At 67.9% G+C, this 170,006-nt stretch carries 154 protein-coding genes, 1 tRNA gene and 1 pseudogene (1 of these 156 cut by a window edge); 86 read left to right on the top strand and 70 right to left on the bottom strand.

The genetic code is table 11. The features are described from left to right. Together pdxA and rsmA are read left to right on the top strand one after the other, a co-directional pair. Positions 1 to 779, top strand: partial view of a 4-hydroxythreonine-4-phosphate dehydrogenase PdxA gene (pdxA, locus tag BLQ77_RS14770; protein WP_089960552.1) — the 3' portion only. 241 nt of this gene lie to the left of the window's left edge; only the last 779 of its 1,020 coding nucleotides appear in the window; its start codon lies off the left edge, out of view; its stop codon occupies positions 777 to 779. After that, positions 776 to 1,612, top strand: coding sequence for a 16S rRNA (adenine(1518)-N(6)/adenine(1519)-N(6))-dimethyltransferase RsmA (rsmA, locus tag BLQ77_RS14775; protein ID WP_089960554.1), 837 nt, complete (start codon positions 776 to 778; stop codon positions 1,610 to 1,612). Before pdxA ends, rsmA begins: the two co-directional genes overlap by 4 nt. Before the next feature lie 288 nt (positions 1,613 to 1,900). Here the strand turns inward: rsmA and BLQ77_RS14780 are convergent, their stop codons facing one another. The 7 genes from BLQ77_RS14780 to BLQ77_RS14810 form a co-directional block, all read right to left on the bottom strand. Further along, positions 1,901 to 2,626 (bottom strand): DUF4167 domain-containing protein, encoded by a 726-nt coding sequence (locus BLQ77_RS14780; protein ID WP_089960556.1) that lies wholly within the window; start codon positions 2,624 to 2,626, stop codon positions 1,901 to 1,903. Between the two features lie 226 nt (positions 2,627 to 2,852). Beyond that, entirely contained in the window at positions 2,853 to 3,701 is an 849-nt protein-coding gene (gene prmC, locus BLQ77_RS14785; protein WP_089960559.1) for a peptide chain release factor N(5)-glutamine methyltransferase, read from the bottom strand. After that, the gene (gene prfA / locus BLQ77_RS14790) at positions 3,698 to 4,747 is read right to left on the bottom strand and encodes a peptide chain release factor 1 (RefSeq protein WP_089960563.1); all 1,050 of its coding nucleotides are present in this window, start codon (positions 4,745 to 4,747) and stop codon (positions 3,698 to 3,700) included. The genes prmC and prfA overlap by 4 nt, the downstream gene beginning before the upstream one ends. A 118-nt stretch (positions 4,748 to 4,865) precedes the next feature. Then, positions 4,866 to 5,282, bottom strand: coding sequence for a DUF1499 domain-containing protein (locus BLQ77_RS14795; RefSeq protein WP_089960566.1), 417 nt, complete (start codon positions 5,280 to 5,282; stop codon positions 4,866 to 4,868). A gap of 198 nt (positions 5,283 to 5,480) precedes the next feature. Beyond that, complete coding sequence (gene speB, locus BLQ77_RS14800) at positions 5,481 to 6,443, bottom strand: agmatinase (RefSeq protein WP_008883910.1); 963 nt, start codon at positions 6,441 to 6,443, stop codon at positions 5,481 to 5,483. Positions 6,444 to 6,503: 60 nt separating this feature from the next. Then, positions 6,504 to 7,673 carry a M20 aminoacylase family protein gene (locus tag BLQ77_RS14805; RefSeq protein WP_089960569.1) on the bottom strand — a complete coding sequence of 390 codons (1,170 nt, stop codon included), beginning with the start codon at positions 7,671 to 7,673 and terminating at the stop codon, positions 6,504 to 6,506. 56 nt (positions 7,674 to 7,729) lie between these two features. Then, complete coding sequence (locus BLQ77_RS14810; RefSeq protein WP_089960572.1) at positions 7,730 to 8,890, bottom strand: M20 aminoacylase family protein; 1,161 nt, start codon at positions 8,888 to 8,890, stop codon at positions 7,730 to 7,732. A gap of 63 nt (positions 8,891 to 8,953) precedes the next feature. On the opposite strand from BLQ77_RS14810, the gene mazG reads away from it, so the two are divergent. Both mazG and BLQ77_RS14820 read left to right on the top strand, forming a co-directional pair. After that, a complete protein-coding gene (gene mazG / locus BLQ77_RS14815) occupies positions 8,954 to 9,772 on the top strand; it encodes a nucleoside triphosphate pyrophosphohydrolase (RefSeq protein ID WP_089960575.1) in 819 nt (272 codons plus the stop codon). A gap of 80 nt (positions 9,773 to 9,852) precedes the next feature. Continuing rightward, positions 9,853 to 10,854, top strand: a complete 1,002-nt coding sequence (locus tag BLQ77_RS14820) for a Fe(3+) ABC transporter substrate-binding protein (RefSeq protein WP_089960578.1) — start codon at positions 9,853 to 9,855, stop codon at positions 10,852 to 10,854. 88 nt (positions 10,855 to 10,942) lie between these two features. On the opposite strand, the gene BLQ77_RS14825 is transcribed toward BLQ77_RS14820, so the two are convergent. From BLQ77_RS14825 to BLQ77_RS14835, 3 genes are read right to left on the bottom strand one after another with little or no spacing between them, the layout of a single operon-like run. After that, positions 10,943 to 11,836, bottom strand: coding sequence for an endonuclease/exonuclease/phosphatase family protein (locus BLQ77_RS14825; RefSeq protein WP_089960580.1), 894 nt, complete (start codon positions 11,834 to 11,836; stop codon positions 10,943 to 10,945). A gap of 19 nt (positions 11,837 to 11,855) precedes the next feature. Further along, positions 11,856 to 15,332 carry a transcription-repair coupling factor gene (gene mfd / locus BLQ77_RS14830; protein WP_089960845.1) on the bottom strand — a complete coding sequence of 1,159 codons (3,477 nt, stop codon included), beginning with the start codon at positions 15,330 to 15,332 and terminating at the stop codon, positions 11,856 to 11,858. Positions 15,333 to 15,391: 59 nt separating this feature from the next. Next, positions 15,392 to 15,919, bottom strand: a complete 528-nt coding sequence (locus BLQ77_RS14835; protein ID WP_089960582.1) for a component of SufBCD complex — start codon at positions 15,917 to 15,919, stop codon at positions 15,392 to 15,394. Between the two features lie 100 nt (positions 15,920 to 16,019). Between BLQ77_RS14835 and hemB the strand changes: the two genes are divergently transcribed. Together hemB and BLQ77_RS14845 are read left to right on the top strand one after the other, a co-directional pair. Continuing rightward, entirely contained in the window at positions 16,020 to 17,018 is a 999-nt protein-coding gene (gene hemB / locus BLQ77_RS14840; RefSeq protein ID WP_089960584.1) for a porphobilinogen synthase, read from the top strand. A 159-nt stretch (positions 17,019 to 17,177) separates the two neighbouring features. Continuing rightward, positions 17,178 to 17,732 (top strand): lipid-binding SYLF domain-containing protein, encoded by a 555-nt coding sequence (locus tag BLQ77_RS14845; protein ID WP_089960586.1) that lies wholly within the window; start codon positions 17,178 to 17,180, stop codon positions 17,730 to 17,732. Between the two features lie 61 nt (positions 17,733 to 17,793). Here the strand turns inward: BLQ77_RS14845 and BLQ77_RS14850 are convergent, their stop codons facing one another. Both BLQ77_RS14850 and BLQ77_RS14855 read right to left on the bottom strand, forming a co-directional pair. After that, the gene (locus BLQ77_RS14850) at positions 17,794 to 19,485 is read right to left on the bottom strand and encodes a mechanosensitive ion channel family protein (RefSeq protein WP_089960589.1); all 1,692 of its coding nucleotides are present in this window, start codon (positions 19,483 to 19,485) and stop codon (positions 17,794 to 17,796) included. 72 nt (positions 19,486 to 19,557) lie between these two features. Next, on the bottom strand, positions 19,558 to 19,827 hold the full coding sequence (locus BLQ77_RS14855; RefSeq protein WP_089960590.1) for an usg protein: 270 nt from the start codon (positions 19,825 to 19,827) through the stop codon (positions 19,558 to 19,560). A 231-nt stretch (positions 19,828 to 20,058) separates the two neighbouring features. Between BLQ77_RS14855 and gyrA the strand changes: the two genes are divergently transcribed. Beyond that, entirely contained in the window at positions 20,059 to 22,767 is a 2,709-nt protein-coding gene (gene gyrA, locus BLQ77_RS14860) for a DNA gyrase subunit A (RefSeq protein ID WP_242661733.1), read from the top strand. A 213-nt stretch (positions 22,768 to 22,980) separates the two neighbouring features. Next, a complete protein-coding gene (locus BLQ77_RS14865) occupies positions 22,981 to 23,676 on the top strand; it encodes a M48 family metalloprotease (RefSeq protein ID WP_089960596.1) in 696 nt (231 codons plus the stop codon). 4 nt (positions 23,677 to 23,680) lie between these two features. On the opposite strand, the gene BLQ77_RS14870 is transcribed toward BLQ77_RS14865, so the two are convergent. Next, on the bottom strand, positions 23,681 to 23,974 hold the full coding sequence (locus tag BLQ77_RS14870) for a hypothetical protein (protein WP_008884993.1): 294 nt from the start codon (positions 23,972 to 23,974) through the stop codon (positions 23,681 to 23,683). 218 nt (positions 23,975 to 24,192) lie between these two features. Here BLQ77_RS14870 and thrS point away from each other — a divergent pair, with 218 nt between their 5' ends. From thrS to BLQ77_RS14895, 5 genes are all read left to right on the top strand, one after another. Further along, entirely contained in the window at positions 24,193 to 26,142 is a 1,950-nt protein-coding gene (gene thrS, locus BLQ77_RS14875; protein WP_089960599.1) for a threonine--tRNA ligase, read from the top strand. 328 nt (positions 26,143 to 26,470) lie between these two features. Then, a complete protein-coding gene (locus BLQ77_RS14880; protein ID WP_089960847.1) occupies positions 26,471 to 26,776 on the top strand; it encodes a BufA1 family periplasmic bufferin-type metallophore in 306 nt (101 codons plus the stop codon). 66 nt (positions 26,777 to 26,842) lie between these two features. After that, entirely contained in the window at positions 26,843 to 27,691 is an 849-nt protein-coding gene (bufB, locus tag BLQ77_RS14885; RefSeq protein WP_089960604.1) for an MNIO family bufferin maturase, read from the top strand. Further along, positions 27,688 to 28,425, top strand: coding sequence for an HvfC/BufC N-terminal domain-containing protein (locus BLQ77_RS14890; protein ID WP_089960607.1), 738 nt, complete (start codon positions 27,688 to 27,690; stop codon positions 28,423 to 28,425). The genes bufB and BLQ77_RS14890 overlap by 4 nt, the downstream gene beginning before the upstream one ends. Continuing rightward, positions 28,422 to 28,997, top strand: a complete 576-nt coding sequence (locus BLQ77_RS14895) for a DoxX family membrane protein (protein WP_089960608.1) — start codon at positions 28,422 to 28,424, stop codon at positions 28,995 to 28,997. The genes BLQ77_RS14890 and BLQ77_RS14895 overlap by 4 nt, the downstream gene beginning before the upstream one ends. Positions 28,998 to 29,007: 10 nt before the next feature. On the opposite strand, the gene BLQ77_RS14900 is transcribed toward BLQ77_RS14895, so the two are convergent. After that, complete coding sequence (locus BLQ77_RS14900) at positions 29,008 to 29,328, bottom strand: arsenate reductase family protein (protein ID WP_089960611.1); 321 nt, start codon at positions 29,326 to 29,328, stop codon at positions 29,008 to 29,010. Positions 29,329 to 29,552: 224 nt separating this feature from the next. Here BLQ77_RS14900 and BLQ77_RS14905 point away from each other — a divergent pair, with 224 nt between their 5' ends. Continuing rightward, on the top strand, positions 29,553 to 29,759 hold the full coding sequence (locus BLQ77_RS14905) for a cold-shock protein (protein WP_008885598.1): 207 nt from the start codon (positions 29,553 to 29,555) through the stop codon (positions 29,757 to 29,759). Between the two features lie 72 nt (positions 29,760 to 29,831). Here the strand turns inward: BLQ77_RS14905 and BLQ77_RS14910 are convergent, their stop codons facing one another. Further along, positions 29,832 to 30,737 (bottom strand): LysR family transcriptional regulator, encoded by a 906-nt coding sequence (locus tag BLQ77_RS14910; protein WP_008886275.1) that lies wholly within the window; start codon positions 30,735 to 30,737, stop codon positions 29,832 to 29,834. A 95-nt stretch (positions 30,738 to 30,832) separates the two neighbouring features. Here BLQ77_RS14910 and metF point away from each other — a divergent pair, with 95 nt between their 5' ends. The 4 genes from metF to eda all read left to right on the top strand — a co-directional run bounded on the left by metF (position 30,833) and on the right by eda (position 35,071). Next, positions 30,833 to 31,699: a methylenetetrahydrofolate reductase [NAD(P)H] gene (gene metF, locus BLQ77_RS14915; RefSeq protein WP_008885793.1), complete on the top strand. Its 867-nt coding sequence runs from the start codon at positions 30,833 to 30,835 to the stop codon at positions 31,697 to 31,699. A gap of 618 nt (positions 31,700 to 32,317) precedes the next feature. Continuing rightward, positions 32,318 to 33,100, top strand: coding sequence for an HAD-IIB family hydrolase (locus tag BLQ77_RS14920; RefSeq protein ID WP_089960613.1), 783 nt, complete (start codon positions 32,318 to 32,320; stop codon positions 33,098 to 33,100). Then, entirely contained in the window at positions 33,101 to 34,321 is a 1,221-nt protein-coding gene (locus BLQ77_RS14925; RefSeq protein ID WP_089960615.1) for a glycosyltransferase family protein, read from the top strand. 102 nt (positions 34,322 to 34,423) lie between these two features. Then, on the top strand, positions 34,424 to 35,071 hold the full coding sequence (gene eda / locus BLQ77_RS14930) for a bifunctional 4-hydroxy-2-oxoglutarate aldolase/2-dehydro-3-deoxy-phosphogluconate aldolase (protein ID WP_089960616.1): 648 nt from the start codon (positions 34,424 to 34,426) through the stop codon (positions 35,069 to 35,071). A gap of 206 nt (positions 35,072 to 35,277) precedes the next feature. Here the strand turns inward: eda and BLQ77_RS14935 are convergent, their stop codons facing one another. Beyond that, entirely contained in the window at positions 35,278 to 36,393 is a 1,116-nt protein-coding gene (locus BLQ77_RS14935) for a DUF6456 domain-containing protein (RefSeq protein ID WP_165617127.1), read from the bottom strand. A 218-nt stretch (positions 36,394 to 36,611) separates the two neighbouring features. On the opposite strand from BLQ77_RS14935, the gene BLQ77_RS14940 reads away from it, so the two are divergent. Continuing rightward, a complete protein-coding gene (locus BLQ77_RS14940; protein WP_089960623.1) occupies positions 36,612 to 36,932 on the top strand; it encodes a DUF6477 family protein in 321 nt (106 codons plus the stop codon). Positions 36,933 to 36,943: 11 nt separating this feature from the next. Here BLQ77_RS14940 and BLQ77_RS14945 read toward each other — a convergent pair whose 3' ends face one another. Then, on the bottom strand, positions 36,944 to 38,416 hold the full coding sequence (locus tag BLQ77_RS14945; RefSeq protein ID WP_089960626.1) for a trimethylamine methyltransferase family protein: 1,473 nt from the start codon (positions 38,414 to 38,416) through the stop codon (positions 36,944 to 36,946). A 325-nt stretch (positions 38,417 to 38,741) separates the two neighbouring features. On the opposite strand from BLQ77_RS14945, the gene BLQ77_RS14950 reads away from it, so the two are divergent. The 8 genes from BLQ77_RS14950 (at position 38,742) to BLQ77_RS14980 (ending at position 46,504) form a co-directional block, all read left to right on the top strand. Further along, positions 38,742 to 39,476, top strand: a complete 735-nt coding sequence (locus tag BLQ77_RS14950) for a DUF2270 domain-containing protein (protein ID WP_089960628.1) — start codon at positions 38,742 to 38,744, stop codon at positions 39,474 to 39,476. A gap of 81 nt (positions 39,477 to 39,557) precedes the next feature. Continuing rightward, positions 39,558 to 40,445, top strand: a complete 888-nt coding sequence (locus tag BLQ77_RS14955) for a delta-class carbonic anhydrase (protein ID WP_089960631.1) — start codon at positions 39,558 to 39,560, stop codon at positions 40,443 to 40,445. A gap of 105 nt (positions 40,446 to 40,550) precedes the next feature. Then, positions 40,551 to 41,234 carry a DUF2270 domain-containing protein gene (locus BLQ77_RS14960; RefSeq protein ID WP_089960849.1) on the top strand — a complete coding sequence of 228 codons (684 nt, stop codon included), beginning with the start codon at positions 40,551 to 40,553 and terminating at the stop codon, positions 41,232 to 41,234. 126 nt (positions 41,235 to 41,360) lie between these two features. Next, entirely contained in the window at positions 41,361 to 41,537 is a 177-nt protein-coding gene (locus BLQ77_RS28780; protein ID WP_165617120.1) for a hypothetical protein, read from the top strand. 49 nt (positions 41,538 to 41,586) lie between these two features. Next, entirely contained in the window at positions 41,587 to 43,152 is a 1,566-nt protein-coding gene (guaA, locus tag BLQ77_RS14965; RefSeq protein ID WP_040384388.1) for a glutamine-hydrolyzing GMP synthase, read from the top strand. 193 nt (positions 43,153 to 43,345) lie between these two features. Next, the gene (locus BLQ77_RS14970; protein ID WP_089960634.1) at positions 43,346 to 44,227 is read left to right on the top strand and encodes a DMT family transporter; all 882 of its coding nucleotides are present in this window, start codon (positions 43,346 to 43,348) and stop codon (positions 44,225 to 44,227) included. Between the two features lie 109 nt (positions 44,228 to 44,336). Continuing rightward, positions 44,337 to 45,491, top strand: a complete 1,155-nt coding sequence (locus tag BLQ77_RS14975) for an OmpP1/FadL family transporter (RefSeq protein WP_165617121.1) — start codon at positions 44,337 to 44,339, stop codon at positions 45,489 to 45,491. A gap of 155 nt (positions 45,492 to 45,646) precedes the next feature. Then, entirely contained in the window at positions 45,647 to 46,504 is an 858-nt protein-coding gene (locus BLQ77_RS14980; protein ID WP_089960640.1) for an ATPase, read from the top strand. Between the two features lie 15 nt (positions 46,505 to 46,519). Here BLQ77_RS14980 and BLQ77_RS14985 read toward each other — a convergent pair whose 3' ends face one another. Further along, positions 46,520 to 47,116, bottom strand: coding sequence for a hypothetical protein (locus tag BLQ77_RS14985; protein ID WP_089960643.1), 597 nt, complete (start codon positions 47,114 to 47,116; stop codon positions 46,520 to 46,522). Positions 47,117 to 47,239: 123 nt separating this feature from the next. Here BLQ77_RS14985 and BLQ77_RS14990 point away from each other — a divergent pair, with 123 nt between their 5' ends. The 5 genes from BLQ77_RS14990 to BLQ77_RS15010 all read left to right on the top strand — a co-directional run bounded on the left by BLQ77_RS14990 (position 47,240) and on the right by BLQ77_RS15010 (position 51,785). Beyond that, on the top strand, positions 47,240 to 48,193 hold the full coding sequence (locus BLQ77_RS14990) for a homoserine O-succinyltransferase (RefSeq protein WP_089960646.1): 954 nt from the start codon (positions 47,240 to 47,242) through the stop codon (positions 48,191 to 48,193). Positions 48,194 to 48,227: 34 nt separating this feature from the next. After that, positions 48,228 to 49,148 (top strand): alpha/beta fold hydrolase, encoded by a 921-nt coding sequence (locus BLQ77_RS14995; protein ID WP_242661734.1) that lies wholly within the window; start codon positions 48,228 to 48,230, stop codon positions 49,146 to 49,148. Between the two features lie 65 nt (positions 49,149 to 49,213). Further along, positions 49,214 to 50,083, top strand: coding sequence for a polyphosphate kinase 2 (gene ppk2 / locus BLQ77_RS15000; RefSeq protein ID WP_008885342.1), 870 nt, complete (start codon positions 49,214 to 49,216; stop codon positions 50,081 to 50,083). Further along, the gene (locus BLQ77_RS15005) at positions 50,083 to 50,700 is read left to right on the top strand and encodes a TetR/AcrR family transcriptional regulator (protein WP_008884546.1); all 618 of its coding nucleotides are present in this window, start codon (positions 50,083 to 50,085) and stop codon (positions 50,698 to 50,700) included. The genes ppk2 and BLQ77_RS15005 overlap by 1 nt, the downstream gene beginning before the upstream one ends. Before the next feature lie 224 nt (positions 50,701 to 50,924). Then, entirely contained in the window at positions 50,925 to 51,785 is an 861-nt protein-coding gene (locus BLQ77_RS15010) for a sulfotransferase family protein (protein WP_089960650.1), read from the top strand. A 108-nt stretch (positions 51,786 to 51,893) separates the two neighbouring features. Here the strand turns inward: BLQ77_RS15010 and rpsI are convergent, their stop codons facing one another. The 3 genes from rpsI to BLQ77_RS15025 form a co-directional block, all read right to left on the bottom strand. Further along, on the bottom strand, positions 51,894 to 52,382 hold the full coding sequence (gene rpsI, locus BLQ77_RS15015) for a 30S ribosomal protein S9 (RefSeq protein WP_008885785.1): 489 nt from the start codon (positions 52,380 to 52,382) through the stop codon (positions 51,894 to 51,896). Between the two features lie 2 nt (positions 52,383 to 52,384). Further along, a complete protein-coding gene (gene rplM / locus BLQ77_RS15020; RefSeq protein WP_089960652.1) occupies positions 52,385 to 52,843 on the bottom strand; it encodes a 50S ribosomal protein L13 in 459 nt (152 codons plus the stop codon). A 160-nt stretch (positions 52,844 to 53,003) separates the two neighbouring features. Continuing rightward, positions 53,004 to 54,428: an aminotransferase-like domain-containing protein gene (locus BLQ77_RS15025; RefSeq protein ID WP_008885800.1), complete on the bottom strand. Its 1,425-nt coding sequence runs from the start codon at positions 54,426 to 54,428 to the stop codon at positions 53,004 to 53,006. A 69-nt stretch (positions 54,429 to 54,497) separates the two neighbouring features. Here BLQ77_RS15025 and BLQ77_RS15030 point away from each other — a divergent pair, with 69 nt between their 5' ends. After that, positions 54,498 to 54,728, top strand: a complete 231-nt coding sequence (locus tag BLQ77_RS15030; protein ID WP_008883857.1) for a DUF1127 domain-containing protein — start codon at positions 54,498 to 54,500, stop codon at positions 54,726 to 54,728. 85 nt (positions 54,729 to 54,813) lie between these two features. Here the strand turns inward: BLQ77_RS15030 and BLQ77_RS15035 are convergent, their stop codons facing one another. Then, the gene (locus tag BLQ77_RS15035; protein WP_089960655.1) at positions 54,814 to 55,242 is read right to left on the bottom strand and encodes a PaaI family thioesterase; all 429 of its coding nucleotides are present in this window, start codon (positions 55,240 to 55,242) and stop codon (positions 54,814 to 54,816) included. Between the two features lie 57 nt (positions 55,243 to 55,299). Here BLQ77_RS15035 and BLQ77_RS15040 point away from each other — a divergent pair, with 57 nt between their 5' ends. The 3 genes from BLQ77_RS15040 (at position 55,300) to BLQ77_RS15050 (ending at position 58,280) form a co-directional block, all read left to right on the top strand. Then, the gene (locus BLQ77_RS15040; protein WP_089960656.1) at positions 55,300 to 56,085 is read left to right on the top strand and encodes an enoyl-CoA hydratase; all 786 of its coding nucleotides are present in this window, start codon (positions 55,300 to 55,302) and stop codon (positions 56,083 to 56,085) included. Positions 56,086 to 56,210: 125 nt separating this feature from the next. Further along, on the top strand, positions 56,211 to 56,576 hold the full coding sequence (locus tag BLQ77_RS15045; RefSeq protein WP_089960659.1) for an excinuclease ABC subunit A: 366 nt from the start codon (positions 56,211 to 56,213) through the stop codon (positions 56,574 to 56,576). A gap of 309 nt (positions 56,577 to 56,885) precedes the next feature. Continuing rightward, the gene (locus BLQ77_RS15050) at positions 56,886 to 58,280 is read left to right on the top strand and encodes a nucleobase:cation symporter-2 family protein (protein WP_089960661.1); all 1,395 of its coding nucleotides are present in this window, start codon (positions 56,886 to 56,888) and stop codon (positions 58,278 to 58,280) included. Between the two features lie 358 nt (positions 58,281 to 58,638). Here the strand turns inward: BLQ77_RS15050 and uvrA are convergent, their stop codons facing one another. Beyond that, positions 58,639 to 61,533 carry an excinuclease ABC subunit UvrA gene (uvrA, locus tag BLQ77_RS15055; protein WP_089960663.1) on the bottom strand — a complete coding sequence of 965 codons (2,895 nt, stop codon included), beginning with the start codon at positions 61,531 to 61,533 and terminating at the stop codon, positions 58,639 to 58,641. A gap of 278 nt (positions 61,534 to 61,811) precedes the next feature. Between uvrA and BLQ77_RS15060 the strand changes: the two genes are divergently transcribed. After that, positions 61,812 to 62,186, top strand: coding sequence for a hypothetical protein (locus BLQ77_RS15060; RefSeq protein WP_089960666.1), 375 nt, complete (start codon positions 61,812 to 61,814; stop codon positions 62,184 to 62,186). A 248-nt stretch (positions 62,187 to 62,434) separates the two neighbouring features. Here BLQ77_RS15060 and thiD read toward each other — a convergent pair whose 3' ends face one another. The 12 genes from thiD to BLQ77_RS15120 all read right to left on the bottom strand — a co-directional run bounded on the left by thiD (position 62,435) and on the right by BLQ77_RS15120 (position 75,261). Beyond that, positions 62,435 to 63,181: a bifunctional hydroxymethylpyrimidine kinase/phosphomethylpyrimidine kinase gene (gene thiD, locus BLQ77_RS15065; RefSeq protein WP_089960851.1), complete on the bottom strand. Its 747-nt coding sequence runs from the start codon at positions 63,179 to 63,181 to the stop codon at positions 62,435 to 62,437. Beyond that, positions 63,178 to 64,131, bottom strand: a complete 954-nt coding sequence (locus BLQ77_RS15070) for a HesA/MoeB/ThiF family protein (protein WP_165617128.1) — start codon at positions 64,129 to 64,131, stop codon at positions 63,178 to 63,180. Before BLQ77_RS15070 ends, thiD begins: the two co-directional genes overlap by 4 nt. Further along, positions 64,128 to 64,733, bottom strand: coding sequence for a thiamine phosphate synthase (locus tag BLQ77_RS15075; protein WP_089960670.1), 606 nt, complete (start codon positions 64,731 to 64,733; stop codon positions 64,128 to 64,130). The genes BLQ77_RS15070 and BLQ77_RS15075 overlap by 4 nt, the downstream gene beginning before the upstream one ends. Continuing rightward, positions 64,730 to 65,491 (bottom strand): thiazole synthase, encoded by a 762-nt coding sequence (locus BLQ77_RS15080; protein WP_089960672.1) that lies wholly within the window; start codon positions 65,489 to 65,491, stop codon positions 64,730 to 64,732. Before BLQ77_RS15080 ends, BLQ77_RS15075 begins: the two co-directional genes overlap by 4 nt. A 3-nt stretch (positions 65,492 to 65,494) precedes the next feature. Then, positions 65,495 to 65,692 carry a sulfur carrier protein ThiS gene (gene thiS / locus BLQ77_RS15085; protein WP_008885385.1) on the bottom strand — a complete coding sequence of 66 codons (198 nt, stop codon included), beginning with the start codon at positions 65,690 to 65,692 and terminating at the stop codon, positions 65,495 to 65,497. After that, positions 65,682 to 66,608, bottom strand: a complete 927-nt coding sequence (locus BLQ77_RS15090; protein ID WP_089960674.1) for an FAD-dependent oxidoreductase — start codon at positions 66,606 to 66,608, stop codon at positions 65,682 to 65,684. Before BLQ77_RS15090 ends, thiS begins: the two co-directional genes overlap by 11 nt. Then, positions 66,605 to 68,389 (bottom strand): phosphomethylpyrimidine synthase ThiC, encoded by a 1,785-nt coding sequence (gene thiC / locus BLQ77_RS15095; protein WP_089960676.1) that lies wholly within the window; start codon positions 68,387 to 68,389, stop codon positions 66,605 to 66,607. The genes BLQ77_RS15090 and thiC overlap by 4 nt, the downstream gene beginning before the upstream one ends. A 410-nt stretch (positions 68,390 to 68,799) precedes the next feature. Next, entirely contained in the window at positions 68,800 to 69,891 is a 1,092-nt protein-coding gene (locus BLQ77_RS15100) for an ABC transporter ATP-binding protein (RefSeq protein ID WP_089960677.1), read from the bottom strand. 14 nt (positions 69,892 to 69,905) lie between these two features. Then, on the bottom strand, positions 69,906 to 71,561 hold the full coding sequence (locus BLQ77_RS15105) for an alpha-amylase family glycosyl hydrolase (protein WP_008885675.1): 1,656 nt from the start codon (positions 71,559 to 71,561) through the stop codon (positions 69,906 to 69,908). 16 nt (positions 71,562 to 71,577) lie between these two features. After that, complete coding sequence (locus BLQ77_RS15110; protein WP_089960680.1) at positions 71,578 to 72,828, bottom strand: carbohydrate ABC transporter permease; 1,251 nt, start codon at positions 72,826 to 72,828, stop codon at positions 71,578 to 71,580. A 12-nt stretch (positions 72,829 to 72,840) separates the two neighbouring features. Beyond that, positions 72,841 to 73,815 (bottom strand): carbohydrate ABC transporter permease, encoded by a 975-nt coding sequence (locus BLQ77_RS15115; protein ID WP_089960681.1) that lies wholly within the window; start codon positions 73,813 to 73,815, stop codon positions 72,841 to 72,843. Between the two features lie 87 nt (positions 73,816 to 73,902). Further along, positions 73,903 to 75,261 carry an ABC transporter substrate-binding protein gene (locus tag BLQ77_RS15120; RefSeq protein WP_375360205.1) on the bottom strand — a complete coding sequence of 453 codons (1,359 nt, stop codon included), beginning with the start codon at positions 75,259 to 75,261 and terminating at the stop codon, positions 73,903 to 73,905. Between the two features lie 251 nt (positions 75,262 to 75,512). On the opposite strand from BLQ77_RS15120, the gene BLQ77_RS15125 reads away from it, so the two are divergent. From BLQ77_RS15125 to BLQ77_RS15175, 11 genes are all read left to right on the top strand, one after another. Further along, positions 75,513 to 76,544 (top strand): LacI family DNA-binding transcriptional regulator, encoded by a 1,032-nt coding sequence (locus BLQ77_RS15125; RefSeq protein WP_089960684.1) that lies wholly within the window; start codon positions 75,513 to 75,515, stop codon positions 76,542 to 76,544. 11 nt (positions 76,545 to 76,555) lie between these two features. Then, complete coding sequence (locus BLQ77_RS15130) at positions 76,556 to 77,887, top strand: GH1 family beta-glucosidase (protein WP_089960687.1); 1,332 nt, start codon at positions 76,556 to 76,558, stop codon at positions 77,885 to 77,887. After that, the gene (locus tag BLQ77_RS15135; protein WP_089960690.1) at positions 77,884 to 78,858 is read left to right on the top strand and encodes a glucokinase; all 975 of its coding nucleotides are present in this window, start codon (positions 77,884 to 77,886) and stop codon (positions 78,856 to 78,858) included. The genes BLQ77_RS15130 and BLQ77_RS15135 overlap by 4 nt, the downstream gene beginning before the upstream one ends. 97 nt (positions 78,859 to 78,955) lie before the next feature. Further along, positions 78,956 to 81,343, top strand: a complete 2,388-nt coding sequence (locus BLQ77_RS15140; RefSeq protein WP_089960857.1) for a glycogen/starch/alpha-glucan phosphorylase — start codon at positions 78,956 to 78,958, stop codon at positions 81,341 to 81,343. 59 nt (positions 81,344 to 81,402) lie between these two features. Beyond that, positions 81,403 to 83,589, top strand: coding sequence for a 1,4-alpha-glucan branching protein GlgB (gene glgB / locus BLQ77_RS15145; RefSeq protein ID WP_089960691.1), 2,187 nt, complete (start codon positions 81,403 to 81,405; stop codon positions 83,587 to 83,589). 72 nt (positions 83,590 to 83,661) lie between these two features. Further along, the gene (gene glgC / locus BLQ77_RS15150; protein WP_008884854.1) at positions 83,662 to 84,927 is read left to right on the top strand and encodes a glucose-1-phosphate adenylyltransferase; all 1,266 of its coding nucleotides are present in this window, start codon (positions 83,662 to 83,664) and stop codon (positions 84,925 to 84,927) included. Beyond that, complete coding sequence (gene glgA, locus BLQ77_RS15155; RefSeq protein ID WP_089960694.1) at positions 84,924 to 86,336, top strand: glycogen synthase GlgA; 1,413 nt, start codon at positions 84,924 to 84,926, stop codon at positions 86,334 to 86,336. The genes glgC and glgA overlap by 4 nt, the downstream gene beginning before the upstream one ends. Continuing rightward, positions 86,333 to 88,390, top strand: coding sequence for a glycogen debranching protein GlgX (glgX, locus tag BLQ77_RS15160; RefSeq protein ID WP_008885268.1), 2,058 nt, complete (start codon positions 86,333 to 86,335; stop codon positions 88,388 to 88,390). Before glgA ends, glgX begins: the two co-directional genes overlap by 4 nt. Continuing rightward, a complete protein-coding gene (malQ, locus tag BLQ77_RS15165; protein ID WP_089960696.1) occupies positions 88,387 to 90,258 on the top strand; it encodes a 4-alpha-glucanotransferase in 1,872 nt (623 codons plus the stop codon). Before glgX ends, malQ begins: the two co-directional genes overlap by 4 nt. A 12-nt stretch (positions 90,259 to 90,270) precedes the next feature. Next, positions 90,271 to 91,905, top strand: a complete 1,635-nt coding sequence (locus BLQ77_RS15170; RefSeq protein WP_089960699.1) for an alpha-D-glucose phosphate-specific phosphoglucomutase — start codon at positions 90,271 to 90,273, stop codon at positions 91,903 to 91,905. Between the two features lie 6 nt (positions 91,906 to 91,911). Beyond that, a complete protein-coding gene (locus BLQ77_RS15175) occupies positions 91,912 to 92,796 on the top strand; it encodes a DMT family transporter (protein WP_089960701.1) in 885 nt (294 codons plus the stop codon). Between the two features lie 287 nt (positions 92,797 to 93,083). On the opposite strand, the gene BLQ77_RS15180 is transcribed toward BLQ77_RS15175, so the two are convergent. Further along, the gene (locus tag BLQ77_RS15180) at positions 93,084 to 94,238 is read right to left on the bottom strand and encodes a mechanosensitive ion channel family protein (RefSeq protein WP_008886217.1); all 1,155 of its coding nucleotides are present in this window, start codon (positions 94,236 to 94,238) and stop codon (positions 93,084 to 93,086) included. Positions 94,239 to 94,505: 267 nt separating this feature from the next. Here BLQ77_RS15180 and eno point away from each other — a divergent pair, with 267 nt between their 5' ends. After that, positions 94,506 to 95,780: a phosphopyruvate hydratase gene (eno, locus tag BLQ77_RS15185; protein ID WP_008886230.1), complete on the top strand. Its 1,275-nt coding sequence runs from the start codon at positions 94,506 to 94,508 to the stop codon at positions 95,778 to 95,780. A gap of 348 nt (positions 95,781 to 96,128) precedes the next feature. Here the strand turns inward: eno and BLQ77_RS15190 are convergent, their stop codons facing one another. Next, on the bottom strand, positions 96,129 to 96,530 hold the full coding sequence (locus tag BLQ77_RS15190) for a cell division protein ZapA (RefSeq protein ID WP_008884326.1): 402 nt from the start codon (positions 96,528 to 96,530) through the stop codon (positions 96,129 to 96,131). Then, entirely contained in the window at positions 96,527 to 97,177 is a 651-nt protein-coding gene (locus BLQ77_RS15195; protein WP_089960703.1) for a hypothetical protein, read from the bottom strand. Before BLQ77_RS15195 ends, BLQ77_RS15190 begins: the two co-directional genes overlap by 4 nt. 231 nt (positions 97,178 to 97,408) lie before the next feature. Between BLQ77_RS15195 and tkt the strand changes: the two genes are divergently transcribed. Further along, complete coding sequence (gene tkt / locus BLQ77_RS15200) at positions 97,409 to 99,427, top strand: transketolase (protein WP_089960706.1); 2,019 nt, start codon at positions 97,409 to 97,411, stop codon at positions 99,425 to 99,427. Between the two features lie 218 nt (positions 99,428 to 99,645). Here the strand turns inward: tkt and BLQ77_RS15205 are convergent, their stop codons facing one another. Next, positions 99,646 to 100,614 (bottom strand): DUF808 domain-containing protein, encoded by a 969-nt coding sequence (locus BLQ77_RS15205; protein WP_089960708.1) that lies wholly within the window; start codon positions 100,612 to 100,614, stop codon positions 99,646 to 99,648. Positions 100,615 to 100,878: 264 nt separating this feature from the next. On the opposite strand from BLQ77_RS15205, the gene gap reads away from it, so the two are divergent. Continuing rightward, on the top strand, positions 100,879 to 101,886 hold the full coding sequence (gene gap, locus BLQ77_RS15210; RefSeq protein WP_008884896.1) for a type I glyceraldehyde-3-phosphate dehydrogenase: 1,008 nt from the start codon (positions 100,879 to 100,881) through the stop codon (positions 101,884 to 101,886). 203 nt (positions 101,887 to 102,089) lie between these two features. Here the strand turns inward: gap and BLQ77_RS15215 are convergent, their stop codons facing one another. The 5 genes from BLQ77_RS15215 to BLQ77_RS15235 form a co-directional block, all read right to left on the bottom strand. Continuing rightward, positions 102,090 to 102,650 carry an NADPH-dependent FMN reductase gene (locus BLQ77_RS15215; RefSeq protein ID WP_089960710.1) on the bottom strand — a complete coding sequence of 187 codons (561 nt, stop codon included), beginning with the start codon at positions 102,648 to 102,650 and terminating at the stop codon, positions 102,090 to 102,092. A gap of 170 nt (positions 102,651 to 102,820) precedes the next feature. Then, the gene (locus tag BLQ77_RS15220; RefSeq protein WP_089960712.1) at positions 102,821 to 104,029 is read right to left on the bottom strand and encodes a beta-ketoacyl-[acyl-carrier-protein] synthase family protein; all 1,209 of its coding nucleotides are present in this window, start codon (positions 104,027 to 104,029) and stop codon (positions 102,821 to 102,823) included. Continuing rightward, the gene (locus BLQ77_RS15225; protein ID WP_008885018.1) at positions 104,026 to 104,286 is read right to left on the bottom strand and encodes an acyl carrier protein; all 261 of its coding nucleotides are present in this window, start codon (positions 104,284 to 104,286) and stop codon (positions 104,026 to 104,028) included. Before BLQ77_RS15225 ends, BLQ77_RS15220 begins: the two co-directional genes overlap by 4 nt. Positions 104,287 to 104,325: 39 nt before the next feature. Then, positions 104,326 to 105,426, bottom strand: a complete 1,101-nt coding sequence (lpxD, locus tag BLQ77_RS15230) for a UDP-3-O-(3-hydroxymyristoyl)glucosamine N-acyltransferase (RefSeq protein WP_089960715.1) — start codon at positions 105,424 to 105,426, stop codon at positions 104,326 to 104,328. A gap of 30 nt (positions 105,427 to 105,456) precedes the next feature. Further along, entirely contained in the window at positions 105,457 to 107,091 is a 1,635-nt protein-coding gene (locus BLQ77_RS15235) for a L,D-transpeptidase family protein (RefSeq protein ID WP_089960860.1), read from the bottom strand. A gap of 334 nt (positions 107,092 to 107,425) precedes the next feature. Between BLQ77_RS15235 and mepK the strand changes: the two genes are divergently transcribed. Then, the gene (mepK, locus tag BLQ77_RS15240; RefSeq protein WP_008886359.1) at positions 107,426 to 107,995 is read left to right on the top strand and encodes a peptidoglycan L,D-endopeptidase MepK; all 570 of its coding nucleotides are present in this window, start codon (positions 107,426 to 107,428) and stop codon (positions 107,993 to 107,995) included. Positions 107,996 to 108,515: 520 nt separating this feature from the next. Here the strand turns inward: mepK and BLQ77_RS15245 are convergent. From BLQ77_RS15245 to BLQ77_RS15260, 4 genes are all read right to left on the bottom strand, one after another. Beyond that, complete coding sequence (locus tag BLQ77_RS15245) at positions 108,516 to 109,082, bottom strand: GNAT family N-acetyltransferase (RefSeq protein ID WP_008885104.1); 567 nt, start codon at positions 109,080 to 109,082, stop codon at positions 108,516 to 108,518. A gap of 117 nt (positions 109,083 to 109,199) precedes the next feature. After that, positions 109,200 to 109,469, bottom strand: coding sequence for a 50S ribosomal protein L27 (rpmA, locus tag BLQ77_RS15250; protein WP_008884736.1), 270 nt, complete (start codon positions 109,467 to 109,469; stop codon positions 109,200 to 109,202). Positions 109,470 to 109,488: 19 nt separating this feature from the next. Further along, the gene (locus tag BLQ77_RS15255; RefSeq protein ID WP_008883912.1) at positions 109,489 to 110,043 is read right to left on the bottom strand and encodes a 50S ribosomal protein L21; all 555 of its coding nucleotides are present in this window, start codon (positions 110,041 to 110,043) and stop codon (positions 109,489 to 109,491) included. Between the two features lie 245 nt (positions 110,044 to 110,288). After that, positions 110,289 to 111,107, bottom strand: a complete 819-nt coding sequence (locus tag BLQ77_RS15260; RefSeq protein WP_089960717.1) for a DUF2059 domain-containing protein — start codon at positions 111,105 to 111,107, stop codon at positions 110,289 to 110,291. A gap of 170 nt (positions 111,108 to 111,277) precedes the next feature. Here BLQ77_RS15260 and BLQ77_RS15265 point away from each other — a divergent pair. The 7 genes from BLQ77_RS15265 (at position 111,278) to BLQ77_RS15295 (ending at position 119,569) form a co-directional block, all read left to right on the top strand. Further along, positions 111,278 to 111,367 (top strand) — tRNA-Ser (locus BLQ77_RS15265). A 202-nt stretch (positions 111,368 to 111,569) separates the two neighbouring features. After that, positions 111,570 to 112,868, top strand: a complete 1,299-nt coding sequence (locus tag BLQ77_RS15270; protein WP_008884241.1) for a replication-associated recombination protein A — start codon at positions 111,570 to 111,572, stop codon at positions 112,866 to 112,868. A 67-nt stretch (positions 112,869 to 112,935) separates the two neighbouring features. After that, positions 112,936 to 113,592 carry an alpha/beta family hydrolase gene (locus BLQ77_RS15275; RefSeq protein WP_089960720.1) on the top strand — a complete coding sequence of 219 codons (657 nt, stop codon included), beginning with the start codon at positions 112,936 to 112,938 and terminating at the stop codon, positions 113,590 to 113,592. A 257-nt stretch (positions 113,593 to 113,849) separates the two neighbouring features. Continuing rightward, complete coding sequence (locus BLQ77_RS15280; protein ID WP_089960723.1) at positions 113,850 to 114,371, top strand: putative pterin-binding protein; 522 nt, start codon at positions 113,850 to 113,852, stop codon at positions 114,369 to 114,371. A 216-nt stretch (positions 114,372 to 114,587) separates the two neighbouring features. Beyond that, positions 114,588 to 115,661 (top strand): DUF389 domain-containing protein, encoded by a 1,074-nt coding sequence (locus BLQ77_RS15285; RefSeq protein WP_089960724.1) that lies wholly within the window; start codon positions 114,588 to 114,590, stop codon positions 115,659 to 115,661. 85 nt (positions 115,662 to 115,746) lie between these two features. Continuing rightward, positions 115,747 to 117,483 carry a sigma-54-dependent Fis family transcriptional regulator gene (locus tag BLQ77_RS15290; protein WP_165617123.1) on the top strand — a complete coding sequence of 579 codons (1,737 nt, stop codon included), beginning with the start codon at positions 115,747 to 115,749 and terminating at the stop codon, positions 117,481 to 117,483. Between the two features lie 286 nt (positions 117,484 to 117,769). After that, complete coding sequence (locus tag BLQ77_RS15295; protein ID WP_089960732.1) at positions 117,770 to 119,569, top strand: NAD(P)/FAD-dependent oxidoreductase; 1,800 nt, start codon at positions 117,770 to 117,772, stop codon at positions 119,567 to 119,569. Positions 119,570 to 119,672: 103 nt separating this feature from the next. On the opposite strand, the gene BLQ77_RS15300 is transcribed toward BLQ77_RS15295, so the two are convergent. Genes BLQ77_RS15300 through BLQ77_RS15330 form a run of 7 tightly spaced genes read right to left on the bottom strand, consistent with a single transcriptional unit; the run spans position 119,673 to position 126,992 of the window. Next, on the bottom strand, positions 119,673 to 120,989 hold the full coding sequence (locus BLQ77_RS15300; RefSeq protein WP_089960733.1) for an aspartate aminotransferase family protein: 1,317 nt from the start codon (positions 120,987 to 120,989) through the stop codon (positions 119,673 to 119,675). Further along, a complete protein-coding gene (locus BLQ77_RS15305; protein WP_089960735.1) occupies positions 120,986 to 121,627 on the bottom strand; it encodes a cysteine hydrolase family protein in 642 nt (213 codons plus the stop codon). The genes BLQ77_RS15300 and BLQ77_RS15305 overlap by 4 nt, the downstream gene beginning before the upstream one ends. Next, complete coding sequence (locus BLQ77_RS15310; protein ID WP_089960737.1) at positions 121,624 to 122,385, bottom strand: N-formylglutamate amidohydrolase; 762 nt, start codon at positions 122,383 to 122,385, stop codon at positions 121,624 to 121,626. Before BLQ77_RS15310 ends, BLQ77_RS15305 begins: the two co-directional genes overlap by 4 nt. Then, the gene (locus BLQ77_RS15315) at positions 122,382 to 123,275 is read right to left on the bottom strand and encodes a branched-chain amino acid ABC transporter permease (protein ID WP_008883874.1); all 894 of its coding nucleotides are present in this window, start codon (positions 123,273 to 123,275) and stop codon (positions 122,382 to 122,384) included. Before BLQ77_RS15315 ends, BLQ77_RS15310 begins: the two co-directional genes overlap by 4 nt. Before the next feature lie 10 nt (positions 123,276 to 123,285). Then, the gene (locus BLQ77_RS15320) at positions 123,286 to 123,969 is read right to left on the bottom strand and encodes an ABC transporter ATP-binding protein (RefSeq protein ID WP_242661735.1); all 684 of its coding nucleotides are present in this window, start codon (positions 123,967 to 123,969) and stop codon (positions 123,286 to 123,288) included. 42 nt (positions 123,970 to 124,011) lie between these two features. After that, a complete protein-coding gene (locus tag BLQ77_RS15325) occupies positions 124,012 to 125,166 on the bottom strand; it encodes an ABC transporter substrate-binding protein (protein WP_089960742.1) in 1,155 nt (384 codons plus the stop codon). Then, the gene (locus BLQ77_RS15330) at positions 125,163 to 126,992 is read right to left on the bottom strand and encodes a branched-chain amino acid ABC transporter ATP-binding protein/permease (RefSeq protein ID WP_089960745.1); all 1,830 of its coding nucleotides are present in this window, start codon (positions 126,990 to 126,992) and stop codon (positions 125,163 to 125,165) included. The genes BLQ77_RS15325 and BLQ77_RS15330 overlap by 4 nt, the downstream gene beginning before the upstream one ends. Before the next feature lie 120 nt (positions 126,993 to 127,112). On the opposite strand from BLQ77_RS15330, the gene BLQ77_RS15335 reads away from it, so the two are divergent. The 10 genes from BLQ77_RS15335 to BLQ77_RS15380 all read left to right on the top strand — a co-directional run bounded on the left by BLQ77_RS15335 (position 127,113) and on the right by BLQ77_RS15380 (position 136,310). After that, positions 127,113 to 127,961 (top strand): MurR/RpiR family transcriptional regulator, encoded by an 849-nt coding sequence (locus BLQ77_RS15335; protein WP_089960748.1) that lies wholly within the window; start codon positions 127,113 to 127,115, stop codon positions 127,959 to 127,961. Then, complete coding sequence (locus BLQ77_RS15340; protein ID WP_089960750.1) at positions 127,958 to 129,271, top strand: glutamine synthetase family protein; 1,314 nt, start codon at positions 127,958 to 127,960, stop codon at positions 129,269 to 129,271. Before BLQ77_RS15335 ends, BLQ77_RS15340 begins: the two co-directional genes overlap by 4 nt. Before the next feature lie 126 nt (positions 129,272 to 129,397). After that, positions 129,398 to 130,102 (top strand): GntR family transcriptional regulator, encoded by a 705-nt coding sequence (locus BLQ77_RS15345; protein WP_089960755.1) that lies wholly within the window; start codon positions 129,398 to 129,400, stop codon positions 130,100 to 130,102. Between the two features lie 2 nt (positions 130,103 to 130,104). Then, positions 130,105 to 131,118 carry an ADP-ribosylglycohydrolase family protein gene (locus BLQ77_RS15350; protein WP_089960758.1) on the top strand — a complete coding sequence of 338 codons (1,014 nt, stop codon included), beginning with the start codon at positions 130,105 to 130,107 and terminating at the stop codon, positions 131,116 to 131,118. Beyond that, a complete protein-coding gene (locus BLQ77_RS15355) occupies positions 131,106 to 132,008 on the top strand; it encodes a PfkB family carbohydrate kinase (protein WP_089960761.1) in 903 nt (300 codons plus the stop codon). Before BLQ77_RS15350 ends, BLQ77_RS15355 begins: the two co-directional genes overlap by 13 nt. A 50-nt stretch (positions 132,009 to 132,058) precedes the next feature. Beyond that, positions 132,059 to 133,093, top strand: coding sequence for an extracellular solute-binding protein (locus tag BLQ77_RS15360; RefSeq protein WP_089960863.1), 1,035 nt, complete (start codon positions 132,059 to 132,061; stop codon positions 133,091 to 133,093). A 25-nt stretch (positions 133,094 to 133,118) separates the two neighbouring features. Continuing rightward, entirely contained in the window at positions 133,119 to 133,982 is an 864-nt protein-coding gene (locus BLQ77_RS15365; protein WP_089960764.1) for an ABC transporter permease, read from the top strand. Beyond that, on the top strand, positions 133,979 to 134,758 hold the full coding sequence (locus BLQ77_RS15370; RefSeq protein WP_008884763.1) for an ABC transporter permease: 780 nt from the start codon (positions 133,979 to 133,981) through the stop codon (positions 134,756 to 134,758). The genes BLQ77_RS15365 and BLQ77_RS15370 overlap by 4 nt, the downstream gene beginning before the upstream one ends. After that, on the top strand, positions 134,758 to 135,771 hold the full coding sequence (locus tag BLQ77_RS15375) for an ABC transporter ATP-binding protein (protein ID WP_089960766.1): 1,014 nt from the start codon (positions 134,758 to 134,760) through the stop codon (positions 135,769 to 135,771). Before BLQ77_RS15370 ends, BLQ77_RS15375 begins: the two co-directional genes overlap by 1 nt. Further along, entirely contained in the window at positions 135,768 to 136,310 is a 543-nt protein-coding gene (locus BLQ77_RS15380) for a cysteine hydrolase family protein (RefSeq protein ID WP_242661736.1), read from the top strand. The genes BLQ77_RS15375 and BLQ77_RS15380 overlap by 4 nt, the downstream gene beginning before the upstream one ends. Positions 136,311 to 136,444: 134 nt before the next feature. Here the strand turns inward: BLQ77_RS15380 and BLQ77_RS15385 are convergent, their stop codons facing one another. Genes BLQ77_RS15385 through BLQ77_RS15395 form a run of 3 tightly spaced genes read right to left on the bottom strand, consistent with a single transcriptional unit; the run spans position 136,445 to position 141,022 of the window. After that, a complete protein-coding gene (locus BLQ77_RS15385; RefSeq protein WP_089960769.1) occupies positions 136,445 to 138,892 on the bottom strand; it encodes a hypothetical protein in 2,448 nt (815 codons plus the stop codon). 10 nt (positions 138,893 to 138,902) lie between these two features. Beyond that, entirely contained in the window at positions 138,903 to 139,640 is a 738-nt protein-coding gene (gene eutC, locus BLQ77_RS15390; protein ID WP_089960771.1) for an ethanolamine ammonia-lyase subunit EutC, read from the bottom strand. Beyond that, positions 139,637 to 141,022 carry an ethanolamine ammonia-lyase subunit EutB gene (locus BLQ77_RS15395; protein ID WP_089960774.1) on the bottom strand — a complete coding sequence of 462 codons (1,386 nt, stop codon included), beginning with the start codon at positions 141,020 to 141,022 and terminating at the stop codon, positions 139,637 to 139,639. The genes eutC and BLQ77_RS15395 overlap by 4 nt, the downstream gene beginning before the upstream one ends. A 311-nt stretch (positions 141,023 to 141,333) precedes the next feature. Here BLQ77_RS15395 and BLQ77_RS15400 point away from each other — a divergent pair, with 311 nt between their 5' ends. After that, on the top strand, positions 141,334 to 142,386 hold the full coding sequence (locus BLQ77_RS15400) for a 3-carboxy-cis,cis-muconate cycloisomerase (protein WP_089960777.1): 1,053 nt from the start codon (positions 141,334 to 141,336) through the stop codon (positions 142,384 to 142,386). A gap of 60 nt (positions 142,387 to 142,446) precedes the next feature. On the opposite strand, the gene pobA is transcribed toward BLQ77_RS15400, so the two are convergent. Then, entirely contained in the window at positions 142,447 to 143,625 is a 1,179-nt protein-coding gene (gene pobA / locus BLQ77_RS15405; RefSeq protein WP_089960779.1) for a 4-hydroxybenzoate 3-monooxygenase, read from the bottom strand. Between the two features lie 91 nt (positions 143,626 to 143,716). On the opposite strand from pobA, the gene BLQ77_RS15410 reads away from it, so the two are divergent. Next, positions 143,717 to 144,586, top strand: a complete 870-nt coding sequence (locus tag BLQ77_RS15410) for a helix-turn-helix domain-containing protein (RefSeq protein WP_242661737.1) — start codon at positions 143,717 to 143,719, stop codon at positions 144,584 to 144,586. 3 nt (positions 144,587 to 144,589) lie between these two features. Here BLQ77_RS15410 and BLQ77_RS15415 read toward each other — a convergent pair whose 3' ends face one another. The 5 genes from BLQ77_RS15415 to pcaD are packed head-to-tail and all read right to left on the bottom strand — an operon-like array spanning position 144,590 to position 148,087. Then, the gene (locus BLQ77_RS15415) at positions 144,590 to 145,426 is read right to left on the bottom strand and encodes a 3-oxoadipate:acetyl-CoA acetyltransferase (RefSeq protein WP_089960783.1); all 837 of its coding nucleotides are present in this window, start codon (positions 145,424 to 145,426) and stop codon (positions 144,590 to 144,592) included. Between the two features lie 51 nt (positions 145,427 to 145,477). Next, positions 145,478 to 146,170, bottom strand: coding sequence for a protocatechuate 3,4-dioxygenase subunit alpha (locus tag BLQ77_RS15420; RefSeq protein ID WP_089960786.1), 693 nt, complete (start codon positions 146,168 to 146,170; stop codon positions 145,478 to 145,480). Positions 146,171 to 146,197: 27 nt separating this feature from the next. Continuing rightward, entirely contained in the window at positions 146,198 to 146,923 is a 726-nt protein-coding gene (pcaH, locus tag BLQ77_RS15425; protein ID WP_008885168.1) for a protocatechuate 3,4-dioxygenase subunit beta, read from the bottom strand. Continuing rightward, positions 146,920 to 147,306, bottom strand: a complete 387-nt coding sequence (gene pcaC, locus BLQ77_RS15430; protein ID WP_089960788.1) for a 4-carboxymuconolactone decarboxylase — start codon at positions 147,304 to 147,306, stop codon at positions 146,920 to 146,922. The genes pcaH and pcaC overlap by 4 nt, the downstream gene beginning before the upstream one ends. Next, positions 147,299 to 148,087, bottom strand: coding sequence for a 3-oxoadipate enol-lactonase (gene pcaD, locus BLQ77_RS15435; RefSeq protein ID WP_089960790.1), 789 nt, complete (start codon positions 148,085 to 148,087; stop codon positions 147,299 to 147,301). The genes pcaC and pcaD overlap by 8 nt, the downstream gene beginning before the upstream one ends. Before the next feature lie 147 nt (positions 148,088 to 148,234). Between pcaD and pcaQ the strand changes: the two genes are divergently transcribed. Beyond that, the gene (gene pcaQ / locus BLQ77_RS15440; RefSeq protein ID WP_089960793.1) at positions 148,235 to 149,149 is read left to right on the top strand and encodes a pca operon transcription factor PcaQ; all 915 of its coding nucleotides are present in this window, start codon (positions 148,235 to 148,237) and stop codon (positions 149,147 to 149,149) included. A gap of 17 nt (positions 149,150 to 149,166) precedes the next feature. On the opposite strand, the gene BLQ77_RS15445 is transcribed toward pcaQ, so the two are convergent. After that, positions 149,167 to 149,832, bottom strand: coding sequence for a TetR/AcrR family transcriptional regulator (locus tag BLQ77_RS15445; protein ID WP_008886097.1), 666 nt, complete (start codon positions 149,830 to 149,832; stop codon positions 149,167 to 149,169). 128 nt (positions 149,833 to 149,960) lie between these two features. Between BLQ77_RS15445 and BLQ77_RS15450 the strand changes: the two genes are divergently transcribed. The 13 genes from BLQ77_RS15450 (at position 149,961) to BLQ77_RS15510 (ending at position 165,014) form a co-directional block, all read left to right on the top strand. Continuing rightward, positions 149,961 to 150,830 carry a shikimate dehydrogenase gene (locus tag BLQ77_RS15450; protein ID WP_089960795.1) on the top strand — a complete coding sequence of 290 codons (870 nt, stop codon included), beginning with the start codon at positions 149,961 to 149,963 and terminating at the stop codon, positions 150,828 to 150,830. A 47-nt stretch (positions 150,831 to 150,877) separates the two neighbouring features. Then, the gene (locus BLQ77_RS15455; RefSeq protein ID WP_089960797.1) at positions 150,878 to 151,888 is read left to right on the top strand and encodes a DctP family TRAP transporter solute-binding subunit; all 1,011 of its coding nucleotides are present in this window, start codon (positions 150,878 to 150,880) and stop codon (positions 151,886 to 151,888) included. 67 nt (positions 151,889 to 151,955) lie between these two features. Continuing rightward, a complete protein-coding gene (locus BLQ77_RS15460; RefSeq protein ID WP_008883572.1) occupies positions 151,956 to 152,483 on the top strand; it encodes a TRAP transporter small permease in 528 nt (175 codons plus the stop codon). 3 nt (positions 152,484 to 152,486) lie between these two features. Beyond that, positions 152,487 to 153,761 (top strand): TRAP transporter large permease, encoded by a 1,275-nt coding sequence (locus BLQ77_RS15465; protein ID WP_008885686.1) that lies wholly within the window; start codon positions 152,487 to 152,489, stop codon positions 153,759 to 153,761. 70 nt (positions 153,762 to 153,831) lie between these two features. Then, entirely contained in the window at positions 153,832 to 155,721 is a 1,890-nt protein-coding gene (locus BLQ77_RS15470; RefSeq protein ID WP_089960799.1) for a bifunctional sugar phosphate isomerase/epimerase/4-hydroxyphenylpyruvate dioxygenase family protein, read from the top strand. A 383-nt stretch (positions 155,722 to 156,104) separates the two neighbouring features. Continuing rightward, positions 156,105 to 156,299: a hypothetical protein gene (locus tag BLQ77_RS15475; protein WP_131822021.1), complete on the top strand. Its 195-nt coding sequence runs from the start codon at positions 156,105 to 156,107 to the stop codon at positions 156,297 to 156,299. A gap of 43 nt (positions 156,300 to 156,342) precedes the next feature. Beyond that, positions 156,343 to 157,383: a TRAP transporter substrate-binding protein gene (locus tag BLQ77_RS15480; RefSeq protein WP_089960804.1), complete on the top strand. Its 1,041-nt coding sequence runs from the start codon at positions 156,343 to 156,345 to the stop codon at positions 157,381 to 157,383. Further along, entirely contained in the window at positions 157,383 to 157,889 is a 507-nt protein-coding gene (locus tag BLQ77_RS15485; RefSeq protein ID WP_089960806.1) for a TRAP transporter small permease, read from the top strand. Before BLQ77_RS15480 ends, BLQ77_RS15485 begins: the two co-directional genes overlap by 1 nt. Further along, positions 157,886 to 159,244: a TRAP transporter large permease gene (locus BLQ77_RS15490; RefSeq protein ID WP_089960810.1), complete on the top strand. Its 1,359-nt coding sequence runs from the start codon at positions 157,886 to 157,888 to the stop codon at positions 159,242 to 159,244. Before BLQ77_RS15485 ends, BLQ77_RS15490 begins: the two co-directional genes overlap by 4 nt. A gap of 1 nt (position 159,245) precedes the next feature. Further along, complete coding sequence (locus BLQ77_RS15495; RefSeq protein ID WP_089960813.1) at positions 159,246 to 160,952, top strand: thiamine pyrophosphate-requiring protein; 1,707 nt, start codon at positions 159,246 to 159,248, stop codon at positions 160,950 to 160,952. Between the two features lie 305 nt (positions 160,953 to 161,257). Beyond that, a complete protein-coding gene (locus BLQ77_RS15500) occupies positions 161,258 to 161,725 on the top strand; it encodes a heme oxygenase-like domain-containing protein (protein ID WP_089960816.1) in 468 nt (155 codons plus the stop codon). 16 nt (positions 161,726 to 161,741) lie between these two features. After that, the gene (locus BLQ77_RS15505) at positions 161,742 to 164,336 is read left to right on the top strand and encodes an HWE histidine kinase domain-containing protein (protein ID WP_089960818.1); all 2,595 of its coding nucleotides are present in this window, start codon (positions 161,742 to 161,744) and stop codon (positions 164,334 to 164,336) included. 96 nt (positions 164,337 to 164,432) lie between these two features. Next, positions 164,433 to 165,014, top strand: coding sequence for a PAS domain-containing protein (locus BLQ77_RS15510; RefSeq protein WP_131822022.1), 582 nt, complete (start codon positions 164,433 to 164,435; stop codon positions 165,012 to 165,014). A 48-nt stretch (positions 165,015 to 165,062) separates the two neighbouring features. Here BLQ77_RS15510 and pcaF read toward each other — a convergent pair whose 3' ends face one another. Genes pcaF through BLQ77_RS15525 form a run of 3 tightly spaced genes read right to left on the bottom strand, consistent with a single transcriptional unit; the run spans position 165,063 to position 167,646 of the window. Continuing rightward, the gene (gene pcaF / locus BLQ77_RS15515; RefSeq protein ID WP_089960823.1) at positions 165,063 to 166,256 is read right to left on the bottom strand and encodes a 3-oxoadipyl-CoA thiolase; all 1,194 of its coding nucleotides are present in this window, start codon (positions 166,254 to 166,256) and stop codon (positions 165,063 to 165,065) included. Beyond that, positions 166,253 to 166,942, bottom strand: a complete 690-nt coding sequence (locus tag BLQ77_RS15520) for a 3-oxoacid CoA-transferase subunit B (RefSeq protein WP_089960826.1) — start codon at positions 166,940 to 166,942, stop codon at positions 166,253 to 166,255. The genes pcaF and BLQ77_RS15520 overlap by 4 nt, the downstream gene beginning before the upstream one ends. After that, complete coding sequence (locus BLQ77_RS15525) at positions 166,939 to 167,646, bottom strand: 3-oxoacid CoA-transferase subunit A (protein WP_089960830.1); 708 nt, start codon at positions 167,644 to 167,646, stop codon at positions 166,939 to 166,941. The genes BLQ77_RS15520 and BLQ77_RS15525 overlap by 4 nt, the downstream gene beginning before the upstream one ends. Before the next feature lie 127 nt (positions 167,647 to 167,773). On the opposite strand from BLQ77_RS15525, the gene BLQ77_RS15530 reads away from it, so the two are divergent. Beyond that, on the top strand, positions 167,774 to 168,529 hold the full coding sequence (locus tag BLQ77_RS15530) for an IclR family transcriptional regulator domain-containing protein (protein WP_089960832.1): 756 nt from the start codon (positions 167,774 to 167,776) through the stop codon (positions 168,527 to 168,529). A 999-nt stretch (positions 168,530 to 169,528) separates the two neighbouring features. Here BLQ77_RS15530 and BLQ77_RS29875 read toward each other — a convergent pair. Both BLQ77_RS29875 and BLQ77_RS15540 read right to left on the bottom strand, forming a co-directional pair. After that, entirely contained in the window at positions 169,529 to 169,687 is a 159-nt protein-coding gene (locus tag BLQ77_RS29875; RefSeq protein ID WP_375360206.1) for a phage integrase central domain-containing protein, read from the bottom strand. A 92-nt stretch (positions 169,688 to 169,779) separates the two neighbouring features. Next, a pseudogene (locus BLQ77_RS15540) lies at positions 169,780 to 170,006 on the bottom strand (IS5/IS1182 family transposase); the annotation flags it as partial.

The following is a 170,006-nucleotide window of genomic DNA, read 5'->3' on the forward strand; positions in this document are numbered from 1 at the left end:
TGCCCGGCGTGCCGCAGCCCGCACAGGCGGCGGGCGTGGTCGAGAGCATCGCGCGCGGCGTGGCGCTGGTACAGGAGGGCGCCTGCTCGGCGCTCTGCACCCTGCCGATCTCGAAGCAGGCGCTGGCCGAGGGCGCGGGCTTTGCCTACCCCGGCCACACCGAGTATCTCGCGGCCCTCGCGGGCGCCGACGAGGTGGTGATGATGCTGGCTTCGGCCGCGCTGCGCGTGGTGCCCGCCACCATCCACATCGCGCTCTCCGAGGTGCCGGCGGCGCTGACCGCGGAGCTCTTGGAAAAGCGGCTGCGCATCACCCGCGACGCGCTGGTCACCCAATTCGCCATTGCCGTGCCGCGCATTGCCGTGGCGGGGCTCAACCCCCATGCCGGCGAAGGCGGGCGCATGGGCCGCGAGGAGATCGAGCTGATCGTGCCGGTGCTGGACAAGCTCCGCGCCGAGGGCATGAGCCTGATCGGGCCGCTGCCCGCGGACACCATGTTCCACGCCGAGGCCCGCGCCGGCTATGATGCGGCGGTCTGCATGTACCACGACCAGGCGCTGATCCCGATCAAGACGCTGGCCTTCGACCGCGGCGTGAACGTGACGCTCGGGCTGCCCTTCGTGCGCACCTCGCCCGATCACGGCACCGCCTTCGGAATCGCGGGACAGGGCATCGCCAACCCGCGCTCGACCATCGAGGCGCTGCGCCTCGCGTGGCGCATGGCCGGGTCCGCTGCCCCCGCATCGCCAGAGACACTTGACGCCGGAACACACGCATGAGCGCCATCGACGGGCTGCCCCCGCTGCGCGAGGTGATCGCGACACACGATCTGTCGGCGAAGAAGTCGCTGGGCCAGAACTTCCTGCTCGACCTGAACCTCACCGCCAAGATCGCGCGTCAGGCGGGCGATCTGGCAGGGATGGACGTGCTCGAGATCGGCCCGGGCCCGGGCGGGCTCACCCGCGGGCTGCTGGCCGAGGGCGCACGCCGGGTGCTCGCCATCGAGAAGGACGCACGCTGCCTGCCGGCGCTGGCCGAGATCGCCGCCGCCTATCCCGGGCGGCTCGAGGTGATCGAGGGCGACGCGTTGCAGGTCGATCCGCTGCAGCACCTGACACCGCCGATCGCGATCTGCGCCAACCTGCCCTACAACGTCGGCACCGAACTTCTGGTGCGCTGGCTGACGCCGGAAAGCTGGCCGCCCTTCTGGCAGACGCTCACGCTGATGTTTCAGCGCGAAGTGGCCGAGCGCATCGTGGCGCAGCCCGGGTCCAAGGCCTACGGGCGGCTCGCGGTGCTCTCGCAGTGGCGGGCGGATGCGCGGATCGTGCTGTCGCTTCCGCCGGGCGCCTTCACCCCGCCGCCCAAGGTGTCGTCCGCGGTGGTGCATCTTCGTGCCCTGCCCGAGCCGCGCTTTCCCGCCGAGCAGAAGGTGCTCGAGCGCGTGGTGGCGGCTGCCTTCAACCAGCGGCGCAAGATGCTGCGGGCAGCGCTCAAGGGGCTGGCCCCCGACATCGAGGACCGGCTGCAGGCGTCAGACATCGCGCCCACCGACCGGGCCGAACAGGTCTCGCTCGAGCAGTTCTGTGCGCTGGCCCGCACGCTGGCCTGAACGCACGGATCTTAACACGCGAGCTTGGTCGCGCCGGTCTGATCGAACCGGGCCAATCGGACCGGCCTTGTCGCGCTGAGCCGATCGCCCCGCCCTGATCGCCCCGCCCTGATCACAGGGATTTTCTCACGCCGGCCTGGCCGCCCAGAGCTGAGTGCATCAGTTCCTCTGAGACCTTATCGAAACGAGAAACGCCGCGTCCGGGGCTCCGGGCGCGGCGTTCTCATGTTCTTCTGGCCGTCTCTCAGGCCGTTTCGCCGGCGCTGTACCGCGACGACGCGGGCGGGATTACTCCGCCGCGTCGGGGGTCGGCGTCTCGCCCTTGTCGGACTTCGCGGCGCGCGGAGCGCGTGCGGGCTTCTCGCCGTCCTTGGGCTCGGGCTTCTTGCGGGGCCGGCGCGGTTTCTTGGGCTTCTCCTCGCCGGAGGGCGCCGTGTTCTCGCGGTTCTCAGGCGTTTCCACGAGGCCGCTGTCGTCGCCGCTACCCATGTCGAAGAGGTCCGCGGGCTCGCCGCCCAGCGGATCCGCGCGCTTCTCGGAGCGGGGCTCCGACCGTGGCTCGGCCCGGGGTTCCGAGCGGGGCTCGGCCTGCGGTTCCGGCTGCGCCTTGGGCTCTTCGGACGGCTGCTGCTGCTCGGGCTGGGCCGAGGCAGACGTGTCGTCGTCACGGTCCGGGCGCTGGCTGTCGCGGTCCGAGCGTTCCTTGTCGCGCTGCGACTGACGCTCGCGGTTCTCGCGCTCCTGCTGCTCGCGCCGCTGGTCGACCTCGCGCTGCGCCTCGGAGAGCATACGCATGTAATGCTCGGCGTGCTGCTGGAAGTTCTCGGCCGCAACGCGGTCGTTAGCGAGCCCGGCGTCACGCGCCAGCTGGTTGTATTTGTCGATGATCTGCTGCGGCGTACCGCGCACCTTGCCCTCGGGGCCACTGCTGTCGAACACACGGTTGACGACATTGCCCAGCGAGTTGCGGTTGCGGTTGTTCTTCGACCGCGAACGGGATTTCGAGGATCGCATTGTGTTCTGCTATCAGCCTTATATGTCTGACTGTCCCTGTGACCCTGCGGCGCCCTGGGCGCCTTTCGAATGAGAGGTCACACCGATGTTGGGTTGACGTCGGGCGGGACCGCCAAGAGGCATCCACCGCTCCGACCCCTCCTGATAATCACGTCCGGCAGCCGGAAACAAGGAAAAACGCACGTAAACATATCAGAAACCGGCGGATATCCCCGGCGCCCCGGCCTCAAACCGCTTGCAGCCGTCCCGCGACCACACGATCGCGGCCGTCGAGGTCCTGCAGCACCGTCACATCCGCAAGGCCCGCCCCGGTCATCAGCGCTGCAACCGCAGGGCCCTGCGTGGGCCCGATCTCGACCATCAGGCGACCGCCGGGGGCAAGATGGGCGGGCGCGTCGCGGGTGATGGCGCGGTAGGCGGCGAGCCCGTCGCCACCGTCAGTCAGGGCCATGTGCGGCTCGTGGTCGCGGACCTCGGGCGAAAGCCCCGCCATCTCGTCGAGCGCGATGTAGGGCGGGTTCGAGACGATCAGGTCGAAAGGCTCGCTGCCCTCGGGGAGCGCCTCGAACCAGCTGCCCTGCCCCAGCGTGGCGCGCGCATCAAGCCCGAGCGCGTCGCGGTTGCGCGTGGCGACCGCAAGCGCGGCCTCGGAGAGATCGGTGCCGATGCCCGTGGCAGTGGCGCGTTCGGCCAGCAGCGTCAGCAGGATGCAGCCGGTGCCGGTGCCGAGGTCGAGCACGCGCGCAAAAGGCGCGGACAGCGCCTCGGCCACCAGCGTCTCGGTTTCGGGGCGCGGGTCGAGCACATCGGAGGTGACGTGGAAGGCGCGGCCGTAGAACTCGCGGCGGCCGGTCAGGTGCGACACGGGCTCACGGGCGGCGCGGCGGGAGATGAGGGTCTCATAGCGGCTGGCGGGCCCGGCCTCGATCGGGTCGGGCAGCACCAGCGTCAGCCGCCCGGGCGCGACCCCGAGCACATGGGCGAGCAGGCGCCGGGCGTCGCGGGCGGCGTCGGGGATGCCGGCGTCCGACAGCGTGCGCGCGGCCCCGGCCAGCAGCACCGAGCCCGTGGTCACGCGCCCATCTCGGCGAGTTGCGCCGCCTGTGCGTTGGCGGTCAGCGCGTCTACGATCTCGTCGAGATCGCCCGAGAGGATGGCCTCGAGCCGGTAAAGCGTCAGCCCGATGCGGTGATCCGTCATCCGGCCCTGCGGGAAGTTGTAGGTGCGGATGCGCTCGGAGCGGTCGCCCGAGCCCACCTGCGCGCGGCGGTCCGAGGCGCGCGCGTCGTCGGCCTTCTGGCGCTCCATGTCATAGAGCCGGGCGCGCAGCACATTCATCGCGATCTCGCGGTTGCGGTGCTGGGATTTCTCCGAGCTGGTCACCACGAGGCCGGTGGGCAGGTGGGTGATCCGCACCGCCGAGTCGGTGGTGTTGACGTGCTGGCCGCCGGCGCCCGAGCTGCGCATGGTGTCGATGCGGAGGTCACCGGGGGCGATGTCGATGTCGACCGCCTCGGCCTCGGGCAGCACCGCGACGGTGGCGGCGGAGGTGTGGATGCGGCCGCCGGATTCGGTCTCGGGTACGCGCTGGACCCGGTGCACGCCGGATTCGAACTTGAGCCGCGCGAAGACGTTCTCGCCCTCGATGCGCACCACCAGCTCCTTGAGGCCGCCAAGCTCGGTGTCCTGCTCCTCGATCACCTCCCAGCGCCAGCCGCGGGCCTCGGAGTAGCGCTGGTACATGCGCGCGAGATCGCCGGCAAACAGCGCCGCCTCCTCGCCGCCGGTGCCGGGGCGGATCTCGAGGATCGCGGGACGGGCGTCGGCGGCATCGCGCGGCAGAAGCGCCAGCTGCAGCGCCTTCTCGGCCTCGGGCAGCCGGGCGCGGAGGGCGGGAAGCTCCTCCTCGGCCAGCGCCTTCATCTCGGGATCCGCCAGCATTTCCTCGGCCTCGGAGAGATCCGCCTGCAGGCGGTTCCACTCGGCAATCTGGTCCACCACCGGCTTGAGCTCGGCGTATTCACGGCCAAGCGCGGCAATGTCGCCCCCTCCCTCGGCCATACGGGCCTCGAGATATTCGAAACGTTCGCGGATCTGCTGAAGTCGGTCTGCCGGGATCATGGCGCAACTCTCTTTCCCGAAACCGCGCGGCGGTCAAGGGCGACTGCGTCCCACGCCACCGGTTTGGCGGCCCCGCCAGCGCGCACGCCAGTGCAACGGCCGGGCCGCGGCAGCGCCCTCACTCGGAGTCGGTGGCCTGAAGCCGCTGCAACCAGCTCTCGACACGAGCCTTGTTCACGCCCGAATCCGTGGTGCCGAAGCGCAGCCGCGCGAAGAGCTCGAGGTTGGTCTCGTCGAGCTGCACGGTGGTGTAGTCGGGAAAGCCCATCCACTGCGACCGGGTGATGTAGGTCACGCGGCCCTCGCCCGGACTGCCCGCCAGCACTTCGGTGCGCGGGGTCTCGAGGATGATACGGTGCAGCGACTCGAAGCGGGATTCGTCGCCCGGAATGCGCCTTCGCACGCCCGCGGCAAGATCCTGGTCCGCGGTCACCTTGGGATCCACGTGCCAGACCGCCGGGTCCGAAGGCGCCAGCCGGATCCACGCAATCCCACCGATCGCGACGAGCACAACGAGCCAGAAAATCAGTCGCAAGGGCTGCGGTCCTTTCAGGGGTCGGTCGGGCCGGAGGGCAGAAACGCCCGTCCGGGCCGGGTCGAATGGTCAGCGCCGGACCGCAGCGGCCCGGCCTGTCCCTCTTCACACGATTCCGAGCGGCGGGAAAAGGCCGGGGCGGTCACATTTGCAGGAAACCGCCCATCGCCTCCTTGACCCGCCCGTCCCGGTCGCGCCTCAGTCGCGGCGCGTCCAGCCCCAGAGGCAGAGCAGCTCGGTCGCCACGTGGGCCGCTGCGATGGCGGTGGCGCCGGTGGTGTCGAAGGGCGGCGAGACCTCGACCACGTCCCCGCCCTTGAGGTTGATGCCGGCAAGCTCGCGCAGGCAGACCGCCGCCTGGTGGCTGGTCAGCCCGCCCCAGACCGGCGTGCCGGTGCCCGGCGCAAAGGCCGGATCCAGCGCATCGATGTCGAAGGTGAGGTAAACCGGGTGGCGCTCGACGATGTCGCGCACACGCTTGGCGATGGTCTCGGGCCCCTCGCGGTGCACTTCGCGTGCGTCGAGCACGTGGAAGCCCATGGTATCGGGGTTGTCGGTGCGGATGCCGATCTGCACAGAGCGCGCGGGGTCGACGTAGCCGAGCTTCACCGCCTTGTACATGAAGGTGCCGTGGTCGATGCGGCTGAAGTCGTCGTCGGCCCAGGTGTCGGTGTGGGCGTCGAACTGGATCACCGAGAGCGGGCCGTATTTTTCGGCATGGGCCTTGAGGATCGGCAGGGTGATCGAGTGGTCGCCGCCCAGCGTGACCGTGGCAGCGCCTTGTTCGAGGATTCCCGAAATGTGCTTCTCCAGCGTCGCCGGGAAGGCCGGGACGTTGGCGTAGTCGAAGGCCAGGTCGCCGTAGTCGGCGATGGCGAATTCCGACAGCACGTCGTAGCCCCAGCCGTAGGGCGCATCGCATGGCTGCAGCAGCGAGGCCTCGCGGATGGCGCGCGGGCCGAAGCGGGTGCCGGTGCGGTTGGTCACCGCCTGGTCGAAAGGCACGCCGGTGACGGCGATGTCCACGCCGCGCAGGTCCTTGGTGTACTTCCGCCGCAGGAACGACGCGGCGCCGCCGAAGACGTTCTCGAAGCTCGACCCCTTGAGGTCGTCGCGGGTGAAGGCGTGGTCGATCTGGGTCTTGGCATCCTCGAGTGCCATGGGTCCTCCTTTGTCCGGCTGCGCGGCCGCATGTCTCCTGCGGGCGCGATAGCCCCCGGCTCAGGCGTTGTCGATAGGAAGCGCGCGCTCCACCAGCCGCGCGAGGAAGCTCGCGCCGGTAGGGGCGATGGCGTCGTTGAAGTCGTATTTCGGGTGGTGGCAATTGGGCGTGTCGCCCTGCCCGAGGAACAGGTAGGCGCCGGGCCGCGCCTCGAGCATGTACGAGAAATCCTCGGCCGGCATGACCGGGGCGGTGTCGGCATCGACCTTGTCGGCCCCCACCACCTCGCGCGCCACCTCGGCGGCGAAACGAGCCTGTTCCGCGTGGTTGACCAGCGGCGGGTAGCCGCGTTTGTAGAGCACGGTGGCGGTGCAGCCGAAGACCGCGGCCTGGGTCTCGGCAATCTCGCGCATGCGGCGCTCGGCAAGGTCGCGGATCTCGGGGCGGAAGCTGCGCACCGTCCCGCAAAGCCACGCGGTGCCGGGAATGATGTTGTGCGCGGTGCCTGCGTGGACCTCGGTCACCGAAACCACCAGCCGGTCAAGCGCCGAGACATTGCGGCTGACGATGGTCTGCAGCGCGCCCACCATGGCCGCGGCGGCCGGGATCGGGTCCACGCTCGCGGCGGGCTCGGCGCCATGGCCCCCGACACCGGTGATCTCGATGCGGAACTCGTCCGCCGAGGCCATGAGCGCGCCGGGCGCGGTGAGGATATGGCCCTCGGGATCGCCGGGAGAGTTGTGGATGCCGTAGACCTCCTCGATGCCGAAGCGGTCCATCATGCCCTCATCGACCATGACCTTGCCACCGCCGCCGCCCTCTTCGGCGGGCTGGAAGATCAGCGCCACGCGGCCGGCGAAGTTTCGGGTCCCGGCGAGGTATTTCGCGGCACCCAGAAGCATGGTGGTATGCCCGTCGTGGCCGCAGGTATGCGCGACGCCGGGAACCGTCGAGGCGTGCTCGGCGCCAGAAAGATCGTCCATCGGCAGCGCGTCCATGTCGGCACGCAACCCGATGGTGCGCCCCGGGCCACGACCTTCGATGATCGCGACGACGCCGGTGGTGGCGATGCCTTCGTGAATCTCCGAAACGCCGAAACCCTTCAGCTTATCAACGACGAAGGCCGCGGTCTTCACGCAGTCGAAGAGCAGCTCGGGGTTCCGGTGCAGGTGCCGGCGCCATTCCTTAAGCGTCTCGGCCTCGGCGGCGATCGAGTTGATGACGGGCATGGTTCTATCTCCCTTGCAGCGTGTGGTCCGACGCGCCCTGCAGCGCGCACGACGGCTCAGGCATCGAGCGGGTGGCGCGTTTCGACGAGGCGGGCAAAGAAGCTCGCCCCGATGGGTGCGGCCTCGTCGTTGAAGTCGAATTTCGGATGGTGACAGAACGGGCCCTCGCCCTGGCCGAGATAGAGGAACGAGCCAGGCCGCGCCTCGAGCATGTAGGAAAAGTCCTCGGCGCCCATCGAGGGCACGCTGTCGTCCACCACCTCGGGCACCACGTCGCGCGCCACCGAGACGGCGAAATCGGTCTGGGCCACGTGGTTGACGGTGGGCGGGTAGTTGCGCTGGTAGTCGAGCTCGGCGGTCACCCCATAGCTCATCGCCTGCCCGGCGACGATCTCGCGGATGCGCTTCTCGGCCATGTCGCGGATGCAGGGATCGAAGCTGCGCACGGTCCCGGCAAGATAGGCGGTCTCGGGGATGACGTTGGTGGCCGAGCCGGACTGCACCACGGTCAGCGACACCACCAGCGACCCGAGCGGGTCGGTGTTGCGCGAGGGCACGGTCTGCAGCGCCTGCCCGATGGCCAGCACGCAGGGGATCGGGTCGATGCAGGTGTCGGGATGCGCCGCGTGACCGCCGCGCCCGGTGAGCCGCAGCTCGAAATCATCGACCGCCGCCATCAGCGGGCCGCGCGCCGTCGCGATGACGCCAAGCGGGCGCGAGGGATCGGTGTGCAGCGCATAGACCTCCTCGATCCCGAAGCGCTCCATGATGCCCTCTTCGACCATGATGCGACCGCCGCCGATGGTCTCTTCGGCGGGCTGGAAGATCAGCACCACCTTGCCCGAGAACTTGCGCGTCTCGGACAGGTACTTCGCCGCCCCCAGCAGCATCGTGGTGTGCCCGTCGTGGCCGCAGGCGTGCATCCGTCCGGGCACTTCGGAGGCGTAGTCGACCCCCGTTTCCTCGTCCATCGGCAGCGCATCCATGTCGGCGCGCAGGCCGGTGACCGGGCCCGCGCCCTGCCCCTCGATCACCGCCACGACGCCGCTTTCCGCAATGCCTTCGTGAATTTCCGAAATGCCGAATTCCCGGAGTCTTTCGACCACGAACGCCGCCGTCTTGTGACACTCGAGGCTGAGCTCCGGGTTACGATGCAGGAACCGTCGCCAGGTTTTCATCTCTTCGGCGTAATCGGCGATGCGGTTGACGATGGGCATGGGTGGACTCCGGGGGTTTCCTGTCGCAGGACTGCACCCAATACCCATTTTCGAGGGAAGTCCATGAGCGACGATCTGATCCACGACCCCCAGGGCGGCATGCCGAGGCTGCTCGAGATCATGCGCCGGCTGCGCGATCCCGAGACCGGCTGTCCCTGGGACGTGGCGCAGGATTTCTCGACCATTGCGCCCTATACTATCGAGGAGGCCTACGAGGTCGCCGACGCCATCGAGCGCGAATCCTGGGGCGAGCTGAAGGGCGAGCTGGGCGACCTGCTGTTCCAGTCGGTGTTCCACGCGCAGATGGCGGCAGAACGCGGGCTCTTCACCTTCGACGAGGTGGCGGACACCATGTCCGACAAGATGGTGGCGCGGCATCCGCATGTCTTCGGCGACGAGTCGAACGAGAAATCGCCCGAACAGCAGACCGCCGACTGGGAGGCGATCAAGGCGCGGGAGCGCGCGGCGCGGGCCGAAAAGGGCGTGCTCGACGGCGTGGCGCAGGGGCTGCCCGCGCTGATGCGGGCGGTGAAGCTGCAGAAGCGCGCTGCCCGGGTCGGCTTCGACTGGCCCTCGACCGACGAGGTGATCGACAAGATCGTGGAAGAGGCGCAGGAGCTGCGCGAGGCCACCGACCCCGACCACGTGGAAGAGGAATTCGGCGACCTGCTCTTCGTGATGGCGAACCTCGCGCGGCATCTCGACATCGACCCCGAGGCCGCCCTGCGCGCGGCTAACGCCAAGTTCACGCGCCGCTTCGGAGAGGTCGAGGCAGCGCTCGCCGCCCAAGGCCGCAGCCCCGAGGACAGCACGCTGGCCGAGATGGACGCGCTCTGGGACGCGGCGAAAGCGCGCGAGAAGGCAGATAAATCCCGACAATAAAACTCTGGTATTGACCCCGCCACGTCGCTGAGGTCTAACCTCCGGGCTGAAGCAGTCCGCAAACGGGAGTCCCACGAAAGATGCGCCTTGCGACCACCGCCCTCGCCCTGATCGCCACCGCCGTTCCGGCACTGGCCGAAGAGGTGAACCTCTATTCCTATCGCCAGCCCGAGCTTCTCGCTCCGCTGACCGAAGCCTTCACCGCCGAGACCGGGATCGACGTCAACGTCGCCTATCTCGAACAGGGGATGGTCGAACGCCTGCAGGCCGAGGGCGACCGCTCGCCCGCCGACCTCGTGTTCACCGTCGACATCTCGCGGCTGGCGGCCGTCGTGAACGCCGGCGTGACGCAGAGCGTCACCAGCGAGGTGCTCAACACTAACGTGCCCGAGCAATACCGCGACCCCGAGGGCCACTGGTTCGGACTGACCACCCGCGCCCGCATCGTCTATGCGAGCAAGGACCGCGTCGATACCTCCGAGGTGACCACCTACGAGGACCTCGCCGATCCGAAATGGAAGGGCCGCATCTGCACCCGCTCCGGCACCCACCCCTACAACGTGGCGCTGGTCTCGGCGATGCTGCACCACCATGGCGAGGAAGAGACAAAGGCCTGGCTCGAGGCGGTGAAGGCCAACCTCGGCCGCAAGCCGCAGGGCAACGACCGGGCGCAGGTCCGGGCGATCTGGGCCGGTGAATGCGACATCGCGCTCGGCAACACCTATTACATGGGCCAGATGCTCAACGATCCCGAGCAGAAGGAATGGGCAGACTCGGTCAACGTGCTGTTCCCGGTCTTCGAGGGTGGCGGCACCCACGTGAACATCTCGGGCGTGGCGATGACCAAGTCGGCGCCGAACCGTGAGAACGCGCTGAAGATGATGGAATTCCTGACCCAGCCCGAGGCGCAGGAAATCTACGCCCACGCCAACTTCGAATACCCCATCGCCCCCGGCACCGAGGCCGACGAGCTGGTGACCAGCTGGGGCAGCTTCGAGGCGGACGACGTGAACCTCATGACGCTGGCCGGCCTCCGCGCCGACGCCCTGCGCGTCATCGAGGAAGTGGATTTCGACGGCTGATCGCTTTCCCATGTTGTCTGGCCCAAGGCCGGAATGACAGCGCCGGACCTTCGCGGGTCCGGCGTTTCGCGTTTTCGGGTAGACCCGTTCAGAGCCCCAGGAACTCCACCACCAGCGCCGCGTGGTCGCTTGCGTGGGGCCGGTGCTCTCCGACACCGCTCAGCCGCGCGCCTCGCCCCGGACCGGCCTCGTGCCCGAGCCCGCGATGCAGCACCCGCGGCACCACGTCGGGGTAGCGCTGCGCCAGCGCCGGCGACGCGATCAGCGCGTCCGGGCGGTGATGCTCGCCCACGTGCGGCTCGAAATAGGTCCAGCGGTCGCGCTCGGGCATGCGCAGGCCAAGATCCACGCCGACCGCCTCGAGCGGCGCCACGGCGCGCGGGCCCTCCTCGCGCGGCTCGTTGAGATCGCCGATCACCAGCCAGAGTGCCCCGGGCTCAGAGGGCAGCAGGCGGCGCACCGCCTCGGCCTCGAGCCGCCGCACCTTCCACGACAGCGCCGGATCCGGCGGCGGCGCCTTGAAATGCACGACGAAGACCGTGAGCCTGCCAAAGCACAGCTCGAGACAGTCGCGCCGGAAGATCGGCAGGTCATGGGCGATACCGGCGGGCGGCGCGAAGCCCAGATCGCCCGGCAGGAGCGCCGCGTGGCTGGTCGCGTCGTCCCAGTCGCGGCGCGCCATCACCGCCACGTCGAGCCCGCGCCCGTCGTTGCCCGGCAAGCAGAGCCGGTTGCGATAGGGCCCGGCCACCGGCGCGAGGTAGTGGTCGTGGAAGAAGTCGAGGCTCTCGGCGTCGAACACCTCCTGCAGCGCCAGCACGTCGGCGCCGGTGGCCGCCAGCAGGCCGGCGGTCAGGCGGCGGTCTGGCTCGTCATGCTCGGGCAAGGCGGGCTCGTCGCGGTCGCGCGCGCCGTGAAGATGCGCGCGGCCGCCGTGGCGCAGCAGCCGCAGGTTCTGAAGGTTGAGCGAGGCGATCCGCATGCAAGCGCCCTCTCGGATGTCAGGCGTCCTTCCTGAGACGGATCGCCCCGGCCTTCTCGGCCAGATCGCGGGCGATGGCATAGGCGCCCTTGATCTTGTCGCTGTCGCGGGCCCAGTCCCGGCGCACCACGATCTTGTTGTCCTTGATCCTGGCGTGATTGTGCGGGTCCTGAATGAACGAGACCAGCCCCTCGGGCTTCGCGAACTTGTCGTTGTGGAACTGGATCGTGGCGCCCTTGGGCCCGCCGTCGAGCTTGGCGATCCCGGCCCGCTTGCACATGTCCTTGATCCGGACGATGAGCAGCAGGGTATTGACCTCCTTGGGCAGTTTTCCGAAGCGGTCGATGAGCTCGGCGGCGAAGCCCTCGAGCTCGACCTTGGTCGACAGCGCACTGAGGCGGCGGTAAAGCCCGAGCCGGACGTCGAGATCCGGCACGTAATCCTCGGGGATCAGCACCGGCACGCCGAGGTTGATCTGCGGCGCCCACTGGCCGTCCTGCTCGAGCAGGCCCTCCATCTCGCCCGACTTGATCTTGGCGATCGCCTCCTCGAGCATCTGCTGGTAAAGCTCGTACCCCACGTCGCGCATCTGGCCCGATTGTTCCTCGCCCAGAAGGTTGCCGGCGCCGCGGATGTCGAGGTCCTGCGAGGCCAGCGTGAAGCCCGCCCCCAGCGTGTCGAGCGAGCCCAGCACCCGCAGGCGCTTCTCGGCGGTGTCGGTGAGCTTGGCGCGCGGTTTGGTGGTCATGTAGGCATAGGCCCGGGTCTTGGACCGGCCGACGCGGCCGCGGATCTGGTAGAGCTGCGACAGGCCAAACATGTCGGCGCGGTGCACCACCATGGTGTTCGCGGTCGGAATGTCGAGCCCGCTCTCCACGATGGTCGTGGCCAGCAGCACGTCGTACTTGCCGTCGTAGAAGGCGTTCATCTTCTCGTCGAGCTCGCCCGCCGCCATCTGGCCATGGGCCACCACGTAGCTGACCTCGGGCACCTGCTCGCGCAGGAATTCCTCGATTTCGGGAAGATCCGAAATGCGCGGCACCACGTAGAAGCTCTGGCCGCCGCGGTAATGCTCGCGCAGCAGCGCCTCGCGGATCGTCACCGGGTCGAACTCGGAGACATAGGTGCGGATCGACAGGCGGTCGACTGGCGGCGTGCCGATGATCGACAGGTCCCGCACACCCGAAAGCGAGAGCTGCAGCGTCCGCGGGATCGGCGTCGCGGTGAGCGTCAGCACGTGGATGTCGCTGCGCAGCTGCTTCAGCCGCTCCTTGTGGTTCACGCCGAAGTGCTGCTCTTCGTCGATGATCAGCAGCCCGAGGTTCTGGAAGCGGATGCCCTTGGCAAGCAGCGCGTGGGTGCCCACCGCGATGTCCACGGTGCCCTTGGTGATGCCGTCGCGGGTCCTGGCCGCCTCGGACGCGGAGACGAAGCGCGACAGCGGCGCCACGTTGAGGGGGAAGCCACGGAAACGCTCGGCGAAGCTCTTGTAGTGCTGGCGGGCGAGCAGCGTGGTCGGCGCGATCACCGCAACCTGCACCCCGGACATGGCCGCGACAAAGGCCGCGCGCATGGCGACCTCGGTCTTGCCAAAGCCCACGTCGCCGCAGATCAGCCGGTCCATCGGGTTGCCGCTGGTCATGTCGCCCAGCACGTCCTCGATCGCCGAGAGCTGGTCGTCGGTCTCGGAGTACGGGAAGCGCGCGCAGAAGCTCTCCCACGCGCCCGGCGGCGGGTCGATGATCGGCGCCTTGCGCAGCGCCCGCTCGGCCGCGACACGGATGAGCTTGTCCGCCATCTCGCGGATACGCTCCTTGAGCCGGGCCTTCTTGGCCTGCCACGCGCCGCCGCCGAGACGGTCGAGCAGACCTTCCTCGTGGCCGTAGCGCGAGAGTAGTTCGATGTTCTCGACCGGCAGGTAAAGCCTTGCGCCCTCGGCATATTCCAGCAAAAGGCACTCGTGCGCGGCACCCGCGGCGGTGATCACCTCCATGCCCTGGTAGCGGCCGATGCCGTGATCGACGTGGACCACCAGATCACCCGGCGACAGCGATTGCGTCTCGGTCAGGAAGTTCTCGGCCTTGCGACGCTTCTTGGGCGCGCGGATCAGCCGGTCACCGAGCACATCCTGCTCGGAGATCACCGTGATGCGCTGCCTGTCCTTCGGGTCGCCCCAAGGCGCCTCGAAGCCGCTCTCCAGCGCCCAGACAGCCAGATGCAGCCCGCGCTTGCCGATGCGCGTGCCGGTGTTGACCGGGATCGCCTCGGCCAGCCCCTCGTCCTCGATGAGCCCGGTCAGCCGCTCGCGCGCGCCCTCGGACCACGAGGCGATGAGCACCGGGCCATCTTGCAGTTTCTTCTTAACATGATCGGCCAAGGCGCCGAAAAGGCTGACGCTTTCCTGCTGGCGCTCGGGCGCGAAGTTGCGCCCGATGCGGCCGCCTGCGTCCACCACGCCGGGCCCGCTGGCCTGCTGCAACGGATGGAACTGCACCACGCGGCGACCCTCGACCGCCATGTCCCAGGCGGTGTCGTCGAGATAGAGCTGCTCCGGCGGCACCGGCTTGTAGACCGAGTCCATCCGGCCCTTCTGGGTCATCGCGTGGCGGCGGGTGTCGTACTGGTCCTCGATGCTTTCCCAGCGCGCCAGACGGGCGGGCGTGAGCTGGTCGTCCATCATCACCGGCGCGCCCGGCAGGTAGTCGAAGAGCGTCTCGAGCCGGTCGTGGAAGAACGGCAGCCAGTGCTCCATGCCCTGCTGCTTGCGGCCCGCACTCACCGCCTCGTAGAGCGGATCGTCGGCACCGCCGGCGCCGAACTCGACGCGGTAGTTCTGCCGGAAGCGCAGGATCGAGGCCTCGTCGAGGATGACCTCGGAGACAGGGGCCAGCTCGACCAGATCGAGCTTCTCGGTGGTGCGCTGCGACACCGGGTCGAACCGGCGCGCGCCGTCGAGCACGTCGCCGAAGAGGTCGAGCCGCACCGGCCCGCCGTCCCCCGGCGGGTAGATGTCGATGATGCCGCCCCGGATGGCGTAGTCTCCGGGCTCGGTCACCGTCGGCGCCTGCGAGAAGCCCATGCGCACGAGGAAGCCACGCAGCGCCGCCTCGTCCACCCGGCTGCCGACGCGCGCCGAGAACGCCGCCTCGCGCAGGATCTCGCGCGCGGGGATGTACTGCGTCGCCGCCGAGAGCGTGGTCAGCAGCACGAAGCCCGAGGGCATGCCGTGCACCAGCCCCGCCAGCGTCGCCATGCGCGCCGCCGAGATATCGGGGTTGGGCGACACCCGGTCATAGGGCAGGCAGTCCCAGGCCGGGAAGCGCACCACCAGCATGTCGGGCGCGAAGAAGGCCAGCGCCTCGGCCATGGCGGCCATGCGCTTGTCGTCGCGGGCAATGTGGATGACCGGGCCGCCGGCCTTGGCGGCCTCGGCGAGCACGAGGCGCGCGTCGAAACCTTCGGGCGCGCCGCCCATGATGATGCGGGACTGAGACATGGTCATGGGATGTGGCCTGCGAGGGGGCTGCCGTCAACCGCCCAGTTCGGGCGCGGGGATCAGCCCCCCAGCGCGGTGTAGGACATGTTCTGGAACATTCCCCAGAGCGCGGTGACGAAGATCGAGAGCATCCCGATGACCTGGATCCAGAAGCGGTGCGACGACAGCTTCTTCCACAGGTCCGGGCCGTAGAGCGCCTCGCCCCGGATGCGGGCGGCGGTGGCGACGCTGAGCAGCCCCACCAGCGACATCGGGAAGGCCAGCAGGAAGAGCGCCTGCGACAGCTCGATGCGGTAGACGAAGCCCGAGACGGCGAGCGCCGAAAGCAGCGCAGAGCCGATGGCGACGGCCCAGAGGCCGGTCTCCTCGGCGATGTAGAGCAGACGGTTCACGTTGATACGGACCACGTCCTCGAGATCCCGCGCCGCCTGCCCGCCGTGGCGCCGGGCGCGGCCCACCATGTCGAAGGGAACGCCGATGACCCAGTGGCTGGCCGAGGACCATGTGACCGCCAGCGCGATCCAGAACCAGAGGTTCGAAAACGACCGCATGTCGATGGTTTCGAGAACGATCTGATACCAGTCCAAGAGGGGCCCGTAGTCCTATTCAGCGGCCCATTGTCGCGCGGGCCTTGTGACAGCCGCCTATCCATGCCACCCAAGTGGCCTGTTTACAAGAGAGGCACCGATGAAACCCACGCTAGCCGCCTTTCCGGCAACACGGCTCCGCAGGCTTCGGAAATCCCCCGCGATACGCGCATTGGTGAACCAGTCCGTCCTGACCCCCGCCGACTTCATCTGGCCGGTCTTCGTGCGCGATGGCGAGGGCGTGTCCGAGCCCATCGCCTCGCTGCCGGGCGTCAACCGGCTGTCGGTCGACAAGGTGGTCGAGGCCGCTCAGGAAGCCTACGCCCTCGGCATCCCGGCGATCTGTCTCTTTCCCTATACCGACCCCTCGAAGCGCAGCGAGGATTGCGCCGAGGCGTGGAACCCCGAGAACCTCTCGAACCGGGCGGCCCGCGCCATCAAGGACGCGGTCCCCGACATGGCGATCATGAGCGACGTGGCGCTCGACCCCTACAGCTCGACCGGGCATGACGGCTTCGTCCTGGACGGCGAGATCGTCAACGACGAGACCGTCGAGGCGCTGGTCAAGCAGGCGCTCAGCCAGGCCCGCGCAGGCGTCGACATCATCGGCCCCTCGGACATGATGGACGGGCGCATCGGCGCCATCCGCGCCGAGCTCGAGCGCGAGGGCTTCCGCAACACGCTGCTGCTGAGCTACGCCGCCAAGTACGCCTCGGCCTTCTACGGCCCGTTCCGCGACGCGGTGGGCGCGAGCGGCGCGCTCAAGGGCGACAAGTCCACCTACCAGATGCAGCCCGGCAACTCGGACGAGGCGATGCGGCTGATCGAGCGCGACCTGAGCGAGGGCGCCGACATGATCATGGTCAAGCCTGGCATGCCCTATCTCGACATCTGCCGCCGCGCCAAGGACAGCTTCGGGGCGCCCACCTTCGCCTACCAGGTGTCGGGCGAGTACGCGATGCTGGCGGGCGCGGCCGAGCGCGGCTGGCTCGACCATGACCGGGTGATGATCGAGAGCCTCACCGCCTTCAAGCGCGCAGGCTGCGACGGAGTGCTGACCTATTTCGCCCCGGCGGCGGCAAAGCTGCTCAACGGCTGACAAAAGGTGAAGCCGGAATGGCGGAATGCCGCGCGTCTGCGCGCCTTCGGCGTGACAGGAACGGCTTCCGCCGCTATAAAGTACGACATAAACCGGCGGCACAGCCGGGCAATAGTGGCAGCGTCAGGCACATACTCAGACAGGACAGAGAGCAGATCCATGGACATTACACGACGCACGCTCACCCTCGGACTGGGGGCGATGGGCGTTCTCGCAGGGTGCGGCAACGGCATTGGAAGCACCGGCAGCAACACGATCGACGCCCGCGTCGACAGCACGCTGAGCCAGATGTACACGCAGTTTCCCGGCACGGTCGACCTCGCGCAGAAGGCCTCGGGCCTTCTGGTGATGCCGCTGGTGACCGAGGCCGGGCTCGGCCTTGGCGGCGCCTACGGCCGCGGCGCGCTGCGCGTGGGCGGCAGCACGGTTGACTACTACTCGATGGTCAAGGGCTCGGGCGGCCTGCAGATCGGTGCGCACCAGTACGCACACGTGCTGTTCTTCATGACGCAGGAAGCGCTGCTGAACTTCCGCCGCTCGCCGGGCTGGGCCGCGGGCGCCAACATCGAATACGCGACCCCCGAACAGGGCGAGACGCTGGCGGCCGAAACGACCACCTCGATGGCGCCGGTGATCGCGGTGATTTTCGGCCAGTCCGGGCTGCGCGTCGGCGCCACGCTCGAAGGCACCAAGTACACCCGCATCATCCCCTGATCCGTGGCGGGGGGCTCCGGCCCCCTTCCCGTTCCGAGGCCCCATCCCGCGCCGGCGGCGGTCAGCCGCGCTGCATCGTCCCGGAGGCATCCGGCGCCTCCTCGATGGGACGGCTGTCGGGGAACAGTGGCTCGGCCTCGCTGTCGAGCTTGCGCGCCTCGCGCAGCAGCGCCTCGCGCATCTCGCAGGAGAAGGTCCAGCCGGTGTTGGGATCCTCGCTCGGCACCAGGAACAGCACCGTCTGCCCGAACATGTCGTGATCGGTGACAAGGCAGCTGCGGTCGTCGTTGTCGGGCACGCCCTTCTCGTCCAGCAGCTCGTGGTACTTCTTGCGCAGCGGCGTGATGTCGGCGCGGTGGCTCAGGCGCAGCACCACCTCGAAGGTGGTCAGATGATCCTGCATGGTCCAGTTCTCGAAGGGTTCGTCGACAAAATCCGACACCGGCACGATCAGCCGCCGCCCGGTCCAGACCCGCAGCTGCACGAAGGTGAAATGGATGCGCTCGACCGAGCAGACATGGCCCTTGTAGGTGATGCGGTCGCCGATCCGGGCCGACTGGTTCAGCGAAATCTGCAGCGACGCCATGATGTTGGAGAGGATGTTCCGCCCGGCGAAGGCCACCAGCAGCGTCAGCGTCCCCGCCGAGGCCAGCAGCGAAATGCCGAGCGACTGCATCACGCTCGCCTCGTTCAGCACCACGCCAACGCCCACCACGGCGATGACGACCAGCATGAAGCGGCGCACGGCCGAAACCTTGGTGGCGACCGAGCGCCGCTGCTCCTGCCCCTCGCCGATGGCGGACAGTTCAGCCCCATCGAAGGTCACAAGCCGCGACAGGATGGCGTCGGCGGCGTTGACCACCAGCCAAAGCACCGCGACCACGATCCCCATGACCGTCAGCGGCGAGATCACCGTCTCGATGCGGCCAGAGAAGATGAAGAGGTTGTTGCTGATGAGGCTGAGCACCACCGTCATCACCAGCAGGACGATCGGGCCGCGCGTCGCCACCAAGAGAGATTCCGGTGCAATGCGGCGGTTGCGGTTGTAGCCCTTCGACATCAGCTTGTAGGTCAGCCACCCCGAGAAGGCGGTGATCAGGATGCCGAGCGGGAAGCCCACCACCTCCCACCAGCGCAGGCCCCAGAAGGCGGGCTCGCGCAGCGGCTCAGGCATCATCTGTTCGAGCTTCGAGGGGCCGTAGGTGGCGCCGAGCGCCGGCAGGTGGTCCACCGTCTGCTTCGAGATCACCCAGACCGGCTCTTCCCCCAGCGCCTTGATCCGGTTGATCCGGATCGGCACAGGCCGTCCGCCCACCTCGACGAACCAAAGCAGGATGGATTTTTGCGGCTTGCCCGCCATCGCGCGGTCAGAGCTCAGGCGCGAATCCAGCCCGTCCGGCCGGTCGGGCACGCCATACCAGTCGATGACGATCTTGCGCTCGAGGAGGTTTAGGAAATCCCGCGCCAGATCCTCGGCATTGGCGCGCTGGTCCGCGAGCGGCAGATCCGAGAGGTCGAGGATGTGGATCGCCGCGTCCCAGTTGTCTTCGCGCGCGGTGTTGAGGAAGCTCTCGAGGCTCGAGCGCGGCGTCTCGCGATCGATGCCGTCGGGCGCGGGCGGCAGGCCGGGATTGAGGTTGTCGGTCTCGAACCAGTAGTCGGACTCGGTCTCCTGCGCCATGGCTGGCGCATGGAACGTGACCGCGAACAGCAGCGCCGCCGCGGCGAGAAGGAGTTTGTGAAATCCCGGCATCGGCAAGGGAACCCCCGGACGACCCGCCCGGTTCCCTCGCCCCCGATTTATCTCCCCGTCAGGGGGCGTGGATCAGTGGTAGCGGAACTCTCCCACGACCTGCCGCCATTCGCCGGCCGAGATCATCTTGCGGTGGGTGAAGCGGATCGAGTGCAACGGCCCCTCGATCCTGTCCTGCCAGAATTCGATGAACTTGAAGAGCCGCGGGTGATCCGGGGCAAGGTCGTAGTCCTGCCACACGAAAGTGTTGAGAACGTTCCGGTAGTCGGGCATCCGGTAGAAGATCTCGGCGGTGGTCAGACCGTAACCCTTGAGCATGAGCTCTGTCGGTGTTTCCTGCATCGCTTTACCTCGTCGTTTCTACGTGGTTATAAGCCTGCGGGGCGAGTCGTTATTTTTCAACGAAAACAATCTGTTATCAGGCAACAGAAGTGGCTGCCAGATTTGTCCGACCGCTGGCATTGCGCCCCACATCCTGTCTCTGATATAAGCCTTTTCAACAAGATATAGCATAAGAATGGACGGGCGAGCATCGTGACCGACACGCCGGAACCCCCTGAAAACGATGACGAAATGAGCGGCCCCGAGCGCCCGCGCTACAGCGGCCCCGGCATTTCCATCATCGACGAGATGAAGTCGAGCTATCTCGATTACGCCATGAGCGTGATCGTGAGCCGCGCGATCCCCGATCTGCGCGACGGCCTGAAGCCGGTGCACCGACGCATCCTCTACACGCTCTGGGAAAACGGTCAAACCAAGTCCAAGTCCTACCGCAAATGCGCCACCGCCGTCGGCGACGTGATGGGTCGTTACCACCCGCACGGCGACTCGGCGGTCTACGACGCGCTGGTGCGGATGGCGCAGGACTTCTCGATGTCGCTGCCGCTGATCGACGGTCAGGGCAACTTCGGCTCGATGGACGGTGACCCGCCCGCCGCCTACCGTTACACGGAATCGCGGCTCGAACGCACCGCCGAGGCCCTGCTCGAGGACATCGACAAGGACACCGTCGATTTCGTCCCGAACTACGCCAACGAACGCAACGAGCCCGTGGTGCTGCCCGCCCGCTACCCCAACGTGCTGGTCAACGGCGCCGAAGGCATCGCGGTCGGCATGGCGACGCGGATCCCGCCGCACAACCTCGGCGAGGTGATCGACGCGACGCTGGCGCTGATCGAACAGCCCGACCTGAGCTCGGAGCAGCTGATCGAGTACATCCCCGCCCCGGACTTCCCGACGGGCGGCGTGATCCTCGGACGCTCCGGAGCGCGCAAGGCCTATCTCGAGGGCCGCGGCTCGGTCATCATCCGCGCCAAGACCCGCATCGAGGAAATCAAGCGCGACCGCTACGCGATCGTCATCGACGAGATCCCCTACCAGGTGAACAAGGCGACGATGATCGAGCGCATCGCAGAATGCGTGCGTGATAAGAAGATCGAGGGCATCGCCCACGTGCAGGACGAATCCGACCGCTCGGGCGTCCGCGTGGTGGTCGAGCTCAAACGCGACGCCACCGCCGAGGTGGTGCTGAACCAGCTCTTCCGCTTCACGCCGATGCAGGTCAGCTTCGGCTGCAACATGCTGGCGCTGAACGGCGGCCGCCCCGAGCAGCTGACGCTCCGCGCCTTCCTCACCGCCTTCCTCGATTTCCGCGAGGACGTTGTGGCGCGCCGCACCGCCTACCTGCTGCGCAAGGCCCGCGAACGCAGCCACATCCTCTGCGGTCTGGCCGTCGCGGTCGCGAACGTGGACGAGGTGGTGGCCACGATCCGTGCCTCTGCAGACGCCGCCGAAGCGCGCGACAAGCTGATGACCCGGCGCTGGCCGGCGCATGAAATCGCGCCCTACATCCAGCTGATCGACGATCCGACCCACAAGATGAACGAGGACGGGACCTACAACCTCTCCGAGACGCAGGCTCGCGCGATCCTCGAACTGCGCCTGCAGCGCCTCACCCAGCTTGGCGTCAAGGAAGTCACCGACGAGCTGGAAGAGCTGGCGAAGAAGATCAAGGAATACCTCGAGATCCTCGGCTCGCGCGAGCGCATCATGGAGATCATCACCAACGAGATGATCGCCGTGAAGGAGCAGTTCGCCGTGCCCCGCCGCACCGAGATCGCCGACTGGGCCGGCGACATGGACGACGAGGACCTGATCGAACGCGAGGACATGGTCGTGACCGTGACCGCGGGCGGCTACATCAAGCGCACCCCGCTGGCCGAATTCCGCGCCCAGAAGCGCGGCGGCAAGGGCGTGTCCGGCGGCTCGCTCAAGGAAGACGACGTGGTCACCCAGCTGTTCGTGGCCAACACCCACACGCAGCTGCTGTTCTTCACCACCGAGGGCATGGCCTACAAGCTCAAGTGCTGGCGCCTGCCGCAGGGCGGCCGGACCTCGAAGGGCAAGGCCATCGTCAACATCCTGCCGATCCCGCAGGGCGTCTCGGTGGCGGCGATCATGCCGGTGGACCGCGACGAGGACGAATGGGACGACCTGCAGATCGTCTTCGCAACCTCCAAGGGCTCGGTGCGCCGCAACCGGCTGTCGGATTTCACCAACGTCATGCGCAACGGCAAGATCGCGATGAAGTTCGAGGGCGAGGACGAGAACACCCGGCTGATCAACGCCCGCATCTGCTCCGAGGATGACGACATCATGCTCGTCACCGACTCGGGCCGCGCCATCCGCTTCCCGGTGCCGGACGTGCGGGTGTTCAACTCGCGCAACTCCACCGGCGTGCGCGGCGTGCGGCTGCTGAACGGCGACGAGGTCGTGTCGATGTCCGTGATCCGCCACTTCGAGGCGGAATCGGACGAGCGCGCCTCCTATCTCAAGATGCGCCGCGCCATGGCCGGGCTCGCCGACGATGCCGAGACCTCGGACGAGGAAGAGGGCAACGCCGACAGCCGGCTCTCGCAGGAACGCTACGCCGAGATGACGGCGGCGGAGAACCTGATCCTGACGATCACCGCCAAGGGCCTCGGCAAGCTGTCGTCGAGCCACGACTACCCGATCCGCGGCCGTGGCGGCATGGGCGTCACCGCGTGGGAGAAATCGATGCGCGGCGGCGAGATCGTGGCCTCCTTCCCGGTCGAGAAGGGCGACCAGATCATGCTGGCCACCTCCACCGGCCAGTCGATCCGGGTGCCGGTGGACGGGATCTCCTTCCGGTCGCGCGGCGCCGGCGGCGTGCGGGTCTTCAACACCCGCGCCGGCGAGACCGTGGTCTCGGTCGCCTGGATCGCCGACCAGGGCGACGAAGAGGAAGACGCCGAGGCGTGAGCCCCAAAAAGAACCGCTGCGCCGGGCCGCGATGCCCGGCCAGCCTCCGGCGGGAGTTTATCCGGCAAGATGAAGCAAGGCGCCGCGCCTCGACTTCATCTTGCCAGCTAAACTCCGGGGGGCGCGAAGCGCGGGGGCAGCGCCCCCTCCGCCCTTGCCACAAGCTGCAGTCTCCCGCTTGGCAGCGCCGTCGCCGGCCACCATATTGAGCCCATGCTGCGCTTCACCCCGATCCTGCTCGCCCTGCTCTATGCCATCGCGATGTACCGATTCTCGGCCTGGCGCACCGCGCGCGAGCTCGATGCGCGCTCGACCGAGCTTGCCGATCCAAGACTGAAGCAGCTCACCGACCGCATGGCGGCGGCGCTCGACCTGCCGCGGATCCGTGTGAACATCTACGAGATCGAGCCGGTCAACGGGCTCGCGGCGCCGGACGGGCGGATCTTCATCACGCGTGGCTTCCACGACCGTTACCGTGCAGGCGAGGTCAGCGCCGAGGAACTTGCGAGCGTCATCGCCCACGAACTCGGGCACGTGGCGCTTGGTCATTCGCGGCGGCGGATGATCGACTTCTCCGGCCAGAACGCCCTGCGCACCGCGCTCGCCATGGTGCTGAGCCGCTTCATTCCGGGCTTCGGTCCGTGGATCGCCACGACGCTCATGCGGCTTCTGGCAGCACGGCTGTCGCGCGGGGACGAGTACGAGGCCGACGCCTATGCGGCAGCGCTCCTGCACAAGGCGGGAATCGGCGTGGGGCCGCAGAAGACGCTCTTCGAAAAGCTCGAGCGCCTCACCCGCAGCCGTGGCGGCGCGGTTCCCGCGTGGCTGCTGTCGCACCCGAAGACCTCGGAGCGGATCGCCGCCATCGAGGCGCTGGAAGCGCGCTGGGAGGCGGTGTCGCGGAACTGAGCGCTCAGCGGTTGAGAAGCGAGCGGATCATGCTGCGCTTCTCGTGGTCGCTGCGGTCGTGGTGGATGATGTCGCGCAGCCGGGCGCTGTATTCGGGCGGCAGCTTGTCGACATCGAGGCCGGGCGACAGAAACACCAGCTGCTGCTTCTCGCCCGCGGTCAGCGGCACCGGGCGGCCGAATCCGAGCGGCAGCCGCGGGAACGAGCCCTCAGCGGCGTTGCCACGCGTGGGAGACGCCACGGCGGCGAGAATGATACCAAGCACCACGAGCGCTACGCTGACGGCTTTCACGAGCATCTGACCTGCCTTTCGCTTTCCCCAAAAGATAGGCCCTGCCGCGCCGCGTGCAAGGCCCCGGCCCTGCCGGCGCGCCACGGCCACAGCCCTCGGTCGCAAAGCACCAGACCACCACCACCGTTCTTGACACCCCCGCCCTGCGGCGCCACAAGGCGGCATCGACATAACCCGCAACCGGGCGTTCCGTGGGCGCCAAACCGACGAGGAGAGCCAGACCAATGGCCCAAATCTCTCTTACCTTCCCCGATGGCAATGTGCGCGACTTCGACAGTGGCGTGACTCCGGCCGAAGTCGCGGCGTCGATCTCGAAATCCCTCTCGAAGAAAGCCATCTCGGCGCAGGTCAACGGCCAGCACTGGGACCTGCAGTGGCCGATCGACGAGAGCGCCGAGATCGCCATCAACACCCTTCAGGACGACGCACCGGCGCTCGAGCTGATCCGGCACGACCTCGCGCACGTCATGGCGCGCGCCGTGCAGGAGATCTGGCCCGACACCAAGGTCACCATCGGCCCGGTCACCGAGAACGGCTGGTTCTACGATTTCGACCGCGCCGAGCCCTTCACCCCCGAGGACCTGGGCGCCATCGAGGCGAAGATGAAGGAGATCATCAACGCCCGCGACGCCGTGCGCACCGAGATCTGGGACCGCGCCCGCGCCCGCGCCTTCTACGAAGAGCGCGGCGAAGGCTACAAGGTCGAGCTCGTGGACCGCATCCCCGAGGGCGCGGACATCCGCATGTACTGGCACGGCGAGTGGCAGGATCTCTGCCGCGGCCCGCACCTGCAGAGCACCGGCCAGCTGCCGGCGGATGCCTTCAAGCTGATGGGCGTGTCGGGCGCCTACTGGTTCGGCGACGTCAACCGCCCGATGCTCCAGCGCATCCAGGGCGTGGCCTTCCGCAACCGCGACGACCTGAAGAAGTACCTCAACTTCCTCGAGGAAGCCGCCAAGCGCGACCACCGCAAGCTCGGCCGCGAGATGGATCTCTTCCACCTCCAGCCCGAGGCGCCGGGCCAGATCTTCTGGCACCCGAACGGCTGGACCGTCTACACCTCGCTGCAGGACTACATGCGGCGGATGCAGCGCAAGGACGGCTACGTCGAGGTGAATACCCCGCAGGTGGTGAACCGCAAGCTCTGGGAAGAGTCCGGCCACTGGGAAAACTACCGCGAGAACATGTTCATCGTGGAAGTGGACGAGGAAGGCGCGCGCGAGAAGACCATCAACGCGCTGAAGCCGATGAACTGCCCGTGCCACGTGCAGATCTTCAACCACGGGCTCAAGTCCTACCGCGACCTGCCGCTGCGCATGGCCGAGTTCGGTTCGTGCAACCGCTACGAGCCCTCGGGCGCGCTGCACGGCATCATGCGGGTCCGCGGCTTCACCCAGGACGATGCGCACATCTTCTGCACCTTCGACCAGATCGAGGAGGAGTCGAAGAAGTTCATCGACTTCCTCGCCAAGATCTATGCCGACCTTGGTTTCGACAGCTGGCGGGTGAAACTCTCGACCCGGCCCGAGAAGCGCGTGGGCTCGGAAGAGAGCTGGGACAGCATGGAGGAGGCGCTGGCCAACGCCTGCAAGGCCGCCGGCCGCGAGTTCGAGATCTTCCCGGGCGAAGGCGCCTTCTACGCGCCCAAGCTCGAGTTCGTGCTGACCGACGCCATCGGCCGCGACTGGCAGTGCGGCACGCTGCAGCTCGACCCCAACCTGCCCGAGCGTCTCGACGCCAACTATGTCGGGCAGGACGGCGAGAAGCACCGGCCGATCATGCTGCACCGCGCCGTGCTGGGCTCGTTCGAGCGCTTCATCGGCATCCTGATCGAGGAACACTCGGGCAAGCTGCCTTTCTGGCTGGCACCCCGGCAGGTCGTTGTGGCCTCGATCACCTCGGAAGCGGATGACTACGTGCACGAGGCCGTGGCCGCGCTGCGCGCCGCCGGCGTCCGCGCCGAGGCCGACGTGCGCAACGAGAAGATCAACTACAAGGTGCGCGAGCACTCGCTCGGCAAGGTGCCGGTGATCCTTGCCGTGGGCCATCGCGAGGTCGAGGAGCGCACCGTGACGGTTCGCCGTCTGGGCGAGAAGCAGACCCAGGTCCGCAGCCTTGACGAGATCGCGGCCGAGCTCGGCACCGAGGCCACGCCGCCGGATCTGCGCGGCTGATCACATCCCGCTCCCGCCAGCGTGCGCGGCGGTTGTAACATTCCTCACGACGGGCCCCCACGCGATGCGCGGGGGCCCGTTGCGTTGTAACAAAGGCCCCTCCGGCCCCGTGATGACGTTACGACTGCGCTTTCGCGGTTTTGGAATACCTCATCTTTTCAGCGTCCTGATGCCGCGCATCCGATACCCGGGCAGCGACAGGGGATGACACACGCGTGACGCACTTCCCCGTGAATGGCGCGGGCTGCGGACCGGGCGCACCATTCGGGTGTCGCCGGGTTGAACCCGCCGACACCATCCAACGGGACCTTCAACAGGGAAGATGAAGATGTCGAACAAACTGAAAACCGTGGCGCTGCTGGGCGCCGTTGCAACCGCCGTCACGCTCAGCGCCCAGACCGTGCAGGCGCAGGCCAAGGAGAAGTGCTTCGGCGTGGCGCTGGCCGGCCAGAACGACTGCGCCGCCGGCCCCGGCACCACCTGCGCGGGCACTGCCAAGGTCGACTACCAGGGCAACGCCTGGAAGCTGGTCGACGCCGGCACCTGCATGGAGATGGAGCTGCCCGCCATGGCCGACGGCTCGGCCCGCATGGGCTCGCTCGAGGCGCTGGACCGCGACCTGCCGGCCTCCTGACCGGACGACGCCGACCGGGGCGGCACCCTGCCCGCCCCGGCACATCCCATGAGGGAGGGACGGGACATGACCTTCGACACGCTGCCCGCCGCTGCGGGCGTCGGCTACAAGCCGAAGCATTTCAACGACATCCTCGAGAACCCGGCGCCGGTCGGCTGGCTCGAGATCCACGCCGAGAACTACATGGGCGACGGCGGCCGGCCACTGGCGCAGCTGCGCGCGCTGGCCGAGCGGTTCCCGATCTCGGTGCATGGCGTGGGGCTGTCGATCGGCGGCGAGGGACGGCTCGACCCCGAGCACCTCGCCCGGCTCCGCCACCTGCTGCGCTGGCTGAACCCGGCGAGCTTCTCCGAGCATCTGGCGTGGTCGACCCATGACAGCGCCTTTCTCAACGACCTGCTGCCGCTGCCCTACACCGACGCGACGCTGGCCCGCGTCTGCGACCACATCGACGAAGTGCAGGAGACGCTCGGTCGGCGGATGCTGCTCGAGAACCCGTCGAGCTATCTCGCCTTTGCCGATAGCACATGGTCCGAGCCCGACTTCCTGCGCGAGATCGCCCGGCGCACCGGCTGCGGTCTGCTGCTCGACGTGAACAACGTCTTCGTCTCGGCCACCAACCTCGATTTCACACCGCAGGGCTACATCGACGCCTTCGCGCTCGAAGAGGTGGGCGAGATCCACATCGGCGGCCATGACGAGGACGAGGGCGACCACGGCCACCCCCTGCTCATCGACAGCCACGGGCGCGAGGCGGCGGACCCGGTCTGGGACCTGCTCGACCACACGCTGGCCGGTTCGGGGCCGCGCCCGGTGCTGGTGGAATGGGACACCGACGTGCCGGACTGGCCGGTGCTCGCCGCCGAAGCGCGACGCGCCTCCGACGCGCTCCTGCAACCGAGGGCCGCGGCATGATCAGCCAGTCCGCCTTCCGCCACGCGCTCACTGACGCAGGGCAACCGGTCCCGGAGACGCTTGTCGACGGGGCCGGACGCCCCGCCGGGCGGCGTTTCTCGGTCTACCGCAACAACGTGGCCGTCTCGCTCTCCGAGGCGCTCGAGACCGGTTTTCCCGCCGTTGCGGCCCTGCTCGGCGCCGCCAACTTCGCCCGCGTCGCGGCGCGTTTCCTGCGCCAGCACCCGCCGGGCTCGCCGCTGCTGATGACATGGGGCGGGCAGTTCCCGGCCTTTCTCGAAGGGCTCGACGAGCTCGACACCATGCCGTGGCTGCCCGACGTGGCGCGCAGCGATCTGGCCATGCGCCGCGCCTACCATGCCGCCGACGCCGCCCCCATCGAGCCCGCCGAGCTGCTTGCCCTCGACGAGGAGGCGCTGGAACGGGCCCGCGTCACGCTTGCGCCCGCGGTGCAGCTCATCGCCTCGCGCTGGCCGCTGGCCGAGATCCGCAGCTACGCGCTTGGCGAGACGCCCGAGCGACCGAGCTCCGGCGCGCAGGACATCGTGGTCACCCGGCCCGAGTTCGATCCGGTGGTCTCGGCCCTACCCGAGCGCGGCCATGCCTTCGCCCTCGCGCTGAAGGCGGGCATGCCGCTCGGTGCCGCCGTCACCCAATGCGGCGCGGGCTTCGACCCCGCACCCACCCTCGCGCTGCTGCTCGGTCAGGGCGCCATCACGGGATTGATCTCATGACCCGGTTTTTCATGCTTTACCAGGATACCGCCGACTGGCTCGAGATCCGCACCACGGGGCTGCTGCCCCTGCTCGCCCGGCTCACCTTTGCAGCAACACTGCTGGTCTATTTCTGGAGTTCCGCCCGCACCAAGCTCGGCGACGGGCTCTTCGGGCTGATCATCCCCTCGGACGGCGCCTATGCACAGATCTTCCCCCGCCAGCTCGAGGCTGCGGGCTACGACATCTCGCAGCTCGGCATCCTGCACTGGGCGGTGACGGTCGCCGGCACCTGGGCAGAATTCCTGCTGCCGCTGCTGGTGGTCCTGGGGCTTGCCACCCGACTGGCGGCGCTGGGAATGATCGGCTTCGTCACGGTACAGAGCCTCACCGACCTCTATGGTCACGGTGCCATCGCCCATGACGAGACCGTGGGCGCGCTCTTCGACCGCATGCCCGACGCCATGATCCTAGATCAGCGGCTGCTCTGGATGTTCCTGATGGTCACGCTGGTGCTGAAGGGCGGAGGCTGGTTGGCGCTCGACCGCGGCCTGTCACGGCTCGCGACGCCGCGACAGTCCCCCGCTCTCTGACCCGCGCCCGTCAGGCGGCGACGCCGAGCGCCGCCTGCACCGACTTGTCCCAGCCCAGATGCATCGCATCGCCATCGACGATGAGCGGACGCTTCATCAGGGCGGGATGCGCCGCCAGCAATTCCAGCGGCGGCGCCGCGCGCTCTGCCTCCGACAGCCCCCGCCAGGTGGTGGAGCGCGTGTTCAGGAGCTTTTCGCCAAACCGCTCATGCGCCGCGGCCAGCACATCGCCCGGCACACCATCGGCGCGCACGTCGACCAGCTCTGCCTGTGGCAATGCCTTCAATGCCTTGCGGCACGTGTCGCAATTCTTGAGCCCGTAGAGTTTCATCTCGCCCTCTTCTTTTGCCTCGTGCGCACAATTTATCGCCGATTGCTGCGGGCGCGAGGTGTTTCTCTTGATTTTTACATCGCCTGTGTAACGCTTTTGGCTGTGACCTTCGACGATCAATCCCGGAGGGCGGTGAACGCACCCCCTTCCTGAAAGGCGAATGTGACGGGGCGCCCGGCCTGGCCGGGGTAAACTTATGAAAGACTTGGAAGGAGCACGGGAACATGCCGAGCGGCACCGTGAAATGGTTCAATACCACGAAAGGCTACGGCTTCATCGCGCCCGAAGAGGGCGGCAAGGACGTCTTCGTCCATATCTCCGCGGTGGAACGCTCTGGCCTCACCGGGCTCGCGGACAACCAGAAGGTTAGCTACGAGCTGAAAGAAGGTCGTGACGGCCGCATGATGGCGTCCGACCTGAAAACACTTTGACCTGAAATCATATTTCCTCGTCCCGGCCTGCAGGCCGGGACCTATCCGCCTTGGCATGTGCCCTGCGCCAGCTCACTGCGTTTGCAGGCGGGTCGCCTCCTGTCCGGCGAGGCGGATCAGATCGGTCATGTAGGGTTTCTGCAGATCGCCCGAACGGGTCGCAGCATAGAGCGTGCGGCGCAGACCCTTCTTGGTCAGCGGCCGGGTGACGTAGTCGGAGTTGTATTTCACCTCGCGCACCACCCAGTCGGGCAGCACCGCCACGCCGCGGTTCGACGCGACCAGCAGCAGGATCACCGCGGTCAGTTCGACCTGTCGAATCGCGGAGGGCTCGACCTTGGCGGGGCTCAGGAGTTGCGAGAACACGTCGAGCCGCGCCCGGTCCACCGGATAGGTGATGAGCGTCTCTCCACGGAAATCCTGCGCATCGACATAGGGCTTGGCGGCCAGCGGATGCGCCGAGGCGGCGACGAAGACAGGACTGTAGTCGAAGAGCGGCGTGAAGACGATGTTGGGGAGGTCCTCGGGGTCGGAGGAGATCACCACGTCCACGTCCTCCTTCTCGAGCGCCGGCAGCGCGTCGAAGGCGAGCCCCGGGCGGATGTCCACGTCGACGTCGGGCCAGTGCTTGCGAAAGGCCTCGAGCACCGGGAACAGCCATTCGAAACAGGCGTGGCACTCGATGGCGATGTGCAGCCGTCCCGAGCGCCCCGCCCGCAGCCCCGCGAACTCGGCCTGCGCCGCCTCGACCTGAGGCAGCACCTGCTCGGCCAGCCGCAGAAGCCGCAGCCCCGCCGCCGACAGCCGCATGGGCTTGGAGCGGCGCACGAAAAGCTCGATGCCGGCCTGATCCTCCAGCCCCTTGATCTGATGGGACAAAGCCGACTGCGTGATGTTCAGCTGGTCCGCCGCACGGGCCAGGCCGCCCGCCTCGTGGATCGCCCTGATGGTGCGCAAGTGACGGAATTCGATATGCATCCCAGTGTTTCGCTCATGTTGTTCTTGAGATTTATGAGTTTGTCTCACAATGCCCTTTGTGCAACAAGGATCCCAGCAAAAATGAGGATCCCGGCATGAAACGCCCCGAAATCTCGTTCGAATTCTTCCCGCCGCGCAACATAGAGGCGACGTTCCGTCTCTGGGACACCGTCCAGGCGCTGGCCCCGCTGAAACCGAACTTCGTCTCCGTCACCTACGGTGCCGGCGGCACCACCCGCGAGCTCACCCGCGAGGTCGTTGCCACCCTGCACAAGCACTCGGGCCTGCGGGTCGCGGCGCACCTGACCTGCGTCGACGCCACCAGGGCCGAGACCCTCGCCATCGCCGAGCAGTTCCGCGACGCCGGCGTGAAGGACATCGTGGCGCTGCGGGGCGATCCGCCCAAGGGTGCCTCGGGCTTCACCCCGCACCCCGAGGGCTTCGGCAGCTCGGTCGAGCTGATCGAGGCGCTGCGCAAGACCGGCGATTTCAACATCCGCGTCGGCGCCTACCCCGACGTGCACCCCGAGGCCGCCAATGCCGCCGCCGACGTGGAGTGGCTGAAGCGCAAGCTCGACGCCGGTGCCTCCGAGGCGCTGACCCAGTTCTTCTTCGAGGCCGAGACCTTCTTCCGCTTCCGCGACGCCTGCGCCAAGGCCGGCATCGAGAAGCAGATCGTGCCGGGGATCCTGCCGATCGAGAACTGGAAGGGCGCACGCCGCTTTGCCGAGGCCTGCGGCACCAAGGTTCCGGCATGGGTGATCGAGGCTTTCGAGGCCGCCGAGCGTGACGGTCGCCAGGACCTGCTGGCCACCGCGATCTGCACCGAGCTTTGCACCGAGCTGCTCGAGAACGACGTCGACAAGCTGCACTTCTACACGCTGAACCGTCCGGAACTGACCCGCGACGTGTGCCTCGCGCTCGGCATCGCGCCCGAGACGACGCTGGAAAACGTCGCCTGAGATCCCGGTCCCGGCCCCTGAGGCCCGGAATACCGAGGCCGGCACGCGCGTGATCGCGACGCTGCCGGCCCGCCGCCGCATTGTCGCCTTACCTTCTGGTTAACCCTGCTCAAAAGGCGCAAGGACGAGGCAATGCGCGACTCGATCGCGAAGGCCTACCAGCACGTGCCGCAGGCAGCTGGCACCTAATGGCGCCCTTGCCGCTCTTGCCTGTTTCGCGGGTTTTCCCACGCGGCCGAGTGCCGGACAGCCCGTCATCGTGCCTTTCGCAGTCTTCGGCCTGCCCCGGCCACTCTCTCACGCGCTCGCCACAGGGCTCGCTTCGGTGCCCTCCGGGCTCTTCGGCCTTGCGTTTGTGGCCGGACTGGCGCTCTGCCTCCGGCCCGAGCGCGGCGACAGCACCGTGCAGGCACCCGTCGTGCCGCGCCGTCCGCAGATGCGCCGGCTTTCCCCCGAGGCCCCCGCCGCCAGCGCAACGCCTGACATGCGAACGCCCCGAAAAATGGCGAATTCCCGGGCGCTTACCCACTGAACGTCCGGGAATGTCGGAACGGCTGTTCCCACCGGCGCCGCATTCGGTCTAGGCTCGGATCAAAACGTCAAAGGGGGCAGTGGCAGGTGCGGCTCATCGTATTCACCGATCTGGATGGAACGCTCCTCGACCATGCGAGCTACAGCCATGCCGCCGCGGCCCCGGCGCTGGCGGCGCTGGCCGAGCGCGAGATCCCGCTGATCCTCGCCAGTTCCAAGACCGAAGCCGAGATCACGCAGCTGCACACCGAGCTCGGCCTCGGCGACTGGCCCATCATCGTCGAGAACGGCGCCCGCAGCCTGCGCCCCGGCGCCCCGGACGCCGACCGCAGCGACTATGCCCGGCTGCGCGCGGCGCTCGGGACGCTGCCGGAGGACCTGATGGTCCACTACCGTGGTTTCGGCGACATGAGCCATGCCGAGGTGGCCGAGCTTACCGGACTTCCCTTGGCTGCGGCCGGTCTCGCCCGGCAACGCAGCTTCACCGAACCCGGTCTCTGGAGTGGCGACGCCGCCGGGCTCGAGGCCTTTCTCGCGGCGCTCGGGCGTGAAGGCATCACCGCGCGCAGCGGCGGACGGTTCCTAACGCTCTCCTTCGGGGGCACCAAGGCACAGCAGATGGCGGGGATCATGGCCGATCTCGACCGCGACACAGCCATCGCGCTCGGCGATGCGCCCAACGACGTCGAGATGATCGAGACCGCCGATTACGGCGTCGTCATCCGCAACGACCACGGCAAGGGCATCCCGCCGCTTGCCGGGGAAATCACAGGCAGGATCCTCCGCAGCGAGGCGCCCGGTCCCCAGGGGTGGAACGCCTCGGTTCTGGCGCTTCTGGCGCGGCTCGATCGCAACGGGAGAGCAGACTGAATGGCCGACTTCCAGCAGAACGGCAATATCGCGCAGTTCCACAACCTGCGCTCACGCCCCCTCGAAGAGCTGGTCTACGAGCTCGAAACCTTTTCCCAGAGCCGCAGGATCTCGCTGATCCTGCCCTCGCTCTATTCCGAGCTCGAGGGTGACGCGCTGCCCAACATCCTGCGCGAGCTGAGCAAGGTCAGCTACCTGCACCGGATCATCGTCGGGCTCGACCGAGCCGACGAGGCACAGTATCGCCACGCCCGCGCGTTCTTCTCGGTGCTGCCGCAGCAAACCACGGTGATCTGGAACGACAGCCCGCGCATGCTGCAGATCATGGGCCGGCTCGAGGCGCTGGGGCTCGCCCCGCAGGAGCCGGGCAAGGGCAAGAACGTCTGGGGCTGCATGGGCTACCTGATCTCCTGCGCCGACAGCGCGGTGATGGCGATCCACGATTGCGACATCGTCACCTACACGCGCGAGATGCTTGACCGGCTGGTCTACCCGGTGGCGAACCCGACGTTTTCCTACCAGCTTTCCAAGGGCTTCTACCCCCGCGTCGGCAACAACAAGCTGAACGGACGGGTCACCCGCCTGCTGGTCTCGCCGCTGCTGATCGCGCTCAAGCGCACCATCGGCGACCGTGACTACATCGACTACCTGCGCGCCTTCCGATACCCGCTCTCGGGCGAGATGGCGCTGCGCACGGGTCTCTTGCCCGACCTGCGCATCCCCTCGGACTGGGGGCTCGAGATCGGGGTGCTGTCGGAGGCGTGGCGCAACCTCGGGCCGCGACAGGTCTGCCAGGTCGAGATCGCCGACGTCTACGACCACAAGCACCAGGATCTCTCGCCCGAGGACGCGAGTCAGGGCCTGTCGCGCATGTCCACCGACATCTGCAAGGCGATCTACCGCAAGCTCGCCGCCGACGGCACGGTGTTCACGCCGCATGTGTTCCGCACACTGAAGGCCACCTACTACCGCTCGGCGCTCGACCTGCTCGAGGCCTATTGGGCAGATGCCAAGATGAACGGGCTCGCCATCGACCGCCATGCCGAGGAGCGCAGCATCGAGATGTTCGGCGAGAACATCGTGCGCGCGGGGCAGCTCTTCATCGAGAACCCGCAGGAGACGCCGTTCATTCCGACGTGGAACCGCGTGCACTCGGCCGACCCCACGCTGCTTGCCGATTTTCGCGCCGCCGTCGCCGCCGACACCGAAGAATTCGGCTGAGCCCCGCATCGCGCGGGCGGCGGCGCGCTGTTAGCGCCTTACAATCGTCATCGGAACCGTGCTAACCCGGCTGCGACGACATTCTACCGGAAAGGTCCGACCATGATCACTCCCGCCGCCTCCAGCCTCGAAGCCGAGAAAATCTGCCGTCTCGCACCGGTCGTTCCGGTGCTTGTCATCGACGACGTGGCCCATGCCGCGCCGCTGGCCGAAGCGCTCGTCCGGGGCGGCCTGCCGGCGCTCGAGGTCACGCTGCGCACGCCCTGCGCGCTTGAGGCCATCGCCGAGATGGCCAAGGTCGAAGGCGGCGTGGTCGGCGCCGGCACCCTGCTGACCCCCGAGGACGTGGCCGCCGCCGTGGACGCGGGCGCCAGGTTCGGCGTCTCGCCCGGTGCCACCGACCGCCTGCTTGACGCCTGCGAGGAAGCCGGCCTGCCGCTGCTACCGGGCGCGGCCACCGCCTCCGAGGCCATGGCCCTGCTCGAGCGCGGCTACACCGTGCAGAAGTTCTTCCCGGCCGAGGCCTCGGGCGGCGCCCCCGCGCTCAAGGCCATCGGCGCGCCGCTGCCGCAGATCAGCTTCTGCCCGACCGGCGGCGTGAGCATGAAGAACGTCAACGACTACCTGTCGCTGTCGAACGTGCTCTGCTGCGGCGGCAGCTGGGTCGCACCCAAGGACAAGATGCTGTCCGGCGACTGGGCGAGCATCGAGGCGCTCGCGGCCGAGGCGGCGAAACTCTCGCGCGGCTGACGTCTGTCCGCCGGCCGTCAGACGGGCCGGCACACAGGCCAAGGGCCGCCCGCACGAACTGCGCGGCGGCCCTTTTGTTTCCCATGGAGAAACAGACTGACAATCTCTGCGGGGCTGTTACCGGGCCGTTTTCAGACCGCACTTCCGCTCGGGAGCCCCCACTAGGGACAACGCTTAGATTTATGCTGACGGCGGTCGCCCCGGCGTCAGCCGATCAGCCCGCCGCCCTGCGCATTGGTCTCTTCATAGAAGCGACGCAGGCGTTGGAGCGCGATGCGCAGCACCACCTTGCCGGACCGCGCCGCCCAGCCCATGCGCCTCTCGGTCGCCTCGAGCCCCTCGAGATAGCAGCAACACTGCAGCGCCACATCGCCCAGACCCGGCCCAAGCTCGCGCAGCGCCGAGATGAAGCGGGCGCGCGCCGCCTCGGGGCCGCGCGGCCGGTCGGAGCGGTTGGCGGGCTCGGCGTCGGCGGTGAGGAACATGTCCCAGTTCTGCACCAGCCGCGGCCCCATCTGCGCCAGCTCGAAATCCTCGCGCAGCCGTTCGCCGGCGCGCACCAGCTCATCCGACAGGAACGGCGTTCCGTTGCGGTCGCGACGGCGCGAGAGCAGGATCAACGGGCTCTCGGCCATCAGGTGGCGACGACGCGCCAGCGGGTCGGAATCGGCTGCCTCCATCGCCGCTTCGGCCTCGGCCGAGGTCCCGAACCCGGCCTGGGCCTCGGCAAAACCACGCAGCTTGTTTTCCTGTTCTGCCAACAGCTTGCTGAGCGCGGTGCGGCCCGCCGCGGTGATCCGGTAACGCGAGATCCGGCCTGGCGACTCGCAGGCGATCCAGCCCTTCAGCGCCATCGCCTGGGCAATCGGCGCCTCGACCACGGCGGTGCGGGTCGAGCCGCCGTCGCCGGTGTCGCGCACCACAACCGCCTTGTCCATTTCCGCTGCGACCGCCAGCACCGCGCCGCTTTCGCAGAGCCGACGCAACACCCGCCGCGCCTCGCGAGCCAACATGGCCGCGTCGGGCGTCATCTCGTCCCGTTGAGGCTCTTTCATCGTAACGAACTCCTTGTTGCGTCCCGTCTCCGACGCTTGCACCTGAAGCTTTCCCAACCTCGTCAAGGCGCCGTCGACCAGTGGATCGTCCCGCAGCGTCTCGATCCGTCGCACCTGGCGGAGGACCGTGGACGCGTGGCACCCCGCCAATCGAGCAAGCTTGCGTATCGCCTCCCCGCCTTCTGTATGGGCGAGGTAATGCCTGGCGTCGTCCGGCACCCAGGCCGGCAACCGCCTCAGCACGTCTGTGTCTGAACGGTAAATCATTTCAATGTCCCCAAGGTCAGTCTTATCCACAGGATTTTCCCCAGACCTTCGCAACCTTGGAGAGAGCTGGTTACCCGTTCGTTAACACTGAAGGCAGTGCGGTCAAATTAGCGCCTAATTATAAACAAATCTGAACTGACCGGACTGCGGGAGCGGTGGTGCGGCAACACCCTTCAAGGCCGTGCCACGATTGCCGGGCACTCAGAAGGGACAGACCCATGCAAGACATTCTCAGCCTTCTCTCGAGCCTGCGCCGACCGCGCCTGCTGATCCGCGCCGCCCGCATCGGGGCCGACGACTACCGCCGCGAGCACCACCTGTCGCGGATCCTCGGCATCGAGACGCCGATACGCTCCGGGCCCGCGCTGATGCAGCTGCTCGAGATCGAGGACGCCATGAACGGCCGCCGCCGCGCCGCCGACGGCGCCTATTCCGTCGCCCGCCACGTCGAGGTGCTGGCCGCGCTCATGGGCGAGGCCAGGCTGCTGGCCGCGTCCTCTGCCGGTCGTGCCGAGCCATCACGCGATGGCGCCGTCTGAGGAGCCCGAGCCTACATGAAGCTGTCCGGCATCTCGGCCTTCTTCGCCGCGACGAAGGCGGACAGGGCTTCGTCGATGGCGGGGTCGAGCGCCGGCGGTTCGTAGCTTTCGAGAAGGTCGCGCACCCGTTCGGTGGCCAGCTTCATCGCATCGCGGCCCCCATCCTCGATCCATGCCTCGAAGGGGCGGTTGTCGAAGATGTCGGACTGCCAGCCTCCAGCCATCTCCGGCTCCCGGCCGAGGAAATGTCCACCCGGCCCTACCTCGCGCAGCGCGTCGAGCGCATCGTCCAGCCCGGCCTCCACGCCGCCCGCAAAGCCGTGCAGCACGCCCAGCCGGTCCGCGTCCATCACGAATTTCTCGTAGGACGAGACCAGCCCGCCCTCGAGCCAGCCGCAGGCGTGGAGCATGAAGTTCGCCCCGGACAGCAGCCCGTCGTTGAGCGACGCGGCGCTCTCGTAGGCGGCCTGCGCATCCGGCAGTCGCGCGCCCGTGAGCGCACCGCCCGCGCGATAGGGCAGCCCCAGGCGCCGCGCCAGCTGACCCGCGCCATAGGTGATCTGCGACGCCGCGGGCGTGCCGAAGCCGGTGCCACCGCCGTGGCGGTCCATGGTCGTCACGAAGGGCCCGAAGATCACCGGCGCCCCCTTGCGCACCAGCTGCGCATAGGCCGCGCCCGCCAGCACCTCGGCCAGCAGCTGCGCCAGCGTCCCCGCGACCGAGCCCGGCGTTGTCGCCCCCACCACCGCGAAGGGTGCCAGGATGCAGGACTGGTTGTGCGCCGCGTAGATCTCGAGCGCCCCGGTCATGGTGTCGTCGAAGGTGAGCGGCGAGCCGATGGTGATGAGCGAGGTCATCACGGTCTTCTCCCGCACCACATCTTCGCCGAACAGGATGCCGCACATCTCGATGCAGTGCCGCGCGCGCGATGGCTCGGTCGCGGTGCCCATGAAGGGCTTGTCCGAAAGCGTCATGTGGGCGTGGAGCATGTCGAGGTGGCGCTTGTTGACCGGCAGGTCGGTGGGCTCGCAGACGGTGCCGCCGGAATGGTGCAGCCAGCGCGCCGTCTGGCCGAGCTTCACGAAGTTGCGGAAGTCCTCGATGGTGGCGTAACGCTGTCCGCGCCCGGCGTCATGCACGAAGGGCGGCCCGTAGACCGGTGCCAGCACGAGGCCCCGGCCGCCGATCTCGACGCTGCGCGCGGGGTTGCGGGCAAGCTGGGTGAAGACGCCCGGCGCGGTCGCGCAGAGCTCGCGCGCGAGGCCGCGCGGGAGGCGCACACGCTCGCCCTCGATCTCGGCCCCGGCGCGGCGCCAGCGTTCCAGCGCCTCGGGGTTGTTGACGAAGTTGACGCCGACCTCCTGCAGGATGGTGTCGGCGGCCGCCTCGATGGCGTCAAGCGCGTCGTCGGAGAGCAGCTCGAGCTCGGGAATGGCGCGGGTGATCTCCGCCGTCTCGTCTGCCGTGCTGGTCCCGTCGTTCATCCGTCGTCTCCGCTGCTGCCGCGGGTGGCCCACCCGCGCGGGCCCACCCTATCGTCTCGACGCGCCAGAGTCCCCCCGCCGTCCCCCCGGCCCGGGATATTCGACCTGCCCCTGCGCATCTAAGATTTATCTTCCATATTCATTTCTCGCGGGCGAGAGCCGCAGACCTGCCCTACCCGCAGATCAAGCCAATGATAAGACGCCGAATTCCAAAGCTCCAGCAGTGTTAAAACGTTTTGAAGGATTGATCCCGTCTTAACCCTCCCCCGGGTAGCGTGCCCGTGGGGGGTTCATGGTGCCCAGGCGGGCCCGGCGGGAGGTGGACATGGCAGGCAAGGCAGACAGGGCCACGGTGGTCGACATGGGCGAGGTGATCCGGCGCGACGAAAGCCCGCCCGAAAACCCGGAATTCTCGCCGGCCGAGATCGGCGCCATCGCGCATCTCTACAGGGGCGAGGTCTATCGCTGTTCGGTCTGGCGCACCCGGCTCGACACCACGACCAACTGGGCGGTGGTGACGCTGGGGGTGGCGCTCTCGATCTCATACGCCGCGCCCGACGCCTCGCCGCTGCCTCTGGTGCTGGTGGGCGTGCTGAACCTTTTCTTCCTCACGCTCGAGGCACGGCGCTACCGCTATTGCGACAGCTGGCGCATCCGCTTCCGCACAGTGGAAAAGAACTTCTACGCGCCGATCATCGACCCCGGTCAGGTCTGCGCGGAACCGGGCTGGCGCCAGCAGGTCGCGCAGGATTACGTCCGGCCCCAGTTCCGGATCTCCTACCTGCACGCGCTGGGGCGGCGCATCCGCCGCAGCTACCTCTGGATCATGCTGATCCAGCTCGCGGCGTTCCTCGGCAAGGTCGCCGTGCACCCGACGCCGGTGACCTCGCTGGACGAGGCGATGACCCGCGCTGACGTGGGTCTCATCCCGGGTGAGGTGCTGTTCGCCGGCGGCATCCTCTATCTCGTGGCGTTCTCCGGGCTCGCGATCTTCAGCGCCATCGCCGACCGCAAGGACTATCTCGAGAAAGACCTGCCCTATCCCGACGCGATCTACTGAACAGCGGCTCTTAACCGGCTGTTCAATCCTCGACGGCAGTCTCCCCGCAACCGATTCCGCCCCTTGCCCGCCGGAGCCCCGATGACCAACCGCCTCTCCGCCGCCCTCGCCGCCCTGATCCTCACCGCCGCCGCCGCCGTAGCTGCGACCGGCCACGACAGCTCGCACGACAGTTCGGGGCACGCGCCGGCCCCCGCCGCGCATGGCAGCGCCGGTCCCGACGGCGCGGCGCCCGCGGGCAAAGGCGGCACCTGCCAGGGCTTCGGGCCGCAGACCCCGCGCGACATCTCGAACCCCTACGGCCGCAACTCCTCGCGCTTCGTCTACGCCCCGCCTTCGGACGAGCTGAACCTGTGCAACATCCACACCCACACCAACGCCGAACACATGGGCCCTGGTTTCTCGATCTATGCGGGCTCGGGCGAGAACGGCGGCTTCCGCTGCGCGGGGTCGAGCAACCTTTCCCCGGCCGAGCTGTCGCGCCCGCATCACGGCGGCCGCGTCTTCGAAGGGGTAGAGCCCGGCGACACGATCGAGGTGCACTGGGTCTATTCCTCCTGCAACGTCGCGCCCGGGCCGGGTCTGGGCTCGTGCCTTTCGGACGCCTGCAAGAACCCGCAGCTTCGGGTCGAAAGCCAGGTGTTCCTGGTCGTAAACGATCCCACCGCGCTCGATTTCCGCGACTTCATCTGGTTCGGAACCATGCGCAACGGCGTCTACCAGCCCCGCGCCCTGCCCACCGGCACCGGCAGCCCGGTGCAGTTCCGCGGCTCCACCACCGGGCCCAGCTACACGCAAGAGGTCTGCTCGCCCCTGCAGGTCACATGGTCGGTGCGCCCCCGCTGCGCCCGGCTCGACATCTCGTCGCTCGATGCCTGGGCCGCGATGGGCAACGTCTTCGAGGAAAGCCACAGCCACGGCGTGCGCCAGCTGGTGACCGCCCCCGACCTTCTCGCCCCCATCGACTGACCGGGGCCTCCGCATTTGACCGAGGCCGCCTCCCCGTTGCACAGTGGCCGAGGGGAGAAGCGCGTGACCCCGGTCGCGCGCGATGCGGAGGAGACGGTCATCGCAATGCAGGAAGGGGCGCCCGCGCCCCGCAAGGACCTCAGCTCGGCCGAGATGGGCGCCGTGGCCCATCTCTACCGGGGCGAGGTGTATCGCAGCACCATCTGGCGCACGCGCCTCGACACCACGACCAACTGGGCGGTGGTGACACTGGGGGTGGCGCTGTCGATCTCGTTCGCCTCGCCCGACGCCTCGCCCCTGCCCCTGGTGCTGGTCGGCGTGCTGATCGTGTTCTTCCTGTTCCTCGAGGCCCGGCGCTATCGCTACTTCAACGTCTGGCGCGCGCGCGCCCGCTGGATGGAGACGCACTTCTACGCCCCGATGCTGGCCGAGGGCGACCTGCACCTCGAGGACGACTGGCAGCGCACCCTCGCCAACGACTACCTGCGTCCGCGCTACCATGTCTCACTGATGGTATCGGTCGGCCGCCGGATCCGGCGTAACTACTTCTGGATCCTGCTGATCCAGACCCTCGCCTATGCCGGCAAGATCGCCGTGCACCCGACGCCGGTCGCCTCCTTCAACGACGCCCTGACGCGTGCTGACGTGGGCCCGGTGCCCGGAGCGGTCATGTTTGCGTTCGGCGGGCTTTACATTCTGGTCTTCGGACTCATCGCTCTCTGGAGCAAGCGCGACGACCTCAGCCGGAATCGCGCACGTGGACGTGAAAAATCGGATTCAATGGGATGAAGTTTCAGATGAAATCTCTTGCATGTTAGCGCTAACGTGTTTTAAACAGGGCAACCTGATCCAGATCAGTGCCTATATGACGATTCTGACGTAGTTTGCGCTTGGCCCCTTCCAGAGGAGTTGACGATGGACGAAGACCGCATGATTGACCTGCGCGCCGCGAAGCTCATGGACTTCGTGATGGAGGCATCGCTGGGCTCCGCCCTCGCCGCCTTCGTGATCTTCAATTCCGTCTTCCTGACCCTCGGCGTGCTCTGCGCGGTGTGGCTCGGCGGCGTGGCGGTGCTCAACCATGTCGGATGAGCGCGCAAGACCACTTGCGCAAGGGCAAAACCGCTTCTAAAGCGTGGCCATGACCCAGCATGACCGCCTCCTGATCATCGACTTCGGCTCGCAGGTGACCCAGCTTATCGCGCGACGGCTGCGCGAGCTGAACGTCTATTGCGAGATCCATCCCTATCAGAACGTCACCGACGCCTTCCTGAAGGACTTCGCCCCCAAGGCGATGATCTTCTCGGGCGGCCCGGACAGCGTGATGCGCGAGGGCTCGCCCCGCCCGCCGCAAAGTGCCTATGCGCTCGGCGTGCCGATCCTCGGAATCTGCTATGGCCAGCAGGTGATGATGCATGACCTCGGCGGCCGGGTCGAGGCGGGCGAACATGCCACCGCCGAATTCGGCCGGGCCTACGTGAGCCCGACCGAGCACAGCACCGATTTCTTCAACGGCTGGTTCCTCGATGGCACCGGGCGCGAGCAGGTGTGGATGTCCCACGGGGACCACGTCGCCGAGATCGCCCCCGGGTTCGACGTGTACGGCACCTCGCCGGGCGCCCCCTTCGCCATGACCGCCGATCTCGAGCGCCGCTTCTACGCCGTGCAGTTCCACCCCGAGGTGCACCACACCCCGAACGGCGCGACGCTCTACGAGAACTTCGTCAGGATCGCGGGCTTCACCGGCGACTGGACCATGGGCGCCTACCGCGAGGAGATGATCGCCAAGATCCGCGAGCAGGTCGGCGACAAGAAGGTCATCTGCGCGCTTTCGGGCGGCGTCGACAGCTCGGTCACCGGCATCCTGCTGCACGAGGCCATCGGCGACCAGCTGACCTGCGTCTTCGTCGACCACGGCCTGCTGCGCCTGAACGAGGCCGAGCAGGTGGTGTCGATGTTCCGCGACAACTACAACCTGAACCTCATCCACGCCGACGAGTCCGATCTCTTCCTCGGCGCGCTCGAAGGCGTCTCGGACCCCGAGACGAAGCGCAAGACCATCGGCAAGCTCTTCATCGACGTGTTCCAGAAATACGCCGACCAGATCGAAGGTGCCGAGTTCCTCGCGCAGGGCACGCTCTACCCGGACGTGATCGAGAGCGTGAGCTTCTCCGGCGGCCCCTCGGTCACCATCAAGTCGCACCACAACGTGGGCGGCCTGCCCGAGAAGATGGGCCTCAAGCTGGTCGAGCCGCTGCGCGAGCTCTTCAAGGACGAAGTCCGCGCGCTGGGTCACGAGCTTGGCCTGCCCGCGAGCTTCATCGGCCGCCATCCCTTCCCCGGGCCGGGTCTCGCGATCCGCTGCCCCGGCGAGATCACCCGCGACAAGCTCGAGATCCTGCGCAAGGCGGATGCGGTCTACATCGACCAGATACGCAAGCACGGGCTCTACGACGAGATCTGGCAGGCCTTCGCGGCGATCCTGCCGATGCGCACCGTGGGCGTGATGGGCGACGGACGCACCTACGACTACGCCCTGGCGCTGCGTGCGGTGACCTCGGTCGACGGCATGACGGCGGATTACTACCCGTTCACCCACGAGTTCCTGGGCGAGACCTCGACCCGGATCATCAACGAAGTGAAGGGCATCAACCGCGTCTTCTACGACTGCACCTCGAAGCCGCCGGGGACCATCGAGCTTGAGTGATCCCCGGTCGCCCGAGACCGTTTGCATACAATCGAATGAATTCGGCCCCGCACCCATGGTGCGGGGCTTGTGCTTTGGCGCCTTCCGACGCAAAGTCGCGCCGCTCCGGCCGGTCTTGCGGCCAGGACAACGCCGAGGAGTCCCCCATGCCCCAGATCCGTCCGATCCGCCCCGCCCACGGGAGCCGTGTCGCATGAGCCAGACCCTCAAGGCCGTGCTCTGGATGTCCGGGGCCATCGTGTCGTTCACCACCATGGCGGTCGCAGGGCGCGAGGTCAGCCTCGACCTCGATACGTTCGAGATCATGCTCTACCGCTCGCTGATCGGCGTGGTGATCGTGGTCACGCTGCTGACCGCCACCGGCCAGACCGGGCAGGTCACCAGGCGCCGGCTCGGGCTGCACCTGGCGCGCAACCTGTGCCATTTCGCCGGTCAGAACCTGTGGTTCTTCGCCGTCGCCGCCATTCCGATCGCGCAAGTCTTCGCGCTCGAGTTCACTTCGCCGCTCTGGGTCATCGTGCTGTCCCCCTTCGTGCTGGGCGAGAAGCTGACGCCGACGCGGGCGCTGGCCGCGGTGCTGGGCTTCGTCGGCATCCTCGTGGTGGCGCGCCCCAGCCCCGAGACCATCAACCCGGGCCTCATCGCCGCAGCGCTGGCCGCCATCGGCTTCGCGGGCTCGGCGGTGACCACGCGCCGGCTCACCCGGACCGAGACCACCGTCTGCATCCTGTTCTGGCTCACCGTCATGCAATCCGTCTTCGGCCTCGTCTGCGCGGGCATCGACGGCGACATCGCCTTCCCCGCGGCGACGAGCTGGCCCTGGGTCGTGCTGATCGCCATCGCGGGCCTCGTCGCACACTACTGCCTGACCACTGCGCTCAGCCTCGCGCCGGCGCCCGTGGTCATGCCCATCGACTTCGCACGCCTGCCGGTCGCGGCGCTGGTCGGGATCATCCTCTACCAGGAGGCGCTGGACCCCTACGTTTTCATCGGGGCGGCGATCATTTTCGGGGCGAACTACTTCAACATCCTGCACGAGACCCGCCCGCGTCCGGTCACCATTCCACAAAAGTGACGTAGCGGCGCCGAACGTCAACTTACGCCGGGTCAATAATTGACCGGTAAACGCCCCCCTGCGTAACCTGCTCTAACGGAGGAGCAAGACGATCAGGGAGAGGGACATCATGAGATCGTTTATGTACGGGGCCGCGACGCTGGCCCTGTCGGCCGCGGCTGCTCAGGCAGGCGGTATCGAGCGGACGACCCAGTCGGCGCTCATTCTATTCGAACCCGGCAATGTGTTCGAGCTTTCATTGGCTTACGTGGATCCGAGCCTGAGCGGCGAGAATATCTCTCCGCCCTTTCCGGCGCAGGACATCGACGATGTGGGCGAGGACTTCTGGCTGCCATCCTTTGCGCTGAAGTACGATCTCAACGACAGGATCGCGTTGGCGTTCATCTACGACCGCCCCTATGGCGCGGACGTCGCCTACGAAAGCGGGAACTTCCCGTTCGGCGGCACCACCGCCGAGGCCCAGACCCACGCCCTGACGGCGCTGGTGAAGTACAAGTTCAACGACAATTTCAGCGTCTTCGGCGGGCTCCGGCAGCAGAAGGCCGAGGGCTCGATCCACCTCGAGGGCCTCGCCTACGGCGCGGTGAGCGACTACACCGTCGACCTCGACGGCACCTGGGCCACCGGATACGTGCTGGGCGCCGCCTACGAAAAGCCCGAGATCGCACTGCGGGTGGCGCTGACCTACAACTCGTCGATCAGCCACGACATGGACACCACCGAGCGCGGCCCGCTGGTCGATCCGGACGGGCCCGGCCCAATCCCGGCGTTGCCGCTGCTCAACGGCACCTCCTCGACCGAGGTGAAGATCCCGGAAAGCTGGAACCTCGAGTTTCAGACCGGCGTCGCCCAGGACACGCTGGTCTTCGGCTCGGTGCGCTGGGTCAAGCACTCGCAGTTCCGCGTCGATCCCGACGAGTTCGTCAACATCACCGGCGGCGGGCTGATCGACCTCGAGGACACCACGACCTACACGCTCGGCGTCGGTCACCGCTTCAACGACAAGTTCTCGGGCTCGGTCTCGGTCACCTACGAGCCCGATGGCGACGAGCTGGTCTCGCCGCTGGCGCCCAAGACCGGCTACACCCAGCTGCGTCTCGGCGGCTCCTACAAGATCACCGACCGGGTGACGCTTGCGGGCGGCGTGAGCCACTTCTGGCTGGGCGATGCCAAGCCCGAGACCGGCACCCCCGACGTGGCCCGTGCCGATTTCACCGACAACACCGCGTGGGGCGTCGGCTTCAAGGTCAGCTACAACTTCTGAGGCAGGCCGGGGGCGGGCAACCGCCGGACAGGCAGGACCGCCCGGGCGCCGCAAGGCCCCGGGCGGTTTGCGCGTCGGGCACATGAGCCGGGCCATTTGACGACGACCGCGCGTCTCTTTACCTGTGACGCGAACGAGTCAGGAGAAGCCCGCAGATGCTGTACCCCACCGCCCGAGACTGGCACGCGGCGCCGCGCAAGCGCGTGGTTCTCTTCGCCATGTCGGGGCTCGGCAAGACCCACGTCTCGAGCATGCTGCGCGAGACCGGCAACTGGTTCCACTACTCGATCGATTACCGCATCGGCACCCGCTACATGGGCGAATACATCGTCGACAACGCCAAGCGCGAGGCGATGCGCGTGCCGTTCCTGCGCGAGCTGCTGCTGTCGGATTCGATCTACATCGGCTCCAACATCACCTTTCACAACCTCTCGCCGGTCTCGACCTATCTCGGCAAGCCGGGCGACCCCGACAAGGGCGGCCTGCCGATGGAGCTCTACCGGCACCGGCAGGACCAGTTCCAGCGCGCCGAGGAGCAGGCCCTGCTCGACACCGGCTACTTCATCGACCGCGCCGAGCAGCTCTACGGCTACCCGCATTTTGTCTGCGACACCGGCGGCTCGATCTGCGAATGGGTCGATCCCGAGAACGAGGCAGATCCGATCCTCTCGGCGCTGTCGGGGCAGGCGCTGATGGTCTGGATCCGCGGCAGCGAGGATCACACGGCCGAGCTCATCCGCCGTTTCGACCGCGCACCGAAGCCGATGGCCTACCAGCCCGCGTTCCTGACCGCCTGCTGGGATGCCTATCTCGACGAAACCGGGCTCTCGCCTGCGCGGGTCGATCCCGACGCCTTCATCCGCTGGACCTATGCCCGCGCGCTGGCACATCGCCAGCCGCTCTACGAGGCGATGGCGCGGAACTGGGGCGTCACCGTCGACGCCTCCGACGTGGCCACGGTGCGCGACGAGGCGGATTTCAACGCTGTCATCGCCGCCGCCCTGCCCGCCTGACCGGCCGCGCGGCGCTCAGCAGGACGAGATCACCTGCGCCAGCGCCCGCGACGAGCCGCTGAGCGGCGCGTCCACCACCACCGGCCCGTCATAGGTCAGAACCCGCACGCGCGAGCCGCCCTGCAGCGCCTGGATCACCGGGTCGCTGTAGGCCAGCGTCGATTCCGGCTGGTTCTGGCCGTTGGGGCTGAAGCGCAGCGGGAATTGCTGCCCGTCCACCTCGACGATCATGCCGCGCTCGCCGCCGTCGATGCCGATCACCCGCAGGAAGCTCTGGCCGCGCCCGCAGAAATAGTAGAGCCCGGTCTTGCCGCGCACCCCGTCCACGCCGGCATAGCCGACACCGCTGCCGGTGCGCCCGGTGACCCAGCCCCTGGTCGGATCGCCCTGCGCCTGCTGCTGGCCACCGCCGCCGCCTCCGCCCTCGCTGAGGCCGGAACACACCCGCTCGACGCAGGCATGGTAGGCGGGGTTGGTGTTGGGACCGAAGTTGGCGAGGCAGGACCAGACGCAGCGCTGAAGCGCCATCGGATCGTCCTGTGCTGCCAGCGGCCCGGTCAGCGGCACGAAGGCCAGGACAAGGGCGGGAATGCCCGCGGTGAAACGCGTCATGACAATAACCTTTGGTTGAAAATCCTCCCCGCGACTCTGCGCGATTCGGCCCCCATGGCGCAACGCTTGTGCTGAGGCCCGCGCTGGCCTATCTCTGGCCTTCCAGTAAAGAGATTTGTACCGATGCCCATAAAGCTGCCCTCCGACCTGCCCGCCTACGACGTCCTCTCGCGCGAGGGTGTCATGGTGATGGCCGAGGACAGCGCCTCGCGGCAGGACATCCGCCCGCTCCGCATCGCCCTGCTCAACCTGATGCCGAAGAAGATCCAGACCGAGAACCAGTTCGCGCGCCTGATCGGGGCGACGCCGCTGCAGATCGAGTTCTCGCTGATCCGGATGACCGAGCACCAGACCAAGAACACCGCCGCCGAACACATGGAGGCCTTCTACCGGCCCTTCGCCGAGGTCGAGGCCAGCGGCGAGAAGTTCGACGGGCTGGTCATCACCGGCGCCCCCATCGAGCATCTGCCGTTCGAGGACGTGACCTACTGGGAAGAGCTCACCCGCGTCTTCGAATGGACCCAGACCCACGTGCACGCCACCTTCGGCGTCTGCTGGGGCGGCATGGCGATGATCTCGTATTTCCACGGCGTGCCCAAGCACCTGCTGGACCACAAGGCCTTCGGCTGCATCCGGCACCAGAACCTCGCGCCCGCCTCGCCCTTCCTGCGCGGGTTCTCGGACGACATGGTGATGCCGGTGTCGCGCTGGACCGAGATGCGCCGCGACGAGGTCGAGGCCGCGGGCCTGGCAGTGCTGATCCACTCGCCCGAGACCGGCCCGGCGCTGGTCGAGGACCCGCGTCACCGCGCGCTCTACATCTTCAACCACCTGGAATACGATTCCGGCACGCTGAAGGAAGAGTACGACCGCGACGTGGCGGCGGGAAAGCCGATCAACGTGCCGGCCAACTACTACCCGAGCGACGATCCCTCGCGCGTGCCGCTGAACCGCTGGCGCAGCCACGCCCACCTGCTCTACGGCAACTGGATCAACGAGATCTACCAGACCACGCCCTTCGACCTCGCGCACATCGGCATCGACAGCACCGACTGGTGCTCGCGCGGCGTGGCCTGAGATCGTGTCGCGCAGGACGCTGATATCGGTCCTGATGCTCGCGGTCGCGGCCTGCGCGCCGGCCTCCCGTCCCTCCACAGGCACGCCCTCGCCAGCCGAGGCCACCTACCCGCCCGAGGGGCGCTTCGTCGAGGTCGGCGGCCATCGCGTGCACTACGTCGAGAAAGGCTCGGGGCCCGCGCTGGTGCTGATCCACGGCGCCAGCGGCAACCTCCGCGACTGGACCTTCGACGCGGTCGACCGGCTGTCCGGGCGCTACCGGGTCATCGCCTTCGACCGGCCCGGGCTCGGCTTCACCCCGCGCATCGACAATGACGGCGCCTCGATCCGCGAGCAGGCGGCGCTGCTCAGCGCCGCGGCGCTGCGGCTCGGCGCCGAGCGGCCGGTGGTGCTTGGCCATTCCTACGGCGGCGCCGTGGCGCTGGCATGGGCGGTGGACCACCCGGAGCGGGTCTCGGCGCTGGTGCTGGTCTCGGCCGCGTCGCAGCGCTGGGACGGCGGGCTGCCGTTCTTCTACCGGCTGACCTCGGGGCCTCTTGGTGCGGTCGCAAACCCCGCGATCTCGGCGCTGGCCGGCGAGGACCGGGTGCAGCAGGCCATCGCCGGGGTCTTCGCGCCGCAGCCGGTGCCGCCGGGCTACGCCGAGCACATCGGCGCCGACCTTGCCCTGCGCCCCGAGAGCCTGCGCGAGAACGCCCTGCAGCGCGCCGGGCTCAAGGCCGAGATCGCCGCCATCGTGCCGCGCTACCCGCAGCTCGACCTGCCGGTCGAACTTCTGCGCGGCGATGCCGACACCACGGTGGGTCTGCAGATCCACTCGGTACCGACCTCGCGGCAGATCCCCGGCGCGAGGCTCACGGTGCTGCCCGGTATCGGCCACGCGGCGCAGCACGCCGCCGCGCCCCAGATGGACGCCGCCATCGATCGCGCCGCCGCGCGCGCCGGTTTGCGATAGCCGGTTTGCGTTAATCGCCTTCACATTCCATATTATCTTGCAACCAGATGCACAGGACTCGGCCAGTGACCCTTCCCTTCGATGGCGCCATCAGCGCATTCTACGAGAAAGACGCACCCGAAGAGGTCCGCGCGGCGATCGAAAGCGGCAACAAGGACGACATCCTCTCGCCGAGCTATCCCTACCGCGAGGAAATGTCCGGCAAGCACTACCAGAAGGAAATGGACGCGCTCCAGATCGAGCTGGTGAAGATGCAGAACTGGGCCCGCGAGAGTGGCGAGCGCATCGCCTGCGTGTTCGAGGGCCGCGACGCCGCCGGCAAAGGCGGCACCATCAAGCGCTTCCGCGAAAACCTGAACCCGCGCGGCGCCCGCGTCGTGGCACTGTCCAAGCCCTCGGACATCGAAGCCACGCAATGGTACTTCCAGCGCTACATCGAGAACCTGCCCGCCGGCGGCGAGATCGTCTTCTATGACCGCAGCTGGTACAATCGCGGCGTCGTCGAGAAGGTCTTCGGATTCTGCACCGAAAAGGAGCGCGAGCATTTCTTCGCACAGGTCCCCGACTTCGAACGCATGCTGGTCAACGAAGGCATCCGGGTCTTCAAGTTCTGGCTCAACGTCAGCCGCGCCGAGCAGCTGCGGCGCTTCCTCGCCCGTGAAAGCGACCCGCTGAAGCAGTGGAAGCTCAGCTGGATCGACGTTGAGGGGCTGAAAAAATGGGACGAGTACAGCGTCGCCATCCAGGAGACGCTTTCGCGCACCCACAGTGCCCAGGCGCCCTGGACCGTGGTGCGCTCGGACGACAAAAAGCGCGCGCGCCTCGCCGCCGTGCGCCACGTGCTGAGCCACCTCGACTACCCCAGAAAGGACCAGGAGGTGGTCGGCGTGCCCGATCCGCGCATCACCGGCGGGCCCGAGATCTGGGACGCGTGATGCCCAAGCGCGGCTACCACCATGGCAATCTCCGGCAGGCGCTGGTCGATGCGGCGCTGGCGCTGATCGAGGCCAAGGGCCCCACGGGCTTCACTCTCTCCGAGGCGGCAAAGCAGGCGGGCGTCACCCCGGCGGCGGTCTACCGGCATTTTGCCGGGCGCGAGGATCTCATCGCCGAGGCCGCCCGGCAGGGCTACGAGATCTTCGCCGACGTGATGCAATACGCCTACGACAAGCACCAGCCGTCGGCGCTTGCCGCCTTGGAGGCCACCGGGCGCGCCTATCTCGCCTTCGCCCGCCGCTATCCCGGCCACTACATCGCCATGTTCGAGAGCGGCATCTCGGTGAACCACTCGCCCGAGCTTGCCGCCGTCTCGGCCCGCGCCCGTGGCGTGCAGGAGCGCGCCGCCGCCGAGCTCTCGCAGCACATCCCGCCCGGCAAGCGCCCGCCGCCCACCATGGTCTCGGCCCATATCTGGGCGCTCTCGCACGGCGTTGTCGAGCTTTTCGCGCGGAACTCCCCCGGCACGCAATCGCCCTTCCCGCCCGAGGCGCTGCTCGAAAGCGGCATCGGCGTCTACCTGCGCGGACTCGGGCTGATCCCGCCCGACAGCTGAGCCGCCATTCAGCGCCCGCCCACGAGCCGGGCCCGGCGGCGCATCGGCGCCGCAATCCGCGTCATGGGCTCCGGCGGGCGCCCGAAACGGGCAGAACGGGGTTCAGAATGACGTTGAAACCCACTAGGTCTTCTTCTGCCTGACCACTCTCCCGGGGGACTCGCGGCGCCGTCCGTGACGGGGCAAGGCCTTCCCCCCGGCATCACCCGAGGACAGACGCGACGATGCCCCACAAAACCTTCATTCTCTGCACAGGGGCGTCGAAATCCGGCACGACCTGGATCCGCACCTATCTCGGCAACGCGCCCCGCACCGACATGGGGCCGCTGGGCGAGATGCAGGTCTGGGACGCCGCGACCGAACCCGGCAAGGCGCATTTCCTCATGCCGACACCCCCCGCGTGGCGCCGGGCCGAATTCACCGTTCACCGCCTGCTGGGGCTCCGTCCCCGTGGCAAGGTGCTGCGCTGGTGGCTGCAGCAGGACCCGTCGCGCTATGTGCCGTGGTTCGCGGGGAGGCTCGCGCGGCCCAACACCCGGCTCAGCGGCGACGTGACCCCGGGCTACGCCGCGCTCAGCACCGAGACGCTGCGCCGCATCGACGACGGCTTTGCCTCGCGCGGCATCACGGTGAAGACCATCTTCACCATGCGCGACCCGATCGAACGGGCGTGGTCGCTGCTCAAGATGTACCGCCGCAAGAGCAAGCTCGACGACAGCCTGCCCGATGCCGAGGCCTTCCTGCGGATCTTCGCCCCCGGCGGCACGGGCACCACCGACCCGGACTACCACGTCACGCTTGCGCGCCTCGACGAGGTCTTCCCGCCGCACCGCCAGTTCGTGACGCTCTACGAGTCGCTCTTCACGCCCGCCACGATCACCGCGCTCTCGGCTTTTGCCCGGATCCCCGACCGCCCGGATGCGGGTGGCGCCCCGGTCAATGCCGCGGGCGACCGCAGCGCCCTGCCCGAGGGGCTGGCCGAACAGGTCTTCCCGAGCTTTGCCAAGGATTACGAAACGGTGGTCGCGCGCCTGCCCGAGGCGGCCGAACTCTGGCCGCACGCGCACCTTCTCACGACGCGCTGACCGCGCAGACGCGCCCGCGCCAGGATACAGACCAGGCAACAGCCCGGACCAAAGCGAAAGGGCCACCCAACCGGGCGGCCCTTTGCGTATTTCCGAAGATCCGAAGGATCAGCGCTTCGAGAACTGGAAGCTGCGGCGTGCCTTGCGCTTACCGAACTTCTTACGCTCGACGACGCGGCTGTCGCGGGTCAGGAAGCCTGCGGCTTTCAGAGCCGAACGCAGCGACGGATCGTAGAGTTGCAGCGCCTTCGAGATGCCGTGCTTGACCGCGCCGGCCTGGCCGGAGAGGCCACCACCCTTGACGGTTGCGTAGACGTCGAACTGGTCCTCGACACCGGCGATGGTGAAGGGCTGACGCAGGATCATCTGCAGCACGGGGCGTGCGAAGTAGGTGTTCAGCTCCTTGCCGTTCACCACGACCTTGCCAGAACCCGGCTTGATCCAGACGCGTGCAACCGCGTCTTTCCGCTTGCCGGTGGCGTAGGAACGGCCCAGCTCGTCACGGACGGGCTCGCGGGGCGCTTCCTCGACTGCCGGGGCGGCTTCGATGCCAGCCGCGGTGCCGAGCTCTTCAAGGGAATTGATTTGTTCGGCCATGATTACACCCGGGTGTTCTTCTTGTTCATCGACTTGACGTCGAGCGCTTCGGGCGACTGAGCCTCGTGCGGATGCTCGGCGCCGGCGTAGATGCGCAGGTTGGTCAGTTGCTTGCGGGACAGACGGTTGCCCGGCAGCATGCGCTTGACGGCCTGCAGGACCACGCGCTCGGGGTAGGCACCCTCGAGGATCTGGGCCTTGGTGCGGGACTTGATGCCGCCCGGGTGGCCGGTGTGCCAGTAGAAGTTTTCTTCACGCTTCTTGCCGGTCATCTGCACCTTTTCGGCGTTGATGATGATGACATTGTCACCCATGTCCATATGGGGCGTGAAGGTGGCCTTGTGCTTGCCACGCAGACGCATGGCGACGATCGAGGCGAGACGGCCGAGAACGACGCCTTCCGCGTCGATCACGATCCATTTCTTCTCGATGTCTGCCGGAGTCGCAGAGAAGGTTTTCATCGCGGTTGCCCTTGAGCTTGTTCAAATGGACCCCGCTGGGGAGGCCCGAATTCAGATTGGGCGGTTATATGCATCCCGCGAGCCACGTCAAGCGGGACAAATCCAAATTATCCATTATAAAACAATGGCTTGAAATTATGGTATCTATATACCCCAATTTTCAGACCAGAATCTGCTCCGGCGGATTGTCCAGAAGCCGCCGCAACCGTCCCAGCGCCGCCTCGAAATCGCTGAGCGCGACCTGCGCGTTCATGCCGATGCGGACCGCGTGCGGCGCAAATCCGTTGCGGGGGGAGAACTCCTCGGCCGGGCGCAGTTGCACGCCCTGCGCCTCGGCGGCACGGCTGAAGGCGGCGGCGCGCCAGCCGCTGGGCAGGCGCAGCCACACGAAGGGCGCCTCCTCGTGCCAGCCGATGTCGTGCCCGCCAAGCGCATTCACCGCCGCGCGCACGTAGACCGCATTGCGGCGGCGGACCGAGCGCACGATCTCGCGGGTCTCGTCGCGGGTCAGCAGGTCTCCGATCAGGTCGGCGAGCGGCTTGGCCAGTCCGAAGAAGCCGTTCTCAGCTACACGGCGAAGCTCGCTGCGGCGCGATTGCGGCGCGATGGCAAAGCCCACCCGCAGCGCTGGCGTCAGCGTCTTGGAGATCGAGGAGACGAACCACCCGTGCTCGGGCAGCAGCGCGCGGTAGCTCTCGGAGCGCGTCTCGCCGAGAAAGGTGCTGTCGTCCTCGAGGATGTCGAACCCGCCACGGCGCACCACATCTGCGATCTCGTGGCGGCGTTTCGGCGGTGTCACCAGCGCGGTGGGATTGTGCAGTTCCGGAGAGGTACAAAGCAGCTGAGCCTCGTGACGGTGCGCGAGTTCGGCCAGAGCGGACGGTACAATTCCGTCCTCGTCCATCGGAACCGATACAATCTCGGCCCGCACCAGCTCGGCGGCACGGCGGAAGCCGGGATAGGCCAGCTCCTCGACCAGCACTACGGGGCGGCGCCCCCGCAGCACCGCCTGCATCACCAGCGAGATGCCGCTTTGCGCCCCGTGCGAGAGCACGATGTCCTCGTGCTGGAGGCTCCCCAGCGGCACGTGGTCGAGCCAGTCGACCACCGCTTGTCGGGTCGCGGCAAAGGAGGATGCAGTCGGGTAGTCCAGCAGCGCCCGGTCCGGACGCTCGGCCAGACGGCGGAAACCGTCGTTTATCAACGCGATCTGACCCAGGTCGGGCAGGCGCGCGGTGAACAGGTTCACCATCTCGATGCCGTCTGTGCCCGGTGTCATCGGGCGGGTGATGTAGAGCGGCGGGCGCTCCTCGTCCTTGTAGCTGACGAAGGTGCCACGCCCGACCTCGGCGGTCAGCACGTTCTCGTCCGTGAGCAGCGTGTAGGCCCGCGCCACCGTGCCCGGCGTCATGCCGAGACGCCACGCCAGATCGCGTACCGGCGGCAGCCGCGTGCCCTCGGGCAGATGGCCCTGGTCGATGCCTCGTCGCAGCGCCGAGGACAGCACGCGGTACTTCGGCCCCTCCGGCTGCTCCTCGAACAGCGCAGATATTGTATCGGTCACAATGTTTTTCTCGACGCCCATAGTGGTAGAATGTATCAAATCGGCACGAAATACAAGGACATTGTACCAATACAAAGCTGGAGTTATCCCATGGTCAACAATACCGCACATGCCCCGCTGATCGCCTATCTCGACGCGCAGCGCCCGCTGCCGCCGATGTCGGCCATTGCGCTGCGCATCGCGGTGGTGCTGGCTCAGTGGTCCGAGCGCCGCCGCACCCGTCGTGCGCTGTCGCAGCTCGATGCACATCTGCTGAGGGATATCGGCGTGGAACGACACGTGGCCTACAAGGAAGCGCGTCGCATGTTCTGGCAGCGCTGATCCCCGGAGCTGACAGAACCTCTTCCCTTGGCGCGAGGCATCCCCTCGCGCCATTTTTGGTTTCTCCCTGGTGGGGCGCCCTGCCCTAGCCCATCGCCACCGGCGGGATCGAATAGGTCAGCGAGGCATGGGCCACGGCCTTGTCCGAGCCCTCGGAATAGAGCAGCACGTCGGTCACGCTGAGGCTGCGGCCGAGCTTCAGCAGCCGCGCCTCGGCCAGCAGGTCGACCCCGGCCTCGGGCTTGCGCATGAAGTCGATGGAGCAATGGGTGGTCACCGTCAGCGCCTGCCGCCCGATCCGCGCCAGCGTCGCCACATAGGCCGCCACGTCCACCAGCGCGAACATCGAGGGCCCCGAGACGGTGCCCCCGGGCCGCAGATGCGCGTCCGAGACCCGCAGCCGCATCACCAGCAGGTTCTCGTCCATTCGGTCGATCCCGAACATGCCGTCGACCTGCGGAAACACGTCGGCAAGATAGTCTTCCATCTCGGCTATGGTAAACGTGATCGCCATTCTTCCCTCCCTGTCGTGGCAGGGCTAAGCTGCCTGCAAACAGGTTGGGAGGACAAGATGGACCTGCTGGAACGTCACGACACGGGCGCCGTCGCGCATCTGAAACTGAACGCGCCGGAGCGGCTGAACGCGCTTTCGGACGAGATGCTGGCCGCGCTGCAGGAGCAGATCGACGCGCTGCGCGAGGACCGGACGGTGCGCGCGGTGATCCTGTCGGGCGCGGGCAAGGCGTTCTGCGCCGGGCACGATCTCAAGCAGATGCAGCAGGGCCGGCAGAACGAGGACGGCGGCAAGGCCTATTTCGCCGACCTTTTCGCCCGCTGCACCCGGGTGATGGTCGGGCTGCAGGCGCTGCCCCAGCCGGTGATCGCACAGGTCCACGGCATCGCCACCGCCGCCGGCTGCCAGCTCGTCGCCACCTGCGACATGGCCGTGGCCGCCGAGGGCACGCGCTTCGGCGTGAACGGGGTCAACATCGGGCTCTTCTGCTCGACCCCCATGGTGGCGCTGACCCGCAACATCGCTGCCAAGCACGCCTTCGAGATGCTGGTCACCGGACGCTTCGCCGACGCCGCGGAGGCGCAGCGCATGGGGCTCGTCAACCGGGTCGTGCCCGCCGAGACGCTCGAGGCGGCCACGCTGGAGCTTGCCGAGAACGTGGCCGGCAAGCTTGGCCCGGCGGTGAAGATCGGCAAGGAGGCCTTCTACGCGCAGGCCCGTCTCGGCACCGAAGAGGCCTATGCCTACGCGGGCGAGGTCATGGTCGAGAACATGCTCTGGCGCGACACCAACGAGGGCATTTCGGCATTCCTCGAAAAGCGTTCGCCCGACTGGAACCAGTGAGCGGAGATCCCACGGTCCTGCCGGGGCACCGGCAAAGCTCTGCCGGTTCTTTCGCCCCTCGGGGAACGGACCTGCGCAGCGCGCGCGTTTGAGGGTAAGGAATTCAAAAAACAGGAGAAACGCATATGTTTCGCAAGCTCGCCCTGATCGCCCTGTCCGCCACTGCGCTGAGCCTGCCCGTCGCGGCCGTCGCGGGGCCCAAGGGCTGCCCCCCGGGTCTCGCCAGCAAGGGCTGCGTCCCGCCGGGTCAGGCGAAGAAGATGCGCTCCTATGACCACGACCGAGATCGGGACCATCGCGAGGTGCGCCGCGAGTATTATCGCACCGGCGACCGCATCACCGGCGACTACGTGGTGATCCGCGACCCGTCGCGTTACGGCCTGCGCCCGGACGACACCTATTACCGCAGCAACGACCGCGTCTATCGCGTCGATCCCGACACCCGCAAGGTGCTGGATGTGATCGGCGCCATCGCGGCGCTCGCGAACTGAGAGATCTTTCGGCCCCACGCCGTGAAACATCGAAGGGGGCGCCGCGCGCCCCTTTTTCGTGTCCCGCGCCTGACTTCAGGGAAATGATGCCGTGCCACGCATACGGGTTGCGTGACTTCTCCGGTCGCCCAAGAATTGCACAACACCTGCTCGCGGCCTGTCAAGAATATGTCATCTGGCCGACCACGGCCCGCGCAGGCCCGGCCGGACCGCAAACCGTGTAGCGGCGGTTTCCCCTCGTCGCGCAGGCTGGATCCGGGAGGTGCGGCAATTGCGGCCGCACCCGGGAGCCGGAACACGGAGAACGTCATGGCCTCTGACACGACTGAATCAACCGCCCTCATTTACGGGCTCGAGGACAGGCCCGCGCCCGCGGCGGCGGCGCTGGCGGCCTTCCAGCACATCCTCGCCTCCATCGTCGGCATCGTCACGCCCACGCTGGTGATCGGCGGCGTTCTGGGACTGGGCGAATACGTCCCCTACCTCATCGCCATGTCGCTCTTCGTCTCGGGCATCGCGACCTTCATCCAGTGCAAGGCCATCGGTCCGGTGGGCTCGGGGCTCCTGAGCGTCCAGGGCACGAGCTTCGCCTTCCTAGGGCCGGTGCTGGCGGCGGGCTTCGCGGTCAAGAACAACGGCGGCACACCCGAGGACATGCTGGCGATGATCTTCGGGCTCTGCCTCGCGGGCTGTCTCGTCGAGATCGTGCTGAGCCAGTTCATCGACAGGCTCGGAAAGATCATCACCCCAACGGTCACCGGCGTCGTCATCACCGTGATCGGCCTGTCGCTGGTCAAGGTGGGCTTCACCGATTTCGCAGGCGGCGTCGGCGCGGGCGAGAGCCTCGGCGCACCGGTCAACCTGATGCTGGGCTCTATCGTGGTGGTGGCGATCCTCGTGATGACCTTCACCGGCAGCCCGATGCTGCGGATCTCGGCCATCATGATCGGGCTTGTGATCGGCACGATCATCGCCGTGATCTTCGAGCAGGTGGATTTCTCGAAGGCCGGACAGGGCGCGCTGATCGCCATTCCGCAACCGCTGAAATACGGGCTCGACTTCGACATCGGGCTGTTCATCCCGATCGCCTTCATCTTCCTCGTGACCGCCATCGAAACCTCGGGCGACCTGACCGCCAACTCGGTGATCGCAGGCCAGCCGGTGAAGGGCCCGCTCTACATGAAGCGCATCAAGGGGGGTATCCTCGCCGACGGCGTGAACTCGGGGCTGGCCGCGCTCTTCAACACCTTTCCCAACACCACCTTCTCGCAGAACAACGGGGTCATCCAGATGACCGGCGTCGCAAGCCGGCATGTGGGTCTCTACATCGCCTGCATCCTCGTGCTGCTCGGGTTCTTCCCGGTGGTGGGCCAGCTCTTCCTGCTGATCCCCAAGCCGGTTCTGGGCGGGGCGACGCTGGTGCTCTTCGGGACCATCGCGGTGGCCGGGATCCGGATCCTCGCGACCCAGCACATCGACCGCAAGAAGGTCTACATCATGGCGGTGAGCTTCGGGCTCGGGCTCGGCGTCACGCTGGTGCCGGACGCGACGCAGAACCTGCCGACCTTCCTCAAGCAGGTGGTGGCGACGCCGATCACCCTGGCGGGGCTCTCGGCGATCATCCTGTCGCTGCTGATCCCCGACACCGACGAGGCCCCGGCCGAAGTGGTCGAGGAGAGCGCCGATGACGCGGCGACGGTCTGACCGGGTGAGATGATGTGATGAATGCCCCCGGGTGGGAGATCCCGGGGGTGTTCTTTTATGAGGCCGGTGGTTCGGCGCCTCTGGCCGGGAAACCGGAGCCGTGGGCGCGACGGTTTGGGGGAGTGAGGCGGTGGTCCGGTCCGAAGCGACGCTGCCTGCCTGTCGCTGCATTGCCGGATGGATCGGCTGGAGCGCTGTCGTCGGCTGCCGCGTGACGGGGAGGTCGGAGGGGGCGCTGCCCCCGTCGCCCCCTGGGCGACTCCCCCGGAGTTTATGTGGCAAGATGAAGACTGGAGGCCGCGCTCGGATCCGGGCCGGGGCGCGGCGATGCGCTGTGTGCGGCGGGTCGCGCGGAGGGTTACTCCGCCGCGACCTTGCCCGGTTTCAGCATCGGGCCGAGGTAGCGGCCGGTGTGGCTGCGAGCGACCTCGGCGACCTTTTCCGGGGTGCCGGTCGCGACGATTTCGCCGCCGCCGTCACCGCCCTCGGGGCCAATGTCGATGAGGTGGTCCGCGGTCTTGATGACGTCGAGGTTGTGTTCGATCACCACCACCGTGTTGCCCTGTTCGACCAGCTCGTGCAGCACCTCGAGGAGCTTCTTCACGTCCTCGAAATGCAGGCCCGTCGTGGGCTCGTCGAGGATGTAGAGCGTGCGCCCGGTGGAGCGTTTCGCCAGTTCCTTGGAAAGCTTCACCCGCTGCGCCTCGCCGCCCGAGAGCGTCGTCGCCTGCTGGCCCACCTTGATGTAGCCAAGCCCCACGCGGACGAGCGCGTCCATCTTCTCGCGGATCGAGGGCACCGCCTTGAAGAACTCCTGCCCCTCTTCCACCGTCATGTCGAGCACGTCGGCGATGGACTTGCCCTTGAAGCGGATCTCGAGCGTCTCGCGGTTGTAGCGCTTGCCCTTGCAGGTCTCGCATTCCACGTAGACGTCCGGCAGGAAGTGCATCTCGATCTTGATGACACCGTCGCCTTGGCAGGCCTCGCAGCGGCCGCCCTTCACGTTGAACGAGAAGCGCCCCGGCTTGTAGCCGCGCGCCTTGGCCTCGGGCAGCCCAGCGAACCAGTCGCGGATCGGCGTGAAGGCGCCCGTATAGGTCGCCGGGTTCGAGCGCGGCGTGCGCCCGATCGGGCGCTGGTCGATGTCGATGACCTTGTCGAGGTGCTCGAAGCCCTTGATCGTCTCGCAGGGCGACGGCGTCTCGCGGGCGCCGTTGAGCTTCATCGCGGCGTTCTTGTAGAGCGTCTCGATGGTCAGCGTCGACTTGCCGCCGCCCGAGACGCCGGTGACGCAGACGAACTTGCCCAGCGGGAACTCGGCGGTGACCTCCTTGAGGTTGTTGCCGGTGGCCTTGACCACGGTCAGCTTCTTGCCGTTGCCCTTGCGCCGGGTCGCGGGCACCGAGATCTCGCGCGTGCCGGCGAGGTACTGCCCGGTAAGAGAGGCCGGGTCCTTGGCGATGGCGTCGGGGGTGCCGTGGCTCACCACCTGCCCGCCGTGCACACCGGCACCGGGGCCGATGTCGAAGACGTAGTCGGCCTGGCGGATCATGTCCTCGTCATGCTCGACCACGATCACCGTATTGCCCTGGTCGCGCAGCGATTTCAGCGTGCCGATGAGCCGGTCGTTGTCGCGCTGGTGCAGGCCGATGGAGGGCTCGTCGAGCACGTAGAGCACGCCGGTGAGCCCGCTGCCGATCTGGCTCGCGAGCCGGATGCGCTGGCTTTCGCCGCCCGAGAGCGTGCCGGCGGCGCGGCTCATGGTCAGGTACTCGAGACCGACGTTGTTGAGGAAGCCGAGGCGCTCGCGGATCTCCTTGAGGATGGCGCGGGCGATTTCGTTCTTCTGGCCGGTGAGCGCCGCGGGCACGGTTTCGATCCAGTCATAGGCCTCGCGGATCGACATCTCGACCACCTGGCCGATGTGCAGCAGGCTGCCCGTCTTGCCGATCTTCACCGCCAGCGCCTCTTCGCGGAGGCGGTAGCCGCCGCAGGCGCCGCAGCGGCGGTTGTTCTGGTAGCGTTCGAATTCCTCGCGGATCCAGCTGCTGTCGGTCTCGCGGTAGCGCCGTTCCATGTTGGGAATGACGCCCTCGAACACCCGCTCGACCTGGTAGATACGGCCGCCCTCGTCGTAGCGGAAGGGGATCTCCTCGTCCCCGGAGCCGTGCAGGAAGACCTGCTGGACATGGGCCGGGAGGTCCTTCCAGCGGGTGTTCTTGTTGAACTCATAGTGCTTGGCGATCGACTCGATGGTCTGCAGGAAGTAGGGCGACTTGCCCTTGCGCCACGGCGCGATGGCGCCGTCCGAGATCTTGAGCGTCGCGTCCGGCACCACGAGGCGCTCGTCGAAGAACAGCTCGACGCCGAGGCCGTCGCATTCCGGGCAGGCGCCGAAGGGGGCGTTGAACGAGAACAGCCGCGGTTCGATCTCGGGGATGGTGAAGCCGCTCACCGGGCAGGCGAAGTTCTCGGAGAAGGTGATGCGCTCGGGCTCGGCGGCCGCCTCGTCGTCTCCCGGGCCCGACCGGGGCGCGGTCTCGAGAATGGCGATGCCCGAGGCCAGGTCCAGCGCGGTGCGGAAGCTGTCGGCGAGCCGGGTTTCGAGCCCCTCGCGGACCACGATGCGGTCGACCACCACGTCGATGTCGTGGCGGAATTTCTTGTCCAGCGTCGGCGGCTCGTCGAGTTCGTAGAACTGGCCGTCGACCTTGACCCGCTGGAAGCCCTGCTTGCGCAGCTCGAGGAACTCTTTCTTGTACTCGCCCTTGCGGTCCCGGATGATCGGCGCCAGCAGGTAGCCGCGGGTGCCCTCTTCCATGGTCATGACACGGTCGACCATATCCTGGACCTGCTGCGCTTCGATGGGCATGCCCGTGGCGGGCGAATAGGGCGTGCCGACGCGGGCGAAGAGCAGGCGCAGGTAGTCGTATATCTCGGTCACCGTACCGACGGTCGAGCGCGGGTTCTTCGAGGTCGTCTTCTGCTCGATCGAGATCGCCGGCGACAGGCCCGAGATGTGATCGACGTCGGGCTTTTCCATCATGTCTAGGAACTGCCGTGCATAGGCCGAAAGGCTCTCGACATAGCGGCGCTGGCCCTCGGCGTAGATCGTGTCGAAGGCAAGGCTCGACTTGCCGGAGCCCGAGAGCCCGGTGATCACCACCAGCTCGTCGCGGGGAATGTCGACGTCGATGGACTTGAGATTGTGCTCGCGCGCGCCGCGCACTTCGATCTGCTTGAGCTCGGGCATGGGACCTCCGGGGACGGATGCCCGATACATAGGTGAAAGGCGGGGGCGCGCCAATGGCAAAATGAGAACATAGCGCGAACCGCTGTGCATTGCCGTCACATTCCGGTGGTTGGCAGGCGGGCCTGGGCAGCGGCTGGGCAGTCGCCGGGCGCTTGCCGGGCCGCGTCTGGCAGAGCGGCGATCCGCCGATCACGAAAGCGTTTGCCCCGGGCACGGCGGAGCGTGCCTAGATCATTGTGAAAGGGCTCGAGAACGACAACAGGGATGAGGGACCGGCAATGACATTCGACCGACGGAACATGATCGCCTTGGTGCTGGGGGCCGGGACCCTGATCGCGGCCAGCTCCTGGGTGCATCACGGGATCGAGAGCACCGAGAACGGCGAGATCGAGCTGACCGGACAGGTCACTCAGGCGCAACTCGAGACCCACGACGAGCGGCTGGTGCTGCTGGCCGACGGCACGGCCTGGACGGTCGACATCGGCCCCCTCATCGATGCCCGCAGCGCCGGGCTCACCCCCGAGATGCTGGCGCCGGGCAACGAGCTGACGGTGCTCGGCGAGCGCGACGGCGACGTCGGCACGCTGGAGCTGCGCGCAAGTGCGGTGATCTTCGGCAGCACGCGCCACGATCTGGGTTCGCGCAGTCTCTGAAGGCGCGCGGCCTCTGAGCGGCTGTGTTGCGATTTGGGTGGCGGCGGTCCAGGTGCCGTAGCTGGCCGTCTCGATCTGTTCTCGTCTCGCCGCAATCGGGGTCTGATCTGCGCCGGACAATCACGCCACGATTGGTTTCTGGCACGAGTTTGACGGCTGTTGGTCCCGGCGCATCCCTGACGTTTTCACCAGATTGGGCCGCATCGCCGCGCCATGCGCGCCAGGATCACACGCCCCGTCACGCCCGCTCAGGCCTCATCCCGACGCCCTTCCGCGATGAAGCGCGCTTCGAGCAGCCTCCGCGCCCGGCGTACCGCTTCGGGCACCGTGAGGCCGAGGGCGCGTCCCGCAGCGATAGCCGAGGCAAGCTGGCAGCCGGTGCCGCGCAGGGTGCTGGGATGGCGCGGGCCGTGGATTCGCTCGATTGCACCGTCGGGGCCGTCGGGGCCGTAAAGCCGGTCCTCGCAGCCCTGCCCGTCTGCGTGGCCGCCCTTAACCAGCACCCAGCGGCAGCCCGCCCCCTGTAGCGCGCGGACGATTTCGGGCTCACCCGAAATGCCGAAGCAGGCTCCGAATGCGCTCAGCTCGGGCAGGTTCGGCGTCAGCACCTCGGTGCGCGGCAGCAGCGCTTCAATGAGCGCCGCGACGCCCGGCGGGTCGAGCAAAACCCGGCCCGAGCTCGAGGCCAGAACCGGGTCGAGCACCAGCGGCACCTGCGGCAAGACCCCGGCCACCGCCGCCACGGTCGGCGCGTCCACCAGCATACCAAGCTTCACCGCATCGACGCGGGTCTCGAGGGCCGAGGCGATCTGCGCCACGACCAGTTCGGGCGCCACCGGCGAGACCGCGCGCACGCGCGCGTCGCTCTGGGCGGTCACCGCGGTCACGGCAACGCGGGTCCGCGCGCCCGCCGTGGCCACGGATGCCGCGTCGCGCAAGAGCCCGGCGCCGCCGCTCGAGTCCATGCCGCCGATGCAGAGCACCACGGGCGTCACGCCAGCACCGCCGCGCGATGGCCCCGCGCCAGCGCGCCCTGCGCCGCGCGCCATGCCCGCAGGCCGCTGGTGCAGGCGAAGACCAGCCGTTCCTCGGGCGCCGGAGCGAGGCTCGCGCAGCCCTCGGGCGAGACGCGGCGGGCGCCGGGCACGGCGGGCACGGGCGCCTCCACCACGTCGCGCAGCTCGATCACCATATCGCCGGGCAACAACTCGTCCGCACCCAGCAACACGGGCCCCGCGACCGAGGGCTCGGAGGCACCGTCGAAGCGGAACCCCGTCACCTGCCAACTGGCAAGATCGACGCGGCAGAGCAGCCCGAGCGGCGAGGGTTCGAGCCCCAGCAGCACCGACAGCGCCATCTGCGCCTGCAGCGCGCCGAGCACCGCCACGGCAGGCCCCATGACCCCGCCGGAGGCGCAGTTCTGCAGCCCCGGCGGCAGATCGGGGAACACGGCGCGGTAGCTCGGGGCCCCGCCACAAAAGCCACCCACGTGCCCTGCCCGGCCCAGCACCGAGGCCGCGATCAGCGGCACGCCCGCGGCAAGGCAGGCATCAGAGAGCGCATAGGTGACCGCGAAGGCATCCGCCGCGTCGATCACCAGCTCCGCCTCGGCCACCCACGCCCGGGCGCGCGAGGGATCGAGCCGCGCGACCTCGGGCGTCACCGCACAGTCGGGGTTCAGCCGCCGCAGCTCATCGGTGGCGACCGCGGCCTTGGGACGGCCGAGGTCGCTCATGCGGTAGAGCGTCTGGCGGTGCAGGTTGCTCTCTTCGATCACGTCGTGGTCGACCACGCGCAGCGCACCGACCCCGGCGCCCGCAAGAAGCGGCAGCACGGTCGAGCCGAGCCCGCCCGCGCCCACCACCAGCACCCGCGCGGCGGCCAGCCGGGCCTGCCCCGCCGCGCCGATCTCGGGCAGGATCATCTGACGTGCATAGCGGGTCATCGCCATGGCGCGGTGGCCTCGATCCAGAGATCGCAGCGCGCTTCACGGTCGTGGGCCTGCGCGATGTCGGTCACCACCGCGGCGCTGTCGGCACCCGCCTCGAAAAGCTCGGGCAGGCGCTCGGGGGTGACGCCGCCAATGCCCACCAGCGGCACCGAGCCGGCGCGCCGCTTCCATGAGCGCACGCGATCCAGCCCCTGCGGCCCCCATTTCATCTTCTTGAGCAGCGTCGGCCAGACCGGCCCCAGCGCCACGTAGGCCGGATCGAGCGCAAGCGCCCGGTCGAGCTCGGCCTCGTCATGGGTCGAGAGCCCGAAGGCCACGCCTCTGCGGCGCAGGGCGGCGAAATCGGCCTCGTCCATGTCTTCCTGCCCGAGATGCACCGCGCCACAGTTGAGGTCCATCGCCGCCTGCCAGTGATCGTTGACCACGAGCTGCGCGCCATGCACGGCACAGAGATCGCGGGCGCGGGCGATCTGGCGGCGGATCTCGCGGTCCCCGGCGCCCTTGAGACGCAGCTGCACCAGCCGAACGCCGCGCGGCACCAGAAGCTCGAGCTCGGAGACGTGGCCGACGATGAGATAAAAGGGATCGAGCCTCATCCTGCCAGCTCCGCCATGCCGAAGACCGGGGTCGACGCCCGCGCCATGTCGCGGCGCGGCATGAGCCCCGCCTCATGCGCCGCGAGCCCTGCCTCCACCGCCTGCCCGAAGGCGCGGGCCATGGCGACCGGGTTGCGGGCGCTTGCCACGGCGGTGTTCAGGAGCACCGCGTCGAAGCCCATCTCCATCGCCTCCGCCGCCTGAGATGGCGCGCCGATCCCGGCGTCGATCACCAGCGGCACGTCCGGGAAATGTGCCCGCATCCGCGCGAGGCCGGAACGGTTGGACAGCCCCTGCCCCGAGCCGATCGGCGCGCCCCAAGGCATCAGCACCCGGCAGCCCGCCTCGATCAGCTTCTCGCCGAGGATCAGGTCCTCGGTGGTGTAGGGAAACACCTCGAAACCCTCGGCGCAGAGGATGTGCGCGGCCTCGACCAGCGCGAAGGGATCGGGCTGCAGCGTGTCGGCATGGCCGATGACCTCGAGCTTGATCCAGTCCGTACCGAAAAGCTCGCGCGCCATCTGCGCCGTTGTCACCGCCTCGCGGGCCGAATGGCAGCCGGCGGTGTTGGGCAGCAGGCGGCAGCCGCTGTCCTTCAGGATCTCGCGGAAGGCGCCGCCCTCGCGCCCCTCGCGGCGCAGCGACACGGTGATGACCTCGGCGCCCGAGGCGGCGATGGCGTCCCGCAGCACCTGCGGCGAGGGGTATTGCGCGGTGCCCAGCATCAGGCGGCTGGTCAGTTCGGTTCCGTAGAACATGGCTCAGCCCCCCTGCATCGGTGTGAGCACCTCGACCCGCGCGCCCTCGGCAAGTGCGGTGTCGGCGCGGGCGCCCCGGGGCACGAAAGCACCGTCTAGGGCCGTCGCCACGGCGGTCTCGGGAAAGCCGCGCTCGGCGACGAGCTCGGCCAGCGTGATTGCCCCGGTCTCGACGCGGGCACCGTTCAGCTCAATGCGCATGGCAGGTCTCCTTTGCCATCTCCTCGGCAAGCTCGCAGGCCAGCACCGGCGCCATCAGGAAGCCGTGGCGATACATGCCGTTCAGGTGGATGCGCCCGCCCTCGCGGCGCAGGCGCGGGATGTTGTCGGGAAAGGCCGGGCGCAGCCCCGCGCCGGTGCTGACCACCTCGGCCTCGCCGAACCCCGGGTGCACGGTCCAGGCCGCCGAGAGCAGCTCCATCAGCGAGCGCGCTGTGACGGCGCCGTCGCGGGCGCTTTCCACCATGGTGGCGCCGACCATGTAGCGCCCCTTGCCGCGGGGCACGATGTAGCAGGGAAAGCGCGGATGCAGCAGGCGGATGGTGCGGGTGAGTGTGACCTCGGGCGCGTGCAGCTCGAGCATCTCGCCCCGCACCGCGCGCAGGTCGCGCAGCCGGTCGCGGGCGGCGATGCCCCGGCAGTCGACGATCCGCCCCGACGGCTGTTCGCGGAAGGCAACCCCGCGCGCGACAAGGCGCTCGCGCAGCGAGGCCAGCGCCTCGTGAGGATCCATGTGGGCCTCGTCGGCAAAGAACAGCCCCGCCGAGAACCGCCCCGACAGATCGGGCTCAAGATCGTCGGGCCGCACCCAGTCGTGGCCGCGGGTGGCGCGGGCGAAGCGGTCGAGCTCGCCCGCGTCGCGTGGCGCGGCGACCACCAGCGTGCCGCGCTGCTCGAAGCTCTTTGCCCGCGCGCGCCACCAGCCGATGGCCGCCTGCCCGCGCGAGACGATGACCTCGGGCGCACTTTCGCCCTCGCAGAAGGGCGCGAGCATACCACCCGCCAGCCGGGAGACCGGAGGCGTCGCCGCCTCGATCACCTCGACCGGCAGGCCGCGTTCGGCCAGCGCGGTGGCGGCGCAGAGCCCCGCCACCCCGGCGCCCAGCACCGAGATCATTCCGCTGGCTCCGCCGGCACGTAGAGCGCGCCACCCTCGCGGAACTTCTCGGCCATCTTCTCCATGCCCTGCTGCTTCTCGGCTTCGGCACGGATGTCGTGGCTGATCTTCATCGAGCAAAACTTGGGCCCGCACATGGAGCAGAAATGCGCCACCTTGTGAGCCTCGGCGGGCATGGTCTCGTCATGCATCCCGCGCGCGGTGTCGGGGTCGAGCCCGATGTTGAACTGGTCGACCCAGCGGAACTCGAAGCGCGCGCGGCTGATGGCGTCGTCGCGCATCTGCGCGCCCGGGTGACCCTTGGCGAGATCCGCCGCATGGGCCGCGAGCTTGTAGGTGATGACGCCGGTCTTCACGTCGTCGCGGTCGGGCAGCCCGAGATGTTCCTTCGGCGTCACGTAGCAGAGCATCGCGGTGCCGAACCAGCCGATCATCGCCGCCCCGATGGCCGAGGTGATGTGGTCGTAGCCCGGCGCGATGTCGGTGGTGAGCGGTCCGAGCGTGTAGAACGGCGCCTCGTGGCAATGCTTGAGCTGCTCGTCCATGTTCTCCTTGATCTTGTGCATGGGCACGTGGCCAGGGCCTTCGATCATCACCTGGCAATCCTTGGCCCAGGCGATCTTGGTAAGCTCGCCCAGCGTCCGCAGCTCGGCGAACTGCGCCTCGTCGTTGGCGTCGGCGATGGAGCCCGGGCGCAGCCCGTCCCCCAGCGAGAAGCTGACGTCGTATTTGCGGCAGATGTCGCAGATCTCGTCGAAATGCTCGTAGAGGAAGCTCTCGCGGTGATGGTGCAGACACCACTTGGCCATGATCGAGCCGCCGCGGCTGACGATACCGGTGACGCGCTTGGCGGTCATCGGGATCATGTGCAGGCGGACACCGGCGTGGATGGTGAAGTAGTCCACCCCCTGCTCGGCCTGCTCGATCAGCGTGTCGCGGAAGATCTCCCACGTCAGGTCCTCGGCGATGCCGCCGACCTTCTCGAGCGCCTGGTAAAGCGGCACGGTCCCGATCGGCACCGGCGCGTTGCGGATGATCCAGTCGCGGATGTTGTGGATGTTGCGCCCCGTCGAGAGGTCCATGACGGTGTCGGCGCCCCAGCGGATCGCCCAGACCATCTTCTCGACCTCTTCCTCCATCGAGGAGGTGACGGCGGAATTGCCGATATTGGCGTTGATCTTCACCTTGAAGTTGCGGCCGATGATCATCGGCTCGAGCTCGCGGTGGTTGATGTTGGCCGGGATGATGGCGCGGCCCGCGGCGATCTCGTCGCGCACGAACTCGGCCGTCACGAGGTCGGGAAGGTTGGCGCCCATGGGCTCGCCGCCGCGGCTGTAGGCCGCCATCCGGCCCTCGTTCTCGCGGATTGCCACGAACTCCATCTCGGGCGTGACGATGCCCGCGCGGGCATAGGCAAGCTGTGTGACGGCACGGTCGCCGGTGGCGCGCAGGGGCGCGCGCTGCACCGGGAAGCCCGCCACAAGCCGGTCGCCCTTGGCAAAGCCGTTGTCGGCGTCGGTGACGGAGCGGCCGTCGTATTCCTCGACGTCGCCGCGCGCCTGAAGCCAGCCGCCGCGCACCTCGGGCAGGCCCCTGCCGATGTCGATGGCGATGTCCGGATCGGTGTAGGGCCCCGAGCTGTCATAGACCCGCAGCGGCGCCTCGCCGGTGACTGCGATCTCGCGCAGGGGCACCCGAAGCTCGTGGGTCTGTCCATGGACGTAGACCTTGCTCGACGCCGGCAGGCCGCCGGTGGAGATGGTGGGGATCGTATCTTTCATGTCGGTCTCCTCTTCCGAAAAGACCCCGATGAAACGTGCGCCAGAAAGGGGCCATACGGCCCGGCGCAGGACATGCGCAAAGGGCCGCAGCGGCCCGAAAGGACCGCCCCTGACTGATGCAATGGGGGGATTGCCCTTCGGTCTTCCTACGCCAGCGTCAACTGGGTCAGGTTCAAAGGGTCGCGTCACCGGGCCTGTACGAAACAGCGCCCTGTCAGCCTCTCAGTCCCCTAGGCGGGACTCCCCTGACGTGGGTATTCGGTAGCACGGGGATCCGGGATCGGTCAAAGGGGAAATGTCGGGACGTGCGCGCGAAGGGCGCTTCCGGGCGCGTGCCGGGCGCCCGGAACGACTGAGGCGACGCATGAGAATCGCCTCACTTCTCATTGATATAGCGATGATTTCCGAGATCACCGATAGAGCAAGGACTGCCCTTCGGCGAACAGATGAACCTTCGCCGGATCCGCTGTCAGCCGCACTTCGGTGCCCCGAAGGCCGCGGTGGATGCCCGGCAGCTTGGCGATCACCGGCTCCAGTGCCGCGCCGTCTCCCTCGAAATGCAGCAGCGTCACCTCGCCGAGCGCCTCGGTCAGCGCCACGGTGCCGGTGTAGACGCCTGCGTCCTCGGCGATGACGAAGTCCTCGGGCCGGATACCGACGTTGACCTTGAGCCCCATGTCGTCCGGCTCGGTCGCCACATCCGAGAGCGCGGTGCCCCCGCCCGGCAGCCGCACGGTGGTCCGGGGGCCGGTGCCGATCACCTCGCCCGGCAGCAGGTTCATCGCGGGAGAGCCGATGAATTGCGCCACAAATTCCGAGTTCGGGGTCTCGTAGAGCTCGAGCGGCGTGCCGACCTGCGCCACGCCCTTGTTGGCCAGCACCACGATGCGCGAGGCCAGCGTCATCGCCTCGACCTGGTCGTGGGTGACGTAGATCATCGTGCGCTCGGGCATCTGCTCCTTGAGCTGGGCGATCTCGATGCGCGTCGCCACCCGCAGCGCCGCGTCGAGGTTCGAGAGCGGCTCGTCGAAGAGATAGACCTTGGGATCGCGCACGATGGCGCGCCCGATGGCGACCCGCTGCCGCTGACCGCCCGAAAGCGCCTTGGGCAGGCGGTCAAGATAGGGCTCGAGCTGCAGCATCTTGGCGGCGCGCTGCACCGAGGCCTCGATCTCGTCCTTGGACTTCTTCGCGATCTGCAGCGCAAAGGCCATGTTGTCGCGCACGGTCATGTGCGGATAGAGCGCGTAGCTCTGGAACACCATGGCGATGCCGCGCTGCGCGGGCGGCACGTCGTTGACCAGCTGCCCGTCGATCTCGAGCGTGCCCGTCGTAATCTTCTCGAGACCCGCGATCATTCGCAACAGCGTGGACTTGCCACAGCCCGAGGGGCCGACGAAGACGATCAGCTCGCCCGCCGTGATGTCGAGGTCGATGTGCTTCAGCACTTCGACCGTACCGCCGTAGGTCTTGCCGACGTCCTTGAGTTTCAGGTCTGCCATCTTCCTCCCCCCGATTACATCTTCTGCGCCAGCACCGGCTGCCAGCGACCGAAATGCAGCTTGCCGTCGGGCGCCGGCCCGGCCGAGCCCAGTTCCGCCCCGATCTGCTGCCAACGGCCGCGGGGCGCGGCCACGGTGACCGGCTCCTCGCCGATGTTGAAGGCGCAGAAGATTTCCTCGCGCCCGAGGCAGCGGCGGAACTTGAGCACCGTGCCCTCGCATTCCACGTGGCTGATCTCGCCCTTGCGCAGCGCCTCGTGGGCGTGGCGGAAGGCGATGGCGCGGCGATAGTGGTGGAGGATCGCCAGCGGGTCCTTTTCCTGGTCCGCGACGGTGCGGCTCAGGTGGTCATGGCTCACCGGCAGCCACGGGTGCATGTTGGTGCTGAACCCGCCGTTGATCTCGTCGGGCTCCCAGACCATCGGCGTGCGGGCGCCGTCGCGGCCCTTGAAGGCCGGCCAGAAGCGCTTGCCGTAGGGGTCCTGCAGATCCTCGAAGCTCAGCACCGCCTCGGGCAGCGCCAGCTCCTCGCCCTGGTAGATGCAGGCCGAGCCGCGCAGGCACATCATCAGCGTCATGTAGAGCCGCGCCGCCTCCTCGGGCACGCCCCAGCGGGTGATGTGACGTACCACGTCATGGTTCGAGAACGCCCAGCAGGCCCAGCCCCCGGGCGCCTTTTCCTCCATGTCGTCCATGACCTTGGCGATGTAGGGCGCGGTCGGCGCGTGGTCCGAGAGCAGCTCGAAGGCGTAGGACATGTGCAGGTGCTGGTCGCCCCGCGTGTAGTCGCCCAGCACCTCGAGCCCGCGCTGGTCCTCGCCAATCTCGCCCACGGCGGCCGCGTTGTAGCGGTTCATGAGCGTGCGCAGCCGGGCGAGAAACTCGAGGTTCTCGGGCTGGGTCTTGTCGTAGAGGTGGTTCTGCCAGGTATAGGGATTCACCGCCGGTGCGGTGATCGGGTTGCGCTCTTCCGGTGCCAGTGGAGGATTGTTCCGCAACTGCTTGTCATGCGTATAGAAATTCACGGTATCAAGGCGGAAGCCATCGACCCCGCGGTGCAGCCAGAACTCGGCCACGTCGAGCAGCGTGTCCTGCAGCGCCGGCTCGTGGAAGTTGAGGTCGGGCTGCTCGGTCAGGAAGTTGTGAAGGTAGTACTGGCAGCGCGTCGGATCCCACTGCCAGGCCGAGCCGCCGAAGATCGACAGCCAGTTGTTGGGCGGCGTGCCGTCGAGCTGGGCGTCGGCCCAGACGTACCAGTTGGCGCGGGGATTGTCCTTCGACGAGCGGCTCTCCTTGAACCACGGGTGCTCGATGGAGCTGTGAGACATGACGAGGTCCATCAGCACCTTGAGCCCCAGCTTGTGGGCGGTGTCGATCACCACGTCGAAATCCGAGAGCGTGCCGAACATCGGGTCCACGTCGCAGTAATCGCTGACGTCATAGCCGAAATCGGCCATGGGCGAGCGGAAGAACGGCGAGATCCAGACCGCGTCGACGCCCAGAGAGGCGATGTGCGGCAGGCGCTTGGCGATGCCCAGCAGGTCGCCCACCCCGTCGCCGTTACTGTCCTGGAAGCTGCGCGGGTAGATCTGGTAGATCACCGCGCCCCGCCACCAGTCGGGGTCTTTCTTGAGAAGCGTCGCGGAGGACATGTCCGGCATATCGGTCATGGTGTGTCGTGTTTCCTTACTTGACGGAGCCGGCCAGCAGGCCGCGCACGAGGTATTTCTGCATCGCGAAGAAGACCAGCAGCGGCACCGCGATGGAGACGAAGGCCGCCGCCGCGAGGATGCCCCAGTCGCCCCCGCGCGAGCCCAGCAGGTCGTCGGCGATCTTGACGGTCATCACCCAGCTCTCGGAATTCGAGGGCAGGAAGACCTTGGCGACAAGCAGGTCGTTCCACGTCCAGAGGAACTGGAAGATGGCGAAGCTGGCGAGCGCCGGAAAGCTGAGCGGCAGCACAATCTTGGTGAAGACCTGGAAGTCGGTGGCGCCGTCGACCTTGGCGCTCTCGATGATGTCACGCGGCAGGCCCACCATGTAGTTGCGCAGCAGGTAGATGGCGAGCGGCAGGCCGAAGCCGGTGTGGGCGAGCCAGATGCCGAGGAAGCTCTGCCCGATGCCCACCTTGTTGTGCAGCGTCAGCAGCGGCACCAGCGCAAGCTGCAGCGGCACCACCAAGAGCCCCACCACCATGGCGATGAGAAACTGCCGCCCGCTGAAGTCCATCCACGCCAGTGCGTAGGCCGCGAAGGCCGCGATCAGGATCGGGATGATGGTCGCCGGGATCGTCACCGTCATCGTGTTGATGAAGGCGCGGTCCATGTTGTTGGAATAGAGGATCAGCTCGTAGTTCTGCAGCCCGAACTCGGGCGGCTGCTTGGCCACGACGTAAAGCGTCGGTGGCCGCCGGATCTCGCCCTCCTGAACCCATGTGAAGTCGCCGTTGGGCGCCATGGTGAGCGCGCGGTCGATGCTGTAGCCCTCGACCGGGCGGCCGTCCTCGTCGGTCTCGGGCACCTCGGGGGCACCGTCTGCGGGCCAGGCGGTCTCGTAGTTCTCGGTGTCGAGCTCGCCGTCGCTGTCGCGGACCTCGAGCTTCAGCCGCCCGTAGGTCTGGCCGGTCTCGGCGGCGCCGGGGTTGCGCGAGGTGATGCCGAAGGCCGCGACCGAGCCCGAGCCGGTGCCGAAGACGTTGCCCTCGAGCACGTAGAGATCGCCGTCCTGCCGCACGCCATCGGCCTCGGGCTGCACGCGGAACGCCTGCTCCACCGGGAACATGGCCATCCACCAGCCCGACTGCGAGATCTGCTCGCGGTCACGGAAGGACGACACCAGGAGCCCCACGGTCGGCACCAGCCAGAGCAGCACCAGGAACAGGACGCAGAGGTTGGTGACGATCGAGAGCGAGCTTTTCTGTCCGGCGATATTATCCATGGCCGTGCCTCCTCACATCTCTTTCCGCGCCTGGCGGATGTTCCAGATCATCACCGGCAGCACGATGATCATGATCACGAAGGCCACGGCGGTCGCCCGCCCGTCGTCACGGAACATGTAGTCCATCATGTAGCTTGGCAGGATCTCGGTATCGAAGTTGCCGCCGGTCATCGCGTAGACGATGTCGAAGACCTTGAGCACGAGGATGGTGATCGTGGTCCAGACCACGAGGATCGTGCCCTTGATCTGCGGCACCTTGATGCGGAAGAACAGCTGGAACGGGTTGGCGCCATCGACGATGGCGGCCTCGATGGTCTCTTCGGGAATCCCGCGCAGCGCTGCCGAGAGGATCACCATGGCAAAGCCGGTCTGGATCCAGACCAGGATCACCATCAGGAAGAAGTTGTTCCAGAACGGGATCTGCAGCGGGTCGATGGCGGCAAGGCCCAGCGAGTCGCGGATGGCGTTGATGATGCCGATCTGCGGGTCGACCGTGTAGACGAACTTCCAGATCAGCGAGGCGCCCACGAAGCTGATCGCCATCGGCATGAAGATCAGCGATTTCGCGATGTTGCCCCACTTCAGCCGGTCGGTGAGCTGCGCCACCAAGAGCCCGAAGAAGACCGAGGCGGCGGGCACCACCAGCACCCAGAGGAAGTTGTTGAAAAGCGCCGTGCGGAAGCCCGATTCCGAAAACATCTGGGTGTAGTTGCCGAGGCCCACGAAGGTGTCGCCGGAGCGGTTGAAGAGTGAGCGCCAGAAGCTGCCCACCACCGGGTAGACGAGGTAGAGCCCGAGCGCGAACATCGCCGGCAGCATGAACAGCCATGGCCGCACCATCGTGGCGCGGCGGATGTTGCGCCCTCGGTCATCGGTGCGCGGCGGGAAGATCACCTTGTCGAGCACGATATTGGACAGGTAGAAATAGGCGATACATCCGGTCACGCCGATGAAGATCGTCAGAATTCCCTGAAAAATCGGTGACATATCGGATGTTCCTCCGCTGGTTATGCAACCCGCCTCTCCCCGGCGGGGCCCCGCGCGACCGTCGCCGCGCGGGAATGTCTCGGTGCCTCAGCGGATCGAGTCCCAGCGGCTCTGCACCGCCGCGGTCACGTCCTCGGCGCTGGCACCGGTGACGTAGTCGACCATGCTCGTCCAGAAGGCGCCGGCGCCGATCTCGGCGGGCATCAGGTCGGAGGCGTCGAAGCGGAAGGTGGTCGCGTTGGCGAGGATCTCGCCCATGGCGCGCTGCGCGTCGGTGGCATAGACCTCGGGGTTCACGCCCGCATGGGCGGTGAGAAAGCCGTCCTGTGCCATCCAGAGCTCATGCGCGATGGGCAGCTTCAGGTATTCGAGCATCGCGTCCGTCGCCTCGGAGGGCTTGGTGATCGAGAACAGCGTGCCCGCACCCAGCACCGGGGTGCCGAGGTCCTTTTCCTCGTAGGCCGGGAAGTAGAAGAAATCCGCATCGGCGCCGAGCTCTACATTCTCCGGGAAGAAGGCCGGGATGAAGCTTGCCTGACGGTGCATGTAGCATTCGGGAGGCACCGAGAAGAGCCCGTTCGGGCTGTCACGGAAGTCGGTCGTGGCCGCCGCCTGCGCGCCCCCCTGGACGAACTCGTCGTTGCGCACGAACCAGCCGAACTCCTCGACGGCCTCGACCACCGCGGGGTCGTTGAAGGGGATCTCGTTGCTCACCCACTGGTCGTAGACCGACGGCTCCTGCGTGCGCAGCATCAGGTCCTCGACCCAGTCGGTGGCCGGCCAGCCGGTCGCGGCGCCCGACCCCAGCCCGATGCACCACGGCGTGCCGCCGTCGTCGACGATCTGCTGGGTCAGCTCCTTCAGCTCTTCCATGGTCTCGGGGATCTCGTAGCCCATCTCGTCGAAGGCGATGGGCGAATACCAGACGAGGCTCTTGAGATCGACGCGGTAGAACAGGCCGTAGACGTGGCTCTCGCCGTCGGGGCCCTCGTAGGTCGACAGATCGACCCAGCTGTCACCGGCGGAGAAATTCTCGGACACCCAGTCGGCGGTGTCGTCGGGCAGCGCGGTCAGCAGCCCCTGCCTGGCCATGTCGGCTGCAAGCCCCGGTTGCGGGAAGACCGCGAGGTTGGGCGCGGTGCCCGCGCGGGCCGAAATCACGATGTCCTGCTCGAAGCTGTCGGAGCCCGAGTAATTGACGTTGGCACCGGTCGCTTCCTCGAAATAGCGGAAGACGACGTCGACCTTTGCCTTCTCGTTGCCGGTCCAGGGGCCGGTGATCTCGACGGTCTGGCCGGAGAGGTCGTATTCGTCGGCAAAGGCAGTATAGCCGTCCCACTGGAAGTCGCCCTCACCCACCTCGAAGGGCATGTCCTGGGCCTGTGCGGTACCGGCGGCCAGCGCAAGCAATGCAACGCTTCCAAGGAAACTGCGTTTGATCTTCATGGAAAAGGCTCCTCCCAATCCTCGCGGGAAACCCCGCATTGGTTTTCGCTTCTGGCGAGACTCGGCCAAAGCGCTTTGAAGATGCCCGAGCCTCCCGCGGATCATTGCGTCTGTCAATCGCAATTTGGCGGAATTTCCGACCACTTTAGCGCTGAAACGCGCCGGATCAAGGCGGTCAGAAAACATCTTTTCGCCGGACGGGTTTTGCGGTTAGGCTCGAAATCATCCGAAGCGCTTTGGGAGCGAGAGCCATGAACCTGAAGATGCTCGCCGCCCATCTCGGGCTGTCGCAGACCACCGTGAGCCGCGCCCTGAACGGCTACCCCGAGGTGAGCGAAGGCACGCGCCGGCGCGTCATTGAGGCGGCACAGCTGCTGAACTACGCGCCAAATGCCCGCGCCAAGGGGCTGGCGACGGGCCGCGCCATGGCCATCGGCCACGTCATCCCGATCTCGACCCAGCACGAGATGATGAACCCGGTGTTCGGCGATTTCATCGCCGGCGCCTCGGAGACGTATCTCAAGGCGGGCTACGACATGACCCTCACGGTCACCGGCGACGAGGACGAGGCGCAGAACTACCGGCGCCTGCAGTCGAAGGGCAATGTCGACGGCATCATCGTGCATGGGCCCAAGATGGCGGACGGGCGCATCGCCTTCCTGAACGGGCTGCGCATGCCCTTCGTCGTGCATGGCCGCGCCTCCAAGCTCGACGCGCCCTACAGCTGGATCGACATGAACAACACCGACGCGTTCCGGCGCGCGACCTCGTTCCTGCTCGATCTCGGGCACCGGCGCATCGCGCTGGTCAACGGGCTCGAGTTCATGGATTTCGCCTTCCGCCGCCGTCACGGCTACGAGCTGGCGCTGGCCGAGCGCGGCCTCGCCCCCGAGCCCGAGCTCATGCAGAGCGAGGAGATGACCGAGCCCTACGGCTACCGTGCCGCCGGGCGGATGCTGGCGCTGGCCGAGCCGCCGACCGCCATCCTGTGCTCATCGTTGATCTCGGCCATCGGGGTGCGGCGGGCGATCCACGAGGCGGGGCTCGCCATGGGCCGCGACGTGTCGGTCATCACCCACGACGATGACTTTAGCTACCTGTCGAACGGCCGCGACCTGCCGATCTTCACCGCCACCCGCTCATCGGTGCGCGAGGCCGGACGGCTGGCCGCCGAGATGCTGCTGCGCCGGATCGCCGATCCGGACCAGCCGCCGGAATCGCGCCTTCTCGAGGCGCAACTGATCATCGGCGGGTCCACCGGCCCCGCCCCGAGAAAACCTTAGGAAAGGCCCGCATGGAACTGACCCGTAAAGATTTTCCCGAGACGTTCACCTTCGGGACGGCGACCTCGAGCTACCAGATCGAAGGCCATTCCTTCGGCGGTGCCGGGCGCACACACTGGGACGATTACGCCGACACGCCGGGCAACGTTGTGCGCGCCGAGAACGGTGCCATCGCCTGCGACCACTACCACCGCTACGCCGAGGATCTCGACCTCGTGGCCGCCGCCGGCTTCGATGCCTACCGCTTCTCGATCTCCTGGGCGCGGGTGCTGCCCGAGGGCCGCGGCGCGGTGAATGCCGAGGGGCTCGACTTCTACGACCGCCTGACCGACGCCATGCTCGAGCGCGGGCTCAAGCCCTATGCCACGCTTTACCACTGGGAACTGCCCTCGGCGCTGGCCGATCTCGGCGGCTGGCGCAACCGCGAAATCGCATCGTGGTTCGCCGAGTTCACCGAGGTCGCGATGACCCGGCTCGGCGACCGCATGGCGACGGTCGCCCCGATCAACGAGCCGTGGTGCGTGGCGTGGCTCTCGCATTTCCTTGGCGGGCAGGCCCCGGGCCTGCGCGACATCCGCGCCGCCGCCCGCGCCATGCACCACGTGCTGCTGGCTCATGGCCGCTCGATCGAGGTGATGCGCGGGCTTGGCATGTCCGGGCTCGGCGGGGTCTTCAACCTCGAATGGGCCGAGCCAGCCGACGACAGCCCAGAGGCGCGGCTCGCGGCCGACCGCTACGACGGGCTCTACAATCTCTGGTTCATGGGCGGCGTGTTCCGCGGCGAATACCCCGCCATCGTGCTCGAAGGGCTCGAGCCGCACCTGCCCGCGGGCTGGCAGGACGACATGGGGCTGATCTCGCAGAAGCTCGACTGGTGCGGGATCAACTACTACACCCGCAAGCTGCTCGCCCCCGACCCGACGGCCCCGTGGCCGTCGCTGAAGGAGGTGCCGGGCATCCTGCCCAAGACCTACATGGACTGGGAGATCTACCCCGAGGGCCTGTTCCGCTTCCTCACCCGCACCGCGCAGGAATACACCGGCGACCTGCCGCTCTACGTGACCGAGAACGGCATGGCCTCGCACGACGATCCGGTCGGCGACACGGTTGAGGACGAGCACCGCATCGCCTTCATCGACGCCCACCTCGCGCAGGTGAAGCGCGCCATCGCCAACGGCGTGCCGGTCGAGGGCTATTTCGCCTGGTCGCTGCTCGACAATTATGAATGGAGCTTCGGCTACGACAAACGCTTCGGACTGGTGCACGTCGACTTCGACACGCTTGCACGGCTGCCGAAAGCCTCCTACCACGCTCTAGCGAGAGCGCTAACGGAGAACAGATGATGACGACCCAGATGACCGCGGTGCTGGCGGATATCGGTGGAACCAACACCCGCGTGGCACTGGGCTCCGGCCCCGAGATCGACGAGGCCAGCGTCCGGCGCTACCGCAACGCCGACTGGCCCGGCATCGGCGCGGTGCTGCGCGACTACCTGTCCGAGACCGGCGTCGGCGTGCAGGCCACCTGCGTCGCCATGGCGGGCCCGGTGCGCGACGGCGCGGGGCGGCTCACCAACCTCGACTGGGAGGTGAACCGCGACATCCTGCACGAGGCCACCGGCGCCGACACGCTCGCCGTGCTGAACGACCTGCAGGCGCAGGGCCATGCCGTTGGACACATCGACGCCGCCAACCTCACCGAGATCCTCCCCGGCCAGCCCGCCAGCCCGCAGTCCGCACGGCTGGTGATCGGCATCGGCACCGGCATGAACGCGGCGCCGGTCTACCGGCTGGGCGACCGCACGCTGGTGCCGCCGGCCGAGGCCGGCCACGCCACGCTCGCGCTGCGCACGGACGAGGAAATGCGGCTCTTCAGCTACATCTCGCAGAAGCACGACAGCGTCGGTGTCGAGCACTTCCTCTCGGGCCGCGGCTTCGAGCGGATCTACAACTGGCTCTGCGTCGAGGACGGCGAACCCGAGGCCGACATGCCCCCCGCCGAGATCATGAGCGCGCTCGAACGTGGCGAGCCCCGCGCCGCCCGCGCGGTGACGATGTTCTCTCGGCTGATGGGCCGGGTCTGCGGCGATCTCGCCCTGATCACCCTGCCCTTCGGCGGCATCTACCTCATCGGCGGGGTGGCCCGGCACTTCGGGCCCTACCTGCTCGACAACGGCTTCCGGGACGGCTTCCGTGAGAAGGGGCGCTTCAGCACCTTCATGGACCAGTTCCCGGTGCATCTTGTGACAGATGACTTCGCAGCGCTTACCGGATGTGCATGTCATCTTACGGAACAGTTGCAAAATCAGGCGTAGATGAATCGCGTCCTTGTCTTTTAAGCGACCGCCCTATTGATACTGGCTGTACTCGGAGCACCGGGTGCCAAGCCTTCCTATGAGCGAGCACCAGCCCATGATCCAGATGAAGACCCCTCCCCTTCGCGACGCGATCCTGCGCCACCTGACCTATTCCTTCGGCAAGGATCCCGAACACGCGATCCTCGAAGACTGGCGCATGGCGCTGAGTTACGCGGTGCGGGACCGGATCGTCGACGCGTGGTTCAAGGCCACCGAGCGCACCTACGACACCGGCGCCAAGCGGGTCTACTACCTGTCGATGGAGTTCCTGATTGGGCGCCTGCTTGAGGACGGCATCGTCAATCTCGAGCTGGTGGACGAGGCCAAGGCCGCGCTTGCGGAGTTCTCCAAGGATTACAACGAGGTTCTGACCGACGAGCCAGACGCCGCGCTCGGCAACGGCGGCCTCGGCCGTCTCGCCGCCTGTTTCCTCGAGAGCCTTTCGACCATCGGTTGCCCGGCGCATGGCTACGGCATCCGCTACGAGCACGGCCTGTTCCGGCAGAGTTTCGTCGACGGGCGCCAGATCGAGCAGCCCGAGCTCTGGCTCGGCCAGCGCCACGCCTGGGAATTCGAACGCCCCGAGGTGCGCTATCGCATCGGCTTCGGTGGCCATGTCGACACCCGCGGCGAGACCGTGCGCTGGTACCCTTCCGAAGAGGTCGAGGCCGAGGCCTTCGACACGCCCGTGGTGGGCTGGAAGGGCCGCTGGGCCAACACCCTGCGCCTGTGGTCTGGCCGTGCCATCCACCCGTTCGACCTCGACGCCTTCAACCACGGCGACTACGCCAAGGCCGCGGCGCCCGAGGCGCTGGCGCGCACCATCAGCCGCGTGCTCTACCCCGACGACACGACGGAACAGGGCAAGGAGCTGCGTCTGAAGCAGGAGTATTTCCTGACCGGTGCCGCCCTGCGCGACATCCTGCGCCGCTTCAACAACCAGTTCGGCGACCTGCGCCGTCTGCCCGAAAAGGTGGCGATCCAGCTCAACGATACCCACCCGGCCATCGCCGGCCCCGAGCTGATCCGCATCCTCCACGATGAGCGTGGCATTCCGTTCGACGAGTCGATGGAGATCGCCCGCAACACGCTCAGCTATACCAACCACACGCTGCTGCCCGAGGCGCTGGAAAGCTGGGGCGAGGCATTGTTCGGCCGGCTGCTGCCGCGTCACATCCAGATCATCGACCAGATCGATTTCACCCACGCGCAGAAGAACCCCACGCGCACCCAGTCGATGCGGTCCGATCACCAGGTCAAGATGGGCCAGCTGTCCTTCGTGATGGCGCATCACGTGAACGGCGTCTCGGCACTTCATACCGAGCTCATGAAGACCACCGTCTTCGAAGAGCTGCACCACCTGCACCCCGACCGCATCGTCAACGAGACCAACGGCGTCACCCCGCGCCGCTGGCTGCTGGCCTGCAACCCGCGTCTTGCCGGGCTCATCACCGAGGGCATCGGCGAGGGCTGGGTCGACGATCTCGAGCAGCTCGAGAAACTCGAGCCCTACATCGAGGATGCCGGCTGGCTCGAGCGCTACGCCAGGGTCAAGCGCGCCAACAAGGTCGAGCTGTCGAATTGGATGGGCCAGGCGCATGGCATCCACGTCGATCCCGATATGCTCTTCGACGTGCAGATCAAGCGCATGCACGAGTACAAGCGCCAGCACCTCAACATCCTCGAGGCGATCGCCCACTGGCAGGAGATCCGCGAAAATCCCGATGCCGGCTGGACGCCGCGCCTCAAGCTCTTCGCGGGCAAGGCTGCCCCGGGCTATTTCTTCGCCAAGGACATCATCCGGCTGATCAACGATGCGGCGGTGGTCATCAACAACGACCCGGTGACCAACAAGTACCTGAAGATCGCCTTCCTGCCGAACTACAACGTGTCGCTCGCCGAGCGGCTGGTCCCCGCCGCCGACCTCTCCGAGCAGATCTCGACCGCCGGCAAGGAGGCCTCGGGCACCGGCAACATGAAGTTCGCCCTGAACGGCGCGCCCACGGTCGGCACGCTCGACGGCGCCAACGTCGAGATCCGCGAGCACGTGGGGGCCGAGAACTTCTTCCTCTTCGGCATGACCGCCGAGGAGGTGATGGAGCGCCGCACCGTCGAGAGCCATGCGCAAAAGGCCATCGAGGCGGACCCGCGGCTGGCCAGTGCCCTGAACGCAATCCGCGACGGCCGGTTCTCGCCGTCCGAGCCCACGCGCTACCACAACGTGGTCGGCAATCTGGAGGGCGCGGACTACTTCCTCGTGTGCTCGGATTTCACCGATTACTGGCGTGCACAGCGCGAGGTCGACACCGCCTTCGCCGATCCGCAGGGCTGGGCGCGGATGGCCGCGTTCAACACCGCGCGGTCGGGCTGGTTCTCGTCGGATCGCACAATCCGGGGCTACATGGCGGACATCTGGAAGGCAAAAAGCCTGCTCGATCGCTGAGTCAGAAACAGTTAACGCGACTCATTGCGAACAGCTCAGATCGCACTACAGTCCGAGGCATGACCGATGCAAAGCACCCCCCCGCCTCGGAATTTCAGCGCCTGATCCAGGGGCAGCATGACGATCCATTCGGCCTTCTCGGGCCGCGTGGGTCGGGCAACGACCGCCATGTCACTGCCTTCGACCCCGGCGCCGAAAAGATGTTCGCCTGCACCACCGACGCCCGGCACCGGCTCGACCCGGTGCCAGACGCCCCGGGCGTGTTCCACGGCCCCGTGCCCGGCGACGGCCATTACTGGCTGCGCGGTGAGGCCAAGGGCGAGCACTGGGAGTTCGAGGACGTCTACCGCTTCGGCACCGTGCTGGGCGAGATCGACGAGTATCTCCTTGGCGAGGGCAGCCACCTGCGCCTCTGGGAGGTGCTCGGCGCCCATGTGATGCAGCACGAGGGCATGTGGGGCACGCATTTCGCGGTCTGGGCCCCCAACGCCCGCCGCGTCTCGGTGGTCGGCGACTTCAACTGGTGGAACGGACTGCGTCATGCCATGCGCCGCCGCGGCGCCACCGGCGTGTGGGAGATCTTCATCCCCTACGTCGCCGACGGTGCCTTCTACCGCTACGAGATCGTCGGCCCCGACGGCACCGTCCAGCCGCGCAAGGCCGATCCTGTGGGCTTCGGCTCCGAGCATCCGCCCGCCAACGCCTCCATCGTGCGCGACATCTCGGGCTATGGCTGGTCCGACGAGGAGTGGATCACCACCCGCTCCGAGGCGCAGCGACGCGATGCGCCGATCTCGATCTACGAGGTCCACCTGCCGTCCTGGCGCCGCAAGGACTGGGGACGGCCGATCTCCTACGTCGAGGCCGCGCGCGAGCTGGTGAGCTACGTCAAGGAGATGGGCTTCACCCATATCGAGCTGATGCCGATCAGCGAGTACCCGTTCGACGGCTCGTGGGGCTATCAGCCCATCGGCATGTTCGCCCCCACCATCCGCTGCGGCCTGCCGCACGAGTTCCGCGACCTTGTGAACGCCGCCCACCTCGAAGGGCTGGGCGTGATCCTCGACTGGGTGCCGGGTCACTTCCCCAGCGATCCGCACGGGCTGGGCCGCTTCGACGGCACCGCGCTCTACGAGCACGCCGACCCGCGCGAGGGCTTCCACAAGGACTGGAACACGCTGATCTACAACTACGGACGGGCCGAGGTATCGAACTTCCTCACCGCAAACGCGCTCTTCTGGCTCGACGAGTTCCACGCCGACGGGCTGCGGGTCGATGCGGTGGCCTCGATGCTCTACCGCGACTACTCGCGCAACGCCGGGGAGTGGGTGCCCAACAAGGACGGCGGCCGCGAGAACTACGAGGCCATCGCCGTGCTGCAACGGATGAACACCGCCACCTACGGCGAGCATCCGGGCATCATGACCGTGGCCGAGGAAAGCACCGCCTATCCCGGCGTGTCCCAGCCCGTCGATCAGGGCGGGCTCGGCTTCGGCTTCAAGTGGAACATGGGGTGGATGAACGACACCCTCGAGTACATCAAGAAGGACCCGGTCTACCGGTCCTATCACCACCACCAGATGACCTTCGGGCTGGTCTATGCCTTCTCCGAGAACTTCATCCTGCCGATCAGCCACGACGAGGTGGTGCACGGCAAGGGCTCGATGATCGGCAAGATGCCGGGCAACGACTGGGAGAAATTCGCCAACCTGCGGGCCTATTACGGCTTCATGTGGGGGCACCCGGGCAAGAAGCTGCTGTTCATGGGGCAGGAGCTGGCGCAGCGGTCCGAGTGGAACCACGACGCGCAGGTCGACTGGGACTGCCTCGGCGATGCGCGTCACGAGGGCATCCAGCGGCTGGTACGAGACCTCAACCACCTCTACCGCGACACGCCCGCGATGCACGTCAAGGACTGCTTCGAGGACGGGTTCCAGTGGATCGTCGGCGGCGACCAGCAGAATTCGGTCTTCGCCTGGGTCCGCCGCGGCGGGCCGGACGATCCCGAGGTCGTGGTGATCTGCAACTTCACGCCGCAGGAGCACCCGGACTACCGCATGGGGATGCCGTCTGCCGGGCGCTGGCGCGAGGTTATCAACAGCGACGCCGAGATCTACGGCGGCGAAAATCGTGGCAATTACGGGTCCGTCGAGGCGCACGAGGGCGAGATGCATGGCCAGCCGGCCCATGCCGACGTCACCGTGCCGCCGCTGTCGACGGTCTGGCTGATGCGCGACACTGACTAGAAAGACGGGGCTATTTCAAACGGTTGTCACGATTCGGGGCGAGACAACCTCTGAGAATGAGGAGGACAGAAGGTGCCTTGGAGAAATCAGAGACTCGCCGGACGGAGCATGGCTTTCGTTCTGGCGGGCGGTCGCGGCTCGCGCCTGCACGAGTTGACCAACAGCCGGGTGAAGCCCGCGGTCTATTTCGGCGGCAAGACCCGGATCATCGACTTTGCGCTGTCGAATGCCATGAATTCGGGCATCCGCAAGATCGCGCTGGCGACGCAATACAAGGCGCACAGCCTGATCCGCCACTGCCAGCGCGGCTGGAACTTCTTCCGCGACGAGCGCAACGAGTTCCTTGACATCCTGCCCGCCTCGCAGCGCTACAACGAACAGACCTGGTACCGCGGCACGGTCGACGCGGTGGCGCAGAACATCGACATCATCGACAGCTACGACATCGACTACATCGTCATCCTCGCGGGCGACCACATCTACAAGATGGACTACGAGATGATGATCCGGCAGCACGTGGAGTCGCGCGCCGACGTGACCGTGGGCTGCCTGACCGTAGACCGCGGCGAGGCCAGCGCCTTTGGCTGCATCGCGGTGGACGAGAAGGACCGCATCAATTCGTTCATGGAAAAGCCCAAGGACCCGCCGGGGCTGCCCGACAACCCCGAGAAGACGCTGGTGTCCATGGGCATCTACGTCTTCAGCTGGGCCTTCCTGCGCGAGCGGCTGCTGGAGGATCTCGAGGACGAGAACTCGAGCCACGACTTCGGCAACGACATGATCCCCGAGATCGTGGCGCAGGGCACCGCGCAGGCGCACCGTTTCCAGAACAGCTGCGTGCGCACCCGCCCCGACGCCCCCGCCTACTGGCGCGACGTGGGCACGGTGGACGCCTTCTGGAAGGCCAACATCGACCTCACCGACTTCAACCCCGAGCTTGACCTCTGGGACCGCAACTGGCCGATCTGGACCTATTCCGAGCTGGTGCCCCCCGCCAAGTTCATCCACGACGAGGAAGACCGGCGCGGCTCGGCCGTCAGCTCGATGATCTCGGGCGGCTGCATCGTCTCGGGCACCGAGATCCGCGAGTCGCTGCTCTTCACCATGTGCCACACCAATTCCTATGCCTCGCTCCACCGCGTGGTGGCGCTGCCCTATGTTCAGGTGGCACGGCATGCCCGTCTTAAGAATGTCGTCATCAATCGCGGCGTTCATATCCCCGAGGGGCTCGTCGTCGGCGAGGACCCGGAAGAGGATGCAAAGTGGTTCCGCGTCAGCCCCGGCGGCGTGACGCTCATTACCCAGCGGATGCTGGACCGGAGGGAAGCCGAACGATGACAAGGGTGCTGTCCGTCGCCTCGGAATGCGTGCCGCTCGTGAAGACCGGAGGGCTCGCGGACGTGGCGGGGGCCCTGCCGGCGGCGCTTGCCCCGCATGGGGTCGAGATGCGTACGCTGATCCCGGGCTACCGCTCCGTCATGCAGGAGGTCGGCCGCGACACCAAGGTGGCCGAGTGGGACGACCTCTTCGGCGGCTTCGCCCGGGTCTACCGCGGCAAGCTGGGCGACAACGTGCTTTACGTGCTGGACGCGCCGCATCTCTACGATCGCGACGGCCGACCCTATTCCGACGCGCACGGCCGCGACTGGCCGGACAACGCCGAGCGCTTCGCCGCGCTGTCGAGCGCCGCGGCGATGATCGCCGCCGACGGCATCGAGGGCTGGATGCCGCAGGTCATGCACTGCCACGACTGGCAGGCGGGCTTCGCACCGCTCTACCTGCGCGAGCTCGGTGCCTCGGACCGGGTGGCGAGCCTGATGACCATCCACAACATCGCCTTCCAGGGCATCGCCCGGGCCTCGATGATCTCGACGCTGGGCCTGCCGCGCTCGGGCTTCAACGAGAGAGGCTACGAGTACTGGAACAACATCAGCGCGCTGAAGGCGGGGCTGGTCTACGCCGACAAGCTGTCGACGGTGTCGCCCACCTACGCGTCCGAGCTGATGACCGAGTCCTTCGGCATGGGGCTCGACGGCGTGCTGCGCGAGCGGCAGGCGGATCTTGTCGGTGTGCTGAACGGCATCGACGAAGGCATCTGGACCCCGCCCTACAAGTCGCCCGACGGCAAGGCCAAGTACCGCGCCGCCCTGCGCGAAGAGATGGGCCTGCCCGACTGGCCCGGCCCGCTCTGCGTGCTGATCTCGCGCCTGACCGAGCAGAAGGGCCTCGACATCCTGCTGCAGGCCCTGCCCGCGCTGCTCGACCGCGGTGGTCAGCTGGCGCTGCTGGGGGCCGGGGACCGCGACCTCGAGGAGGCGTTCCTCGGCTATGCGGGCGCCCATCCCGGCGTCGCCACCCGCATCGGCTACGACGAGGCGCTGGCCCGGCGGCTGGTGGCAGGCGGCGACGCCATCCTCGTGCCCTCGCGATTCGAGCCCTGCGGCCTTACCCAGCTCTACGGGCTGCGCTACGGCACGCTGCCGCTGGTGGCTCTGACCGGCGGTCTCGCCGACACGGTCATCAACGCATCGCCCGCCGGATTGGCAGCGGGGGCCGCAACCGGGGTGCAGTTCCACCCGGTGACCGCGCAAGCCCTTGCACAGGCCCTGATGAAGCTGGTCAAACTCTACGATGACCGCCCAACCTGGACCCGCATGATGAAGAACGCCATGGCCTCCCCGGTGAGCTGGGAACATTCCGCCGCGACCTACGCTGCGCTCTACTCCGAGATGGTCAAGACCGCATGAGCGGCCCCGAAATGCTTGCCGGACGGCCGTCCCCGCTGGGGGCGACCTTCGACGGCGATGGCGTCAACTTCGCGGTGTTCTCGGCCCATGCCGAGGCGGTGACCCTGTGTCTTTTCGACGAGCGCGGGACCGAGACCGCCCGCCTGCCCCTGCCCGACCGCGACGGCGACATCTGGTACGGGCGGGTGCCGGGCCTTACCCCCGGCCAGCACTACGGGCTGCGCGCCGAGGGGCCCTTTGCCCCGCGCGACGGCCACCGATTCAACCCCGCCAAGCTGCTGGTCGACCCCTACGCCCGGCGGCTCTCGGGGCACCCGCTCTGGCACGACTCGCTCTATGGCGGCGCCGAGGCACCCGATCCCCGCGACAGCGCCCGCTTCATGCCGAAATGCGTGGTCGAGGACACCAGCTACGACTGGGGCCACCACGAGGCACCCGAGACGCCGCTCGAGCAGAGCATCCTCTACGAGGCCCACGTGAAGGGGCTGACCCGGCGCTTTCCGGGGCTCGACCATCCGGGCCAGTTCCTCGGGATCGCGTCGGACCCGGTGCTCGAACACCTGATCAAGCTCGGCGTCACCGCCATCGAGCTTCTGCCGGTGCAGGCCTTCCTCAACGACCGCTTCCTCGTGAAGAAGGGGCTGGTGAACTACTGGGGTTACCAGACGCTGGGCTTCTTCGCCCCCGAGCCGCGCTACCTCTCGCACGGGCGGCTCTGGGAATTCCAGTACATGGTCGCGCGGCTGCATTCGGTGGGCATCGAGGTCATCCTCGACGTGGTCTACAACCACAGCTGCGAGGGCGACGAGAACGGCCCGACGCTGGCCTTCCGCGGGCTCGACAACCGGTCGTACTACCGGCTGCACGACGACAAGCGCTTCTACATCAACGACACCGGCACCGGGAACACGCTCAACGTCGACCACCCGATGGTGCTGCGCATGGTGCTCGACAGCCTGCGCTACTGGGCGACGACCATGGGCGTGGACGGGTTCCGCTTCGATCTCTGCTCGACGCTGGGTCGCACGACGAATGGCTTCGAGCCCGACGCCGCCTTCTTCAAGGCGATCCGGCAGGACCCGGTGCTGGCGCAGAAGAAGCTCATCGCCGAGCCATGGGACATCGGACCCGGCGGCTACCAGCTGGGCGGCTACCCGCCGCCCTTCGCCGAGTGGAACGACCAGTACCGCGACGGCGTGCGCCGGTTCTGGCGCGGCGACGTGGGCCACGTGCCGGTGCTTGCCGACCGCATCACCGGCTCGGCCGGGATCTTCGACCATGGCGGCCGCAACGCCACCTCCTCGGTCAACCTGATCACTGCCCATGACGGCTTCACGCTGATGGACACGGTGAGCTACCGAATGAAGCACAACGAGGCCAACGGCGAGGACAACCGCGACGGCCATGGCGAGAACTACTCGGACAATTTCGGCGTCGAGGGCCCCAGCAACGAGCCGGTGATCCTTGACGCCCGCGCGCAGCGCCGCCGCAACATGCTGGCGACGCTGCTGCTCAGCCAGGGCACGCCGATGATCCTTGCCGGCGACGAGCTGGGCCACAGCCAGAAGGGCAACAACAACGCCTATGCGCAGGACAACGACACCAGCTGGATCGACTGGGACGCCGCCGATGCCGAGTTCCTCGAGTTCACGCGCTGGATCATCAGCTTCCGAAAGGCCCACCCGATCCTGCGCCAGAAGCGCTTCCTGCACTCGCGCCCGCGCAAGGTGGACGGGGTGCCGGACCTGTTCTGGTGGCGCCCGGACGGGCAGGAGATGACCCGCGCCGACTGGACCAACGGTCACCTGCACGTGCTCTGCGCCGAGTTCCGCATGGCCAGTGGGACGCCGAAGTTCGCCCAGCGAGAAGAGGCGATCTACCTCGCCTTCAACGCCGGCGACGACGTCGAGCTGACCCTGCCCGGCCTGCCCGAGGGCTTCCGCTGGGTGCGCCACGTGGACACCTCGCAAACCATGCTCACCGCCGAGCCGGTGACGTCCCCCATCACGCTCGCCGCGAATTCCGTGCTTGCCCTGGTCGAGGAGCCGGCATGACCGATCAGACCCTGAACGACCGCGCCCTGCGCGCGGGCATCATTCCCGAATTCCGCGATCTCTTCGGCGTCACCCAGACCGCCACCGACGAGACCAAGCTCGCACTTCTGCAGGCCATGGGGCTCGACGGCGACGACATCGCGCCGACGCCGCTGCTGCCGCTCTGGCACGTCTGCGAGCCCGGCGTGCCGGTGGCGCTCGACTGCCCCGGTGACTGGCGCCTGCGGCTCGAGGACGGGACAGAGACCGAGGGACGCGGCCCCCTGCCCGCGCTGCCGCTGGGCCGGCACCTGCTGGAAAGCGCCGGCGCCCGCTGTTGGCTGCTGTCGGCGCCCGCGCGCCTGCCGCTGCCGCGCAAGATGTGGGGGCTGATGGCGCCGCTCGCCTGCCTGCGCAGCCCCGACGAGGGTGGCATCGGCAGCTACGACGACCTCGCGCAGCTCGCCGAGGGCGTGGGCGCGCTCGGCGGGGCCTTCCTCGGCATCAACCCGATCCACGCGGGCTTCCCCGTCGATCCCGGCGGCTTCAGCCCCTACACGCCCTCGCACCGCCGCCGCTTCGCCCCGCTCTACCTGCCGACCGCCACCCGCGCGCCCGAGCCCGGGCCGCTGGTGGTCCTGCCCGATGAGCTGCCGGCGCGGATGCAGGCGCTCGAGGACGAGTTCCGCGCGGCCCCTCCCGGCGCCGCCTTCGACGCCTATCTCGAACACGAGGGCGAGGCGCTGCGGATCTTCGCCCTGCATCAGGCGCTGTCGGAGAAGCTTGGCGCCTACTGGGACAGCTGGCCCGCCGCCTACCACGACCCCAAGGGCGAAACCGTCAGGCAGGCCGCCCACGAGCTCGCCGGACGCAGCCGCTTCCACGCCTGGCTGCAGTACAAGGCCGAGGGCGCGCTCAGCGAGACGCAGCACCGCGCCAAAGCGAGCGGCATGGACCTCGGGCTCTATCTCGACCTCGCCGTCGGCACCCATCCGCACGGAGCCGAGACCTGGGAGGACCGGCAGAGCTTTGCCTTCGGTGCCAGCCTCGGCGCCCCGCCCGACGCCTTCGCGCCACAGGGCCAGAACTGGCACCTCGCCCCGTTCAACCCGGCGCACCTGATCGACACCGGCTTCGAGGCGCTGGCCCTGACGCTCCGCCAGCAGCTCCGCTTCTCGGGGGCGCTTCGCATCGACCACATCCTCGGCTTCGAGCGCGCCTACTGGGTGCCCGACGGGGTGCCCGACGGCGACCTGCCCGGCGCCTACGTGACCATGCCGCGCGACGCCATGCTGGCCATCGCCCGGATGGAGGCCGCCCGCGCCGGCGCGGTGATCGTGGGCGAGGATCTCGGCGTCATCCCCGACGGGCTGCAGCACGCGCTCGAGGACAGCGGCATCCTCGGCTGCCGACTCATGTGCTTCGAGCACGCGGGCGACCCGCCGTGGTACCGCGCACCGCAGGACTACACCGAAGGCGCCATCGCCAGCTTCAGCTCGCACGACCTGCCGACCTGGCGCGGCTGGCGCTCGGGGCGTGAGATCACCCTGCGCCGCGACATGGGCATCACCCCGCCCGAGCATGTCGAAGGCATGATGTCCTGGCGCGGCCGCGAGGTCGAAGGCTTCGACGGCGCCACCGGACCCTACCGCGACGGCTATGCGCCCGAGACGCCCGAGGCCATGGCCTCGCTGCTCGCGCAGACCGCATCGCGCATTGTGGCGTTACAGATCGAGGATATGCTGGGGCTCGACAACCAGCCGAACATGCCGGGAACGGTGTGGCAATACCCCAACTGGCGTCAGCGCCTTCCCACCGGCGTGGCAGAGATTTCCGCCTCGCCCGTGCTTGCAAACTGCGCCCGGATCATGAAACGTGCCGGGCGATAGGAGACGGAATTCATGACCACCATTCGCACCATCCCCACCGAACCGATCGACGGGCAGAAACCCGGCACGTCGGGACTTCGCAAGAAGACCACGGTCTTCCAGACCCACCACTATCTCGAGAATTTCATTCAGAGCATCTGGAACGGGATCGGCGGCGTCGAGGGCAAGACGCTGGTGCTGGGCGGCGACGGGCGCCACTTCAACAGCCAGGCGGCGCAGGTGGTCATGCGCATGGCAGCGGCGAGCGGCGCGAAGAAGATCATCGTCGGCAAGCGCGCGCTGTTGTCGACGCCGGCCGCCTCCAACCTGATCCGCAAGCGCGGTGCCGACGGCGGCATCATCCTTTCGGCCAGCCACAATCCCGGCGGCCCCAACGGCGACTTCGGCGTGAAATACAACACCGGCAACGGCGGCCCCGCCGCCGAGGGCGTGACGGGCAAGATCTTCGATGCGACCAAGGAAATCGCCGAGTTCAAGGTCACCGAAAGCCATGACGTGGGCCTGCGCATGCTCGACACGGTGACGCTGGGCGACATGGAAATCGAGATCGTCGACCCGGTGGACGACTACGCCGACCTGATGGCGCAGCTCTTCGATTTCGACGCGATCCGGGCACTGTTCCGCTCGGGCTTCCGCATGCGCTTCGACGCCATGCACGCGGTCACCGGCCCCTATGCCACCCGCATCCTGCAGGAGATCCTCGGCGCGCCGCCGGGCACCGTGATCAACTCGATCCCGCTGCCCGATTTCGGCGAAGGACACCCTGACCCGAACCCGACCTGGGCCAAGACCCTCTGGGACGAAATGATGCGCGCCGACGGCCCCGACTTCGGCGCGGCCTCCGACGGTGACGGCGACCGCAACATGGTGGTGGGCCGCCAGTGCTATGTCTCGCCCTCGGACAGCCTCGCAGTGCTCGCCGCCAACGCGACGCTGGTGCCGGGCTACAGGGACGGGCTCAAGGGCGTCGCGCGCTCGATGCCGACCAGCCAGGCGGTGGACCGCGTGGCCGAGAAGCTGGGCATCGACTGCTACGAGACCCCAACCGGCTGGAAGTTCTTCGGCAACCTGCTGGACGCCGGCCGCGCCACGCTCTGCGGCGAGGAAAGCTTCGGCACCGGCTCGGACCACGTGCGCGAGAAGGACGGCCTCTGGGCGGTGCTGTTCTGGCTCAACATCCTCGCCGTCAAGAAAGGCTCCGTCGCCGAGCTGATGGAGGCGCACTGGGCCGAGTACGGCCGCAACTACTACTCACGCCACGACTACGAGGCGGTGGACAGCGACGCGGCCAACGCGCTGATGGAGCACGTGCGCGGCCAGCTCGCCGCGCTGCCGGGCCAGAGCTTCGGCCCCCTCACCGTCACCAGCGCCGACGAGTTCGCCTATGACGACCCGGTCGACGGCTCGCGCTCCGAGGGCCAGGGCCTGCGCGTGGCCTTCGAGGGCGGCGGCCGCCTCGTGCTGCGGCTCTCGGGCACCGGCACCGAGGGCGCGACGCTGCGCGTCTACCTCGAGAAGGTCGAGACCGATCCCGCCGCCTTCGGCCTCGATCCGCAGGAGGCGCTGGCCGACGTCATCGCCGCGGCCGAAAACATCGCCGAAATCAGGTCCCGCACCGGACGCGACGCGCCCGACGTCATCACCTGATCCAGGGTGGACACGCTCCGCGCGATCCTGCTGATGGTGCTTTCCATGGCGTTGCTGGCTGCCAGCGACGCCTTCCTCAAGCTTGCCTCCCAGAACGCCCCGGTGGGCCAGGTCATGCTGATGCTGAGCATCGGCGCGACGCTGCTTTTCGTGGCGCTGGCGCGGTTGCGGCGGGTGTCGCTCAACGTCGCGGATGCCTTCCACCGCAAGGTCATGCTGCGCAACATCTGCGAGATGGCGGGCGCGCTCGGCATGATCGTGGGGCTGTCGAAGATCCCGCTCTCGCTGATGGCGGCGATCATGCAGACCGCACCACTGGTGGTGACCCTCGGCGCCGCGCTCTTCCTCGGAGAGCCGGTGGGCTGGCGCCGCTGGCTTGCCATCGCGGTGGGGCTGGTGGGCATGCTCATGGTCATCCGCCCGGGCGGCAGCGGCTTCACCGGGTGGGAGATATTCCCGGTAGCCGGCGTCACCGGCCTCGCCGCGCGTGACCTCGTGACCCGGGTGGTGCCGCAGCGCATCCCCTCGATCGCAATCTCGGCCTACGGCTTCGCGGCCGTCTTCCCGGTGGGTCTCGCGGTGCTGCTGGTGACCGGCACGCCGCTGGTCGCCGAACCGCCGGTGTTCCTGCACATGGCGGGCGCGGTGGTGGTCACGGCGGCAGGCTACCTCGCGGTCACCACGGCGATGCGAATGGCGCCGGTCTCCGCCGTCGCCCCGTTCCGCTACACGAGGCTGGTGTTCACCGCGGGGCTCGGCATGGCGGTCTTCGGCGAACGCCCCGACGGCTGGACCTGGGCGGGCGCCGCGCTGATCCTCGGCGCCGGGCTCTACAGCTTCCTCCGCGAGCGCCGCCTCGCCCGGCAACAGCTCTCGGTGCTCAGACCCTGACACCTCCCCCAAAGGGAGGTCACACAGCCCGCCGGCAAACAGACCCTTCATCAGACCATAGCGACCGCCGCCCCAAAGGACCGCCCCGCCCTTCATCTTGCCAGGTAAACTCCGGGGGAGTCGCGCAAGGCGCGACGGGGGCAGCGCCCCCTCGTCCCGCCACATCCGCACGGCCTGCACACTCCCGGCACCACGCCGACACGCGCAATCCGGACCCGAGTTGTCAGCGTCCCCTGCAACGGGCAACCGGGCGACCACGCCCAAGGGCCCTCCAAGACAACACCCCGTCAGTGTCGTCCGCCCACCACCTCGACCCCGGGCGGCATCTGGCGGTGGCTGCCGTCCACCGAGACCGTCTCGCGGGTGCGCGGCAGGGCTTCGGGCATCTCCTTCTGGATCCAGGTGATCAGCTCCTCGCGGATCTCGCAGCGCAGGTCGTAGGTGCGCGGCGCGTTGCGGGCCGAGGCCAGCACCCGCACCTCCATCACCCGCTCGCGGAAGTCATTGACCTGGACGTGACAGACGTTGCCGTCCCAGAGATCGGAGTTCCGGCAGACCTCGTTGGTCTTCTCCCGCAGCCGCTTGATGTCGGCGCAGTGGTCGAGGTAGAGCAGCACGCCCCCGATCAGCGACGAGCTGTCGCGGGTCCAGTTCTGGAACGGCTGCTCGATGAAATAGCTGAGCGGCACCACGAGGCGACGCCAGTCCCAGATCTTGATCACCACGTAGGTGCCGGTGATCTCCTCGACCCAGCCCCATTCGCCCTCGACGATCACCGCGTCGTCGATGCGGATCGGCTGGGTGACGGCAAGCTGGATCCCAGCGATCAGGTTTTTCAGCACCGGCTGGAAGGCGAAGCCGACGACGATGCCCGCGGCACCGCCCGCCGCCAGCAGCGACACGCCCCACTGCCGCACCCCCTCGAAAGTCATCAGGATCGCCGCCGTCACCACAATGACAATCACCCAGCCCGCCAGCCGCACCATGATGCGGCTCTGGGTGACGTGCTTGCGGGCCAGGAAATTGTCCTCGGAACCGAGCGTGAACTTGCGCAGGTGCACCGTCGTCCAGATGTGCAGCGCCGTGTGCAGCGTCCAGGCCACCAGCACCATGAAGGCGATGAGCAGCGCGTGCTGGCCGAAATCGGTCTGCTCGGGGCTGAGCGGCGCCACCGCGACGCCCACGGTCAGCGTCGCCACGACGAGCCCAAGCCGCAGCGGGCGGCGGGTGCGGGCGACGAGGCTGCGCCAGAACAGGTCCTTCTTCGCAACAGCCCGGTTCAGCACCGCAAAGACCAGCCGGAAGATCACCAGCCCCAGCAGGAAGAACGCCACCACCACCGCCATCGGCATCACCCAGTCCGGCAGGACCGGCAGCACCTCCTCGATGTCCGTGGTGATCTCGGCCACCTGCTGCTCGATCTGGTTCAGCTCTTCTTCCATGCAAAAGCTCCTGGCCCCGGGCGCGCCTCCTCCAACTGGCCCCGGTGTCTGACTGCGTTGTTGATTGTCCTTTCGCGGCAACATAGCTGCAGCGCGGCACAAGGCAAAACCGCGGGCCGCCCCTCCTGCCCCGATGGCGCGTTTCCGCTGCGCGATGTTAGCGCTACATCGTGCGAATGCGGCGTGTTAGCGCGAGCGCGCGTTTACAATCGTCCCTCGCCTGCTATAGCTCCAACGAACCCACTCTGGAGGCGAGGAACGGACCCCATGAGCACCATCATCGACATTCACGCCCGCGAGATCCTCGACAGCCGCGGCAACCCCACGGTCGAAGTCGACGTCACCCTTGAGGACGGCTCGATGGGCCGCGCCGCCGTGCCCTCGGGCGCCTCGACCGGCGTGCACGAGGCGCACGAGCGCCGCGACGGCGACAAGGACCGCTACATGGGCAAGGGCGTGCTCGAGGCCGTGGCCGCGGTCAACGGCGAGATCGCCGAAGCGCTGGTCGGCTTCGACGCCACCGAGCAGGAAGCCATCGACGGCGCCATGATCGAGCTCGACGGCACCGACAACAAGGGCCGCCTCGGCGCCAACGCCATCCTCGGCGTGTCGCTCGCGACCGCGAAGGCCGCTGCCGAGTACTGCGGCCAGCCGCTTTACCGCTACGTCGGCGGCACCGCGGCCCGCGTCCTGCCGGTGCCGATGATGAACATCATCAACGGCGGCGAGCACGCGGACAACCCGATCGACATCCAGGAATTCATGATCATGCCGGTCGCCGCGGAGAACATCCGCGAAGCGGTGCGCATGGGCTCCGAGGTGTTCCACACCCTCAAGAAAGAGCTCTCGGCCGCGGGCATGTCCACCGGTCTCGGCGACGAGGGCGGCTTCGCCCCCGAGCTCGCGTCGACCCGTGACGCGCTCGACTTCATCCTGAAGTCCATCGAGAAGGCCGGCTACACCCCGGGCGACGACATCATGCTCGCGCTCGACGCCGCCTCGACCGAGTACTTCAAGGACGGCAAGTACGAGATGAAGGGCGAAGGCCTCTCTCTCACCTCCGCCGAGAACGTCGCCTATCTCGAGAAGCTCTGCGCCGACTACCCGATCCTGTCGATCGAGGACGGCTGCGCCGAGGATGACTGGGAAGGCTGGAAGATCCTGACCGACACGCTCGGCGACAAGGTACAGCTGGTGGGCGACGACCTCTTCGTCACCAATCCCGCGCGCCTCTCCATGGGCATCGAGCAGGGCGTCGCCAACTCGATGCTGGTGAAGGTCAACCAGATCGGCTCGCTGTCGGAAACGCTGAAGGCCGTCGATATGGCCCACCGCGCGCGCTACACCAACGTGATGTCGCACCGCTCGGGCGAAACCGAGGACGCCACCATCGCCGACCTCGCTGTCGCCACCAACTGCGGCCAGATCAAGACAGGCTCGCTGGCGCGTTCCGACCGGCTTGCCAAGTACAACCAGCTGATCCGCATCGAGGAGATGCTGGGCGACGTGGCGGTCTTCGCCGGCAAGTCGATCCTGCGCTGAGTGCTGCGCGGGCTCCCCGCAAGGTGAGCCCGCGTTCGCTCGGGCCGAAAAGGCTCAGGCCGAAGTGCTCAGACCGAAAACACTCGGGCCGCAGACACTCAGGCCGAAAACACGAAGGGCGGTGACCGGATGGCACCGCCCTTTTTCATGTCTTGACACGTTGCGGCCGGCAGCGCGTGCAGTCTGGCGCGCCTGGCAGCACGGGCATTCTGGAGACCGCCCCCGGCGGCACACGGCAGTCACGATCACGCGCCACGCGATGCGTGGCAATCACGACGCCCCTACCGACGAGGCACCGCGGTCAGGCAGTCAGGAGACGGACCCAGACGACACGCGGCGGTCAGGCGGTCAGGAGGCCGCCTTCTCCTCGATGGCCTCGGCCAGCGCCTCGGCGCGGGCCGCCATCTCCGCCAGCGTGTCGCTGACGCTGTTGGGGATCACCGGCACCTCGACCTTCTCGGGCGCGGGCGCGGGCTGTTCGCGCAGCTCGCGCAGTTCCTCGGCCATCTCGCCCAACCGGTCCTCGGCCGCGCGCAGCTTGTCCTCGAGCCCGGCGGTCTTGTCCGCCAGCATCAGACCGGACATCAGCAGCAGCCGCGATTCCGGCATCCGGCCGATCTGTTCCACCAGCACCTGCGCCTCGATGTCGAGCATGCGCGCCGCGGTCAGCAGGTACTGTTCCTCGCCCTGTTGGCAGGCCACGTCGAAAGTGCGGTTCCCGATGATGATCTGGACTTCGATCTGGCTCATTGCACCGTCTCCTCATCGCCATGCGATACGTCGTCACCCGCCGCCTCGGACAGCAGCGGTGCCATTGCCCCGAGCACCGCGCGGATCTCGGCCTCTTCCGCCGCGCGCGCCGCACGCAGCGCCTCGAGCTCGGCCAGCATCGCCTTGTTGACCAGATGCGGCTCGCCCACGTTGTCCTGCAGCGCGCCGCGCATCTCCTCGCAGGTCTTGCGCAGCATGTCGTTGGCGGTCTTCAGGCGCTGCATCTCGGCGTCGAGCGCCGCCATGCTCTCGCGTTGTGCCTCGACCCGCTCCATCAGCGCGGCGTCGGACACCAGCGGCGCCGCGGGTGCAGCCTGCGCCTCTTCGAGACGGGAGCGCAGCGTCTTCACCCGCTCCTCGAGCTGGGAATTGGCCATTTTCTCTTCGTCGAGCGCGTCGCGCAGCCGGGCGATCTCTGCCGCGGCCTCGGCGGCGGCTTCCTCGGCGGCCTCGGCCCAGCCCGCATCAACGGCGGTCGCAGGCCCGGGCGTCGCCTCGGGGTGAGGCTCGGGCATCGGTGCGGATGGCGGTGCGGATGGCGGCGCGGCAGACAGCGCCTCGACCCCCTTGGCGATCCGGTCGAGCGCGCGCGACATCCGCGACTGCAATTCTTCGATCTGGCTCATCTTGCCCTCGCTATCTCAGCCGTGGGGGCCTGTCTCGCCCATCGCACGAATCGGCACCGCCCCTTCGGTCAAGAGTTTACCAAGCGCAACGGTAAATTGCGCCCCCATAAGTAACAAGGCGTTACGGGCCGGAGTTCATCCGCCCATCGAAGCCTGTTTGCGCCAAAGCTTGCACTTCGGTGCCACGCTGCTATTCAGCGCCGGAACGGCTCTGGAGAGAGAGGACGCCCCGTGGACATCAACGCCCTTCGAGAAGCACATCCCGACCATTGGCAGCGGTCGACTGCCATTCGCGCGCTGACGCTCGACGCGGTGGCCGCAGCCAATTCCGGCCACTCCGGCATGCCCATCGGCATGGCCGACGTGGCGACGGTCCTGTGGTCGAAGCACCTGAAATTCGACGCGAAAAACCCGAACTGGCACGACCGTGACCGGTTCATCCTCTCGGCGGGCCACGGCTCGATGCTGATCTACTCGCTGCTCTATCTCACCGGCGATGCGCAGATCACCCTCGACGAGGTGAAGAACTTCCGCCAGTGGGGCTCGCGCACCGCGGGCCACCCCGAGAACACCCATGCCGACGCCATCGAGATGACCACCGGTCCGCTCGGCCAGGGCATCGCGCATTCCGTGGGCTTCGCCATGGCCGAGGAAATCCTCCGCGCCCGTCACGGCAAACAGGTCGTCGACCACCACACCTATGTCATCGCCGGTGACGGCTGCCTGATGGAAGGCGTGAGCCAGGAGGCGCTCGGCATCGCCGGCCGCTACGGCCTCGGCCGCCTCGTCCTGTTCTGGGACAACAACGACATCACCATCGACGGCAAGGTGTCGCTGTCGGACCGCACCGACCAGGTCGCCCGCTTCAAGGCCTCGGGCTGGCACGTGCAGGAGATCGACGGCCACGACCCCGAGGCCATCGACGCCGCCATCGTGGCCGCGAAGAAGGTCACCGACCAGCCGTCGATGATCGCCTGCAAGACCCACATCGCGCTGGGTCACGCCGCGCAGGACACCTCCAAGGGCCACGGCGCGCTGACCAACGCAGACCAGAACGCCGACGCCAAGGCGGCCTGGGGCTGGACCACCGGCCCGTTCGAGATTCCGGCCGAGATCAAGTCCTGGTGGGAAGAGGCCGGCAGCCGTGGCGCCGCCGAGCGTGAGGCCTGGGAAACCCGCCTCGCCGCGCTCTCGGAGCGCAAGCAGGCCGAGTTCAACCGTGTCATGTCGGGCGACGTGCCGAAGAAGCTGTCCTCGGTGATCCGCGCGCTCAAGAAGCAGAACTCGGAAGCCGCGCCCAAGGTGGCGACCCGCAAGGCGTCCGAGATGGTGCTCGAGGTGGTGAACCCGGTGCTGACCGAGACCGTGGGCGGCTCGGCCGACCTTACGGGCTCGAACAACACCAAGACCGGCGATCTCGGCGTCTTCGACGTCGACAACCGCAAGGGCCGCTACGTCTACTGGGGCATCCGCGAGCACGGCATGGCCTCGGCCATGAACGGCATGTCGCTGCACGGCGGCATCCGCCCCTACGGCGGCACCTTCATGGCGTTCACCGACTATGCCCGCCCGGCCATGCGCCTGGCCGCGCTGCAGAAGACGCCCACCGTCTTCGTGATGACCCATGACAGCATCGGTCTCGGCGAGGACGGCCCGACCCACCAGCCCATCGAGCACCTCGCCATCTCGCGCGCGACGCCGAACACCCTGGTGTTCCGTCCCGCCGACCTGATCGAGACCGCCGAGGCCTGGGAAATCGCGTTCAGCCAGACCGAGACCCCCTCGGTGCTGTCGCTGACCCGCCAGAACCTGCCGACCGTGCGCACCCAGCACAAGAACAACAACCTCACCGCTCAGGGCGCCTATGTCCTTGCGGAGGCCGAAGGCAAGCGGCAGGCGATCCTGCTGGCCACCGGCTCCGAGGTCGAGATCGCGCTGGCCGCCCGTGACCTGCTGCAGGCGGAAGGCATCGGCACCCGCGTCGTCTCGATGCCCTGCTGGGAGCTCTTCGAGGCACAAGACGAGGCCTACCGCAAGCGCGTCCTGCCCGCGGGCCCGGTGCGCGTCGCCGTCGAGGCCGCCGCGCGCTTCGGCTGGGACAGGTGGCTGTTCGGCGAGCGTGGCCGCGAGGCCAAGGCCGGCTTCGTGGGCATGGAGGGCTTCGGCGCCTCCGCCCCGGCCGAGACGCTCTACGAGAAGTTCGGCATCACCGCCGAGGGCGTGGCCGCGAAGGTCAAGTCGCTGCTCTGAACGGAGAGCGACGGCAGCGAGGGGCCAGCCCCTCGCGCTCCCCGGAGTTTAGGGGCAAGATGAAGGAGGGGCGGCGCGCTATGTGCCGCCCCTTCGCGTTTCCGGTTGGGTGGCCTGGAGGCGTGGTGGATCCGGGCGGCGACTTGCGGTGCACGCGGTGCGGCGATCCGCCGGGGTCAGGCGGGCCGTCGTAAGATTGGCCGGGAGTGGGCCGGAGATCAGTGTGCCGCCTTGCTGCCGCCGAAGAGCGGCAGCACGAGCCTGGTGACGACCGGCACCAGCACCATGCCCCAGGCGAGGCCGAGGATGAAATCCATCGTTGCCGTCGCCAGCCACAGCACCGCGGGTTGCCATTGCTCGCTGACCGCGTGTTCGGCGATCACCGCGTAGTGGTGGATGAATTCCTCGGGGGCTGCCGAGCCCATCTGCGCCAGCGAGTGGACGATGATCGAGCCGCCGACCCAGAGCATCGCGGCGGTGCCCACGGTCGAGAGGATCTTCATGACATAGGGCATGCCCTTGACGATGCCGCGGCCGATGGCGCGGGTCACCGAGAGCCGGCCGACCTGCGTGAGCCAGAGCCCGACGTCGTCGGCCTTCACGATCAGCGCCACCGCGCCGTAGACCAGCGCGGTGATCCCCAGCCCCACCAGCGCCAGCACCACCGCCTGGATCCAGACCTCGGGCGCCTCGATGGTCGAGAGCGCCAGCGTCATGATCTCGGCCGAGAGGATGAAGTCGGTCTTGATCGCGCCCTTCACCTTGGTCTCCTCGAGATGGGCGGGGTCGCCCCTGGCGGCGGCATCCTCGGCCGCGCCCGCCTTCGCGCCGTGCGGCATCAGCACGTGCAGCACCTTCTCGGCGCCCTCGAAACAGAGGTACGAGCCGCCCATGACCAGCAGGATCGGCACCAGCCACGGCGCGTAGGCCGCCATCAGCAGCGCCGCAGGCAACAGGATGATCAGCTTGTTGAACACCGAGCCGCGCGCGATCTTCCAGATGATCGGCAGTTCACGCGAGGCCTCGAAGCCGTGCACGTATTTCGGCGTCACGGCGGCGTCGTCGATCACCACGCCCACGGCCTTGGAGCCCGCCTTGGCAGCATTGGCCGAGATGTCGTCGACCGAGGCCGCGGCAATCTTGGCGATACCCGCCACGTCATCTAGAAGCGCCAGAAGACCGCTCATGTCACACTCCGTATTGCGTCTCTGGGAAGCTAGCGGTGGCCTCCCAAGGTTCAAGCCGCGTACCCCATCGCCGTCCTTCCAATCGGTTGTCTCGCGGCGCGCTGCAGGGCTGCCCGAATTGTGCCCCAAACACGGGAAAATGTTAGCGCAATCTAAATGTTTATCGCTAACATATTGGCTTAATTGCATTTTTCAGGTTGGCAAGGCTGCATACCCACGTATACAGACCCTCGTCTTCCGCGCTGCAGCCAAGGAGTTCTGCCCATGACCGTCACTGTCGGAATCAACGGATTCGGCCGAATCGGCCGTTGTACTCTGGCTCATATCGCCGAGAGCGCGCGCAACGATGTGCAGGTGGTCCGGATCAACGCCACCGGCCCCATCGAGACCGCTGCCCACCTGCTGCGCTACGACAGCGTGCACGGGCGCTTCGCCGGCGAGGTCAAGGTCGTGGGCGGCAATGCGCTCGATCTCGGCCGCGGCCCCATCGACGTCATGTCGACCTACAACATGGACGAGCTTGACTGGAGCGGCTGCGATGTCGTGCTGGAATGCACCGGCAACTTCAACGACGGCGAGACGGCCTCGCAGCACATCCGCCAGGGCGCGAAGTCGGTTCTGATCTCGGCCCCCGCCAAGAACGTGCAGAAGACCATCGTCTACGGCGTGAACCACCGCGACCTGGTGCCGGGCGACGTGATGATCTCGAACGGCTCCTGCACCACCAACGGTCTGGCGCCGCTGGCCAAGGTGCTCGACGAGGCCATCGGCATCGAGAGCGGCATCATGACGACGATCCACAGCTACACCGGCGACCAGCCGACGCTGGACCGCCGCCACAACGACCTCTACCGCGCGCGGTCGGCGGCGATGGCGATGATCCCCACCTCCACCGGGGCTGCCAAGGCCATCGGCGAGGTGCTTCCCAACCTCAAGGGCAAGCTCGACGGCTCCGCGATCCGCGTCCCCACCCCCAACGTCTCGGCCGTGGACCTGACCTTCCAGGCCAGCAAGGACGTCACCGTCGAGGACGTGAACGAGGTCGTTCGCGAAGCCGCTGCGGGTCGGATGGGAATGGTGCTTGCCTATGACCCCGAACCCAAGGTATCTGTGGATTTCAACCACACCACGGCGAGCTCCATCTTTGCACCGGAGCAGACCAAGGTCGTCGGGAAGCGCACCGTGCGCGTTCTTGCCTGGTATGACAATGAGTGGGGCTTTTCAGCCCGGATGGCCGACGTGGCCGCAGCCATGGGCCGCCTGCATCACTGATCGCGGGCACGGGTCCAGTCCCACCCCGAGGGGCGGCGGAGGGGAGACCGCCGCCCTTCTTTCATTCCGGGGCATGGTTTTTCGGGGCCTCGGGTTTGATGGGCAAAAGACCTCAAGGCACTGGTTTTCCAGGAAAAATGGTCCGAAATGACGAAGGGCGCCGGTGATCGGCGCCCGCTCTGTTTCCGGCTCCAGGCCATGCCTCAGCTTGCGGACGACAGCTTGTCGATCCAGGCCGCGAAGCCGTCCATGACGCTGCGCAGGAAGTCGCGCGTACCGTCATTGATGATGTTGCCGTCCTCGTCCAACACCTCGGTGATGTTGCCCACATAGGCTTCGGGCTGGTGCATGGGCGGTGCGTTCAGGAACACCAGCGACTGACGCAGGTGGTGGTTGGCACCGAATCCCGCGATCCCGCCGGGCGAGCCGGTGACGATGGCGGTGGGCTTGCCGTCCCAGACGCTGGCGCCGTAGGGGCGCGAGCCCACGTCCAGCGCGTTCTTCAGGCTGGCGGGCACCGAGCGGTTATACTCGGGCGTCACGAAGAGCACCGCGTCGGCGCGGCTCAGACATTTGCGGAACTGCGTCCACGCCTCGGGAGGGGTACCCTCGTCGAGATCGGGGTTGTAGAGCGGCAGCGCGCCGGTGCCCACGAAGGTGAACTCCAGCCCGTCCGGGGCGAGCCCCACCAGAGCCTGCGCCAGTTTGCGGTTGTAAGAGCCCTCACGCAGAGAGCCGACGATGATGGCAACGTGTTTCGACATCTGTGCCTCCGTTATCCTGTGGTACAGAGGTAGGGCGCGAGGGCCCACAGGGTTAGCCGGAAAATCCGCACCATGCCTGCGCGCAGATTGACGGAACACAAAGCGCCGCCCGCCCGAGAGGGACACGGCGCGTTCCTGTCTTCCTGAAACCGCGAAACGGGCGCGGGCTGTCAGACCTTGCGCAGCGCCAGTACCGCATTCAGCCCGCCGAAGGCGAAGGCGTTGGACAGCACCACGTCGACCTCGGCTTCGCGAGCCTCGTTCGGGACGACATCGAGCGCGCATTCCGCGTCCGGTTCCTCGTAGCCGATGGTGGGTGCGATCACGCCGTCCCGCAGGGCCATGATGCAGGCCAAAAGCTCGACCGCGCCGGTACCGCCGATGCAGTGCCCGTGCATGGCCTTGGTGGACGAGATCATCACCCGGTCCGCCTGCCCGCCAAGCGCATCGGCCACCGCCGCGCATTCGGTCTTGTCGTTGGCCGCCGTGCCGGTGCCGTGGGCGTTGATGTAGCCCACCTCGTCGTGCCTGATGCGGCCGTCGCGCAGCGCGCCGGTGATCGCCCGCGCGGCCCCCTGTTTCGAGGGCATCACGATGTCGGAGGCGTCCGAGGTCATGGCGAAGCCCACCACCTCGGCAAGGATTTCGGCGCCGCGCGCCCGCGCGTGCTCGTATTCCTCGAAGACGTAGACGCCCGCGCCCTCGCCCTGCACCATGCCGTTGCGGCTGGCCGAGAACGGCCTGCAGGCGTCCTTCGACATGACGCGCAGCCCTTCCCAGGCCTTCACCCCGCCGAAGCAGAGCATCGACTCTGAGCCGCCGGTCAGCATCACCGAGCAGGCGCCCGAACGCACCATCTGGAAGGCGAGCCCCATGGCATGGTTCGACGAGGCACAGGCGGTGGCGACCGTGAAGGTCGGCCCCCGCAGGTTCATCTCCATGCTCACGTGCGAGGCCGCAGCGTTGTTCATCAGCTTCGGCACCACGAAGGGGTGAACGCGGTTCTTCCCCTCTTCGTAAACCGAGCGGTAGTTCTCGTCCTGGGTGATGAGTCCGCCGCCGGAGGTGCCCAGCACCACGCCCGAGCAATCGGCGAGATCGCCGTGGAAGCTCAGCCCCGACTGCGCCACCGCCTCGCGCGCGGCAAGCAGCGCGAACTGGGTGAAGCGATCGTAGAGCGCCATCTGCTGGCGGTTGAAGTAGCTCTCGGGCTCGTAGCCCTTGATCTGGCCACCGATGCGGATGGCCAGGCGCTCGACGTCACGGAATTCGAGCTCGGCAATCCCACAGCGGCCCTCGCGCATCGCCTCGAGGGTCGCGGGGACGTCCCGCCCCAGCGCGTTGATCGTGCCCGCGCCGGTAATGACGACCCGCTTCACGCCGCCTGCTCAGAGATCAGCTTCTCGATGCCGGCGACGATGGTGGCGACGGAGGAAATGTCGAAATCGCTCTGCTCGGGCTCGTTGGCGTTGAAGGGCACCGAGATGTCGAACTCTTCTTCGATGGCGAAAATGCTTTCAACCAGGCCCAGGCTGTCGATCCCGAGGTCGTCCAGCGTGCTCTCCATCGTCACGTCGGACGGCTCCAGCACGGCCTGCTCGGCGATGATCGCAATGACTCGATCCTTGACGCTCATGGTGCGGCGCTCCCTTCTCGTCGCAGAGTTGCGGATGCTTTACTGGTCCCCGACGAGCTTGGAAACCGCTTTCTTGAGCTCCGCGACATCACGGAACAGGCGCGGCAGCCGGCGCAGGCCCTTGTAGGTTTCTACGTGGCTTTCCATCTTCATCGCCGGGTAGCCAAGCATCACCCGACCGGCCGGAATGTTCGACAGGACCGTGGTGCCGCCACCGGTGATGACGTTGTCGCCGATGAAGATGTTGTCGGAGACACCGGTCTGCCCGGCCAACACGACGTTGTTGCCGATCCTGGTCGAGCCCGCGATGCCGCAGCAGCCACAGATCAGCGTGTTGTTGCCCACCACCACGTTGTGGCCGATCATCACGAGGTTGTCGATCTTGGTGCCGTTGCCGATGCGGGTATCGCGCACAGAGCCGCGGTCGATGGTGGCGTTGGCACCGACCTCGCAGTCGTCGCCGATGGTGACCCCGCCGAGCGAGTGGATGCGGGCCCATTGCTGGGCGTTGTCGGTGCCCTCTTCGCCGAGGCTGGCGCGGGCCTTCTCGACGCCCGAGATCTCGGGCGTCACGTAGGAGAAGCCGTCGCCGCCGATCGCGGCGCCCGGCTGCGCGATGAAGCGCGCGCCAATGGTGACGCGGGCGCCGATGCGGACGCCCGCGTGGATCACCGCGCCGTCGCCGATCACCGTGTTCCAGCCGATATAGGCCTGCGGACCGACCACCGAGCCGGCGCCGATGCGCGCCTCGGGTCCGATCACCGCAAGCGCGCCGACGCTGACGTCAGCGCCCAGCACCGCGGAGGGGTCGATCACCGCCGAGGGATGGATGCCGCTGCCATAGCCCTGCCCCGGATCCATCATCGCCGAGAGCCCGGAGAGCGCGTGGCGCGGCCGCCCGGCGAGGATCGCGCCCTGGAGCCCCAGCGCGTGCCAGTCGGCATCGGCCCAGAGCATCGCCGTACGGGCCTTGCCCTCGGGGATCTGCGCCGCGAACTCGGGCTTCATCGCCAGCGCCAGCTGGTCGGCGCTCGCCAGGGCGGGCTCGTTCACGCCTTTGACTTGGATGGTGGTGTCGCCCACCGCTTCGAGCCCAAGGGCCGCGGCGACGTCTGCGAGAGTGTGGGTCTGGTCGGACATATGGGGCCTCCGGGATTTCTCCCGAAGGATTTAACCCTGACCGCCGGCCAGTACCACCCCCTCGGAGGCAAGGGCGGCCCAGATCCGCGCGTCGCGGCCATAGACGTCGGGGCGGTAGTTCACCTGCCCCTTCGCCTTGGTGAAGGCGGTGCGGTAGATCAGGTGCACCGGCACCGGCTCGTCGAGGTTCACGCGGGTCTCGGACCCGGTACGCAGCCGCGACTGGAAGAAGCCGACCGGATCGTCGGTCTGCCGCGCCAGCAGCGCATAGGCGAAATCATGCGGGTCGCCGAGCCGGATGCAGCCGTGCGAATAGGTCCGCTGGTTCTGGTTGAACAGGCTCTTCGACGGCGTGTCGTGCAGGTAGATGTTGTACTTGTTGGGGAACATGAACTTCACAGTCCCCAGCGCGTTTCGCGGCCCCGGCGGCTGACGCATGGCATAGGGGAAGCTCGCGGCGCTGTACTGCGCAAAGCCCCTGCCACGGTTGACCCGGCGGCCGCTGCTGTCGGTAATCTCGAGATGGCTGACCGCGCCCGGATTGCGACGGAGCTGCGGCAGGTACTCGTTCACCACGATGGACCGCGGCACGTACCACGACGGGTTGATGACCATGAACTCCATGCGGTCCGAGAACTCGGGCGTGCGGCGGTCGGGATCCTGGTGACCGACGACCGAACGGGTCTCGAAGCTCACCTTGCCGTCGTCTATGATGCGGGCGTGGAAGTCCACGAGGTTGACGAGGATATGCCGCGCGCCCAGCCCCTCGGGCATGTTGAGCCAGCGCTCGCGCTCCATCGCCACGATGACCGATTTCAGCCGCTCCTCGGGACCGACGTTGATCGCCGAGAGCGTCGAGGAGCCGGCGACGCCGTCCACCTTGAGCCCGTGATCTTCCTGGAAGCGCGACACGGCGGCAACGATGGCGTCGTCGTAGCGGGCGCTGAGCGAGGGCGCGAGATAATTCATCGCCACCAGCCGGTCGCGCAGAGCCACCACATCGGCACCGGTCTGCCCCGGTTCGAGCTTGCCGCTGCGGACGGTCGCGCCCCAGCCGCCATGGGCGATGCGATGCTCGAGCGTCAGCTTCTCGTGCATCAGCCGGGCATATTCCGGAGAGTGCGGCGCGAGGTCGCGCAGCACGGCGCGCGGGTCGCGACGGGCGAGATCCTGCAGCAGCCCCTCGGAGGCCAGCCGCTGCGGCGGACGCTTGATGCCGGAATCGATGCGGCGTCCGTCGAGCATGCCGCCGTTCAGATCGTGCGCATATTTCAGGAAGGTGCGGCTCAGCTCGACCTCGACGAGCCCGCGGGACCGGTCACCCTGCACCGAGCGCATCCGCGTCAGCAGACCGTTGAGATCGTAGCGCCGCGCCGGCAGCCCGTGCGCCTCGGCGCGGGACAGCGCCTCGATCAGCGCCGCGCGGCGGTCCTGCGAGGCGGAATCATCGGCGGTCCAAAGCGGCTCAAAGCCCCGGGCGCGGTAAAAGGCGGCCATGCCTTCGTCCTCGGACAGCGATCCCGCGACGGCCTGCTTGTAGGCCGTGAGCGACAGTCCCTGCGCCGCGACCCCTTGCGGAGCCATGGCCACAAGCCACCCCGCCGCCAGCGCCGCTGCCATGCCCGCCCGGAAACCCGCTCTCGTCTGCCTGCGCTCTTTTGACATACCCATCCCGAAATTAACCGCCTTCAAGTGATGAACTATTCTTGTTCTTCAGTGGTCTGGAGTGTCCACTCACATTTCCGAAAAATTAAATGTTTCCCCCTAGAAGAGACTGCACTGCATCGCATCCGGGAGGTCAGCACATTTGCGCCACAGGTGTAAGCTCTTTTGCGCAGGATCTTGCCGAAAGAGCTTGATAACGGGAACGCGACTTAATTCACGCTTTCGACACGAATCCCGTTGTGGCATACAATCAATGCATCTGGGGAGAGATGGCAGGGCCGCCCAACGAGGCGGCGCAAACAGGTACAGCGACTAACGGGACAGGCGCTTCAACATGACTCAACGAACTGCAGGCGGCGTCACGCGCCGCGGCCTTCTTGGCGCATTTGCGGCCACACTTGTCACAGCAGCACCGACGTACGGCAATGCCGCGGGCTTCCTCCGCGGTGGTGGTGACATTCGCCGGATCAAGATGTATTCGGGCCGCACGGGCGAAAAGATAGACATGATCTATTGGATCGAGGGGGAATATATCCCCGACGCCCTCAAGGAAATCACCTACTTCATGCGCGACTGGCGCACGAATGACGTGAAGCACATCGACGCGCGCACGATCGACATCATGACGGCCGCGCACAACCTCATGGACACGACCGAACCGTACATGCTCATCTCGGGCTACCGGTCGCCCAAGACCAACGCCATGCTCCGCTCGCGCAGCTCTGGCGTTGCGAAGAACTCGCGCCACCTCAAGGGTGAGGCTGCGGATCTTCACATGAACTCCCGCTCCGTCAACCAGATCGCCAAGGCGGCCCAAGCGTGCCGTGCGGGTGGCGTGGGGCGCTACACCAGCTCAAGCTTTGTTCACATGGACTGCGGACCGGTGCGCACCTGGGGAAGCTGAGCCCGGACTCTTGTTCGTCCATCTGTGACAGAACGTACCACAAGACGTCCGGTTCCGGGCGTCTTGTTTTTTTTCAGGGTTAATTCCGGGCCCCTGCCCGACCGCCCCCGACCCCGGCAAAATCCGCAGGATTTACACACTCCGCTCGGGCGGACCCGCACCGCGGAAAGGTGGCGTGTTGCCGGGCCTTGTCGATTTCAGGGACCGACTGTCAACGGACTGTGCCCGAGCGTCGGCTCGCACAGCGGATTAAGATCGTCAGGCAGCCCGGTGCCGCAGCTCAGCGCGATCATCGATTGCGGACCAATTGGCAGCGGCAATGACCGCTCCTTGAACCGAGTCACTTCAGCAGGCGCAGCGCAGCAAGTCTTCGCAAGCTGCGACAAAGGACCGGCGCAGTGCCTGACGGGAATCGCACAGAGATTGGGTCACTCGGGCCCGGCAGCTCGGCGGCTCAGCTTGTCTTGATGAGGCCATCGGACCGACGGGCAGCACCCAAAGGGCACCACCCGTGCGAGGATCACTTCATGCGGCGGAGATAGGTCCAGGTCGGGACCTTGGCATTGCGCGCGACCGAGAAGGCCTCGGCATCGCCAATGTATTCGAAGCCGCAGTTCGTCAGCACACGGCCCGAGGCCGGGTTGTCCTGGAACACGCTCGCGAAGATCGTGTCGTTGCCGAACGGGTTGGCGCTGACCAGCGCCTGCACGGCCTCGGAGGCGTGGCCGGTGTTCCAGAACGGTGGCGCGATCCAGTAGCCGACCTCGCTCTGGTTGCGGTCGAGCCGCTCCAGCGAGATCACGCCCAGCACCTCGGCACCGCCATGTTCGGAGGCATCGAGCGCCCAGATGTCTTCCTTGCGCTCGGAGGCGGTGGCACGGGCGATGAACGCCTCGGTGGCGCCGGGCGGCAGCGGGTGGGGAATCGACGTGGTCATCCGCGCAAGGCGCAGGTCGCCGGTGTAATGCTCGAGCAACCCGGTATCGGAACGGCGCAGCGGCCGCAGCTTGAAACGTTCGGCCTCGATGGCGGGCTGCAGAACAACGGGTGCAGGCCGCTCGGGCATCTTCAACTGGTCCAGACTCATGTGCACGCTCCTCTTATGCACGGTCTTACAGGGATCGGCGCCTCCCCCTCCTGAAAACGCCAAAAGGGGACCGGCATCTTGCCGATCCCCCTGAATGTCGCATCCTGCGAGATCGGCTTACTCGGCAGCCTCCGCCACCGGCAGAACGGATACGAAGGTTCGGCCCTTGAGGCCTTTGTGGAAGGTCACGGACCCCTCTTCTGTTGCGAAGATGGTGTGGTCCTTGCCCATTCCAACGCCCTCGCCCGGCCAGAACTTGGTGCCGCGCTGACGGATGATGATGTTGCCCGGGATGGCCGCCTGGCCACCGTAGAGCTTCACGCCAAGACGGCGGCCTGCGGAGTCGCGGCCGTTACGGGACGAACCGCCTGCTTTTTTATGTGCCATGGGTTGGTCTCCTTAACGCTTATGCGAGGCTCTTGGCCTGCTCGACCCACTCGGGCTTCACCTTGACGGCCTCGAAGGTCTCGGGGTCGACAGCGGCGAGCTCGGCGAAGGTCGTGACGCCAGCCTCGTTGAGCTTCTTGGCGGCGGCGGGGCCGACACCGGTGATCTGGGTCAGGTCGTCACCTGCAGCTGCGGGGGCAGCGGCGGCACCGGCCACGGAGCCTGCGCCCACGGCAGCCTTGACGCCGGTTGCGTCTGCGCCCGAGGCGAGGATCTCGGTCACGCGCACAAGCGTCAGCTTCTGGCGGTGGCCCTTGGTGCGCTGCGAGCTGTGCTTGCGGCGGCGCTTGACGAAGTGGATGACCTTGTCACCCTTGACCTGGTCGATGACCTCGGCCTGCACGGCAGCACCCGCAACGAGCGGCGCGCCGAGCGTGACGTCGTCGCCACCCAGCATGAGGATATCGTTGAACTGCACGGTTTCACCCGCGTCTGCGGCCAGCTTTTCCACGCGGAGCATGTCGCCCGCCTGGACCTTGTATTGCTTGCCGCCGGTTTTCATCACCGCGAACATCTGCATCTTCCTTCGTTTCCCGCGTCCTGTGGCGCCCTTTCGGGGCTTGCCGGGGCCTGAACCCCGCCTCGGACAGCGCGCCCTCTGGGGGCTGTCATGGATATAAGAATCGAAATCGGGGCCGCAATAGCCCCGGTCCGAGCCGGGCTTATCGGAGGATACCCCTCAATTGTCAACCCGAGCTTTCGGTGCGCGCAGGCCATTCGCCCCGGCCGCGCGCTTGCTGTGTCCCTGTGAAGACCGGCCTAGAGGTCCTGCGCCATCATCTGCTGCGCCGCCGCGAGGCCGAGTGCGTACGAGATCTCGTCGTACATCGCATTGAACCCGTCGAAGAGCGCTCGGTTCATCGCCTTGCCCTCGTCGGTCGACGACAGCGCCACATAATCCTCGAGGTCCTTGTCGGCAATCGGGCCGTAGGACATCAGCAGGTAGCCGTAGAGCCATTCGCGGGTGTCGGCGCGGGTCTCGGGCTCCTGCGACCAGACCTCGTCGGCGATGTCACGCTCGGACATCTCGAGCGCGCCGCCGTCCACCAGCCCGAGATAGAAGCGGTAGCTGGCGTTCATCGCGCCCACCACGTTGGCGTCGAGAAGGTCGTTGGCCTGCACGAACTCGGTGATCAGCCCCAGCCGCCCGTCGGACGAGCCGTCGAGCCCGCGGAAGGCCTCGCGCGCGGCATATTCCACGTCGTCGTCGATCAGGGCACGCCGCGCCGACAGCTCGACGTCGACGATGCGCTCGCCGGTCTCGCCTCCGAAGAAGGCCAGCAGCGGCGTGGCGTCGGTGTCGCCAAAGCTCTCGGCGAAAGTCGCGCGCACGGTCTCTTCCATGGCGTCGGTGTCGTAGATCGTCGAGACCGCCTCCTGCCAGCGCGGGGTCGCCCCGCCGGGGATCAGGTCGACGGCCATCTCGCGCCCGTAGTCGAGCCCCTCCTCGCGCATGATCTGCACGATCGCCGGCAACCCGAGCGAATCCAGCAGCGCCTCCGTGGGATCGGCGGGATCCGCGGCGGCGGGAAGGGACAGCGTGACACTGAGGATACATGCGGCAATGCGCAGGACCATGGCGGGGGATTCTCCGGTTCGCGAGCGTCCCCCAGATTAAGCGTGCTCAAGGGGATTTCCAAGCGTCTGCCCCGGGTGAAGGCACGACCGGCGGCTTGTGGCGCAATTCGTGAAATTTCCCTGTTGCACCCGCTCACGCATCTCGCTAAACGGCCCCCCACGACCCCCGCGGAGAGGTGCCGGAGTGGTCGAACGGGGCGGTCTCGAAAACCGTTGACCCTTCACGGGGTCCCAGGGTTCGAATCCCTGTCTCTCCGCCACAAACTCTTCCTGCAAGAGTTTGAGCAGACCACCGAGGTGCAGATCCGACGGGCGATATGGCCCCGAGGCGCACCCGGCCGGGTCCCTCCCCTTGATCCAGTTTCCAGACCACCGACGGTCATTGAAAGTCCCGCGCACTGTACCACGGCGCCCGTCCGCGCTAAGCCGCCATGGACGTTCCCGGCCCCGGACCCACGCATCATGGATCTCTTCGACGCCTCCCCCTCCCGCCGCCGGCGCCCGCTGGCCGACCTGCTGCGCCCCGAGACGCTCGACGACGTGATCGGGCAGAAGGCGCTGGTGGCGCCGGGCTCGCTGTTGCGGCGGCGGATCGCGGCGGACGCGCTCGGCAGCCTGCTGCTCTACGGTCCGCCCGGCATCGGCAAGACCTCGATCGCGCGCGCCGTCGGGCAGATGCTCGGCAAGGAATTCCGCGTGCTGCATGCCGCGGGCGTGCGGGTCTCGGACATCCGCAAGATTGCCGACGAGGCCCGGATCCGCCCCGTGCTGATGTTCGTCGACGAGGTGCACCGCCTGTCGTCCACGCAGGCTGATGACCTGCTGACGATCTGCGAGGAAGGCACCGCCGATTTCATCGGCGCCACCACCGAAAATCCCTACCACGCCATCCCCAAGGCGCTGATCTCGCGCTCGCAGGTGCTGAAGCTCGAGCCGCTGGCCATCGAGGACATGGAGGAGGTGCTGCGCCGGGGCATGGCCCGCCTCGCCTCGGACGGCATCGAGGTCGAGATCGCGCCCGAGCACCTGAGGCTGATCGCCGGGCGCTCCGGCGGCGACGCGCGCAAGGCGCTGACCGCGCTGGAAAGCCTCGCGGTCGGCCATGGCGAGGCCAGGGTGCGGATCACCGATGCGATGATCGAAGAGGTCTACGCCGCGGCACCGGTGAGCTTCGACCGCTCCGGCGACCGGCACTACGACGTGACTTCGGCCTTCGTGAAATCCATGCGCGGCTCGGACCCGGACGCGACGCTGCACTGGCTGGCGGTGCTGATCCACGCGGGCGAGGACCCGCGCTACATCGCCCGGCGCATCATGATCCACGCCTCCGAGGACGTGGGCCTCGCCGACAACACCGCGCTGCAGACGGCGGTCGCGGCGGCGCAGGCGGTCGAGATGATCGGCTATCCAGAGGCACAGATCATCCTTGCCCACGCGGCGCTGCACGTGGCGCGGGCGCCGAAATCGGGCTCGGCCTGCCGCGGCATCGGCGCGGCGCTTGCGCACGTCCGCAACGCCGAGGATCTCGCGGTGCCGCTGCACCTGCGCGACGCGCATTACGCCGGCGCCGCCAAGCTCGGGCACGTGGGCTACCGCTTTCCGCACGACGATCCGCGCGGCTGGGTCGAGCAGAGCTACGCCACGGGCGTCGCGCCCGGGCAATTCTACCAGAGCGATGCGCGACAGGCCGCGAGCTTCGAGAAGCGCGCCGACGAGTATTGGGAGAGGCTGACCGGCCGCCCGGTGCCGCGCCGGTTCTGACCACGGGGACCAAACCCGCACGGCTTGTCCCTGCCCCGGCATCGGGCAATGCTGGCAGCCGGACCATATGAGTGAAGGTGACGACGTGACGGAGTTCCTGATCGACGGCGACGCGCCCGGGCGCAGCACCGTGCTGCTCGCGCATGGCGCCGGGGCGGCGATGGACAGCGGTTTCATGGAGCTTGCCGCCGCAGCGCTCGCCGAGGCCGGCCTGCGGGTGGCGCGGTTCGAGTTTGCCTACATGGCCGGACGGCGCAGCGGCGGCAGCAAGCGGCCCCCGCCCCGCATCGAGAGCCTGCGCGCAGAATATTTCAAGGCCATCGACGCGCTCGCCACCGAGGGCCCGCTGATCATCGGCGGCAAGTCGATGGGCGGCCGGGTCGCGAGCCTTGTCGCCGACGAGGCCTTTGCTGCGGGCCGCATCGCGGGGCTCCTCTGCCTCGGCTACCCGTTCCACCCGACCGGCAAGCCAGAGCGGCTGCGCACAGACCATCTCGAGATGCTCGCGACGCCCGCGCTGATCTGTCAGGGCACCCGCGACCCGTTCGGCACGCAGGACGAGGTCGCAGGCTATGCGCTGTCGCCGACGATCCAGCTCTGCTGGTTCGAGGACGGCGACCATGACCTGAAGCCGCGCCGCTCCCGCACCAGCGCCACGCAGGCCGACCACATCGCCGAGGCCGCCCGCACCGCCGCGCGCTGGAGCGCCACGCTCACCACCTGAGGGGGCCGCGCCACCTCTTCGACCGCGGGAAAGTCACGACATCCCATGCGGTTACCGCGCATCTCGGGGAACCCCGAAGGCGCTTTCCTGGCAGCACCATGGCGCCAGCCGCATGTTTTCCGGGCTTCCCCAATCGCTTGATTCCGATCAAGGTTAAGAGGCGAAATGATGAGTACTGTCTCACCCAATACGCGAAGCGCGGCCAAGCCCGGCCCGCCCGCCGCTGGGACACCAAGAGACCCGGAAAGGAGAGTTCGATGCGCCATGCCCCTCAACCCCGGTCCCGGCTGTCAGGCCTTGCCCGACTCGCCGCGCCGCTGCTGCTCGCGACGGTCTGCGCCGGGCCGGTCCTGGCGGAAGACACCTTGCTCGCCATCGAAACCGCCGACGGCACGGTGACCGAGTTCGACCGTGACACCCTCGAGGCGATGACCTCGCGCGATTTCAGCACCGAAACGCAGTGGACATGGGAAGAGAAGAAGTTCTCCGGCCCGGTGCTGCGCGAGGTGCTCGCCTCGGCCGGGCTTGAGCACGGGGTCATCGCATTGGTGGCCGACGACGGCTACGAAATGAAGATCGACCTCGACGCGGACGCCGAGTACCTGACCGCCGACTACCCGATCATCGCCACCCGCATCGACGACGCGCCCTTCGAGGTCACCGAAAGCGGGCCGCTCTGGGTCATGTTCCCCTATGACAGCCACCCGGAGCTGAACGTCGAGAAGGTCTATTCGATGTCGATCTGGCAGCTCAAGCGCATCGTCGAAAGCGCCGAGTGACGGCCACGGGGCAGGCCCGCGGCCGGCCCTTTCCTCGGTCCTCGCGCACAACGTGCCATCTTGCCCGGCGCGCCCGGTGGCAGTACCCTTCTAAGTGACTGAAGTTCGGCACTTGGGGGAGAGGCTGACCGGGCAGGTCCGCCGCGCACCGATAGTCACACCGTTACTCTGACAGTCGCCCAACCCGGGCGCCGCGCGCCCCAGCGAGTAACGACAATGACCGTTCGCAATTTCAGCACCACCAAGGGCATCATCCGCTTCGAGGGCTCCGACCGGATGATCTACTGGCGCCGCTTCGCCATGCTGCTCGGACTCGCCGTGGTCATCGCCACCATGGGGCTCATCCGCGACTCGGGTGCGGTGATCATCGCCGCCATGCTGGTGGCGCCGCTGATGACCCCGATCCTCGGCACCGCCGCCGCCATCGTCACCGGGGACATCTCGCGCGCCGTGGCGCTTCTGGTGGTCGTCTGGATCGCCGCGCTCGCCAGCATCGGCGTCGCCTGGCTCATCGTCTTCATGACCGACTTCCCGCGCGGCGTGCTGCTGCCGAACGAGGTGCTGAGCCGCACCGACCCCGGCGCCGAGGACCTGGTCATCGCGCTCGCTGCGGGGCTCGCCGGGGCCTACGTGCAGGTCCAGAAATCCGAGCTCTCGCTGCTGCCCGGCGCCGCCATCGGCGTGGCGCTGGTGCCGCCCCTCGCGACCGTGGGCATCCTGCTCTATTTCCAGGAGTTCGATGGCGCCTACGAGGCGATGCTGCTCTTCGCCACCAACTTCGGGGCGATCATCCTCTCGGCCTGCGCGGTCTATATCGCCACCGGCGCGGGCCGGCTGCTGTTGCGGTCCGAAAAGCGGCGGATGCGGTTCTCGATGGGGCTCGCGGTGGCGGTGCTCTTCCTCGTGGCGATCTTCGCGCAGCTCTCGACCACGACCTACTACCGCTACGCCGAGACCCGCGCGGAATCGGCGCTCGCCAACCGCATCCGCGAATGGGCGCAGGACGTGCCCGTCGAGATCGTGCGCATCGACGTGCGCGCCCGCGAGCGGACCGCCGAGGTCTGGGCCATCGTCGACCTGCCGGTGGACGCGGCGCTCAGGGTCGCGTCGGCGGCCGAGCAGCTGCCGGCGAAGCTGACCGTGACGCCATTCCGGCTCGTGGCCCGCGACATTCTCGGGCAGGATTACAAGGTGACGGTGCGCTACCAGCCCCGCTACGCCTGGCAGGTCGATCTGGCGACCGACGACGTCGCGCCCGCCCCTTACGTCGACTCCGACCACCTGAACTGAGAGGCCCCGCCCCCGATCTTCGTCTAACTGTGCGCGGTCCCGCGCCCGTGCTAGACCGTCCCCGCAGCGCCGAAGGAGGACGGCTTTGCTAGACAGGGATCATGTGACCGAGATCGACCGGGTTCTGCGCGGACAGGACACCGGACGCGACTGGCTGGTATCCGCCAGCTGGCGGCGCTGCGTGGAATCCTACGGGCTCGACCCGACGCGCCCCGACCCCGCCCATATCGTCACCGACGCCGAGTTCCGCGAACACCGCGAGCAGTCCGAACGGCTGATCGCCACCGCGCGCTCGGGGCTGCAGTCGCTGTTCCGGCAGGTGGCGGGCCAGAACTACGTGCTGCTGCTGACCAACGCGCAGGGCGTCTGCGTCGATTTCTTCGGCGACCGCCGGTTCGAGGACGACCTGCGCATGGCCGGGCTCTACCTCGGCTCGCACTGGTCCGAGGACCTGGCCGGGACCTGCGGCGTCGGCTCCTGCATCGTCACCGGCGACGCCATCACCATCCATCAGGACGACCATTTCGGCCTCGCGCACATGCCGCTCTCTTGCACCGCCGCGCCAATCTACGACACGAAGGGCGAGCTCTCGGCGGTGCTCGACATCTCGCTGCTGCGGGCGCCCTCGCCCAAGACCTCGCAGAACCTCGCCATGAGCCTCGTGACCGCTTCGGTGCGGCGGGTGGAGATGGCGAACCTCATGGCGATGACGCGGCGCGACTGGGTGCTGCGGGTCTCGACCAGCCCCGAGTTCCTCGAGGTCGACCCCGAGGCCGCGCTGGCGCTCGATGGCTCCGGCCGCATCGTCGGCATGACCACCGGCGCGCGAAGGGCGCTCGACACGGACGGCAGCGCCAGCCTGATCGGTCGCCGCATCGACGAGCTCATGGAGCTGACCGTCGACGACCTGCCCGACCTGATGCGCGGCCGCCCCACCGAAGAGCGCGTGCTGCGGCTCAAGGACGGGCGCGGGCTCTTCGGCCACGCCATCGCGCCGCAATCCGCGCGTGCCCCGCGCCGCCAGACCGGAGAACTGCCCGGCGCGCTCGGCAGCTTCGCGGGCCCCGACCCGGCGCTGCAGCGGCTGCTGACGCAGGCCGGTCGGCTTGCGGTCACGCAATTGCCGCTGCTCATCGCGGGCGAGACCGGCACCGGCAAGCACCGGCTGGCGCGCGCGATCCACCTCTGCGGGCCACAGGGGCGCGCCTTCCACGCGCTGCGCTGCACCGCGCTGCCCGAGGCCGGCAGCCTTGCCGAGCTCGCCCCCGGCACGCTGTTCCTGAACGGCGCCGAGGACCTTGCGCCACAGGCGCAGGACGCGCTGCTCGCGCTGCTCGACCGGCGCAGCGACCTGAGGGTGATCGCCTCGACCCGGGGCGATCCGGGCACGCTGACGGCGGCGCTGCGCGAGGATCTCTACTACCGCCTCGCAGGTGCCACGCTGAGCCTGCCGCCGCTGCGCCACCGTGCGGATTTCGACTGGCTGCTCGACCGGCTGCTGCGCCGGCGCTCGGCGGACGGGCCGCAGCTTTCGACCGCCGCCAAGGCCGAGCTCAAGGCCCGCAGCTGGCCGGGCAACATCCGCGAGCTGGAGCGTGCGCTCGACGTCGCGGTGACGCTGGCCGAGGGCCCTGTGATCGACCTCCCCGACCTGCCCCGCGCCCCGGCCGCGGCGCTGCCCGCACCGCCGCCCGAGGCCGATCTCGAAGCCACGCTCATCGCCTGCGGCTGGAACATGTCGCAGGTGGCACGTCGGCTGGGCGTCAACCGCTCGACGGTGCTACGGCGGGTGCGCAAGGCGGGGCTGACGCCGCCGGAATGACACCGCCTAACGGACATCGAGGGATTGCGCTCGCCTGGCTGATCCCGTCGCTCTGACCGTTTCGGGCAAGCGAACCCAAACTGCCCCCCAACTCACCCATCCCGGTCCGCCGCCACCACACCCGTTGCCCGCCTGTTGCGCCGCTGTTGCGCACGCAACGACGGGCGGCCCGGGGGTCGCTTTTTCATGACGCGCCGCCGGAAAACCATGGCCGGGACGCCCCGGTCTCTGCCAGCCTCATCGGTGGAGGAATTCCAAGACGCAAAGACCAAGGGAGGAGACCCCAATGCTAGACTCGACACTTGCCGACCAGACGCAGGCCTTTCTCGACAGCTTCGAAGAGGCGCTCGCGCAAGGCGATATCGACGCCGCCGCCGAGATGTTTCTCGAAGTCTGCTACTGGCGCGATCTCGTCGCCTTCACCTGGAACCTGAAGACGGTCGAGGGCCGTGACCAGGTCCGCGACATGCTGACCCACCAGCTTGCCACCACCAAGCCCCGCAACTGGCAGATCGCCGAGGGCGAGATCCCCTCGGAGGCCGACGGCGTCACCACCACGTGGATCAGCTTCGAGACCGACCTCGCACGCGGCTACGGCCTGCTGCGGCTCAAGGACGGCAAGATCTGGACCCTGCTCACCACAATGCAGGAGCTGAAGGGCTTCGAGGAGCCCAAGGGCTTTGCCCGTCCGCTCGGCGCCAAGCACGGCGCCGGCAAGAACCGCGAGAGCTGGAAGGAGGCGCGCGAGCGCGAGGAGGCCGAGCTCGGCTACAAGACCCAGCCCTACTGCCTGATCATCGGCGGCGGTCAGGGCGGCATCGCGCTGGGGGCGCGGCTGCGCCAGCTCGGCGTGCCCACCATCATCGTCGAGCGCAACGACCGTCCCGGCGACAGCTGGCGCAAGCGCTACAAGTCGCTCTGCCTGCATGACCCGGTGTGGTACGACCACCTGCCCTACATCAAGTTCCCCGACAATTGGCCGGTCTTCGCGCCCAAGGACAAGATCGGCGACTGGCTCGAGTTCTACACCAAGGTGATGGAGCTGAACTACTGGACCCGCACCTCGGCCAAGTCCGCGACCTATGACGAAGAGAAGAAGGAGTGGACCGTCGTCGTCGACCGTGATGGCGAGGAGGTGGTGCTGAAGCCGAAGCAGCTCGTGATGGCGACGGGCATGTCCGGCAAGCCCCGGATCCCCGACTTCCCCGGGATGGACACGTTCAAGGGCGAGCAGCACCATTCCTCGCAGCACCCCGGCCCCGATGCCTATGCCGGCAAGAAGGTGGTCGTGGTGGGCTCGAACAACTCGGCCCACGACATCTGCGCCGCGCTCTGGGAGCATGACGCCGACGTCACCATGCTGCAGCGCTCCTCCACCCATATCGTGCGGTCCGACACGCTGATGGATATCGGCCTTGGCGCGCTCTACTCCGAGAAGGCGGTGCAGAGCGGCATGACCACCGAGAAGGCGGATCTCGTCTTCGCCTCGCTGCCCTACAAGATCATGCACGAGTTCCAGATCCCGCTCTATGACCAGATGAAGGAGGTCGACAAGACGTTCTACGACGGGCTCGAGAAGGCCGGGTTCTGGCTCGACTGGGGCGACGACGGCTCGGGGCTGTTCATGAAGTACCTGCGCCGCGGGTCGGGCTATTACATCGACGTGGGCGCGAGCCAGCTGATCATCGACGGCGAGGTCAAACTGAAGCGCGGTCAGGTCGAGGCGCTGGACGAAACCGGCGTGATCCTGAGCGACGGCACCCATCTCGACGCGGATCTCGTGGTCTACGCCACCGGCTACAACTCGATGAACGGCTGGGTGGCCGATCTCATGGGGCAGGAGATGGCCGACAAGGTAGGCAAGGTCTGGGGTCTCGGCTCGGACACCACCAAGGACCCCGGCCCTTGGGAAGGCGAGCAGCGCAACATGTGGAAGCCGACCCAGCAGGAGAACCTGTGGTTCCACGGCGGCAACCTGCACCAGTCGCGGCACTACTCGTCCTACCTGGCGCTGCAGCTCAAGGCCCGGATGGAGGGCCTGCCGACACCGGTCTACGGCAAGCAGGAGGTGCATCACCTCGGCTGAGCCGACCGGTCTCTCCCGGGCGCCCCGGTTCGTGCTCCCTCCAGGCGGCGCCCGCGCCCGCCGGTCTTCGGATCGGCGGGCGGTTTCGTGTTGCGGGCGTAGCCTACCAGCCTGCGAAGGGTGCGGTCAGGGCCTCATCGACGCGGCCCGCGCAGGCATCCGCGATGGCCTCGGCAAGGATGGCAGCGCCCGCCTCGGCCTGCGCCCCCGTCAGGATCAGCGGCGGGGTCAGCTCGATGACGTTCGAGCCCGCGCCGACGTAATAGGCCACCACGCCCAGCTCCCACGCGCGGTAGACCGCTGCACGGGTGAGCGCGGGGGCCGGTGCCTTGTCCTCGCCCACGAGCTCGATGCCCAGCACGAGCCCCCGGCCCCGGATGTCGCCCACCGCCGGGTTGCCCGCGAGCTTTTCCCTCAGGGCCGACAGCAGCTTCGCGCCGGAGGTGGCGGCGTTCTCAGCCAGCCCGTCGCGCTCGATGATGTCGAGCACCGCAAGCCCGGCGCTGGCCGAGATCGGGTTGCCGTGGGTGGTCTGCATGGCAAACGCCGTGGCGCAGTCGAGCAGCGCCGACGGGCCCACCACGGCCGAGAGCGGCAAACCGCCGCCCAGCCCCTTGCCGAAGACGGTGATGTCCGGCGTCCAGTCCTCGAACTGGAAGGCGTGCAGTTTGCCGGTGCGGCCGAGCCCCACCTTCACCTCGTCGCAGACGGTCAGGATGCCGTAACGGGCGCAGATCTCGCCCAGCCGTTTCAGGAACCCCGGCGGCGGGATCAGCAGCCCGCCATCGGACTGGATCGGCTCGATGAAGAAGGCCGAGACCTCGTCGCCCGGGCAATCACCCTCCAGCAGCGCCTCGATATGCGCGAGCAGCGCGGCGCCGGTGGGGTCGCCCTCGAAGGGCCGGTAGGGATCGGGATAGGGCACCGCGACGAGCCCGCAATCGCGGGCGGCGTGGGACTGCACCGGGTGCGCCGAGACCGCCATCGAGCCCTGCGTGCCGCCGTGGTACGCGCCCGCGAAGGACAGCACCCGGTGTCGCCCGGTGGCCACCGGGAGCGCGCGGGCCACCGCCTCGTTGGCATCGCTGCCGGAATGGCCGAGCCAGACACGGCGGTCCTCGCCGCCCGGGGTGATCTCGAGCAGCTTCTCGGCTAGCGCCGTCGCGGGCAAGACCGCCGACGACAGCATCGACGCCCCCGCCTGCCCCAGCAGCGCCTCGTGCACCCGCGCCACGAAGTCGGGATGCGCATAGCCCAGCGAGGTGGCGCCCCAGCTGGCCGAGAGGTCGAGATAGCCCCGCCCCTCGGGATCGTAGACCCGACAGCCCTGCCCGCGCACCACCTCCTGCGGGAAGAAGCGCAGCTTCTGCAATCCCGAGTTCACGGCGCTGTCGCGGGCGTAGAGGCTGTTTCCGCTCATGCCGCGCCAAGCTCCTCCAGAAGCTGGGCGGTGGTCACCTGCCGGCAGTAACCCCTGATGGTCCGGATCGAATGGTCGTGGCGCTCCTGCGTGTAGGTCAGGCAGGCGTCGGTGACCTCGGTCACGAGGTAGCCCAGATCGCAGGCGTCGCGGATGGCGCTTTCGACGCACTGGTCGGTGATGAGCCCGCTGATCACCAGCTGCCTCACCCCGAGATTGCGCAGGATGTAGTCGATATGGGTCGAGACGAAGACCGAGGACGAGCTCTTCGGCAGCACGATCTCGTCGCCCTCGGGGGCGATCTGGTCGATGACCTTGCCGTCCCAAGAGCCCTTGGCGACGTTGAAGCCGGTGATCTTGTAGTCGAGGCTCCGGTCCCGCCCGTCAAGCGTCAGGCTCTCGATGCAGGTGTACATGACCTCGATCCCGGCCTTGCGGCAGGCGGACTGGATCGCCTGCATGTTGGGGATCACCCGGGTCTCGAGCTGGTCGAAGAACCAGCCGTACTTCTCCGCGAACTCCGCCTCGGGCAGATCGGCGAACTCTGCGCCCTTGCGGTTGGCGCTGAAGTTCTGCACGTCGACGAAGAGCAGCGCGGACTGCTCGGGCACCAGCGGCACCTCGCGGGTGAGGGTCATGCGGGGATCTCCTTGAGGAACATGGGCATCAGCCCGGCGAGCCGCTCGGCCCAGAGCGTCTGCCCGGCGGCGTCGCGGATGTGGTCGTTGCGGATCTCGATAAGGCTGTGCGGCAGCCCGCGCGGCTCGGCCTGTCTGGGCACGAACCAGTCCGAGGCGTCGTCCACCTGGTAGGGCTGGTTGAGACCGATCGTGAGCCCCGGCACCGCCTGCCCCAGCGCGCGGGCCATCAGGTCCGAGGTGCGCCTGTCCGAGCGGAACAGGAACCCCACGTCCCAGGCACGGCGGATGCCGCCCATCACGGGCGTGTAGCTGTGGATCGAGAAGGTCGCCTGGATCTCGGGCCGTGCCAGCGCCGTGGCGACCGCGCCCTGGAACGGGCGGAAGATCTCGTCGACGCGCTTGACGCGATCCTCGGGGTCAAGCGCGGCGTTGCCGGGAATGACGTGGCCGTCGCTGACCGGCGGGCAGGAATCCGGTGCCTCGGGCGGGCGGTTGCAGTCGATGACGAGCCGGCTGTAGCGCTGCAGCACCGCGGGCGCGTCGAGCATGGCGGCGAGGCGCCGGGTGACCTCGGCCGCGCCGATGTCCCAGCCGATATGCTCGTCGAGCTGCGCCTGCGACACGCCGAGCCGGCCAAGCGCCTGCGGCACCGCCTGGCCCGCGTGTTCGCAGACCAGCAGAAGCGGCGTGCGGCCCTCGGGGTTCACGATCTCGACCGGCGCGGGATCGCGCGGTCCAAGCAGCGGGGTCGTCATACCTTGTGTGCCTTCAGTGCCGGGGCCGGGATCAGCCCGTTGGGCCGGATGAGCAGCACGATCACCACGAGCACCAACCCGATCGGATCGCGGAACTCCTGCCATTCGGGCGGCAGGTACGCGGCCAGGTAGATTTCGATGAAGCCAAGCAGGAAGCCCCCCGCCACGGCGCCGCGCAGCGAGCCAAGCCCGCCGAGGATCGCCGCGATGAAGGCCTTGAGCACCGGCGTGAAGCCCATGAGCGGATCCACCGAGGCGCGCTGCGACACCCAGAGCACCGCCGCCACCCCCGCGAGCAGGCCGGACAGCGCAAAGGCCCCGGCGATGACGCTGTTGGCACGGATGCCCATGAGCCGCGCGACGGCGAAATCCTCGGCGGCGGCGCGCATCGCGATGCCGGTCTTCTGGCGCTTCATGAACCAGTCGAGGAAGATCAGCATGACCACGGTCGCGGCGATGGAGAGCAGCTTGTTCACCCCGATCACGAAGCCGAACATGCGCACGCTGTCGGTCAGCAGCGGCGGCAGCAGCACCGGCTGCGAGCGCACCGAGATCAGGTTCTGGAACAGCACCTGCAGCACCATCGACACCGCAAAGGACGTGATCAGCATGGTGGCGCCCGAGGCGTTGCGCACGGGCCGGAAGGCGATGCGCTCCATCAGGACGGCGGCGACCGTCGCGGCGCCGATGGCGAGCCCGATGGACAGCACGAAGGGCAGCCCGGCAAGGCCGCAATACATCAATACATAGCCCGCTATAGTCATCAGCTCCCCATGGGCGAAGTTGATCAGCCCCATGATCGAGAACACCACCGCGAGCCCCAGCGCCAGCAGCGCGTAGGTGCCGCCCAGCGACACCGCGTTCACCGTCTGCTGCAGAAAGAAATCCATGCTACGCCTTTCAGCCGTCGAGATAGGCGCCGCTCAGCGCCTCGGAGGTTGCCAGCTCTGCGGCGCTGCCCTGCCCCACGATCCGCCCGCCGGAGAGCACGTAGCCCCGGTCGGCGATCTGCAGCGAGCGCGCCACGTTCTGCTCGACCACACCCAGCGTCACCCCGGCGCCGCGCAGCCGCACCAGAAGTTCGAAGACCTGCTCGACGATCAGCGGCGCAAGGCCGAGCGACGGCTCGTCGAGCAGCAGGAGCTTGGGCCCGCTCATCATCGCGCGCCCGATGGCCAGCATCTGCTGCTGCCCGCCCGAGAGCGTGCCGGCGAACTGGCCGCGGCGCTCGGCGAGGATCGGAAACAGGTCGTAGACCCGGTCCCAGGCTTCGGCCACGGCCGCCTTCTCGCGGATGCCGTAGGCGCCCATGCGCAGGTTTTCGGCCACGCTCAGGGTGTTGAAGACGCGCCGCCCCTCGGGCACCAGCGTCAGCCCGGCGGGCGCCAGCGTCTCTGCCGGGTCGTGGGTGATGTCGCGGCCGAGGAACTCGACCGTGCCGGAATGCACCGGCACCAGCCCCACCAGCGCGTTGAGCGTCGAGCTTTTGCCCGCACCGTTGGCGCCGAGGAAGGCGACGATCTCGCCTTCCCCGATCTCGAAGTCGATGCCGCGCACCGCCTCGACGGGCCCGTAACGGACCATCAGACCGGACGTCCTGAGAAGCGGTGTCATCGCGGCCTCGCCTTACTGCATCCGCGGAGCGGGGATCAGCTCGGCGGTGGGCGATGGCTGACCGACAAGCTCGCGCTCGCCTTCCTTGACGCGGATCATCGACACTTCGCGCACCGGCATGCCGTCGGTGCCCTTGTAGGTGATGACGCTGGTCGCGCCCTGCACACCCTCGAGGTTGGCGAGCGCGTCGCGGATCGCCTGCGGATCGGTGGAGCCCGCTGCCTCGGTCGCCGCCTCGATCACCTTCACGAGGTCATAGCCCACGGCGTTGAACACGGTCTGCGACGGCGCGCCGGTGACGTCCTCGTACTTGGCGTTGAACTCGGCCAGCGGGCTGCCTTCCGCGGCATAGCCCGCGGTGGTGAAGACCAGGCCCTCGGCAGGCGCGCCCAGCGAGAAAGTGGTCGGGCTGTCGATGCCGTCCGAGCCGATCACCTGGCTGGTGACGCCGGCGGCGCGCAGCGCGTTCAGGAAGGAGGGAAAGTCGGGCTCGTAGGCCGCGGTCATGATGACGTCGGGCTGCGGATCGAGCGAGGCGATGCGCGTCACGATGGCCGAGAAGTCCTGCTGGCCGATGGAATAGGTGTCCTGCCCAAGCATCTCGCCGCCGAGCGCGTCGAAGACCTCGGCGAAGTAGAGCGGCAGCGTCGTGTACTGGGTGTCCGGCGAATAGAGGATGTAGCCGGTCTTCATGCCCTGCTCCCATGCCCATTCCGCCGAGACGGTGGCCTGCACGTTGTCGCCGGGGAAGTTGGCGAACATGTACTCGCCGCCCACCATCGGCAGCGTCGGCGACGAGGCGCAGGTCGAGATCGCCGGGATCATGGCGCCCGAAACGATGCCCATCGCCGCCAGCGACGGGTCGGCATCGCAGGGCAGCACCAGCACCGAGACGCCCTCGTCCACCAGCTCCTGGACGGCGATGGCGGTCTGGGCGGCGTCGGAACGCACGTCCTTCTCGAGCAGCTCGATGGGCATGTTGCCCCCGATGCCGCCGGCCTCGTTGATCTCGTCGACGGCGATGTGCACGCCCTCGATCACCGGGGCGTCGTATGTGGCCAGCCCGCCGGTCTGCGCGGTGGCCACGCCCACCTTGAGCGTTTCGGCCAGCGCCGGGCTGATCATCCCGAGCGTGGCAAGGGCGGTGGTCAGTGCGAGTCTCTTCATGGGTCGTTCTCCTCTGTCGGTTGATGCCCCGGTTCGGCGGGGTCGTCTTGGGTCTGGGACGTTCCGAGATAGGCCTCGATCACCGCCGGGTCGCGGCGGATCTCGGCGGGTGCGCCGGAGGCGATGAGCCGGCCCTCGTTGAGCACGAGGATCCGGTCGCACAGGCTGTTGATGAGCTTGAGGTCGTGGTCCACCAGCAGGATGCCGATGCCGAGCTCGCGGGTGAGGCCGCGCAGCGTCTCCATCAGCGCATCGGTCTCCTCGCGGTTCATGCCGGCGGCCGGTTCATCGAGGAACAGCAGCTTGGGCTGGCAGGCGAGCGCGCGGGCGATCTCGATCCGGCGCTGGTCGCCGTAGGAGAAGGTGCCGGCGTCCTTGTCGGCGTGACCGGCCACGCCGAGCCGCGCCAGCGCAGCCTCGGCGCGTGCCCGGGCGTCCTCGCCGCTTCCGGTCGAGAGCCCCGCCACAAGCACGTTCTGTTCGACGGTGAGCGACGGAAAGAGCCGGATGTTCTGGAAGGTTCGCGCGATGCCGAGCTCGGCGATGCGGTGCGTCGGAAGTCCGTCAAGCTTCGTCTCCCCCAGCCGCGAGGTGCCCTCGGTGGGCTCCAGCACGCCCGAGAGCATGTTGAGCAGCGTCGTCTTGCCCGAGCCGTTGGGCCCGATCAGGCCCACGATCTCGCCCGGGCGCAGTGTGACCGAGACGTCGTTGACCGCCGTCAGCCCGCCGAAGCGCATGGTCATGTGCTCGGCCGTCAGCGCCGAGCGGTCCGAGACCGCCGGCAGCGTGGCCGCGGTCTTCTCAGCACCGCGACGGGTGAAGACCCGCTCTTCCCATTCCTTGAGCCCCGCCAGCCCCTCGGCCTTGCGGAACATGGCGAAGAGGATGATCAGCGCGATGCCGATCTGGGTGGTGCCGAAGACCTGCGGCACGGTGAAGGCGCCGATGTCGAAGCCGCTCTCGAAGCGGCGCAGCACCTCGGTCACCACGGTGATGGTGACGGCGCCGGTCACCGCGCCGGTGACCGTGGTCATGCCGCCGACGATCAGCATGGCGAGCAGCTGGAACGTGTCGACGAAGTAGAACTTCTTGGGGCTGAAGGCGCCGAGGAAATGCGCGATCAGCGCGCCCGACACCGCCATGACGGCGGCGCTCAGGATCCACGATATCAGCCGCTCGCGCTTCATGTCGACGCCGACCGCGCCCGCCGCGATGGCGTTCTCGCGGCTCGCCCGCAGGCGCAGGCCCGACACGCTGTCGCGGTAGAGCCGTGCCACCACCAGCGCCGCGATGCACCAGCCCGCCGCCACCCAGAGCGAGGTCTCGCGCGGGACGCCGAAGAAGGTGCCCGAGCCTCGGGTCACGTCGCGCCAGCCGATGATGACGCCGTGGGTGATGATCAGCAGGCCCAGCGTGGCAATTGTCGCGGCCGAGCCGTCGAGCCGCCCCACCGCGAGCCCCACCACCAGCGCAAAGGCACAGGTCACCACGATGGCCACGAGGATCGCCGGAAAGAGCCCGAGCTCGGTTGCCGCCAGCCACGCCGGCAGCTTCGGCAGGGTCGCGGCCTTCATCGCCGCCGGCAGCGTCAGCAGCGCCGAGACATAGGCCCCCACCGCCATGAACGACAGGTGCCCGAACGACAGCACACCGCTGTTGCCGCTGTAGATCCCGATGCCCACCACCGCGATCAGCGAAATGAAGAACACCGACAGCACCCGCTCGCTCGCCGCCCCCAGTCCCGAGGCCACCAGAGCCGCCACGATGACGAACGCTGCTGCCGCGGCGAGTGCGATGGCCATGTTGCGTGGTGAAGCCGTGAGCATTGCGAATCCTTTTCTGACGCCCTGATGATTGTGACGATATTTTTTCACCGGCAAGAAAGTTTTCTGGTTTGACAAGATTTTTTCACCACGCAATCGTGGCGGCGAACTTGGAGAGGCAACATGCAGGTCAGGGCTCGAATCGAGCGGATTTCCGGGGAAATGACCGCCACCGAGCGCCGGATCGGCGCGGCGATCCTGCTCGACTACCCGTTTGCAGGGCTGATCCCGATCCAGGAGCTCGCCCAAAAAACGAACACCTCGGCGCCGTCGATCTCGCGCTTCGTGACCAAGCTCGGCTTCCAGGGCTACGCGGAATTCCAGCGCAGCCTGATTGCCGAACTGAAGGAGGGCGAGCGTTCGCCCGTGGATCTGCAACGCACCGCCCAGCCGGTCGAGGGCGCCTATCTCGCGAGCTTCCTCAACCGCTCGGCCGCGGTCATGCAGGGTGCCTCCACCGCCATTTCCGAGGCGCAGTTCGAACGCATCTGCGCGCTGCTCGCCGACCCGAGGCGCGGCGTCTACTTCCTTGGCGGGCGGATGAGCGACACGCTGCTGAGCTTCATGTCCCGCCACTTGCGGCAGGCCCGCGACAAGGTTCACCACCTGTCGCCCGACCCCGAGGCCTGGCCCGACCACCTGCTGCGGATGAAGCCCCGCGACGTGCTCTTCGTGGCGGATTTCCGGCGCTACCAGAAAAGCCTCGAGCGGCTCACCGAGGGCGCCGTGCGCGAGCGCAAAGTGCAGGCGGTGGTGCTGACCGACCGCTGGCTCTCGCCCTGCGCGGCACATGCCACCGAAGTGCTCGCGGTGCCGATCGACAACGGCACGCTCTGGGACACCTACACCGGCGCCTTCGCGCTGATCGAGGCGATCGTCACGCGCATCGCCGAAACCCACTGGACCACCACAAAGACGCGCATCGAGGCATGGGATGCCATGCGCCTCGATTTCGGAGACCCCGACACATGATCTCAGATCCCCTCGTATTCGCCGCCACCTCGGACATCGCCGGCAAGCTGCGCGGCAAGGCCTTCCCGCTGTCGCAGATCGAGAAGCGCTTGAAGCGCGGCGTCGGCTGGACTCCCACCAACGTGCAGATCACCTGCTTCGACGCCATCGCGGATAGCCCCTTCGGCGCGCTCGGCGACCTGCTGCTGATCCCCGACAGCGAGACCACCGTGGCGCTCGATTACGAGGACGGCGGCCCGGTCGAGCGGCTGGCGCTGGGCGACATCACCGACCTCGACGGCACGCCGTGGTCCTGCTGCACGCGCTCGATCCTGAAGTCCGCGCTCGAGCGGCTGCGCAAGGCGGCGGGGCTCGAACTGGTGGCCTCGTTCGAGCACGAGTTCCAGTTCACCCCGACCGAGACCACGCCGGGACAGGCCTATACCTTCTCGGGCTTCACCCGCCGCCGCGCCTTCGGCGAGGCGCTCATGGCGGCGCTGGCGCAGGCCGGGCTCGGGCCGGACACCTTCATGAAGGAATACGGCCCCGACCAGTACGAGATCACCGTGACGCCCTCGCAGGGGGTGCGCCCCGCCGACGAGGCGGCGCTCCTGCGCGAGATCACCCGGCTGACCGCGCAGCGCGTGGGCGAGCGGGCGACCTTTGCGCCGATCCTCGATCCCGACAACGTCGGCAACGGCGTGCACATCCACATGAGCTTCCTCGACGCGGCGGGCGCACCGGCCACCTACGACCCTGCCCAGCCGCAGGGCATGTCGGCCACCACCGGCAGCTTCATCGCGGGCGTGCTCAGGTATCTCGACAGCATCGTGGCGCTCACCGCGCCCTCGGATGTCTCCTACCTGCGCCTGACCCCGCACCGCTGGAGCGCCGCCTACAACAACCTCGGCTTCCGCGACCGCGAGGCCTCGCTGCGGATCTGCCCGGTGACCGCGACCGATCCCGAGAGCATCGCGAAACAGTACAACTTCGAGTACCGCGCCGCCGATGCCGCCGCCTCGCCCCACCTCGCGCTTGCCGCCATCGTGCACGCGGGCTGTCAGGGCATCGAGGACGCGCTGCCGATCCCCGCGGTCACCGAGGAGGACCTCTCGGTGCTTTCGGCCGAGGATCTCGCTGCGCGCGGCTATGCCCGCCTGCCCGAGACGCTGCCCGCCGCCCTCACCCGCTTTGCCGAGAACGAGACCGTCACCGGCTGGTTCCCCGAGGGCTTTGCCGAGGTCTACACCGCCCACAAGCGCGGCGAGCTGGCGTGGCTCGACGACAAGGACACCGCCGCGCGCTGCGCCGCTTACGGCACTGTCTACTGACCCGCGGACATCCCCCGGGACGGCGCGGATTTCAGCGCCGTCCCCGCCCAAATCCGTCACGCTGAAAAAAACAGAAGACAAACCTGTCTAGACCTGTCTACCATACATAAAGAGACAGGAGGACGGATGAAGCAGAGCGCCGCAGAATCGAAGTCCCAGCGCATCGCGCGGGTGCTCGAGGCCGAGATCCGCTCGGGCACGCTCACCGACGGCGCGGCGCTGTCCAGCGAGAACGCGCTTGTCGAACGCTTCGCCGTCTCGCGCACCACCGTCCGCAAGGGGCTCGGCATCCTCGCCGCCAAGGGGCTCATCCGCACCAAGGTCGGCATCGGCTCCTTCGTGACCTACGGCGGCGCGGTGATCGACAGCGGCTCGGGCTGGAGCCTGTCGCTGGCGGATGGCCGCGCCCGGCTCGGCACCCGCATCCTGCGCATCGCGCGGCTTCCCATGGACCTCGACGACCCCGCCCCGCAGGGCGAGATGCTGGCCGTAGACCGCATCCGCTTTCGCGAGGAGACCGGACAGGGCCTGACGCTGGAACGCGCCCGGGTACCGTGGCGCGACGATTACGAAGCCGTCCTGTCCGAGGGGCTCAACGGCGGTTCGCTGAGCCGCACGCTTGCCGCACGCGGCCTGTCGCCCGCCACCGGCGAGGAATGGGCCAACGTGCTCTGCGCCCTGCCCGCCGGGGACGCGGCGCTCATGGGACGACGCGCCGGAGAGCCGATGCTGCGCCTGCGCCGCCTGACCCGCGACGGCCACGGCGGGCTGTTCGAATACGTGGAAAGCGTGCTCGACCCCGAGGTCTTCGGCCTGCACATGGAATTCTGACGATGACTGCAACCGCCCTTCCCTGTCTCGCCGAAACCCGCGCCACCGCCGCCCTTGCAGGCCTGGCCGTGGGCGACGCGCTGGGGATGCCCGCGCAGACGCTCCCGCGCGGGGTCATCCGCGAACGCTACGGCCGGATCACCGGACTCGTGGCGCCTTTCGACGGCCACCCGATCAGCCACGGGCTGCGCGCCGGACAGGTCACCGACGACACCGAGCAGACCCTGCTTCTGGCGCGCCGCCTAATCGCCGAGCCTCAGGGCTTCGACGACGCGGGCTGGGCGCGCGACCTGCTGGAGTGGGAGGCCGGGATCCGCGCCAAGGGGCTTGCGGACCTGCTGGGGCCGTCCTCGAAGGCTGCCATCGAGGCGCTGCTTGCCGGCACGCCGCCCGAAGAGACCGGCCGTCGCGGCACCACCAACGGCGCGGCCATGCGCATCGCCCCGGTGGGCATCGCGACCCCGCCCGACGTGGCGCAGATCGCCGCCCGTGTGGCCCGCACCTGCCGCGTGACCCACAACACAGGCGAGGCCATCGCCGCCGCCTCGGCCGTGGCCATGGTTGTGAGCGCTGGCGTCGCCGGGCAAGGCTTCGACGCGTCGCTCGATCCGGCGCTGGCATCGGCCCGCGCAGGTCAGGCCCTTGGCAACGCGGTGGGCGAGCCCGACGTGGCGGGACGCATCGCGCTGGCGCTCGAGATCGCCGAAACCGGCGACGAGGAGCAGCTCATCGCCACCATCGGCAGCTCGGTCGCAAGCCGCGAGAGCGTGCCCATGGCCTTCGGACTGCTGCGGCTGGCGCGGGGCGACCTGTGGCAGGCGCTGCTCTCTGCCGCCAACATCGGCGACGACACCGACACCATCGGCGCCATTGCCGGCGCCATGGGCGGCGCCACCGGCTGCCCGCTGCCCGACACGGTGGTGGCCGAGGTCACCGAGGCCAGCGGGCTCGACCTCGCGCCCGTGGTCCGCGCCCTTCTGGCCCTGCGCCAAGGAGGCACCCCATGCCCCGGCTGATGCAGATGACCGGCCCGGTGATCGACCTCGTCTACCGGGTGCGCGCGCTTCCCGCCTCGGGCGAAGAGGCGGTGGTCACCGGTTTCGAGATGACCGTGGGCGGCGGCTTCAACGCGCTGGCCGCCGCGCGGGCCGCAGGGATCGAGGCCACCATGGGCGGCACGCTCGGCACCGGCCCCTTCGGCTACACTGCCGCTGCGGCGCTCGGCGACCGCGACATCGCCTGCGCGCGCCCGCCGATCCCGGATCACGACCAGGGCTGCTGCACCGTGATGCTGGAGCCCGACGGCGAGCGCAGCTTCATCGCCTGGCCCGGCGCCGAGGGCCGGATCACCGCCGAGGCGCTTGCCACCATCGACCTCGCGCCCGTCGATTGGGTCATGGTCTCGGGCTACACGCTGCACTACCCCGACGCCCGCGACGCGCTGGCCAGCTGGATCGAAGAGCTGCCCCGCGACCGGCGCTTCCTCTTCGACCCCTCGCCGATGATCGCCGAGCTGCCGCCCGCGCTCGTCGACACCCTGCGCAACCGCGCCGACTGGATCAGCGCCAATAACGTCGAGGCGCGCGTGATGACCGGCCACACCGACGCCGAGGTCGCGGTGCGCGCGCTGGCATGGGGCCGTCAGGGCGCGCTGGTGCGCCTTGGCGCCGAGGGCTGCCTGATGGCCACCAAGGGCACCCTGCACCGCCTTCCCGCCCACGAGGTCACGCCCGTCGACACCAACGGCGCCGGCGACTGCCACATCGGCAGCTTCGTGGCCGAGCTGTCGCTCTCGGGCGACCCGCTGCGCGCCGCGCGCTACGCCAACATCGCCGCCGCCCTCTCGGTCACCCGCCCGGGCCCCGCCACGCCGCCCGACCGTGACGAGGTGCTGGCGCTGCTCTGAACCCCGACAAGAGGGCCGCAAAGGCCCCGAACCCCAACATGGAGACGACAATGACCAAAGGACTTCTTTCCCTCTCGCTGCTCGCGCTCACCGCGTCAGGCGCGCTTGCCGACGAGATCCGCGTGCTCAACTGGCAGGGCTACGGCACCGACCTCGGCTGGTCGCTCGAGGCGTTCGAGGCCGCCACCGGCCACAGCGTGGTGCACGAGTACTTCAATTCCGAGCAGGAAATGCTCACCAAGATGCGCACCAACCCCGGCGCCTATGACGTGGTGCTGATCAACGCGGCCTACACCACGCAGGCCTACGAAGAGGGTCTGCTGGCGGCCATCGATACCGCCGCCATCGGGAACTACGCCGGTATCCCCGCCAACTTCGCCGAGGACCCGAGCCTGGTGCACAAGGGCGCGGTCTACGGCGTGCCGTGGACCTGGGGTCTGACCGCCATCGCCATCAACACGCAGGCCTTCGATGAGGCGCCGACCTCGCTCGAAGTGCTGTGGGATCCCGCGCACAAGGGCCGCGTCTCAATCCGCGACGATGCCGAGGAAGCGGTGCACCTCGGCGCGCTGGCCACCGGTCAGGACATCAACAACATCGAGGATCTCGACGCGGTCGAGGCCAAGCTCAGGGAGCTGATGCCGCAGCTGCGCACCTTCTGGGCCTCGGAGAACGACTGGAACCAGTTCATGGCGGCGGGCGAGCTCGACGTGGCGAGCTACTGGTCCGGCTCGGCGGCACGCTCGGCGGGCATGGGCCTGCCGGTGGAGTTCGTCGTGCCCAAGGAAGGCGCCATCGCCTGGCTCGACGGGCTGTCGATCCCCGAGACCTCCGAGCACAAGGAGGCCGCGGCCCAGTTCATCGACTGGATGATCGACCCCGAGTTCTATGTGAAGTGGGACGCCGAGGGCGCCCCCGCCTCGGCCAATGCCGATGCCGCCGCAGCACTGCCGGACGACGCCTTCAACAAGCGCGTTCTGGGCGATCCCGAAGTGGTCAAGCTCGCCAAGTTCCGCGCGCCCATGGACGATGCCACGCGCGAGAAATACCTCGCGCTCTGGCAGAGCCTGAAGGCCGCCCAGTAAGCCGCTGACGAGACGAGGGAAAGTCATGGCAGAGGTGATCCATGCACAGGACCGCCGGCGGCTTCTGACGCTGCTGGGCCCGGCCTATCTCTGGCTGACGCTGGCGGTGTTCCTGCCGCTCTCGGCCATGCTGTTCTTCAGTTTCCTCTCGGACATGCCCGGTGACGCCCCCGACTGGGGCGTCACGCTTGGCAACTACACGCAGTTCCTCGAGAATCCGACCTACGCCACGCTTCTGTGGAAGTCGCTGAAGCTCGGCGTCACGGTCACGCTCTTCTGCATCGTGATCGGCTACCCCTGCGCTCTGGTGCTGGCGAAATCCATCAAGGGCCGCGCCCGCGAGGCGCTGTTCCTGATGGTCATCCTGCCGTTCTGGTCGAACTCGCTGGTGAGGATCTTCTCATGGGCCATCGTGCTGCGCGGCAATGGCGTGCTCGAACGGACGCTGAACTGGATCCTGCCCTTTGACATCAGGCTGAACCTGATGTTCACCACCGAGGCCGTGGTCATCGGGCTCGTGCACAGCTACCTGCCTTACGTGATCCTGACGAGCTACCTCGCGCTGCAGGCCATCGACGACGACCTGATCGACGCCGCGCGCTCGATGGGCGCCTCGAAGCTCACCATCCTCAACCGTCTGCTGCTGCCGCTGTCGCTGCCGGGGCTGCTGGCCGGCGCGGTGCTGGTCTTCGTGCCCGTGGTCGGCAGCTTCATGGAGCCGCGCATCCTTGGCGGGCGCATGGGCACCTATTACGGCACCGTCATCGAGGACCAGTTCGTGGCGGTCTACAACTGGCCGCTGGGGGCCGCGCTCTCGTTCATCCTGCTGGCGGTGGTGCTGGTGATCCTCGGCGCCGCCTCGCCGGTGCTGCGGAGGGCGCGGACATGAGCCCCATCGCCCTGCTCGGCCGCATCTGGCTGGTGCTGATCCTGATCTTTCTCTACGCGCCGATCCTCGTCATGGCGGCGATGAGCTTCAACGCCTCGCCCTTCTACCAGCTGCCCTTCGAGTATTCCTCGAAGTGGTACAGCGACATGGCGGGCAACGAGCAGATCGTGACCGCGGCTATCCGCTCGGTGCTGATCGCCTGCGCGGTGACGGCGATCGCCACCGCGGTCGGCACCGCCGCCTCTGTCGCGCTCTTCCGCTACGAGTTCCGCGGCAAGAGGCTGCTGCAGGCGCTGCTGTTTCCGCCCATCGCCATCCCGTGGCTGATCACCGGCACCGCCATGCTGGTGTTCTTCTTCACCATCGGCATCGGGCGCGGCACGCCCGCGGTGATCATCGGCCACGTGGCGCTGGCGCTGCCTTACGTCATCGTGACCGTCACGGCCCGGCTTTCGTCCTTCGACGTCACGCTGGAGGAAGCCGCGCGCTCCATGGGCGCCGGTGCATGGACGGTGCTGCGCCGGGTGACGCTGCCTTGGATCGCGCCGGGGATCGTCGCGGGCGCGCTCTTCGCCTTTGCCGTCAGCTTCGACCAGTTCGTGGTGAGCTACTTCCTGTCCAAGCCCGGCGACAGCACGCTGCCCGTGCTCATCTACACCGCCATCCGCAAGGGCTTCACGCCCGAGATCAACGCCATCTCGACGATCATCATCGCCGTCTCCATGGCGGTCATGTTCCTTGCGGCGCGCTACTCGAAATTCGGAGGGGACCGCTGATGTCGCAGGTCGAGGTTCGCAATGTAACCAAACGCTTCGGCCGCACGGTGGCGCTGGACGACGTGTCCATCGCCTTCGAGGACGGCGGGTTCTTCGCCCTGCTGGGGCCGTCCGGGTCGGGCAAGACGACGCTGCTGCGCACCATTGCGGGATTCCATTTCCCCGATAGCGGCAGCATCCGCATCGGCGAGCGCAACGTCGAGAAGGTGCCGGTCGAGAAGCGCGACATCGGCATGATGTTCCAGAACTACGCGCTGTTTCCCAACATGTCCGTGGCCGAGAACGTGGGCTTCGGCCTGCGCGTCCGCAAGGTCGGCTCGGCCGAGGAAACCCGCCGCGCCCGCGAGGCGCTGGAACTGGTGCAGCTCGGCCATCTGGGCGACCGGCGGCCCTCGCAGCTTTCCGGCGGGCAGCGGCAGCGGGTGGCGCTGGCACGGGCCATCGTCACCAACCCCAAGGTGCTGCTGCTCGACGAGCCGCTTTCGGCGCTCGACAAGACCCTGCGGGTGGACATGCAGATCGAGCTCAAGCGCATCCAGCGCGAGGTCGGCATCACCACGATCTTCGTGACCCACGACCAGGAAGAGGCACTGACCCTCTCGGACCGCATCGGTATCCTGCGCGACGGGCGCATCGTGCAGGCGGGCCCCCCGCGCGAGGTTTATAACCGCCCCGTCGATGCCTTTGCCGCGGGCTTCCTCGGCGAGGCGAACTGGCTCTCCGAGGGCGCATTGGCGGGGCTTACCCTGCCCGCCGATCCCTCTGGGCGCCGCTTTGCCACGCGCCCGGAGGCGCTGGCGATCTCCGCCGCGGCGCCCGCGCCGGGGATGAACGCGGTTCGGGGCCAGCTGGTGCAGCGCGTCTTCGCGGGCGCCATGGCAACCTGCCTCGTCGAGGTGGACGGCCAGCCGTGGAAGCTCATCGCGCGCGACCGCGACATCCCCGAGCTGCCCGGCGACGGCGCGGTCTGGCTTGCCTGGGCGCCGCAGGACACGCTGGTGGTGCCGGCATGAGCGAGGTGCTTCTTGTCATCGACATGCAGCCCGGTTTCGGCCACCCAGAAAGCCCGTGGTGCACCCCCGGCTACGACCTCTGCGCCGAGCGCATCGGCGCCCTCGCCGCGGGCTTCGCGGGTCGCGCACTCTTCACCCGCTTCGTGCCGCCCGCCGAGCCCTCGGGCGCGTGGCTGCCCTATTACCAGGCCTGGCCCTTTGCGCTGGATCCGGCGCAGAGCTGGCTCTGGGAGCTCGATCCGCGCTTTTCGGGTCATCCCGAAGTGACCGGCCACCGCTTCGCCAAGTGGCGCGAGGCCATTTCGCACGTTCCCGAAGACGCCACTCTGGTGATCTGCGGGGTGGCGACCGACTGCTGCGTGCTGGGCACCGCGATCGAGGCGGTGGACGACGGCCGCCACGTGCGGCTGGTCACCGACGCCTGCGCGGCCGGGACCCAGGCGCTGCACGAGGCCGCCATCACCGTGATGCGCGACCGCGCGCCCATGCTGACGCTGACCGACACCGAGACCGAGCTGGCGCGGCTGCTCGAGGACTGAGTGTTTCGGCTCTGGCGCCGGAGCCGTGACGAGCGGAGCGGCCCGCGCGGTCAGGGCGCGGCGGGTGGGCCAAACCGCTGCGCCGGTGACGCCGCGGACGTGTCAGCCCTTGGGTATAAGCCTCGGCGGATGGGTCAGCCCTTGCGGAGGAGCCGTGGCGGTCGGGTCAGCCCCGAGGCATCGGGCCAGAGGTCCCCGGCAAAAGGCGTGCCCGCGTAAAACCGGTTGGCGCCGGTGTTCATCACCTCGATCTCCAGCAGATGTTGACCCGCCGCGACCTCGCCCAGCGGCAGGCGGAACGGCGCGTGGGACACGGCGCCGTGCTCGGCGCCGTCGAGCCTGACATGGGCCGCACAGGCAAGCCCCGGCAGCTCGAGCGTCAGCGCCATGGGGTCGGTGAGCGTGAAGCGACAGCTATAGCGCCCGACGCCGGAGAACGCCGGATCGCCCTGTGCCTGCCAGCCCTCCGTCACGCTGATCGCCCGGGCCGCGCCCGATGTCGCAAGGGTCCAGCCGTCGCGCAGCTCCATGACCGGGACGAGCGCGGGCTTGGGCAGCCACGCTACGTCCGTGACGGGCTCCGCCTGCCGCAAACGAAGCAAACGCAACTCCTGCGGGTCGAGCGCCAGTGACAGGCGGCGCGACGGCTCGGGCGGACCGGCCTCGCAGACGAGCCCGGCGCCGAGGGTCAGCTGGGCCTCGAGTGGCGCGTCGCCCTCGTTGAAGAGTGCCACGCGCCACCAGCCTTCCGCGTCCCGCCCGGCCACGAGGCTGCGCAGCCCGGTGCGTTCGGAGATCTGCGGCAGGTCGGGGAGCGCGGCGCCGATGTCCTGCTCCTCCGGCATCCCTCGCCAGAGAGGCAGGCCGAGTGCCTCGGCGCGGGCCAGCACCTCCGGGTCCCGCAAAGCCGTCACCTCCGGCAGCACCAGCGCCGCCACATCTTCACCGTGGATCCGGCACCCGCCGTCCATCGCCGCCAGCCCGTCCTCGTCGACCACCAGCGGCGGGTGCCCCAGCGCCACCAGCCGCTCGGCCCAGCGGCCGAAGGTCTGCGCATGGGCATGGCGCGGGCCCTCGGTCAGCGCGGTCTCGTAGGGATAGAGCAGCGCGATGCGGGGGGGCGGCGCGGCGCCTTCGATGAAATCCGCCAGAGCCTCCGCCTCCGAGGCCAGCGCCCCCATCACGGGCCACCATGGTTGCAGGTTGTAGCCGGGCGCGAAGTCGAACCGCAGGTTGTCGAGCGCCGAAGGCGTGGCATCGCCCTCCGACGCGAAGAGTGCATGCAGGATCACCCGGCTGGCGCCCAGCATGTGCAAGCGGATGAGCTGCGCCCGCAGCGCCTGCGGCGTCATCTCCCACTGGCCCGCGGCGCGGGTCTCGGAGCGGGAGGCGGTCACGTAGAGCTCGCACCAGCAGCCGCGGCGACCGCTGGCCCGCGCGATGCTGTCGCCGAGCAATGGGGCAAGCTGGGCGTCGAGGTTGTTGGCGTCCACCGCCGTCACGTCGCGCCAGCGGTCGGTGCCGAAGAAATCCGCCGCCAGCGCCGCCCGCGGGTCGATGCTCGAGAACCCGCCATTGAGCGCGAAACTCGCCACGTGCGGCAGGATCTCGTGCCCGGTGAGCGCCAGCCCGTTACGGTCGCAGAAAGCGCGGAGCGAGCCGAGGAAGCTTTGCTGGAAGAGCGCGGTATAGGTCCGATAGACGTGGCTGCGGGTCGCACGCGCTCCGGGCAGATCGCGCAGCAGCGCCGCAAGTTGCAACGCCAGAGGCCCCCGCGCCACGAGTGACGCGGCGAAGCCGTCGCTCCAGAGCAGGCTGTTGCCGAGATTGCCCGTGCGCCCCTCCCAGTCGTAGAGCACCGGCGCGGGCTGGTCGAAGAACAGGCAGTGCACCGGATCGGGCAGCAGGCCCGCAAGCGCCCGGGCATAGGGCTCGAGCCCCTTCTCGACGAAGCGCGCCCCGGCCTCGGGCAGCAGGTAGTTGATGACGCGGGAGTTGGCGATGCGGGCGCGGGCGAAGAGTGTCCAGCGGGCGCCCTCGGGCAGCGAGTGGTCCAGCCGCGCGGTCATCCCGTCGGCCCCGACGGCCACGATGCGCACCGCGTCGGTCACGTCGCGCACGCTTCCATCCGCGGACCAGAGCACGGCAGCCACCGGCGCCCAGTCCGCCAGCCGCGGCGCGCCGTCCTCGTGGATCCAGTTGCGCACCGCCGCGCCGAGGCTCGCACCCAGCGTCGCCCGGATACCGGCGATGGTCGCGTCGCGCCCGGTGCTCTCGGCCCAGAAGAGATGCGTCTCGCGCAGGTGGTCGGCGCCTTCGACGGTGCGCCCGCCCGCCTGCCCGCTGCTCCAGGCGTAGTCGTCGTAGAGCCCCGCCCGCAGTCCGAGCCCGGCCATGATCCGCACCGCCTGCGCATAGGCGGCAAGGTACTCGGGCGAGAGGTAGAGCGCGCGCGGCATCGACAGCCGCGCCTGGATGTAGATCGTGCCAAAGCCCTGCGCGCGGAACCCGGCGAGCTGCGCGCGCATCTCGGCCTCGGTCGGCAGGCCGGACCAGAACCAGTAGGCGTCGAGCCGGCTCACGGCGCGCGGCTCACTCGATCAGTATCTTGTCCGAGTTGTCCTTGAGCCCCACGCCCGTCACCCCGAGCTTGAGCGCGTGGCGCACCAGCCAGTCGATCTTGGCCACCGCCTTTTCGGCCGAGAGCCCGCCGGAATTGTGAATGTTCGACACGCAGTTGCGCGAACTGTCGGGGGTGCCGACCCTGGGGTTGATGGTGAGATAGGCGCCGAGGCTGGTGGTCAGCGACAGGCCCGGACGCTCGCCGATCACCATGACCACGAGCTTTGCGCCCATGCGCTCGCCAATCTCGTCGCCGATGCCGACGCGGCCCTGCTCGGCCAGCACGATGGGGCCGAGCTTGAGGTCCGAGAAGGCCCCGACCAGCCCGGTCATCACCTCGGCCGAGTTGGTGTTGACCGCATCCGCCGACAGCCCGTCGGCGAGCACGATGACCGCGTCGAAGGGCCCCTCGGGGAGAGTGTCTGCATCGCGCTCGCGCAGGCGCCGGCCAAGGTCGGGACGGCGGATGTAGACGCCGCGGTCCTCGGCACGGCTGTGCACGCGGATCACCTCGGCGCCGCCGATGCCGGCCTCCACGGCCTCCCAGTCGACGGGCTTCCAGATCGCGTCGCGGGCCTTGGCGTGGCTGAGTTGGAAGTCGAGCACCGACTCGAGGGTGGCAGGGCCGCCCTCGGGGTCGAGCCGCAGCCGCGCGGGCGTCAGGCGGCGCAGGGCGTTGAAGGCGGGGTGCTTGTCGATCTCGCTCATTCTGCGGCCAGTCCCATCCGTTTCATCATTGCGCTCATGTCCGGGATCGCCCGGTCCGGCCCCATCTGCTCGAGCCCCATCCTGGCGAGCCAGCCCTCGAACTCGGGCGCGGGCCGCGCACCGGAGATCGAGCGCATCCAGCGCCCGTCCTCGAAGGACAGGGTCTGATAGCTCAGCATCACGTCGTCCGAGCCCGGCACACAGATCACGAAGTTCACGCCGGCGGCCCCCAGCAGGCAGGCCAGCGTGTCCATGTCGTCCTGATCGGCATCCACGTGGTTGGTGTAGCAGACGTCCATGCCCATCGGCAGGCCGAGCAGCTTGCCGCAGAAATGGTCCTCGAGCCCGGCGCGGATGACCTGCTTGCCGTTGTAGAGATACTCGGGCCCGATGAAGCCCACGACGCTGTTCACGAGGAACGGATCGAAGGCGCGCGCGACGGCGTAGGCACGCGCCTCGAGCGTCTGCTGGTCGACGCCGTGGTGGGCGTCGGCCGAGAGCGGCGCGCCCTGCCCGGTCTCGAAATACATGCAGTCGGTGCCCACCGTGCCCCGCTTGAGGCCAAGCGCCGCCTCTTGCGCCTCCTTGAGGATCGAGAGCGTGACGCCGAAGCCCTCGTTCGCCGCCTGCGTGCCCGCGATGGACTGGAACACGAGATCGACCGGGCCGCCGCTCTCCATGATCTCCATGCTGTTGGTGACGTGGGTCAGCACGCAGCTCTGGGTGGGGATGTCGAACTCCTGCCGAAGCCCGTCGAGGGCCCAGAGCAGGTCGGTGCAGTTCTGGATGCTGTCCGAGGCCGGGTTGATCCCGATCACCGCGTCGCCCGAGCCCTGCAGCAGCCCGTCGAGGATCGCCGCCGCGATGCCGCGCAGGTCGTCCGAGGGGTGGTTGGGCTGAAGCCGCGTCGACAGCCGCCCCTTGAGGCCCACGGTACTCCGGAAGCGGGTAATGACCTCGGTCTTGGCGGCCACCGCGATGAGGTCCTGGTTCCGCATCAGCTTGCTGACCGCGGCGATCATCTCGGGGGTAAAGCCGCGCGCGGCCTTGGCCAACGATACCGCGTCGGCGGCGTCGGAGAGCAGCCAGTTGCGCAGGTCGCCCACGGTCATCGAGCGGAACGGGGCAAAGGCCTCGGCGTCGTGGCTGTCGATGATCAGCCGCGTGACCTCGTCGCTCTCGTAGGGCACCACCACGTCGTTCAGGAAGTGCGTCAGCGGCAGGTCGGCCAGCACGTAGCGGGCGGCGACGCGGTTCGCCTCGGAACTGGCGGCAATGCCGGCGAGCTCGTCCCCCGAGCGCAGCGGTGTCGCGGCGGCCATCACCTGCGCCAGGCTGGCAAAGGCATGGGTTTCCCCACCGGCGATATGTTCGAACTTCACGGGTCAGACCCTCCGTAGTCGCGAAGTGGCCGAGCGCGGATGCGCCGGCGATTTGCTTTGCGGCAGTGTCGCAAGAGCGGCGGCGCGGGAAAAGCCCCGTTGACGGCCCGCGCCTTCCTATGGGCTCTGCAGACCGTCAGACGCAAGAAAAATTGACCGAACGCACATTATTTGAGCGCGACACTGCCCTTTCGGTCAATTCCGACCGATCACCACGCGGGCCATGACAACAGATACCGCTGTCCTCGCGGGGGCGATGTTGTAGAACCAGGACCGGGAAAGTGCCGTACAAAAGCAGGGAGAGCAGCAGCATGAGCAGTAGCGTTTTCGAACACCCGTGGCTGTCGGGGCTGTTCACCGATCACAAGATGGCAAAGATCCTTTCGGCCGAGCGCCAGATCGCCCACATGCTGGCCTTCGAGGCCGCGTGGTCGCGCGCCTGCGGCGCCGTCGGGATCTTCGACCCCGACAAGGCCGAGGCCGCCGCCCGTGCCATCGAGTCCGCGCGCATCGACATGGCGGACCTGGCCGAGGGCATGGCGCAGGACGGCGTGCCGATCCCCCGCTTCGTGGCGCAGCTGCGCGCCGTTGCCCCGTCGGAGGCGCTGCACAAGGGCGCGACCTCGCAGGACGTGGTCGATACCGCGATGGTGATGGCGCTGGCCGAGGCCTCGAAGCTCCTGATCGAGCGGATCGAGCAACTGACCCGCGCTCTGAGTGCGCTCGAGGCGCGCCACGGCGCCACCCCGCTGATGGGCCGGACGCGGATGCAGGCCGCGACCGAGATCACCGTCTCCGACAGGGTGCTGACCTGGATGCTGCCGCTCGCCGGCCACCGCGACCGGCTGTCGGTGCTGCGTGGGCTTGTCGAGAAGGTGCAGATCGGCGGCGCCTCGGGCGACCGCAAGGCGCTGGGCGACAAGGAGACCGAGGTCGTCGAACGCGTCGCCCTCGACCTCGGCCTCGCCCCGGCCAGGCGCAGCTGGCACGCGATGCGCGAGCCGATTGCCGAATACGCCTCGTTCCTGTCGCTGGTGACCGGCACGCTGGGCAAGATGGGTCAGGACGTGGCGCTGATGGCGCAGCAGGGGATTGACGAGATCGCGCTCTCGGGCGGCGGCGGCTCGTCGGCGATGCCGCACAAGCAGAACCCCGTCGCGGCCGAGCTGCTGGTGACGCTGGCGCGGTTCAACGCCACGCAGGTCAGCGCCATGCACCACGCGATGATCCACGAGCAGGAACGCTCGGGCGCGGCGTGGAGCCTTGAATGGATGGTGCTGCCGCAGATGCTGATGGCGACGGCGCGTTCGCTGGCCGTGGGCATCGAGCTCGTGGGCAAGATCACCCGGATCGGAACGGCCTGAGCGCCTGAAAAGGGTCGAGGCCGCAGATCGCTGCGGCCTCATTCGCCTTGCCGGGGTCGGTCAGAACGGCAGGCCGATGTAGTTCTCGGCCAGATCCCGGCGCGCGGTTTCGGAATGCGCGAGGTGGTCCAGCGTCGCCCGGCGCATCTGCGCGGCAAAGGCGTCCTCGTCGTCGAAGCGGTGCAGCATCAGCGTCATCTGCCAGCTGAACCGCATCGCCTTCCAGATCCGCGACAGCGCCTTTTCGGAATAAGCGTCGATCCCCGCCGTTCCGCGCCCCGAAAGTGCCTCGATCAGCGCGTCGTGCAGGTAGTAGACGTCCGACGCCGCGAGGTTCAGCCCCTTGGCCCCGGTCGGCGGCACGATGTGGGCCGCGTCGCCCACGAGGAACAGGTTGCCCCAGCGCAGCGGCTCGGAGACGAAGCTGCGCAGCGGCGCGATGGATTTCTCGATCGATGGCCCGGTGATCAGCCGCCCCGCCGCCTCCGAGGGGATCCGGCGGCTGAACTCGTCCCAGAAACGCTGGTCCGACCAGTCCTCGACCTTGTCGGTCAGCGGCACCTGCACGTAGTAGCGCACGAGGTTCGAGTTGCGCATCGAGGCCAGCGCGAAGCCGTGGCGCGAGTTGGAATAGATCAGCTCGTCGTTCACCGGCGGCGTTTCCGACAGGATACCCAGCCAGCCAAACGGATAGACGCGCTCGAACTCCTGCCGCTTGTGCTCGGGGATGGTCTTGCGCGACACCCCGTGGAAGCCGTCGCATCCCGCGACATAGAGGCATTCCAGCCGCTTGCGGGTGCCGTCGTGGGTGAACTCCACCGCCGAGCGCGGCTGGTCGAGATCGAGGATCTCGACGTCGGACACCTCGTGCAGCACGGTGGTGCCCATCGCATCCTGCGCGGCGTAAAGATCGGCGGTCACTTCGGTCTGGCCGTAGACCATGACCCGCTTGCCGGTGAGCTCGAGGAAGTCGATGTGCACCACGCGCTCGTCGTCGGTCATGTAGCAGCCGTCGTGCGGGATGCCCTCGCGCTGCATGCGCGCATCGACACCCGCCACCTGCAGAAGCTCGACCGTCCCCCACTCGAGGATGCCCGCGCGGATCCGCGACAGCACATGCGCGCGGGTGGAGCGTTCGAGGATCACCGTCTCGATCCCTGCCCGGTTGAGCAGCTGCGACAGCAAGAGCCCCGACGGCCCGCCGCCGATGATGGCGACCTGAGTGGTGAGTGTGGTCATGCGCGAATCCTCCCGTTTACGCATTGCAGATTAGCTCTGCGCGGGCGCGGAACGAATGGACCAGGGCGACATTGGATGGTACAATTCATGCATGCACGAAACGGCGCATATTCCCATCTTCAACCTCTTCGGAGAAACCACGGCCTTTCCGGACGTGATCCATTGCGAGGCGGTATTCGACCGCGCCGGGCTGCATGACTGGGTGATCACCCCGCACCGCCACGGGCAGATGGCGCAGATCTTCCAGATCGTCTCGGGCGCCGCGAAGGTGACGCTGGATGGCGGCTCGGAGCGCCTTGAATCCGGGGGCTATCTCTTCGTTCCGCCGCAGATCGTGCACGGGTTCGAATTCACCCGCGGGACCGAGGGGATGGTGCTGTCGATGCCCTCTCCCGTGGTCTCGAGGCTCGGCCCCAAGACGCCGGCGCTGGCGGACTGGCTCGGCGCGCCACAGCGCGGCCGGGTCAGCGACGCGGCGGGCGCGTTGCTGCAGGAGATCGCGCGCTGCTACGCGGCACATGGTACGTTTCGCGCGCAGCGTCTGGTGGCCCTGACCCACGCCGCGTTGGCCACCCTCGCCGATGAGGGCAGCGCCGGCCGGAGCGCGGCGCGCGACGCCGGTGGCCAGATGCAGCGGCTCGACGCGCTGATCGCCGAGCGTCTGGCACAGGGCTGGAGCGCGCGCGACTACGCCTCGGCGCTGCATGTCACCACCGGGCACCTCAACCGCATCGTGCGCAGCGCCGCGGGGATGAGCCTCACCGCCTATCTCGAGACCGCGGTGATGACCGAGGCCTGCCGCCTCATCGCCTTCACCCGGCTGCCGGTGGCCGAGGTCGGCTACCGTCTTGGCTACGCCGACCCGCCCTATTTCTCGCGCCGTTTCCGCGCCCGCATGGGCGAGACGCCAAGCGCCTATCGCGCGCGGGTGTCGGGCGAGCGCGCGGCGGGCGAAGGATAAGGCTCAGGCCGCCTGCGGCAGCCCGAGGATGCTGCGTGCGGTCCGCCAGTCGGCGACGGGACGCTCGTAGCGGTCGCAAAGCTCGGCGGCGCGGCGCACCAGCGCGGCGTTCGATGGCGCCAGCGTGTCGCGGTCGATCCGGACATTGTCCTCAAGCCCGGTGCGGGCATGACCGCCGGCCGAGATCGCCCAGTCGTTGAGGACGATCTGGTTGGGCCCGATCCCCGCCGCGCACCACGCCGCATCCTCGCCGAAGAGCCGCTTCACCGTGTGGATGTAGTAGTCGAAGACCGCGCGGTCGGCGGGCATGGCGTTCTTCACGCCCATGACGAACTGGACGTAGGGACGCGCCGCGATCTGGCCCGCCTGCCACATCGCGTGCGCCCTGAGGATATGGCTCAGGTCGAAGGCCTCGATCTCGGGCTTGACGCCGTATTCGATCATCTCCGAGGCCAGCCAGTCGACCAGGTCGGGCGGGTTCTCGTAGACCCGCGTCGGGAAGTTGTTCGAGCCCACCGAGAGCGAGGCCATGTCGGGCTTCAGCGGCAACATGCCGCCGCGCGCCTGCCCAGCCCCCGAGCGCCCGCCGGTCGAGAGCTGCACGATGATGCCGGGACAATGCTGGCGCAGCCCCTCGAGCAGACGCCCGAAGCGCTCGGGATCCGAGGTCGGCTTGCCCTCGTCGTCACGCACGTGACAATGCGCGATGGTGGCCCCGGCCTCGAACGCCTCCTGCGTGCTTTCGATCTGCTCCGAAATGGTGATCGGAACCGCCGGGTTGTTGTTCTTGGTCGGCAGAGAGCCGGTGATCGCGACGCAGATGATGCAGGGTTTCGACATGGTAGCTCCTCCCGAAAGGCCCCACCCCGGCACCGGGATGGGGCGAGATCGTCAGATATCGAAGAACACGGTCTCGTTCTCGCCCTGAAGGCGGATGTCGAAGCGGTAGACCACCTTGCCGTCCCGCTCGCTGCGCTTGGCGATGAGCGTCGGGCGGCGGTTCTGCCACTCGATGAGGTTCAGCACCGGGTCCTTGGCGTTGGCCTCGGCCTCGTCGTCGAAATAGACCCGGGTGTTGAGCCCGATATTAATGCCGCGCGCGACGATCCAGAGGTTGATGTGAGGCGCCATGTCCTCATGCGCCTCGTCGGCGCGGCCGAGCCAGTCGCCACCCGCATTGGCGGGTTCGTGCAGCGGGCCGGTGCCGAGCTTGCGGCGGGCCTTCACCGGACCCGGCTTGACGGTGTCGAAGCCCCATTCGCCGGTCTCGAAATCGGTGATGACCCGGCCCCAGCCGCGGAAGCCGTCCTCGACGTCGCACTCGGACTCGGGGTGCGCGTAGACGCCCGAGGCATTGGCCTGCCACGCCTCGATCAGCACGTCCTTCACCGGGTTGCCGGTGCCGTCGATGACCACGCCCTCGACGCGGATGCGCTCTCCGGCGGCGTTGGGACCGGCGATGTCCCAGCCCAGTTCGCTGCGGTAGATGTCAAAGCCCGCGGCCCCCGGCGCAAGGCCGATATGGACGTAAGGACCGGCGGTCTGAGAAGGCGTTTCCTTCAGGTAATCAAGATTTTGTGCCATGGAATTGATCCTTTCCCCGACCTTGCCTCAGTTGCCTTCGAGACGGTTCTCGAACAGGGTCGAGCGCCGTCCGCGCAGCACGATGTCGAACTTGTAGGCGATGGAGTCGAGCGGGATGGTCGCGTTCAGATCCAGCGCGGCGACAAGGCTGTCGATGCCGTCCTGCGTCGGGATCGTCTTGACGATGGGGCACTTGGCGATCAGCGGGTCGCCCTCGAAGTAGCACTGGGTGATCAGCCGCTGCGAGAAACTGGTGCCAAAGATCGACATGTGGATATGCGCCGGGCGCCAGTTGTTCACCCAGTTGCGCCAGGGATAGGCGCCGGGCTTCACGGTGCGGAAGAAGTAATAGCCGTTCTCGTCGGTGATCGTGCGGCCGCAGCCCCCGAAATTCGGGTCGATGGGCGCGAGATAGGTGTCCTTCTTGTGGCGGTAGCGCCCGCCCGCGTTGGCCTGCCACGCCTCGACCAGCGTGCCCGCGACCGGGCGGCCGTTCTCGTCCAGCACCCGGCCGTGCACGATGATCCGCTCGCCGATGGCGCTTTCGCCGGCCTTGGCGTAGTTGTGGATCAGGTCGTTGTCGATCGGGTCGATGTCATTGTGGCCGAACACCGGACCGGTGATCTCGGATACCGATTGCTGAAGCGAAATCAGCGCATTGCGCGGGCTTCTTGCGACGCTTGTCTTGTAGTCCGGCGTCAGCGCTGGCGGGTGGCGTTCGCGGTCCCTCTGGTAGAATTCTGCTTGGCTCATGCGTCCTCTCCCTTGTCCAGCTCGGACCAGACCTGCTTGGCGAGCTTGATGGCGTGATTGGCCTTGGGCACCCCGGCGTAGATCGCCACGTGCTGGAAGGCCTCCATGATGTCCGAGCGCGAGGCACCGGTCCGGGTGGCCGCGCGCACGTGCATCGAAATTTCCTCGAAGTTGCCGGTCGCGGCGAGCAGCGCCAGCGTCAGCATCGAGCGCTCGCGGCGCGGGATCGCATCCGAGGCCCAGACATTGCCCCAGGCGCTCTCGGTGATGAGGGTCTGGAACGGCAGGTCGTATTCGGTCTTGGCGGCTTCGGCGCGGTCCACATGGGCATCGCCCAGGACGCTGCGGCGCACCGCCATGCCGGTGTCGAAACGATCAGGCATGGCCGATCTCCTTCAGAAATTGCGTGAGGATGGTCGCGTAAGCATCTGGCTTTTCTACACAAGGCAGATGACCCGCCGCCTCGATCACCTCGAGCCGCGCGCCCGCGATCAGGTCGATGGTGCCCTTGACCAACTCCGGCGGGCTGGCGCCGTCATCGGCCCCCGCGATGCCCAGGACCGGCAGGCCGAGCCCGGCGGTCGAGGCCGCGAGGTCGGTGCCCGCGATGGCGGCGCAGCAGCCGAGATAGCCCTCCTGCGGGGTGCGGATCATCATGTTGCGCCAGGCCGGAAGTTCGTCGGATGCACGGAAGGCGGGCGCGAACCAGCGCTCCATCACCGCGTCGGCGATGCTTGCGAGGCCTCCGTCGCGGATCGCCTGCATCCGGGTCTGCCACATCCCGGCCTCGCCCATCTTGGCGGCGGTGTTCGACAGCACCAGCCCGCGCAGCAGGCCGGGACGGCGCGCCGCCAGCCCCTGCCCGATCATGCCGCCGATGGAGAGCCCGACGAAGACCGGCGCCTCAAGCGCCAGCGCATCGATCAGCGCCTCGGCGTCCGAGACCAGTGTTTCCATGTCATAGGGCGCCTCGGGGCAGCCGCTGAGCCCGTGGCCGCGCAGATCGAAGCGGATGAAGCGCAGCCCCTCCGGCAGCAGCGGCAGCAGCGCGTCCCAGAGCCGCAGATCGGTGCCGAGCGAGTTGGCGAAGACCACCGGCCGCCCGGCGGGATCGCCGTCCTCACGCCAGTGCAACGCGATGCCGTTTGCCTCGAGAACCTGCATGACTGCCCCCCTTGCCGTGGAGGCGCCGTGGTGCCTCCGTCTTCTCCCGGCCCGCGTGGGCCGCCTCGGTCACAGGTTACACATATTGATTGCCCCAAGTAAAATGAGATATATGCCGGAATACTTAACCCGAATGGAAAGCATCCCGTGCTCGATACCCGCATCAAGTTCCGGCATATCCAGAGCTTCGTCGAGATCGTGCGGCAGAAGAGCCTCAAGCGCGCCTCCGAGCAGCTCTTCGTCACCCAGCCCGCGATCTCGAAGACGTTGCGCGAGCTGGAAGAGATCCTCGGCCACCCGCTGCTGACCCGCAACCGCGCCGGCATCGCGCTGACGCCGCAGGGCGAGGTTTTCCTGCATTTCGCCGAGATGAGCCTTGCCGCGCTGCGCCAGGGCATCGCCGGCGTCGAGGAACTCGGCCGACAGGGCAGCACCTCGTTCACCGTGGGCTCGCTGCCCTCGGTTGCGGCGCGGCTGATGCCGCTGGTCACCGAGGAGTTCCTCGAGCGCGCGCCCGACGTGACGCTGCGGATCATCGACGGCCCGCACGGCTATCTCATTGACCTGCTGCGGCGCGGGCATATCGACCTGGTGATCGGCCGGCTGGGGGCGCCGGACACGATGCAGAACATCTCATTCACGCAGCTTTACAACGAGCATCTCGATTTCGTCGTGCGTCCCGGTCACCCGCTGCTGGCGCAGCCCGACATCCGACGCATCGCCGACTGGCCGGTGATTTTCCCGCCCGAGGGCGCGGCGATCCGGGCGCTGGCGGAAAGGGTTCTGATCGCGCACGGGGTCGGTGCGCTGCCTCGGCGGCTCGAAACCGTTTCGGGCGCCTTCGGGCGGCGCTACGTGCCGAATTCGGACGCGGTGTGGATCATCTCGGCAGGCGTGGTCGCGAAGGAAATCGCCGACGGCCAGCTTGCCCGCCTGCCCTTCGACACCGCGATCTCGAACGGGCCGGTGGGGCTCATGGCCCGCCCCGACGAGGCCGCGCCACCCTCAGCCCAGATCTTCCGGCTCGCGGTGGCCTCGGCGGTGGAACAGCTCGGGCTCTGAGGCCCGGAACCGAGGGCTCAGGTCGGATCGAAGCTTTCGGGCCGCGCCAGCACCGAGCACAGGATGCTGCGCACCGCGGTCCGGCGGAGCAGGTCCTGCCCGTCTTCCTCGAAGAGCGTGGTGCCGAAGTTCGTCGAGAAGGTGGCCCGGTTCGCCACGTTGAACACGCTGAGCGCCGAGATCTGCCAGTGGAGCGCCAGCGCCGAGACGTCGTCGCGGAATACGCCGGACTCGCGCCCGGCCTGGCAGATGCGCTCGACCACGCCGATCGCGCGCATGTTCTGGTCGTGCAGGCGCTTCATCTTCTCCATGTGCCGCGCCTCGTGCACGTTCTCGATCATCACGAGCCGGATGAACTCGGGGTTGCTGCGGTGGTGGTCGAAGGTGAACTCGATCAGCCGGCGCAGCGCCTGCTCCGGCGGCAGCCCCTCGAGATCTAGCTCGGCCTCGCCCGCGCGGACCTCGGAGTAGCAGTCCTCGAGCACCGCCTCGTAGAGCGATTGCTTGTCGCCGAAGTAGTAGAAGATCATCCGCTTCGAGGTCTTCGTCCCCGCCGCGATGTCCTCGATTCGCGTCCCCGACAGCCCTCGCCGCGCAAATTCGGCCCGCGCCACGCGCAGGATGTCCGACCGCACGGCCTCGGGGTTCTGCTTCCAACTCCGCGGTTTGCTTGCTTTTTCCATGGCTGTTCCCCGGTCTCCTCTGACCTCAATCCTACAGTTTTAACCCGCTGGTTCAATTGTCTTGACGAAATTAACTGCACGGTTCATTGTCGCATCCCATCAGACAGCGCCAAGGGGAGGAGGCCGGTTTGGAAATCGCATCCGCACGGGAAGACAGCCTGCTCGCCGGTCTCATCGGCCGGGGCATCCAGCTTTCCCGCACGCCCCTGATGCAGATGGCCGAGGCCCGCGCACAGGGGCTCTTCACGGTCTACAAGAAGCTCGACATGGACGCGCCGGAGCGCGCCGAGATGACGCTGCCCGCCATGGTGGACGCGGCCGAAGCCGCGGGCTTCGACGGGCTCAACATCACCTACCCGTTCAAGATCGAGGTCATCGGCCTGCTCGACGAGCTGAGCGACAACGCCCGCGCGGTGGGCGCCGTGAACACCGTGGTGTTCCGCGACGGGCAGCGCATCGGCCACAACACCGATCTCTGGGGATTTGCCGAAAGCTTCCGCCGCGGGCTCGAGGGGGCGGATACCCGCCACGCGGTGCTGCTCGGCGCCGGTGGTGCCGGTGTTGCGGTGGCCCATGCGCTGGCCGATTGCGGGGTGAAGGCGCTCACGATCTTCGACACCGACGCCGCCCGGGCCGAGGCGCTGGCCGCGCTCGTCGCCGGCAACCGCCCCGGCTGCAAGACCCGCGCGACCACCGATCTGGCGGCGCTCTTCGCCGCCGACCGGCCCTGCGGCATCGTCAACGCCACCCCCATGGGGATGGCCAAGCTGCCCGGCATGGCCATCGACGCGGATCTCATCGCGCCCGACATGTGGGTTGCCGACATCGTTTATTTCCCGCTGGAGACCCAGCTCATCAGCACCGCGCGCGCCAGGGGCTGCCGGGTGCTGCCGGGCTCGGGCATGGCCGTCTACCAGGCCGTGCGCGCCTTCGAGCTCTTCACCGGCCGCCCGGCCGATCCGAACCGGATGAAGGCGACCTTCGACGTCTTCGACTAGACTTCGCCCGCCCCCGCGGGCAACTCGTAACGCAAAGGGAGGACAACATGCGTTCCATCACCAAATCTCTGCTCGCCGTCACCGCGCTTTGCGGCAGCCTTGCCGCGACCGCGGGAGCGGCCCAGACCATCCGCGTCGCTCACGTCGACCCAGACGACTGGACCGGCTCCAAGAAGGGCGCCGCGGCGCAGATCTTCAAGAACATCGTCGAGGGCGAGTCGGACATGACCGTCGAGATCTTCCCGGCGGGCGCGCTCGGCAACGAGGACGAGCTCGTGGCGCAGGCGCAGGACAACCTGACCCAGGTCGTGCTGGTCTCGGGCGCCATGTCCAAGATCTGCCCCGCCGCCTCGGTGCTGGACATCCCCTACACCTTCTCCTCGGCCACCGTCGCCTGGGACGTGCTGGACGGCGAGTTCGGCGACGCGCTTTCCGAGCACTGCCGCGAGCAGACCGGCCTGCGCACGCTGGCCTACGGCGAGACCGGTTTCCGCAACTTCACCAACAACACCCGCCCGATCACCAAGCCTGAGGACATGGCGGGCCTGAAGTTCCGGGTGCAGCCCATTCCGCTCTATGTCGAGATGGTCAAGGGCCTTGGCGGTGAGCCGACCCCGATCGCATGGACCGAGCTCCCGAACGCGCTTTCGACCGGCGTGGTCGACGGGCAGGAGAACCCGGTCGGCGTGATCTACAACAACGGGCTGCACAAGCTGCAGAAATACATGACCCTCGACGGGCACGTGTACGCTGCCGACTTCATCCTGATCTCGGACGAGTTCTACGACATGCTCGAGCCCGCCCAGCAGGAGGTGGTCGCCAAGGCCGCCCGAGTGGCCGGCACCATGGGCCGCGCGATCCAGCAGTGGAACACCGCCGAGGGCGTGGGCAAGGTCCAGGCCGAGGGCATGGAGGTCTTTTCCCCGACCTCCGAAGAGATCGCGGCCTTCGCCGAAAAGGCACAGCCCGCGGTGGTCGAGTATCTGCGCGGCGAGCTTGGGGATGACGCCGAGTGGATCGACCGCCTGCAGGCGGCGGTGACCGACGCTACGCAGTAAGCGCGGAGCAGTGCCGGGCCGGGCCACCCATCGCGTGGCCCGGCCTTCAGAATGCAGAGGAGTCCAGATGGATCGCATCAACCGTGCCGCCAAGTGGGTATTCGGCTTCGGAGCCGGCCTCAGCATGGCGCTTGTCTTTCTCATCATCTTCGTCAACTCGCTGCGCCGCTACACGGTCGGGCGCTCGGTTGCATGGGGTGAGGAGCTGCCGATCTACCTGACGATCTACGGCGTCATGTTCGGTCTGGCGCTGGCCTATCTCAACGACCAGCACATCCGCTTCACCGTAATTACCGACATGCTGCCCGAGCGGGTGCGCAACGCGCTCTTCGGCCTTGCCGACGTGGTCACCATCGCGGCCGGCGCGGCGCTGGCCTACGCCGGCCACGTCTTCGCCACCCGCCGCGGCAACGTCGACAGCTCGGGGCTCAAGGCCACCGCCGACGGGCTCGCCGCGAGCACCGGCCTCGACTGGCTGGTGTGGCTCGGAAAGGTCGGCCCTTGGCAATACGCCGTGGCCTTCGGCGGGGCGATCCTTGCCGTGGCCGCCGCTCTGCGCCTCGTCCAGCGGCTGTCCTCCCGGCAGGAGATCTGATCCATGGTCTACGTCATCCTCATCGGCGGTCTTCTGGCGGGCGTTCCCATCGCAATCGCCATCGTCGCGGCGCTGCTCTACTTCATGGCCACGGGCGAGGCGCCCTACACGCTGCGCATCGTGCCCACCGAGATCTTCAAGGGGCTGAACTCGTTTCCGCTGCTGGCCATCCCGCTCTTCGTACTGGCGGGCGAGCTGATGAACGAGAGCGGCATCACCGGCCGCATCATCGCCTTCGCCAACGTGCTGGTGGGCCGGATGCGCGCGGGGCTCGCGCTGGTGAACATCTGGGCCTCGGTGATCTTCGCGGGTCTCTCGGGCTCGGCGGTCGCCGACACCTCGGCCATCGGCCGGGTGTTCATCCCCGAAATGGAAAAGCACGGCTACGACCGCAGCTTCGCCGCCGCGCTGACCGCCGCCTCGTCGGTGATCGGCCCGATCATCCCGCCGTCGATCCCGGTCATCATCTACGCGCTCATCGTGTCGGGCGTTTCGGTGCCTGCGCTGTTCCTCGCGGGCGTCGTGCCCGGCATCCTGCTGGCGGTCTTCCTCTCGGCCTATGTCATGCTGACGGTCAAAGTCGACCACGGCGACCAGAGCGCCGACCTTGATGGGCCGTCCAGCACCGAGGCGCTGCTGCAGGGCATCCTGCCGCTGCTGATGCCGGTGCTGGTGGTGGGCTCGATCCTGCTCGGCATCGTCACGCCCACCGAGGCGGCGAGCTTCGCCGTGGCCTATGCGCTGATCCTCGGGCTCTTCGTGTACCGCAAGATCAGGCTCACCGCCCTGCCCGGCCTCTTCGCCAGCGCCATGCGCGACAGCGCGGTAATCCTGATCATCATCGCGGCAGTGGCGGCGGCGAACTGGCTGTTGACCTACAACCGCATCCCCAACATGCTCACCGACTGGGTGCTGGCCAATGTCGACAGCAAGACCGCCTTCCTGCTCGCCACCATCCTGCTGTTCCTCTTCGTCGGGCTCTTCCTCGAGGGCATCGCGGCGATGCTGGTGCTGGTGCCCATCCTGCACCCGATCGCGGTGAGCATGGGGGTGGACCCGACGCATTTCGGCATCCTCGTGATCTTCAACCTGATGATTGGCCTCATCACCCCGCCGCTCGGCCTCTGCCTCTTCGTGGCCGAGGGGGTCGCGCAGGTCGGCATGGCCCGGCTCATCCGCTCGATCATGCCGTTCTTCCTCGTCGAGGTGCTGGTCCTGATCATCCTGACCTTCGTGCCCCAGACGGTGATCTGGCTGCCGCGGGTCCTTGGCTACTGAACCTCTGCGGGGCGCCCCTGCGCGGGCGCCCCGCCTCTGCAAGTCCATCCCCAATCCGGAAGCTCCGCCCATGAAGACCTCGATCGCCACCGTCTCGATCTCGGGCGCCCTGCCCGAAAAGCTCGAAGCCATTGCCGCCGCCGGGTTCGACGGGGTCGAGATCTTCGAGCAGGATTTCATCGCCCATGATGGCGGCGCGCGCGAGGTCGGGCGAATGATCCGTGACTACGGGCTCGACATCACCCTGTTCCAGCCCTTCCGCGACTTCGAATGCCTGCCCGAGCCGCTGCGTTCCAAGGCCTTCGACCGGGCGAAGCGCAAGTTCGACGTGATGCAGGAGCTGGGCACCGACCTCATCCTGATCTGCTCGTCGGTGCATCCGCGCGCGCTTGGCGGCATCCAGCGCGCCGCCGACGACCTGGCCGAGCTTGGCGAGATCGCCGGCGCCCGCGGCCTGCGCATCGGTTACGAGGCGCTGGCCTGGGGCCGCCACATCAACGACCACCGCGACGCGTGGGAGATCGTGCGCCGCGCCGATCACGGAAGCGTCGGGCTGATCCTCGACAGCTTCCACACGCTCGGCCGCAGGATCGACCCGGAGTCGATCCGTGCCATTCCCGGCGACAAGATCTTCTTCGTGCAGCTCGCCGATGCGCCCGCCATCGAGATGGACCTGCTCTACTGGTCCCGCCACTTCCGCAACATGCCCGGCGAGGGCGATCTCGAGATCCGCCGCTTCATGCAGGCGGTGATGGCGGCGGGCTACGCCGGGCCCATCAGCCTCGAGATCTTCAACGACCAGTTCCGCGGCTCCAACGCCAAGGCCACGGCGCAAGACGGTTACCGCTCGCTGGTGGCGCTGATGGACGACGTCCGCCGGGCCGAGCCCGAGACCAGCATCGACCTGCCGCAGATCCCGCCCCGCGTGGCGGCGCAGGACATCAGCTTCCTCGAGTTCACCGCACAGGGCGACGAGGTCGAGAGCCTTTCGGCCTTCCTGTCGACACTGGGCTTCGCCAACATCGCGCGGCACCGCAACAAGCAGGTCTCGCTCTGGCAGCAGGGCGACGTGCGGCTGGTGATCAACTCCGAGACCGAGGGCCACGCCGCCCATGTCTGGAACACCCGCGGTCTCGCGGTCTGCGACATCGGCCTGCAGGTAGGCTCGGCCCGGGACACGGTGCTGCGCGCCAATGCGCTGGGCTCGCCCACCTTCTCGCAGCCCACGGGGCCGGGCGAGATGGCGATCCCCGCGATCCGCGGACTGGGCGGATCGGTGCTGCATTTCATCGACGCGGACTCGGGGCTGGGCGACGTATGGGACGTGGAATTCGCCCCGGTCGGCGACGCCCGCCCCGCTCAGGCGGGCATCACCCATGTGGACCATATCGCGCAGACCATGTCCTACGAGGACATGCTGAGCTGGACGCTCTTCTACACCACGCTCTTCGGAATGGAGAAGACACCGATGGTCGACGTGATCGACCCGGACGGTCTGGTGCGCAGCCAGGCGGTCGAAAGCTCGGGCGGGCGGCTGAAGATCACGCTCAACGGCGCCGAGACCCACCGGACGCTCGCCGGGCGCTTCCTCGCCTCGACCTTCGGCGCCTCGGTGCAGCACATCGCGCTCTCGACCGAGGACATCTTCGCGACGGTCACGACGCTCATGGCCGCGGGCTTTGCGCCGCTGCCGATCCCGGCCAACTACTACGACGATCTCGCCGCCCGCTTCGACATGCCCGAGGGGCTGCTCGACAAGCTGAAGGCGGGCAACATCCTCTACGACCGCGAGGGCGAAGCCGAGTTCTTCCAGGTCTATTCCCGCGCCTTCGCTGGCGGGCTGTTCTTCGAGATCATCCAGCGCGGACCGGGCTACAAGGGCTTCGGCGGGCCCAACGCGCCCTTCCGCATCGCCGCTCAGAAGCGGCTCGGCCTCGGCAAGGGCATCCCCGAGACCTGAGCCGCGCTCAGGGCCAAGCCGCGTAGGAGTGGCGGGCTGGCTGCGCGGCGCTGGAAGCGGCTGGGCGGCACGCCATCCAAGCGCTTGAAGAAGCGGCTTGAAACAGGCCGGGCCCGAGACCCCGAGCCGAATTGCCGTCGGTGCCACCTGCAGCCCCGAAATCTCGAGCAGTTCTAGCGCCTTACGGTGCAGCGCCTCGTTCAGCCAGACCTGCGGTGAGCGACCGGTCGCGCGGCGCACCGCCCCCGCGAGCCGGTCCCGGGTCCCCCCCAGCGCCTCGGCGCAATCCGCCACCTGCCAGTGGTGACGCCGGTGCCCCCCCCGCGAGCCGGGTGACGCCCTGCCCCCCGCCGCCCGTGGCCACGTTGGGCCGCGCCCCTACGGTGACCGACGAGACCGCGGCCCGCGCTGTCGCCGCCAGCAAGGCCGACGCGATCCGCGCGGTCGATGCCACCATGGCCTTTCCCGAATGGTCCCGCGTCGCCCCGGTCAGCGCCGGCGGCAGCCGGGGGATCGCGGAGTTCAACGAGTTGCTCTGGATCACCACGCAGGATGGTGACCTGCACTATCCGATCTGACAGAGTGCGGATCGGAGGATTACGAAAGGGAGGAGACCACATCATGAAACGACTTACGACCGCGGCGCTTGCCGCCGCCCTCGCCCTTGCCGCCGGCGGCGCCTGGGCTCAGGAACACGTCTTCAAGCTGCACCATTTCCTGGGGGCCAAGGCCCCGGCCCAGACCGACATGCTCGAGCCCTGGGCCAAGGCGGTGGAGGAGAACTCCGGCGGCAAGGTGAAGATCGAGATCTACCCCTCGATGACCCTCGGCGGCCGCCCGCCAGAACTCATCAACCAGGTGCGTGACGGGGTGGTGGACCTCGTCTGGACGGTGAACGGCTACACGCCGGGCCTGTTCCCCCGCACCGAGGTTTTCGAACTGCCGTTCGTCTTCAAGAACGACCCGGCGGCGGCGAACCTCGCGATGTTCGACATGTATGACGAGTATCTCGCCGACGAGTACAAGGGCGTCGAGCCGATGTTCCTGCACGTGCACGCGGGCCAGGCCTTCCAAACCGTCGACAAGGAGATCCACACCCCCGCCGACGTCGCGGGCATGAAGCTGCGCATCCCCACCCGCACCGGCGCCTGGGCGATCGAGGCACTCGACGCCTCGCCGGTGTCGATGCCGGTGCCGGACCTGCCGCAGGCGCTGTCGAAGAAGGTCGTGGACGGCGCGCTGATCCCGTGGGAGATCATCCCCGCGCTCAAGATCCAGGACCAGACCAAGTACCAGATCGAGGGCTACGACAAGGTGCGGTTCGGCACGACGACCTTCCAGGTGTCGATGAACAAGGCGCGCTGGGACAGCCTGCCCGAGGACATCCAGAAGGCCTTCCGCGACGCCTCGGGGCGTGACTGGGTGGCCGAGGTCGGCAAGGTCTGGCGCGACATCGACGAGCGCGGCATCAAGGTGGCGACCGACGCGGGCAACACCCACGTGACCCTCACCGAGGAAGAGACCGCGGCCTTTGCCGAGGCTCTCGAGCCGGTGGTCGACCGCTGGATCGAGGACGTCACCGCCAAGGGCGTGGACGGCGCCGCCATGGTCGAGATGGCACGCAAGCTGATCGACGAGAACAGCTCGGCGATGAGCAACTGATGTTCACCTTCGAGACGGCACACCGCAGCGGGCTCTCCGCTGCGGTGGCACGGCTCGTCACCGCCTGGGCGCTGCTGGGCGGGGTCGTGCTGCTGGCGGTGGTGGCGATCAACGTGGTCTCGGTGGTGGGCGCCGTCTTCTGGAAGCCCTTCCCCGGAGACTTCGAGCTGACCGAGATCGGCGTCGCCGTCGCGGTCTTTGCCTTCCTGCCCTACTGCCAGCTCACCGATGCCAACGTAACCGCCGACATCTTCACCGCCCGCGCGCCGAAACCGGTGCTGGCGGTGCTGCGCGCGGTGGCCGCGCTCATCGCCTTCGGCTTCGCCACCATCCTCGTCTGGCGCATGTATCTGGGGATGCTCGACCAGAGGGAATACGACTACACCACCGCCATCCTGCAGGTGCCGATCTGGTGGGGCTTCGTGCCGATCCTGATCTCGCTGGCGCTGCTCATCGCCGCTGCCGCCGTCACCTGCCTCGAGGCCCTGCGGGAGACCCGCGCATGAGCGATCCCATCACCCTCGGCATCCTCGCCCTCGTCGTGCTGGTCGTGCTCATCGCGATCCGCATCCCCATCGCCTACGGTATGATCCTCGTGGGCGGCATCGGCATCGCCTGGCTCAACGGCCCCGCGCTGCTGCTGTCGCAGCTCAAGACCCTCGCCTACGGGCAGTTCTCGATCTACGACCTCTCGGTGGTGCCGATGTTCGTCCTGATGGGAGAGCTCGCCACCGTGGCAGGCCTGTCGCAGGCGCTGTTCCGCGGCGCCAACGCCTGGCTCGGCTGGATGCGCGGCGGCACCGCCATGGCCGCCATTGCCGGTTGCGCGGGCTTCGGCGCGGTCTGCGGCTCGTCGCTTGCCACCGCCTCGACCATGGGCAAGGTCGCCCTGCCCGAACTCAAGCGCTACAACTACTCGGGCGCGCTTGCCACCGGCTCGCTGGCCGCGGGCGGCGTGCTCGGCATCCTGATCCCGCCCTCGGTGGTGCTCATCGTCTACGCGGTGATCGTCGAGGCGAACATCGTCACCATGTTCGCCGCCGCCATGCTGCCTGGCATCCTCGCGGTGATCCTCTTCATCGTCACCATCGCCATCTACGTCGCCGTCCGCCCCGAGGCCGGCCCGCCGGGCGGCGCGTCCGACCGGGCCGAGTTCGTCTCGGCCACCTTGGGCCTGCTGCCGGTCATGGTGATCTTCGGCCTCGTGCTGGGCGGCATATACGCGGGCTTCTTCAACCCGACGCCCGCAGCGGCGGTGGGCGTGTTCCTCGTCTGGCTCTACGGGCTGCTGAAGGGGAAACTCGACCTGCGGACCAGTGCCGCAGCACTCAAGGCCACGGCGCGCACCAGCGGCATGATCTACCTGATCCTGCTCGGCGCCGAGCTGATGAAGATCTTCATGTCCCGCATCGGCCTGCCGCAGCAGGCGGCTGCATGGATCGCCGACAGCGGCATGGCGCCGATGATGGTCATGGTGCTGATCCTCGTGGCGCTGATCCTGCTCGGCTGCCTGATGGACAGCCTGTCGATGATCCTGCTGGTGATCCCGTTCTTCTGGCCGATGCTGCTCGAGATCAACGGCGGGCTCTACCAGGAGACCGAGGGCGCGGGCTACGGCATGAGCACCGAGGATCTCAAGGTCTGGTTCGGCATCCTCGCGCTGATCGTGGTCGAGCTCGGGCTGATCACGCCGCCCGTGGGCATGAACGTCTTCATCATCTCGGCGCTGGCCAAGGACACGCCGATGATCGAGACCTTCAAGGGCGTCGCGCCCTTCTTCTGTGCCGAGCTGCTGCGGGTGGCGCTGTTGCTGGCCTTCCCCGCGCTGACGCTCTGGCTGCCACGACTTCTGGGAGGATGACATGAGGGACAGGGCCACGATGACGGCCGGCGGGGCGATCTTCCCCCGGCTCAAGGCGCTGGGCGTCGACTATGTCTTCGCCAATTCCGGCACCGACTTTCCGCCGATCATCGAGGGACTGGCGCAGGCCGCCGCCGAGGGCATCGACCTGCCCAGGGCGCTGGTCATGCCGCACGAGCACGCCGCGATGGGCATGGCACACGGCTACTACCTGATGACCGGCAAGGCGCAGGCGGTGATGCTGCACACCAACGTGGGCCTCGCGAACGGCGCCATCGGTGCCATCAACGCCGCCTGCGAGCACATCCCGATGATCCTCATGTCGGGCCGCACCCCGGTGACCGAGGCCGGCCGCTTCGGCGCCCGCACCGTGCCCATCGGCTGGGGACAGGAGATGCGCGACCAGACCGCGCTGGTGCGCGAGGCCGCCAAGTGGGACTACGAGCTGAAGTTCCCCGAGCAGATCCCCGAGCTGCTCGACCGCGCCCACGCCATCGCCACCTCGACGCCCAAAGGGCCGGTCTACCTCTCGATCCCGCGCGAGGTGCTCTGCGAGGAGGTGCCTGCCGACGGGCTCGACCGCGCGCCCTCGATGGCGGCGGTGGAGCCCGCGCCCGACCCGCAGGCCATCGCCACACTGGCGCGCTGGCTGGCCGGGGCCGAGAGGCCCCTCATCGTGGCGCAGCGCGGCGCGGGCGATGCCGAGAGCTTCGCCGCCTTCGCGCGCTGGTGCGACGCCTGGGGCATCGGGGTCTGTTCATGGTGGGCGACGCATCTCGCCATTGCCACCGACCACCCCAGCCACGTCGGCGCCGACCCGGGCCCGTGGCTGGCCGAGGCCGACGTGGTGGTGATTCTCGACTGTCTCGCACCCTGGATGCCCGACGCCCACCGGCCGCGTGCGGATGCCAGGATCGTCAACATCGGCCCCGACCCGCTGTTCTCGCGCTTTCCGGTGCGCAACTTCCGTTCGGACCTGTCGATCTGTGGCGAGAGCGCCCGCACCCTGCCCGCGCTGATCGCCGCGATGGAGGATCTGCCCCGAGACCAGCATCTCGTGGACACCCGCCGCGACCGCCTCGCCGAGCAGAGCCTCGCGCGGCAACGGACACTCGTCGAGACCACCGCACCGGCGGGCGAGCGGCTGACCAAGCCCTCGGTGAGCCGCATCCTCGGCGAGGCGCTGGACGCGCTCGGCTTGGAAAGCTCGGTGTTCTCGGAGCTCGGCACGATGTTGGGGCCGCTGCCCCGCCGCGACCACCGCTCGTGGTTCCAGGAGCCACACTCCGGCGGGCTCGGCTGGTCCTTCCCGGCAGCGCTCGGCGCGCAGCTGGCCGAGCCCGACCGGCTCTGCATCGCGACCATGGGCGACGGCAGCTACATGTTCTCGAACCCCGTGGCCTGCCACCAGATCGCCGAGGCGCTGGCGCTGCCAGTGCTGGTGGTGATCCTCAACAACGGCGAATGGGGCGCGGTGCGGCACTCTGTGACCGGGCTCTACCCGGACGGTGCCGCCTCGCGCGCCAATGCCATGCCGCTGACCGGGCTGAGCCCCTCGCCGGAGTTCTGCAAGGTGGCCGAGGCCAGCAACGCCTGGGCCCGCCGGGTCTCGCACCCGAACGAGCTGCGCCCGGCGCTCGACGCGGCCCTCGCCGTGGTCCGCAACGATCGCCGCTGCGCCCTGCTCAATGTCGAGATCGTGGGCTGATACGCCCCGCCACCAGCCCCGGCGAAGACGCGCCGCCGGGCAGGCTTTCCGCTTGGACCGGACCGGCAACCGGTATTGGAACACCCGCCGCGAAAAAAGCTGGCCCCCTGGAAAAAATTTGTGCCGCGACGGAACCGACGCAGCTTTAGCGCGTTGTCAACTTCTGAACAGGTATGCTTGCAGACGGCGCTCAGAAGACATTGGAAAACCAGACGGCCCTCGCCCCGACCATCGTAGACACTCCCATCTCCTTCAGACACCTCCTCAGACACTGCAGTCGGGCGGACCATGACAGCGCCGAACGGTTGTTCGAGGGCTTTCTCCGCGCACCCGACCGACAACTGCCGTGGTTCCTTGCCACGCAGCACAGCGCGCTCACCGCGCTGCTGCAGAGTCGTGCCGCGGGCGACGTGCTGCTCTCGGGGCTGGTACTGACCGACATCATCGGGCGGCTGGCCTTCGACCTGCGCGGCCTCGGGCGCACGCCCGCCCCCATCGAGCCCGCCGATCCGCTCGACCCGCTTGCGGTCGACTACCTCGTGCTGGGCTCGCGTCTTGGCACCGAGACCATGCGCCGCCAGCTCTTCGGCGACCGCAAGCGCGAGGAGGTGCCGCAGTACTTCCTCACCGGCACCGCGCCCGACCTGTGGCGACGCCATTGCGCGATGCTCGACGATGTGGCAACCGGCAGCTCAAGGGCCGAGCGTATCGTGAAGGACACGAACACCGGCTTCGCACTGTTCCAACGGGCGGCCCTGGCGCAGCCCCGATGACGAAAGACTCTCGCCCATGACCGTCGACACGCCCCGCCACGTTTCCAGCCAAGCCGTCGACCTTACCAACTGCGATCGCGAACCCATCCACCAGCTCGGGAAGGTACAGTCCTACGGCGCATTGATCGCGCTGTCGTCGGACTGGATCGTCCAGCACGCCTCCGAGAACCTCGGCGAGATCCTCGGCGTTTCGGCGGACGATGCCCTGGGGCGGCCCCTGCACGAGCTTATCGTGTCGGACGCCTTCGACCGCATCCGCCGGAACCTGCGCGTGGTCGAGCTGCCCGACGGGGTGCTGCGGCTCTTCAACGTCACCATGTGTGCCAGCGGGCGCGCCTTCGATGTCTCGGTGCATGGCTCCGACGACATGCTGGTCATCGAGTTCGAGCCCAAGATGTCGCAGAGCGGCCGCGACGTGCTGGCCGAGGTCTACCCGCAGATCGCCGCGCTCAGCCGCAACCGCGACCTGCACGCCCTGACCCGCACCGCCGCGCGCGCGCTGCAGGAGCTCTCGGGCTTCGACAGCGTCATGGTCTACCAGTTCCAGCCCGACGGCTCGGGCAAGGTCGTGGCCGAGACCCGTTCGGACGGCATGGCGAAATACGACGGCATGATGTTCCCCGCCTCGGACATTCCGGTGCAGGCCCGCGCGCTCTACAAGCGCTCGCTGCTGCGGCTCATCGCCGACGTGAATGACCCCGGCACCCCGATCACCCCCGGCGCGTCGCTCGACGGCCGGCCGATCGACCTGTCGCTGGCGGTCACCCGCGCCGTGTCGCCCATCCACATCGAGTACCTGCGCAACATGGGCGTCGAGGCCTCGATGTCGGTGTCGATCATGAAGGACGGCGATCTCTGGGGGCTCTTTGCCTGCCATCACCACAGCCCCCGCTACATCGACTACGAGCGCCGCACCGCCATCGAGATGTTCGCGCACATGTTCTCCTACGAGCTGTCGCGCTTCGAGGACGGGCAGCGCAAGCGTGCCGAGCACGAGGCCAGCCGCCTGCAGACCCTGCTCATGGGCCACATGGCGAACGGCCGTCCCATGGCCGAGAGCCTGCTCGCGGTGTCCGAGGACATCCGGCAGGTGATCCCCCATGACGGGCTGGTGCTTTTCGAGAACGAAGAGTTCAACGCCACCGGCTCGGTCCCCAGCGAAGGGGAGTTCCGCTCGATGGCGCGCTTCCTCGACCGCTCGATCGGCTCGTCGGTGTTCCAGACCGACTGCCTCGGCAAGCTGGTGGAGCCGGCCCGCGACTACGCCACCCGCACCGCCGGCATCCTTGCCATCCCGATCTCGAAGCGGCCGCGCGACTATCTCGTGCTGACCCGGCGCCAGGTCGAGGAGACGGTGAACTGGGCCGGCGATCCGACCAAGCCCGCGATCGTGGGGCCCAACGGCGACCGGCTGACCCCGCGCAAGAGCTTCGAGGCCTGGCGCGAGACCGTGACCGGGCGCTGCGCACCCTGGTCGCCGCAGGAGCTGCACGCCGCCGACCGGCTGCGCACGGTGCTGCTCGAGGTCTTCCTCAAGGTCACCGACGCCGCCAACCTGGAGCGCAAGCGCGCGCAGGAGCAGCAGCAACTGCTGATCTCCGAGCTCAACCACCGGGTCCGCAACATCCTCAACCTGATGCGCGGGCTGCTGGCGCAGTCGCGGTCCTCGGCAACGACGCTCGAGGACTTCACCGCCAACCTCGACGGCCGCATACAGGCGCTGGCGCGGGCCCATGACCAGCTCACCTCCGAGCAGTTCGAGCCCGCTTCGCTGCGGGACCTCATCACCTGCGAATTCGCCGCCTATGCCAGCGGCAAGACCGAACGGGTGCTGATCGAGGGCCCCGACGCGCTGATCGGCTCGACCGCTTTCACCACCATGGCGCTGGTGCTGCACGAGATGGCCACGAACTCGATCAAGTACGGCGCGCTCTGCGACACCGGCGGCCGGGTCCACGTCAAGCTCAGAGAGGACAGCAGCGGCGGCATGCTCATCGACTGGATCGAGCGCGGCGGCCCGCCGGTCACGCCGCCGAAGCGCCGCGGCTTCGGCACCATGATCATCGAGGGCTCGATCCCGCACGAGCTCAAGGGCGATGCCGACATCAGCTACAAGATGACCGGCGTCGAGGCCCATTTCCGCCTGCCCTCCACGGTGATCTCGCAGATTGTGCGGCAGCCGGGCAGCGCGCCTGCGGCCCCCGCCCCGGGCGCCGCGGTCGGGGATGGCGCCCTGCGGCTGAGCGGCACCGGGCTCGTGGTCGAGGACTCGCTCATCATCGCGATGGATGCGGCGGCGACACTCGAGGATCTTGGCGCCTCCGAGGTCAAGACGCATTCCTCGGTGTCGTCCGCGCTCAAGTGGCTCGAGACCAACCGCGTCGACTTTGCCCTGCTTGACGTCAACCTCGGCGACGAGCAGTCGCTGCCGGTGGCGGAGGCGCTTTACGCGGCCGGGGTGCCCTTCGTGCTCGCCACCGGTTACGGCGCAACGGCCGAGCTGATGGAGACCTACCCGCCCTGCACCATCGTCCAGAAACCGTTCTCGGCCTCCTCCATCGAGCAGGCATTCAAGACCGCCTTTGCAAAATTGCAGCAAAAAAACGACTGACCGGCACTTGACCTCTTAAATCGATTTATCATTCGCGCTAAATTCCTCCCGCGGATTTGAGCGGGGGTGGTTGACGTGATTCTGAGCCGTGACCTGATGAGCGACGAGACAACCGTCGCGATGCTTGGCCATATCGCCGCGCGGACGCGAGTGTGTGCCATGGTGATCGACCGCGAGGGCCGTATCCTCGCGGTGAACCAGAGCGGGCTAGACCTGCTCGAGGTCGCGCTGTCCGACATCTGCGGGCAGGTCTGGGCCGAGCGCTGGCAGAGCCCGGAGCGCGAGCGCGCCGACCTTGCGCTTGCCCGCGCCTTCGCCGGCGAGACGGCTGCGTTTACCGGCCTCTGCCGCCGCGACGAAGAGGCCACCGCCTGGGAAGTCGAGATCCTGCCGCTGGAGCGTCGCGACCATGCGGTCGCCACGGTGCTGATGATCTGCCGGCAGATCGAGGTCCCCCTTGCTGCAGGTCTGACCAGCGACGACCCGAAGGATGCCGCGCTCGGCGATGCGCTGCACGCCTTTGCCAACCTCGCCAGCGTCGCGGAATCAAGCGTGCGGCTGCTGGAACGGGTGAGCGAGGACCCCAAGGTGTCCGAGATCGCAGCGGCCATGCAACAGGCTGCCGATGCCGCGCGCGACCGGATCGTCAGGCTCACCGCCCAACGCGACCCGCTCTGAGCGTCTTGCGCGAAGGCCCGCCCTCGGGCAGGCCTTCCATCGTCAGGGTCAGATCGCCTCGAGCGCGATGGCGATGCCCTGCCCCACGCCGATGCACATGGTCGAGAGCGACTTCTCTCCCGGCTTGAGGTCGAGCATCGCCGAGCCGGTGATGCGCGCGCCGCTCATGCCGAGCGGGTGGCCAAGCGCGATGGCGCCGCCGTTGGCGTTCACCCGCGGGTCGTCGTCGGCAATGCCGAGTTCACGCAGCGTCGCGAGCCCCTGCGAGGCGAAGGCCTCGTTGAGCTCGATCACCGCGAAATCGCTGGCCGCGAGGCCGAGCCGCGCCATCAGCTTCTGCGACGCGGGCGCCGGGCCGAAGCCCATGATCCGCGGCGCGACGCCGGCGGTGGCCCCGCCCAGCACGCGGGCAACGGGGGTGAGCCCATGCGCCTTGGCCGCCGCCTCGGAGGCAAGGATCAGCGCCGCCGCCCCGTCGTTCACACCTGAGGCGTTTCCCGCAGTGATCGTGCCGCCGGGCTTCACGAAACCTCGGAGCTTGGCCAGCCCCTCGGCGGTGGTGGCGCGCGGGTGCTCGTCGCGGTCGACCACGACCGGATCGCCCTTGCGCTGCGGGATGCTCACCGGGGTGATCTCGCGCGCGAGCCGGCCGTTGGCCTGCGCCTCGGCTGCCTTTTGCTGCGAGCGCAGGGCGAAAGCGTCCTGATCCTCGCGGCTGACGTTGAAATCCTCGGCCACGTTCTCGGCGGTTTCGGGCATGGAGTCCACGCCGTACTGCGCCTTCATCAGCGGATTGACGAAGCGCCAGCCGATGGTGGTGTCGTGGATTTCGCTGGAGCGGCTGAAGGCGCTCTCGGCCTTTGGCATCACGAAGGGCGCGCGCGACATGCTCTCGACGCCACCGGCGATGGCGAAGTCGATCTCGCCCGCCTTGATGGCGCGGGCGGCGGTGATGATCGCGTCCATGCCCGACCCGCAGAGCCGGTTCATCGTGGTGCCGGGCACCGTCTCGGGCAGCCCCGCCAGCAGCGAGGACATGCGCGCGACGTTGCGGTTGTCCTCGCCCGCCTGGTTGGCGCAGCCGAAGATCACCTCGTCCACTGCCGCCCAGTCGAGATCGTGCTTTGCCATCAGCGCCCTGAGCGGGATTGCCCCAAGGTCGTCGGCCCGCACCGGTGCCAGCGCGCCGCCGAAGCGGCCAATGGGGGTGCGGATGTAGTCGCAGATGTAAACGTCGGTCATGCCAGTTCCTCCGGAGCGATCAGGTCGCCGATCTCGCCCTCCACGTGCAGCGGAGCCCCGGTCACCGCCTGCAGGTCCTCGAGCGAGATCGCCGGGACCTTCTCGCGCAGGATGAATTTTCCGTCTTCGATGTCGACCACCGCAAGCGAGGTGTAGACCCGGGTCACGCAGCCCACGCCGGTGAGCGGCAGGGTGCATTCCGCGACGAGCTTGGGCTCGCCCTTCTTGGTGACGTGGTCGGTCAGCACCGCCACGCGCCTGGCACCGTGGACGAGGTCCATCGCCCCGCCCACCGCGGGAACGCCGCCCTTGCCGGTCGACCAGTTCGCGAGATCCCCGCTCTGCGCCACTTCGTAGGCCCCGAGGATGGCCACGTCGAGATGGCCGCCGCGCACCATGGCGAAGCTGTCGGCGTGGTGGAAGAACGCGGTCCCTGGCTTGATCGTGATCGCCTTCTTACCGGCGTTGATGCAGTCCCAGTCTTCCTCGCCGGGCGCGGGCGCCTTGCCGAAGTCGAGCACGCCGTTCTCGGTGTGGAAGATCGCCTGCCGGCCCTCGGGCTGGAAGCGGGCGACCATCTCGGGGAAGCCGATGCCGAGGTTGACGTATGCGCCGTCCTCGATGTCCTGCGCGGCGCGCCAGGCGATCTGGGCGTTCGACAGCTTGATGTCCTGAATGTCGCTCATGGGTAGACGACCTCCGCGCGGTTGAGTGCCTCTTCCTGTGCCGGGGCGGCGACCTCGACCACGTGGTCGACGAAGATCCCCGGCGTCACGACCTGCTCGGGGTCGATGCCGCCACGCTCCACCACGCGGGTCACCTGCGCGATGGTGACGGCGGCAGCGGTGGCCATGATCGGGTTGAAGTTCCGCGCCGCCATCCGGTAGGTCAGGTTGCCGTGCGGGTCGCCGGTCTCGGCCTTGATCAGCGCGAAGTCCGCCTTGAGCCAGCGTTCCTGCACGTAAGAGCGGCCGTCGAACTCGGCGACCGGCTTGCCCTTGGCGAGGTCGGTGCCGTAGCTCGTGGGCGTGTAGAAGGCGGGAATGCCCGCGCCGCCCGCCCGGATGCGCTCGGCCAGCGTGCCCTGCGGCACCAGTTCCAGCTCGATGCTGCCCGCGCGGTAGGCTTCGGTGAAGACCACCGGATCAGCGCTGCGCGGGAACGAGCAGATCAGCTTGTCCACCTGCCCCTGTTCGATCAGCGCGGCGAGGCCCACGTGGCCGTTGCCGGCGTTGTTGTTGACCACCGTCAGGTGCTTCGCCCCGTGGTCGATCAGCGCGTGAATGAGTTCGATCGGTGCGCCCGATCCGCCGAAGCCGCCGATCATCACCGTGGCTCCGTCCGGGATGCGCGACACCGCCTCGGCGAGCGAGGCCAGTCTCTTGTCCATGACAATCCTCCTTCATGGCGCGCGCCCGCGCGCCTGCTGCCCCAAGTGCTAGGCCCCGTCCCGGCGCGTTGCCAGACGATCCGTGCGCATATTGACATTTGTTCGCATCGCACGGAGTTCTGTTCGCATGTTGAACAAGACAGACACCATCGCCTCGTTCGCCAAGGGGTTGCGGGTCCTCGAATGCTTCGGGGCCGAGCATCCACGCCGCTCGGTCTCGGAGGTCGCGGCGGCCACCGGGCTCGACCGCGCCACCGCCCGGCGCTGCCTGCTGACGCTGCATGCCCAGGGCTACGCCGAGTATGACGGCAAGTACTTCACCCTGACGCCGCGCACCCTGCGGCTGGGCATAGGGGCGCTGGCCTCGCTGCCGCTGAGCCAGGTGGTGCAGCCGTGGCTCGACCAGTTGACGGAACAGATCGGCCAGAGTTGTTCCGTCTCGATCCTCGACGGGGCCGAGATCGTCTACCTTGCCCGCGCCGCGCAACGGCGGGTGATGTCGATCGGGCTGATGCCGGGCTCGCGGCTGCCGGCGCATTGCACCTCGATGGGCCGGGTGCTGCTGGCCGCCCTGCCCGAGGCCGAGGCCCGCGCCATCGTCGAGGGCTCGGACCTGACGCCGCGCACCGCCTTCAGCCTCACCGACCCCGAGGAGGTGCTGGCCCGCATCGACGAGGTCGGACGGCTGGGCTACGCGCTGATCGATCAGGAGGTCGAGACCGGGCTGCGCTCGATCGCGGTGCCGGTACTGGACGCACGCGGCGTGACGGTGGCGGCGCTCAACACCGGCATGGCCGCCACGCAGGACGGCGCCGAGACGCTGGTGCGCGACTACCTGCCGGCGCTGCAGAAGGTACAGGCGGGGCTGCGGCGGGTGCTCTGACCCGCCACCTCCGTGACTGGTCGGCATCCGACGCCGCGGCCGGCCAGAGGAAGGCCACCGCGCGGCACAGGACGGATGGCAGCGACGCGCCGGGGTCGAAATCGCTCCAGATCGACGCGCTGCCCGCCGCCACGCGAGAGCCCCCCGGCTGCCGCATCCGCGCCTCCGACCGCTTCGCGGAAAGTGCAGCCAGATCATCGACTGGATCACCCGGCCGCAGGCCGAGGAGCCTGTAAGGGTAAGGCCGCGCCTCGATGCCGCCGGCCGCCTGTAGTGCGTCGGCAGTAGCCGACCCGCTCACGGCATAGAGGAACACAATGGCGGAAAGCGCTGACGACGACACGCGACCAGAACCGGACAGAACTGAATCCACCTCAACATCGCCAAATATCCCATAATGGGATAATATTAAAACAGGATTACGCGGCAAGGGTACGACCCTTTTGGAGAGCGGCGATTGGCGCGTAGTCTCAGAACATCGGGGCATCTGGCGCTGCTTGGCGCGCTGACGGATGCCCGCAAGGCCGCTGGAATGACCCAGCAGCAACTCGCAGACCGCATGAAACGACCCCAGTCGTTTGTCGCCAAAGTGGAAGGTGGTGAGCGGCGCCTGGACGTCGTTGAGTTCGCTGAGTCGACTGTCGCCCTAGGGGCCGACTATGGCGAGCTGCTCGCGCCTGTCCTGCGCTCTGTCGGCGGTGAAGACGCGACAGCGTCGCGCTGCTCAGGTAATGCCACTTGCTGCGTCTTAGGAACCCACGGACGGGCTTCTCTGGTTGGGCCTCCGTCGTTTCGGTGGGCGGCGCGTCCTGCAATGAGCTTTCCAAGCCGCTCAACGATGCGCGCAGGTCCTTTTACAACTTCGCGAGCATATCTTCTTGTTCGGCCAATCTGTTCATTCAGTCGATTACGCCTTTCCCGAGCTCTTCGACGCAGCTCAGCAACTCGCGCTCCAAGTTCGTCAGGGTCATCGATGACGACCGTAACGGGGGTCTCGCCTTAACGGTGGCCCCGTGAGCGGGCGACATCAAGAGGAGCTTTCATCCGCTGAGCCACGCGCCGAGCGGTCTCATGTTTGACGGTGCAGATGGGAGACAGAATCTGCAGGACTTCGGGCTGCCCGATGTCCGAAATCGGCATCCTGCCTATTTTCGGCAAAGCTTACTCAGCCAGCGTATTGATCTACTGCTGGGCATGGCTCTGTTGCACAAATCGGCTGAACGCCGAGGTTCCCCTTTTCCCAGACGGACTTATCCTACAGCTTCCGTGACGGGTATGCCGAGCGCGGTGTAGCCGTTCAGGACGACGATGCGGACTTGGAGCTCGGCGACCTGTCGGTCGAAGTCCCGTGCCATGAGCCGCTGGCCCAGCAGTTTCACACAATGCATCTTGGTCTCGACGCGGCTCCTGCGGTGGTATCCGCTCCATCGTCGCCAGAGGGCCCGGCCGAGGTATTTCGCGGCGCGCAGGGCCTCGT

Origin of the sequence: Salipiger thiooxidans (assembly GCF_900102075.1) — a bacterium.
Taxonomy (GTDB): domain Bacteria; phylum Pseudomonadota; class Alphaproteobacteria; order Rhodobacterales; family Rhodobacteraceae; genus Salipiger; species Salipiger thiooxidans.

Coding starts and splice junctions, on each gene's coding strand:
- rsmA (WP_089960554.1), top strand. CDS start 776: ATGAGCGCCATCGACGGGCTGCCCCCGCTGCGCGAGGTGATCGCGACA.
- BLQ77_RS14780 (WP_089960556.1), bottom strand. CDS start 2,626: ATGCGATCCTCGAAATCCCGTTCGCGGTCGAAGAACAACCGCAACCGC.
- prfA (WP_089960563.1), bottom strand. CDS start 4,747: ATGATCCCGGCAGACCGACTTCAGCAGATCCGCGAACGTTTCGAATAT.
- speB (WP_008883910.1), bottom strand. CDS start 6,443: ATGGCACTCGAGGATGCCAAGACCCAGATCGACCACGCCTTCACCCGC.
- BLQ77_RS14805 (WP_089960569.1), bottom strand. CDS start 7,673: ATGCCCGTCATCAACTCGATCGCCGCCGAGGCCGAGACGCTTAAGGAA.
- BLQ77_RS14810 (WP_089960572.1), bottom strand. CDS start 8,890: ATGCCCATCGTCAACCGCATCGCCGATTACGCCGAAGAGATGAAAACC.
- mazG (WP_089960575.1), top strand. CDS start 8,954: ATGAGCGACGATCTGATCCACGACCCCCAGGGCGGCATGCCGAGGCTG.
- BLQ77_RS14820 (WP_089960578.1), top strand. CDS start 9,853: ATGCGCCTTGCGACCACCGCCCTCGCCCTGATCGCCACCGCCGTTCCG.
- BLQ77_RS14825 (WP_089960580.1), bottom strand. CDS start 11,836: ATGCGGATCGCCTCGCTCAACCTTCAGAACCTGCGGCTGCTGCGCCAC.
- mfd (WP_089960845.1), bottom strand. CDS start 15,332: ATGTCTCAGTCCCGCATCATCATGGGCGGCGCGCCCGAAGGTTTCGAC.
- hemB (WP_089960584.1), top strand. CDS start 16,020: ATGAAACCCACGCTAGCCGCCTTTCCGGCAACACGGCTCCGCAGGCTT.
- BLQ77_RS14845 (WP_089960586.1), top strand. CDS start 17,178: ATGGACATTACACGACGCACGCTCACCCTCGGACTGGGGGCGATGGGC.
- BLQ77_RS14850 (WP_089960589.1), bottom strand. CDS start 19,485: ATGCCGGGATTTCACAAACTCCTTCTCGCCGCGGCGGCGCTGCTGTTC.
- BLQ77_RS14855 (WP_089960590.1), bottom strand. CDS start 19,827: ATGCAGGAAACACCGACAGAGCTCATGCTCAAGGGTTACGGTCTGACC.
- gyrA (WP_242661733.1), top strand. CDS start 20,059: ATGAGCGGCCCCGAGCGCCCGCGCTACAGCGGCCCCGGCATTTCCATC.
- BLQ77_RS14865 (WP_089960596.1), top strand. CDS start 22,981: ATGCTGCGCTTCACCCCGATCCTGCTCGCCCTGCTCTATGCCATCGCG.
- BLQ77_RS14870 (WP_008884993.1), bottom strand. CDS start 23,974: ATGCTCGTGAAAGCCGTCAGCGTAGCGCTCGTGGTGCTTGGTATCATT.
- thrS (WP_089960599.1), top strand. CDS start 24,193: ATGGCCCAAATCTCTCTTACCTTCCCCGATGGCAATGTGCGCGACTTC.
- BLQ77_RS14880 (WP_089960847.1), top strand. CDS start 26,471: ATGTCGAACAAACTGAAAACCGTGGCGCTGCTGGGCGCCGTTGCAACC.
- bufB (WP_089960604.1), top strand. CDS start 26,843: ATGACCTTCGACACGCTGCCCGCCGCTGCGGGCGTCGGCTACAAGCCG.
- BLQ77_RS14890 (WP_089960607.1), top strand. CDS start 27,688: ATGATCAGCCAGTCCGCCTTCCGCCACGCGCTCACTGACGCAGGGCAA.
- BLQ77_RS14895 (WP_089960608.1), top strand. CDS start 28,422: ATGACCCGGTTTTTCATGCTTTACCAGGATACCGCCGACTGGCTCGAG.
- BLQ77_RS14900 (WP_089960611.1), bottom strand. CDS start 29,328: ATGAAACTCTACGGGCTCAAGAATTGCGACACGTGCCGCAAGGCATTG.
- BLQ77_RS14905 (WP_008885598.1), top strand. CDS start 29,553: ATGCCGAGCGGCACCGTGAAATGGTTCAATACCACGAAAGGCTACGGC.
- BLQ77_RS14910 (WP_008886275.1), bottom strand. CDS start 30,737: ATGCATATCGAATTCCGTCACTTGCGCACCATCAGGGCGATCCACGAG.
- metF (WP_008885793.1), top strand. CDS start 30,833: ATGAAACGCCCCGAAATCTCGTTCGAATTCTTCCCGCCGCGCAACATA.
- BLQ77_RS14925 (WP_089960615.1), top strand. CDS start 33,101: ATGGCCGACTTCCAGCAGAACGGCAATATCGCGCAGTTCCACAACCTG.
- eda (WP_089960616.1), top strand. CDS start 34,424: ATGATCACTCCCGCCGCCTCCAGCCTCGAAGCCGAGAAAATCTGCCGT.
- BLQ77_RS14935 (WP_165617127.1), bottom strand. CDS start 36,393: ATGATTTACCGTTCAGACACAGACGTGCTGAGGCGGTTGCCGGCCTGG.
- BLQ77_RS14940 (WP_089960623.1), top strand. CDS start 36,612: ATGCAAGACATTCTCAGCCTTCTCTCGAGCCTGCGCCGACCGCGCCTG.
- BLQ77_RS14945 (WP_089960626.1), bottom strand. CDS start 38,416: ATGAACGACGGGACCAGCACGGCAGACGAGACGGCGGAGATCACCCGC.
- BLQ77_RS14950 (WP_089960628.1), top strand. CDS start 38,742: ATGGCAGGCAAGGCAGACAGGGCCACGGTGGTCGACATGGGCGAGGTG.
- BLQ77_RS14955 (WP_089960631.1), top strand. CDS start 39,558: ATGACCAACCGCCTCTCCGCCGCCCTCGCCGCCCTGATCCTCACCGCC.
- BLQ77_RS14960 (WP_089960849.1), top strand. CDS start 40,551: ATGCAGGAAGGGGCGCCCGCGCCCCGCAAGGACCTCAGCTCGGCCGAG.
- BLQ77_RS28780 (WP_165617120.1), top strand. CDS start 41,361: ATGGACGAAGACCGCATGATTGACCTGCGCGCCGCGAAGCTCATGGAC.
- guaA (WP_040384388.1), top strand. CDS start 41,587: ATGACCCAGCATGACCGCCTCCTGATCATCGACTTCGGCTCGCAGGTG.
- BLQ77_RS14970 (WP_089960634.1), top strand. CDS start 43,346: ATGAGCCAGACCCTCAAGGCCGTGCTCTGGATGTCCGGGGCCATCGTG.
- BLQ77_RS14975 (WP_165617121.1), top strand. CDS start 44,337: ATGAGATCGTTTATGTACGGGGCCGCGACGCTGGCCCTGTCGGCCGCG.
- BLQ77_RS14980 (WP_089960640.1), top strand. CDS start 45,647: ATGCTGTACCCCACCGCCCGAGACTGGCACGCGGCGCCGCGCAAGCGC.
- BLQ77_RS14985 (WP_089960643.1), bottom strand. CDS start 47,116: ATGACGCGTTTCACCGCGGGCATTCCCGCCCTTGTCCTGGCCTTCGTG.
- BLQ77_RS14990 (WP_089960646.1), top strand. CDS start 47,240: ATGCCCATAAAGCTGCCCTCCGACCTGCCCGCCTACGACGTCCTCTCG.
- BLQ77_RS14995 (WP_242661734.1), top strand. CDS start 48,228: ATGCTCGCGGTCGCGGCCTGCGCGCCGGCCTCCCGTCCCTCCACAGGC.
- BLQ77_RS15005 (WP_008884546.1), top strand. CDS start 50,083: ATGCCCAAGCGCGGCTACCACCATGGCAATCTCCGGCAGGCGCTGGTC.
- BLQ77_RS15010 (WP_089960650.1), top strand. CDS start 50,925: ATGCCCCACAAAACCTTCATTCTCTGCACAGGGGCGTCGAAATCCGGC.
- rpsI (WP_008885785.1), bottom strand. CDS start 52,382: ATGGCCGAACAAATCAATTCCCTTGAAGAGCTCGGCACCGCGGCTGGC.
- rplM (WP_089960652.1), bottom strand. CDS start 52,843: ATGAAAACCTTCTCTGCGACTCCGGCAGACATCGAGAAGAAATGGATC.
- BLQ77_RS15025 (WP_008885800.1), bottom strand. CDS start 54,428: ATGGGCGTCGAGAAAAACATTGTGACCGATACAATATCTGCGCTGTTC.
- BLQ77_RS15030 (WP_008883857.1), top strand. CDS start 54,498: ATGGTCAACAATACCGCACATGCCCCGCTGATCGCCTATCTCGACGCG.
- BLQ77_RS15035 (WP_089960655.1), bottom strand. CDS start 55,242: ATGGCGATCACGTTTACCATAGCCGAGATGGAAGACTATCTTGCCGAC.
- BLQ77_RS15040 (WP_089960656.1), top strand. CDS start 55,300: ATGGACCTGCTGGAACGTCACGACACGGGCGCCGTCGCGCATCTGAAA.
- BLQ77_RS15045 (WP_089960659.1), top strand. CDS start 56,211: ATGTTTCGCAAGCTCGCCCTGATCGCCCTGTCCGCCACTGCGCTGAGC.
- BLQ77_RS15050 (WP_089960661.1), top strand. CDS start 56,886: ATGGCCTCTGACACGACTGAATCAACCGCCCTCATTTACGGGCTCGAG.
- uvrA (WP_089960663.1), bottom strand. CDS start 61,533: ATGCCCGAGCTCAAGCAGATCGAAGTGCGCGGCGCGCGCGAGCACAAT.
- BLQ77_RS15060 (WP_089960666.1), top strand. CDS start 61,812: ATGACATTCGACCGACGGAACATGATCGCCTTGGTGCTGGGGGCCGGG.
- BLQ77_RS15070 (WP_165617128.1), bottom strand. CDS start 64,131: ATGACCCGCTATGCACGTCAGATGATCCTGCCCGAGATCGGCGCGGCG.
- BLQ77_RS15075 (WP_089960670.1), bottom strand. CDS start 64,733: ATGAGGCTCGATCCCTTTTATCTCATCGTCGGCCACGTCTCCGAGCTC.
- BLQ77_RS15080 (WP_089960672.1), bottom strand. CDS start 65,491: ATGTTCTACGGAACCGAACTGACCAGCCGCCTGATGCTGGGCACCGCG.
- thiS (WP_008885385.1), bottom strand. CDS start 65,692: ATGCGCATTGAGCTGAACGGTGCCCGCGTCGAGACCGGGGCAATCACG.
- BLQ77_RS15090 (WP_089960674.1), bottom strand. CDS start 66,608: ATGATCTCGGTGCTGGGCGCCGGGGTGGCGGGGCTCTGCGCCGCCACC.
- thiC (WP_089960676.1), bottom strand. CDS start 68,389: ATGAAAGATACGATCCCCACCATCTCCACCGGCGGCCTGCCGGCGTCG.
- BLQ77_RS15100 (WP_089960677.1), bottom strand. CDS start 69,891: ATGGCAGACCTGAAACTCAAGGACGTCGGCAAGACCTACGGCGGTACG.
- BLQ77_RS15105 (WP_008885675.1), bottom strand. CDS start 71,561: ATGACCGATATGCCGGACATGTCCTCCGCGACGCTTCTCAAGAAAGAC.
- BLQ77_RS15110 (WP_089960680.1), bottom strand. CDS start 72,828: ATGGATAATATCGCCGGACAGAAAAGCTCGCTCTCGATCGTCACCAAC.
- BLQ77_RS15115 (WP_089960681.1), bottom strand. CDS start 73,815: ATGTCACCGATTTTTCAGGGAATTCTGACGATCTTCATCGGCGTGACC.
- BLQ77_RS15120 (WP_375360205.1), bottom strand. CDS start 75,261: ATGAAGATCAAACGCAGTTTCCTTGGAAGCGTTGCATTGCTTGCGCTG.
- BLQ77_RS15125 (WP_089960684.1), top strand. CDS start 75,513: ATGAACCTGAAGATGCTCGCCGCCCATCTCGGGCTGTCGCAGACCACC.
- BLQ77_RS15130 (WP_089960687.1), top strand. CDS start 76,556: ATGGAACTGACCCGTAAAGATTTTCCCGAGACGTTCACCTTCGGGACG.
- BLQ77_RS15135 (WP_089960690.1), top strand. CDS start 77,884: ATGATGACGACCCAGATGACCGCGGTGCTGGCGGATATCGGTGGAACC.
- BLQ77_RS15140 (WP_089960857.1), top strand. CDS start 78,956: ATGATCCAGATGAAGACCCCTCCCCTTCGCGACGCGATCCTGCGCCAC.
- glgB (WP_089960691.1), top strand. CDS start 81,403: ATGACCGATGCAAAGCACCCCCCCGCCTCGGAATTTCAGCGCCTGATC.
- glgA (WP_089960694.1), top strand. CDS start 84,924: ATGACAAGGGTGCTGTCCGTCGCCTCGGAATGCGTGCCGCTCGTGAAG.
- glgX (WP_008885268.1), top strand. CDS start 86,333: ATGAGCGGCCCCGAAATGCTTGCCGGACGGCCGTCCCCGCTGGGGGCG.
- malQ (WP_089960696.1), top strand. CDS start 88,387: ATGACCGATCAGACCCTGAACGACCGCGCCCTGCGCGCGGGCATCATT.
- BLQ77_RS15170 (WP_089960699.1), top strand. CDS start 90,271: ATGACCACCATTCGCACCATCCCCACCGAACCGATCGACGGGCAGAAA.
- BLQ77_RS15180 (WP_008886217.1), bottom strand. CDS start 94,238: ATGGAAGAAGAGCTGAACCAGATCGAGCAGCAGGTGGCCGAGATCACC.
- eno (WP_008886230.1), top strand. CDS start 94,506: ATGAGCACCATCATCGACATTCACGCCCGCGAGATCCTCGACAGCCGC.
- BLQ77_RS15190 (WP_008884326.1), bottom strand. CDS start 96,530: ATGAGCCAGATCGAAGTCCAGATCATCATCGGGAACCGCACTTTCGAC.
- BLQ77_RS15195 (WP_089960703.1), bottom strand. CDS start 97,177: ATGAGCCAGATCGAAGAATTGCAGTCGCGGATGTCGCGCGCGCTCGAC.
- BLQ77_RS15205 (WP_089960708.1), bottom strand. CDS start 100,614: ATGAGCGGTCTTCTGGCGCTTCTAGATGACGTGGCGGGTATCGCCAAG.
- gap (WP_008884896.1), top strand. CDS start 100,879: ATGACCGTCACTGTCGGAATCAACGGATTCGGCCGAATCGGCCGTTGT.
- BLQ77_RS15215 (WP_089960710.1), bottom strand. CDS start 102,650: ATGTCGAAACACGTTGCCATCATCGTCGGCTCTCTGCGTGAGGGCTCT.
- BLQ77_RS15225 (WP_008885018.1), bottom strand. CDS start 104,286: ATGAGCGTCAAGGATCGAGTCATTGCGATCATCGCCGAGCAGGCCGTG.
- lpxD (WP_089960715.1), bottom strand. CDS start 105,426: ATGTCCGACCAGACCCACACTCTCGCAGACGTCGCCGCGGCCCTTGGG.
- BLQ77_RS15235 (WP_089960860.1), bottom strand. CDS start 107,091: ATGTCAAAAGAGCGCAGGCAGACGAGAGCGGGTTTCCGGGCGGGCATG.
- mepK (WP_008886359.1), top strand. CDS start 107,426: ATGACTCAACGAACTGCAGGCGGCGTCACGCGCCGCGGCCTTCTTGGC.
- BLQ77_RS15245 (WP_008885104.1), bottom strand. CDS start 109,082: ATGAGTCTGGACCAGTTGAAGATGCCCGAGCGGCCTGCACCCGTTGTT.
- rpmA (WP_008884736.1), bottom strand. CDS start 109,469: ATGGCACATAAAAAAGCAGGCGGTTCGTCCCGTAACGGCCGCGACTCC.
- BLQ77_RS15255 (WP_008883912.1), bottom strand. CDS start 110,043: ATGTTCGCGGTGATGAAAACCGGCGGCAAGCAATACAAGGTCCAGGCG.
- BLQ77_RS15260 (WP_089960717.1), bottom strand. CDS start 111,107: ATGGTCCTGCGCATTGCCGCATGTATCCTCAGTGTCACGCTGTCCCTT.
- BLQ77_RS15270 (WP_008884241.1), top strand. CDS start 111,570: ATGGATCTCTTCGACGCCTCCCCCTCCCGCCGCCGGCGCCCGCTGGCC.
- BLQ77_RS15275 (WP_089960720.1), top strand. CDS start 112,936: ATGAGTGAAGGTGACGACGTGACGGAGTTCCTGATCGACGGCGACGCG.
- BLQ77_RS15280 (WP_089960723.1), top strand. CDS start 113,850: ATGCGCCATGCCCCTCAACCCCGGTCCCGGCTGTCAGGCCTTGCCCGA.
- BLQ77_RS15285 (WP_089960724.1), top strand. CDS start 114,588: ATGACCGTTCGCAATTTCAGCACCACCAAGGGCATCATCCGCTTCGAG.
- BLQ77_RS15295 (WP_089960732.1), top strand. CDS start 117,770: ATGCTAGACTCGACACTTGCCGACCAGACGCAGGCCTTTCTCGACAGC.
- BLQ77_RS15300 (WP_089960733.1), bottom strand. CDS start 120,989: ATGAGCGGAAACAGCCTCTACGCCCGCGACAGCGCCGTGAACTCGGGA.
- BLQ77_RS15305 (WP_089960735.1), bottom strand. CDS start 121,627: ATGACCCTCACCCGCGAGGTGCCGCTGGTGCCCGAGCAGTCCGCGCTG.
- BLQ77_RS15310 (WP_089960737.1), bottom strand. CDS start 122,385: ATGACGACCCCGCTGCTTGGACCGCGCGATCCCGCGCCGGTCGAGATC.
- BLQ77_RS15315 (WP_008883874.1), bottom strand. CDS start 123,275: ATGGATTTCTTTCTGCAGCAGACGGTGAACGCGGTGTCGCTGGGCGGC.
- BLQ77_RS15320 (WP_242661735.1), bottom strand. CDS start 123,969: ATGGTCCGTTACGGGCCCGTCGAGGCGGTGCGCGGCATCGACTTCGAG.
- BLQ77_RS15325 (WP_089960742.1), bottom strand. CDS start 125,166: ATGAAGAGACTCGCACTGACCACCGCCCTTGCCACGCTCGGGATGATC.
- BLQ77_RS15330 (WP_089960745.1), bottom strand. CDS start 126,992: ATGCTCACGGCTTCACCACGCAACATGGCCATCGCACTCGCCGCGGCA.
- BLQ77_RS15335 (WP_089960748.1), top strand. CDS start 127,113: ATGCAGGTCAGGGCTCGAATCGAGCGGATTTCCGGGGAAATGACCGCC.
- BLQ77_RS15340 (WP_089960750.1), top strand. CDS start 127,958: ATGATCTCAGATCCCCTCGTATTCGCCGCCACCTCGGACATCGCCGGC.
- BLQ77_RS15345 (WP_089960755.1), top strand. CDS start 129,398: ATGAAGCAGAGCGCCGCAGAATCGAAGTCCCAGCGCATCGCGCGGGTG.
- BLQ77_RS15350 (WP_089960758.1), top strand. CDS start 130,105: ATGACTGCAACCGCCCTTCCCTGTCTCGCCGAAACCCGCGCCACCGCC.
- BLQ77_RS15355 (WP_089960761.1), top strand. CDS start 131,106: ATGCCCCGGCTGATGCAGATGACCGGCCCGGTGATCGACCTCGTCTAC.
- BLQ77_RS15360 (WP_089960863.1), top strand. CDS start 132,059: ATGACCAAAGGACTTCTTTCCCTCTCGCTGCTCGCGCTCACCGCGTCA.
- BLQ77_RS15365 (WP_089960764.1), top strand. CDS start 133,119: ATGGCAGAGGTGATCCATGCACAGGACCGCCGGCGGCTTCTGACGCTG.
- BLQ77_RS15370 (WP_008884763.1), top strand. CDS start 133,979: ATGAGCCCCATCGCCCTGCTCGGCCGCATCTGGCTGGTGCTGATCCTG.
- BLQ77_RS15375 (WP_089960766.1), top strand. CDS start 134,758: ATGTCGCAGGTCGAGGTTCGCAATGTAACCAAACGCTTCGGCCGCACG.
- BLQ77_RS15380 (WP_242661736.1), top strand. CDS start 135,768: ATGAGCGAGGTGCTTCTTGTCATCGACATGCAGCCCGGTTTCGGCCAC.
- eutC (WP_089960771.1), bottom strand. CDS start 139,640: ATGAGCGAGATCGACAAGCACCCCGCCTTCAACGCCCTGCGCCGCCTG.
- BLQ77_RS15400 (WP_089960777.1), top strand. CDS start 141,334: ATGAGCAGTAGCGTTTTCGAACACCCGTGGCTGTCGGGGCTGTTCACC.
- pobA (WP_089960779.1), bottom strand. CDS start 143,625: ATGACCACACTCACCACTCAGGTCGCCATCATCGGCGGCGGGCCGTCG.
- BLQ77_RS15410 (WP_242661737.1), top strand. CDS start 143,717: ATGCACGAAACGGCGCATATTCCCATCTTCAACCTCTTCGGAGAAACC.
- BLQ77_RS15415 (WP_089960783.1), bottom strand. CDS start 145,426: ATGTCGAAACCCTGCATCATCTGCGTCGCGATCACCGGCTCTCTGCCG.
- BLQ77_RS15420 (WP_089960786.1), bottom strand. CDS start 146,170: ATGGCACAAAATCTTGATTACCTGAAGGAAACGCCTTCTCAGACCGCC.
- pcaH (WP_008885168.1), bottom strand. CDS start 146,923: ATGAGCCAAGCAGAATTCTACCAGAGGGACCGCGAACGCCACCCGCCA.
- pcaC (WP_089960788.1), bottom strand. CDS start 147,306: ATGCCTGATCGTTTCGACACCGGCATGGCGGTGCGCCGCAGCGTCCTG.
- pcaD (WP_089960790.1), bottom strand. CDS start 148,087: ATGCAGGTTCTCGAGGCAAACGGCATCGCGTTGCACTGGCGTGAGGAC.
- BLQ77_RS15445 (WP_008886097.1), bottom strand. CDS start 149,832: ATGGAAAAAGCAAGCAAACCGCGGAGTTGGAAGCAGAACCCCGAGGCC.
- BLQ77_RS15455 (WP_089960797.1), top strand. CDS start 150,878: ATGCGTTCCATCACCAAATCTCTGCTCGCCGTCACCGCGCTTTGCGGC.
- BLQ77_RS15460 (WP_008883572.1), top strand. CDS start 151,956: ATGGATCGCATCAACCGTGCCGCCAAGTGGGTATTCGGCTTCGGAGCC.
- BLQ77_RS15465 (WP_008885686.1), top strand. CDS start 152,487: ATGGTCTACGTCATCCTCATCGGCGGTCTTCTGGCGGGCGTTCCCATC.
- BLQ77_RS15470 (WP_089960799.1), top strand. CDS start 153,832: ATGAAGACCTCGATCGCCACCGTCTCGATCTCGGGCGCCCTGCCCGAA.
- BLQ77_RS15480 (WP_089960804.1), top strand. CDS start 156,343: ATGAAACGACTTACGACCGCGGCGCTTGCCGCCGCCCTCGCCCTTGCC.
- BLQ77_RS15485 (WP_089960806.1), top strand. CDS start 157,383: ATGTTCACCTTCGAGACGGCACACCGCAGCGGGCTCTCCGCTGCGGTG.
- BLQ77_RS15490 (WP_089960810.1), top strand. CDS start 157,886: ATGAGCGATCCCATCACCCTCGGCATCCTCGCCCTCGTCGTGCTGGTC.
- BLQ77_RS15495 (WP_089960813.1), top strand. CDS start 159,246: ATGAGGGACAGGGCCACGATGACGGCCGGCGGGGCGATCTTCCCCCGG.
- BLQ77_RS15505 (WP_089960818.1), top strand. CDS start 161,742: ATGACCGTCGACACGCCCCGCCACGTTTCCAGCCAAGCCGTCGACCTT.
- BLQ77_RS15510 (WP_131822022.1), top strand. CDS start 164,433: ATGAGCGACGAGACAACCGTCGCGATGCTTGGCCATATCGCCGCGCGG.
- pcaF (WP_089960823.1), bottom strand. CDS start 166,256: ATGACCGACGTTTACATCTGCGACTACATCCGCACCCCCATTGGCCGC.
- BLQ77_RS15520 (WP_089960826.1), bottom strand. CDS start 166,942: ATGAGCGACATTCAGGACATCAAGCTGTCGAACGCCCAGATCGCCTGG.
- BLQ77_RS15525 (WP_089960830.1), bottom strand. CDS start 167,646: ATGGACAAGAGACTGGCCTCGCTCGCCGAGGCGGTGTCGCGCATCCCG.
- BLQ77_RS15530 (WP_089960832.1), top strand. CDS start 167,774: ATGTTGAACAAGACAGACACCATCGCCTCGTTCGCCAAGGGGTTGCGG.